This window comes from Pseudomonas sp. Irchel 3F6 (genome assembly GCF_900187595.1).
GTDB lineage: Bacteria > Pseudomonadota > Gammaproteobacteria > Pseudomonadales > Pseudomonadaceae > Aquipseudomonas > Aquipseudomonas siliginis.
Genome location: NZ_FYDP01000005.1, coordinates 163,450 through 390,881 on the forward strand (window position 1 = coordinate 163,450; position 227,432 = coordinate 390,881).

207 protein-coding genes, 8 tRNA genes, 10 pseudogenes and 1 riboswitch (2 of these 226 only partly in view) are annotated in these 227,432 nt (G+C 58.1%); of the genes and pseudogenes, 139 read left to right on the top strand and 86 right to left on the bottom strand.

Features of this window, described 5'->3' with window-relative positions; all coding sequences use genetic code 11:
* On the bottom strand, positions 1-495 hold the 5' portion of the coding sequence (locus CKW30_RS18065) for an alpha/beta hydrolase (RefSeq protein WP_095181493.1). The gene continues 450 nt to the left of window position 1, outside the view; 495 of the gene's 945 nt are visible here — the first part of the coding sequence; it begins with the start codon at positions 493-495; the stop codon falls past the left edge of the window.
* Positions 496-720: 225 nt separating this feature from the next.
* Between CKW30_RS18065 and fadD2 the strand changes: the two genes are divergently transcribed.
* Entirely contained in the window at positions 721-2,409 is a 1,689-nt protein-coding gene (gene fadD2 / locus CKW30_RS18070; protein ID WP_024014054.1) for a long-chain-fatty-acid--CoA ligase FadD2, read from the top strand.
* Between the two features lie 348 nt (positions 2,410-2,757).
* On the top strand, positions 2,758-4,455 hold the full coding sequence (gene fadD1, locus CKW30_RS18075) for a long-chain-fatty-acid--CoA ligase FadD1 (protein WP_095181494.1): 1,698 nt from the start codon (positions 2,758-2,760) through the stop codon (positions 4,453-4,455).
* A 252-nt stretch (positions 4,456-4,707) separates the two neighbouring features.
* Here the strand turns inward: fadD1 and CKW30_RS18080 are convergent, their stop codons facing one another.
* The gene (locus tag CKW30_RS18080) at positions 4,708-5,085 is read right to left on the bottom strand and encodes a hypothetical protein (protein WP_016775519.1); all 378 of its coding nucleotides are present in this window, start codon (positions 5,083-5,085) and stop codon (positions 4,708-4,710) included.
* A gap of 194 nt (positions 5,086-5,279) precedes the next feature.
* Here CKW30_RS18080 and CKW30_RS18085 point away from each other — a divergent pair, with 194 nt between their 5' ends.
* The 3 genes from CKW30_RS18085 (at position 5,280) to def (ending at position 7,127) form a co-directional block, all read left to right on the top strand.
* The gene (locus CKW30_RS18085) at positions 5,280-5,471 is read left to right on the top strand and encodes a CsbD family protein (RefSeq protein WP_041479186.1); all 192 of its coding nucleotides are present in this window, start codon (positions 5,280-5,282) and stop codon (positions 5,469-5,471) included.
* Positions 5,472-5,634: 163 nt separating this feature from the next.
* Complete coding sequence (locus tag CKW30_RS18090; protein ID WP_041479188.1) at positions 5,635-6,591, top strand: YihY/virulence factor BrkB family protein; 957 nt, start codon at positions 5,635-5,637, stop codon at positions 6,589-6,591.
* Positions 6,588-7,127: a peptide deformylase gene (def, locus tag CKW30_RS18095; protein WP_076563914.1), complete on the top strand. Its 540-nt coding sequence runs from the start codon at positions 6,588-6,590 to the stop codon at positions 7,125-7,127. Before CKW30_RS18090 ends, def begins: the two co-directional genes overlap by 4 nt.
* A gap of 115 nt (positions 7,128-7,242) precedes the next feature.
* Here def and CKW30_RS18100 read toward each other — a convergent pair whose 3' ends face one another.
* On the bottom strand, positions 7,243-7,665 hold the full coding sequence (locus CKW30_RS18100) for a GNAT family N-acetyltransferase (RefSeq protein ID WP_095181495.1): 423 nt from the start codon (positions 7,663-7,665) through the stop codon (positions 7,243-7,245).
* 825 nt (positions 7,666-8,490) lie between these two features.
* Here CKW30_RS18100 and CKW30_RS27920 point away from each other — a divergent pair.
* Positions 8,491-9,159, top strand: a pseudogene (locus CKW30_RS27920) (PAS domain-containing protein); the annotation flags it as partial.
* Between the two features lie 120 nt (positions 9,160-9,279).
* Positions 9,280-9,705, top strand: a pseudogene (locus CKW30_RS27925) (methyl-accepting chemotaxis protein); the annotation flags it as partial.
* A 132-nt stretch (positions 9,706-9,837) separates the two neighbouring features.
* Here the strand turns inward: CKW30_RS27925 and CKW30_RS18115 are convergent.
* Both CKW30_RS18115 and CKW30_RS18120 read right to left on the bottom strand, forming a co-directional pair.
* The gene (locus CKW30_RS18115) at positions 9,838-11,262 is read right to left on the bottom strand and encodes an MFS transporter (protein WP_095181496.1); all 1,425 of its coding nucleotides are present in this window, start codon (positions 11,260-11,262) and stop codon (positions 9,838-9,840) included.
* A 125-nt stretch (positions 11,263-11,387) separates the two neighbouring features.
* Positions 11,388-11,828 carry a PACE efflux transporter gene (locus tag CKW30_RS18120; RefSeq protein WP_076563910.1) on the bottom strand — a complete coding sequence of 147 codons (441 nt, stop codon included), beginning with the start codon at positions 11,826-11,828 and terminating at the stop codon, positions 11,388-11,390.
* A gap of 122 nt (positions 11,829-11,950) precedes the next feature.
* On the opposite strand from CKW30_RS18120, the gene CKW30_RS18125 reads away from it, so the two are divergent.
* Complete coding sequence (locus CKW30_RS18125) at positions 11,951-12,823, top strand: LysR family transcriptional regulator (RefSeq protein ID WP_095181497.1); 873 nt, start codon at positions 11,951-11,953, stop codon at positions 12,821-12,823.
* A gap of 139 nt (positions 12,824-12,962) precedes the next feature.
* On the opposite strand, the gene CKW30_RS18130 is transcribed toward CKW30_RS18125, so the two are convergent.
* On the bottom strand, positions 12,963-13,994 hold the full coding sequence (locus tag CKW30_RS18130) for a LacI family DNA-binding transcriptional regulator (protein ID WP_056787988.1): 1,032 nt from the start codon (positions 13,992-13,994) through the stop codon (positions 12,963-12,965).
* Between the two features lie 216 nt (positions 13,995-14,210).
* Here CKW30_RS18130 and CKW30_RS18135 point away from each other — a divergent pair, with 216 nt between their 5' ends.
* Positions 14,211-14,744: a gluconokinase gene (locus tag CKW30_RS18135; RefSeq protein WP_041479197.1), complete on the top strand. Its 534-nt coding sequence runs from the start codon at positions 14,211-14,213 to the stop codon at positions 14,742-14,744.
* Positions 14,745-14,826: 82 nt separating this feature from the next.
* Positions 14,827-16,179 carry a GntP family permease gene (locus CKW30_RS18140; protein ID WP_016773551.1) on the top strand — a complete coding sequence of 451 codons (1,353 nt, stop codon included), beginning with the start codon at positions 14,827-14,829 and terminating at the stop codon, positions 16,177-16,179.
* Positions 16,180-16,357: 178 nt separating this feature from the next.
* On the opposite strand, the gene alaC is transcribed toward CKW30_RS18140, so the two are convergent.
* Positions 16,358-17,575 (bottom strand): alanine transaminase, encoded by a 1,218-nt coding sequence (gene alaC / locus CKW30_RS18145; protein WP_056787993.1) that lies wholly within the window; start codon positions 17,573-17,575, stop codon positions 16,358-16,360.
* A gap of 138 nt (positions 17,576-17,713) precedes the next feature.
* Between alaC and CKW30_RS18150 the strand changes: the two genes are divergently transcribed.
* The 3 genes from CKW30_RS18150 to CKW30_RS18160 all read left to right on the top strand — a co-directional run bounded on the left by CKW30_RS18150 (position 17,714) and on the right by CKW30_RS18160 (position 19,508).
* Positions 17,714-18,376 (top strand): LysE family translocator, encoded by a 663-nt coding sequence (locus tag CKW30_RS18150; RefSeq protein ID WP_095181498.1) that lies wholly within the window; start codon positions 17,714-17,716, stop codon positions 18,374-18,376.
* 69 nt (positions 18,377-18,445) lie between these two features.
* Complete coding sequence (locus CKW30_RS18155; RefSeq protein WP_095181499.1) at positions 18,446-18,931, top strand: GyrI-like domain-containing protein; 486 nt, start codon at positions 18,446-18,448, stop codon at positions 18,929-18,931.
* Positions 18,932-19,019: 88 nt separating this feature from the next.
* Entirely contained in the window at positions 19,020-19,508 is a 489-nt protein-coding gene (locus tag CKW30_RS18160; RefSeq protein WP_041479202.1) for a GNAT family N-acetyltransferase, read from the top strand.
* A 142-nt stretch (positions 19,509-19,650) separates the two neighbouring features.
* Here CKW30_RS18160 and CKW30_RS18165 read toward each other — a convergent pair whose 3' ends face one another.
* Complete coding sequence (locus CKW30_RS18165; RefSeq protein ID WP_095181500.1) at positions 19,651-20,136, bottom strand: N-acetyltransferase; 486 nt, start codon at positions 20,134-20,136, stop codon at positions 19,651-19,653.
* Positions 20,137-20,278: 142 nt separating this feature from the next.
* Between CKW30_RS18165 and CKW30_RS18170 the strand changes: the two genes are divergently transcribed.
* The 3 genes from CKW30_RS18170 to CKW30_RS18180 are packed head-to-tail and all read left to right on the top strand — an operon-like array spanning position 20,279 to position 22,317.
* Positions 20,279-20,704 carry a nuclear transport factor 2 family protein gene (locus CKW30_RS18170; protein ID WP_095181501.1) on the top strand — a complete coding sequence of 142 codons (426 nt, stop codon included), beginning with the start codon at positions 20,279-20,281 and terminating at the stop codon, positions 20,702-20,704.
* A 40-nt stretch (positions 20,705-20,744) separates the two neighbouring features.
* Positions 20,745-21,089 (top strand): YciI family protein, encoded by a 345-nt coding sequence (locus CKW30_RS18175; RefSeq protein WP_095181502.1) that lies wholly within the window; start codon positions 20,745-20,747, stop codon positions 21,087-21,089.
* On the top strand, positions 21,082-22,317 hold the full coding sequence (locus CKW30_RS18180; protein ID WP_095181503.1) for an RNA polymerase sigma factor: 1,236 nt from the start codon (positions 21,082-21,084) through the stop codon (positions 22,315-22,317). Before CKW30_RS18175 ends, CKW30_RS18180 begins: the two co-directional genes overlap by 8 nt.
* A 41-nt stretch (positions 22,318-22,358) precedes the next feature.
* Here CKW30_RS18180 and CKW30_RS27020 read toward each other — a convergent pair whose 3' ends face one another.
* Positions 22,359-24,059 carry a hypothetical protein gene (locus CKW30_RS27020; RefSeq protein WP_143497985.1) on the bottom strand — a complete coding sequence of 567 codons (1,701 nt, stop codon included), beginning with the start codon at positions 24,057-24,059 and terminating at the stop codon, positions 22,359-22,361.
* 66 nt (positions 24,060-24,125) lie between these two features.
* Positions 24,126-24,980 carry a LysR family transcriptional regulator gene (locus tag CKW30_RS18185; protein WP_041479210.1) on the bottom strand — a complete coding sequence of 285 codons (855 nt, stop codon included), beginning with the start codon at positions 24,978-24,980 and terminating at the stop codon, positions 24,126-24,128.
* A gap of 89 nt (positions 24,981-25,069) precedes the next feature.
* Here CKW30_RS18185 and CKW30_RS18190 point away from each other — a divergent pair, with 89 nt between their 5' ends.
* The gene (locus CKW30_RS18190) at positions 25,070-25,507 is read left to right on the top strand and encodes a multidrug/biocide efflux PACE transporter (protein ID WP_095181504.1); all 438 of its coding nucleotides are present in this window, start codon (positions 25,070-25,072) and stop codon (positions 25,505-25,507) included.
* Between the two features lie 61 nt (positions 25,508-25,568).
* On the opposite strand, the gene CKW30_RS18195 is transcribed toward CKW30_RS18190, so the two are convergent.
* Entirely contained in the window at positions 25,569-26,327 is a 759-nt protein-coding gene (locus CKW30_RS18195) for an SDR family NAD(P)-dependent oxidoreductase (protein WP_095181505.1), read from the bottom strand.
* A gap of 121 nt (positions 26,328-26,448) precedes the next feature.
* Here CKW30_RS18195 and CKW30_RS18200 point away from each other — a divergent pair, with 121 nt between their 5' ends.
* Complete coding sequence (locus CKW30_RS18200) at positions 26,449-27,345, top strand: LysR family transcriptional regulator (RefSeq protein WP_095181506.1); 897 nt, start codon at positions 26,449-26,451, stop codon at positions 27,343-27,345.
* Positions 27,346-27,484: 139 nt separating this feature from the next.
* On the opposite strand, the gene CKW30_RS18205 is transcribed toward CKW30_RS18200, so the two are convergent.
* The gene (locus CKW30_RS18205; RefSeq protein ID WP_095181507.1) at positions 27,485-28,507 is read right to left on the bottom strand and encodes a transporter; all 1,023 of its coding nucleotides are present in this window, start codon (positions 28,505-28,507) and stop codon (positions 27,485-27,487) included.
* Positions 28,508-28,783: 276 nt separating this feature from the next.
* Between CKW30_RS18205 and CKW30_RS18210 the strand changes: the two genes are divergently transcribed.
* A complete protein-coding gene (locus CKW30_RS18210; RefSeq protein ID WP_095181508.1) occupies positions 28,784-30,406 on the top strand; it encodes a methyl-accepting chemotaxis protein in 1,623 nt (540 codons plus the stop codon).
* Between the two features lie 324 nt (positions 30,407-30,730).
* On the opposite strand, the gene CKW30_RS18215 is transcribed toward CKW30_RS18210, so the two are convergent.
* A complete protein-coding gene (locus tag CKW30_RS18215; protein ID WP_095181509.1) occupies positions 30,731-31,036 on the bottom strand; it encodes a PepSY domain-containing protein in 306 nt (101 codons plus the stop codon).
* A 156-nt stretch (positions 31,037-31,192) separates the two neighbouring features.
* The gene (locus CKW30_RS18220; RefSeq protein ID WP_041479218.1) at positions 31,193-32,320 is read right to left on the bottom strand and encodes a glycerophosphodiester phosphodiesterase; all 1,128 of its coding nucleotides are present in this window, start codon (positions 32,318-32,320) and stop codon (positions 31,193-31,195) included.
* A 220-nt stretch (positions 32,321-32,540) separates the two neighbouring features.
* Between CKW30_RS18220 and CKW30_RS18225 the strand changes: the two genes are divergently transcribed.
* Positions 32,541-32,867, top strand: a complete 327-nt coding sequence (locus CKW30_RS18225) for a DUF2025 family protein (protein ID WP_095181510.1) — start codon at positions 32,541-32,543, stop codon at positions 32,865-32,867.
* A 108-nt stretch (positions 32,868-32,975) separates the two neighbouring features.
* On the opposite strand, the gene CKW30_RS18230 is transcribed toward CKW30_RS18225, so the two are convergent.
* The 3 genes from CKW30_RS18230 to CKW30_RS18240 all read right to left on the bottom strand — a co-directional run bounded on the left by CKW30_RS18230 (position 32,976) and on the right by CKW30_RS18240 (position 35,772).
* Entirely contained in the window at positions 32,976-33,497 is a 522-nt protein-coding gene (locus tag CKW30_RS18230; protein WP_095181511.1) for a DUF1003 domain-containing protein, read from the bottom strand.
* Between the two features lie 114 nt (positions 33,498-33,611).
* Positions 33,612-34,931 carry a PAS domain-containing methyl-accepting chemotaxis protein gene (locus CKW30_RS18235; protein ID WP_056788027.1) on the bottom strand — a complete coding sequence of 440 codons (1,320 nt, stop codon included), beginning with the start codon at positions 34,929-34,931 and terminating at the stop codon, positions 33,612-33,614.
* A gap of 232 nt (positions 34,932-35,163) precedes the next feature.
* Complete coding sequence (locus CKW30_RS18240; protein ID WP_016773570.1) at positions 35,164-35,772, bottom strand: TetR/AcrR family transcriptional regulator; 609 nt, start codon at positions 35,770-35,772, stop codon at positions 35,164-35,166.
* Between the two features lie 210 nt (positions 35,773-35,982).
* Between CKW30_RS18240 and CKW30_RS18245 the strand changes: the two genes are divergently transcribed.
* Positions 35,983-37,038, top strand: a complete 1,056-nt coding sequence (locus CKW30_RS18245; protein ID WP_095181512.1) for an MBL fold metallo-hydrolase — start codon at positions 35,983-35,985, stop codon at positions 37,036-37,038.
* 38 nt (positions 37,039-37,076) lie between these two features.
* On the opposite strand, the gene CKW30_RS18250 is transcribed toward CKW30_RS18245, so the two are convergent.
* The 3 genes from CKW30_RS18250 to CKW30_RS18260 all read right to left on the bottom strand — a co-directional run bounded on the left by CKW30_RS18250 (position 37,077) and on the right by CKW30_RS18260 (position 38,525).
* The gene (locus tag CKW30_RS18250; RefSeq protein WP_095181513.1) at positions 37,077-37,334 is read right to left on the bottom strand and encodes a helix-turn-helix domain-containing protein; all 258 of its coding nucleotides are present in this window, start codon (positions 37,332-37,334) and stop codon (positions 37,077-37,079) included.
* 12 nt (positions 37,335-37,346) lie between these two features.
* A complete protein-coding gene (locus tag CKW30_RS18255; protein WP_095181514.1) occupies positions 37,347-37,664 on the bottom strand; it encodes a hypothetical protein in 318 nt (105 codons plus the stop codon).
* Between the two features lie 93 nt (positions 37,665-37,757).
* On the bottom strand, positions 37,758-38,525 hold the full coding sequence (locus CKW30_RS18260; protein ID WP_095181515.1) for a helix-turn-helix domain-containing protein: 768 nt from the start codon (positions 38,523-38,525) through the stop codon (positions 37,758-37,760).
* 112 nt (positions 38,526-38,637) lie between these two features.
* Here CKW30_RS18260 and CKW30_RS18265 point away from each other — a divergent pair, with 112 nt between their 5' ends.
* Together CKW30_RS18265 and CKW30_RS18270 are read left to right on the top strand one after the other, a co-directional pair.
* Complete coding sequence (locus tag CKW30_RS18265) at positions 38,638-39,453, top strand: sulfite exporter TauE/SafE family protein (protein ID WP_095181516.1); 816 nt, start codon at positions 38,638-38,640, stop codon at positions 39,451-39,453.
* Positions 39,454-39,530: 77 nt separating this feature from the next.
* On the top strand, positions 39,531-40,250 hold the full coding sequence (locus tag CKW30_RS18270) for a hypothetical protein (protein ID WP_095181634.1): 720 nt from the start codon (positions 39,531-39,533) through the stop codon (positions 40,248-40,250).
* A gap of 47 nt (positions 40,251-40,297) precedes the next feature.
* Here CKW30_RS18270 and CKW30_RS18275 read toward each other — a convergent pair whose 3' ends face one another.
* The 7 genes from CKW30_RS18275 to CKW30_RS18300 all read right to left on the bottom strand — a co-directional run bounded on the left by CKW30_RS18275 (position 40,298) and on the right by CKW30_RS18300 (position 47,308).
* The gene (locus CKW30_RS18275) at positions 40,298-41,284 is read right to left on the bottom strand and encodes a hypothetical protein (protein ID WP_095181517.1); all 987 of its coding nucleotides are present in this window, start codon (positions 41,282-41,284) and stop codon (positions 40,298-40,300) included.
* 162 nt (positions 41,285-41,446) lie between these two features.
* Positions 41,447-42,181: an HNH endonuclease gene (locus CKW30_RS18280; RefSeq protein WP_095181518.1), complete on the bottom strand. Its 735-nt coding sequence runs from the start codon at positions 42,179-42,181 to the stop codon at positions 41,447-41,449.
* A gap of 113 nt (positions 42,182-42,294) precedes the next feature.
* A complete protein-coding gene (locus CKW30_RS18285; RefSeq protein WP_095181519.1) occupies positions 42,295-42,828 on the bottom strand; it encodes a Bro-N domain-containing protein in 534 nt (177 codons plus the stop codon).
* 418 nt (positions 42,829-43,246) lie between these two features.
* A complete protein-coding gene (locus CKW30_RS18290) occupies positions 43,247-44,203 on the bottom strand; it encodes a sce7725 family protein (protein WP_095181520.1) in 957 nt (318 codons plus the stop codon).
* Positions 44,204-44,231: 28 nt separating this feature from the next.
* On the bottom strand, positions 44,232-45,089 hold the full coding sequence (locus tag CKW30_RS27030; protein ID WP_143497988.1) for a sce7726 family protein: 858 nt from the start codon (positions 45,087-45,089) through the stop codon (positions 44,232-44,234).
* 157 nt (positions 45,090-45,246) lie between these two features.
* On the bottom strand, positions 45,247-46,497 hold the full coding sequence (locus CKW30_RS18295) for a ribonucleotide-diphosphate reductase subunit beta (RefSeq protein ID WP_016773579.1): 1,251 nt from the start codon (positions 46,495-46,497) through the stop codon (positions 45,247-45,249).
* Between the two features lie 550 nt (positions 46,498-47,047).
* A complete protein-coding gene (locus tag CKW30_RS18300) occupies positions 47,048-47,308 on the bottom strand; it encodes a DUF2790 domain-containing protein (RefSeq protein ID WP_007912695.1) in 261 nt (86 codons plus the stop codon).
* Between the two features lie 423 nt (positions 47,309-47,731).
* Between CKW30_RS18300 and acs the strand changes: the two genes are divergently transcribed.
* The 7 genes from acs to argR all read left to right on the top strand — a co-directional run bounded on the left by acs (position 47,732) and on the right by argR (position 55,767).
* Positions 47,732-49,687 (top strand): acetate--CoA ligase, encoded by a 1,956-nt coding sequence (gene acs / locus CKW30_RS18305; RefSeq protein ID WP_016773581.1) that lies wholly within the window; start codon positions 47,732-47,734, stop codon positions 49,685-49,687.
* A gap of 694 nt (positions 49,688-50,381) precedes the next feature.
* The gene (locus CKW30_RS18310; protein WP_095181521.1) at positions 50,382-51,155 is read left to right on the top strand and encodes an ABC transporter substrate-binding protein; all 774 of its coding nucleotides are present in this window, start codon (positions 50,382-50,384) and stop codon (positions 51,153-51,155) included.
* Positions 51,156-51,246: 91 nt separating this feature from the next.
* Positions 51,247-51,936: an ABC transporter permease gene (locus CKW30_RS18315; RefSeq protein WP_016773583.1), complete on the top strand. Its 690-nt coding sequence runs from the start codon at positions 51,247-51,249 to the stop codon at positions 51,934-51,936.
* Entirely contained in the window at positions 51,933-52,631 is a 699-nt protein-coding gene (locus CKW30_RS18320) for an ABC transporter permease (RefSeq protein ID WP_024014019.1), read from the top strand. Before CKW30_RS18315 ends, CKW30_RS18320 begins: the two co-directional genes overlap by 4 nt.
* A 1-nt stretch (position 52,632) precedes the next feature.
* Positions 52,633-53,745 carry a succinylglutamate desuccinylase/aspartoacylase family protein gene (locus CKW30_RS18325; protein ID WP_056788052.1) on the top strand — a complete coding sequence of 371 codons (1,113 nt, stop codon included), beginning with the start codon at positions 52,633-52,635 and terminating at the stop codon, positions 53,743-53,745.
* A gap of 27 nt (positions 53,746-53,772) precedes the next feature.
* Positions 53,773-54,537 carry an ABC transporter ATP-binding protein gene (locus CKW30_RS18330; RefSeq protein ID WP_007912705.1) on the top strand — a complete coding sequence of 255 codons (765 nt, stop codon included), beginning with the start codon at positions 53,773-53,775 and terminating at the stop codon, positions 54,535-54,537.
* A 249-nt stretch (positions 54,538-54,786) separates the two neighbouring features.
* Complete coding sequence (argR, locus tag CKW30_RS18335; protein ID WP_024014018.1) at positions 54,787-55,767, top strand: transcriptional regulator ArgR; 981 nt, start codon at positions 54,787-54,789, stop codon at positions 55,765-55,767.
* A gap of 14 nt (positions 55,768-55,781) precedes the next feature.
* On the opposite strand, the gene CKW30_RS18340 is transcribed toward argR, so the two are convergent.
* Positions 55,782-63,545: a dermonecrotic toxin domain-containing protein gene (locus CKW30_RS18340; RefSeq protein WP_095181522.1), complete on the bottom strand. Its 7,764-nt coding sequence runs from the start codon at positions 63,543-63,545 to the stop codon at positions 55,782-55,784.
* Positions 63,546-63,849: 304 nt separating this feature from the next.
* Here CKW30_RS18340 and CKW30_RS18345 point away from each other — a divergent pair, with 304 nt between their 5' ends.
* The 7 genes from CKW30_RS18345 (at position 63,850) to astE (ending at position 71,757) form a co-directional block, all read left to right on the top strand.
* On the top strand, positions 63,850-65,070 hold the full coding sequence (locus CKW30_RS18345; RefSeq protein WP_016773586.1) for an aspartate aminotransferase family protein: 1,221 nt from the start codon (positions 63,850-63,852) through the stop codon (positions 65,068-65,070).
* Positions 65,071-65,316: 246 nt separating this feature from the next.
* A complete protein-coding gene (gene aruF, locus CKW30_RS18350) occupies positions 65,317-66,336 on the top strand; it encodes an arginine/ornithine succinyltransferase subunit alpha (protein WP_024014015.1) in 1,020 nt (339 codons plus the stop codon).
* Between the two features lie 51 nt (positions 66,337-66,387).
* Positions 66,388-67,413, top strand: coding sequence for an arginine N-succinyltransferase (gene astA / locus CKW30_RS18355; protein WP_095181523.1), 1,026 nt, complete (start codon positions 66,388-66,390; stop codon positions 67,411-67,413).
* Complete coding sequence (gene astD, locus CKW30_RS18360) at positions 67,410-68,879, top strand: succinylglutamate-semialdehyde dehydrogenase (protein ID WP_177434224.1); 1,470 nt, start codon at positions 67,410-67,412, stop codon at positions 68,877-68,879. The genes astA and astD overlap by 4 nt, the downstream gene beginning before the upstream one ends.
* 163 nt (positions 68,880-69,042) lie before the next feature.
* Positions 69,043-70,389, top strand: a complete 1,347-nt coding sequence (gene astB, locus CKW30_RS18365) for an N-succinylarginine dihydrolase (protein ID WP_095181525.1) — start codon at positions 69,043-69,045, stop codon at positions 70,387-70,389.
* A gap of 57 nt (positions 70,390-70,446) precedes the next feature.
* Complete coding sequence (locus CKW30_RS18370; RefSeq protein ID WP_016773591.1) at positions 70,447-70,737, top strand: hypothetical protein; 291 nt, start codon at positions 70,447-70,449, stop codon at positions 70,735-70,737.
* Positions 70,738-70,749: 12 nt separating this feature from the next.
* Complete coding sequence (astE, locus tag CKW30_RS18375; protein WP_095181526.1) at positions 70,750-71,757, top strand: succinylglutamate desuccinylase; 1,008 nt, start codon at positions 70,750-70,752, stop codon at positions 71,755-71,757.
* A gap of 156 nt (positions 71,758-71,913) precedes the next feature.
* Here astE and CKW30_RS18380 read toward each other — a convergent pair whose 3' ends face one another.
* A complete protein-coding gene (locus CKW30_RS18380) occupies positions 71,914-72,423 on the bottom strand; it encodes a 6,7-dimethyl-8-ribityllumazine synthase (RefSeq protein WP_016773593.1) in 510 nt (169 codons plus the stop codon).
* Positions 72,424-72,526: 103 nt separating this feature from the next.
* A riboswitch (FMN riboswitch) is annotated at positions 72,527-72,698 on the bottom strand.
* Positions 72,699-72,974: 276 nt separating this feature from the next.
* On the opposite strand from CKW30_RS18380, the gene ltaE reads away from it, so the two are divergent.
* From ltaE to CKW30_RS18415, 7 genes are all read left to right on the top strand, one after another.
* The gene (gene ltaE, locus CKW30_RS18385; RefSeq protein ID WP_095181527.1) at positions 72,975-73,979 is read left to right on the top strand and encodes a low-specificity L-threonine aldolase; all 1,005 of its coding nucleotides are present in this window, start codon (positions 72,975-72,977) and stop codon (positions 73,977-73,979) included.
* A 146-nt stretch (positions 73,980-74,125) separates the two neighbouring features.
* Complete coding sequence (gene alaS, locus CKW30_RS18390; RefSeq protein ID WP_095181528.1) at positions 74,126-76,741, top strand: alanine--tRNA ligase; 2,616 nt, start codon at positions 74,126-74,128, stop codon at positions 76,739-76,741.
* A gap of 90 nt (positions 76,742-76,831) precedes the next feature.
* A complete protein-coding gene (locus tag CKW30_RS18395) occupies positions 76,832-78,073 on the top strand; it encodes an aspartate kinase (protein WP_016773595.1) in 1,242 nt (413 codons plus the stop codon).
* Between the two features lie 187 nt (positions 78,074-78,260).
* On the top strand, positions 78,261-78,449 hold the full coding sequence (gene csrA / locus CKW30_RS18400) for a carbon storage regulator CsrA (protein WP_002554426.1): 189 nt from the start codon (positions 78,261-78,263) through the stop codon (positions 78,447-78,449).
* 62 nt (positions 78,450-78,511) lie between these two features.
* A tRNA-Ser gene (locus CKW30_RS18405) sits at positions 78,512-78,602 on the top strand.
* Positions 78,603-78,709: 107 nt separating this feature from the next.
* Positions 78,710-78,786, top strand: a tRNA-Arg gene (locus CKW30_RS18410).
* A gap of 72 nt (positions 78,787-78,858) precedes the next feature.
* A tRNA-Arg gene (locus CKW30_RS18415) sits at positions 78,859-78,935 on the top strand.
* A gap of 19 nt (positions 78,936-78,954) precedes the next feature.
* Here the strand turns inward: CKW30_RS18415 and CKW30_RS18420 are convergent.
* Positions 78,955-79,467 carry a cell envelope protein SmpA gene (locus CKW30_RS18420; RefSeq protein ID WP_095181529.1) on the bottom strand — a complete coding sequence of 171 codons (513 nt, stop codon included), beginning with the start codon at positions 79,465-79,467 and terminating at the stop codon, positions 78,955-78,957.
* Positions 79,468-79,788: 321 nt separating this feature from the next.
* On the opposite strand from CKW30_RS18420, the gene mgtE reads away from it, so the two are divergent.
* A complete protein-coding gene (gene mgtE, locus CKW30_RS18425; protein ID WP_016773597.1) occupies positions 79,789-81,231 on the top strand; it encodes a magnesium transporter in 1,443 nt (480 codons plus the stop codon).
* A 256-nt stretch (positions 81,232-81,487) separates the two neighbouring features.
* Here the strand turns inward: mgtE and CKW30_RS18430 are convergent, their stop codons facing one another.
* On the bottom strand, positions 81,488-81,814 hold the full coding sequence (locus tag CKW30_RS18430) for an Arc family DNA-binding protein (RefSeq protein ID WP_003178899.1): 327 nt from the start codon (positions 81,812-81,814) through the stop codon (positions 81,488-81,490).
* A 388-nt stretch (positions 81,815-82,202) separates the two neighbouring features.
* On the opposite strand from CKW30_RS18430, the gene phnN reads away from it, so the two are divergent.
* Positions 82,203-82,772, top strand: coding sequence for a phosphonate metabolism protein/1,5-bisphosphokinase (PRPP-forming) PhnN (gene phnN, locus CKW30_RS18435; protein ID WP_095181530.1), 570 nt, complete (start codon positions 82,203-82,205; stop codon positions 82,770-82,772).
* On the opposite strand, the gene CKW30_RS18440 is transcribed toward phnN, so the two are convergent.
* Both CKW30_RS18440 and CKW30_RS18445 read right to left on the bottom strand, forming a co-directional pair.
* On the bottom strand, positions 82,747-82,926 hold the full coding sequence (locus CKW30_RS18440; RefSeq protein ID WP_016773599.1) for a PA3371 family protein: 180 nt from the start codon (positions 82,924-82,926) through the stop codon (positions 82,747-82,749). The genes phnN and CKW30_RS18440 overlap by 26 nt on opposite strands.
* Before the next feature lie 20 nt (positions 82,927-82,946).
* Positions 82,947-83,180: a hypothetical protein gene (locus CKW30_RS18445; protein ID WP_056788077.1), complete on the bottom strand. Its 234-nt coding sequence runs from the start codon at positions 83,178-83,180 to the stop codon at positions 82,947-82,949.
* Between the two features lie 500 nt (positions 83,181-83,680).
* On the opposite strand from CKW30_RS18445, the gene CKW30_RS18455 reads away from it, so the two are divergent.
* Positions 83,681-83,752 (top strand) — tRNA-Arg (locus CKW30_RS18455).
* A 296-nt stretch (positions 83,753-84,048) separates the two neighbouring features.
* Here the strand turns inward: CKW30_RS18455 and CKW30_RS18460 are convergent.
* Positions 84,049-84,546: a helix-turn-helix domain-containing protein gene (locus tag CKW30_RS18460; RefSeq protein WP_371857554.1), complete on the bottom strand. Its 498-nt coding sequence runs from the start codon at positions 84,544-84,546 to the stop codon at positions 84,049-84,051.
* 144 nt (positions 84,547-84,690) lie between these two features.
* Between CKW30_RS18460 and CKW30_RS18465 the strand changes: the two genes are divergently transcribed.
* From CKW30_RS18465 to CKW30_RS18480, 3 genes are all read left to right on the top strand, one after another.
* The gene (locus CKW30_RS18465) at positions 84,691-85,035 is read left to right on the top strand and encodes a hypothetical protein (RefSeq protein ID WP_095181635.1); all 345 of its coding nucleotides are present in this window, start codon (positions 84,691-84,693) and stop codon (positions 85,033-85,035) included.
* A 580-nt stretch (positions 85,036-85,615) separates the two neighbouring features.
* Positions 85,616-85,999, top strand: coding sequence for a hypothetical protein (locus tag CKW30_RS18475; protein WP_095181533.1), 384 nt, complete (start codon positions 85,616-85,618; stop codon positions 85,997-85,999).
* 64 nt (positions 86,000-86,063) lie between these two features.
* Entirely contained in the window at positions 86,064-86,342 is a 279-nt protein-coding gene (locus CKW30_RS18480; protein WP_095181534.1) for a hypothetical protein, read from the top strand.
* A 621-nt stretch (positions 86,343-86,963) separates the two neighbouring features.
* On the opposite strand, the gene CKW30_RS18485 is transcribed toward CKW30_RS18480, so the two are convergent.
* From CKW30_RS18485 to arsN2, 5 genes are all read right to left on the bottom strand, one after another.
* Positions 86,964-87,344 carry a hypothetical protein gene (locus CKW30_RS18485; RefSeq protein ID WP_256584362.1) on the bottom strand — a complete coding sequence of 127 codons (381 nt, stop codon included), beginning with the start codon at positions 87,342-87,344 and terminating at the stop codon, positions 86,964-86,966.
* Positions 87,337-87,708 (bottom strand): hypothetical protein, encoded by a 372-nt coding sequence (locus tag CKW30_RS27625; protein WP_256584363.1) that lies wholly within the window; start codon positions 87,706-87,708, stop codon positions 87,337-87,339. The genes CKW30_RS18485 and CKW30_RS27625 overlap by 8 nt, the downstream gene beginning before the upstream one ends.
* A 183-nt stretch (positions 87,709-87,891) precedes the next feature.
* Positions 87,892-88,500, bottom strand: coding sequence for a DUF3800 domain-containing protein (locus tag CKW30_RS27630; protein WP_256584364.1), 609 nt, complete (start codon positions 88,498-88,500; stop codon positions 87,892-87,894).
* A 61-nt stretch (positions 88,501-88,561) separates the two neighbouring features.
* Positions 88,562-88,930: a hypothetical protein gene (locus CKW30_RS27930; RefSeq protein WP_095181535.1), complete on the bottom strand. Its 369-nt coding sequence runs from the start codon at positions 88,928-88,930 to the stop codon at positions 88,562-88,564.
* Positions 88,931-89,002: 72 nt separating this feature from the next.
* Entirely contained in the window at positions 89,003-89,398 is a 396-nt protein-coding gene (gene arsN2, locus CKW30_RS27640; protein ID WP_256584372.1) for an arsenic resistance N-acetyltransferase ArsN2, read from the bottom strand.
* Between the two features lie 198 nt (positions 89,399-89,596).
* On the opposite strand from arsN2, the pseudogene CKW30_RS18505 reads away from it, so the two are divergent.
* The 10 genes and pseudogenes from CKW30_RS18505 (at position 89,597) to CKW30_RS18545 (ending at position 95,928) form a co-directional block, all read left to right on the top strand.
* A pseudogene (locus CKW30_RS18505) lies at positions 89,597-90,018 on the top strand (arsenate reductase ArsC).
* A gap of 8 nt (positions 90,019-90,026) precedes the next feature.
* A complete protein-coding gene (locus tag CKW30_RS18510; RefSeq protein ID WP_007247283.1) occupies positions 90,027-90,371 on the top strand; it encodes a metalloregulator ArsR/SmtB family transcription factor in 345 nt (114 codons plus the stop codon).
* Positions 90,372-90,395: 24 nt separating this feature from the next.
* On the top strand, positions 90,396-91,679 hold the full coding sequence (locus CKW30_RS18515; protein ID WP_095181536.1) for an arsenic transporter: 1,284 nt from the start codon (positions 90,396-90,398) through the stop codon (positions 91,677-91,679).
* Between the two features lie 16 nt (positions 91,680-91,695).
* Entirely contained in the window at positions 91,696-92,166 is a 471-nt protein-coding gene (locus CKW30_RS18520) for an arsenate reductase ArsC (protein WP_033902850.1), read from the top strand.
* 47 nt (positions 92,167-92,213) lie between these two features.
* Positions 92,214-92,927, top strand: a complete 714-nt coding sequence (gene arsH / locus CKW30_RS18525) for an arsenical resistance protein ArsH (RefSeq protein ID WP_095181537.1) — start codon at positions 92,214-92,216, stop codon at positions 92,925-92,927.
* A 20-nt stretch (positions 92,928-92,947) separates the two neighbouring features.
* On the top strand, positions 92,948-93,370 hold the full coding sequence (gene arsC, locus CKW30_RS18530) for an arsenate reductase (glutaredoxin) (protein WP_095181538.1): 423 nt from the start codon (positions 92,948-92,950) through the stop codon (positions 93,368-93,370).
* A gap of 159 nt (positions 93,371-93,529) precedes the next feature.
* Positions 93,530-94,609 (top strand): ArsO family NAD(P)H-dependent flavin-containing monooxygenase, encoded by a 1,080-nt coding sequence (locus tag CKW30_RS18535; RefSeq protein WP_095181539.1) that lies wholly within the window; start codon positions 93,530-93,532, stop codon positions 94,607-94,609.
* A 222-nt stretch (positions 94,610-94,831) separates the two neighbouring features.
* Positions 94,832-95,209: pseudogene (locus CKW30_RS27645) on the top strand (permease); the annotation flags it as partial.
* A gap of 83 nt (positions 95,210-95,292) precedes the next feature.
* Positions 95,293-95,673 (top strand): permease, encoded by a 381-nt coding sequence (locus tag CKW30_RS27650; protein WP_256584366.1) that lies wholly within the window; start codon positions 95,293-95,295, stop codon positions 95,671-95,673.
* Between the two features lie 18 nt (positions 95,674-95,691).
* Positions 95,692-95,928, top strand: a complete 237-nt coding sequence (locus CKW30_RS18545) for a thioredoxin family protein (RefSeq protein ID WP_095181540.1) — start codon at positions 95,692-95,694, stop codon at positions 95,926-95,928.
* 373 nt (positions 95,929-96,301) lie between these two features.
* On the opposite strand, the pseudogene CKW30_RS27655 reads toward CKW30_RS18545, so the two are convergent.
* Positions 96,302-96,532, bottom strand: a pseudogene (locus tag CKW30_RS27655) (N-acetyltransferase family protein); the annotation flags it as partial.
* 382 nt (positions 96,533-96,914) lie between these two features.
* Between CKW30_RS27655 and CKW30_RS18560 the strand changes: the two are divergent.
* The 7 genes and pseudogenes from CKW30_RS18560 (at position 96,915) to CKW30_RS18595 (ending at position 105,519) form a co-directional block, all read left to right on the top strand.
* The gene (locus CKW30_RS18560; RefSeq protein ID WP_095181541.1) at positions 96,915-98,555 is read left to right on the top strand and encodes a methyl-accepting chemotaxis protein; all 1,641 of its coding nucleotides are present in this window, start codon (positions 96,915-96,917) and stop codon (positions 98,553-98,555) included.
* Between the two features lie 396 nt (positions 98,556-98,951).
* Positions 98,952-100,436 (top strand): annotated as a pseudogene (locus CKW30_RS18565) (SulP family inorganic anion transporter).
* 11 nt (positions 100,437-100,447) lie between these two features.
* Positions 100,448-101,299 (top strand): universal stress protein, encoded by an 852-nt coding sequence (locus CKW30_RS18570; RefSeq protein WP_095181542.1) that lies wholly within the window; start codon positions 100,448-100,450, stop codon positions 101,297-101,299.
* Positions 101,300-101,391: 92 nt separating this feature from the next.
* Entirely contained in the window at positions 101,392-101,925 is a 534-nt protein-coding gene (locus tag CKW30_RS18575; RefSeq protein ID WP_095181543.1) for an NUDIX hydrolase, read from the top strand.
* 195 nt (positions 101,926-102,120) lie between these two features.
* A complete protein-coding gene (locus CKW30_RS18580; protein ID WP_095181544.1) occupies positions 102,121-102,867 on the top strand; it encodes a helix-turn-helix domain-containing protein in 747 nt (248 codons plus the stop codon).
* A 355-nt stretch (positions 102,868-103,222) separates the two neighbouring features.
* The gene (locus CKW30_RS18585) at positions 103,223-103,468 is read left to right on the top strand and encodes a hypothetical protein (RefSeq protein WP_177434219.1); all 246 of its coding nucleotides are present in this window, start codon (positions 103,223-103,225) and stop codon (positions 103,466-103,468) included.
* Between the two features lie 881 nt (positions 103,469-104,349).
* Positions 104,350-105,519: a PAS domain-containing sensor histidine kinase gene (locus CKW30_RS18595; RefSeq protein WP_095181547.1), complete on the top strand. Its 1,170-nt coding sequence runs from the start codon at positions 104,350-104,352 to the stop codon at positions 105,517-105,519.
* Positions 105,520-105,592: 73 nt separating this feature from the next.
* Here the strand turns inward: CKW30_RS18595 and CKW30_RS18600 are convergent, their stop codons facing one another.
* The 3 genes from CKW30_RS18600 to CKW30_RS18610 form a co-directional block, all read right to left on the bottom strand.
* Positions 105,593-106,285, bottom strand: coding sequence for a DUF421 domain-containing protein (locus tag CKW30_RS18600; protein ID WP_095181548.1), 693 nt, complete (start codon positions 106,283-106,285; stop codon positions 105,593-105,595).
* A gap of 153 nt (positions 106,286-106,438) precedes the next feature.
* Positions 106,439-106,666: a DUF6555 family protein gene (locus CKW30_RS18605; RefSeq protein WP_095181549.1), complete on the bottom strand. Its 228-nt coding sequence runs from the start codon at positions 106,664-106,666 to the stop codon at positions 106,439-106,441.
* Between the two features lie 161 nt (positions 106,667-106,827).
* Positions 106,828-107,238 carry a response regulator gene (locus tag CKW30_RS18610; protein ID WP_095181636.1) on the bottom strand — a complete coding sequence of 137 codons (411 nt, stop codon included), beginning with the start codon at positions 107,236-107,238 and terminating at the stop codon, positions 106,828-106,830.
* Between the two features lie 542 nt (positions 107,239-107,780).
* Between CKW30_RS18610 and CKW30_RS18615 the strand changes: the two are divergent.
* The 5 genes and pseudogenes from CKW30_RS18615 to CKW30_RS27940 form a co-directional block, all read left to right on the top strand.
* Positions 107,781-108,250: pseudogene (locus tag CKW30_RS18615) on the top strand (DUF3429 domain-containing protein).
* 288 nt (positions 108,251-108,538) lie between these two features.
* Positions 108,539-108,940: a hypothetical protein gene (locus CKW30_RS18620; RefSeq protein ID WP_095181550.1), complete on the top strand. Its 402-nt coding sequence runs from the start codon at positions 108,539-108,541 to the stop codon at positions 108,938-108,940.
* A gap of 247 nt (positions 108,941-109,187) precedes the next feature.
* The gene (locus CKW30_RS18625; protein WP_095181551.1) at positions 109,188-109,574 is read left to right on the top strand and encodes a hypothetical protein; all 387 of its coding nucleotides are present in this window, start codon (positions 109,188-109,190) and stop codon (positions 109,572-109,574) included.
* 556 nt (positions 109,575-110,130) lie between these two features.
* A pseudogene (locus CKW30_RS27935) lies at positions 110,131-110,898 on the top strand (PAS domain-containing protein); the annotation flags it as partial.
* Between the two features lie 105 nt (positions 110,899-111,003).
* Positions 111,004-111,441: pseudogene (locus CKW30_RS27940) on the top strand (methyl-accepting chemotaxis protein); the annotation flags it as partial.
* A 343-nt stretch (positions 111,442-111,784) separates the two neighbouring features.
* Here CKW30_RS27940 and CKW30_RS18635 read toward each other — a convergent pair.
* Complete coding sequence (locus CKW30_RS18635) at positions 111,785-113,416, bottom strand: bifunctional diguanylate cyclase/phosphodiesterase (RefSeq protein WP_095181552.1); 1,632 nt, start codon at positions 113,414-113,416, stop codon at positions 111,785-111,787.
* Between the two features lie 953 nt (positions 113,417-114,369).
* Here CKW30_RS18635 and CKW30_RS18645 point away from each other — a divergent pair.
* The 6 genes from CKW30_RS18645 (at position 114,370) to CKW30_RS18670 (ending at position 117,389) form a co-directional block, all read left to right on the top strand.
* A complete protein-coding gene (locus CKW30_RS18645) occupies positions 114,370-114,873 on the top strand; it encodes a 3'-5' exoribonuclease (RefSeq protein ID WP_256584367.1) in 504 nt (167 codons plus the stop codon).
* A complete protein-coding gene (locus CKW30_RS18650) occupies positions 114,866-115,267 on the top strand; it encodes a hypothetical protein (RefSeq protein ID WP_095181555.1) in 402 nt (133 codons plus the stop codon). Before CKW30_RS18645 ends, CKW30_RS18650 begins: the two co-directional genes overlap by 8 nt.
* A gap of 77 nt (positions 115,268-115,344) precedes the next feature.
* Entirely contained in the window at positions 115,345-115,713 is a 369-nt protein-coding gene (locus CKW30_RS18655; RefSeq protein WP_095181556.1) for a histone-like nucleoid-structuring protein, MvaT/MvaU family, read from the top strand.
* A 137-nt stretch (positions 115,714-115,850) separates the two neighbouring features.
* Positions 115,851-116,213, top strand: a complete 363-nt coding sequence (locus CKW30_RS18660; protein WP_256584368.1) for a hypothetical protein — start codon at positions 115,851-115,853, stop codon at positions 116,211-116,213.
* 57 nt (positions 116,214-116,270) lie between these two features.
* Positions 116,271-117,002, top strand: a complete 732-nt coding sequence (locus CKW30_RS18665; RefSeq protein WP_095181557.1) for a hypothetical protein — start codon at positions 116,271-116,273, stop codon at positions 117,000-117,002.
* Between the two features lie 177 nt (positions 117,003-117,179).
* Complete coding sequence (locus CKW30_RS18670; protein WP_095181558.1) at positions 117,180-117,389, top strand: hypothetical protein; 210 nt, start codon at positions 117,180-117,182, stop codon at positions 117,387-117,389.
* Positions 117,390-117,889: 500 nt separating this feature from the next.
* Here CKW30_RS18670 and CKW30_RS18680 read toward each other — a convergent pair whose 3' ends face one another.
* The 3 genes from CKW30_RS18680 to CKW30_RS18695 form a co-directional block, all read right to left on the bottom strand.
* Entirely contained in the window at positions 117,890-118,492 is a 603-nt protein-coding gene (locus CKW30_RS18680; protein ID WP_095181560.1) for a hypothetical protein, read from the bottom strand.
* A 15-nt stretch (positions 118,493-118,507) separates the two neighbouring features.
* Positions 118,508-118,768, bottom strand: coding sequence for a hypothetical protein (locus CKW30_RS18685; RefSeq protein WP_256584369.1), 261 nt, complete (start codon positions 118,766-118,768; stop codon positions 118,508-118,510).
* 910 nt (positions 118,769-119,678) lie between these two features.
* Complete coding sequence (locus CKW30_RS18695; protein ID WP_095181563.1) at positions 119,679-120,377, bottom strand: hypothetical protein; 699 nt, start codon at positions 120,375-120,377, stop codon at positions 119,679-119,681.
* Positions 120,378-121,060: 683 nt separating this feature from the next.
* On the opposite strand from CKW30_RS18695, the gene CKW30_RS18700 reads away from it, so the two are divergent.
* Entirely contained in the window at positions 121,061-122,311 is a 1,251-nt protein-coding gene (locus CKW30_RS18700; RefSeq protein ID WP_095181564.1) for a DUF4427 domain-containing protein, read from the top strand.
* A 596-nt stretch (positions 122,312-122,907) separates the two neighbouring features.
* Here the strand turns inward: CKW30_RS18700 and CKW30_RS18705 are convergent.
* The 5 genes from CKW30_RS18705 to CKW30_RS18725 all read right to left on the bottom strand — a co-directional run bounded on the left by CKW30_RS18705 (position 122,908) and on the right by CKW30_RS18725 (position 130,512).
* Complete coding sequence (locus tag CKW30_RS18705) at positions 122,908-123,510, bottom strand: hypothetical protein (protein ID WP_095181565.1); 603 nt, start codon at positions 123,508-123,510, stop codon at positions 122,908-122,910.
* 23 nt (positions 123,511-123,533) lie between these two features.
* Positions 123,534-124,589, bottom strand: coding sequence for a hypothetical protein (locus CKW30_RS27035; RefSeq protein WP_143497992.1), 1,056 nt, complete (start codon positions 124,587-124,589; stop codon positions 123,534-123,536).
* A gap of 339 nt (positions 124,590-124,928) precedes the next feature.
* On the bottom strand, positions 124,929-126,833 hold the full coding sequence (locus CKW30_RS18715) for a hypothetical protein (RefSeq protein ID WP_095181567.1): 1,905 nt from the start codon (positions 126,831-126,833) through the stop codon (positions 124,929-124,931).
* Positions 126,830-128,263 carry a tyrosine-type recombinase/integrase gene (locus tag CKW30_RS18720; RefSeq protein ID WP_159894682.1) on the bottom strand — a complete coding sequence of 478 codons (1,434 nt, stop codon included), beginning with the start codon at positions 128,261-128,263 and terminating at the stop codon, positions 126,830-126,832. Before CKW30_RS18720 ends, CKW30_RS18715 begins: the two co-directional genes overlap by 4 nt.
* 896 nt (positions 128,264-129,159) lie before the next feature.
* Positions 129,160-130,512 (bottom strand): lysozyme inhibitor LprI family protein, encoded by a 1,353-nt coding sequence (locus CKW30_RS18725; protein ID WP_095181569.1) that lies wholly within the window; start codon positions 130,510-130,512, stop codon positions 129,160-129,162.
* A 217-nt stretch (positions 130,513-130,729) separates the two neighbouring features.
* Between CKW30_RS18725 and CKW30_RS18730 the strand changes: the two genes are divergently transcribed.
* The 4 genes from CKW30_RS18730 to CKW30_RS18745 all read left to right on the top strand — a co-directional run bounded on the left by CKW30_RS18730 (position 130,730) and on the right by CKW30_RS18745 (position 136,030).
* Positions 130,730-132,334, top strand: coding sequence for a tetratricopeptide repeat-containing response regulator (locus CKW30_RS18730; protein ID WP_042607193.1), 1,605 nt, complete (start codon positions 130,730-130,732; stop codon positions 132,332-132,334).
* Positions 132,331-133,023, top strand: a complete 693-nt coding sequence (locus CKW30_RS18735) for a sensor histidine kinase KdpD (RefSeq protein ID WP_016773604.1) — start codon at positions 132,331-132,333, stop codon at positions 133,021-133,023. The genes CKW30_RS18730 and CKW30_RS18735 overlap by 4 nt, the downstream gene beginning before the upstream one ends.
* Positions 133,024-133,330: 307 nt before the next feature.
* Positions 133,331-134,572, top strand: a complete 1,242-nt coding sequence (locus CKW30_RS18740; RefSeq protein WP_177434225.1) for a glutamine synthetase family protein — start codon at positions 133,331-133,333, stop codon at positions 134,570-134,572.
* A 69-nt stretch (positions 134,573-134,641) separates the two neighbouring features.
* On the top strand, positions 134,642-136,030 hold the full coding sequence (locus CKW30_RS18745) for an MFS transporter (RefSeq protein ID WP_095181571.1): 1,389 nt from the start codon (positions 134,642-134,644) through the stop codon (positions 136,028-136,030).
* A 73-nt stretch (positions 136,031-136,103) separates the two neighbouring features.
* Here the strand turns inward: CKW30_RS18745 and CKW30_RS18750 are convergent, their stop codons facing one another.
* The 4 genes from CKW30_RS18750 to flgA form a co-directional block, all read right to left on the bottom strand.
* Positions 136,104-136,850 (bottom strand): flagellar brake protein, encoded by a 747-nt coding sequence (locus CKW30_RS18750; protein ID WP_041479276.1) that lies wholly within the window; start codon positions 136,848-136,850, stop codon positions 136,104-136,106.
* A gap of 89 nt (positions 136,851-136,939) precedes the next feature.
* Positions 136,940-137,407: a flagella synthesis protein FlgN gene (locus tag CKW30_RS18755; RefSeq protein WP_095181572.1), complete on the bottom strand. Its 468-nt coding sequence runs from the start codon at positions 137,405-137,407 to the stop codon at positions 136,940-136,942.
* Positions 137,408-137,455: 48 nt separating this feature from the next.
* Entirely contained in the window at positions 137,456-137,782 is a 327-nt protein-coding gene (flgM, locus tag CKW30_RS18760) for a flagellar biosynthesis anti-sigma factor FlgM (protein WP_016773609.1), read from the bottom strand.
* A 162-nt stretch (positions 137,783-137,944) separates the two neighbouring features.
* Positions 137,945-138,706 (bottom strand): flagellar basal body P-ring formation chaperone FlgA, encoded by a 762-nt coding sequence (gene flgA, locus CKW30_RS18765; RefSeq protein ID WP_095181573.1) that lies wholly within the window; start codon positions 138,704-138,706, stop codon positions 137,945-137,947.
* A gap of 82 nt (positions 138,707-138,788) precedes the next feature.
* Here flgA and CKW30_RS18770 point away from each other — a divergent pair, with 82 nt between their 5' ends.
* The 6 genes from CKW30_RS18770 (at position 138,789) to flgE (ending at position 143,922) form a co-directional block, all read left to right on the top strand.
* On the top strand, positions 138,789-139,721 hold the full coding sequence (locus tag CKW30_RS18770; RefSeq protein ID WP_016773611.1) for a chemotaxis protein CheV: 933 nt from the start codon (positions 138,789-138,791) through the stop codon (positions 139,719-139,721).
* Between the two features lie 46 nt (positions 139,722-139,767).
* Positions 139,768-140,595 (top strand): protein-glutamate O-methyltransferase CheR, encoded by an 828-nt coding sequence (cheR, locus tag CKW30_RS18775; RefSeq protein ID WP_016773612.1) that lies wholly within the window; start codon positions 139,768-139,770, stop codon positions 140,593-140,595.
* A gap of 359 nt (positions 140,596-140,954) precedes the next feature.
* On the top strand, positions 140,955-141,365 hold the full coding sequence (gene flgB / locus CKW30_RS18780) for a flagellar basal body rod protein FlgB (RefSeq protein ID WP_016773613.1): 411 nt from the start codon (positions 140,955-140,957) through the stop codon (positions 141,363-141,365).
* Positions 141,366-141,368: 3 nt separating this feature from the next.
* Positions 141,369-141,812, top strand: a complete 444-nt coding sequence (gene flgC / locus CKW30_RS18785; protein WP_016773614.1) for a flagellar basal body rod protein FlgC — start codon at positions 141,369-141,371, stop codon at positions 141,810-141,812.
* Between the two features lie 15 nt (positions 141,813-141,827).
* A complete protein-coding gene (flgD, locus tag CKW30_RS18790; RefSeq protein WP_016773615.1) occupies positions 141,828-142,556 on the top strand; it encodes a flagellar hook assembly protein FlgD in 729 nt (242 codons plus the stop codon).
* Between the two features lie 31 nt (positions 142,557-142,587).
* Positions 142,588-143,922: a flagellar hook protein FlgE gene (gene flgE, locus CKW30_RS18795; RefSeq protein WP_041479563.1), complete on the top strand. Its 1,335-nt coding sequence runs from the start codon at positions 142,588-142,590 to the stop codon at positions 143,920-143,922.
* Between the two features lie 1,022 nt (positions 143,923-144,944).
* On the opposite strand, the gene CKW30_RS18800 is transcribed toward flgE, so the two are convergent.
* Positions 144,945-147,839: a ribonucleoside-diphosphate reductase subunit alpha gene (locus CKW30_RS18800; RefSeq protein WP_024013986.1), complete on the bottom strand. Its 2,895-nt coding sequence runs from the start codon at positions 147,837-147,839 to the stop codon at positions 144,945-144,947.
* An 859-nt stretch (positions 147,840-148,698) separates the two neighbouring features.
* Here CKW30_RS18800 and CKW30_RS18805 point away from each other — a divergent pair.
* Both CKW30_RS18805 and CKW30_RS18810 read left to right on the top strand, forming a co-directional pair.
* Positions 148,699-149,421, top strand: coding sequence for a response regulator (locus CKW30_RS18805; RefSeq protein WP_056788095.1), 723 nt, complete (start codon positions 148,699-148,701; stop codon positions 149,419-149,421).
* Positions 149,418-151,028: an ATP-binding protein gene (locus tag CKW30_RS18810; protein ID WP_041479566.1), complete on the top strand. Its 1,611-nt coding sequence runs from the start codon at positions 149,418-149,420 to the stop codon at positions 151,026-151,028. Before CKW30_RS18805 ends, CKW30_RS18810 begins: the two co-directional genes overlap by 4 nt.
* A gap of 107 nt (positions 151,029-151,135) precedes the next feature.
* Here the strand turns inward: CKW30_RS18810 and CKW30_RS18815 are convergent, their stop codons facing one another.
* Positions 151,136-151,861, bottom strand: a complete 726-nt coding sequence (locus CKW30_RS18815; RefSeq protein WP_095181574.1) for a 4'-phosphopantetheinyl transferase — start codon at positions 151,859-151,861, stop codon at positions 151,136-151,138.
* Positions 151,862-152,012: 151 nt separating this feature from the next.
* Positions 152,013-152,804, bottom strand: a complete 792-nt coding sequence (locus tag CKW30_RS18820) for a dienelactone hydrolase family protein (protein WP_095181575.1) — start codon at positions 152,802-152,804, stop codon at positions 152,013-152,015.
* A gap of 143 nt (positions 152,805-152,947) precedes the next feature.
* On the opposite strand from CKW30_RS18820, the gene CKW30_RS18825 reads away from it, so the two are divergent.
* The 3 genes from CKW30_RS18825 (at position 152,948) to CKW30_RS18835 (ending at position 155,720) form a co-directional block, all read left to right on the top strand.
* A complete protein-coding gene (locus tag CKW30_RS18825) occupies positions 152,948-153,553 on the top strand; it encodes a membrane protein (protein ID WP_041479569.1) in 606 nt (201 codons plus the stop codon).
* A 146-nt stretch (positions 153,554-153,699) separates the two neighbouring features.
* Positions 153,700-154,377, top strand: coding sequence for a response regulator transcription factor (locus CKW30_RS18830; protein WP_016773623.1), 678 nt, complete (start codon positions 153,700-153,702; stop codon positions 154,375-154,377).
* Positions 154,374-155,720 carry an ATP-binding protein gene (locus CKW30_RS18835; RefSeq protein WP_095181576.1) on the top strand — a complete coding sequence of 449 codons (1,347 nt, stop codon included), beginning with the start codon at positions 154,374-154,376 and terminating at the stop codon, positions 155,718-155,720. The genes CKW30_RS18830 and CKW30_RS18835 overlap by 4 nt, the downstream gene beginning before the upstream one ends.
* A 204-nt stretch (positions 155,721-155,924) precedes the next feature.
* Here the strand turns inward: CKW30_RS18835 and CKW30_RS18840 are convergent, their stop codons facing one another.
* Positions 155,925-156,923, bottom strand: a complete 999-nt coding sequence (locus CKW30_RS18840) for an AraC family transcriptional regulator (RefSeq protein ID WP_095181577.1) — start codon at positions 156,921-156,923, stop codon at positions 155,925-155,927.
* Positions 156,924-157,269: 346 nt separating this feature from the next.
* On the opposite strand from CKW30_RS18840, the gene CKW30_RS18845 reads away from it, so the two are divergent.
* The gene (locus CKW30_RS18845) at positions 157,270-158,604 is read left to right on the top strand and encodes a dicarboxylate/amino acid:cation symporter (RefSeq protein WP_024013978.1); all 1,335 of its coding nucleotides are present in this window, start codon (positions 157,270-157,272) and stop codon (positions 158,602-158,604) included.
* A 145-nt stretch (positions 158,605-158,749) separates the two neighbouring features.
* Positions 158,750-159,931 (top strand): CaiB/BaiF CoA-transferase family protein, encoded by a 1,182-nt coding sequence (locus tag CKW30_RS18850; protein WP_095181578.1) that lies wholly within the window; start codon positions 158,750-158,752, stop codon positions 159,929-159,931.
* A gap of 107 nt (positions 159,932-160,038) precedes the next feature.
* On the opposite strand, the gene CKW30_RS18855 is transcribed toward CKW30_RS18850, so the two are convergent.
* Both CKW30_RS18855 and CKW30_RS18860 read right to left on the bottom strand, forming a co-directional pair.
* Positions 160,039-160,533, bottom strand: a complete 495-nt coding sequence (locus CKW30_RS18855; protein ID WP_095181579.1) for a SprT family zinc-dependent metalloprotease — start codon at positions 160,531-160,533, stop codon at positions 160,039-160,041.
* A 148-nt stretch (positions 160,534-160,681) separates the two neighbouring features.
* Positions 160,682-161,284 carry a Yip1 family protein gene (locus CKW30_RS18860; protein ID WP_016773629.1) on the bottom strand — a complete coding sequence of 201 codons (603 nt, stop codon included), beginning with the start codon at positions 161,282-161,284 and terminating at the stop codon, positions 160,682-160,684.
* Between the two features lie 427 nt (positions 161,285-161,711).
* Here CKW30_RS18860 and ttcA point away from each other — a divergent pair, with 427 nt between their 5' ends.
* Entirely contained in the window at positions 161,712-162,536 is an 825-nt protein-coding gene (gene ttcA, locus CKW30_RS18865; RefSeq protein WP_024013975.1) for a tRNA 2-thiocytidine(32) synthetase TtcA, read from the top strand.
* Between the two features lie 134 nt (positions 162,537-162,670).
* On the top strand, positions 162,671-163,345 hold the full coding sequence (locus tag CKW30_RS18870; protein ID WP_016773632.1) for a DNA-3-methyladenine glycosylase I: 675 nt from the start codon (positions 162,671-162,673) through the stop codon (positions 163,343-163,345).
* Positions 163,346-163,433: 88 nt separating this feature from the next.
* Here CKW30_RS18870 and CKW30_RS18875 read toward each other — a convergent pair whose 3' ends face one another.
* Genes CKW30_RS18875 through arsC (CKW30_RS18885) form a run of 3 tightly spaced genes read right to left on the bottom strand, consistent with a single transcriptional unit; the run spans position 163,434 to position 164,805 of the window.
* Positions 163,434-163,859, bottom strand: coding sequence for a DUF2069 domain-containing protein (locus CKW30_RS18875; RefSeq protein ID WP_016773633.1), 426 nt, complete (start codon positions 163,857-163,859; stop codon positions 163,434-163,436).
* The gene (gene wrbA / locus CKW30_RS18880; RefSeq protein ID WP_095181580.1) at positions 163,859-164,455 is read right to left on the bottom strand and encodes an NAD(P)H:quinone oxidoreductase; all 597 of its coding nucleotides are present in this window, start codon (positions 164,453-164,455) and stop codon (positions 163,859-163,861) included. Before wrbA ends, CKW30_RS18875 begins: the two co-directional genes overlap by 1 nt.
* A complete protein-coding gene (gene arsC / locus CKW30_RS18885) occupies positions 164,452-164,805 on the bottom strand; it encodes an arsenate reductase (glutaredoxin) (protein ID WP_095181581.1) in 354 nt (117 codons plus the stop codon). The genes wrbA and arsC (CKW30_RS18885) overlap by 4 nt, the downstream gene beginning before the upstream one ends.
* Positions 164,806-164,918: 113 nt before the next feature.
* Here arsC (CKW30_RS18885) and CKW30_RS18890 point away from each other — a divergent pair, with 113 nt between their 5' ends.
* The gene (locus CKW30_RS18890; protein WP_095181582.1) at positions 164,919-165,386 is read left to right on the top strand and encodes a TlpA disulfide reductase family protein; all 468 of its coding nucleotides are present in this window, start codon (positions 164,919-164,921) and stop codon (positions 165,384-165,386) included.
* A 238-nt stretch (positions 165,387-165,624) separates the two neighbouring features.
* Here the strand turns inward: CKW30_RS18890 and CKW30_RS18895 are convergent, their stop codons facing one another.
* Together CKW30_RS18895 and CKW30_RS18900 are read right to left on the bottom strand one after the other, a co-directional pair.
* Positions 165,625-166,029 (bottom strand): META domain-containing protein, encoded by a 405-nt coding sequence (locus tag CKW30_RS18895; RefSeq protein ID WP_073472192.1) that lies wholly within the window; start codon positions 166,027-166,029, stop codon positions 165,625-165,627.
* Positions 166,029-166,463, bottom strand: a complete 435-nt coding sequence (locus tag CKW30_RS18900; RefSeq protein WP_095181583.1) for a hypothetical protein — start codon at positions 166,461-166,463, stop codon at positions 166,029-166,031. The genes CKW30_RS18895 and CKW30_RS18900 overlap by 1 nt, the downstream gene beginning before the upstream one ends.
* Before the next feature lie 134 nt (positions 166,464-166,597).
* Here CKW30_RS18900 and CKW30_RS18905 point away from each other — a divergent pair, with 134 nt between their 5' ends.
* Entirely contained in the window at positions 166,598-167,056 is a 459-nt protein-coding gene (locus CKW30_RS18905) for a hypothetical protein (RefSeq protein WP_095181584.1), read from the top strand.
* 6 nt (positions 167,057-167,062) lie between these two features.
* Here the strand turns inward: CKW30_RS18905 and CKW30_RS18910 are convergent, their stop codons facing one another.
* Together CKW30_RS18910 and CKW30_RS18915 are read right to left on the bottom strand one after the other, a co-directional pair.
* Positions 167,063-168,052 (bottom strand): 2-hydroxyacid dehydrogenase, encoded by a 990-nt coding sequence (locus CKW30_RS18910; RefSeq protein WP_095181585.1) that lies wholly within the window; start codon positions 168,050-168,052, stop codon positions 167,063-167,065.
* A gap of 81 nt (positions 168,053-168,133) precedes the next feature.
* Positions 168,134-170,887 (bottom strand): response regulator, encoded by a 2,754-nt coding sequence (locus tag CKW30_RS18915; protein WP_095181638.1) that lies wholly within the window; start codon positions 170,885-170,887, stop codon positions 168,134-168,136.
* A gap of 206 nt (positions 170,888-171,093) precedes the next feature.
* On the opposite strand from CKW30_RS18915, the gene CKW30_RS18920 reads away from it, so the two are divergent.
* The 7 genes from CKW30_RS18920 to CKW30_RS18950 all read left to right on the top strand — a co-directional run bounded on the left by CKW30_RS18920 (position 171,094) and on the right by CKW30_RS18950 (position 179,596).
* Positions 171,094-171,816, top strand: a complete 723-nt coding sequence (locus CKW30_RS18920; RefSeq protein WP_095181586.1) for a response regulator transcription factor — start codon at positions 171,094-171,096, stop codon at positions 171,814-171,816.
* On the top strand, positions 171,803-173,227 hold the full coding sequence (locus CKW30_RS18925) for a sensor histidine kinase (protein WP_095181587.1): 1,425 nt from the start codon (positions 171,803-171,805) through the stop codon (positions 173,225-173,227). The genes CKW30_RS18920 and CKW30_RS18925 overlap by 14 nt, the downstream gene beginning before the upstream one ends.
* A gap of 209 nt (positions 173,228-173,436) precedes the next feature.
* Positions 173,437-174,339 carry a cysteine synthase CysM gene (cysM, locus tag CKW30_RS18930; protein ID WP_041479583.1) on the top strand — a complete coding sequence of 301 codons (903 nt, stop codon included), beginning with the start codon at positions 173,437-173,439 and terminating at the stop codon, positions 174,337-174,339.
* A complete protein-coding gene (gene rlmD / locus CKW30_RS18935; protein ID WP_095181588.1) occupies positions 174,339-175,715 on the top strand; it encodes a 23S rRNA (uracil(1939)-C(5))-methyltransferase RlmD in 1,377 nt (458 codons plus the stop codon). Before cysM ends, rlmD begins: the two co-directional genes overlap by 1 nt.
* A gap of 101 nt (positions 175,716-175,816) precedes the next feature.
* Positions 175,817-178,060, top strand: coding sequence for a GTP diphosphokinase (gene relA, locus CKW30_RS18940; protein ID WP_095181589.1), 2,244 nt, complete (start codon positions 175,817-175,819; stop codon positions 178,058-178,060).
* 133 nt (positions 178,061-178,193) lie between these two features.
* Positions 178,194-179,027 (top strand): nucleoside triphosphate pyrophosphohydrolase, encoded by an 834-nt coding sequence (mazG, locus tag CKW30_RS18945; RefSeq protein WP_024013963.1) that lies wholly within the window; start codon positions 178,194-178,196, stop codon positions 179,025-179,027.
* A 26-nt stretch (positions 179,028-179,053) separates the two neighbouring features.
* Positions 179,054-179,596, top strand: a complete 543-nt coding sequence (locus CKW30_RS18950) for a DUF2058 domain-containing protein (RefSeq protein ID WP_016773645.1) — start codon at positions 179,054-179,056, stop codon at positions 179,594-179,596.
* 68 nt (positions 179,597-179,664) lie between these two features.
* Here CKW30_RS18950 and CKW30_RS18955 read toward each other — a convergent pair whose 3' ends face one another.
* The 6 genes from CKW30_RS18955 to CKW30_RS18980 form a co-directional block, all read right to left on the bottom strand.
* Positions 179,665-179,853: a hypothetical protein gene (locus CKW30_RS18955; protein WP_095181590.1), complete on the bottom strand. Its 189-nt coding sequence runs from the start codon at positions 179,851-179,853 to the stop codon at positions 179,665-179,667.
* A gap of 533 nt (positions 179,854-180,386) precedes the next feature.
* Positions 180,387-181,607 carry a beta-ketoacyl-ACP synthase I gene (gene fabB / locus CKW30_RS18960; RefSeq protein ID WP_016773647.1) on the bottom strand — a complete coding sequence of 407 codons (1,221 nt, stop codon included), beginning with the start codon at positions 181,605-181,607 and terminating at the stop codon, positions 180,387-180,389.
* 11 nt (positions 181,608-181,618) lie between these two features.
* Positions 181,619-182,134, bottom strand: coding sequence for a 3-hydroxyacyl-[acyl-carrier-protein] dehydratase FabA (gene fabA, locus CKW30_RS18965; RefSeq protein WP_024013962.1), 516 nt, complete (start codon positions 182,132-182,134; stop codon positions 181,619-181,621).
* A gap of 247 nt (positions 182,135-182,381) precedes the next feature.
* Positions 182,382-184,286, bottom strand: a complete 1,905-nt coding sequence (locus tag CKW30_RS18970) for an ATP-binding protein (protein ID WP_095181591.1) — start codon at positions 184,284-184,286, stop codon at positions 182,382-182,384.
* Positions 184,283-185,215 (bottom strand): ABC transporter substrate-binding protein, encoded by a 933-nt coding sequence (locus CKW30_RS18975; protein ID WP_095181592.1) that lies wholly within the window; start codon positions 185,213-185,215, stop codon positions 184,283-184,285. The genes CKW30_RS18970 and CKW30_RS18975 overlap by 4 nt, the downstream gene beginning before the upstream one ends.
* Position 185,216: 1 nt before the next feature.
* Positions 185,217-187,292: a TonB-dependent siderophore receptor gene (locus tag CKW30_RS18980; protein WP_095181593.1), complete on the bottom strand. Its 2,076-nt coding sequence runs from the start codon at positions 187,290-187,292 to the stop codon at positions 185,217-185,219.
* A 245-nt stretch (positions 187,293-187,537) separates the two neighbouring features.
* Here CKW30_RS18980 and CKW30_RS18985 point away from each other — a divergent pair, with 245 nt between their 5' ends.
* From CKW30_RS18985 to CKW30_RS19025, 9 genes are all read left to right on the top strand, one after another.
* Positions 187,538-188,563 carry an NAD(P)H-dependent glycerol-3-phosphate dehydrogenase gene (locus tag CKW30_RS18985; protein ID WP_024013958.1) on the top strand — a complete coding sequence of 342 codons (1,026 nt, stop codon included), beginning with the start codon at positions 187,538-187,540 and terminating at the stop codon, positions 188,561-188,563.
* Between the two features lie 30 nt (positions 188,564-188,593).
* Entirely contained in the window at positions 188,594-188,941 is a 348-nt protein-coding gene (locus CKW30_RS18990) for a DUF4389 domain-containing protein (RefSeq protein WP_016773653.1), read from the top strand.
* Complete coding sequence (sixA, locus tag CKW30_RS18995) at positions 188,938-189,387, top strand: phosphohistidine phosphatase SixA (RefSeq protein WP_095181594.1); 450 nt, start codon at positions 188,938-188,940, stop codon at positions 189,385-189,387. The genes CKW30_RS18990 and sixA overlap by 4 nt, the downstream gene beginning before the upstream one ends.
* A 204-nt stretch (positions 189,388-189,591) precedes the next feature.
* Positions 189,592-191,247 (top strand): AMP-binding protein, encoded by a 1,656-nt coding sequence (locus CKW30_RS19000; protein WP_095181595.1) that lies wholly within the window; start codon positions 189,592-189,594, stop codon positions 191,245-191,247.
* Between the two features lie 31 nt (positions 191,248-191,278).
* On the top strand, positions 191,279-191,722 hold the full coding sequence (locus tag CKW30_RS19005; RefSeq protein ID WP_095181596.1) for a hotdog fold thioesterase: 444 nt from the start codon (positions 191,279-191,281) through the stop codon (positions 191,720-191,722).
* Between the two features lie 312 nt (positions 191,723-192,034).
* Positions 192,035-192,841 carry an alpha/beta fold hydrolase gene (locus CKW30_RS19010; protein WP_095181597.1) on the top strand — a complete coding sequence of 269 codons (807 nt, stop codon included), beginning with the start codon at positions 192,035-192,037 and terminating at the stop codon, positions 192,839-192,841.
* Positions 192,838-193,692 carry an alpha/beta hydrolase gene (locus CKW30_RS19015; RefSeq protein WP_095181598.1) on the top strand — a complete coding sequence of 285 codons (855 nt, stop codon included), beginning with the start codon at positions 192,838-192,840 and terminating at the stop codon, positions 193,690-193,692. The genes CKW30_RS19010 and CKW30_RS19015 overlap by 4 nt, the downstream gene beginning before the upstream one ends.
* Before the next feature lie 115 nt (positions 193,693-193,807).
* Positions 193,808-194,614, top strand: coding sequence for a DUF4892 domain-containing protein (locus tag CKW30_RS19020; RefSeq protein ID WP_056788158.1), 807 nt, complete (start codon positions 193,808-193,810; stop codon positions 194,612-194,614).
* A gap of 69 nt (positions 194,615-194,683) precedes the next feature.
* Entirely contained in the window at positions 194,684-195,724 is a 1,041-nt protein-coding gene (locus tag CKW30_RS19025) for an AI-2E family transporter (protein WP_095181599.1), read from the top strand.
* A 987-nt stretch (positions 195,725-196,711) separates the two neighbouring features.
* On the opposite strand, the gene CKW30_RS19030 is transcribed toward CKW30_RS19025, so the two are convergent.
* On the bottom strand, positions 196,712-197,761 hold the full coding sequence (locus CKW30_RS19030) for an ATP-binding protein (protein WP_095181600.1): 1,050 nt from the start codon (positions 197,759-197,761) through the stop codon (positions 196,712-196,714).
* A complete protein-coding gene (locus tag CKW30_RS19035; RefSeq protein ID WP_095181601.1) occupies positions 197,761-198,510 on the bottom strand; it encodes a response regulator in 750 nt (249 codons plus the stop codon). Before CKW30_RS19035 ends, CKW30_RS19030 begins: the two co-directional genes overlap by 1 nt.
* A 262-nt stretch (positions 198,511-198,772) precedes the next feature.
* On the opposite strand from CKW30_RS19035, the gene pyrF reads away from it, so the two are divergent.
* Positions 198,773-199,471 (top strand): orotidine-5'-phosphate decarboxylase, encoded by a 699-nt coding sequence (gene pyrF / locus CKW30_RS19040; protein WP_071173241.1) that lies wholly within the window; start codon positions 198,773-198,775, stop codon positions 199,469-199,471.
* A 126-nt stretch (positions 199,472-199,597) separates the two neighbouring features.
* Here pyrF and CKW30_RS19045 read toward each other — a convergent pair whose 3' ends face one another.
* On the bottom strand, positions 199,598-200,602 hold the full coding sequence (locus tag CKW30_RS19045; RefSeq protein WP_016773662.1) for an NADP-dependent oxidoreductase: 1,005 nt from the start codon (positions 200,600-200,602) through the stop codon (positions 199,598-199,600).
* Between the two features lie 235 nt (positions 200,603-200,837).
* On the opposite strand from CKW30_RS19045, the gene CKW30_RS19050 reads away from it, so the two are divergent.
* The 4 genes and pseudogenes from CKW30_RS19050 (at position 200,838) to CKW30_RS27950 (ending at position 205,267) form a co-directional block, all read left to right on the top strand.
* Positions 200,838-201,599, top strand: a complete 762-nt coding sequence (locus tag CKW30_RS19050) for an SDR family oxidoreductase (RefSeq protein ID WP_095181602.1) — start codon at positions 200,838-200,840, stop codon at positions 201,597-201,599.
* A gap of 191 nt (positions 201,600-201,790) precedes the next feature.
* The gene (locus CKW30_RS19055) at positions 201,791-203,191 is read left to right on the top strand and encodes a PLP-dependent aminotransferase family protein (RefSeq protein ID WP_095181603.1); all 1,401 of its coding nucleotides are present in this window, start codon (positions 201,791-201,793) and stop codon (positions 203,189-203,191) included.
* A gap of 990 nt (positions 203,192-204,181) precedes the next feature.
* Positions 204,182-204,406: pseudogene (locus CKW30_RS27945) on the top strand (HAMP domain-containing protein); the annotation flags it as partial.
* A complete protein-coding gene (locus tag CKW30_RS27950) occupies positions 204,404-205,267 on the top strand; it encodes a methyl-accepting chemotaxis protein (RefSeq protein ID WP_371699606.1) in 864 nt (287 codons plus the stop codon). The pseudogene CKW30_RS27945 and the gene CKW30_RS27950, both read left to right, overlap by 3 nt.
* Before the next feature lie 254 nt (positions 205,268-205,521).
* On the opposite strand, the gene CKW30_RS19065 is transcribed toward CKW30_RS27950, so the two are convergent.
* On the bottom strand, positions 205,522-206,280 hold the full coding sequence (locus CKW30_RS19065; protein ID WP_039764159.1) for a hypothetical protein: 759 nt from the start codon (positions 206,278-206,280) through the stop codon (positions 205,522-205,524).
* A 384-nt stretch (positions 206,281-206,664) separates the two neighbouring features.
* On the opposite strand from CKW30_RS19065, the gene CKW30_RS19070 reads away from it, so the two are divergent.
* The 4 genes from CKW30_RS19070 to CKW30_RS19085 all read left to right on the top strand — a co-directional run bounded on the left by CKW30_RS19070 (position 206,665) and on the right by CKW30_RS19085 (position 207,077).
* Positions 206,665-206,740, top strand: a tRNA-Glu gene (locus CKW30_RS19070).
* A 2-nt stretch (positions 206,741-206,742) separates the two neighbouring features.
* A tRNA-Gly gene (locus CKW30_RS19075) sits at positions 206,743-206,818 on the top strand.
* Between the two features lie 104 nt (positions 206,819-206,922).
* Positions 206,923-206,998, top strand: a tRNA-Glu gene (locus tag CKW30_RS19080).
* Positions 206,999-207,001: 3 nt separating this feature from the next.
* Positions 207,002-207,077 (top strand) — tRNA-Gly (locus CKW30_RS19085).
* A gap of 136 nt (positions 207,078-207,213) precedes the next feature.
* Here the strand turns inward: CKW30_RS19085 and CKW30_RS19090 are convergent.
* The 4 genes from CKW30_RS19090 to CKW30_RS19105 form a co-directional block, all read right to left on the bottom strand.
* Positions 207,214-208,953: a dipeptidase gene (locus CKW30_RS19090; protein WP_095181605.1), complete on the bottom strand. Its 1,740-nt coding sequence runs from the start codon at positions 208,951-208,953 to the stop codon at positions 207,214-207,216.
* A gap of 186 nt (positions 208,954-209,139) precedes the next feature.
* Complete coding sequence (locus CKW30_RS19095) at positions 209,140-209,778, bottom strand: LysE family translocator (RefSeq protein WP_042610677.1); 639 nt, start codon at positions 209,776-209,778, stop codon at positions 209,140-209,142.
* A gap of 1 nt (position 209,779) precedes the next feature.
* Positions 209,780-210,550: a 2OG-Fe(II) oxygenase gene (locus tag CKW30_RS19100; RefSeq protein ID WP_095181606.1), complete on the bottom strand. Its 771-nt coding sequence runs from the start codon at positions 210,548-210,550 to the stop codon at positions 209,780-209,782.
* Between the two features lie 90 nt (positions 210,551-210,640).
* Positions 210,641-211,267, bottom strand: a complete 627-nt coding sequence (locus CKW30_RS19105) for a hypothetical protein (protein ID WP_056788187.1) — start codon at positions 211,265-211,267, stop codon at positions 210,641-210,643.
* A gap of 89 nt (positions 211,268-211,356) precedes the next feature.
* On the opposite strand from CKW30_RS19105, the gene CKW30_RS19110 reads away from it, so the two are divergent.
* A complete protein-coding gene (locus CKW30_RS19110; protein WP_095181607.1) occupies positions 211,357-212,355 on the top strand; it encodes a LysR family transcriptional regulator in 999 nt (332 codons plus the stop codon).
* Positions 212,356-212,997: 642 nt separating this feature from the next.
* On the opposite strand, the gene CKW30_RS19115 is transcribed toward CKW30_RS19110, so the two are convergent.
* Together CKW30_RS19115 and CKW30_RS19120 are read right to left on the bottom strand one after the other, a co-directional pair.
* The gene (locus CKW30_RS19115; RefSeq protein WP_007967565.1) at positions 212,998-213,405 is read right to left on the bottom strand and encodes a PA2817 family protein; all 408 of its coding nucleotides are present in this window, start codon (positions 213,403-213,405) and stop codon (positions 212,998-213,000) included.
* 73 nt (positions 213,406-213,478) lie between these two features.
* Positions 213,479-215,926 carry an acyl-CoA dehydrogenase gene (locus CKW30_RS19120; RefSeq protein WP_095181608.1) on the bottom strand — a complete coding sequence of 816 codons (2,448 nt, stop codon included), beginning with the start codon at positions 215,924-215,926 and terminating at the stop codon, positions 213,479-213,481.
* Positions 215,927-216,173: 247 nt separating this feature from the next.
* Between CKW30_RS19120 and CKW30_RS19125 the strand changes: the two genes are divergently transcribed.
* From CKW30_RS19125 to CKW30_RS19140, 4 genes are all read left to right on the top strand, one after another.
* Positions 216,174-216,833 (top strand): transglutaminase family protein, encoded by a 660-nt coding sequence (locus CKW30_RS19125; RefSeq protein WP_095181609.1) that lies wholly within the window; start codon positions 216,174-216,176, stop codon positions 216,831-216,833.
* Positions 216,834-216,876: 43 nt separating this feature from the next.
* The gene (locus CKW30_RS19130; protein ID WP_095181610.1) at positions 216,877-217,500 is read left to right on the top strand and encodes a glutathione S-transferase family protein; all 624 of its coding nucleotides are present in this window, start codon (positions 216,877-216,879) and stop codon (positions 217,498-217,500) included.
* A gap of 133 nt (positions 217,501-217,633) precedes the next feature.
* Positions 217,634-218,566 (top strand): ABC transporter ATP-binding protein, encoded by a 933-nt coding sequence (locus CKW30_RS19135; protein WP_095181611.1) that lies wholly within the window; start codon positions 217,634-217,636, stop codon positions 218,564-218,566.
* Positions 218,563-219,342, top strand: a complete 780-nt coding sequence (locus CKW30_RS19140) for an ABC transporter permease (RefSeq protein WP_039760202.1) — start codon at positions 218,563-218,565, stop codon at positions 219,340-219,342. Before CKW30_RS19135 ends, CKW30_RS19140 begins: the two co-directional genes overlap by 4 nt.
* Positions 219,343-219,481: 139 nt before the next feature.
* On the opposite strand, the gene CKW30_RS19145 is transcribed toward CKW30_RS19140, so the two are convergent.
* A complete protein-coding gene (locus CKW30_RS19145; RefSeq protein ID WP_039760200.1) occupies positions 219,482-220,000 on the bottom strand; it encodes a DUF2062 domain-containing protein in 519 nt (172 codons plus the stop codon).
* A 136-nt stretch (positions 220,001-220,136) separates the two neighbouring features.
* Between CKW30_RS19145 and CKW30_RS19150 the strand changes: the two genes are divergently transcribed.
* From CKW30_RS19150 to CKW30_RS19190, 9 genes are all read left to right on the top strand, one after another.
* Positions 220,137-222,371: a DNA internalization-related competence protein ComEC/Rec2 gene (locus tag CKW30_RS19150; RefSeq protein WP_095181612.1), complete on the top strand. Its 2,235-nt coding sequence runs from the start codon at positions 220,137-220,139 to the stop codon at positions 222,369-222,371.
* Between the two features lie 101 nt (positions 222,372-222,472).
* Complete coding sequence (locus tag CKW30_RS19155; RefSeq protein ID WP_016771007.1) at positions 222,473-223,108, top strand: MotA/TolQ/ExbB proton channel family protein; 636 nt, start codon at positions 222,473-222,475, stop codon at positions 223,106-223,108.
* Entirely contained in the window at positions 223,105-223,533 is a 429-nt protein-coding gene (locus CKW30_RS19160) for a biopolymer transporter ExbD (protein WP_041479458.1), read from the top strand. Before CKW30_RS19155 ends, CKW30_RS19160 begins: the two co-directional genes overlap by 4 nt.
* The gene (lpxK, locus tag CKW30_RS19165) at positions 223,533-224,543 is read left to right on the top strand and encodes a tetraacyldisaccharide 4'-kinase (RefSeq protein WP_095181613.1); all 1,011 of its coding nucleotides are present in this window, start codon (positions 223,533-223,535) and stop codon (positions 224,541-224,543) included. Before CKW30_RS19160 ends, lpxK begins: the two co-directional genes overlap by 1 nt.
* Before the next feature lie 23 nt (positions 224,544-224,566).
* Positions 224,567-224,752, top strand: a complete 186-nt coding sequence (locus CKW30_RS19170) for a Trm112 family protein (protein WP_003179363.1) — start codon at positions 224,567-224,569, stop codon at positions 224,750-224,752.
* The gene (gene kdsB, locus CKW30_RS19175) at positions 224,749-225,513 is read left to right on the top strand and encodes a 3-deoxy-manno-octulosonate cytidylyltransferase (RefSeq protein WP_095181614.1); all 765 of its coding nucleotides are present in this window, start codon (positions 224,749-224,751) and stop codon (positions 225,511-225,513) included. Before CKW30_RS19170 ends, kdsB begins: the two co-directional genes overlap by 4 nt.
* Positions 225,513-225,977 carry a low molecular weight protein-tyrosine-phosphatase gene (locus tag CKW30_RS19180; RefSeq protein WP_095181615.1) on the top strand — a complete coding sequence of 155 codons (465 nt, stop codon included), beginning with the start codon at positions 225,513-225,515 and terminating at the stop codon, positions 225,975-225,977. Before kdsB ends, CKW30_RS19180 begins: the two co-directional genes overlap by 1 nt.
* Positions 225,974-226,993 carry a UDP-N-acetylmuramate dehydrogenase gene (gene murB / locus CKW30_RS19185; RefSeq protein ID WP_095181616.1) on the top strand — a complete coding sequence of 340 codons (1,020 nt, stop codon included), beginning with the start codon at positions 225,974-225,976 and terminating at the stop codon, positions 226,991-226,993. The genes CKW30_RS19180 and murB overlap by 4 nt, the downstream gene beginning before the upstream one ends.
* Before the next feature lie 250 nt (positions 226,994-227,243).
* Positions 227,244-227,432, top strand: the 5' portion of a protein-coding gene (locus CKW30_RS19190) for a (2Fe-2S)-binding protein (protein ID WP_041479453.1). The gene runs 282 nt beyond the window's last position; 189 of the gene's 471 nt are visible here — the first part of the coding sequence; the start codon lies at positions 227,244-227,246; its stop codon lies off the right edge, out of view.

Genomic DNA, 227,432 nt, shown 5'->3' on the forward strand with positions numbered 1-227,432 from the left:
GCGGCCCTTGCCGCCCTGGCGCAGTTTTTCCAGCCGGGCTATTTGCCGCGCGATGCGATAGAGGGCCACCGGCTGGAAATTCGAGCCGCTGAGAATCGCCCCGTGCAGACTGGCGCTGTGGTGCAACAAATAGCCTTGGGCGATGTAGCTGCCCATGCTGTGGCCGAGCAGGATGATCGGCACGCCGGGATGTTGCTGGCCGATGTGCTGGTTGAGGCTGGCCAGATCGCCAACGACCTTGCACCAGCCGTCGTCATCGGCGAAATGGCCAAGGGTGCCGTTGTCGGCGGTGCGACCATGGCCGCGCAGATCCGGGGCGTACACGCCATAGTCTTTGTCGCAAAACGTGTCGGCGAGCCGCGCGTAGCGAGCGCTGTGTTCGGCCATGCCATGGGCCAGCAGAATCACCGCTTTCAATGGCGTGGCCGGGAGCCAGCGGTTGACGTACAGGCGGCTGCGGTCACTCGCGTCCAGCCAGAAGGTGTCGTGGGTCATGGCGATTCCTTTGCTCAGCATCGCCACAGTGTATAGCGCGTCTGATCAGCTCACGCCACGGCTGGAAGATTCACGGGATCAATGAGGGCCTGCGTCATATTTGCCTCAATGGCCATAGCTGCTAGTGTCCGTGAAGCTCCGCTTTGTGCTTTTCGCCTTCCATGGACGAAGCAGAAACGACAGAAAGCGGCTCCCGGATCGGCTCAGGTAAAGAGGACAAGAACAATGCAACCTGATTTCTGGAATGACAAACGCCCGGCCGGCGTACCGCTGGACATCGACATGGGCGAGTTCAAGTCGGTCATCGAAGTGTTTGAGCGTTCCTGCAAGAAATTCGCTGACCGCCCGGCGTTCAGCAGCATGGGCATCACCCTGACCTACGCCGAACTCGAACGCCAGAGTGCGGCGTTCGCCGGTTACCTGCAGGCCCATACCGATCTGGTGCCGGGGGATCGCATTGCGGTGCAGATGCCCAACGTCCTGCATTATCCGATTGCCGTGTTCGGCGCGCTGCGCGCCGGGCTGATCGTGGTCAACACCAACCCGCTCTATACGCCGCGCGAGATGCGCCACCAGTTCAAGGATTCCGGCGCACGCGCGCTGGTCTACCTGAATCTGTTCGGGCAGAAAGTCCAGGAAGTGCTGCCCGACACCGACATCCAATATTTGATCGAAGCGAAGATGGGCGACCTGATGCCCACCGCCAAAGGCTGGCTGGTCAACACCGTGGTCAGCAAAGTGAAGAAACTGGTTCCCGAGTATTCGCTGCCGCAAGCGACCTCGTTCAAAAGCGCGCTGCGCATGGGGCGTGGTCTGGGCATCAAGCCGCTGAACGTCGGCCTCGATGACATCGCCGTGCTGCAATACACCGGCGGTACTACCGGCCTGGCCAAGGGCGCGATGCTCACCCACGGCAATCTGGTGGCGAACATGCAGCAGGTGCGCGCCTGTCTGGCTCAGCTCGGCCCGGACGGTCAACCGCTGTTGCGCGAAGGCCAGGAGGTGATGATTGCGCCGCTGCCGCTGTACCACATCTATGCCTTCACTGCGAATTGCATGTGCATGATGGTCTCGGGCAACCACAACGTGTTGATCTCCAATCCGCGTGACATCGCCGGCTTCATCAAGGAACTGAAGAACTGGCGCTTCTCGGCGCTACTGGGTTTGAACACCTTGTTCGTCGCGCTGATGGATCACCCTGACTTCAAGACCCTGGATTTCTCCAGCCTGAAGCTGACCAACTCCGGCGGCACCGCGCTGGTCAAGGCCACCGCCGAGCGCTGGGAGCAGATGACCGGTTGCCGTATCACCGAAGGCTACGGCCTGACCGAGACCTCGCCAGTGGCGTGCACCAATCCTTACGGCGATCAGTCGCGCCTGGGCACTGTCGGCCTGCCGGTGCCGGGCACGCTGGTGAAAATCATCAACGATGACGGCGTCGAACAGCCGCTGGGCGAGCGCGGCGAACTGTGCATCAAAGGTCCGCAGATCATGAAGGGCTACTGGAACAAACCCGAAGCCACCGCCGAAGTGCTGGACGCCGAGGGCTGGTTCAAGTCCGGCGATATCGCCGTGATCGACCCGGACGGTTTCGTGCGCATCGTCGATCGCAAGAAGGACATGATCATCGTCTCCGGCTTCAACGTTTATCCCAACGAAATCGAAGACGTGGTCATGGCCCACCCGAAAGTCGCCAACTGCGCGGTCATCGGCGTGCCGGACGAGCGTTCGGGAGAGGCGGTGAAGCTGTTTGTGGTGGCGCGGGAGAGCGGGGTCAGCCTGGAAGAGCTGAAGGCTTACTGCAAAGAGAATTTCACGGCCTACAAGGTGCCGAAACACATCGTGTTGCGTGAGTCGTTGCCGATGACGCCTGTAGGGAAAATTCTGCGGCGCGAGTTGCGGGACATCGCATAAAGGTTACAAGCGAAAAGATCGCAGCCTTCGGCAGCTCCTACAGGAAACGCATTCCAAATGCAGGAGCTGCCGAAGGCTGCGTTCTTTTGCTTTTACACCCCATGACTACGGGGCTTTCACAGGGTAATAGGATTTTTGCTCTAAAATGACCGCTGGCAAGTCTTGAGTCATCAATATGACTGTAGGGGCCTCTTTTGGCTCTGGTCGACCCTTGGCAAAGCTGCTACTCTCGGCGCGCTTTGTGACTTCTCGGCCTGTAAAACGCCGGATTCACCAATACAAAACACACACCAATAATAATCGCATCAAATGCGGTGAAGAATTCGCGTTGCTGAGGAGTGGGCTTCCATGATCGAAGACTTTTGGAAGGATAAGTACCCGGCTGGAATCGCAGCCGAGATCAATCCAGACGAGTATCCGAACATTCAGGCAGTGTTGAAGCAATCCTGCCAACGCTTCGCCAACAAACCGGCTTTCAGCAACCTCGGCAAGACAATCACCTACGGTGAGCTGTACGAGCTGTCCGGTGCCTTTGCCGCGTATCTGCAACAGCATACCGACTTGCAGCCCGGTGATCGAATCGCCGTGCAACTGCCCAACGTCCTGCAGTACCCGGTCGCGGTCTTCGGTGCCATTCGCGCCGGGCTGATCGTGGTCAACACCAACCCGCTGTACACCGCGCGGGAAATGGAACACCAATTCAACGACTCAGGCGCCAAGGCCCTGGTGTGCCTGGCGAACATGGCGCACCTGGCCGAAGCCGTGGTGCCGAAGACCGGCGTCAAGCACGTCATCGTCACCGAAGTCGCCGACTTGCTGCCGCCGATCAAGCGCCTGCTGATCAACAGCGTCATCAAGTACGTGAAGAAAATGGTCCCGGCCTATCACTTGCCCAAAGCCATCAAGTTCAACGACGTCCTGAGCAAGGGCCACGGCCAGCCAGTGGCCGAAGCGAACCCGGACAGCGGCGATGTCGCGGTGCTGCAATACACCGGCGGCACCACCGGTGTGGCCAAGGGCGCGATGCTCACGCACCGCAACCTGGTCGCCAACATGCTGCAATGCAAGGCGCTGATGGGCTCCAACCTCAACGAAGGCTGCGAGATCCTGATCACGCCGCTGCCGCTGTATCACATCTATGCGTTCACCTTTCATTGCATGGCGATGATGCTGATCGGCAACCACAACATCCTGATCAGCAACCCGCGCGACCTGCAGGCGATGGTCAAGGAACTGTCGAAGTGGAAGTTCAGCGGTTTCGTCGGTCTGAACACGCTGTTCGTGGCGCTGTGCAACAACGAAGGTTTCCGCAAGCTGGATTTCTCCGCGCTGAAAGTTACCCTGTCCGGCGGCATGGCCCTGCAACTGGCGGCGGCCGAGCGCTGGAAAGCCGTGACCGGTTGCGCCATCTGCGAAGGCTACGGCATGACCGAAACCAGCCCGGTGGCCACGGTCAACCCGATTCAGCACATCCAGATCGGCACCATCGGCATTCCGGTGCCGTCGACCCTGTGCAAAGTCATCGACGATGCCGGTGTCGAGCAGCCGCTGGGCGAAATCGGCGAGCTGTGCGTCAAAGGCCCGCAAGTGATGAAGGGCTACTGGCAGCGTCAGGAAGCCACCGATGAAATGCTCGACAGCGACGGTTGGCTGAAAACCGGTGACATCGCGCTGATCCAGCCGGACGGCTACATGCGCATCGTCGATCGCAAGAAAGACATGATTCTGGTGTCTGGCTTCAACGTCTATCCGAACGAACTGGAAGACGTGCTGGCGACTTTGCCGGGCGTGTTGCAGTGCGCGGCGATCGGTGTGCCGGACGAGAAATCGGGTGAGGCGATCAAGATTTTCATCGTCGCCAAACCGGGCGTGACCCTGACCAAAGAGCAGGTCATGGACCACATGCGCGCCAACGTCACCGGCTACAAGGTGCCGCGCTCGGTGGAATTCCGCGACGCATTGCCGACCACCAACGTCGGCAAGATCCTGCGCCGCGAATTGCGGGATGAAGAACTGAAGAAGATCAAGGCCAAGTCTGCGGCGTAAATAAAAAGCCCCGCAGATGCGGGGCTTTTTGTTGGGAAAGATTGGTGATTTGCAGCGTCTGGTAAATCCTACCCCCTCACCCCAACCCTCTCCCCCAAGGGGGCGAGGGGGAAGGGAGCCGATCTTCAAGCTTTTCAGAACCTGAGTTCGGCTCGATATTTCAGGTCGGCGTATTCCGTAAGAACAACCCGGTCGGTCCCCTCTCCCTCTGGGAGAGGGCTAGGGTGAGGGGAAGGGCTGACGCCACAAATCCTACTGACGAAACGGCGCAAAATTCACGTTGGTCCCCGCCGGACGCATGTCCTGCAGATACGAATCCTTGTCCGCACTCAATTCCAGGCTCAGCGCCGCCTTGCGTTTGCCTTCGTTGCGAATCACCAGGCCTTCGAGCTTTTCGCGCAGGAACACCGTCGGCACTTTCAGGTGCAGCAACTCATCGGTGGCCGGGGTGTGCAGCAGCAAGTGAATCCACTCGTACTGACCGATGGCCAGACGCGACACCGGCAGGTCGAACCACCAGATATTGCGGTTGCGGTTCAGTTCGGCGAAGTGGCAGTTGTTGGTGCCGAGCACGGCGCCGCCCAGTTCCTGGTTGCGACGGGCGATGGCCTGGGTTTTATTGAGCTTCATGACATTCCTGCGAATCGGTGTGCCGGGCGCGACGCCCGTAGGCTGAGCATTCTCGGGGCAACGCCGGCAAACATAAAGCGCAACCTGCGCGCCACGACGAAATGCCGGCAAAATAAATGAAACTCGGCGCAAAGCGCACCGGTCAATCGTTACGTAATGACTTTTCTTCCCTATATGCATCACGGAGAAACACCATGAGTAGCACAGGCGATAAAGTAAAAGGCATGGCCAACGAAGCCGTCGGTAACGTCAAGCAAGGCGTCGGCAAGGTCACTGACAACGACAAGCTGCGCGCCGAAGGCAAGGTTCAAGAGAAAAAAGGCGAAGCCCAGCAAGCGGTTGGCAACGCCAAGGACGCTGTGAAAAAAGGCGTCGACAAGGCGTAAGCGAGCCTTGAACGAATCACACGAGCGGCCATCCAAGGATGGCCGTTTTTGTATCAGAACCCTGCGGTCATCCGCCAAAGGATCGCCAAGTAGGCTACCTTGAGGTAAAAAACGGCCCCTGAGTCGCCACGACTTCAACCTTTTGCGGCGCAAGGAGACGCGAATGATATTTCCGGACATGAAAGGTCTGCCCCTGCACCGGGTGATGGTGCGCACGGTCACTGAGTTCGTCGATGACGAAATGTCGACCTATGCCTCGGCATTGGCTTACCAGATGCTGTTCTCGCTGTTTCCGTTCATTCTTTTCCTGATTGCCCTTATCGGTTTCCTGCACCTGCCGGACTTCTTTTCCTGGCTGCGTCTGCAATCTGAACTGGTGCTGCCACCGCAGGCACTGGAGCAGGTCAACCCGGTGATCGACCAGTTGCAGCAATCCAAGGGTGGCCTGCTGTCCATCGGTATCGTTATTGCGCTGTACACCGCGTCCGCCGGCGTGCGCCTGATGATGAGCGCAATGAATGCCGCCTACGACGTGGTCGAAGGCCGGCCGATCTGGAAGCGCTTCCCGTTGTCGATCGTCTACACCGTCGGCATCGCCGGCATGCTGCTGATCGCCGCTGCGCTGATGGTGCTCGGGCCGCAGGTGATGGGCTGGATTGCCGCACAAGTGGGGCTGGAATACTTCATCGTCACGGTGTGGACGATCGCCCGCTGGCCGGTGATCGTGATTCTGATGATGGTCGCGGTGGCGCTGATCTATTACGTGATGCCCGACGTCAAACAGGAATTCCGTTTCATCACCCCGGGTTCGGTGCTGGCCGTGGTGGTGTGGATCCTCGCCTCGTTGGGGTTTGCCTTTTACGTGAAAACCTTCGCCAACTACAACGCGATGTATGGCAGCATCGGGGCGATCATCGTGCTCTTGCTGTATTTCTACATTTCCTCCGCAGTCCTGTTGCTCGGCGCGGAAATGAATGCAGTGATCGAGCACATGTCCGCCGAAGGCAAGGAAAAGGGCGAAAAAGCCCCTGGCGAGCCTGACGAATCCCCCAAACAACACGTCTCGGGCCTGGGCCGCGATCATTCGCTCAAGCCGGACACTGATGAAGCGCGACCATGATTCGTGAAATTCTCAAAATGGGTGACGAGCGCCTGCTGCGCATCGCCGCGCCGGTACCACCGGAAATGTTCAACAGCGCCGAGCTCTGGCAACTGATCGATGACATGTTCCAGACCATGGAAAGCGTCGGCGGCGTTGGCCTCGCGGCGCCGCAGATCGGAGTCGACCTGCAACTGGTGATCTTCGGCTTCGAACACAGCGAGCGTTACCCGGATGCTGAAGCAGTGCCGCAGACGATCCTGATCAACCCGCTGATCACGCCGTTGAATCCGTTGATGGAAGAGGGCTTCGAAGGTTGTCTGTCGGTGCCGGGCCTGCGCGGCGCGGTGGAGCGTTATCAGCAGATTCGCTACGAAGGCTTTGATCCGAAGGGCGAGCCGATTGTGCGAGTGGCCTCGGGGTTTCATGCACGGGTGGTGCAGCATGAATGCGATCACCTGATCGGCCGGCTGTATCCGTCGCGGATTACCGATTTCAGCAAGTTCGGCTTTACCGAAGTGCTGTTTCCGGATCTTGATCCCAACGCTGACGACTGATTGTCAGAACACCATCAACCCCTGTGGGAGCGAGCCTGCTCGCGAACGCGGAGTATCAGAACCAAATTCGGCGCTGACACACCGCATTCGCGAGCAGGCTCGCTCCCACAGGGTTTCAGCGTAAATCTGCGGGATTGAGTCCCATCGCAATCATCGGCTTGCTCCGCGCGTACCGGCTCAACCGCTCGGCCATCGCCTGCGGCAGCGGCGGATCGAAGCTGAACCCGCGTCGCTCATAAAACCCGCGCAAATCCGGATGGCAAAACAGCCACACCGGCTCGTCCACCTGGGCAACCGCCGCTGCGATCAACTGCGCAGCGACACCTTGTTCCCGATACTGCGGATCAACAAACAACCCCGTCAGCCAGTGTCCGCCCGAGACTGGCCGCAGGCACAGCGCCGCAACGATCTCGCCGCGCCTTGCCACCCACAGCTGCGCCTCGCGCACGGCTTTCATCGACGATTGGTGGCGGCGGTAGAACTTGTTCATCAGCGGCCACAACGATTCGTCGAGCTGGCTGTAGTGGATATCGGACATGGTTCGGGCTGTCGCTGCGAAAAGCGCCGATTATAAAAGAACGCGCGCTTCGGGATAGGTGTATACCTGAACTCACACCCCTGTGAGTGGAGTACCGATCATGTCCAAAGGTATGGATTCAAAGAAAGCCGCGAAGAAAAAGCCGGCCAAGACCGCGATTGAAAAACGCGCAGAGAAGAAAGCCAAGAAGGTCGATATTTTCGGCCACTGATCAAACCATGCGGAAGCCCGGTTCACGGGCTCCCGCATCGCTGGCGAAAACGTCCGTTTTCACCACACTGTTTCCCGCGCTGAACCGTTTCTTGTGCAAAAAATGCCAGATACTGGCCGACTAGTGGCCTTGCGCCCGGCGTTCGGCTGGCTATGCTTTGCAGGTAACTAACCATGTCGACCGTCATGCCACCAGGCCGACGGCACAGGTTGGTCCGTGATTCATGCTGCCAGAGTGCGCAATTCAAGGCACCAACACTGAACCAACAAGGAGCGTCACTTAAATGGAAGTTCTTCTACGCGTTAGGGCTGGCCCGCATGCGGGCTATCAAGAAAAGGATGTCTTGATCAGAGCGTCGCTGCACTGCGCATCCGATTGATCATCATTTATCACCTGACAACTTCCTCCCGTGGGGGAAGACGTGTGCCTGTTCTGTGGAACGTAGTGATGGATCTTGCAAGACCTGAACTTTCATCAAATCAAAAGAACGCGCGGAAGGTGATACAACCATGTTCAACCTACATCACAAGGCTGACCTGCGGGAAATCGAGCGCTTCAGCTGTGCGCTGACCGAGGCCAACGCGAAAATCGAAGCGATCAGCCGCTCGATGGCGATGATCGAGTTCACTCCGGACGGCATCGTTCTCGACGCCAACGAGAACTTCTGCAAGACCATGGGCTACAGCGCCGAAGAAGTGCGCGGCAAACACCATCGGATCTTCTGCGAAGAAAGCTTTTATCGCAGCGAGGACTACGCGAAGTTATGGCGCGACCTGGCCCGTGGTGAACCGCTCAGCGGCACTTTCCTGCGTCTGAACAAGAGTGGCCGGGAGATCTGGCTTGAAGCCAGTTACATGCCGGTATTCGGTCCCGACAAACAGGTCAGAAGTGTGATCAAGGTTGCGGCGGACATCACCGCACGCATCAACAAAGAACATGAAGAAGAAGCCATGCTCGCGGCGATCGGCCGTTCCATGGCGGTGATCGAGTTCACCCCCGAAGGCAATGTCATCCGCGCCAACGACAACTTTTTGCAGACCATGCAGTACGCGCACCCAGAAATTGTCGGCCAGCACCACAGCCTGTTCTGTCACCGCGCCGAAGCCGAATCCGCGCAGTACAAGGCGTTCTGGGCTTCGCTCAATCGCGGCGAATATCACTCGCACCGTTTCGAGCGCAAGAACAAGTCCGGGCAGATGGTTTATCTGGAGGCTTCGTATAACCCGCTGTTCGACGCCAAGGGCCGCTTGTACAAAGTGGTCAAGTTCGCCAGCGACATCACCCGGCAGATGACCACTCTGCAGAACGCTGCGGAATCGGCCCACAGTACCTCGGTGCAAAACGACGCCTGCGCGCAGAAAGGTTCACAGGTGGTGCAGCAGACCGTGCAGATCATTCAGGACATTTCCCGCGATCTGAACGAAGCGGCGGTGAGCATCGATGCGGTCAGCAAACAGTCGGACATCATCGGCACCATCGTCCAGACCATTCGCGGCATTGCCGATCAGACCAATTTGCTGGCGCTCAACGCCGCGATCGAAGCCGCGCGTGCCGGTGAGCATGGACGCGGTTTTGCCGTCGTCGCCGATGAGGTGCGCAGCCTCGCCGCGCGGACCAGTCAGGCCACTCTGGAAATTGTCGACGTGGTGCGCAAGAACCACGACCTGTCGCTGAGCGCAGTGTCGAGCATGCAGTCGAGTCTGAGCCGAACCGGGTTGGGCGTGGAACTGGCCAACGAAGCGGGCGAGGTGATCCTCGAGATTCAGCAAGGCTCGCGGCATGTGGTGGATGCGATCAGTCAGTTCAATGAAACCCTGCAATTGAACTGAGCGTCAACGACACCAATAGCCAATGTGGGAGCGAGCCTGCTCGCGAAAGCGTTATGTCAGCCAGCACATGCCTTTCTGACACGACGCCTTCGCGAGCAGGCTCGCTCCCACAGGTGAGTCCTGTGTTGGCCGTCAGCGATGCGCAATGTTCTCCAGCGCCAGATTACGCGTACGCGGGCCGAACCAGCCGATGGTCAGCATCACGATCAGCATGCTGCTGACGATGAACGCCAGTACCCCCGGCGTGCCGAAGTTATCCAGGAACATGCCGATCAGCAGACTGCTGAACACCGTCGACAAGCGACTGAACGAATAGCAGAACCCGACCGCGCGGGCGCGGATGTTGGTCGGGAACAGCTCGCTTTGATAGGAGTGATAACTGAAGCTCAGCCAGGCGTTGCAGAAGGTGATCATCACCCCGCAGAAAATCAGCCCGAAGGCGCTGGTCTGCAGGGCGAACAGGGTGCCGAAGGTCATCGCGCCGAGCGCCGAGCCGACGATTTGCCATTTGTTCTCGAAACGGTTGGCGAACTTCACAAACAGCAACGGCCCGAGCGGGTAGGCGAGGGTGATGATGAAGGCGTACATCAAACTGTGGGTGACGCTTACGCCCTGGCCCGAAAGCAGCGCCGGCAACCAGTTGCCGAAACCGAAGAAACCGATCGCCTGAAAGATATGAAAAACGATCAGCATCAACGCGCGGCGGCGGTAGGGCGGCTGCCAGATATCGGCGAAACGGCCCTTGCCTTCGACATCGACCGGCACCGGTTCCGGCGCATCCAGCGCTTTGCCGTAATCCTTGGCGCAGCGCGCTTCGAGATGGTCGAGGATCCGATTGGCCTCATCGAAGCGACCGTGTTGCGCCAGCCAGCGCGGCGATTCCGGCAGACGCTTGCGCAGCCACCAGATAAACAGCGCAAACACCACGCTGGCCAGCACCACCCAACGCCAGCCGGACACCCCGAACGGCGCTTGCGGCACCAGCCACCACGACATCAAGGCCACCGCCGGCACTGAGAGGAACTGCACGAAAAACGCAAAGGCGAACGCCGAGCTGCGCATGCGTTTAGGGACCAGTTCCGAGAGGTAGGCATCGATCGTCACCAATTCGATACCCAAGCCGATGCCGACCAGAAAACGCATGCCGATGATGCCCAGCGCCGAGGTCTGAATCCCCATCAGCACTGTCGCCACCGTGTACCAGATCAGCGCGAAGGTGAAGATTGCCCGGCGACCGAAACGATCCGCCAACGGACTGAGCAGACTGGCGCCGAGGAACAGGCCGAGGAACGTCGCCGAGGCGAACGCCGCCTGATCGGAGAAGCCGAACACCCCCTGACTGCCAGTGGCGAACAGGCCGTCGCGAATCAGCCCGGGGCTGATGTAGGCGGTCTGGAACAGATCGTAGAGTTCGAAAAATCCACCGATCGACAGCAGCGCCACCAGGCGCCAGATGGTGGCGACGGCGGGCAGACGGTCGATGCGGGCGGAAATCTCGGCGGCGCGTACCGGGTCGATGCCGTCACTGTGCGCGGCGGCGGGAGCGTGAGCAGTCATAAGCTGATCCATTTTTTATTGATGGAAAAGCTTAGCCTGCTATCGGAATTGATGGATTGTGAATATCAGCGGTTTACCCGGTCAAACCGCTGATTTCTCGCAATATCTGCTTACGAATTAGCGATTTATGCCGCAGCGGCAGAATCCGGCAGCGCCGAGTTCGGCAGGCCGAAGATCCGGTCGAACAGCCAGTTGAACACGAAGGTGTAGCACGGGATGAAAATGATCAGTGCCAGATCCAGCAGGAACGCCTGCACCAGACTGATGTTCATCCACCACGCGATCAACGGAATCAGAAACACGATCAGCGTCAGTTGAAAGCCGACCGCGTGGGCGATGCGCCGTTTGACCGTGCGGGTGCGCGAGACCTGGCGACTTTCCCAGCGCTCGAACAACGAGGTGTAAATGAAATTCCAGGTCACGGCGATGCTGGTGATGATCACCGCCAGCGGCCCGGTGCTGCCCGGCGACGTGCCCGACAGCAACGCCAGACCGAGGGCCGAGAAGGTCATGCCGATCACTTCGTAGAGCGACACGTAGACCAGTTTGCGTTTCACGCCTTGCATGCAGATTTGCCTCTTTCTTGCCGAATGTTGGCCAGCGGGGCTGGCGAAGGCGAGCAAAGATAGCTTCAATAGACCTGACAGAAAAAGTCGGTAGCTTTCAGTTTTATTGATAGGTGAGGCGTTTGAATTTCAACAGCGACAGCATCGAATTATTTCTCGCGGTGATCGAGCGCGGCTCGTTTTCCGCCGCCGCGCGGCAGTTGGGCAAGGTGCCCTCCGCGGTGAGCATGGGCATTGCCAATCTTGAAGCGGAACTCGGTTACCCGCTGTTCGACCGCAGTCATCGCGAGCCGCAACCCACGGCGATGGCGCAGTCGTTGGTGCCCCACGCGCGACTGATCGCCGAGCAGCTCAAGCAGCTGCAGGTGCACGCGGTGGAGCTGTCGCTGGGGCTGGAAAGCAGGTTGTCGATTGGCGTGGTTGCGGACATGGATCGGCGCCGCTTGCTGGCAGCGATCAAGGTGATTGCCGAGCGGCACCCGTTGCTCGATATCGAAGTGCTGACTGCGCCACAGGATGATGTGCTGGCGATGTTGCACACTGGCCGGGTCAGCGTGTGTCTGGCGTTTGCCGGATTAAGCGTGAATGCGCTGGAGCGGTTTCAGTTCGTCGGCAGCGAACGCATGATCGCCACGCTGGCGGCGGACAGCCCGTTGTTGCAGGGGCGGGATGTGTTTCTCGAAGATCTGGTGCAAGTGCGGCAGATCATCGTCGCCAGCCGCGACTTGCCGATCAGCGAAACGCGGCCATTGGTGGCTGAATCCTACTGGCGTACGGACAATCTCGAGACGGCGATGGAAATGGTTGAAGCGGGATTGGGTTGGGGGAATTTTCCGCTGTCGGTGGTGCAGCCGTGGCTGGACGCGGGACGCTTGAAGCGGCTGAATTTTCGCAACATCGAAAATGGCCTGGTGCTGCCGGTGCATGCGGTGTGGCTCAAGAGCCAGCCCTTGCAGAAGGGCGCGCAGGCGTTGGTCGATCTGCTCAGCCATTGAATTTGGTAGAGATCCCCTGTGGGAGCGAGCCTGCTCGCGAAGGCGTCGTGTCAGCTGTATCAATGCTGACTGACCCACCGCTTTCGCGAGCAGGCTCGCTCCCACAAGGGTTGTGTTTCAACTCAGCATTTGTGAAGGGTCAGGTACTCTCGCGCACCTTCAGCTCAAACCCCATATCCTCCATCGGGCGCGCCACTTTGTTGCCTGCCATTAACGTGAGCATCTGCTCCGCCGCGCGCCGGCCGATCGCCTCGCGCGGGGTGTTGATGCTGCTCAGGCGCGGGACCATGTGCTCGGACATCGGCAAGTCGTTGAAACCCAGAATCGCCACTTGCTCGGGAATCTTGATGCCGTTACGCAACGCTTCCAGGAGCGCACCCTGGGCCAAGTCGTCGTTGCCGAAGAAAATCGCATCAACATCGGGATGCGCCGCCAGCAATTGCAAAAACAACTCGCCACCCAGACCCACAGACGAAGCACGCGGTGTCAGCACTTCCAGATCCGGGTCGTAACGGCCTGCCTTCTGCAACGCCTTGCGGAAACCCTCACCGCGCAGCAGGGTGCGCTGGTCCAACTGCGCGCCGATGTACGCCAGACGCTTGCGTCCACGAGACAGGAGATGTTCGGCGGCAGTTTCGCCCGCGCTCAATTGTGAAAAACCCACGCAATTGACTCCGGCAGCACTGTCCAGCTCCATCATGTACACGCAAGGAATGTTGCTGGCCTCGATCATCCGCCGCGAACTTTCCGTGCGATCAAACCCGGTCAGCAAAAAGCCGCGCGGCTGATAGGCCATGTAATTGCGCAGCAGGTTTTCTTCTTCATCGCGCGAATAGTGGAAGTTGCCGATCAGCACTTCGAAGCCTTTGGGCGTCAGCACCCGATGAATGGCTTCCAGCGTGTCGATGAACAGCAGGTTGGACAGTGACGGCACCAGCACCACCACCGAATGGCTCTGCGCCGAGGCCAGTGCGCGGGCGGCGGGGTTGACTACATAGTTGAGTTCAAGCGCAGCTTTCTGCACTTTTTCCACCAGTTCGGTGGCCACCGTGCTTACCCCGCGCAAGGCGCGCGAGGCAGTGATCGGGCTGACGCCGGCCAGGCGGGCTACTTCGTTGAGGGTCGGACGGCCGGTGGTGCGGGTATTTTTATCGTTCTTGGGGGAGGTCATCGGGCGGCTTGCCAAACAAAAATCAAGGCACTAAGGTAGCGCTGTCCTGATGCAGCTGCAAATGCGTGAGCGCGGTCCTGCCTGATCTGTGCTCTTTGGCGTCGGGAACAAACCTGCTGCAACCCAAAAAAACGACAAGAAGGCGTCGGCAACTTCTGCCTGTGCACTAGAGTCATAGCTAGCAAAGGTAGCGCTGTCTGCGCGCTGAGGTGTTATATGAGTCATCCCATCACCGCCCTGGTCATCATGGGCGTTGCCGGTTGCGGCAAGACGTGCGTCAGCCAGGCCCTGTGCCATTTGAGCGGCGCCACTGCCATTGAAGGCGATACTTTCCATCCGGCCGCGAACATCGAAAAGATGAGCGCGGGGATCCCCCTGAACGACGAAGACCGCGCCGGCTGGCTCGACAGCCTGTGCGATGAACTGCGTCGCGTCGATGCCCAAGGCCAGCGCCCGGTATTGACCTGCTCCGCCCTTAAACACAGCTATCGCGAACGTCTGCGCAGTGCCTTGCCGGGTCTGGGCTTCGTGTTTCTTGAATTGACTCCGGAAGTCGCCGCCGAGCGTGTATCGCACCGCCCGGGCCACTTCATGCCGGCGACGTTGATCGAAAGCCAGTTTGCCACCCTCGAATCGCCCAAGGGCGAGCCGCTGACTCTGCCGCTCAATGCCTCGATTCACAGCGTCGAAGAGCTGGCCCTGCAGGCTCACGTCTGGTGGCAGGCCAACGGCCTGAAACAGGCGATATGAGCATGTTGAAAAAGACAGCGCTGTCCTCCCGACTTCTGTTCAACCCGCTTTAATAACAACAACAATCCAGGAGACACCCCCCATGTTTGGCATGTCCCACGAGACGTTCCTGCTGCTCGATGCGGTGGTCACGGTAATCGGCCTGATTATCCTGATCACCAAGTTCAAGATTCACCCGTTCATTGCCCTGACCATCGCCGCCGCCTTCCTCGGCCTGACTTCCGGCATGCCGATCAATACCATCATCAAGGCGTTCCAGGACGGCTTCGGTGGCGTGCTTGGTTTCGTCGGCATCATCCTCGCCCTGGGCACCATGCTCGGCAAAATGATGGCCGAATCCGGCGGCGCCGATCAGATCGCCCAGACCCTGATCCGCGCCTTCGGCAAGGACAAGGTGCAGTGGGCGATGATGTTCGCTGCGTTCCTGGTGGGTATCCCGCTGTTCTTCGAAATCGGCTTCGTGCTGCTGATTCCGCTGGTGTTCATCGTTGCGCGTCGCACTGGCGTATCGATCATCAAGATCGGTATCCCGCTGCTCGCCGGCCTCTCTGCGGTGCACGGTCTGGTACCGCCGCACCCAGGCCCGCTGCTGGCCATCGGTGTGTTCGGCGCTGACATCGGCAAGACCATTCTCTACGGTCTGATCGTCGCGCTGCCGACCGCCATCATTGCCGGTCCGATCTTCGGTACCTTCATCGCCAAGCACATTCCTGGCCACCCGAATCAGGAGCTGGTCGATCAACTGGCCCGCGAAAACGATTCGGCCAACCTGCCGAGCTTCAGCATCACCCTGGTCACCGTGCTGTTGCCGGTATTCCTGATGCTGCTGAAAACCTTCGCTGACGTAGCGCTGCCGGACGGCAACTTCTTCCGTATCTGGATGGACATGATCGGCCACCCGATCTCCGCACTGCTGCTGGCGTTGCTGCTGTCGCTGTACACCTTTGGCTACAAGCAGGGCATCGGTTCCAACCAGATGCTCAAGTGGCTCGACGCGAGCCTGGCGCCAACCGCCGCGATCATTCTGATCATTGGTGCGGGCGGTGGCTTCAAGCAGATGCTGGTGACCAGTGGCGTGGGTGATGTGATCGGCCACATGGCGGTCAGCGCACAGATCTCGCCGATCCTGCTGGCCTGGCTGGTGGCGGCGGTGATCCGTATCGCAACCGGTTCGGCGACCGTGGCGACCATCACTGGCGCCGGCATCGTGGTGCCGGTTGTCGGCATGATTCCGGGCGTCAACCGTGAGCTGCTGGTGCTGGCCACCGGCGCCGGTTCGCTGATTCTGTCCCACGTCAACGACGCAGGTTTCTGGCTGGTCAAGCAGTACTTCAACATGACTGTGGCCGAAACCTTCAAGACCTGGACCGCGATGGAAACCATTCTGTCGGTAGTGGGCCTGGGCTTTATCCTGCTGTTGTCGCTGTTCGTTTAAACGGCAGTTTGCAGGCACAAAAAAACCGCAGTGATGCGGTTTTTTTGTGGGTGGATTTCGTGGTTCACTGAAAGCCATTGTGGGAGCGAGCCTGCTCGCGAAGGCGTCGTGTCAGCTGCATCTATGCTGACTGACCCACCGCTTTCGCGAGCAGGCTCGCTCCCACAGGGGACAGGTGTCAGGCAGGGGACTTCGGATTGAAGCCATCCGCGCGGAACATCCCGCGAATCCCGCGCACGGCCTGACGAATGCGGTCCTGATTTTCGATCAGGGCGAAGCGCACGTGATCATCGCCGTACTCACCAAAACCCACGCCCGGCGAAACGCAGACCTTGGCCTCGGCCAGCAGTTTCTTGGCGAACTCCAGCGAACCCAGATGCGCATACGCCTCGGGAATCTTCGCCCAGACATACATCGACGCTTTCGGATTCTCGACCATCCAGCCCAGCTCATGCAGGCCTTTGACCAGCACGTTGCGCCGCTGACGATACTGCTCGGCGATGTCGCGCACGCACTGTTGATCGCCTTCCAGCGCGGCAATCGCCGCCACTTGCAGCGGGGTGAAGGTGCCGTAGTCGTGGTAGCTCTTGATCCGCGCCAGGGCACTGACCAGTTCCGGGTTGCCGACCATGAACCCGATGCGCCAGCCGGCCATGTTGTAGCTCTTGGACAGGGTGAAAAACTCCACCGCAATGTCCTTGGCCCCCGGCACTTGCATGATCGACGGGGCTTTCCAGCCGTCGTAGACAATGTCGGCGTAAGCCAGATCGTGGATGACCAAAACGTCGTACTGCTTGGCGAGGGCGATCACCCGTTCGAAGAAGTCCAGCTCCACGCACTGCGCGGTCGGATTGGACGGGAAACCGAGGATCATCATTTTCGGTTTGGGGATCGAGCCGCGAATGGCCCGCTCCAGCTCATCGAAGAAGTCCACGCCCGGCACCAGCGGCACCGAACGCACCTGAGCGCCGGCAATAACTGCGCCGTAAATGTGGATCGGATAGCTCGGGTTCGGCACCAGTACGGTGTCACCCTGGTCCAGGGTCGCCAGCATCAGATGCGCCAGGCCTTCCTTGGAACCGATGGTGACAATGGCTTCGCTTTCCGGGTCGATATCGACTTCGTAGCGCTGCTTGTACCAGTTGGAAATCGCCCGGCGCAGGCGCGGAATGCCCTTGGACGTCGAGTAACCGTGGGTGTCTTCACGTTGGGCGACCTGCACCAGTTTTTCGACAATGTGCGGCGGCGTGGCGCCGTCGGGATTGCCCATGCTCAGGTCGATGATGTCTTCACCACGGCGGCGAGCGGCCATCTTCAGCTCGGCGGTGATGTTGAACACGTAAGGGGGGAGTCGATCTATGCGCGCAAAGCGGCGCGGCGAACCTTGTTCGGCCATTGTTGCCTCGGATAACGTAAGCGCCCGGAACCGTCCGAGCGACGCTGGTCACTGCGGTGACCTGTGGCGGAAGATAAGTGCAGTGATGGCATACTGTCCAGCGCGGTTGTAAACATTTTTTTCAAGGAAAATCGGTCAATGGAATTCACCAGCGGCTTCTTGCTGAGCCTTTCGCTGTGCCTGGATATCGGCGTAGCCAACATCGCGATGATCACCCTGGCCATGCAGCGCGGCTACTTTCAGGGCTTCGCCCTGGGCCTGGGCACCTGCGTCGGCGACCTGATTTACGCGGTGCTGGCCTTGGCCGGCATGACTGTTTTGCTGCAATACGAAACCGTGCGCTGGGTGCTGTGGATTGGCGGTTCGGCGCTGCTGATCTACTTCGCGGCGAAGATGATTTATTCGGCGATCCACCACGAAGCGCTGCTGGCGGAAACCGCGGAAGTGGGGCAGAACTCCCATCGCAAGGAATTCTTTCGCGGCATCTTTCTCGCGATGTCGTCGCCGAGTGCGATTCTCTGGTTTGCTGCGGTCGGCGGCACGTTGATTGCGCGATCCGGTGGCGGTGGTCCGTTGAGTTCGGCGCTGTTTTTGGGCGGCTTTCTCTGCGCCGGGCTGCTGTGGTCGGCCGGTCTGTGCTTCGCGGCAAGCCACGGCGGCAAGCTGCTGGGCGACAAGCTGCTGCGTTACTCCTACTTGGCATCGGCGGCGATCTTCTGCTATTTCGCGGTCTACGTGATCGTTTCCGGGTACAACGAGCTTGTCGGCTCGGGCGCCGTCGAGCAGTTGCATGCGCTGTAAACGTGCGAAACGGATCGGGCTTTCTATACTCCCAGCCGAACCCACTTTTGCGTTCTGAGGAGTCGCGTCATGGATGAACAACCACGCGTCGAATTGGCTGGGCCGCGCTTCGAACACGGGCAATTTCTGTTGATTGCCGGTTTCGGCGGGCGATTCACTCAGGAGACCACCGAAAACATTCCCGCGTTGTGGGAAAAACTGATCCCGCACTTGGGAAAAATCCCCGCGCAAGTCAATGAAGTGACCTACGGCGTTTCCTGCAACGCGGACGGCGAGGGCGGTTTCGAATACATCGCCGGGGTGCAGATCGACAAGCTCGACGACCTGCCGGAAAAGTATCGCTGGGTTGAAATCCAACCGCAGAAATATGCGGTGTTCGAGCACAAGGGGTCACTGGCGCAACTCCCTGACACCTTTCAGTACATCTGGAACACCTGGCTGCCGCAGTCCGCTTACGAAGCGGCGGATGCCCCGGAATTCGAGCGCTATAGCGAGGATTTCAATCCGAAGCTCAATACCGGCACCCTGGAAATCTGGCTGCCGATCAAGGCTTGAGCGGTGTAACAATCGAGGCGGAGCATGTCCGCCCCGGTGGTTCTGCTTTATGCTGGCGGGCCTTGTTTCCACAGATTTTTGAGCTGCCATGAACACCGTGATCCGCAACGTCAGCGCCGCCGACCTCGACCGGTGCTACGCCATTGAAACCGACGCCTATGAAGGCGACGAAGCTGCTACCCGCGAAAAGATCGCCACGCGCATTGCCACTTGGCCGGACGGCTTCATCGTCGCCGAGGTGGACGGTGTGGTCGCCGGTTTCATCAATTCCGGCGCGGCGTTCGACGTGCAGATGTCCGACGAGGCCTTCAAGGAGCTGATCGGCCACGACCCGAAAGGGCCGAACGTGGTGATCATGTCGGTGGTGGTGCACCCGGATTACCAAGGGCAGGGCCTGGCCAAGCGCCTGCTTGGCGAATTCATCGAGCGCATGCGTGGGATGGACAAAGCGACAATTCATCTGATGTGCAAAGAGCAACACATTGCGTTGTACGCCGGGTTTGGCTTTGCTTACATCAAACCGTCGGAGTCCGACCACGGCGGCATGGCGTGGCACGAGATGATCCTGACCCTCTGAAGCCAACACCTATCGAAACTGCCTGATCGTTCCCACGCTCCGCGTGGTAATGCAGCCGGGGACGCTCCGCGTCCCAAAACCGTGACGCAGAACGTCACAAAGAGGCGTTCCCACGCGGAGCGTGGGAACGATCAGGGGATACTCAGAAGAACAGCCCCATCCGCCGCTCGTAACCGATCCGGCCCTTGTACGCTTCGCCGCTGTCGACATAGCCATGCTTGGCATACAGCGCAATCGCCGCCTCATTGTCGGCGTCCACCGACAATTCCAGTCCTTTGATTTCCGGCCACGCTTCACGGGCGACAGCGGGCAGCGCTTGCAGGCAGGCCTTGCCATAACCCATGCCCTGCGCACGGCGATCGACCTGCAAGGCATGCAATGTGGCGCTGTGTTCGTCGGCCCAGTCGGGCAACACCGGTGGGCGCTTGAGCAGCAGAAACGCTACCGGTACGTCGTCCGCCAGCAGGGCAAAACCCTTTACGCCGGGGCCGGGCTTCGACAGCAGGGTGTGCAAGGCACCGTGGATGTCGCCGGAGAATCTGATCTGCTCGGGGTGGATTTCAATGGCCTCGACTTGCTGACGCTGCAAAGGGCTGAGGCTGTCGTAAGGCACGAGTTGGGCTGACACGGGAATTTCCTTTTTCCTACAAAGAGTGAGCCTCGGATTCTAGCGAGATTGTCGTCGGCGAAATTTTTTTGTTTGCCCTGTCGATCCGCGCATTGGGCAAACGACTAAGGGTGTCTTCACAACAAAAAACACGGAGAACACCATGAGCGCACAAAGCGAGATCCAGACTCTGATCAACACCTATCGCGAAGCGGTAATGGCCAAGGACGTCGAGAAAGTCATGGCCCTGTACGCCGACGACATCGTCTCGTTCGATGCGATCAAGGCCCTGCAATTCAAAGGCAAAGCGGCGTACCGCGCGCACTGGGTCGAGTGCATGGAAATGTGCCCCGGCCCGCACATCTTCGAGTTCCACGAAATCGCCATCGAAAGTGCCGACAACATCGCTTTCGCCCATTGGGTGGCCAACTGCGGCGGCACCAATGACAAAGGCGAAACCCAGAGTTGCTGGATGCGTGTCACCGGCTGTTACCGGCAAATCGGCGGGGCGTGGAAGATTGCCCACGAGCACTGGTCGGCACCGTTTGATCCGATGAGCGGCGCGACGCTGTTCGATGTGACCCCCTGATCTTCAGCCATAGTTGATCCGTTCGAATCAGGAGATCGCCATGAAATATCTATGCCTGGTCTACAGCGATGAACGCCTGCTGCACACCTCGCCCGACAGCCCGGAGGACGCCGAATGCTGGGCCTACGCCGAGTCGATTCAGGGTAGCGGGCGGATGATCGCCGCCGAAGCGCTGGAGTCGGTGCAGACTGCGACTACCGTGAGAATGCGCAACGGCAAGTTGTCGATCACCGATGGGCCTTTCGCTGAAACCAAGGAGCAACTGGCCGGTTTCTACCTGATCGATGCCAAGGATCTCAACGAAGCCATCCAGGTCGCCGGCAATATTCCGGCAGCGCGGGTGGGCAGCGTTGAAGTGCGCCCGGTGCGGCAGTTGAATGTCTGACGTCAGGGCGCGGGTCGAGCAGGTCTACCGTGAGGATTCGCGGCGGATTCTGGCCACGCTGATCCGCCTGCTCGGTGATTTCGACCTCGCTGAAGAAGCCTTGCACGAGGCGTTCTTCGTCGCGGTCGAGCGCTGGCAGCGCGACGGCGTGCCGGACAACCCGCGCACCTGGCTGGTCTCGACCGGACGTTTCAAAGCCATCGATGTGCTGCGCCGGCGCGCGCGGTTCAAGGCGTCGCAACCGTTGCTGCTGGCACAACTCGATGAGCTGGAGCAGGCTGACTGGAGTGGCGAAGACGTGGAAGACGATCGCTTGCGGCTGATCTTCACCTGCTGCCACCCGGCACTGGCGGCGGATGCGCAGGTGCCGCTTACCTTGCGTGAAGTCTGCGACCTCACCACCGAGGAAATCGCCCGTGCTTTTCTCTCGGCGCCGGCGGCGATTGCCCAGCGTATCGTCCGCGCGAAAGCCAAGATCCGCGACGCGAAAATCCCTTATCAAGTACCCACGCTGAACGAATTGCCCGAGCGCCTGGACAGCGTGTTGCGGGTGATTTATCTGGTGTTCAACGAAGGCTATTCGGCCTCGGTCGGCGCCGAGCTGACCCGCGAGGACCTGACGCGCGAAGCGATTCGGCTGGGGCGCTTGTTGATGGAGTTGCTGCCTGAGCCGGAAGTCATGGGTCTGCTGGCGCTGATGCTGCTGCATGAATCACGCCGGCCGGCACGAACCTCGCCGAGCGGTGAACTGGTATTGCTCGACGATCAGGATCGCTCGTTGTGGGATGCCGGGTTGATGGCCGAAGGCTGCGCGCTGGTCGAGAGCGCGCTGAGCACGCGGCGTTTCGGGCCATATTGTCTGCAAGCGGCGATTGCAGCGGTGCATGCGGAAGCGCCGTCGGCGGCGCAAACGGACTGGCAGCAGATTGTCGGTCTGTACGACGTGTTGCTGCGCGCGGTGCCGTCGCCGGTGATCGAGCTGAACCGCGCGGTGGCGGTGGCCAAACGGGATGGAGCGTTGGCCGGGTTGTTGTTGGTTGAAGGGATTTTGGCGCGTGGGGAGTTGCAGGATTACCACTTGGCGCATTCGGCGCGGGCGGAGTTTTGCCGGCAATTGGGCCGAGTGGAGGAGGCGCGGGCAGCGTATCAGCGGGCGCTGGAGCTGACGCGGCAGGAGCCGGAGCGGCGGTTTATTCGAGGACGGATCATGGCGCTGGAAATGCTCTGACCTTGGCGCTCTGGCGATTGTGGGCAGTCTGTGAATTTCCCTCACCCTAACCCTCTCCCAAAGGGAGAGGGGACTGATCGGGGGATATTGGAGGAATTCACCGACTTGAACGAATTGTCTTGAATCCATAATCGATAAGGTTTTTCAGGTCGATGCATAACGCCAGACACTTCGGTCGGCCCCCTCTCCCAGAGGGAGAGGGGACTGATTGGGGGGATATTGGAGGGATTCACCGACTTGAACGAATTGTCTTGAATCCATAATCGATAAGGTTTTTCAGGTCGATGCATAACGCCAGACACTTCGGTCGGTCCCCTCTCCCAAAGGGAGAGGGGGCTGATTGGGGGGATATTGGAGGGATTCACCGACTTGAACGAATTGTCTTGAATCCATAATCGATAAGGTTTTTCAGGTCGATGCATAACGCCAGACACTTCGGTCGGCCCCCTCTCCCAGAGGGAGAGGGGACTGATTGGGGGGATATTGGAGGGATTCACCGACTTGAACGAATTGTCTTGAATCCATAATCGATAAGGTTTTTCAGGTCGATGCATAACGCCAGACACTTCGGTCGGCCCCCTCTCCCAGAGGGAGAGGGGACTGATTGGGGGGATATTGGAGGGATTCACCGACTTGAACGAATTGTCTTGAATCCATAATCGATAAGGTTTTTCAGGTCGATGCATAACGCCAGACACTTCGGTCGGCCCCCTCTCCCAGAGGGAGAGGGGACTGATTGGGGGGATATTGGAGGGATTCACCGACTTGAACGAATTGTCTTGAATCCATAATCGATAAGGTTTTTCAGGTCGATGCATAACGCCAGACACTTCGGTCGGTCCCCTCTCCCAGAGGGAGAGGGGACTGATTGGGGGGATATTGGAGGGATTCACCGACTTGAACGAATTGTCTTGAATCCATAATCGATAAGGTTTTTCAGGTCGATGCATAACGCCAGACACTTCGGTCGGCCCCCTCTCCCAAAGGGAGAGGGGGCTGATTGGGGGGATATTGGAGGGATTCACCGACTTGAACGAATTGTCTTGAATCCATAATCGATAAGGTTTTTCAGGTCGATGCATAACGCCAGACACTTCGGTCGGCCCCCTCTCCCAAAGGGAGAGGGGGCTGATTGGGGGGATATTGGAGGGAGTCACCAACTTGAACGAATTGTCTTGAATCCATAATCGATAAGGTTTTTCAGGTCGATGCATAACGCCAGACACTTCGGTCGGCCCCCTCTCCCAAAGGGAGAGGGGGCTGATTGGGGGGATATTGGAGGGATTCACCGACTTGAACGAATTGTCTTGAATCCATAATCGATAAGGTTTTTCAGGTCGATGCATAACGCCAGACACTTCGGTCGGTCCCCTCTCCCAGAGGGAGAGGGGACTGATTGGGGGGATATTGGAGGGATTCACCGACTTGAACGAATTGTCTTGAATCCATAATCGATAAGGTTTTTCAGGTCGATGCATAACGCCAGACACTTCGGTCGGCCCCCTCTCCCAAAGGGAGAGGGGGCTGATTGGGGGGATATTGGAGGGATTCACCGACTTGAACGAATTGTCTTGAATCCATAATCGATAAGGTTTTTCAGGTCGATGCATAACGCCAGACACTTCGGTCGGCCCCCTCTCCCAAAGGGAGAGGGGGCTGATTGGGGGGATATTGGAGGGAGTCACCAACTTGAACGAATTGTCTTGAATCCATAATCGATAAGGTTTTTCAGGTCGATGCATAACGCCAGACACTTCGGTCGGCCCCCTCTCCCTCCGGGAGAGGGCTGGGGTGAGGGGCTTTTGATCTTATTCGAGCATCTTGCTGAGCAACCAACTCCCCGCCGGCCCCGGGGGATACAAGCGCGACCACAAGGCGTCGACAAACACCGGTTTCGGCCAGCCGCGCACGTCCAGCTCTATCAGCAAGTCATTGGCATAGCGCTGTACCAGCCACCTCGGCAACGGTGCCCAGCCAAAGCCTTTTTCCGCCATTTCCAGCAGCATCAGATAACTCGGCGCCGACCACACCCGGCCTTTGCCACGGCTGTCATACGGATTGACGATGGTTGCCAGGCGCAGCTCGCGATGTTGCTCGAGAATCTGCTGATCGACATGCTCAAGCTTCGCCAACGCATGCTCGCGGCTGACGAACAATGCAATCTCCGTGCGCTCGGCCACGGTCGAGGTGACCAGATCCGGCGGGTAGTTGTCTTGCATTTCCGCGAAGGCCAAATGCGCCCGGCCGCGCTGGACCAGTTCGATCAGGTCTTCGCATTCGGCAATCAGGCATTCCAGCTCAAGCTCCGGATAACGCTGCTCGAAACCCACCAGTGCCGCCTCGAAACGATACGACTGATAAGTGTCGGAAATCGCCACGGTCAGCTTCGGCTCGACGCCCTGCGCCAATTGCCGTGCGCTCATCTCTAGGCGGCTGGTGGCGGCCAGAATCGCCTCGGCTTTTTGCAGCATCACGTGGCCGGCAGGGGTGAGCGTGGGCTTGCGGCTGCTGCGGTCGAACAGCTGCAGATCCAGATCGATCTCCAGGCTTGCCACTGCCGCGCTGATGGTCGACTGACTGCGCCCCAACTTGCGCGCCGCCGCTGAGAACGAGCCTTGCGTCGCTGCCTGGACAAATGCCAACAGCACTTCCTGCGAAGCCATGAACTATCGCCTTGATCGATGGTTATTGGTTTTGAAGTATCGGTATTCGGTTGGATCATGGCAATCATCGTCAAACAAGGAGTCAGGCCATGACTGCCCACAAGTCCATTACCGAACGTGTTTTTCAGGCTATCGGTTTCGAATTTCTCGCCATCCTCATCTGTACACCGCTGCTCGCCTGGATCATGCAAAAACCGCTGCTCGACATGGGCGCGGTCACCGTGCTGATTGCGATATTGGCACTGGCGTGGAACGTGGTGTTCAACCGTTTTTTCGACCGTGCTCTGGCGCGGATGAATCTGCCGCACAACGCCTGGGTCCGTGTAGTGCATGCGCTGTTGTTCGAAGGTGGGCTGATCGTGATGGGCGTGCCGCTGATTGCCTGGTGGCTGTCGGTCAGCCTGTGGCAGGCGTTGTTGCTCGACATTGGCGTGTTGCTGTTCTTCCTGCCGTACACCTATGTCTATCACTGGGGTTATGACGTACTGCGCGAGCGCTTCATGGCCCGCCGCGCATGTGAAAGCTGAGGTAAACCTGTGGTGAGGGGATAAATTCCCTCACCACAAAGGTGAGTCATCGGGCAGAAAGTCAGAGAAACATGCCGCCGGATGCCTCGACCCGCTGACCGTTGATCCACTGTCCACCCTCTGACAGCAGCAGCGCCAATGCGCCGCCAATATCATCCGGCAGCCCCACACGACCCAGCGCAGTGTTGCTGGCAACCATCGCGTTGACCGCGCTGTTGTCGCGCACCGTGCCACCGCCGAAGTCGGTTTCAATCGCCCCCGGCGCCAGAACGTTCACGCCAATCTGCCGCGCACCCAACTCTTTCGCCTGATAACGCGTCAGCACTTCCATCGCACCTTTCATTGCCGCATAAGCGCCGTAACCGGGCAGGCTGAAGCGGGTCAGGCCGCTGGAGATATTGACGATGCGCCCACCGTCATTGATCAGCGGCAACAGCTGCTGAGTCAGGAAGAACGGTCCTTTCAACTGCACGTTCATCAGCAGATCGAACTGCTCCGGGGTGGTTTCGCTGAACAGCGCATGCACGCCGACCCCGGCATTGTTGATCAGGAAGTCAAAGCGCTGGCGCTGAAAAGTCTGTTCCAGTGCTCGTTCAACCTGCTCGGCAAACGCAGCGAAGTTTTCGCTGTGGCCGACGTCCAGTTGCAGCATCGCCGCTTTCGCGCCGAGTGCCTGCAATTCAGTGACCAGCGCCTGGGCCTCGTCGGCGCGGCTGTTGTAGGTGCCGATGATGTCGATGCCTTGCGCGGCGAGGTGCAGGGCGGCGCTGCGGCCCAGGCCACGACTGGCGCCAGTGATCAGTGCGATTTTGCGATTCATGCGGACTTCCTCGATTGCGTTGAGTGGGGATGGAAGAAGTTTATTTATCCGCCCTGAGCTGATAAACACGGCAAAAGCGGAATCACTGATCGGCTCAGCCGAACAATCACCGGGGCTTGTCATGAACAAACTGGAACTGCTGCGCACCTTCGTCCGGGTCAGCGAACTGTCGAGTTTCACTCTCGCCGGTGAAAGCCTCGGCCTGCCGCGCTCCACGGTGTCCGAACAGGTGCAGGCGCTCGAAGCCTTGCTCGGCACGCGGCTGTTGCAGCGCACCACGCGCAAGGTGCAGGCCACTCAGGATGGACTGGTGCTGTATGAGCGCAGCAAGGATCTGCTCTCGCACATGGATGAAATCGAGGGGCTGTTTCGTCAGGACGAGGCGTCGCTGACCGGGCGTATTCGTGTCGACATGCCGAACATCCTTGCGCGACGGCTGATCCTGCCGCGCCTGCCGGAATTCATGGATCGCCACCCGAATCTGCAGATGGAAATCAGCAGCACCGATCGCCGTGTCGATCTGCTGAGCGAGGGTTTTGACTGCGTGTTACGCATCGGCGCGCAGCCGGATCAGTCAGTGGTCGCCCGGCATCTCGGCGACTTCCCGATGGTCAACTGCGCCAGTCCCGCTTATCTGCAACGCTACGGCGTGCCGCAGACCATCGAGGATCTGGCGCAGCATCGGCTGGTGCATTACGTCGGCGTACTGGGCTCGCGTTCGGAAGGGTTTGTCTATGAGGAGGGTGGCGAAGTGCGGCGCGTAGCGATGGCCGGCAGTGTCACGGTCAACAGCACCGACGCCTATGAAGCGGCGTGCCTTGGCGGCTTCGGGCTGACGCAGGTCCCGCGCACCGGCATGCAGCCGCATCTGGAAAATGGCGAACTGGTGACCGTACTGCCGCAACACACCGCACCGCCGATGGCGATTTCGTTGTTGTACGCGCGGCAAAGGCATTTGCCGCTGCGGGTGCGGGTGTTTATGGATTGGCTCGGCGATGTCGTTCGTTCAACGCTCTGACTTCTCACCTTGGCCCGAACTGTGGGAGCGAGCCTGCTCGCGAAAGCGCCATGTCATTCAACATTGATTTATCTGACACACCGACTTCGCGAGCAGGCTCGCTCCCACATTTGCCCTACGGTGGCATTGCGTTTTGCGCTCAATAATCCCCGCGCTTGCGAAACGCCCAACGCCCGGCAATCACCGTGAACGTCGCCACCAGCGCGACCAGCACCCAAAATCCGTGCGGGTCCTGGGACAGCGGCACACCGCCGACATTCATGCCGAAAAAACCGGCAATGATGTTGATCGGCAAGGCCAGCACCGTCACCACCGTCAGGGTGAACAGCGTGCGGTTGCTTTGTTCGTTGAGGTTGGCGGCGATCTCTTCCTGCAGCAATTTGATCCGCTCGCCGAGGGCGGTGAGGTCGTTGATGATCAGCGCAAACTCCTCGGTGGATTTGCGCAACTCCTTGACGTCCTCCTTCTGCAACCACGGCGGCGGACGATTGAGCAGGCGCAGCAGCGAACCCGGCTCCAACGCCAGCAGCCGTTGCAGTCGCACCAGCACGCGACGGTTGGCGCCAAGTTCGGCGCGGTTGGTCGACAGGCGCGAGGAGAGCAGTTCGTCTTCGACCTGATCAACACTCAGGCTGGTCTTGCGCACGATCTGCGTCAGCACTTCGCCCTGATCGCGCAGCAAATGCACGAGCAGTTCCGAGGGCGAGCGAAAGCACTCACCGGCCTTCACCGACGAGCGCAACTTGTCCACCGAGTGCAGCGGTTGCAGGCGCGCGCTGACGATCAGTTTGCTGCGCACGCAGACCCACAGCGTCGACACGTCGGAGGAGACCATGCTGCTGAGGTTGAACACCACATCGTTGACCACCGCCAGCAGCGCCGAATCGACATGCTCGATGCGTGTCGAACGCGAACCTTCGTGCAACGCCTCGAAAAATTCCTCGGGCAATTGCAGATGACTTTTCATCCAGCGCTCGCACGCGGCGTGGGCCAGGTTCAGGTGCAGCCAGAGAAATTCATCGCTCTCACCGTCATCCTGCAAACAGCGCAACGCCGTCGCCGAATCGATCTCGCGACCGCGCTCCCCGGGCAGAAAACGAAAGCCGTAGAGCAAGCCAAACAGGTCCGGGTCGCGATGGCTGATATCGAGGCTGTGGTTCATGGCGGCTCGCTGCGAGGAGGGTGTCTGGGGCAGGATTTTCAGGTTCACCGGAGCGGCATCATCGCAAGCTCACATGACCGTTTTGTGACAGCAAAATGACTGCAAATCAAAGCGTTACCGGCTGTCGGAAGTTTCTCAAGGAAGGCTCTGGCATGCCGATCTCAGGTGAGTTAGGTTGCGCGCCATTGGCCTATGGCCATGGTGCGTCGACAGGGAAGTCCGGCCATTTTTCACGTCCGTTCGGGCGTGCCTCATCCCTGCTTCGAGTACCTTGCAATGCTGCAAAAATCCCTGAGAGCGCAAATTCTCGCCCTGTTGAGCGGCAGTCTGCTGGCGATATTGTTGATCGCGCTGGCCTGCTTTCATTTCCTCTCCAACGGCGTGCAAAGCTATAGCCAGTTGATCGCCGGCCCGTTGCACACTTCGCAACTGATCGATGAAGCCAACCTGCAATTCAAGGTGCAGGTGCAGGAATGGAAAAACGTTCTGCTGCGCGGCAAGCAACCGGCGGATCTGGCGAAATACTGGAGCCAGTTCGAAGAGCGTCAGCGCGACGTGCAGAACATTCTCGGCGAACTGGCCGGCCAGAAAGGCATCGAGGCCAATCTCAAATCCCGCATCGAACGCTTGCGCGACGAGCATCGCCAGTTGGGTACTGCCTACCAGAAAGGCCGCGATGCCTACGTGGCTGCCGGCGGTGATCCGAGCGCCGGCGACGCAGCTGTCAAAGGCGTTGATCGCGCCACCAGCGAGCAGATGAGCGCACTGGTTGCCGAACTGCGCGAGCAGGGCACCGCGCAGTCGGCATTGATCAGCGCCAGCGCTGACCGCACCGTGTGGCTGGGCCTGTTGGTGATGCTCGCGTCAGGCTTGTTGATCGGTCTGCTGAGCCTGTGGCTGGTCAGCCGCAACCTGATCGAGCCGATCCGCAAACTCATCGATTACGTCACCCGCTTGAGCCGTGGCCAGTTGGCTGAACGTGTTGTCAGCGAGCGTCGCGATGAGCTGGGCAACCTCGCCGCCGCAGCGAACACTCTGCGCGATTTTCTGGCGGACACCTTCACTCGCTTGCAACGCAGCGCCGGTGATCTGGACAGCGCCAGCGGCGAGTTGAACGCCATTGCCACGACCATGGCCGGCGGCACCAGCGAGCAATTCAACCGCACTGATCAAGTGGCCACGGCGATGAATGAAATGTCCGCCACGGCCCAGGAAGTCGCCCGTCATGCCGCCGATGCCGCGCGTGCCGCTGACGATGCCGATCAGTCGGCGCAGCAGGGTGAAAAGGTCATGCAGACCACCATTTGCTCGATCACGCAGATGCGCGGCGAAATCGCCAACACCGCCACGGTGATTCGTCGCCTGGAAACCGACAGCGGTCGTATCGGCAAGGTGCTGGAAGTGATTCGTGGCATCGCCGAACAGACCAACTTGCTGGCGCTCAACGCGGCCATCGAAGCGGCGCGGGCGGGCGAGGCCGGGCGCGGTTTTGCCGTCGTCGCCGATGAGGTGCGCAACCTCGCTCAGCGCACGGCGGAGTCGATCATCGAGATCAACCAGATCATTCAGAACGTGCAGACCGGCGCTGTCGATGCCGCGCAGGCTATCGAGAGCGGCCAGGCGCGCAGTGATGAAAGTGTCGAGCAAGTCACCCAGGCCGGCGCGATGCTGGAGCGCATCACCTTGGCGGTGGAGGCGATTCGCGACATGAACCGGCAGATCGCCACAGCGGCAGAAGAGCAGACGTCGGTGGCCGAGGATATCTCGCGCAACCTCACTGAAATCACCGCGATTGCCAGCGCCAACCTGGACAACGTGCAGCGCACCGAAAGTGCCAGTCAGAATCTGCATGGGTTGTCGGGGCAGTTGAATGAGGTGACGGCGCGGTTGAGTGCTTGATTTTGGGTGGTGGTTTGTCAGCCCCTCACCCTAACCCTCTCCCGGAGGGAGAGGGGACTGACCGTGTTGATTGTTCGAGATTCGCCGACCTGAAATGCCGAGGCGTACTCAGGCTGGTAGTCGTTTGTGATGGCTTTTTAATTTTGAGGCGAACTCAGGCTCCGAAATTTCCCCGATCTGCTCCCTTTCCCCCTCGCCCCCTTGGGGGAGAGGGCTGGGGTGAGGGGGATCGATTTCACAGACCACACAAAGTTTGCGCCTCAATCCGCAACCACAAAAAAGCCGCACGATCGTTAAATCGTGCGGCTCTTTAACAGTGGTCTATCAAGTGTCTTGCTTGTCGCTCAGCACTTTACCGGTGGTGGCATCAAAGTCCACGTCGAACTCTTTGCCGTCAGCAGTTTTAAGTTCAACTTCATACTCATAACCATTGAAGTGGTTATCCAGGTCGGTGTCGGTAATCGTTGCGCCCGGGTGCAGTTTCAGTGCTTCGGCGTTCATCGATTCCAGCGACTTGATCTTGCCGTCCTTGACCAGTTGCGGGATCTGGTCGATGCGAACATCAGCCTGAGCCAGGCCAGCGGTGAGGGTCAGGGCAGAGGCGGTAAACAGGGCAGTCAAAGTTTTCATCGGTTCATTCCTTGGCAGTGCGTTGAAGTGGTTGATCTGTGTAAGTGGGTTCAGATTAACCAGCGCAACTTAATTCACCCTTAAATCTCTGCTCCGCGATAAAACTGCTCTTTGCGGGAGCGAGCCTGATCGTGAAGCAGGCGACTCGATAACAAGTCAGAAACCGTTCTTCTTCAAAACATCGTCAATGCTGCCAGCCGCCGGACGCTTATAAAACTTCAACAGTTCACTGGCGCGGTTGGTAAAGATGCCGTCAACACCCGCTGCCATGACTTTTTCGTAGTCCACCGGCTCGTCGACCGTATAAACGTGCACCAGCATGCCCTGATCGTGGGTGTACTGATTCATCCACGGTTGCACCAGGTCGGAATAGCTCTGATCACCACCATGAGTCAGCTTCGCCGAAGGGCCGGTGCCGATCGCGCCCTGGGCCTTGGCGTAATCGACCCATTGCTTGAATTCCGCTTCTGACTTCGGTTCCTGCTTGCCGTAGAAAACGTTTTTGTCTTTCTCGCCGGACGCGGCAAACGTCACCGCAGATTTAGGCTCGATGCTGCCTTCGCCGACCCACAACAGCAGGATCTTCGGCACTTGCGGCATCTCCTTTTCCAGCAATTGCAGGCTGTTCTTATCGAAGGTCTGCAGGATCACCTTGCCTTTGCCCTGACCGACGCCCAGCGCACTTTTCGCCAGTTTCGAGCCGGCCGGACTGAGCCAGCCGCGATCCTGCAGTTTTTCCTTCAGGTCATGTTCGATGCCGGGAAACAGCTGCGGCTCTTTGGTTTCGATGTACAGGCCCGGCTTGTGCTGCGGGTTGGCGCGGGCGATGTCGATGATTTCATCGAGGGTAAGAATTTTCAGTCCGGCGTAGGAAGGTCGCGCGCGATCCGGGTATTTAGTGTTGAACCAGCTGCCGGCATCGAGGGTTTTCAGTTCGGCCATGGTGAACGCGGTGGCCGGGCTGTCCTTGCGCTCGGGGAATTTGCTGGCAACGTCGGTGGTGCGTTGCAGGTTGTCGTCGTGCAGGGCGAAGAGCACGCCGTCCTTGCTGCGCTGCAAATCCATTTCCAGGTAATCGGCGCCGAGGTCACGGGCCAGTTTGTAGGCCGCAGCGGTGGATTCCGGGGCATCGAACGACGCGCCACGGTGGGCAATCACCGCCGGATGCGGAATGCCATGGGCGGCAGCGATTGCCTTGGGCTCGGGGTGGCTGGCGGCATGCGCCTGACCGAGGCCGAACAACAGACTCAGCACCAGAGCGCTTCGGGTAAAAGTGGCAGGCATGGTCGAGTTCCTTTCGCAGGTTTTTTTCGAGACGTACCTTTTAACAATTGACGCGCCGCAGGGCTATCGCCAGACCGACATAAAGCGAGCAAAACGGAAATTTCCTGCACTTTTGTGGCGCTGTTTGCAGTACGCTTGCCCACGGCATATGCCCCGGCAGAGGGCGCGCCGCTACATTGCCCTGCGTGTAAACCATCGATCATCTTTCGTGAGGTTTACCATGCGCATCACCTCCCAACTCATCTGCCAGGCCGCCGACGATCTCAAAGGCTTCGTCGGCCTCAATCGCAAGACCGGCCAATACATCGTGCGCTTCAGCGAAGATTCGTTCGGCATGGACGTGGCCGACGACGGCATCATCCCGGCCAGTGAATTCGTCTGGGCACCGCTGTCGGACACCACCATGACGCTCAAGCGCGAGTTGATTCAGTTGCTGCTCGATCAACACATCGACGACCGCATCAACATCACCGAGCCGTTGCGGGTTTACATGAGCAAGGTTGAAGTGCCGGAGATTGTTGCGGTGCGGAGTCTGGTGCGCGGTTGAAGTTTTGCTGTGTGGTTGCGGGCCTCTTCGCGAGCAGGCTCGCTCCCACAGGGATTTCGTGAACGCCACAGATCCAAGGTGGGAGCGAGCCTGCTCGCGAAGGCGACCTTAGTTCTGGCACACGTGAGCGTGCAATTCGCTGGTCAGTCCTTCGATGCGTTCGGTGAGGGTTTTCGTCATTTCGGTGAGGCGGGTGTTTTGTTCCAGCAATGCCAGCAATTGCGCGGAATTCTTCGCCGCCTCTGCCTGACGTTCGGTATTGGCCAATGCCAGAGCTTCGCGGTGCTGCGCATCGGCGTCGGCCTGCGCTTTGTCGCGCGCGGCCTGACGGGTTTGTGCAAGCAGGATCAATGGCGCGGCGTAGGCCGCCTGCAGGCTGAAGGCCAGGTTCAGCAGGATGAACGGGTAAACGTCGAATTGAGTCACGCCCCATACGTTGAGGCCGATCCATACCGCAACGATCAAGGTTTGCGCGCCAAGGAACAGCGGCGTGCCGAAGAACCGCGCAAAGGCTTCGGCGCGCAGGGCGAAGGCATCGTTGCCGAAGGTCGTATTCAGGTGGGCGTGGGGGCGGTGGAAGCGCAGGTGATCGATGGGAGCGTTGGATATTCCGGGTTTTTCGTTATTCATGGGGCACTCGGCGGGGCTTGGGACGTGTCGTCACTATAGCTCTGCGTGGTGGCGGCCGACCTTCGCGGGCTGCCCACGAAGGTTGCGACTCGTCCTATCGACCCTGCACAAACCTCAATTCGGCACCCGTTCATTGGCAAACATGCTCACCGCATCCACCGCCTCACTGGCGCCGTCGCGAATCTGCAGAATCACCGTGCCGGCCTGATTGGCCAATTCCACGCCTTCTGCGGCGCGGTCACGGGTGCCTTGCATGCTTTTGATCGCTTGCCGCGTTTCACTCTGGATCAGACTGATCATGTTCGAGATCTCGGCAGTAGAGCCGCTGGTGCGCGCTGCCAGTTGCCGCACTTCATCGGCGACCACGGCAAAGCCGCGACCCTGTTCACCGGCGCGTGCCGCCTCGATGGCCGCGTTGAGGGCGAGCAGATTAGTCTGATCGGCGATCGCGCGGATGGTGTTGACGATGGCGGTGATCTGCTCGGAGCGGTCGCCCAGTTGCGCGATCAGCGTTGAGGACTGGCTGATGTCCTCGGCGATTTCGCGCATTTCGCTGGCAGCCTGTTGAATCACTTGCGTACCTTGCTCGGCGACTTTTCGCGTTGCTACCGAGATGTGGTAAGCGGTGCTGGCACTGCGCGCGTCCTGCTCGTGCTGCTCGACACGAGCGGTGACGTCAGACGCGAACTTCACGACTTTGTACAAGCGCCCCGAAGCGTCATATACCGGGTTGTAGTTGGCCTCCAGCCAGACGATCTGACCGCGCTTATCCACGCGCTCGAACTGTCCGTGGAAGAACTCGCCCTGATTCAGGCGCCGCCAGAAATCCTGATAGGCGCCGCTGTTGACCAGCGCCGGAGTGCAGAACAGGCGGTGATGCTGGCCCTTGAGCTCTGCGAGGCTGTAACCCATGCGCGTGAGAAAATTCTGGTTGGCGGTAAGAATGTTGCCGTCGAGATCGAACTCGATCACCGCCATCGCGCGATCGATCGCCTGCAGCTTGGCGTTGGCCTCGTTCTCCTGCTGCACCTTGGCGGTGACATCCATCGCGTACTTGACCACTTTGATCACCCGTCCCGACGCATCCTTGATCGGGTTGTAACTGGCCTCCAGCCAGATCGGCTGGCCCTTGCTGTCGACCCGTTCAAAGGTGCCGGACTGGAACTGACCGTTTTTCAGGCGCGACCACAGCTCAGTGTATTGGGCACTGCGACCGAACTCAGGTGTGCAGAAATGCCGATGCGGCTGGCCGATCGCCTGGGCAGCCGTGTAACCCATGGTCTTGAGGAAATTGTCATTGGCACGCAACACCACGCCATCAAGATCGAACTCGATCACCGCCATCGAGCGGTTGATCGCTTCCAGCATCGCGGCCTGGTCAAAAACGGTGTGTTGCAGTTCAGCGAGGGCGGCTTTCTGGCGATTGAAAAACATGCTTGCGGTACTCGGGAAGTGGGGGAAATCTAAAGGATTCAGTCCCTATTCCTGCGCCGGCAAACCGAAATGCACAGGCGGCATTCGGTGGTGACTGCTCAATGCCAACGTTCCGTTACTGGCAGATGGCTACTTATACAAAACTTAATAAAGTTGTACAAGAAAGGAATTTTTCGCGAGGTTGTATAACTTTTTACGAAATTAGTTGTACACGGCTCGACGAGACGGTGATTCACCGCTGATACAGTGCCAGGAACATCTCCAGCGCCGACTCGGCAACTGCATTCTGCGCGTCTGGATCAAGGGCCGCGCGACCCAGCGAGATCTGCGGCCAGAACGCGAATGCCTTGAGCAAACCTTGCACTTGATGCGCGGCAAATTCTGGATCCACCGGCTTGAGCCGTCCGTCGGCTTGCGCCGCGCGTATCCAGACGGTCAGGCCTTCCTCGCGCTCGCCCATGCGCTCGATCATGTTCTGCGCACGTTCGGGGGAATGAATGGTCGCGGCAATCGCCACCCGGGCGAGGGTGAGAAAATTCTCGTCAGCCATCATCTGCACTTTTTCTCGCAGCATCAGGCGCAACTGCTCATGCAGCGGTTGCTCGCGGTCGTAGCTCACCGACGGCTCGGCAATGATCCGCGCCCACAACTGATTAAGGATCTCGGCGAACAGCTCTTCCTTGCTCGGGAAGTGGTTGTACACCGTCCGCTTCGACACGCCGGCCGTGGCGGCGATCTTGTCCATGCTGGTGATTTCGAACCCGTGGGCACGGAATTCGGCGATCGCCGCCTGGATGATGGCTTCGCGTTTGCGGTCAGTGAGGCGTTGTGGAGCGGTCATGAGCGGGCTTCGGCAGAGAGGAATGAAATTACACTCGGCAGTTTACTTGGCGTCGGCTTTGATGCAACCTAGAAACTACACCGCTCAGTGTAATGTTGCGTTAATCCTCGCACCTTACAAACCAGAGCGTTTGGCCCTTGCGTGCAGCTTGGCCATTTTCATTTCCCGTGGAATACCGTGCAGCACACGGTTTTTCGGAGTCGTTCAGTCATGGCCAATCCAGTCTCACTCCCGGATAACACTCCCACGCCTGAAGCCTCGCGCCAGGATCAAGGGCTGTTTCGCAATCATGCGCCGGTGCAGCGCGAAGGGCTACGCAAAATGCTGCGGATCATGTGGAGCATGATTTTCCACAAACCGCGCAATACCCGTCCGACCGCCGCCATCCCTGTGCAACCGTTGACCCGTGAAGATCTGCTCGCAGCGCCCAATCACAGCGTTTACCGCTTGGGGCACTGGACGCTGTTGTTGAAGATGCGCGACAAATTCTGGATCACCGACCCGGTGTTCGCCGAGCGCGCCTCGCCGGTGCAATGGGCGGGTCCGAAACGTTTTCATAAGCCACCGATCAGCATCGACGAACTGCCACCGATCGAAGCGGTGATCCTCTCGCACAACCATTACGACCATCTCGACTACCAAGCGGTACTCAAACTCGCCGCCAAAACCACTTACTTCCTGACTCCGCTGGGCGTGGGCGACACCCTGATCAAATGGGGCATCGACGCCAGCAAGGTGCGCCAGTACGACTGGTGGCAGGGCACCGAAATCGCCGGTATCCGCTTCATCGCAACCCCATCGCAGCACTTCTCCGGCCGTGGCCTGTTCGACGGTAACAGCACGCTGTGGGCGTCCTGGGTGATGATCGACGCCGACACACGAATCTTCTTCAGCGGCGACAGCGGTTACTTCGATGGCTTCAAACGCATCGGCGAACAGTACGGTCCGTTCGACCTGACCCTGATGGAAACCGGCGCCTACAACGTCGAATGGCCGCACGTGCACATGCAACCGGAAGAAACCCTGCAAGCCCACATCGACCTCAAGGGCCGCTGGCTCTTCCCGATCCACAACGGCACCTTCGACCTGGCCATGCACGCCTGGCACGAACCTTTTGACCGCATCCTTGCGCTTGCATGGGAACGCAGTATTGCGATTACCACACCGCGAATGGGGGAGGCGTTCAACATTGCGCATCCACAACGGGGGAGTGCGTGGTGGATGGCGGTTGAAGAGGAGGGGGAGGCGCTAGTGCAGAACGCCTGACGATTTCATCCGGTTCGCCTCGGTGCGAACCGGATGAATCAGATTCCTATTTCCTTCATTCGCCGGTGGTAATCCTCCATCGTAGCGACTGACAAATCCCTGAATTTTCCACGAAGTATCTGACTTAGTGTTTCCAAGGTGATGCCAGTAATTTGCGCCGCTTCAGATTCGTTCAGGTTGGCAGTCTTGATCAACGCGGCCATTTTTGTCGCATATCCCGATTTGATCAGCATTTCAGCTGCACCCTGCAGTCCCAAATCTGCGTAGACGTTGCCCGTGCTTCTTTCGATGTCCATCCTTAGCGCTCCTTATTCGGCCATCGCAAAATCCCCACGCCCCACCGATTCCCCTGCCATACCCTGCGCCCTGACACTGCGCCCCGGTGCGAACCCCGGAAAGAACACCAACCCCTGCGCTTCAAACCGATAAGCCAGTGCCAGTCTCGCGGCGTCCGCCACTTCCTGCTGCGCTTCGAACCGCTGGATATCTGCCACCGCCACCTCGGCCTCGCGCGACAGTTGTTCAACGCTCCAGCCCAGCATGGCGCGGGCCTGGACGCAGTGGGTCGGGGTGAACTGGAAAAGGGCAATGCGTTCGAGGACGTGGTTCATCGCAAGAGAGGCCATGGTGTGCTCCGGGCTCAAAAGTGCTGATTGAAAATGTACTGTGTTTTTGTACAGTTGTTTTAGGCTGGGATCAAACGCATTTTTCAAATTTGCCTAGTTCGTCGGCTCCAACCAGACGGACGGTGCCTGTCCCAGCACACGCCGAAACATCGTCGAAAACGCCGCCGGGCTCTCGTAGCCGAAGTCCAGGGCAATCCGCGTCACCGCTTCCCCCGCCGCCAACCGTGCCAACGCCTGCACGACGCACGCCTGCTGGCGCCACTGACGAAAGCTGAGCCCGGTCTGCTGCCGAAACAATCTGTTAAAGGTACGCAAGCTTATGTGTAACTGATCGGCCCAATCCTGCGGGGATTGATGGGTATTGGGCATGTTCAGAAAGGTCTGACACAGACTGAGGAGCTTTCCTTCGGCGGGCATGGGAATGTGTAGGGCAAGGGGCGCGCTGCGTGCCAGTTCATGCAACAGCAAGTTGATCAGCACACCGTCGCGTCCGGCCTGGTCGTACATCAGTGGCACGTCCACCGCTTCCATCAGTAGATGCCGCAGCAGCGGCGACACGTTGAGCACTTGGCAGTCCGGCCCAAATTCCACGTTTCCCGGCTCGATATACACGCTGCGCGTGCTCACCCCGAGCATCAATACCTCATGGGCCACGCCCGGCGGAATCCACACCGCGCGCTGCGGCGGCACCACCCAGTTACCGTTCCGGGTGCTGACCTGCATCACGCCCGTGGCGCCGTAGAGCAATTGCCCACGGCGATGCGTATGAAACGGGAGTAGGTGGCCGTGGGAATAATCGGTACCGATGGCCACGACCGGGCGAGGCGTATCATCGAGCTGATTGATCGAAATATTGCGCATCAGGCGTGTTCCAGCGATTGGCGTAAATGCGAACATTATTGGCCCAACTACTGAAGCCGGCCAGTGCATCACGCTCTAATGTCCTGGGCTCCCCCGATCCTGGACGCCCACCATGTTCTACCTCCTGCTTACGCTGTTCGGTTGCCTCACCGGCATCAGCGCCGTGCTCTTCGGTTTCGGCGGCGGCTTCGTCATCGTGCCGCTGCTCTATCGCATGCTCACCGCCAGCCACCCAGCCGACGACCCCATCGCGCAATCGGCCATGCACATCGCCGTGGCCACCTCGACCTGCGTGATGGTCGTCAACGCCCTGATCGCCACACGCAAACACCAGCGCGCTGGCAATCTGCTCCGGGAATACCTCTGGCCATTGGGCGGGTTTATCGGCGTGGGCGCGATCGTCGGCGCCATCGCTGCGATGTGGGTCAGCGGCGAAGTGATCCGCTACGCCTTCATCGCCTACCTGGGCCTGACCATCGTCGATTGCCTGCTGCGTCGCGGATTTCTCACCCAGTCCCAGACGACAATCCCACGGCGACTGACCACGACGGAAACATCCGCCGGCGGCGTAGGCATCGGCGCCATCGCGACGTTTCTCGGTGTAGGAGGAAGCGTCATGACCGTGCCTCTGCTACGCCGTTGCGGGCTGAGCATGTCGCAAGCGACCTCCATGGCCAACCCGCTCAGCTTGCCGGTAGCGCTGGCCGGCACACTGACGTACATGGCGCTGGCCGGGTTCACTGAGTCTGATCTGGGAGTTTGGTATATCGGGTATGTCGATGTGCTGGCGTTTGCGCTGCTGACGGTTGGTTCGTTGCTGGGGATCAGATTGGCTGCGCGGTGGATAGGGCGGATACCGGATCGGCTGCATGCCTGGATCTATATTGGTTTGCTGATCGTGGTGCTGCTGAGCATTTCGCTCAAATGAATCGTTGATTGGCGCAGGCGAAAGAAATCAGAATCAGCGGCAGAGCGTTGTCCTCCAGTCTTCAGCAGAGAACCACGATGTTGATCTTCAATTGCACCGAAGCCGCCAGTAAGTTTTTCAGCCGTGTCCATAAAGGCAAAACGATCACGCCGGTGGACACCAAACCGCCGTCATCAGTTATTGAGGATGATGAGCTGAACGGCGCGGACGAACAGTGGTTGGTTCATGCGATCACTGTGCAGCGCAAACATGCGTTGTTGGTCCTGCACATCAAAACCCGCTATTGCGTGATCCTGGCCGATGCCAAAAAGGCCGATGATCACGAGTTCGTTCTGCGCTTCACCGAGCGTTGGGTGAATGGCCTGATGATCAATGCCCAAAACCATGGCCTCGGACAATGGCTAGACCCCGAGGTGATGTTGGCGCGGATGCAACAGACTTGTGAGCACCAGCGATTCTATCGGCGCGGCCATCGCAGCGCGCAAAAACACATTGATGAAATTGCCTGGTGTTTTCGAGACAAGGTCGCTGGAACGGGTTGCTTACCACCCAATGAAGTCACGGCGATGGTTTTCGACGAACAAATGAACGACACGCCAAGAAACAGCAAGGGAGCCAAGTCCTACTACTTCCCGGACGAGGAAATGACGCTTCACTGGCTGCGCCATTATTGCTTTCTCGATGATGTCCAGCTGCATGCTGCGAAAGAGCGTCGGCATCAAGTCGCGCGGGAAATAGCGGAGATGGAGCGCAAGGCTTTTAGGGAAGAGTATGAGAGGCAAAATTCGAATGATTAAGCCGGGGCATGATGCACTCATAGGTTGAGTAACAACCCCATGTCCCCTCATTCCAACCCCGGCGCTTCACGAATAATGAAGTGATCCAGGTTCTCGATATTGGCATTGAAGACCTCGAAAGGTTTTTCGGGGTTCTTCTTGCCGGGCACCTGCTTCAGCTCCGGCGTTACGCCATAGAAGAAACAGAACAACGCCTTGTCGCTATCCACCGCGTGCTTGATCTCTTCCAGAAACGCCTTGCGCTTGCGGTAGTTGTCGATCAGCTTCTTGTTCAGATAAACGCTGACCGGATACGGCTTTTTCTTGCTGTCTTCGGGCTTCTTGAACCAGACCTTATCCTCGAAATCGATACGAAAACTGGCACTGTGGAAGTCCTCGATCTTCTTGATCCGCCCCCAGTAGATCAGCCCCTTGTTGTCCGTCAGATACTCGATCTTCTTGAAGAACGAACTATACGGCGCCGTATGCTCACCAATCTTCAACGGCATGCGCTTGAGCAAATCCTTGTCGGCGAAGTTGGAAACAAAACACTCCACCGGATGCGCAAACACACTGGTCTTGTCCGGCGCCGACTCACGACCCACCGACTCTTTACCACTGTCCGCCGCCACCCGAACCGGATCATCCCGCAACACATCCGCCGCCCCCGCTGGCGCGACAGGCTTGCGCACATACTCACGCCGGGTCAGTAACAACTCCGATGGGAAGTGTTCCTCACGCCCGTCATCCACCTCGCCATCCGCCGTCTCAACGCCAGAAGCCGACGCCTTCAAACTCACATACGGACAACCCGCCACATGCTGCGTCGTGGGCAGATTCTTGAAGTGCGGCGTGCGCACGTAATTCACGTTCTTGGCGTTGAACGTGCCCAGCTCGTTGGAAGCTTCGAACGCCGAACGACAGGCATCGTTGGGGCACTGGAAGTGTTCCTTCGCGGAATCAAACGCCACCGTCTCATCGAAATTGAGATCGCGAACATCATAGATCGACAACTTGTCGTCGAGGCTGAGGCAGTAGGCGAGATCGAATTTCATGGTGGGGCTCGGATCCTTGAGTGGGGGAGGGGTATTAATAGCGGGAGGCGGCGCGGGTTGCACTGATTGTTTTCAGGATGATGCGGAATCTGTGGGAGTCAGCCTGCTGGCGATTGATGGCATCAACCAGATTTCACGGCCGAGCGAGGGCAAGCCCTCTCGTCACATCGTTTTTCGGTTCGGGTACTCACGCTTCAACCGTTTAACCCTGTCATAGAGCGACTCGGTGAACTCCTTGCTGTCATTCGAGTGATGGCAGCGCCGATGGCAGTTCGGACAAAGAGCTACAGCGTTGCTGATTCGATCAGAACCCTTATTCGCCAAATGCCTCACGTGATGAACTTCAAGGTAAGGAGAGTCATTTTTAGTGAATGGAGCCGGTTCACCGCACCCTTCACATATCCCTTTGGCTTTCTTACGGACCCAGGCTCTAACCTTCGGGTCACGTATAAATGCAGTGCTTTGGGCGGGAGCGCGCTTCGGCTTCACAATCCCCGCAGGTTCGTCTTCAAGAGGCAGTTTCTCTAGCGCCAGAGCTCTCTGCTCTAGTGCTTCTTCATCCGCAGTCGCAACCGTTGGATCCCCAAGCGTCACCCCTTTGGCAATCAACACTGCTCGGATGGCTGGCTCAACGTTAGTCCCAACGTTTCTGGCTGGCTTGTACCCTTTGATGTGTTCCCTATGCATTCTCAGCAAAACGGCAGAGATGTTCTGCATGCGGAATTCAACTGAGCCTTCAGTGCGGTTGTGCAACGCAGATGCACGCAGCACGCGATTCTCATGCGCCTTGTTGAATTTTTGGCCGATTCGCTCAAGCTCAAACATCTTCAGGTAGGCATCAACCGCTGCCTCAATCTCAGCAACAGTCCAGTCAGTGTCTTTTTTCTTGTCGCTCATAAAATCGCCGAGGGTCGAAAACCCTCGGACGATACTGAGTGGCCATCACGGCTGTCTAGGAAAATTCTTACAGTTAATAGCGAAGAATCTCTCGAGATCCGACAACCACGTCGCTAACCCATCGAATGCTTCGAAGACTGAAACACCTGCGCAATCCTCCGCCACCAAGGAACCGATGCAGTAGCGCGCCGTTGGGACTGATCGTTCAACAGGTAGGGCATATCCCGAAGCCTAATCCAGCTCTCATCCTGCCAATGCAGCAGGCTAAGCGACATTTCGGGCCAGTTCAGCAAACTCAACATCGGCTGATCTGTATTTACCGAGCGTTCCGCGTCGCGCAACGTCGGCACAACCAGATGAGTAAGCCACTCACGTAACAACCGATTTTCCGGGACATAGTGATACACAAGTAGCGCATATACGCCGGACTCGCTGAGCATCAACAGCTTTTCAGGCTGCCGGTAATAATCAATCCACAAAAAACGATGTTGATCTTTGTCCAGCTTGGCGACCATGCGATCACTGAGATGGACGCCCATCAAGCGACCGATGTCGCGGACGCTGAACCATGGTTCGCTTTCGTGAAGGAGGCCGTGAAGATAAAGGCTATGGCGGATAAAAACTGTGGGGGTGTGTGACTCAGACATGAGCAGCCTCCCGAACAGGAAGCATAATTTCAGCAGTAAAGCTGTAGGCGTTTTCCTTCATATAGAAGGGAAAATACGTAGGCATATCCATTACCTCTACTTGATAGCTTTCTTAGGGCTAAGGCGCCGGGAGTTAAGAAACCCCAAGTAGAAGGCCGGACATATTCCCCTTACGGGTCTTGTATTAGCCCACTCCCGACATGGCAGAGGTGTTTTGTGTCCACGATAAATCCATAGGCACAAAAAAGACGCATCTTTCGGGAGCGGCCAGGCCGCTACTTGAGGCGTTTCTTAGGCACCGGAAACAAAAGCCTATGGGCATTTGTTCTCGTGGTCAAGAGCTAGATTTATGACTGAATACACAGGGATAAACATACGGTTTGTAGGCCGAACGATTTTCATCGCTCGGTCTTCTTGTTTATAGTCTTTTGTTTAAAACATCAAGCATGAGGTTGATATGGTGTTTTATTTGATATTCTTTGTTCTTTGGTAGTCCTGACCATGTGCTCTGGTTCACGTGATCATCGTAAGCTTTTAAACTACTGTTCCACCCAAACTCAGCTGGCAAGCTTCTCACTTGACGGACGAGTTTGCGCGCCATCTCTAAGAATTTTGTTTCTGCGTCGCTGATGTTTCTATCAGTTTCATCGGATACGAAGTGCTCAACCCAGATGTCTGAAGTGTTTGAGTTTTTATAGGTTATATGGCTTGCCACGGCACCAGGTTTACCGCCACCCATTTCAAGTTTTTTTCCCGTAATTGTGTAATCGCCAATTGCATAGAAGTCTTTCCCTACGGATTTGTGTTTGTCCGTAAAAAACTCTTTTCCACTATAGTCTGTGTTTCGATCAAGCTTGTTGAAAAAATCTTGAGTAATTATAGTTTTGTTTTTTGGTAATTTGGATAGCTGTGCGGTGGAGATTTTGTCGTTAAGAACAACATGGAATAAAATTTGATTGAAAGTGACGTTTGTCTGTATCTGTACTTCGCTGAGAGCTGGATTGTTGTAGAGGAGTACGACGTTCTTACCTGGATACTGGTTTAGAAACGCACCTACATCTTTTTGCGTGGTCGTGGAACCTATACAGTAACCTGGTAACAGCGTTGTATGACTGTTGAATAGGTTTTGACTAACTTTTACGAAATTTGCTTGCGTTGCAAGGTTGTTTAAATATTGGTGCTGGTTTGGGTTTGTGACGACTATCAGGGGTTTTTTATCGTTTCCAAAAGCGTCCATGCAGCGATGTATACCACTAGTATCAGAAATTACCGGCTCTATGACCGGTAACAGTCCTGTCAAGTCTGTCTTTTCACTGATTAGGGATCTTAGAGCTAGTAACTCTGATGCGCGTGCGTAAAGATACGGGCTATACATATTGCTTTCCTTGCTGATATAGGTGTGGCTAATTAAATTTTTCCTCAAGTGCTGTAAGTAATCGAGCTCTTTGAGGTCTTGATAGAGGGGTGGCGTATCCGAGAACTCTTAAATGGCTAGGGAGGCTCCTCATGAAATCAACTATTTCAGGTTTGGTTGTCCGTTGACGCATTGCATTAATATAGATTTTGTGTGCTGTTTGTTTTTCAATGTCTAAGAATATTTTTTCACAGTGGTTCCTGATGATGCCATTGGGCAGCTGAATTCTTTTGCCTGTTATTTTTTCAAGGGCTGGTAGGTATTCATCTCTTCGCAGCATTCTAAATATGATTCTTTGGTCGATGTTTAAAATGTTGCTAGTCGCTGGCTTTACTTCTGAAAGACTTCCTTTTGATGTCAGTGATAATATTCCAATATGTGTGTCGGCTTTTTCAGCATAACGCCTTGCTTGCTGTGGATGGGCGACAATGTAGATTTTATCAAAGGCTTTTGTGTAGTCTGGTGTTTGGGAAGTTAATCTTCTTGGGCTGTCGAACTCGGTTTTTATCTCATATGCTGTGGACGTTCCGTTAAATACGGCGGCGTCTACAATGGAGCTTCCTACTGGCAGCTCTATAGAAAGTGCTGAAGAGCTTGGGCTGTGCCGGCCAAAAATTATGCGGTCTGCAATGGCGGATTTGTATATGTATTCATTTCTGTAATTTTTTTGAATTGAATTGTAGGCAAAAGCGTATAATTCATTAGCTGTACTAATGTATGTGTGGTCGACTTTATCTAGATAAAGTTTGAAAATGTCGCGTGGATCCTCTCCACGGGCGAGCGACGTAAATGTTGTACGATTGAGAATCCTTGCTAGGAATCGTGCGTGATCTATATCAGGTTGCATGCCGAATTCCGAAAAAATGGTGGTGATGCGAGAGCAGTCTAGCAGGTGAGAATTGAAGAGATAAGGGCATAGTCGACGAGCTGGTTGTACTGAATAGAAAATCTAAAAAAAAGGGCTACCAGTGGTAGCCCTTGAGGTGTTTCAGCGTAGCAGCGGATCAATCCCAGCTCAACGCCCCACCAGTTTGGTATTCGATCACGCGCGTCTCAAAGAAATTCTTCTCTTTCTTCAAGTCCATGATCTCGCTCATCCAAGGGAACGGGTTGGTGGTCCCTGGGTACTCTTCTTTCAAACCAATCTGCGACAAACGACGGTTAGCGATGAACTTCAGATAATCCTCCATCATCGCCGCGTTCATACCCAACACCCCGCGAGGCATGGTGTCACGCGCGTATTCGATCTCCAGCTGCGTACCCTGCAGGATCATCTGGGTCGCTTCTTCCTTCATTTCGGCATCCCACAGGTGTGGGTTTTCGATTTTGATCTGGTTGATCACGTCGATGCCGAAGTTCAGGTGCATGGATTCGTCGCGCAGGATGTATTGGAACTGCTCGGCGACGCCGGTCATTTTGTTGCGGCGGCCCATGGAGAGGATTTGGGTGAAGCCGCAGTAGAAGAAGATGCCTTCCAGAACGCAGTAGTAGGCGATCAGGTTGCGCAGCAACTCTTTGTCGGTTTCCGGGGTGCCGGTTTCGAACTTTGGATCGGAGATCGAACGGGTGTACTTCAGGCCCCAGGCTGCTTTCTTCGCGACCGATGGAATCTCGTGGTACATGTTGAAGATTTCGCCTTCATCCATGGCCAGCGATTCGATGCAGTACTGGTAGGCGTGGGTGTGGATCGCTTCTTCGAAAGCCTGGCGCAGGATGTACTGGCGGCATTCCGGGTTGGTGATCAGGCGGTACACGGCCAGGACCAGGTTGTTGGCAACCAGGGAGTCGGCGGTGGAGAAGAAGCCGAGGTTGCGCATGACGATGCGGCGCTCGTCGTCGGTCAGGCCTTCCGGGTTTTTCCAGAGGGCGATGTCGGCGGTCATGTTGACTTCTTGCGGCATCCAGTGGTTTGCGCAACCGTCCAGATACTTCTGCCAGGCCCAGTCGTACTTGAATGGCACGAGTTGGTTGAGGTCGGCGCGGCAGTTGATCATGCGCTTTTCGTCAACGGCGACACGAGCGGAGGCGCCTTCGAGTTCGGCGAGGCCTTCGGCGACGTCGAGGGAGTTCAGTGCAGCCTTGGCGCGGGCCACGGCGGCCGAGTCGTCGGCGGTGACGGCGCGGGCTTCCAGCGCTGCGGCGCCGCCAGCGTTGTCGAGGCGGTCCATGTTGGCTTCGCTTGCGTGGCCGGCGTTGGCGCCTTTCACGGTTGCGACTTCACTGTCTTCTTTATCGAATTCGTCCCAGCTCAGCATGACGTGTCGTCTCCTGCGTGAGGGCTTGTGCCCGTGTGAAACCTGAAGGGTTGGTTTTTCACACGGCCAAACAAGCCGCGTTGGATGTCGTTTTTTGCAGCGCTGCACGCAGGCAAATAAACAGAAATTTTGACGGGTTCCGAGAGCCTCTGATGGGCGCAATCAGCGTCTGGCACTGTTGCGGGGCTTCAGAATGGCTTTTGCTCCCTGTAAGGGAATATTGCTGACCCGTATGGGGCGGCATTATAGGGAAATTTTTACCGGCGTGGTGCGGCGAATCGGCTCATGGCGAGGCCGAGGAGGGGGTGGATTTCGGTCCGACCGAGGGATTACAGGGCTTTGCGCGGAATCGGCCCCGGCAGATTTTTTTTCGTTAATTTTTTGCCAGGTGGTTTTTTGTTTAAAAAATAGCCAGAAAAGCGGGTTTTTCACTATATCTAGTGTTTTGCAAGCGTTTTTCACGGCTCCAGACACAACTGAGCCCGACCGTAGCCGGGCTGGAATCGACCCTCAATGTAGCGCTGAGCGATCCGATTCGGTGCAGTCTGGTTCAGTTCGTGCAGCCGTTGCCCATGATGCTGTAGCGCAGGATGTGGCGTTGGCCTTTGGAGTCGTCGTATTCCATTTTTGCCGGTACTACTTCGCAGACATTTGGCACTTCGCTCATCGATACAACTTTGGCGATGTCCAGATGTGTGGAGTAAGTGTATTCCTCGATTACCGGTTGTTGCTGTGCGACATCAGTCGGGACCTCGTCTGCCATGGCGGTTGCGCACAGACTGCTGAGGGCCAGAACCAATAAAGCTTTCATTTCTAATTCACCTTTTTGAGGTCGAGTGGGGTCACGCAACCTTTTTAGGGTTGCGTGTGGAGCTTGAGTAGTTGATGCGTTACTTGGAGCGCTGGATTAACGGCCTTCGTGGGGGCTGTAACGTTGTTAATCGCGGTTGCCTTGTTGGCGAGGTGAATTTTAGGGTGGTGGGGTGCAGGTAAACAGGGGCGGTTTTGATAAACACTTTTGATAGATTTGGTAACAATCGATTGAGGTCTTGGTGTCTGGCCGGATGGGGTTTGCCTGAAGGACTGCGTTGACTGCATCGCTGGCAAGCCAGCTCCCACATGGAATGCGGACATTTTGTAGGGGCTTGTTACTACCATCGTCGAATGGTTCTATGGGCCCCACCCGGCTACAACAGGGTCATACAAAAACAACTATTACACCGAGGTAGGAAAGATGAGTGCGGCTTCTCTGTATCCCGTTCGTCCCGAGGTTCTGGCTAACACGCTGACTGACGAGGCGACCTACAAAGCCATGTACCAGCAGTCGGTCGTCAACCCTGACGGCTTCTGGCGCGAGCAAGCCAAGCGTCTGGACTGGATCAAGCCCTTCACCACGGTGAAACAGACCTCGTTCGACGATCACCATGTCGACATCAAGTGGTTTGCCGACGGCACCCTGAACGTTTCCTACAACTGCCTCGACCGCCATTTGGCCGAGCGCGGCGATCAAGTCGCGATCATCTGGGAAGGCGACGATCCTTCCGAAAGCCGCAACATCACCTACCGCGAACTGCACGAACAAGTGTGCAAACTGGCCAACGCCCTGCGTGGTCAGGACGTGCACCGTGGCGACGTGGTGACCATTTACATGCCGATGATTCCCGAAGCCGTGGTCGCCATGCTGGCCTGCACCCGGATCGGCGCGATTCACTCGGTGGTGTTCGGCGGTTTCTCGCCGGAAGCCCTGGCCGGTCGCATCATCGACTGCCGTTCGAAAGTGGTGATCACCGCTGACGAGGGTATTCGTGCCGGCAAGAAGATTTCCCTCAAGGCCAACGTCGACGACGCGCTGACCAACCCGGAAACCAGCAGCATCCAGAAGGTCATCGTGTGCAAGCGCACCGGTGGCGACATCAAGTGGAACCAGCATCGCGACATCTGGTACGAAGACCTGATGAAGGTCGCGGGCACCGTTTGCGCGCCGAAAGAGATGGGCGCTGAAGAGGCACTGTTCATCCTTTATACCTCCGGCTCCACCGGCAAGCCGAAGGGCGTGCAGCACACCACCGGCGGTTATCTGCTGTATGCGGCAATGACCCACGAGCGCGTGTTCGACTACCGTCCGGGCGAAATCTACTGGTGCACCGCCGACGTCGGCTGGGTCACCGGCCACAGTTACATCGTCTACGGCCCGCTGGCCAATGGCGCGACCACCGTGCTGTTCGAAGGTGTGCCGAACTACCCGGACATCACCCGGGTGGCGAAGATCATCGACAAGCACAAGGTCAACATCCTCTACACCGCGCCGACCGCGATCCGCGCGATGATGGCTTCGGGTCAGGCGGCGGTTGAAGGCGCCGATGGCAGCAGCCTGCGTCTGCTCGGTTCGGTGGGCGAGCCGATCAACCCGGAAGCCTGGGACTGGTACTACAAGAATGTCGGCAAGTCGCGTTGCCCGATCGTCGATACCTGGTGGCAGACCGAAACCGGCGGCAACATGATGAGCCCGCTGCCGGGTGCTCACGCGCTGAAGCCGGGTTCGGCGGCGCGTCCGTTCTTCGGTGTGGTGCCGGCGCTGGTCGACAACCTCGGCAACATCATCGAGGGCGAGGCCGAAGGCAATCTGGTGATTCTCGATTCGTGGCCGGGCCAGGCGCGTACGTTGTACGGCGATCACGATCGTTTCGTCGATACCTACTTCAAGACCTTCCGTGGCATGTACTTCACCGGTGACGGCGCGCGTCGCGATGCCGATGGGTACTACTGGATCACCGGGCGCGTGGACGACGTGCTCAACGTGTCCGGGCACCGCATGGGCACCGCCGAGATCGAGAGCGCGATGGTCGCGCATCCGAAAGTTGCCGAAGCTGCGGTGGTGGGTGTGCCGCATGACATCAAGGGGCAGGGCATCTATGTCTATGTGACCTTGAAGAACGGCGAGGAGCCGACCGAGCAATTGCGCCTGGAGCTGAAGAACTGGGTGCGCAAGGAGATCGGCCCGATTGCTTCGCCGGACGTGATCCAGTGGGCGCCGGGGCTGCCGAAGACCCGTTCGGGCAAGATCATGCGCCGCATCCTGCGCAAGATCGCCACGGCGGAATACGACGGGCTGGGCGATATCTCGACCCTGGCGGATCCGGGTGTGGTGCAGCATTTGATTGATACGCACAAGACCATGAATGTTGCTTAAGCGTTAGAAGCATAGGAGCCCTGTCCGGTGATGCCGGGCGGGGCTTTTTTATGGCTGTGAGGTTTGTGGTAGCTGGGAGGGCCTCTTCGCGAGCAGGCTCGCTCCCACAAGGAAGCGGGCGCATTTCAAATGTGGGAGCGAGCCTGCTCGCGAAGGCGATCTGTCAGACACCGCAGTAGTCAGCTGTAGGAAACCGCAACACCCCAACCAATAATTATCGATCTCCCCCGTCAGACCTTTCCCGCTGTTACCCGCCACAACCCAATGTGTAACCGCCCGCGCCAAACCGGGGCGAAGGGAAACGCGGTGCGCTGTTTTAGAGCCTCCAAAGCCCTGCTGAAAAATAAGACATAACGCTGCGCTTGCCGGATTAGAAGGGTTTACGAATAATAGGCCCGCAACTTGCAATATGTATCGGTTCACTGTCTTTCGCTCTTGCATGAATTTGCAGGGCTGTCAATGAGCTCAAACCGCTTTCTCGGTGCATCTGTAATTAGTTGTCGCATTGAAGAAATATCGGCTTCGGGCCTGTCGTTAGAATGCCGATCACTCGCTCATCGTGGCTGACGTTGAAATCGCCTGCGGTTCCAATGGGAAATTTCCGCCGATGCGCAACCGATTTCCGATTCACCCATTCGCATATTGGGCTGTCGCTCACTCTGCCGTTTTTGCCCTTTACCGATGGAGTCCCAAGATGAAGAAACTTGTGCTGCTTGGCGCCCTGGCACTGTCCGTGCTGTCGATGAATGCCTTCGCTGACGAAAAACCGCTGAAGATCGGCATCGAAGCGGCTTACCCTCCATTCGCTTCGAAAGCACCGGACGGCAGCATCGTCGGTTTCGACTACGACATCGGCAACGCGCTGTGCGAAGAAATGAAGGTCAAGTGCGTGTGGGTCGAGCAAGAGTTCGACGGTCTGATCCCGGCTCTCAAAGTGCGCAAGATCGACGCCATCCTGTCGTCGATGTCGATCACCGAAGATCGCAAGAAGTCGGTCGATTTCACCAACAAGTACTACAACACCCCGGCGCGTCTGGTCATGAAGGCCGGCACTCAGGTCAGCGATGGTCTGGCTGAGCTGAAAGGCAAGAACATCGGCGTACAGCGTGGCTCGATCCACGAGCGTTTCGCCCGCGAAGTTCTCGCTCCACTGGGCGCCGAGATCAAGCCGTACGGCTCGCAGAACGAAATCTACCTCGACGTGGCTGCCGGTCGCCTCGACGGAACCGTGGCTGACGCTACCCTGCTCGACGACGGCTTCCTGAAAACCGACGCCGGCAAAGGCTTCGCGTTCGTCGGCCCGGCCTTCACCGACGTCAAATACTTCGGCGACGGCGTAGGTATCGCGGTGCGCAAGGGCGACGCCCTGAAAGACAAGATCAACACTGCCATCGCGGCCATCCGCGAGAACGGCAAATACAAGGCAATCCAGGACAAGTACTTCGCCTTCGATATCTACGGCAAGTAACACGTCTCTGCGACAAGTCCGAAATGGCGCAAGCAACAGAATCTCTGCGGTTTGCGCCATTTTTTCATCCCAACTTTCGAGGACCTGAATCATGTTGAAAGGCTACGGGGCTGTCATCCTCGATGGCGCATGGCTGACGCTTCAGCTCGCCTTGTCGTCCATGGCTCTGGCCATCGTTCTCGGGCTGATCGGTGTCGCGTTGCGCCTGTCGCCGGTGCGCTGGCTGGCGTGGCTGGGCGATCTGTATTCGACGGTGATCCGCGGCATTCCCGACCTGGTGCTGATCCTGCTGATCTTCTACGGCGGTCAGGACTTGCTCAATCGCGTCGCACCGATGCTCGGCTATGACGACTACATCGACCTGAACCCGCTGGCCGCCGGTATCGGTACCCTCGGTTTCATCTTCGGTGCGTACCTCTCGGAAACCTTCCGTGGTGCGTTCATGGCGATCCCCAAGGGCCAGGCCGAAGCGGGCATGGCCTACGGCATGAGCAGTTTTCAGGTGTTCTTCCGGGTGATGGTGCCGCAGATGATTCGTCTGGCGATTCCCGGCTTCACCAACAACTGGCTGGTACTGACCAAGGCCACCGCGCTGATCTCCGTGGTCGGTCTGCAAGACATGATGTTCAAGGCCAAGCAGGCGGCGGATGCCACGCGTGAGCCTTTCACCTTCTTCCTCGCAGTGGCGGCAATGTACCTGGTGATCACCAGTGTTTCGTTGCTGGCATTGCGTCACCTTGAGAAGCGCTACTCGGTAGGCGTAAGGGCGGCTGATCTATGATCTTCGACTACAACGTCATCTGGGAGGCACTGCCGCTGTACTTCAGCGGCCTGCTGACCACCCTCAAACTGCTCGCGCTGTCGCTGTTCTTCGGTTTGCTCGCGGCGTTGCCGCTGGGGCTGATGCGCGTCTCGAAAAACCCGTTCGTCAATGGCGCCGCGTGGCTGTACACCTACGTGATTCGCGGCACGCCGATGCTGGTTCAGCTGTTCCTGATCTACTACGGTCTGGCCCAGTTCGAAGCGGTACGCGAAAGCTTCCTGTGGCCGTGGCTGTCCAGCGCAACGTTCTGTGCCTGCCTGGCTTTTGCCGTGAACACCAGCGCCTATACCGCGGAAATTATCGCCGGCAGCCTCAAGGCCACGCCGAACGGTGAGATCGAAGCGGCCAAGGCCATGGGCATGTCGCGCTTCAAGCTGTACAAGCGCATCCTGCTGCCGTCGGCCCTGCGCCGGGCGCTGCCGCAGTACAGCAACGAAGTGATCATGATGCTGCAGACCACCAGTCTGGCGTCGATCGTGACCCTGATCGACATCACTGGCGCGGCACGTACCGTCAACGCGCAGTTCTACCTGCCGTTCGAGGCGTACATCACTGCCGGCGTGTTCTACCTGTGCCTGACCTTCATTCTGGTCAAGCTGTTCAAACTGGCCGAGCGTCGCTGGTTGAGCTACCTCGCGCCACGGAAGCACTGATATGCAACGCATCGACCACGTATTGCCGTGGAGCCACCTGGGCAGCGAGCGCAAGGTTTCGGTTTTCCGGTTCGGTGAGGGCGAGCGCAAGGCCTACATCCAGGCCAGCCTGCACGCCGATGAACTGCCGGGCATGCGCACCGCCTGGGAGCTGAAAAAGCGCCTCGGCGAACTCGAAGCCCAAGGCTTGCTCAACGGCGTGATCGAGCTGGTGCCGGTGGCCAATCCGATCGGCCTCGGGCAATTGCTGCAAGGCAATTTCCAGGGCCGCTTCGAGGCGGGCAGCGGCAAGAATTTCAATCGTGATTTCGTCGAGCTCAGCGCGCCGGTCGCGGCGGCGCTGGGCGAAAAACTCGGTGATGATCCCCATGCCAACGTGCGCCTGATCCGTCAGGCAATGGCCGACCACCTGGCCGGATTGCCTGAAGCAAGCAGCCAGTTGCAAGGCATGCAACGTGTGCTGCTCAGCCACGCCTGCACCGCCGATGTGGTGCTGGACCTGCACTGCGATGCCGAAGCCGCGCTGCACATGTATGCGCTGCCGCAGCACTGGCCGCAGTGGCGTTCGCTGTCGGCGCACCTGAACGTCAAGGTTGGTCTGCTCGCGGAAGATTCCGGCGGCAGCTCCTTCGATGAAGCCTGCTCGTTGCCTTGGCTGCGCCTGTCGCGGCAGTTCCCCGAGGCGCAGATTCCGCTGGCGTGTCTGGCGACGACGATCGAGCTGGGCGGGCAGGCCGACACCGGCCGCGTCGAAGCCGAGGCTTATGCTGAAGGCATTCTGGCGTTCCTTGCCGAGCAAGGTCTGATCACCGGCGAGTGGCCGGACCCGGCCTTCGAACCGTGCGAAGGCATGCCCTTCGAAGGCACCGAATTGTTGTTCGCACCGCACCCCGGTGTGGTGAGTTTTTCCCGCAGGCCTGGCGAATGGGTCGAGGCGGGCGATGAGATTTTTCAAGTGATCGACCCTGTGTCCGATCGGGTCAGCACGGTATGTGCTGGTACGTCCGGGGTGCTGTTTGCCATTGAACGGCTGCGCTATGCCCAACCCGGTTTCTGGCTGGCCAAGGTGGCGGGGCGCGAAGCGCTGCGTCACGGGCGCTTGCTCAACGACTGACTGACTGTTTTTGTGAGAACCGACCGCATGTACAAACTTGAAGTCCAAGACCTGCATAAACGCTATGGCAGTCACGAAGTGCTCAAGGGCGTGTCCCTGAAAGCCGCCGCCGGCGATGTGATCAGCATCATCGGCTCCAGTGGCTCCGGCAAAAGTACTTTCCTGCGTTGCATCAACCTGCTCGAGCAGCCGCACGCCGGCAAGATCCTGCTCAACAACGAAGAGCTGAAACTGGTGGCGAACAAGGATGGCGCGCTGAAAGCCGCTGATCCAAAACAGCTGCAACGCATGCGTTCGCGCCTGTCGATGGTGTTCCAGCATTTCAATCTGTGGTCGCACATGACCGCGATTGAAAACATCATGGAGGCACCGGTGCACGTGCTCGGCGTACCCAAGTACGAAGCGCGCGAAAAAGCCGAGTACTACCTGAACAAGGTTGGCGTGGCCCATCGCAAAGACGCGTTCCCGGGGCACATGTCCGGCGGCGAACAGCAGCGCGTGGCGATCGCCCGTGCGCTGGCGATGGAACCGGAAGTGATGCTGTTCGACGAACCGACTTCGGCCCTCGACCCAGAGCTGGTGGGCGACGTATTGAAAGTCATGCAGGCGCTGGCGCAGGAAGGCCGCACCATGGTCGTGGTAACCCACGAAATGGGCTTCGCCCGTGAAGTGTCGAACCAGCTGGTGTTCCTGCACAAAGGCGTCGTCGAAGAAAGCGGCAACCCGCGCGAAGTGCTGGTCAACCCGCAGTCGGAGCGCTTGCAGCAGTTTCTGTCGGGCAGCCTGAAATAAATCAGGGCTGCCGTTGCGCACCAGATTAGGTCATGCTTCGCGATCTTCTGGCTGGCTCAGATCCCTGTGGGAGCGAGCCTGCTCGCGAAAGCGGTACAACAGCCAGCAATTATGTTGACTGGTACACCGCCTTCGCGAGCAGGCTCGCTCCCACATTCTGATCTTCACCGGTTTCAGGATTTGTGTTCATTTCCGGGCTAGCATTGGCCCATGCCTTCATCACCGTTGTTCGTTTCGGATTGCCCGCCCATGACTGCCCATCGAATTGGTTTCCTGATTTGGCCCAGCACTAAAGCGTTGACGCTGGCGCTGGCGGAGGAGGCCTTGCGTGTTGCGCAGCGGGTGCACCCGGACGTGGTTTACGAACTGTCGTTCTTGCAGGCCGAGCCGCAGAGCGAAGGTGCCTGGCAATTGCCCGGCGAGCCGTGGGCCGGCAAGCTCGAGAATTTCCAGAAACTGTTCCTGCTCGCTGACGAGCCACCGACCACGCTCGCGCCGGCGCTGAGCAGTGCGCTCAAGCAACTGGTGCGTGCCGGTTGCGTGATCGGTGGTCTGTCGGCCGGTGTCTATCCGCTGGCCCAGCTCGGTTTGCTCGACGGTTATCGCGCCGCCGTGCACTGGCGCTGGCAGGACGATTTCGCTGAGCGCTTCCCGAAAGTCATCGCCACCAGTCATCTGTTCGACTGGGATCGCGATCGTCTGACCGCCTGCGGTGGCATGTCGGTGCTCGACCTGCTGCTGGCGGTGCTGGCCCGCGATCACGGCGCGGAACTGGCCGGTGCGGTGTCGGAAGAACTTGTCGTTGAGCGCATCCGCGAGGGCGGTGAGCGTCAGCGCATCCCGTTGCAGAATCGCCTCGGCTCCAGCCATCCGAAGCTCACACAAGCGGTGTTGCTGATGGAAGCCAACATCGAAGAGCCGCTGACCACCGACGAAATCGCCCAGCATGTGTGCGTGTCCCGTCGGCAGCTGGAACGGATCTTCAAGCAATACCTCAACCGCGTGCCGAGCCAGTACTACCTGGAATTGCGCCTGAACAAGGCCCGGCAGATGTTGATGCAGACCAGCAAATCGATCATCCAGATCGGCCTCTCGTGCGGCTTTTCCTCGGGGCCGCATTTCTCCAGCGCCTATCGCAACTTCTTCGGTGCCACGCCGCGCGAAGATCGCAACCAGCGGCGCAGCAGCAGCCCGTTCGAATTGTCGTCAGTGCCGCCGGAGCGTGGCTGAGCGCGGATCGACCCTCAATCGGTTTCCATGCCGCCGGAGAAGTCATGGAAATCCTCAATCGTCTGATACGCGGTGTCGTTGCTCGACTGCTGCTCCAGCAGGCGCAATTGATACGCCGCCTCATACCGCTGCAGGCGCTGCAAACTTTCGGCAGTCAGCGGGTTGTCGCTGAAGTCGTATTCGGTCAGCACGTCGCCGGGCTGTAAAGGAAACTCGCCCGGCAACTCGGTGATCGCGTTTCCGGACAAGTCCGCGTACATCAATCGAGGCAGTCCGAACAGGCCGTCAGGCACCTTGCTCAAGGCACAGTTGCCCAGACGCACATCGGTCATCTGCGGGAAATGACTCAGATCCGGAGCGATGTTGAGCGGATTGTCGCTCAGGTCCACGGAACTCAGGTTTCTCAGCGTTGCGAATGCTTCTGCGGTCTGCGCAGTCAGCGTGATTTCACAGCCCGGCAGATACAGGCTGCGCAGCCTTTCCATGGCGAAAATCGGGGCGGGAATCTCGCCCAGCGGATAATTGCGGATGTCGATGCCTTTGAGCTTCGGGAACAGCTCCAGCAGACGAACGATCCGAGGCGCAGCGGACGCTGTGGTGGTCAGCTTCAATTGTTCGATGTGGTCGAAACGCGCAGTCAGCGGCGGCAGCTCACCGGTAAACGACAACTCGCAGCTGACCCTTGGCCCTGTCAGGAACGAGGGCGCACGGCGCAGGTCGTCTTCGAGGTTTTGCCTGAAGTGCTGGCGGTTGAGTCTTTCCCTGGCTGCCGCGTCGGTCGCGAGCGGCATCTGCGTGTCAGTATCGTTGGGAGTCTCGTTGGCCCAGCTATCCAGGCGTTCGAGCAGGCTGGTGAGCTCGGTTTTGCGGCGCATCAGCTCAACACGTCCATCGGCCAGCGTGCCCGCAAGCTTGTAGACCAGATCGTTGGCATCGAAGCCGAACAGCGATGGATAAAGGCTTTGCGCCAGATCGATGTCTTGCTGTTGGACCCAGACACCGAAGTTGTCAGCCTTGGCCTGGAATGCGGCCTTGATCCGTTCTCTGGAAGCAACCGACAACGGGTTGCCGCCCAGTTCAATACCGCGATCGGAATACTGCGTCAGTTGCGCCGGCAATTCGCTGATGTTGTTGTCGCTCAGCAACGCGACTTCCAGGTGCGGCAGCTGTTCCAGCCCGGCGGGAACACTATCGATGCCGGTGTTGATCAGGTCGATGAACGTCAGGTTCTGCAGGGTCGATAGATCGGGCGTCACCTGCAGAGGGTTGCTATACAAGTCCAGAGATTTCAATCGGGTCATCGTGGACAGGATCGCCTGTCCGGCAGGATCCAGAGTGATCTGGCACTTGCTCAGCATCAACCTCTCAAGCAACGGCAGGCTTGGCAGCGATTGGGGTATCCGGCCCAAGGCGAAATCCTGCAGTTCCAGTCCGCGCAGGCCACTGAAGCTTCGGAAAAAACCATCGGGAATGTTCAGCCCCGGATTACCCTGAAGGTTGAGATGCGTGATGTGGCTGAAGTCAGCGGTCAGTTCCGGCAATTCGCCGGTGAATGTCGCATCGGCTTCGAAAGTATTGAACCGCAGGGCTGAGTTTTCGTTTTGCCGGCCGCGCCAGAGTTTCTCAAGGTCGCTGCTGAATCTTTGTCTGGCGGCGAGTTCTGCAAATCTTTCCGGCGCAGTCCAGGGCAGCTCTGTCGAAGGGTTGTTGACCGGCAAGCGCGCGCTCCATGTGTTGAGATCACTGGTCATGCGGGCGATTTCCGCCTCCCATCTGATCAGTTGCGCCGTGCCGGTCTGTAATGTCCCGGGCAGGCGATAAATCATGTTGATCGCAGCGTTTTCGCCCAGTCGCGGGAACAGTCTCTGCGCCATGGCAATGTCAGCCGATGCCGGCTTGATCCGGAAGTTGCGCCCTTGTGCGGCGTAGTAGCGCTTGACGCGCTCGCGGGCATTCATGGACAGAGGATTGTCGTTCAGATAGACGCTGTCGGCCCGCTCGGGATGCAAACTGAAAACAGCGTCGGGCAGCACGGTTATCTGGTTGTTATTGAGATGGAGCTCTCGCAGCAGCGGATGCTCGGCGATGCCCTTCGGCACGCTCGTCAGTTCGCTATGGCCGAGCGAGAAGTTCGTCACCTTGGGCAGGATTGTCAGGTCTGGCGCGTTTGTCAGTGGGTTATGGCTCAGATCGAGCAACCGCAACTCGGGCAGCGCGCCAAGTACCTGCCGCCCGGCAGGGGTAAGCGTCAGCGCGCAGTCATTGAGTTTGAGCTCTTTGAGATAGTGCAGACGGCTGACGAATGAAGGGATGTCATAGAGTGTGAAAGCTTTCAGTTCCAGCATCTGAAGATTCGGGAACAAGGCAGCGAACGGCTCCAGTCCCGCGATCGTCACGTTGCCCGCCAGCTTGAGGCTGGTAACGTGATCGAAGTTGACCGTCAGGCGCGGCATTTCGCCGAGGAACTTGAGGTCTGCCGCGAAAGAAGTCGTGCGCCTGCCGGTGCCCATCGATCTTTCGCCCCAGAAATCCTTTATCAATTGCTTGAAGTCCGAGCGTGCGGATCGTTGCGCCAAACGCTCGCTTGCGCTCAAGGCCTGACCGGTAACCGGGTGCGCAGACGGCGTTGCCAAGGCCCAGCGGGTCAGGTCATCGCGCATTTGTTGCTGTTCTGCTTGCCAGCGAAGGAGCTGTTGGCGACCGTCGGCCAGGTCGCCGGGCAAGTCGTAAATCATCTCGCTGGCCTCTTGCTTGTTCAAACCGGGAAACAACTGCCGGGCGAGGCTCACGTCCGGCTCGGCCGCCAATACGTCGAAGTCGTTGCGATGGAGGCGGTAGTAGTTTTTGATTTGGTCACGGGTGGCGGCCGATAGCGGGTTGTCGGCAAGGTCAATGCCGTCACTGCGCTCGGCGGGGAGGTCGAACAGCGCCTCGGGCAGTTGCGTGATGCGGTTGCCTGCGAGCACTGCGGTTCGCAACCCCGGATGGCTGGCCAGTCCTTCAGGCACGACGGTCAGCCCGCAGTTGGACAGATCGAGATAGATCAATTCGGGCAACAAATTCAGGTCGGGGAACGTTCCCAACGGATTGTCGCCCAGGTCCAGTGAGTCGAGGCTGCCAAGTGACAGCAGCGCAGCCTGATTTTCCGGGGTCATGACCACGCCACAATTTTTCAGCTCCAGATCGCTCAGTTGAGGCAGTTTTGCTTCGCCCAGCGCAAGCGGTCCCAGTTCGAAACCGTTCATTTTCAGCTTGGCAAGGTTGGGGAAGCACTCCACGAAGCGCAGGGCGTCGGTGATAGTGGCGTTGCCGGTGAGGTTCAGCCGCGTCACGCGCTCGAGACCGGCGCTGAGTATCGGCATATCCCCACTGAACGTCGCCGTTGCCCTGAGTTCTTCAAGGCGCGGGTACAGGGGCGGGCTGCGCCAGAATTGCTCGATCTGTTGCGCAAAGGATCGCCGGGCCTCCAGTTCGCGGGCCTGTGCCTCGAGAGGCAGACGCTCCCCCGACTCAGAGGCGGTCACGGTGGCCTGGTTGATCCATTGACTGAGTTCGAGATTCAGCACGCCGAGTTCATTTTCCCAGCGGGACAACTGTGCGCCGCACTCCGCCAATGGCCCGGGCAATCGGTACAACACCTGTGTTGCGCCTTCCGTGTCGAGGGATGGAAACAAGGCGATGGTGCGTTGCAGATCCTCCTGCACGGGCCGGACGCCGAAGTGCCTTCCGGTGTGCTCGTAGAACACTTTTACCCGCTCGCGAGAAGCCGCCGTCAACGGGTTATCGGCGAAGGTAAAACCATCGCTGAGGGAGCTGGCCAGGTTGAAAAAACTGTCCGGTATCCGCGTGATGCGGTTGCGATCGAATTGCGCCGAAATCAGGCGCGGATGATCCAGCAGATCGTCGGGCACCGTGTGAATGCCGGTATCCGACAGGTTCACGTAGCGCAATGAAGGCAGTGTGTGCAGGTCCGGAGGCAGGCCCAGCGCATTGCCTTGCAGATCGAGCAGGGTGAGCTGCGGCATGGCTGCGAGCACCGACTCTGTGACCGTCGTCAGACTGATCCGACAATTGCGTAAGCGCAATTCGCGCAGCGAGCGCATCGAAGTCAGTGCTTGCGGCAGGCTCGACAGATTGAGATTGCGCGCATCGATATTCTGCAACTGGCTGAAGGACTGCAGAAAGCTGTCGACGGAGGTGGTCATCGGGCTGCCATCAATGGCGAGCGAGGTGATATGACTGAAGTCTGCTGACAACACGGGCAAGTCGCCCATCACCGCAGGTGTAAGGCGCAAGGCGTATCCGGCGGCAAAGCCCCGGTGATTGATACCCGTGACGTGCTCCCGTCTCCAGGCTTTGAGCAATTGCTCCCGTAGCAGCCTGCGATTCTGGATTTCGGCGCGCTTCTCCAGCGAGGTGAGCGCCGTGCCGGTTTCCGGGTGCACGGCGGGGGGGTTGTTGGCCCAGACATGCAGTTCGTTCTGCAATTGCAGGTAGTCATTTTGCAAACGAAGCATTTCGGCGCGCGGGCCTGCGGGACTGCTTCGCATGCTTTCGGCGAGGAAGCGCACTTCATGGTTCGACATGCGTGGATAGAGCACCCGGATGTCTTCTTCGAGGGTGTGCGGCTGGTAAGCGGGGCGTGGCGGACGCGGAGCATGGGCGTAACCGTCGGTACCGAGCAGGCGCAGGGTGTCGACAGCCGGCGCTCGGGACGGCGTATCGGCAATCACCTGACGCCACTCGTTGCGCTCGAGCGTGCGTTCACGAATGGCCGCCTTCAGCGTCTGACCCTGGCCGATCCGCATGTCCAGGCTCTGGCGCTCGCTGTCGGGTAATGCGTACAACAGGCTGGAATAGAAATCAGCGAACGAATGCAGCTGCTGCCCACGATCGTCATAAGGTTGGTATTGGCCATCGTCGCGGCGAACCAGCACCTTGTATTCGGGCGCATCGTCACGGCCGATCGTGTCCAGTAACCGGCCCTCGTAGCGCCCGCCGCGGATTTCGATGCGTACATCGCCGCTCCAGCCCGGCAACAATTTGAGGCTGTGCAGCGCCAGAGAATCAGAGTCGTGATTGCTCATCGAATCCAGCTCAAGGCCCTCATATGCGCGGGCAACGCGCACCTCCTCACTGGCCATCTGCATGAGTGCCTGCTGGCGCGGGGGCAATTGTCCTTCGCTGATCTGCAACAGTTCGCTGCCGGTCGCGGTATCGAGCAGTTCGCGGGTAATGCTGGCCGGCAATTGCGGAGGGTGAATCTTGAGTCGAGCGGCCAGCGGGTCGTCGAGGTGCTGGAGGGCTTGATAGCGCGACTCGAACAGCGCGCTGGTGTTGCGTCTAGCGAGGTCGGCCACTTGTTTGCGCAGGTTGTGGCTGCGGACCTCGATGGACGGCGTCGGTCCCGCGAAGGGCTCGTCCAGCAAGGTTTTGATCTGCATCTCGTCGAGGGCTTGGAGCAGGGTTTTGAGCACGTCGCCACCGGCCAGCGTGTCGTGGCGTAGTTCGATTACCGGCAGGCTTGTGTCGGCAGACGATTGCCACAGTTGCTCGCCTTGGCGATCAAGCAGGCGCAGACATTTGTCGCCTGGCCAGCGGCCGTATTCGCTGAGCACCTGCAGCTGCATTACCGGGTCGGCGCGCAAGAAAACTTCAGCGTCAGCGCTGTCGAGCTGGTCGATGAAGCGTTGCAACTGCTGATCAATCTTGAAGCGCTGGATGCTGTCGGCCAGCAGAGGCGGAACGCTTTCCTGCTCGACATGCATTTTGCGCAACGCGTCTTCGCTGGTTCCGCTGATCTGCAGCACGGTTTCGCGCTCGCTCGCGGACAAGCTCTCGACCGCAGGGCCGATACGGCGCAGCGCGGTTGCGCCATCCCATTCCAGCGGTTGCTCGAGTTCAGTGTGCCAGGCACCTTCGCCATTGTGGCGCAGCACCGGTTGGTATGCGTCGGGGCGACTCGGATGTTCGATGCGGTACTGCCCCGGCACCTGACTTTCCGTGACCGCAAAGTGCGCGTCCTCCAAGGGCAGCAGGCGCTTGTCCTCATGCGCATGCAAACCCAGGGCATCGGGTTGCGAATCGGCACTCGGGCGCTGCGGATGTTTGTAGCGTTCGAGATCCGGTTGCCAGTAGCGGGTGTCACCATTGGCCAGTTGTACCGGTTTGAAGCGGTCGATGAACGCCACGATTTCCTTGGGCAATATCTTGCGGAACTCGGCCGCGCCAATCGCACCGCCGACGGCGAACATGCCCAACTGGATCATCGATTCCACGGTTCCCATCAGGTGTTCGACCGCCTCGGTCGTGCGCCCCTGCGCCCACTCGACAATGCCTTCGAATACTTCATCGAGCATCTGATAGGCCATGTACGCCATCATCGCTTCACCGAGCACCGGCACGAAGGGGGCGACGATCATCGCGGCGGTCTGGGCGATGGAAGAGAGGATGTTGAGCAGCGAATCCCAGAACGCCCAGCGCGCCCTTTGATCGACTAACGCAGTCGGTACGGCAATGGTTCGGGCGTCATTGAAAATCTTGTTCAGTTTTGCCTGGTACAGGTGTTGCCACACATCGTCGTAAAACGGCGTCAGCGCAGTCTGCAGATCGGGCCGCTCCACTGCGGCTTCGCGCCACGCCGGCCGAGGGTCGCCGGGTTCGTGCGGGTGCCAGCGGATTTCACTCAGCCGGCTGTTGAGGGTGCTGAAGAAGAAGCCGCGCTGGTCGTGATTGACGAAGCGGCTGAAGAACTGCTGATAGTCCCTGGAGCGCAACTGGCGCGTCAGTTCCACGACCATTTCCAATGGCGAGGCGTACTCCTTGAACGGATGTTCGGGGTCATCCGGGACGTAGGCGACGACGCGCGCTGCATTGCGTGTCATGTACAGGTCCGGGGCGAATACCACGATGCCGGTGAGCGGTGCGCAAAGCATCGTCATGTCATGACACAGCAGCGGGGCGCCGTGCACATGCAGGCCTTTCACACCGTCGAGCATGGCTTCGATCAGGCGTACCGCGTTTTCCGACACGTCGCGGTTCATCCGCGCCCATTGCAGGGCCGATTTCATCGCGGCCTTCTGGCTGGCGTCGATCTTGCCGCGCAAGACCGACGCGACCATCGGATCGGAGTAGCCCAGATTGTCTTCCAGACTGGCTTTGTATTTCGCGCCGATATCCAGTCGACGGCACAGTTTTGTGAAAGCGGAAATGCTCAGTTTCGCCTTGATCTCGGGCAGGGTTTCAAACTGCCCTGTGGCCGAGGGGGCGCTAGTGAATGTCGACTCGGCTTCGAAGGCGTCGTCTTCGGTTTCCCTTTCTTCGAAGTTATGCAGTGCCGCCTCAAGCAGTGACACGGACCAGGCGCGGGCGCCGGTGCGGATCGGAAACCACGGGGTGGTGGCGGGAATGTACAGGCGCACGTAGGTGTTTCTGACATCCAGTTCCAGATCGAAGCAGCTTTTCAGCTCGGCCTTGAGCAGGGGCTCGGCGAAGGCCGCAGCGTCCTGCAAGTGCTCAAGGCTCTTGTCGACCCGGCTCTGCGCGGTGATATGCGCCGCCCCAAGGCTTTTCATCAACGCGTGCTGTTCGGCTGGCGCGACCTTGAGCGCGGCCGGCTGTTGCGGGACGCTGTTCTTCAGCGCTTCGCGCCGCGTGGCTGAGGTGTCGCCCAGCCAGGCCGGAATCGCGTTTTTCAGTGGTTGGTAATGCTCGTCCGCATGTTGCGCGTCATGTACGGCGTCCGGGGTTGCCGATGGGGGTGCTTCAGACAAATGCATGGCCATTCCTTGGCGTTGGGAAGAACCCTCAGCAAATCAGCGGCAAGCGACCACCGTGCGGTAGATATTTATATCTCTGCCGTGGGGGCTGACTTGGTATCCTGCGCGGCCTGCCGCAAATCGGCCGCGCCCGGTAAACTGCGCCTTTGCGACGCTATATGTCGCATTGCCGTAAACCCGGGAAAATCCGGGGTTTGCGCTATAAGAAGTTGTCGCTTGGCGACAAGGCCGGGCACCAAACTGTCCTTACAATCCCCTCATCGCTCGCCAGTTCCAGGCGGGTGTTCCTCTTCAGGAGACTCCGATGTCCGTTGAGCACGCTGCGGTACAACGCGCCGATTTCGACCAGGTTATGGTTCCCAACTACGCGCCTGCCGCTTTCATTCCGGTGCGTGGCGCCGGTTCCCGGGTCTGGGATCAGGCCGGCCGCGAGCTGATCGACTTCGCCGGCGGGATTGCCGTCAACGTTTTGGGCCATGCGCATCCGGCGCTGGTCGGCGCGTTGACCGAACAGGCGAACAAGCTGTGGCACGTGTCCAACGTGTTCACCAACGAACCGGCCCTGCGTCTGGCGCACAAGCTGATCGACGCCACGTTTGCCGAGCGCGTGTTTTTCTGCAACTCCGGCGCCGAAGCCAACGAGGCCGCGTTCAAGCTGGCCCGTCGCGTCGCATTCGACCGTTTCGGCACCGAGAAATACGAAATCATCGCCGCGCTGAACAGCTTCCACGGCCGTACCCTGTTCACCGTCAACGTCGGTGGCCAGTCGAAGTACTCCGACGGTTTCGGCCCGAAAATCACTGGCATCACCCACGTTCCCTACAACGATCTGGCCGCGCTGAAAGCCGCGGTGTCCGAGAAGACCTGCGCGGTCGTGCTCGAGCCGATCCAGGGCGAGGGCGGCGTACTGCCGGCCGAACTGGCTTACCTGCAAGGCGCCCGCGAACTGTGCGACGCGAACAACGCGCTGCTGGTGTTCGACGAAGTGCAGACCGGCATGGGCCGCAGCGGCAAGCTGTTTGCCTACCAGCATTACGGCGTGACCCCGGACATCCTCACCAGCGCCAAGAGCCTGGGCGGTGGTTTCCCGATCGCGGCAATGATGACCACCGAAGCGCTGGCCAAACATCTGGTCGTCGGCACCCACGGCACCACTTACGGCGGCAACCCGCTGGCCTGCGCCGTCGCCGAAGCGGTGATCGACGTGGTCAACACCCCTGAAGTGTTGAACGGCGTGAACGCCAAGCACGACAAGTTCAAGACCCGCCTGCAACAGATCGGCGAGAAATACGGCCTGTTCACTCAGGTGCGTGGTCTCGGTCTGCTGATCGGTTGCGTGCTGAGCGAAGCGTGGAAAGGCAAGGCCAAGGACATCTTCAACGCCGCCGAGCAGGAAGGCCTGATGATTCTCCAGGCTGGCCCGGACGTGATCCGCTTCGCCCCGAGCCTGGTGGTGGAAGATGCCGATATCGACGCCGGTCTCGACCGCTTCGAACGTGCTGCGGCGAAGTTGACGCAAGCCTGATGGACCTTTCGGCGCCTGGAGTTTTTCCGGCGCCGAACCAATTTTTGATACCGGGCACATTCACCTGTTGGATTGAACCTGTGGTGAGGGGATTTGTCCCCGATGGGCTGCGCAGCGGCCCCAGATTTTTGGGGGTGCTTCGCCCCCCAGCGGGGATAAATCCCCTCGCCACAAGTCCCATTCCTGCATCGATCTTTATGTGGGCCCGGTTTTTTCTGTGAATATTGAAGAGAAAGGAGTGACACCATGCTGGTGATGCGCCCCGCGCAAATGGCTGATCTGGGCGAGGTACAGCGTCTGGCTGCGGACAGCCCGATTGGTGTCACTTCCTTGCCGGATGACGTGGAACGTCTGAGCGACAAGATCGCCGCGAGCGAAGCTTCGTTCGCCGCCGAAGTGAGCTTCAACGGTGAAGAGAGTTACTTCTTTGTCCTCGAAGACTCGAGCACCGGCAAACTGGTCGGCTGCTCGGCCATTGTCGCTTCCGCCGGTTATTCGGAGCCGTTCTACAGCTTCCGCAACGAGACTTTCGTCCACGCCTCCCGCGAGCTGAAGATCCACAACAAGATCCACGTGCTCTCGCAGTGCCACGACCTGACCGGCAACAGCCTGCTGACCAGTTTCTATGTGCAGCGCGAGCTGGTCGGATCGCCGTGGGCCGAGCTCAATTCCCGTGGCCGTCTGCTGTTCGTTGCCAGCCACCCGGAGCGTTTTGCCGACTCGGTGGTGACCGAGATCGTCGGTTACAGCGACGAGAATGGCGACTCGCCGTTCTGGGATGCGATCGGGCGTAACTTCTTCGACCTCAACTACGCCGAGGCCGAGCGCCTGTGCGGGCTAAAAAGCCGCACCTTCCTCGCCGAGCTGATGCCGCATTACCCGATCTACGTGCCGCTGCTGCCGGATTCCGCCCAAGAGGCGATGGGCCAGGTGCACCCGCGTGCGCAGATCACTTTCGACATCCTGATGCGCGAAGGCTTCGAAACCGATCACTACATCGACATCTTCGACGGCGGCCCGACCCTGCATGCACGGGTTTCCGGGATCCGTTCGATCGCTCAGAGCCGCGTGGTGCCGGTGAAGATCGGCGAGCCAGTGAAAGGTGCCGGGCGTCAGTACCTGGTGGCCAATGCGCAGTTGCAGGATTACCGCGCGGTGTTGCTCGAGCTGGATTACGCGCCGGGCAAACCGGTGACGCTGGATATGGAAGCGGCCGAAGCCCTGGGCGTCGGTGAAGGTGCCAGCGTGCGCCTGGTGGCGGTTTAACGCCTTAGCGAGTTTCACGGGTGGCGCGAGCGGCCCGTTTGAGGAGATAGCATGATTGTTCGTCCCGTACGCAGCAGCGATTTATCCGCGCTGATCGACCTGGCCCGCAGCACCGGCACCGGCCTGACCACATTGCCGGCCAACGAAGAGCGCTTGACCCACCGGGTCGGCTGGGCCGAGAAGACCTTTCGCGGCGAAGCCGGGCGTGGCGATGCGGACTATCTGTTCGTGCTCGAAGACGATGACGGCCGCGTGGTGGGGATTTCCGCCATCGCCGGCGCGGTCGGCCTGCGTGAGCCCTGGTACAACTTCCGCGTCGGTCTGACGGTCAGCGCTTCGCAAGAGCTGACCATCTACCGCGAAATCCCGACGCTGTTTCTGGCCAACGACCTGACCGGCAATTCCGAGCTGTGCTCGCTGTTCCTGCACGCTGATTACCGCAACGGCCTCAACGGCCGGATGCTGTCCAAGGCGCGCATGCTGTTCATCGCTGAGTTCCCGGAGCTGTTCGGTAACAAGATCATCGCCGAAATGCGTGGCGTGTCCGATGACGCCGGGCGCTCGCCGTTCTGGGAAAGCCTCGGCCGCCATTTCTTCAAGATGGAATTCAGCCAGGCCGATTACCTGACCGGCGTCGGCAACAAGGCGTTCATCGCCGAACTGATGCCGAAATTCCCGCTGTACACCTGCTTCCTTTCGCCGGACGCGCGCAACGTCATCGGCCAGGTGCACCCGGACACCGAGCCGGCGCTGGCCATGCTCAAGAGCGAAGGCTTCAGCTACCAGGGTTACGTCGACATCTTCGACGCCGGCCCGGCCATCGAATGCGAAACCAGCAAGATCCGCGCGGTGCGTGACAGCGAAGCGCTGGTGCTGGCCGTCGGCACGCCGGGCGATGACGCCACGCCGTTCATCATCCACAACCGCAAGCGCGAGGATTGCCGCATCACGGCTGCACCAGCGCGCCTGGCTGCGGGCACCCTGGTGGTCGATCCGCAAACCGCGAAACGTCTTCAACTCAGCGCCGGCGATCAGGTTCGCGCCGTGGCGTTGTCCGCTGCACGGGAGTCGAAATAATGAATTCGCTATACATCGCAGGTGAGTGGCTGGCCGGTCAGGGCGAGGCCTTTCAATCGCTGAACCCGGTGACCCAGCAAGTGCTGTGGGCGGGCGAGGGCGCCACTGTCGCGCAGGTCGAATCGGCGGTGCAGGCCGCTCGTCAGGCCTTTCCCGGCTGGGCGCGCCGTACGCTCGAAGAGCGCATCAGCGTCCTCGAAGCTTTCGCCGCGTCGTTGAAAAACCACGCTGACGAACTGGCTCGCACCATCGGCGAAGAAACCGGCAAACCACTGTGGGAAGCTGCGACCGAAGTGACCAGTATGGTCAACAAGATCGCGATTTCGGTGCAGAGCTACCGCGAGCGCACCGGGGAAAAGAGCGGCCCATTGGGCGACGCCACCGCCGTGTTGCGCCACAAGCCGCACGGCGTGGTCGCGGTCTTCGGCCCTTACAACTTCCCCGGTCACCTGCCTAACGGTCATATCGTCCCGGCACTGCTGGCCGGTAACAGCGTGCTGTTCAAGCCCAGCGAACTGACGCCGAAAGTCGCCGAGTTGACGGTCAAGTGCTGGATCGAAGCCGGCCTGCCGGCAGGCGTGTTGAACCTGCTGCAGGGCGCGCGGGAAACCGGCATCGCTCTGGCGGCGAATCCGGGTATCGACGGTCTGTTCTTCACTGGTTCGAGCCGCACCGGCAATCATCTGCACCAGCAATTCGCCGGGCGTCCGGACAAGATCCTTGCGCTGGAGATGGGCGGCAACAACCCGCTGGTGGTCGATCAGGTCGCTGATCTGGACGCGGCGGTGTACACGATCATTCAGTCGGCATTCATTTCCGCCGGCCAGCGCTGCACTTGCGCCCGCCGTCTGCTGGTGCCGCAAGGCGCGTGGGGCGACAGCCTGCTCAAGCGTCTGGTTGAAGTCAGTTCGACCATTGAAGTCGGTGCCTTCGATCAGCAACCGGCACCGTTCATGGGCTCGGTGATTTCCCTCGGCGCGGCGAAAGCGCTGATGGATGCGCAGGAACAACTGCTGGCCAACGGCGCGGTGGCGCTGCTGGAAATGACCCAGCCGCAAGCACAATCGGCCTTGCTGACTCCGGGCATTGTCGATGTGACGGCCGTGGCTGAGCGTCCGGACGAAGAACTGTTCGGGCCGCTGCTGCAAGTGATCCGCTATACCGATTTCGGCGCGGCGATCACTGAAGCCAACAACACTGCTTATGGACTGGCCGCCGGTTTGCTCTCCGATTCCGAAGCGCGTTACCAGCAGTTCTGGCTGGAAAGCCGCGCCGGCATCGTCAACTGGAACAAACAGCTGACCGGTGCCGCGAGCAGCGCGCCATTCGGCGGCGTCGGCGCCTCGGGCAACCACCGCGCCAGCGCCTATTACGCAGCGGACTACTGCGCATACCCGGTGGCGTCGCTGGAAACCCCGAGCCTGGTGTTGCCATCGGCTCTGACGCCTGGCGTGAAAATGGCGTAGCGCCCATTCGCGAGCAGGCTCGCTCCCACAGGTTCAGTGGTGTTCACACATTTTGTGTCCAACCTAAATCCTGTGGGAGCGAGCCTGCTCGCGAAGGCCGCACTGCGGTCGCAAAGAATAGTTACTGAAGCCTATAACAACAGATTCTCGTGGAGCCTCGCTGATGAAATCCTATGAAGTCAATTTTGACGGTCTAGTGGGGCCGACCCATAACTACGGTGGTCTGTCCTACGGCAACGTCGCCTCGCAGAGCAACAGTCAGCAATCCTCGAACCCGAAGGAAGCGGCGCTGCAAGGTCTGGCAAAAATGAAAGCGCTGATGGACATGGGCTTTCAGCAAGGCGTGCTGGCTCCGCAGGAACGTCCCGACGTGGCGGCGCTGCGCCGTCTGGGCTTCAGCGGCACTGACGCGCAGGTGATCGAGCGCGCCGCCAAGGAAGCGATGCCGCTGCTGGTCGCCAGTTGCTCGGCGTCGAGCATGTGGGTGGCCAACGCCGCCACGGTCAGCCCGAGTGCCGACACCGCTGACGGCCGCGTGCACTTCACCGCCGCCAACCTCAATTGCAAATATCACCGCAGCATCGAACACCCGACCACCAGCCGCGTGCTCGGCGCGATGTTCGCCAATCAACAGCACTTCGCCCATCACGCCGCTTTGCCGGCAGTGGCGCAGTTTGGCGACGAAGGCGCGGCCAACCACACGCGTTTCTGCCGTGAGTACGGCGAGGCGGGCGTCGAGTTTTTCGTGTTCGGCCGCAGTGCGTTCGACAACCGTTTCCCGGCGCCGCAGAAATACCCTGCACGCCAGACCCTCGAAGCCTCGCAAGCCGTCGCGCGTCTGCACGGTCTGCGTGACGAAGGCGTGGTCTACGCGCAACAGAATCCCAACGTCATCGATCAGGGCGTGTTCCACAACGACGTGATCGCTGTGGGCAACGGTGAAGTGCTGTTCTATCACGAGGACGCGTTCCTCGAGACCGACAAGATGCTCGCCGAACTGCAAGGCAAACTGGCCAAGGTCGGTGGTAACTTCCAGTCCGTTTGCGTGCCGCGTTCGGCAGTCACCGTGGATGACGCGGTGCGTTCCTACCTGTTCAACAGCCAGTTGCTCTCGCGTCCTGACGGTTCGATGCTGCTGATCGTGCCGCAGGAATGCCAGGCCAACGAACGCGTCTGGGCTTATCTGCAAAGCCTGACCAGCTCCGGCGGAATGATCCGCGAAGTTAAAGTCTTCGATCTCAAGCAAAGCATGCAGAACGGCGGTGGCCCGGCGTGCCTGCGTCTGCGCGTGGCGCTGAATGAAACCGAACTGGCGGCGGTCAACCCAGGCGTTATCATGACGGCCCCGTTGTACGGTTCGTTGACCGCATGGGTTGAAAAGCACTACCGCGACCGCCTGAGCGAAACCGATCTGGCGGACCCGCAATTGTTGCTTGAATGCCGGACGGCACTGGATGAACTGACGCAAATCCTTAAACTGGGCGCGGTTTATCCCTTCCAGATCAATTGATCGCCAGCGCGCTGCCTGAACGTGGCGCGCGGCGTGTCACCCCAAGAGAGTAAAAACATGAGCGATTCCCTGCAGCTGATCCTTGAAGACACCGACGGCACGCAATTGCAAACCTCGTGCACCCGCGTTGCGGTCATGTGGCAAGGCAAAGAGCTGTGGATCCAGCAGGACGGCCGTGGCCAGCTGCTGATCGGCGTGGACGTCGAGGAAGGTGACGAAGAGTACGCCAACCTGCTGCTGCGCCCATTGGCGACTAATCTGGTAAGTCTGCAACTGGAAATGGAACCGGCTGACCTCGGCGCTGACGAGGATCACGTACACGGCCCGGATTGCAACCACGACCACTAAGGAAACCGCTCTATGCTCGCCCTCGGCAAACTGCTTGAACTGACCCTCGCCGGCCGCGAACCGGCGGAGAAGACTCAACTGACTGTCGAAGGCGTGCGCATGCGCTGGTTGAGCGAAGGGGCGCTGGAAGTGCGGCCCCCGGAAGCGCGCGACAATGGCCTGGACCTGCTGCTGTCGGCAGGCATCCATGGCAATGAAACGGCACCGATCGAGTTGCTCGATCGGCTGCTGCACGACATCGCGCGCGGCGATCTCAAGCCGCGCGCACGCATTCTGTTCCTGTTCGGCAACCCGGAAGCGATTCGCAAGGGCGAGCGTTTCGTCGAGCAGGACGTCAATCGACTGTTCAACGGTCGCCACGAACAAAGCAGCGGCTCGGAAGCGTTGCGCGCCTGTGAGCTGGAACGGCTGGCGGCGAGTTTCTTCAGCAAGCCCGAGCGCCAGCGTCTGCACTACGACCTGCACACCGCGATTCGTGGGTCGAAGATCGAACAGTTCGCCTTGTACCCGTGGAAGGAAGGGCGCCAGCATTCCCGTCGCGAACTGGCGCGCCTGCGCGCCGCCGGCATGGAAGCAGTGCTGTTGCAGAACAAACCATCCATCGTGTTCAGTTCGTACACCTACGACAAACTCGACGCCGAGGCTTTCACCCTGGAACTGGGCAAGGCGCGGCCGTTCGGGCAGAACGACGGCGTTAACGTTTCACTGCTGGAAACCCGCCTGAAGCAGATCATCGAAGGCGCTGAGCCGGAGACAGAAGAAGGGCTGGATGGCTTGCAGCTGTTCAGCGTGGCGCGGGAAATCATCAAGCACAGCGATGCGTTCCGCCTGAATCTGCCGGCGGATATCGAGAACTTTTCCGAGCTGGAGCCGGGTTATGTGTTGGCCGAGGATCTGGCCAATACCCGCTGGGTGATCGAAGAGCAGGGCGCGCGGATCATCTTCCCCAACCCCAAGGTCAAGAACGGCCTGCGCGCCGGCATTCTGATCGTCCCGACCACCGACGAAAACCTCGCCTGACGTTCCGATTAACGCGAAGCACTGTGGGAGCGAGCCTGCTCGCGAATGCTGACTGTCTGCCAACTTCTTTGGTGGCTGACACGGCGCCTTCGCGAGCAGGCTCGCTCCCACATTTGAATTCGGGTGGGGCTTAAGTCCCCACCCGGCCTGGTGCAGTCAGACCGCTACAGCGCGCGGCTCGGTGCGGCGCAACGCGCGAATCTTCTGCAACGTATCCGCGCAAGTCCGCGCCGCTTCCTGACCCTTGTGCACAAAGTGCTCGAAGAAGAACTTCTGATGCTCTTCGCCCGAATGGAAGTGGTGCGGGGTGAGCGACACCGAGAACACCGGCACTTCGGTTTCCAACTGCACCTGCATCAGGCCGCTGACCACCGATTGCGCGACGAATTCGTGGCGATAAATGCCGCCGTCCACCACCAAAGCGGCGGCGACAATACCAGCGTAACGGCCTGACTTGGCCAGCAGCTTTGCGTGCAGCGGCATTTCAAAGGCGCCGCCGACTTCAAAAAAGTCGATGTCCGATTCCTGATAACCCTGCACCAGCATTTCAGCGACGAAGCCTTTACGGCTCTGGTCGACGATTTCCTTGTGCCAGCAGGCCTGGATGAACGCGACGCGCTCGCCCTGGGGGTGTTTGCTTTTGCTGTCGATTGCGGTGGGTTGCATGTTCTGACTCCTGTTTGTGTGAAAAACAGGGCGTTATGAATCGAAAGGGATGCAAGGGTGCGAACGCAGGCACGGATGCACGCGGACGGCCCTTTGGCGTCGATCCCGTTCTCTCTTCATCCGGACTATGACCGTCGGCCCCGGAATCACACCGGGTCTGCTGACCTTGCCGATGCACCCGATCCAAGCCGTGTGCAGCGCCAAGCGCTCGCGGGCTATGCGCATTGCGCGCAATTACCGCCGGTGGGGAATTGCACCCCGCCCTGAGAACGTTTTCGCCGCCCATAGGCGGGCGGCGGCAAGTTTGTAACACATATTTCCCGGCCATGCACATGACACTGCGAGAGCGAGCCCACTCGCGAAAGCGGCTTCACATTCAACGAATATGCTGACTGTTACTCCGCTTTCGCGTTCAGGCTCGCTCCCACATGGGCTTTGTCTTCTCGAGGAAGAATGGGATTTTTCCTCGTTCTAGGGTTGATTAATCTGTGCGATGACCGCAGTAATCCCACTTCACAAAGGGATTTCCCATCTGACCAGAGGCCAGGTTCATGAGCGTTATCGATCTTCGCAGCGACACCGTCACCCAACCGACTCCCGCCATGCTCGACGCGATGACCGCAGCGGACACCGGCGACGATGTGTACGGCGAAGATCCGACGGTCAATCGCCTCGAGGCCGAACTGGCCAAGCGTCTGGGCTTTGCCGCCGCGCTGTTCGTGCCGACCGGGACCATGAGCAACCTGCTCGGCCTGATGGCGCACTGCGAGCGTGGCGACGAATACATCGTCGGTCAGCAGGCGCACACCTACAAGTACGAAGGTGGCGGGGCGGCGGTGCTCGGCTCGATTCAGCCGCAGCCGCTGGAGGTGCAGGGCGACGGTTCGCTGGATCTGGATCAGGTCGCCGCCGCGATCAAACCGGACGATTTCCATTTCGCCCGCAGCCGTTTGCTGGCGCTGGAAAACACCATGCAGGGCAAGGTGCTGCCGCTGGAGTATCTGGCGCGCGCGCGACGCTTTACTCAGGAACACGGCCTGCAATTGCACCTGGACGGCGCGCGGCTGTACAACGCGGCGGTCAAGCTTGGCGTCGATGCCCGGGAGATCACCCAGCATTTCGATTCGGTGTCGGTGTGCCTGTCCAAAGGCCTCGGCGCACCGGTCGGTTCGGTGCTGTGCGGTTCCGAGCAACTGATCGGCAAGGCGCGGCGTTTGCGCAAAATGGTCGGTGGCGGCATGCGTCAGGCCGGGTTGCTCGCGGCGGCTGGCTTGTACGCGCTGGATCATCACGTCGAACGGCTCGCGGATGACCATGCCAACGCGCAGTTGCTCGCCGAGGGGCTGCGTGAGGCCGGTTTCGTCGTCGAGCCCGTGCAAACCAACATGGTTTATGTGCAAATGGGCGACAAGGCCGCAGCACTCAAGGATTTTGCCGGCGAACGCGGGATCAGGCTCAGCGCCGCTGCGCGCTTGCGCATGGTCACGCACATGGACGTCAGCCGCGCGCAAATCGAGCAAGTGATCGCGACATTCGTCGAGTTTTCACGCAAGTGACAGCGTCAGCCGTCCAATTGACCGTTTCTATCGTATAAACACGCTGTACCCCGCGCGCAGGGCCGATATAATGCGGCCCTTTGCCGTCGCTTCGTCTCATGACGTTTCGAACAGGCCTTTGGCCGCAGCCTCCGTGGAAGAACCTAATGAAAAGCGCAGAAATCCGTGAAGCCTTCCTTCGCTTCTTCGAAGAGCAAGGCCACACCCGTGTAGCCTCCAGCTCTTTGATTCCGGGCAACGACCCAACCCTGCTGTTCACCAACGCGGGGATGAACCAGTTCAAGGACTGCTTCCTGGGCCAGGAAAAACGTGCGTACACCCGTGCCACCAGCAGCCAGAAATGCGTGCGCGCCGGCGGCAAGAACAGTGACCTGGAAAACGTCGGTTATACCGCGCGTCACCACACGTTCTTCGAAATGCTCGGCAACTTCAGCTTCGGCGACTACTTCAAGCACGACGCGATCACCTTCGCCTGGACCTTCCTCACTGGCGTGCTCAAGCTGCCGAAGGAAAAGCTCTGGGTCACCGTCTACGCCACCGACGACGAAGCGTATGACATCTGGACACAGAAAATCGGTGTGCCAGCCGAGCGCATGATCCGCATCGGCGACAACAAGGGCGCGCCGTACGCTTCCGACAACTTCTGGACCATGGGCGATACCGGCCCGTGCGGCCCGTGCACCGAGATTTTCTACGATCACGGCGAGCACATCTGGGGCGGCCCGCCGGGCTCGCCGGAAGAAGATGGCGATCGCTACATCGAAATCTGGAACAACGTGTTCATGCAGTTCAACCGCACCGCCGACGGTGTGTTGCATCCGTTGCCAGCGCCGTCGGTGGACACCGGCATGGGCCTGGAGCGGATCAGTGCGGTGATGCAGCACGTCAACTCCAACTACGACATCGACCTGTTCAAGAACCTGCTCAAGGCTTCGGCTGAAGCGATCGGCTGCGAAAACGGCGATCAGTCGTCGCTCAAAGTCGTCTCCGACCACATCCGTTCCTGCGGCTTCCTGATTGCCGACGGCGTGCTGCCGTCCAACGAAGGTCGCGGTTACGTGCTGCGCCGGATCATCCGTCGCGCCTGCCGTCACGGCAACAAGCTCGGCGCCACCGGCAGCTTCTTCTACAAGATCGTCGCGGCGCTGGTTGCCGAGATGGGCGAAGCCTTCCCGGAACTGCAGAAGCAGCAAAGCAACATCGAGCGCGTGCTCAAGGCCGAAGAAGAGCAGTTCTCCAAGACCCTGGAGCACGGTCTGAAAATCCTCGAGCAGGATCTGGCCGAGCTCAAAGGCACCGTGGTGCCAGGCGACGTGGTGTTCAAACTCTACGACACCTACGGCTTCCCGATGGACCTGACTGCTGACATCGCCCGCGAACGCGGCCTGACCGTCGACGAAGCCGGTTTCGAGCGTGAGATGGAAGCGCAGCGTGTTCGCGCGCGTTCGGCCAGCTCGTTCGGTCTGGACTACAACACACTGGTCAAGGTCGACGTGGCCACTGAGTTCACCGGCTATGCCGCCACCCGCGGCTCGGCGAAAATCGTTGCCATCTATAAGGATGGCCAGTCGGTCGACGTGCTGAGCGAAGGTCAGGAAGGCGTGATCGTGCTCAACCAGACGCCGTTCTACGCCGAATCCGGTGGCCAGATCGGCGACTGCGGTTTCATTCAGGCCGGCAGCAGCCGCTTCGACGTGCGCGATACCACCAAGACCGGCGGCGCATTCCTGCACCACGGTGTGCTGGCCTCAGGCAGTCTGACCATCGGCGCACCGGTGGAAACTCACGTCGACGCCGAAGTACGTCACGCCACCGCGCTGAACCACTCGGCTACGCACTTGCTCCACGCCGCGCTGCGTCAGGTGCTGGGCGAGCATGTGCAGCAGAAAGGTTCGTTGGTCGACAGTCAGCGTCTGCGTTTCGACTTCAGCCACTTCGAAGCGATCAAGCCAGAGCAGATCAAGCAGTTGGAAGACATCGTCAACGCCGAGATTCGCAAGAACTCCGCCGTTGAAACCGAAGAAACCGACATCGAAACCGCGAAGAACAAAGGCGCCATGGCGCTGTTCGGCGAGAAGTACGGCGACAGCGTGCGCGTGCTGAGCATGGGCGACTTCTCGGTCGAACTGTGCGGCGGTATCCACGCCAACCGTACCGGCGACATCGGCCTGCTGAAAATCATCAGCGAAGGCGGTGTGGCATCGGGCGTGCGTCGTATCGAGGCAGTCACCGGTGCTGCGGCGCTGGCCTACTTGAACGCGGCGGAAGAACAACTCAAGGAAGCGGCCAGCCTGGTCAAGGGCAGCCGCGACAACCTGATCGACAAGCTCTCGGCGGTACTGGAGCGCAACCGTCTGCTGGAGAAACAACTCGAGCAGTTGCAGGCCAAGGCAGCCAGCGCAGCGGGCGACGATCTGTCGGCCTCGGCGGTGGACGTCAAGGATGTGAAGGTTTTGGCCGCCCGTCTGGACGGTCAGGATGGCAAGGCGCTGCTGGCGCTGGTCGATCAGCTGAAAAACAAACTCGGCCGCGCAGTGATCCTGCTCGGCGGTGTCCATGAGGAAAAGGTCGTACTGGTTGCAGGCGTAACCAAGGACCTGACTGGCCAACTCAAAGCCGGTGATTTGATGAAACAGGCTGCTGCGGCAGTGGGCGGGAAGGGCGGTGGTCGTCCGGACATGGCGCAGGGCGGCGGTGTCGATGCCGCTGCGCTGGATGGCGCACTGGCGCTGACCGTTCCATTCGTCGAGCAGGCTTTATAAGACGGCTCGCCAGGCCCGCAGTCTAGTGGCGGGCCTGGCGACTGTTCGAAAGATTATTGGGCGCCCTTCATGGGCAGAGGCGGCTTTGAAATGGCTTTGATCGTACAGAAATTTGGAGGCACCTCGGTCGGCACTGTCGAGAGAATCGAGCAGGTCGCCGACAAGGTTAAGAAATTCCGCGATGCCGGCGATGACCTGGTGGTTGTGCTGTCTGCAATGAGCGGCGAAACCAACCGTCTGATCGATCTGGCCAAGCAAATCAGTGGCGAGGCGCAACCGGTTCCGCGCGAGCTGGACGTGATCGTCTCCACCGGTGAGCAGGTGACGATTGCCCTGTTGGCCATGGCGCTGATCAAGCGCGGTGTGCCGGCGGTGTCGTACACCGGCAATCAGGTACGGATCCTGACCGACAGTGCGCACAATAAAGCGCGTATCTTGCAGATTGATGACCAGAAGATTCGCGGTGATCTGAAGGCTGGCCGTGTGGTGGTTGTCGCCGGTTTCCAGGGCGTCGACGAGCACGGCAACATCACCACCCTCGGTCGCGGCGGTTCCGATACCACGGGCGTGGCACTGGCTGCGGCCTTGAAAGCGGATGAATGCCAGATCTACACCGATGTCGACGGTGTCTACACCACCGACCCGCGTGTGGTGCCGGTCGCTCAGCGTCTGGACAAGATCACCTTCGAAGAGATGCTGGAAATGGCCAGCCTCGGTTCCAAGGTCCTGCAGATCCGTGCGGTGGAATTCGCCGGCAAGTACAACGTTCCGCTGCGCGTACTGCACAGCTTCAAGGAGGGTCCGGGCACCCTCATTACTATTGATGAAGAGGAAACCATGGAACAGCCGATCATTTCCGGCATCGCTTTCAACCGCGATGAAGCCAAGCTGACCATCCGTGGCGTGCCAGACACCCCGGGCGTGGCGTTCAAGATTCTCGGCCCGATCAGTGCCGCGAACATCGAAGTCGACATGATCGTGCAGAACGTCGCGCACGATAACACCACCGACTTCACCTTCACCGTGCACCGCAACGACTACCAAGCTGCACAGACCGTGCTGGAAAACACCGCTCGCGAAATCGGTGCCCGTGAAGTAGTTGGCGACACCAAGATCGCCAAGGTCTCGATCGTCGGCGTCGGCATGCGTTCTCACGCAGGCGTGGCCAGCCGCATGTTCGAATCCCTGGCAAAAGAAAGCATCAACATCCAGATGATCTCGACTTCGGAAATCAAGGTTTCCGTAGTGATCGAAGAGAAGTACCTGGAACTGGCCGTGCGCGCGCTGCACACGGCTTTCGAACTGGATGCTCCGGCCCGTCAGGGCGAGTAATCCGATTCTGTGAAGGGCGCGGTCTGACCGCGCCCTTTATTTTTGAATGGCGCGAGCCCCGGAACTGTTCTTTTGCTCGCGCTGGTCAATACTCAGGCATGTAGGGCTACGATCGCTGCGGTTGTAGGTCGGGTGCCTTTTTTTTGCAGACTGTTGTCCCTGAAATGAATGGCGTAAGGAGAAAGGTATGCTGATTCTGACTCGTCGGTGCGCGGAAAGCCTGATTATCGGTGACGGCGAAATCACCGTGACCGTGCTCGGCGTCAAAGGAAACCAGGTGCGTATCGGCGTCAACGCTCCGAAAGAGGTTGCGGTGCACCGTGAGGAAATTTACCTGCGTATAAAGAAAGAGAAGGACGAAGAACCAAGCCATTAATTTTTATCGATTTTTATGTTTGCAAACGGGGAAGAAGCTGGTTAATATACGCCCCGTGTTGCGGAGAGCTGGCCGAGTGGCCGAAGGCGCTCCCCTGCTAAGGGAGTACACCTCAAAAGGGTGTCGGGGGTTCGAATCCCCCGTTCTCCGCCATTATTTGCTTAGTACGTCGTAATCTGGCTTCTTCTGTAAGTTGTTGAAATTACTAGAAAAAGTGTTTGACATAGAGATTAGACGGCCTATAATGCGCGGCAACAAATGCACTCGTAGCTCAGCTGGATAGAGTACTCGGCTACGAACCGAGCGGTCACAGGTTCGAATCCTGTCGAGTGCACCATTTAAGAGTTATCTGCTGTAAGGTGAGTAACTCGGCTTCAGCCAGTTGTGGTCTGGTCTAAAAACACAAAATGCACTCGTAGCTCAGCTGGATAGAGTACTCGGCTACGAACCGAGCGGTCACAGGTTCGAATCCTGTCGAGTGCACCATATACCAAGAAGCCCGCGTTTAACGCGGGCTTTTTGCTGTCCGGGATTTGGCTTTTCCCTTCACGCAGCCTCTTTCATCAAAATCAATTTGAGCACTGCGGCCTCGCTTGAGGTCGTAACGATAGCTCGTGGTCGATGTGCGGGTGTTGATCTTGTCCGGTTTGCCCAGCGCGCTTTCGACGTCCCGCTGACTCATGCCGGCAATCACTCGACGGTTGATGATCGCTTCGCGCCGCTGTCTGTTGTCGATCAGGTTTCCACATTTATGTTCAGTGCCGCCGACGATGCCCGGTTCGCGTCCGCTGTCTTTCATGCCGGTCACAGCTTCGTGATTGAACTCCGGCATGATTGCGACCCAGCCGGGTGAATACGGGTGGACCTCCTGAGTTGAGAGTTGCTCGCCAGTTGCGCAGCTCATCGACGTAAACGTGACGCTGCCGTCAGCAGCCTGGCAGCGATGAAGTGTGGTGGCGTTGGCAGGCGTGATGTGGAGCAGGGCGGTCAGTAGAAAAAGCGCTGGTTTTGCTGGCATTCGATGTCCTCCGTGACGATCTAAGCTCAAGGGTAGTCGCTGCTTTTTGCATTGCCGGTGTGTTTTCTTTTCGAGATGAGTCGTCGCATTTGCACGGGTCAGGCAGGCGCTCAGGTTTGTTTCGCAAGCGCTTGTTTCAGCCGTGATTTTTTCAACGTTTTAAACCGTCAGGCGTGTATCATTGCGCCCGTCAGCCCCGCCGGGGCTTATGGAAAACCTCCATGGACTTACCCAGTAGTTGTTCAGTAAACCGTTTCACCAATCATGAATTGACTGATTGATCCTTCCGGCGTGCCCCGCTGCTGGGAGTGGAGTTCGCCTATGTCCGAAATCGAAGTAAAAAAAACACAGGAAAGCCTGCAGGACCGCCTGGCTCAGGTCGTCGAGTTGCTGCAGCGCCAGCGTGTCGTTGAAGACCTGACTCATCGCCAGGAAGGTCCGCACCACGACCGCGTGGAAAACCTGGTTCACCGGCAAAACCTCGTCGAGCTGCAACGCAAGCTCGATGATCTGCACTCCGCCGACGTCGCCTACATTCTCGAAGCCTTGCCGCTGGACGATCGCCTGACGCTCTGGCAACTGGTCAAGGCCGACCGCGACGGCGACATTCTTCTCGAAGTATCCGATTCCGTCCGTGAAACGCTGATCGCCGACATGGACGATCACGAGCTCCTGGCTGCCGCCAAGGACATGGACGCCGACGAACTCGCTGACCTGGCCTCCGAGCTGCCGCGAGACGTTGTCCATGAGCTGATGGAGAGTCTGGATAACCAGCAGCGCGAACGCGTGCGCTCGGCGCTGTCCTATGACGAGGATCAGGTCGGTGCGCTGATGGACTTCGAGATGGTGACGATCCGTGAGGACGTCAGCCTTGAAGTGGTTCTGCGCTATCTGCGTCGCCTCAAAGAGCTTCCCGGTCATACCGATAAACTGTTCGTGGTTGATTACGACGGCGTGCTCAAGGGCGTGCTGCCGATCAAGCGTCTGCTGGTCAACGATCCGGAGAAGCAGGTCGCGGAAGTGATGGCCAGCGATCCGGTGAGCTTCCATCCGGACGAAGATGCCTACGACGCTGCTCAGGCGTTCGAGCGTTACGACTTGATCTCCGCGCCGGTGGTCGACAAGAACGGCAAGCTGATCGGGCGTCTGACCATCGATGAAATGGTCGACCTGATCCGTGAGGAAAGCGAAAGCGAAGTCCTCAACATGGCCGGTCTGCGCGAAGAGGAAGATATCTTCGCCTCCGTGTGGAAATCCCTGCGTAACCGTTGGGCGTGGCTGGCGGTGAACCTGATCACTGCATTTGTGGCATCGCGGGTGATCGGTCTGTTCGAAGGTTCGATCGAGAAATTGGTGGCACTGGCGGCGCTCATGCCGATCGTGGCGGGTATCGGTGGCAACTCCGGTAACCAGACCATCACCATGATCGTGCGCGCCATGGCGCTGGATCAGGTCAGCACCGGCAACACTTCGCGCTTGATGCGCAAAGAGCTGGCGGTCGGTTTGATCAATGGTCTGGTCTGGGGCGGGGTGATCGGTGTGGTCGCGTACATGCTCTACGGCAGTTGGTCACTCGGCGTGGTAATGACGGCGGCGATGACACTCAACCTGTTGCTGGCGGCGTTGATGGGGGTGTTGATTCCGATGACGCTGGCGAAGATGGGCCGCGATCCGGCGATGGGTGCCAGTGTGATGATCACCGCAATGACCGACAGCGGTGGCTTCTTCATCTTCCTCGGGTTGGCGACAATCTTCCTGCTCTGACCTTGTGCAATGAAAAGCCCGTCAAATCGACGGGCTTTTTTGTGCCTGCCAAACAAATACGGGCGCAAGTACAAGTAACGGTGGCGAGGGGATTTATCCCCGCTGGACTGCGCAGCAGTCCCATTGTTTTTGGGGCTGCCATGCAGCCCAGCGGGGATAAATCCCCTCGCCACACTCCATTGCCAAGCGGCCATCTGTCATATCGCGGGCAAAAAAAAGCCAGCAATCATGCTGGCTTCAATATGTTCGGTATAACTCAGGACGCGTCTGCGGCCATTTCAGCGTCGTGGGCGATCAGCGACACCAGGGCGTTCTGCTGACGGTGCGACAGCTGACGGAAGCGCTGCAACAGCTCGCGCTCGTGCAGCGACAGCTCCGGGCTGTCCAGGCGCATGCTCAGCTCTTCGCCCAGTGCGCCTTCCTGAATAAGACTCTGCTCAAGGCGCGCAATGATTTCGGAGTTCATGCTGCGATGATGATTGCGAGCCACCTCGGCAATGCGTTCACGCATTCCGTCTGGCAGACGTACGACAAACTTGTCAGCCGTACGGCTGGAATAAATTGCCTGTTTCAATGGGCGCATATATTTAACCGGTTAGTTCAGGGGAGCGGTTCTCGGGATTGGCCGCAGGATGTGTGGTAGGACAAGCATCCGGACCAATTGGTTCAACCTGAATTGTTAAGAGGCCGGCATCATGCCTCAAAATTGCCAGATCATTGGCGTCAATTCTGTGACAAATATTGAGCCGGGTAAAGGCGTAATGCCAGCACCAGTTGTCAGAAATGCGGACTGGTTGGAAAACTTTCCATCCTTCCGTATCGCTGCCCGCTTTCGCATGCACATCTGTTGATGTCCGAAGACCTTAGAACGTGCATGCTATGCGGCTCGCTATTCTTGATCCCTATGTGTACAGGATAGTGGCAATTTGCCGATTTACTAGAGGCAGGACCCGTCGGAGGGCGTTTTCGGGATGGATGGCAAGCTTTTTTACCTGATGGGGCCGTCCGGTTCGGGCAAGGACAGCCTGATCGAAGCAGCGCGTGAGCCACTGCGTGAGTTGAACTGTGAAGTGATGCGCCGGGTGATTACCCGATCGGCGGAGTCAGTCGGCGAAGATGCAATCGGCGTGACACCTGAAGAATTCGAGCGGCGACAGCACACTGGCGCTTTTTCCCTGGCCTGGCAAGCCAACGGACTCTCATACGGCATTCCCGCGGAAATGGATGAATGGTTGCAAGCGGGCCGGCACGTACTGGTTAACGGGTCGAGAGCGAACCTGCGTCAAGCAATGGAGAAGTATCCAACGCTGGTGCCGATTCTGCTGACAGTCAGCGATGAGGTCTTGCGCAAGCGCTTGCTCAGCCGTGGTCGGGAGACCCCTGAGCAAATCGATGCGAGGCTGGCTCGCAATGCGTTGTTCAAAGACCGAAGATCCAGCGACAGCCCCGTTCATCAGATCGACAATTCTGTTGACCTTGCTGAAGCTGTCTCTGCATTACTTGAGCTGATCCGGCTCAACGCAGAACCGGATCGAACTTGATCTTGCGCCCTGCAATCAGCGCCAGCACAAACAGCACCGCAAACACGCCACAGCCAACCAGAGGCAAGGTGACTTCCGTCTCCTCGAACAGCGCCAGATGGGTAACGCCACTCAGTAAAGCGAGGATCAGAAATCCCGTCGCTGATTTGGACATGTTGTACTCCTGAAGATATTTCAAAAAACCAGACGTTCGGTGGTCGGCGCCGAGGCTAGCTCAGGCTCGCTGACCATTTGCGTAGAGGCATCGCTGCGATCACTCAGCACCGCCCACTGCGGCGCTTTCTGCACCTGCAAGTAATGCGGCATGCGCTGCGCCACTGGCTGCTCGATGTCCGCCTTGGGAAAAAAATGCGATCCGAGCAAGAAGGCCAATGCCGCTGCGTTTGCAAGCAAGAGGGTGCTGTTCATGGCACGACGCTCCAAATTGTTCTTTTTGATAGAACAGCCATAGCAGTCGCCGTGCCAACAGTGTAACGGCTGATAAGTCCTTTAAAAACAAGGGTTTGGTAAGGTTTTTCGGGCGGCACTGATTGCAAACTGCAATGACCGCTTTTTCGCGTAGTGCAAATTGCCCGGTAAAAGTTCCCGCAATCTTGCACGGCGCCTGCCTACACTTAAAAAGCCCTACGGACGACATGACAAAACAGGGGCCGGCCGTTAACATGCACGCCGTCTGTCGCCCCGCGTACAGCGCGCTTCAATCAGTGTCTCAGTAGCTCAATTGGATAGAGCATCCCCCTCCTAAGGGGAAGGTTGCAGGTTCTTATCTGGGGTGGGATCTAGTCTCCTGTTGAGATAAGTCGTCATCCGCCCCTAAGCGAGAAGCTGAAGATCTTGTGATGATAGGGTATGGTTAGGGGCATGAGCTTTCCTAAGTGCATGGTTTTACGTAAGATATCGCGCTCAATGTCCTCTTAGTTCAACGGATAGAACGAGCCCCTCCTAAGGGCTAGATGCTGGTTCGATTCCAGCAGGGGACACATCATCCGTATTTGCTTTCCTTCCCTTCCCAAGCCGTTTGCTACTCATCTGGCAACAAGCTACGCGCACTGCGCACACCATGCGTCCTTCTTCAGTCGCTACCGTTCCCATCAGAAAGCTCCATCAGCTAGAAGACGGTCTTGAGGGTGTTTGAGCCGAGGCACCACAAGGTTGCCGTCGGAGGAAGTTTCTCTTCCGTCGTTCAGGAATAGGCTGCTTAGCGATCACGTCTTATTTAAAGATGGGGCAGTAGCTTCGATGATGCTGGCGATTGATAGAACGCAGTCTTCTTCCGTCAGTCGGTAATGTTTTGATGCCACAGCCGCCTTAAGGTGCTCTCTGGCAGTCCGAGCTCTTTCGCCGCTTGGGACTGGCTGAGCCCACGCTTCTTCAGCTCCTGCACCGCCAACCATTTCTTTCTAGCCTCCACGACGCTAGGCACGGCCAAGGCTTGTGGCTCTGATGGTAGCAGGGCATCAGCTAGCCCTAAGCCTTCTGCTTCGGCCAGCGCAGCCAGGAGAGCTTCCCGCACTGTGCACTTCTCATGCGCGGCAGCAGCAAGTGCCAGCAAAGTTATTGGCTCTACTTTCAGCGCAGAGGCAAGACGGGCACTCATTTCGATGGTCGCTGAGCTTCTACCGAGCTCTAGCTCGCTCACGTGGGCCTGTGTGATCGAGCCCGCGAGTTTTGCTTGAGACAAGCCTTTCCGAGTGCGAAGCAGTTGAACTACTGCTGCATAAGATTTCCGCAGCGACATTTCACTATCCCAATAAAAAGAGACGGTATGTCGCATTTGCCTGCCGCCGCACAAACAGATATATTTGTAGGTGTGGCGGTATTATGCCTCAGCTGCTAATTATCGAATATTGACAGAGAGGGTTGGGCCGTGGATGGGGTCATCGAAGGTGGTCTGTTGGGCGATCCCGGTGTCAGCCTGATGGGTTCTGAGTTGGGTCTCGAAGCCGTGATGGCTGCAGCCAGAAAGCGCTACAAATGGATGCCCCTCTGCGCCGTAGAAGAATGGACAATCCTAGACGCCGTCGTCACCGATGACGAGCGAGCGAAAGTATCCGCTGCAGGCTGCCAGCCAATGTTCATGTTTGCCCACAAGGTCGTGGACGACGAGCAGAGGCGTTTTGAGCCTGGCCACTGGGTCAGATCGAGTATGGGCACTGCGTTCAACGACGGCTTTCTGTTCGAAACTCGGAATACCGTCTACGTCCTTCTCGGGCCGGGTCATCGCAAGTCAGCAACCATCAAAGAGATTTTCTCTCTATTTTGAATTATCAACCGGGCTGCTTTGCGTCCGAAGAAAATTGAGGCACCTGATGTTCAGAACACAAGACTCAGATCTTATCGGCGTCCCGGGGATCTTTGGTGAAGGCCTTGCGCATTGGCATAGCGTGTCACGGATTCTCAGGACTCACTGGTATCACCTTACTATTCGCTTGACTGACCAAGGTCGTAGCACTGAATGCGTTGAGATGATTGAGGGGGAGCACAAGTTGCAAAGTATGCTCGTCACCCAGAACTCTGAACAAGAGATAACTGATGTTCAGGTCATGACTCCCCCATGGATGAACAAGGGCGCCAGATGGGACATGGAACGCGTAGCTAAAGTAACTCTAGGTTACGACGGTGATTTTGAGGTCTGCCTAATAGAGGTTGAGGGAGGTGCTGTCTACCACAGCTCTCACCGACCAGACTTTCAAATCGATTTGCTAACAGACCTTCGCCCGATCTTTCTCTCGAGCATGATTCGATCAATCTGAAAATTACCAACAATGTTGCACGATACCAGTGCGTCTGGTCGCGTGTGCAATTCTTGATAACTCCATACAGACCGCAACTGGAGCGCAATGATGCTCGACACCATTGATGTCAATTTTCACGGAAAGCGCCATACAGAGTTCGATCTCAAACGAATCATTAAAGCCCAGGAGCAAGGCTTTGATGTGCCAGTGACCGCGTACCTCTGCGGTGTTTCCATAAGGTCACGGGCAGGTATCGGCGTTGTTTTTGGCCACAAGCGGAAAGACCAGTATGGGCGTTTTGAAGATGGTCACCTGATCAGGACTTCTGACGTGTTGAAGGTCGAACGCGAGGGGAGGTTCTGGGTAATGACTACCGAGAATAGCCGTTATGTCTTAGCGACGTTTCAGCGCCAAAATGGCCGCGCCAGCTTGCGTGATTTTTTGCTTACTACTAAGGGGCATTACCATCCGACCCCTCGGATCTTGCAGTGATATTTCAACGGCAGGGAGGGGATCTCACGGCCTGCTGTTGTGAGTTTGAGATCAAGGTGGCTTCATGCTCCTGAAGAAAGGCGAGGTCGTCACAGTGGCGTCCGGTATCTTTGAGTCGTACAGCCGGGAAGGGCCGTTTGTAGCGACTCAAGATTTCGACCTTGGTGCATGCGTTGGCAAGGCCGTATCTGCTGCTGCAGAAACTTGGGAAGTAACCGGAGTGCTTTGGGAGGTTCCTCGGATGCTTGTTGAGCAAGGTCTCCTTGTAGAGCTGCCGTGTCGACGAATTCACTTGGGGTCTTTGGGTGACGTTGAACTGACGGAAGAGAAGAAGGATTTGTGATTCCGCGTTTCTGATTAGCCGTCGAGGACTACCAGTGAATGCGGCTTTGGAGGTTAGGGCGGCCACCGAGAGTTCATTGCGTGCCCCTCCGGGGGACGGCTGTCGTGCACCAAACCCCTACGTGTCTTGGCCCTGACGGGCTTCCATCCTCACGTCTCCCGCCGAGCGGCCTGCGTGCTCCGCTTGCTTTGACTCGTAAAAGTCCTATGCCGAACCCTCTAGTGGCTGGTTCGGAAGCGAGTTTTACATTCACTAACGGGTTGCTTGATGGCGCACTATGCTTTATGTGAGATGCCACCTGAGCAGTCATGGCGCAGGTCGCAGCTGGTGAGGGCGTGAAGCCTTCCTCTCAACGTAGGCTGCATTCCGCCGCTTAGCTTAATGTGCCCAAACAGGGTCATTTAGCCTAAAAATGGTGGTTAATGTGCCGTATTGGGGACATTGGCCTGGCTCGTCACACGGGCCATATCCGCAGCACTCGGCGTCCAGACGGCGGTTAATACTCTTAGTCGTTAGGCTCATGACGAGCCCAGCGCAATCTAGCTATCGACATGAATTGTCTAATAGCCAGCGCTCCCCTTTCATTTCTGGCTTTCGACCCAGGCAAGGTCAATGCTACCTCTACCCTGGCACGACTCGCTTCGTACATAGCAAATGCGTTGAAAGCAGCACCAAGAGCACTTTATCGAAGGGTTGTCGTAGATCAATTGCACCCATACGGCCCGTAATCTTTTGCGAGTTCAGGATACATCGCCCCTTGATCTGGATTCTCGCGACGCCAACTTCCAGCGTCTCTGTAGCGTCGTAACCTGCCTGCCTTGCAGGATGTAGTACCAGGCCGAGCCGAGTAGCAGCTTCGTACTCTGCCACCTCGCCGGTTACGCCCAGCGGCTTGCCGGTCAGGCGATAGAATCTACGCGCGAGCACCTTGGCTTCTTTCAGAATCTCTAGGATTTCATCCTGGATCAATGCAGCCTGCTGAGGTTCGTTGCGTTCAGTCATCTGCAAACGCCTCGAGCGCAGTGAGCCGCTTGGCAAGCTCAGCCAGGTTGGCTGCCGTCACGATGTCATATTCTCCTCGACTACTCAGCCGATACACCTCTCGAGCCTTTTTTACCCGTTCCAGTAGAGGAACAACAATGCCTGACGCTCTTTCAAGAAATTCGTTAATGTCTGCCCGTGTTTGAGGGATCTTGTAGCCTTTGGCCGCGCTTGTGATGATCACGTTCGAATCTCGAAGCTTGGCGATGCCGCTGGAGCGGATTCTCTGGTCGTTGATATCTCCGAAACCGCTATCTTTTAGGTGGGCGACTATTTCTGCGGTTGGCACGTAGTCTTTGGTGACGAATTCACTTTGGAATCTCAAGAACCGCAAGATGCTTAGCTGCAGGCGCTCATCCTCATTAGGGTGCTCACCAGCCCGCTCGCTAAAATGGTCAGCTTGGCGGAGAGCTTCTTGGTGTACCTAGTAGTCTGCATACCCAGATTCATCCCGCCGACGGTGGCAGAAGAGACTGGTACTTGGATGGCCACTCAAGCATTCCAAGCGTCAGGCTGCGTAGGATCTTTTTGTAGGCAAGAACTGCTTCTTCCGATGCTTTCTCTTCGTAGATATGAGCGACTGAGCCAACGAAGAAATCTGCAACCTGAACCAAAACGTTGTCCTTACTGGCCACCGTCTGGAAGGCATCTTTATCGCCAAATAGGTCATCGACGAACCGTTGCTTTTGAGGCTCTCCTGAAATTCCTGGCCACCATGCTCGTCTACGATCATCTGGAGGTCGGGGTATGCACTGAACAAACGTTCATAGAGCAACCCATTCACATATTTTATGAATGAGGTCTTGAAACGAAGGCCACCGTCTTTGCGAATTTGGGACTTATCAACGACGGTAAAATAGAGCCTGAATGGCAAATCGGCTAGCTCGTTTAGGATACGGGCACGGCGATCTGAATCCTTGGGCTTAAGATTGCTAGATTTGATCTCGCCTGTTTGAAAATGCCGCTTGCGGAGTGCTTCAGCTTGGGCATAAGCATCCTCCAGGTCTTTCTCTGCCACTAGAATGGAGCAGACGATTAAGAAGCCTGTGCTTCCTCCGTTTAACGTATTAAGGTCGGAATTCCCGGACTCGTCCACGAAAGCATATGTTCTGTCCATGAGCTTGCTCCATCAACAACGTACTGAGCCCGGTGGGTCGCCCAATGGCAAGGTGGCGAACTTAGTTCGTCGCAGTGGTAGTGCCTGGAGCGGGGCCTTCGCTGAACGTGTAGTTGATGACCACGTCATTTCGGATCAAGACGTCGAGAGTTTTCTGAGTGCCCGTAGTCGTCACCTTCATGGTGACCACGTAGCTCTGGGCATGGGCTGAGCCGTTGGTGTAGGTGTAGATCCACTTCTCGTCAGTCTCGCTGACTGCGCTCTTGGCGTAGGGCTCACCGAACAGCGCCCTCAACTCAGTAGTCGTCGTTTTGCCTTTGGTGATACTCGCTACACTGGCCGACGGAAAGTCTCGTCCTGCGGTGTAGTGGGACGTAGCGCAACCGCCAAGTGCGACACAGATGCCAATTACTGTGATGAGCTTTTTCATATCCATCCTTGACCGTAGAAAGCCCCAAATCTAGCTGGCATCGAGGCTAAAAGCCATCACCAAGGTGATCAGCTACTTTCGCGCACTTGCAGATAACGCCTTGCACATGTAGCACGCCGAGCCAGGGCAAAGCCCCATGAACTGCTCCGTCTGAGAAATCAGAGGCGGCGCAGAGACTCGTTGATTGACTGCATAGCCCTGCTGCTCAAAAAAGCCTGACGCAGTTGTTGTCAGTAAATGAAATCGAGCGATTCCCTGCTCGGCGGCTATCGCTTCAATGACCCGAGGCACCGCGATACCGACCCCCTTCGATCTGTATGTCGATACTACGACCAGAGAACGCAACAACCCGTCCGTACCATGCGTTTCGAATCCTCCCCATGCGACCGTCTCACTGTCCAGTGTGAACTCAAAAAAGGTTCGGCCTGGAAGATCAATATCGTCTGCTGGAAGATCAGCAGATTTCAGCGCATCGCGAAAGCGCTGCTACTGTCCTCCGGCTATGTCCTTTGCCTGGATCATCATATCCCCCTCCATCCTCTCATCTCCGTTATGCCGACACGCATGGAACGTTAGGGCACATGCCGAAACAGCAGACATCATATTCGCTTTACCGAATATTCGCCAAAGCGTATATTCGATTTTTCATATGCATCGAGTTCCACCATGAGCCCTGCTATCAAAGTGCTTTTCGTGTGCGTTGCCAACTCAGCCCGCTCCCTGCTTGCAGAGGCTTTGCTGCGACACCGACCCGAGCTTCGAGGCCTCCAGCGCAGGATCTGAACCGTCTGAGGTTGATCCGCGCACCACTCAGGCATTGGAGGCAGTTGGAGTCGATGCAACGGGCCTGCGCAGCAAGTCCCTCAGCGAGTTTCAAGCTGATCGATTCGATTACGTAATCACTCTTTGTGATAAATCCGCAAGCGAGTGCCTACCAATGCCCAGTGCAAATGAAGTCATTTGCCTGGGATTTTCCTGACCCAGTAACTAGCGATGATCCTGGCGCATTTCGCCACACGCTCCACGACATCCACGAGCGCATCAAGCTCTTCGTTTTGGTCAAGACCAAACACCTGGAGGATCTGTGACAGAACCCATGAACCCCACCACCTTATTCAAGTGCCTGGCGGATGACACCCGAGCAAAAATTTCGCTGCTTGTCGTGAGTGAAGGTGAGCTGTGTGTATGCGAGCTAACGGCAGCACTCGACTTGAGTCAGCCGAAGATTTCTCGTCATTTGGCGCTGCTGCGCTCTGCCGGTTTATTGTTGGATCGTCGCCAAGGCCAATGGGTGTACTACCGGCTGAATCCTGATTTGCCCACGTGGGTGACTGCAGTTTTGAAGGAAGTGGTAGACGCCAATCAGCAATGGCTGGAAACCGAGGCTAAGCGCCTCTGCGGCATGAACGACCGTCCGATCAACCAAGCCGTGTGTAGCTGATTCACGCCCAACCGGATTAATGAAATGCTGATTGCCGTATTGATCTTTATCGCCACCATCGTCCTTGTCATCTGGCAGCCCAAGGGGCTTGGGGTGGGCTGGAGTGCGATGTTCGGTGCCATCGTGGCGTTGTTGGCAGGTGTCGTTACCCTTGCCGACATACCAGAGGTTTGGCGCATCGTCTGGAATGCCACTGGGACTTTCATCGCGGTCATCATCATTAGTCTGCTTCTTGATGAGGCAGGTTTTTTCAAGTGGGCTGCGCTGCATGTGGCCCGATGGGGAGGCGGGAGCACCCGCAAACTGTTCGCATTTATCGTCCTGCTGGGCGCAGCGGTGTCGGCTCTGTTCGCCAATGACGGAGCAGCATTGATCCTCACACCCATTGTGATCGCGATGTTGCTGGCGCTGCGTTTTTCTCCTGCTGCTACGTTGGCATTCGTTATGGCAGCCGGTTTTATCGCCGATACGGCGAGCTTACCGCTGGTGGTTTCCAACCTGGTCAACATCGTTTCTGCCGACTACTTCGATATCGGCTTCAACGAATATGCTTCGATCATGGTGCCGGTAAACATCGTCAGCGTGGCGGCGACATTAGCCATGCTACTGTGGTTTTTCCGCAAAGATTTACCAAAGACCTATGACCTCAACCAACTGAACAATCCGGACGAGGCAATCCACGACCGGGCCACGTTTGTAGCCGGCTGGTGGGTGCTGGCACTACTCCTGATCGGCTTCTTTGTCATTGAGCCATTGGGGGTGCCAATCAGCGCCATTGCAGCGGTCTGTGCGTTCATTCTCTATGTCATCGCGGCTCGTGGTCACGCCATCAACACAAGCAAGGTGCTCAAAGAGGCCCCATGGCAAGTGGTGATTTTTTCTTTGGGTATGTACCTGGTTGTTTATGGCCTGAAGAACGCCGGCCTGACCGACCACATCGCGCAGATCCTGAACGTGTTCGCCGGTTATGGCGTTTGGGGCGCGTCCCTGGGTACAGGGCTGCTAATAGCATTGCTGTCTTCGATCATGAACAACATGCCTACGGTTCTGGTTGGTGCCTTATCCATTCATGCCGCCGAAGTTGATGGCGTCGTACAGCAAGCGATGGTGTACGCCAACATCATTGGCTGCGATCTAGGCCCGAAGATCACTCCAATTGGCAGTCTGGCCACGCTGCTGTGGCTGCATGTGCTGGCCAAGAAGGACATCAAGATCAGCTGGGGTTACTACTTCAAGACTGGGATCGTGCTGACCTTGCCTATCCTCGTCGCCACCTTGTCTGCCCTGGCATTGCGCCTCAGTCTCTGAGTCAAGGAATCTTCTGATGAAAGTCTTGTTCATGTGCACCCACAACAGCTGCCGAAGCATTCTGTCCGAGGCGCTGTTCAATCACCTGGCGCCTGAAGGCGTAGAAGCGGTCAGCTCGGGGAGCTTTCCCAGTGGCCGGGTGAATCAAAGGGCACTGCAGACGCTTGAGGCGGCGGGTATCTCTACGGCGGGCTTAAGCAGCAAGGCTTCGGATGCTTTTGAAGGCTCACCTCCCGACATCGTGATTACTGTCTGTGATCGGGCTGCAGGAGAAGCATGCCCCATCTTTTTCGGCCCAGCTTTGAAGGCGCATTGGGGGCTGGCCGACCCGTCTGAGGCTAGCGGGTCGGAAGCCGAGATCACAGCAGCGTTTGAAACCACACTGGCCAAAATTCACGAACGCGTGAGCGCATTTCTTGCGCTGCCACTGAAGACCATCAGCACTGACCAGTTGAAAGCTGAACTGAACCGCATCGGTTCGCTTTAAAGATCAACCGAGGCGGCGTCCTAGCCGACGCCGTGGTAGGAGTTTATATGCAAGATACATTGCCGAACGTACACACCGACCTGATCGACATTCCGTCGTTGGAGCAACTGGAGCCGCGTACGCCTTCGCTCCATAAACCGCGCATTCTTCTACTGTATGGATCAACGCGAGAGCGCTCATTCAGCCGGTTGGTGACTCAGGAAGCAGCCCGCTTGTTGGAGGAGTTTGGCGCCGAAACCAAAATCTTCGATCCCTCGGGTTTGCCGCTGCCGGACGATGCTCCGGATACACATCCCAAAGTGGCGGAATTGCGCGAACTCATGCAATGGTCTGAAGGACAGGTGTGGTGTTCGCCTGAACGGCACGGCTCCATGAGCGCAGTATTCAAGGCCCAGATCGACTGGGTTCCGCTTGCGATTGGTGCAGTTCGACCTACGCAAGGAAAGACCCTTGCAGTAATGCAGGTCTGCGGTGGCTCGCAATCTTTCAACGTGGTCAATCAGCTGCGCGTACTGGGCCGATGGATGCGGATGTTCACCATCCCAAACCAATCTTCGGTGGCCAAGGCGTTTACCGAGTTCGACGAGGCAGGTCGTATGAAGCCGTCCTCGTACTACGACCGACTCGTGGACGTGATGGAAGAGCTGATGAAGTTCACGCTGCTGTTGCGGGGTCGCCAGGACTACTTGGTTGATCGGTACTCCGAGCGTAAAGAGTCAGCTGAAGAGCTGTCCAAGCGCGTCAACCAGCGCTCCATTTGATACCACCGCGAGGAAACGGTATGAGTCAGATAACGATTTATCACAACCCGCAATGTGGAACCTCTCGCAATACCTTGGAGCTGATCCGCAACAGCGGAGAAGAGCCGACGGTTATCGAGTACCTACAGACCCCACCTGACCGCACCACGCTTGTCAGGCTGATCAAAGATATGGGTACCGAGGTGCGGGCGCTGCTTCGTATCAAAGGTACTCCCTACGAGGAGCTAGGACTCGGCGATACTTCACTTACTGATGACCAGCTCATCGATGCCATGATGGCTCATCCCATCCTGATCAATCGCCCCATCGTCGTGACGCCTTTGGGCACACGCTTGTGTCGTCCGTCAGAGGCCGTCCTCGACCTTCTGCCGCAAGAGCAGCGCGGCAGCTTCGTCAAAGAAGACGGACAAGTCGTCATTGATGAGAATGGCCGTAGGGTTTAAACCGATGTAAAGCAGATGGGCCTGGAGGCATGAGGCCTAATTGCCGGCTGACCAACGGCAGCTTTAGCATGTTCAACAGATGATCGAGATCAGACTGGATTCGTTCTTGGGTCTCTATACTGGCGACAGTTCAGCATCGACTTAAGGTTTCCCCCCCCCATGACTCATTCGGCCCGCGACAAACTAGACGTAGTCATCATTGGCGGGGGGCAGTCAGCTTTGGCAGTGGCGTATTTTCTGCGCCGAACTCAACTGTCGTTTGTCATCCTCGACGCCGAGGAAGGGCCCGGTGGTGCCTGGCGGCATGGCTGGAACTCGCTGCGTTTATTCTCACCCTCCACCTGGAGTTCGATACCTGGCTGGATGATGCCTCCAGCGCAGGAAGGCTACCCAACACGAAATCATGTGATCGACTATCTCAGTCAATATGAGCAGCGCTACCAATTCCCGGTTGAACGCCCGGTTCGGGCTATTTCTGTAGAGCGTATAGAGTCTGGCTTACGAGTACGCTCTGACGCCAAGTATTGGGATGCCAAGATTGTAATCAGCGCTACCGGTACTTGGAGCAATCCGTATATCCCTCACTATCCTAATGCCGAGCTATTCGCCGGTCGTCAGCTTCACTCCGCGCACTATGTTGAAGCGCATGCATTTGCTGGCAAGAAGGTTCTGGTGGTGGGGGGTGGTAATTCAGGAGCGCAGATTTTGGCGGAAGTCTCCAAAGTCGCTGAGACTACTTGGGTAACGCCTGCTGAACCTGTGTTTTTGCCTGATGAAGTGGATGGACGGGTGCTGTTCGAACGGGCTACTCAGCGCTTGAAAGCTCAACAGGAGGGGCGCGTCATTGACCAGCCCATCGGCGGGTTGGGCGACATTGTCATGGTACCGCCCGTTATAGAAGCCCGTGAACGCGAAGCTTTAAAATCTGTACGCCCATTTGAACGTTTCACTCGCGAAGGCGTTATTTGGGCCGATGGATCTGAAGCTGCAGTGGATGTTGTCATCTGGTGTACCGGATTCAGGCCCGCACTTCAGCACTTGGAGCCGCTGGGAGTGATCAACACCGAAGGCCGTGTCGAGGTCGAAGGCACTCATTCGATCCACGAGCCAAGACTATGGCTGGTGGGCTATGGCGAATGGACAGGCTCGGCTTCCGCGACGCTGATTGGTGTCACACGCACCGCACGCAGCACCGTCAACGAGATCGCGACCTGTCTTGGCGATCCATCCATGGCCTAGCGCGCCTGAGCCTAGGGAGTAGAGGGCATGAACGACATGATCGTGCGCTGGGCTGCGCGAAATCCCCGCCTGTTTTTAGCGGCAGCAGCGCTTGCCTGGTTCGGATTGTACGAAGCCCTTATTCCTGTTTCAGAGGCTTTGGTCGCAGCGCTTCCAGTTGATCGGAATAGCCCCCTTGGAGGCGCCTTACAGTTTTTTTTCTACGACACGCCCAAAGTGTTGATGCTGTTGACGGGCATCGTGTTCTTGATGGGCATGCTCAACTCCCACTTCACGCCTGAACGCACCCGCGCAATATTGGCAGGGCGAAGCGAGGGCACGGCCAATGTCATGGCGGCCTCGCTCGGTGTGTTTACCCCATTTTGCTCATGCTCAGCCGTTCCTCTTTTTATAGGTTTTGTTCAAGCTGGCGTGCCCCTGGGGGTGACGTTCTCCTTCCTCATTTCTGCGCCCATGGTGAATGAGGTCGCGCTGACACTGCTGCTTGGCTTATTCGGCTGGAAAGTTGCGTTGCTGTATCTCAGCCTAGGGTTGTTTATTGCGATTGTGGCTGGCTGGGTCATTGGCCGCCTGAAAATGGAGGCCTATCTGGAAGATTGGATTCGTGAAATGCCCAGGATTCAGGCAACTGCCGGGGACACACGCATGCCCTTATATGAGCGGATAAGTGCCGGTTTGGCTGCGTGCGTGAAATCGTCGGAAAAGTCTGGCCTTACATCCTCGGCGGTATTGCCATTGGCGCGGGCATTCACGGGTATGTGCCAGAGGATTTCATGGCCAGTTTCATGGGCAAGGAAGCCTGGTGGTCGGTTCCGCTCGCGGTTCTTATCGGCATCCCCATGTATACCAATGCGGCAGGCATGATCCCCATTGTGCAGGCACTACTCGCAAAGGGCGCGGCACTGGGCACTCTGCTGGCCTTCATGATGAGTGTCATCGCTCTATCTCTTCCGGAGATGGTAATTTTGCGCAAGGTGCTTAAAGTTCGCCTGATAGCTACCTTCATTGGGGTCGTCGCCGTCGGCATTCTCATCGTTGGTTACGTCTTCAACTTCGCTTTGTAATCCACCTACCGAGGTTTTATGAAAGACATTAAGGTTCTGGGCACCGGTTGCGCAAAATGCAAATCGACAGTCGCCATCATCGAACAAGTGGCGAGTGCGAAAGGCATCCCCGTAAAGCTGGAAAAAATCGAAGACATGCAACAGATCGTCGGCTACGGGGTCATGTCCACCCCGAGTGTTGTGATTGATGGAAAGGTTGTTCACTCAGGGGGCATCCCGACCCCTGACAAGGTTGAAGAGTGGCTCAGCGCTTAGAGGGGCTAGAGGCTCCTCAGGCCACAGTGGGGAGCTGCCCGGCATTGGATCGTGCACCGTAAAGGAAGCTCGCGAACGCGGTATGCTGAACGCGATACGGCCATTCACGCATTTCATGTCAATGGGTGTTATATGGCCTTCGGTAACCTAGACGAAGACCGATGTCGTCATCTGGTGTACTGGATTTTCTCAGGCGGTCGACCACCCGAGCAACCTGAGCATCATCGGCGATGGCAGCAAAGTCGCTGTGAATGAAAACCGGAGTGTTGATTCACCCCATCTGTGGATGGAGGGCTATGGCGGTTGGACGGGGCTTGCGTCCGCTACGTTGATCGGAGTAACCCGCACCGCTTGGGGTGTAGTCAACAAAGTCTGCCGGACGTGCGCGGTGCTGGCTGGCATCGGCGTGGCCCTTGATCTCCCCACCTTCTTCGGCCACCAGGTAGGGATATGTCTAAACTGTCGTCGCTATTCGCTGAGCGATTTCCTCAGCGCTTGGCGGAATCTCTTCAAACGAGATCGCTGTTGTTGAAACGATGGGGGCGTAAATGCGCTGGATAGCTAAAGCGTCTGCTACCGACGCCGCACGTATTTTCAACGCCATGTAAGTCGTCTCTGATTCAAGAATTCCAGACCTATTTTGGATTAAATATGAGCATGAAAATGCGTGAGTACGTGGACACCGATCCTCGGCTCAACAGTGATTCCTTCCTGCCTATAGTCTATCGCCCTTAACTCATTTGCTCGGCAGTGAAGCTATGGCTCTTACCACTGGCATACCCACAGAGGATCGCGAGCATCAAAGACTTAAGCGATAATCATTATTAAAAAACTGTCGCCACTTAAGTTATCTTCCCTGAAGTCGTGTGTGTTGAAGCAGTCTGTAACAAATAAAGCTCAATGATAGAGCCTATCTGCCGATAGCCATCCTGATCAATGGCACGCCTCAAGGTAAACCAGATCACCCCTACTAAAGAGGACTTTTTATGACTTGGTTTCTTAATCTACGCCTTGCGGCAAAGCTGTCGATGTCATTTTTGATATGTGCATTGATAACCGTTGCGATTGGGTTTGTCGGAATGAACGGAAATTCACGACTAGGTGAAATGATCTCATCCGTCTTTGACAACAACATAACTTCCATGAACAAAGTAAATGAGGCTCTTCAGCAATTAATTTATCACAATAGAGATCTTTACCTGCTCCTTTCGCAAAAAGCAGGTCACGCTCCTGATGCCGAGTTGGCAGCAACTCAAAAGTCTATATCTGATCGCCAGGTTGCTGTTGAAAAAGCGTTTGCGACATATCGTAGTACACCACAGCGTGACGATGAAAAAGCGTTGAGTCAGAAATTTGATGTTGATTGGCCCGCTTACATAAATTCGGGTGAGCAATTTATCAAACTTGTACGAGCAGAAGACCTGCCACAGGCGAGGGCAGCCCTAGCCAATGATGTCAGCAATAAATATAACTCTGCTGAAAAAGAGATGTTAGGGATTATTGCCTCTAACAATGATCAAGCAGATGACGAGCAAGTAGCTAGCGAAGGTTTAATTCGTAACTCACAACTTACCATGATTTCGGGCATGGTGATCGCGTTTATCCTGGCTATGGGCTTGGGCCTTCTTATTACTCGCCTGATTACAAAACCACTGTCTTATGCTGTGTTGGCTGCTGAACGCGTTGCAGGTGGAGATTTAACGCAGCGTATTGAGCCCGGTAGCCAGGACGAGACGGGGCAATTGCTGTCTTCGTTGGGTGAGATGCAGGCGAGTCTTCGGAATACTATTCAAAATATATCGAGCGCCTCAGATCAGCTTGCTTCCGCTGCAGAAGAGTTGAGTGTAGTCACAGACGAAAGCACACGTGGCCTCACTCAACAAAACAGCGAAATTGAACAGGCTGCTACCGCTGTAAACGAAATGACAGCAGCCGTTGACGAGGTTGCTCGTAACGCTGTTTCTACCGCAGAAATATCGCAACGTACCAATCAGGACGCGATCTCGGGCAAGAGCAAGGTTGGAGAAGCGGTTCTGGCGATTGAGGACATGGTTGGCGAAATCAATTCATCGAGCTCGCAAGTTCAGGCGCTCGCTCATCAGACGAAAGAAATCAGCAAGGTGCTTGAAGTTATTAGGTCGATTGCTGATCAAACCAACCTCCTGGCTTTGAATGCGGCCATTGAAGCTGCTCGAGCAGGCGAACAAGGTCGTGGCTTTGCAGTGGTGGCTGACGAGGTCAGAGCTTTGGCTCATCGCACCCAGTCCTCTACTATCGAAATTGAGGGGATGATTAACACCGCGCAAACAAGCGCGACTTCGGTAGTGGAAACCATGAGCAAGAGTGAGATCCAGGCAGATAACACACGTCAGCTTGCGCAGGCCGCAGGCGTAGCACTGGAATCGATCACTGAAGGTGTAGCTGCAATCACAGAGCGCAATCTGGTAATCGCAAGCGCGTCAGAAGAACAGGCACAGGTTGCTCGTGAGGTAGATCGTAACCTCGTCAACATTCAAAGCTTGTCAGCTCAAACAGCTACAGGCGCGCATCAGACAAATGCCTCGAGCCACGAGCTCTCAAGGCTTGCAGTATCCTTCAACCAGTTGGTAGCCAAATTTAAGCTTTAGATCCCATAGAAAAGTGCGCTTTTGCTGGCGCACTTTTCACCCTACGTTACACAAGCATGGGATTGCCAATAGTTATAACTCAACTCGAGCCGACCAAATCCGAATCGGCGAGTGGCAATCGACAGTAACCCAACCGTATACTTATTGATGAGCCTTACCCTTGAGCTACAGAACCATCAGGATGACTGTACTCCAAACGATCTACTGGCAGCCTAGGCCGCCTTAGCACTACCCCTCGCAACACCCTGCTTTCGCTAGCCTCGCTCGCGGGTGGCCACTGCTGTACGCCTGGTTTTACACCTTAAGCACACAGTAAAAAAACCTCAAAATTTGAACTTGTATCGATTCGCTCGCCTTTCCCTTGGCGTGCGCGATGCTTTGCCTTGGATATTTTCTATGCTGCAAAAACTTAGACACACGTGGTTTTCCAACGTCCGTGGCGACGTGCTCGGGGGGTTAGTGGTCGCACTCGCGCTGATCCCGGAAGCCATCGCCTTTTCCATCATCGCCAGCGTTGACCCAAAGGTCGGACTTTACGCCTCCTTCTGTATCTGTGCTGTCATCGCCTTTGTCGGCGAGAGTCCCGGAATGATCTCGGCGGCGACAGGCGCCATGGCACTGCTGATGGTTACCCTAGTAAAGAGCATGGACTTCAGTACCCGCTGGCCGCGACTCTACTATGTGGCGTACTTCAAATCGTTGCCGGCTACCTGAAGCTTGGTTCGTTAATGCGCTTTGTTTCACGTTCTGTAGTCACCGGTTTCGTAAACGCATTGGCGATCCTGATTTTCATGGCGCAGTTGCCGGAACTTACGAATGTCACCTGGCATGTCTATGCCATGACCGCATCTGGCCTCGGCATCATATACCTGTTCCCGTATGTGCCGAAAATTGGCAAGCTGATTCCCTTGCCGCTGGTGTGCGTGCTGACCCTGACTGCTATCGCGATTTACCTGGGACTGGATATCCGCGCCGTGGGGGACATGGGGCAGCTACCGGACACACTGCCGATTTTCTTGTCGCCTGAAGTACCGCTGTATTTTGAAACCTTGCGCTTCATTTTTCCGTACTTAGCAGCACTCGCAGTCGTCGGTCTACGGGGTCTGTGATGACAGCGACCATCGTCGATGATCTGACAGATACCACCAGTAACAAAAAACCGTGAGTGCAAGGGGCAAGGTGTTGCTAACATCGCAGCTGTGATGCTCGGTGGGATAGCCGGCTGCGCCATGATTGGTCAATCGATCATCAGCGTGAAGTCTGGCGGTCGTACTCGTCTTTCAACTTTATGTGCGGGGATCTTTCTGCTGCTGATGGTGGTGTTCCTCGGCGAATGGCTTTTCAAAATACCAATGGCGGCACTTGTTGCGGTGATGATCATGGTCTCCATCGGAGCTTTCAGCTGGGATTCTCTGCGCAACCTGGAAAAAAACCGCTATCGACCAACCTTGTCATGGTCGCGACTGTTGTGGTGGCCGTGGCAACGCATAACTTGGCTTACGGCGTACTCGTGGGCGTTCTTTTGGCTTCGCTGTTCTTGCGAACAAGGTTGGACATTACCTCGACCTCAAAAGCACCTTTTCAAGAGTCGAAGTCGCATCGGACTTACCACGTCGTGGCCAGGTGTACTTTAGCGCTGCGTACAAGTTCACTGAATTTTTTGACTTCAAGGAAGCTCTCAACAAAGTCACCATCGATCTCACACACGCGCATTTTTGGGATATCACCGCCGTCGCAGCGTTGGATAAGGTCGTGATCAGGTTCCGCCGCGAGGGCGCCGAGGTTGAAGTGCTCTGTCTCAATGAGGCCAGCGCCCCAATCGTTGACCGCTTCGGCGTGCATTACATACCTGGCGCCATCGATAAGCTCATGAGCCACTGAGGAGACCGACAATGACCCACGTAATGGCATGCATTGATAATTCACAATCCTCGCTGGCGGTCTGCGATTACTCAACATGGGCGTCGCAACAACTCAGCGCACCCCTTACCTTGTTGCATGTATTGGATGAGGAGAAGTACCCAGCATCGGCAGACCTGAGCGGCAACATCGGTCTTGGCAGTCGAGAGCATCTGCTGAAGGAGTTGGCCACCTTGGATGCAGAGCGCGCCAGACTCGCTCTGAAGCAAGGTCAACACATGCTTGAAAAGGCTAGGGAGCGAACGGTCACTTCCGGAGCTGCATTTCCTGAGTTGAAGCAGCGCCACGGACACTTGATAGAAAGTCTGATCAATCTTCAGGACGATATTCGATTACTGGTCATCGGACGAGTGGGTGATGACAGCACACGTGGAGTTCACGGACTTGGCAGCCAAATTGAAGCTGTCGTGCGTACTATTCACCGTCCAATTTTGATCGCAGCCAGCAACTATAAAAAACCGGAAAAAGTAATGCTCGCGTTTGACGGTAGCCCAACAGCCAATAAGGCCGTTGAGCTGCTTGCCGCCAGCACGCTTTGCGCAAACCTATCGATTCATCTGGTGATGGTTGGTGCTGACTCGGAAGGCAACCGAGACGTGTTGGAGAAAGCTAGGAACCTCCTACTTACAAACGGTTTTGTCGTCATAGCCCAGATCCTGCAAGGAGAAGTGGAAGCGGCTCTGCACGTTTATCAGGCCGAGCACGAAATTGATCTTCTCGTCATGGGAGCCTACGGCCACTCGCGCATCAGACGGTTTCTGGTAGGAAGCACGACTACTACGATGCTTCGGGCAGCCTCCATGCCTGTATTGCTGCTTCGTTGAAGTATCGCATCAGACTGCAGTGTTTCCAGGACTCTGGAAATACTGTGAACATCTTAAATGATGATTACCTGAACAAGTCCGGTTGAGACCTCATGCAACTCATAACCGAAATTATTCACCCAGAACTTAAATCCATACAAGGCAGAGTATTCCGCCGTCATGCCGCACGCGGCATCGTGTTACGGGACGAACAGATCCTGTTGCTGTTCACTGAGCGCTATAACGACTTTAGCTTTCCGGGCGGCGGACTTGATGCCGACGAGGACATTGTCACAGGCCTGAAGCGTGAGCTTGAGGAAGAGACTGGTGCCCGTGAGATTCAGGTACTCCAGCACTACGGCTATATCGAAGAATACCGGCCTTACTGGAAGCCACAATATGACCTGATGCACATGACGTCGCATTTTTATCTATGCGAAGTAGCGCCCCAACTAGAGCCTGTCAGAATGGAAAGCCACGAAATCGCTAATGGAATGCGGCCTGTCTGGGTCAACCTGCATGAGGCCATATCGCACAACGAAGCCGTGATGCAGCGTCAGGAGTCATCGATGGGGCAGTCAATTCAGCGCGAAACTCTCATGTTGAAAAAAGTGGCGTCCGAGTTGATGCCGCCAATCAGCCTTTGAGGGATATCTCAGCAACTTGTGGCGTAAAGCACGATGACCTCGCTTCGCGAGACGATGTTCCGGCCACAGGATTTCTGTCAGGGAGAAACTCCGTGGCCGGCTCGCTTACGCTTATTTAGAAACCGTGGCGGCGACAATGGCGGGCGCAGCGCTGCGTCGCAAAATCAGGACTCCACCGATTGCAGCCAGTGTCCGATGAATGAAGTGACATTTATTCAAAGTCAGTACCCAGAAGCCTTGTGGCTGAGTCGCAGTGTTTCAAAATTGTGTCTGTCCATTGGTCTGTCCAGTAGGGATGCTGAGCGTCTAAACAATTTAATGGCCGAGCGCATCAAGGTCAGAAGGGGCTCTGCTTTGTATCGTATTGGCGATCCGTTGTGCTCGATATACGCAGTTCGTGTCGGCGCATTCAAGACGGGCATTATGTCGGTTAATGGGCATAATCAAATCCTTGGCTTTCAAATGTCGGGTGACATGCTTGGTCTAGAAGTTATCAGCACGGGTTATTACGGCTGTGATGCAGTGGCCCTAGAGGATAGTGAAGTCAGTTCCATTAATTATTTTCAACTGGAGACACTCGCGCAGGATTTGCCAGCTGTACAGCATAATTTGAGTAAACTCCTGAGTTGTGAGATCGTACGCGACCGGCATATGATGTTTCTAATGGGGAATCTCAATTCTAAGGAAAGGTTGGCAGGCTTTCTTCTTAATCTGTCGCAACAGCTTAGCGTTCTAGGGAATTCGTCCACGAACTTTGTATTGAAGATGAGTCGTGAGGATATTGGTTCGTATATAGGGTTACGCCTGGAAACCATTTGTCGATGCATTGCGCATTTTCGAAACCATGGGTTAGCCGAAATAACTGGTCGGGACGTCAAGATTCTGAATGCTGAGGGTCTCAGGTATCTAATCTCGGGGCTTCATCGAAATGTACGCGACTAGGCAGATGGGTTTGCCGAGCTGTTACACAGAAGTTCTTGATGAAGGGACACCAAAAATGCCGCCCAGATTCGTCCTTATTCCTGCTCTTCAAATCGGAGAGCGACCCTCTAGTCCAAGTCTAAAATGCCCCGGCGTTGGGAGCAAAAAAGCCATCAATCATGTGCAGTTGGCTCTTGATTGTACTAGCAGCTCGAAGCGTTATCTCTGCGGATCGATTTTCATAGCATCGTTTCGAAGCCAGACGATCTAGCCACCGGTCGTCTACGCGTCTCACTAACGACGCTGGATAATGCCATAATGATGTCATATGGGAGTGTCGACGCTCTTACCCACACCCTCAAATATGCGTGACATCATGCCTTCGACCGACGACTTTCGATTCAACGCCCACCACCTTCTGCTTGACCTTGATGCAAGCACGAATCATCTCATGATGCTGGTCGTCTCCGGCGAAATGACAGGCAGCCGTTGGGATGATGCGGTATCTCGTCACAAGCAAGCCTATGAGTCTTGGGCTTCAATTCTCACGGGAATCAAAACCGATCCATTGCCTGCCATTGATGGTCGACCGGTAGAAAGGGAAAACTTTACCGCTGAGTAGCATCCAGCTGTCAAAAAACTTCAGTGGCCCCTATGCGTGCTTCCATGCCAAGTCGAAACGGCTTCCGCTGGCGAGAAAATCCATGTGGCTTCGCATGAAACATTGAGAGTCATTAGGGTTCGGCTACAGTTCAACGACTGACAAGGAGTGACGTATGAGCTGTTCAATATGTGGGGCGTCGGCTCGGGTGATTGAAACGAACTTTCATGGTGCGATTGTTGATTGCGTTGAGTGCGGTAGCTACGTTATTAGGGCCGATGTCCTCAAAAAGAAAGTGCTCCAGGGGAAAGTCGTAGCCGTACAAGCGACAAGGCTTTGGCTCGTCAGTCAGAGGCTTGGGCACAATCGCAGGCCAGTAATTAGCTCCGATACTGTCCGTTGGGAAAAATAACCCCGCCGATACTCGCGTGTACGCCCTGAGGAGTCTCTTTTCCATCACCCTGAAGGAGAAATCCGTGAATGGGTCGATGCCGACGCTTCATCTGAATTTGCCCCCGACCTTAGATGTCGACAACTGATTGAGCATTGCAATGACCACGACTCCACTGTTCAATAATTAAACCTAATCTATTTTGATCGATCATTTGCGGGCTTGGATTGAACTGATTGGGGTACAGGTGGTGCTTGGATTTGAACTTTCGTGTAATCGATTTTGTCACGGTGACGGCGTACGCCTTGCCGACTAGAATACATGCTGCGTCTGAAAATCTATCGGTCTTTCGGAGTGTCGTGCATTGGCGATGAATAGGTAAATGTGATTTTTTTCAAGGGTGTGGGCACTCATATTGGTCGCTTACGTCGGCGACTGTCCGCACATGAGCCTCTAGCGGATACTCGGGAAGCCATGGACAGTTTTCTTTTACCCTGAACGGAAGGCGGTGATGGCTGATGAATCATACCTAATACCTGATCCGCAGTCGCTTTTTGAAAACGCGCCCTGTGGTTTGGTTGTTACTCGGGAAGACGGCAGCATCCTGCGCGCCAACAAAATTTTTTGTACCTGGATTGGTTGGGGAAAAACCGATCTGGAGGGCCGGCGCTTTCAAGACCTCCTTACGATGGACGGACGTGTTTTTCATCAGATTCACTGGTCGCCGTTAATACAAATGCAAGGTTCGTTGGCCGAGGTGAAGCTGGAGCTGCAACATCGAGACAGGACAACAATTTCGATGCTGCTTAACGGCGTTCGTCATCAGCATGAGTCCGGCGTTGTTTATCATTTGGCGTTGTTCTGTACCGCCGACCGGGATAAGTACGAACGTGAACTGCTGGAAGCCCGGCACCTTGCTGAGAAGCTCCTCGCGACTAAGGTTGCTGCTGATGCAGCGTTGTCGCGAGCGCAGGCGCAGCTAAATAAAGCTTATGAAAAAGCTCAACGGCGCGCGTTATTTGCTGAGCAAATGGTTGCTATCGTTAGCCATGACCTCAAGAACCCGCTGACGGCTATCAAAATGGCTGCAGAGATACTCGCGCGGAAAATGCCTTCAGGGAAAGAAAAGCAGATGCTGAGCCACATCAGCAGCTCTACTGATCGTGCACATCGAATGATCACTGATCTTTTGGATTTTGCGCTGGCTAGGGTCGGGCTAGGTATATCCGTTTCGCGTTCAGCAGTTGACTTCCATTCAGTGGTGGCTCAGAGCATCCCAGAGCTGAAAATGACCTTTCCAGATGTAAGTCTTAAGCACCAATCTGTTGGGCAGGGGAATGTCGAGCTCGACGCTGATCGCATTCAACAAATCATTGGTAACCTAGTCGCTAACAGTGCCGCCTACGGAGACCATAAAAAACCGATTACTGTAGTATCGAGTCTTGATGTTGACCGCGTGAGCATTTCGGTTCACAACTTCGGCCCGGCAATTCCTGAGTCCGCTCTGCCCAAGCTTTTCGAGCCCATGACCCGTGGTTCAAACCATGACGGGCATCACCGCAGCGTGGGGCTTGGTCTCTTCATAGTTCGGGAAATCGCCAAGGCCCACGGGGGGGATATCTCAATGCACTCTACTGCTGACGAAGGCACGACCTTCACGGTGAGTTTTCCCTTGGTTTAGCTCTTTTATAAATTACAGATAACCCGGCACGCATAACGCGGAAGGCGTGAGCCTAGCCTTACTGTGAGCGTCGTCATCGGCAGCGGGGTGTCGTGAGCGCAATTGACCAAACTTCATGATCGCATCGAGAGCAATTTGCCCGCTGGGCCTCCGGAATATGCTGAGCGAAACCGCAATTTACGCAGCAGTACAGAGCCGTTGTGGGCGCAGTTTGAAACTCGGTACGGTGCTCTAATGGTAGAACGGACAGCCCAGGGCGCAGGTCTTTCTGCTCGAAAAAATAAAGGCTGACGTCGCCGTCGGTCTCAACGAGACCGAGCCTTACTTGTCCGAGATGTTCAACCCCTTGCTGTCGTAACTCCATCAGCAATTCGTTAGATGAGATGTTCAGCGTTTCTAAAGATTTGAGCTCATAGAGACCGTCACGGATGACGGTTACCGGAACCCCATCCATCCAGGCTTCGAATCTTTTGCTCTTCGTCATTATCAGCACGGTAAGTCTGTAAAGAAGTAGGAGCGTGAGAAATACTACGGCGACCGGCAGCAGCGGAACGTCATGGTAGAAGGACACGTCTCCTGCTGCTGAGCCCAATGTCAAAATTACGACCAACTCAAAAAGTGAAAGCTGTCTGATCCCTCGTCGACCGCTGGATTTCAAAAAAAGAAACACTGCAAGGAATGCGAAAGTGGCCCTGAAACCCACCTCCAGCAAAAACGTGAAGGGAAATTCGTCTATCAGCATCCGCTGGATATCAAAAGGCGACATCGTGACCTCGATTTTATTGTGAGAGTAGACGACTGATAGATTCAGGCTTTGATTCCAATACTGGTGCCAGTGCATTCAGCCGGCAATCGGACTCTGCGGTAGGGCTGCGACGCGAAGCGGCCTTATCAAAGGCCCGCGCCATATAACGCACTGCTACGTTGAGCTGGTTCGCCAAGTGACATCGGTAATGCCGTATTTTTCGGCTTGAGGTTTGGACACCATTTTCAGTGGCGGGCGACCGGGCCTGGGGATGGGAGCTACGCCCGAGTCGCAACTAGCCCAGTGCCAGGCATCAGCGTTTTGCATCGCTTTGCTACGGATGATGAACGACTTCGGCACACCATGAAGCTTGTAGTTGATGACGAATAGACTGTTTTCCATGACTTACTCCGTCTGCTCTTCGCTAACGGAGTCATTGAGCGGGAAAAAATTCAAAAAATTCAGGGAGTTCACCCCAGTATTGAATCAGGACAGCGGAGATACAGCTTCATCCGCTCCACACCAACCAAGTCCTGCGTGGTCTCACGGTTTTGAAGACAGGCTCAGCGTTTACTTATGGGGTTTCCGGGCTGCAGAAGCTCCGCCACTGCCACAACCATCTCATCCAGCGACCAAGGCTTGTGCAGGTAAATGGTTTGAGCTGGCACTTCGGTGCTCTCGATCAGATAACCCGAGGTAAGTATCGCAGCGATGTGAGGCCACCTGCCTTTAACCATCTCTATGAACTCGACGCCTTGGACTTGTCCGGGGACGCCATGATCGGCGATCACTAAGGCGCATTCGCCATATGCTTCGAGCAGGTAGGTCAGCGCATCATCCGCCGTAGCGAACGGGACAGTCCTAGCACCCATCTCATCAATGATATCTGTCATGAGCGACTGCAGAGTTGGGTCGTCCTCGATGACGATGACCTCACCGCGAATCGGCAGCAATCCTTCCCAATTTACGTTCAAGCAATACCCCTTAACCAGAGAAACCGACCGGAGCAAACGGAACGGTTGCATGAGTGTAAGCGAAATATCGCGTGCACCTTGGAAGTGCTTCTAGAACGCGGAGCATCCGAGTAGGTCGTGTCCCGTACAGATGTCGTAGCCGCGCATTGAGGAGCGTTTGGCCCGCACACTAGGCTCTGAAAGTTCGAGAGGGTGTTCCTGAAGACGGAGCTAATGGCAATGGCGTTGGGATGATTCGTAGTTGGAGCGTCTGCTGAGCGGTAATTGCTGACCGTGACTGAATTTTTTGCGCATTTCGTTGTTCACATTCAAACATTGCTTTAGTGGCCCGCCTGAACAACCTTGCTGGTGGGCTACTGAGAGCTTAACCAGACTTTAACTTTTGCAGGCCACCTAGCTCGGATGGCCCCTGTTTTCATAAATTCAAAAACGCCGATAGCTTCAAAGTTTCAGTCATTTAGTCCACCTCGTCATCAATATCTCGCCCAAGCTGGGGCTTTTGAGCCTACAGTCTTGAATGTCGCTCACCGCGAGGAATACTAATGAACGCGTTGCATTCAACCTCCCTGCCAAAGCACGTCAGATTGTTGGGTTATGGCGGTCTATTGCCGTTTATTTTTCTGGCGCTGCTGATCCCTTTCACTCTCGACTATCGGACGTTGTTTGAAATCGCGCTTGTTAACTATGGCGCAGTCATCCTGAGCTTCGTGGGAGCCTTGCACTGGGGCTTCGCCATGACCGTGCAAGACATAAGCGTCGAGCAGCGTCGTGACCGGTTTATCTGGAGTGTCATTCCTGCGCTTGTCGCTTGGGTCGCCACGTTACTGCCAATCCCACTGGGTTGCTTGCTGTTGTGTTGGTCGTCTGCTTGGTTGCCCATCTTCAGCAAGACAGGCATCTGTTGCGGGTTATGAGTTTGCCCGCCTGGTATCTGCCAATGCGATTACGGCTTACTCTCGTCGCTAGTGTCTGTTTGATTCTTGCCGCGATGGTAGAGGTACTTCATTCATGAAACCTGCTGTGTCCTGCTCGTTGCACATGACTTTGTGACGTGTGACCTGGACAGACGCGTGTGTGATACCGGGTGCGAACTAGGTGATCACCACAACCTCAGGCACCCGCCAGAGGCGCACTAAGATTTTCGGACGAACTCAAATAATCAAAGCAAGCGGGGCGTGCAGGCGTGCTGGATGAAAGCCCGTAGGGCCGAGACGTGGCTTGCCACAGCTCGATTCACGCAAGCCACCCGCCGAAGACGGCACGCCATAACTACCGCCCAGCTTGTGAGAAGGAGGCTTAAATGACCTGCAATGCACTCCGCGAGCGTGAGAAAACTAGGCGAAGGGTTCTGTGGGCGCTTGCCTGTCTCCACCCCGCTGATTCAAACGCATCCGACCTCCTTGCCATCCTCGATGATCTCGATGACCAAGAGCGAAACGTCACCTCTTATGGCGATAAGCCACTCAAACTTATTGAGGTTGGTAACTCTGTCTCGGTAATCCGCCATAACTCCGGAATCGACATCATTTTGGAGCAGACTATTCCGCAACCTTGGAGAGAGCGTTTCCACCAGGCAAGCATCGGGTCGACCAGAGTTGCTGGTGGGCCCTACGCCACAGACTGGAATAAATTTTCGACTGAATGGGAAGCTGAGATGTGGCACTTGGAAACTCACAGAGCTGCAAGGCACAAGCTAGAGTAGGCTAACTCAACCGTGGAGAAGTCATAGAACAAGATAGCTCAATTGGGTAATTCATGTTATCACTACCCTGAATGGCACCTGAGCGCAGTGCGGTCGCAATGGTGCTACATGCCTTTCCCTCCCGAAGCTACTGAGCCTCATTGACGAGCTCTCGCGCCGCGAGGCCCGGTGCACGCTAAACAGTTCCAAGTACATGGTTAAACCACCACAATGGTCTGGACATCAAATCATGCAAAGGACTGTTTTCATGAGCCAGTTAAGTGGATTCCACCTGAGGATGACCTGTGCTGCCACAGACTTGCCCATTGCAGACGCAGTGTTTCAGGCAGAGTTGAGGGCTTTACTGCACCCCTTTAGTCTCAACGATGCGGGCGCAAGCGACTGGAAAAAAAATTGGCAGTATGATTTAGGCCGGTATTACATAGAATTTTTTATCCCTCTCTATCAAGCTGGAATCCCTGCTGTATGGCATGGAGTTGTGGGTTGGCTGAAAGGGCAGCCCGGACGAATGCTCAGGATACGATTTAACGACACTGGCGGGATCGCTCAGTCACCAGAGGAAATTCTTCCGCTTTTAGAAGAAGTGCTGAGGGAGCTTAAAGCTCTTGTTCAAAAGACTACTACGAGTAAGTGAGGTTTTTAAACAATTCATAATGGACTTGCCACAACCAACCCGGACATCACGCCGTGTTAAGCTAATGCTGCCGCTAAGCACCTGAGCTCCTGAAGTGATCGACACTCAACACGCTGTGTGGATAGTGCTCTTGGAATAATTGAAGACTATTACCAAGTGCGAACCGAGTTTCTCGCGCAGGCTGAGGTATGTGCTCCACCTAGTCAAGCTTGATCATGCTCCCGAAGCTCTCAGCCACTACCCAAGCGCTGTGTCTTGACTCAAGACTCATGAACCATCGCCGGTTTGCCTTTGGCCCCAGCGGTGCCACCCTCCTGGCCCATAAGCTTCCCACGCATATCGTTGCCTCTATCATCATTACAACCGTTTACCTATCTCTTTCTAAGGAAAATAGGTGTCCTTCTTAATGCTGTCATTTCAGGCGCTTCGCACTGCAACCTAAGGGACAAAGTCAGCTGGTCATCTTAGATTTTTGCCCGTTTATCGAATGTCGGTCAAGCTTGTGCTTTAGTTGCCGATAGCTTGGCAACGCTCGGTGAATCCTTCGGTGGCAGGCATGTTCAACAAAAATATCAAGCAAGAGTTGCAAAAAGCAAAAAACGAGCTAGCGCTGAGCCAGCAATTGCTGAAGGGTCTCACTGAAGAGACATTAGCGCTAACCGTCGATGAAGACTTTAACATAGTAGATGCCAATTCGAAATTTCTTAGCTGTCTTGGGTATAGCACTAGCCTTATAGGGCGGCCTCTTAGTGAGATCGTTCCGAACTACGTGGTCAACCTTCCATGTTACCGAAACTTACGTGATGCTGTGAAAATAGGCAGCTCAGTAAGCGATAACTACCGCTATCTGAGTGCTGGTGGTAGTTTGGCCTGGTTATGGGGGATATGGCAGCCTATGAAGGATGAAACTGGAAAACTGCTGCACATTAGATTTTTTGGCAGAGACGTCACAGAGTCAATGAATCTCGCTCGAGAGAATGAAGCTTTTATAAAGGCGCTTTCGCGATCCACAGCAGTAATTGAGTTTGATTTGAACGGCACTGTACTCAATGCGAATGCCCCATTCCTAACAGCGATGGGTTATAATCTCGACCAAATCAAAGGCAAACACCATCGCATGTTCTGCGAACATGATGAGGCCTCATCACCAGCCTATTCCGCTTTTTGGAAAGCCCTTAACGACGGCGAGTTCGTAGCAGGGCGTTTTAAGCGCGTTGATAGTTACGGGCGCACAATTTGGCTAGAAGCCACCTACAATCCTGTCTACGACGCGCAGAATAAACTCTACAAATTTATTAAGTTTGCTACTGTTGTAACTGATCAAGTTGATCGGGAGTCTGAGGTTAACGAAGCGGCAAGCATAGCCTACGAGATTTCCCAAAAGACCGACTCTACCGCTCAGGAGGGTGCGCAGGTTGTTCAGGAAACTGTCGACACAATGCAGCGCATATCCCTTGTCATGCAGTCTGCATCTTTGAGTATCGAGGACTTGGGCAAGCAATCTCACCTTATTAGCTCGATGGTGCAGACCATCAGTAGTATCGCTCAACAGACAAATCTGTTGGCACTCAATGCCGCCATTGAAGCTGCTCGGGCTGGAGAGCAAGGGCGGGGATTTGCGGTGGTAGCGGATGAAGTGCGCCAGTTGGCAGGACGTACCAGTGCTGCTACGGAGGAAATTGTCAGTGTGGTGGGCAAGAATCAAGACTTGGTAAATAAAGCCGTGCAGGACATGGCAAGCAGTAAGCACCAAGCCGAGCAAGGCTTAGTTCTGGCCAACCAAGCTGGCTCGGTCATCGTGAAAATTCAAGAGGGTGCAAAGCAAGTCGTAAGCGCAGTAGGGCGATTTGCAAATCGGTTAAAATGAAGGAGGTTCACCCCCCTTCATCATTTGGTTGCGCTCGGCGGCTTTGGTTGCCGAGCACATCGATGGAATTGATTCAGAGTAGTTCGGAATTGAATGCCGAGGTGTAGGTTATCAAGTCCGTCTTGGGCATCTTGCAGATTCTGATTTACGAAGGTAGATGGCGGAAAATCGTGGAGGGTCATGTTCCAAGCGGCAAAAACAAATATCCGGGTCTCCGAATACGGAGCTGGTTTACAGCTCCGGGGACAGTCCAAAGGAGGTTGCAAAGTATCTGAACTGTCCGCGCTTAACTCTGTAGCATTCAGATGCGCTTCAAGAATTTCTGTCAGCGCTCATTCCACCGTCAGCCCCGGTCGTACCCCGAGACGCTGCTAGCAGAATGCCAAGCAGATGCTCTAAGGGGCCCGGAAGTTTCATTATTCTCTATTAGCTCTTTTATCTGTTTGGCAGGTAGGGGCTTCCCAAATAAGTAACCTTGCGCGAAATCGCATTCATGCTGGGCCAGCCAATCCGCCAAATGCTCATGCTCTACTCCTTCCGCAGTAATTTGCATGCTCAGGCTTTTGCCTAAAGCTAAAATGGCCTTGGCCATTTCGCTCTCGTTACAAAGGGATTCGGTAAAAAATGATCGATCAATCTTGATCTTATCGACAGCTAACTGCGTCAGGTGATACAGCCCCGAATAACCCGTACCAAAGTCGTCCAGAGCTACGGTGACTCCGATTCCACGCAGCCGATCTAGGTTGAGGCGCGCATTGCTCGTATTGGCTACGAGGGCGTTTTCAGTCACCTCTACCTCTAAATGACTCAGCGGGAAGTTGCCCCTACGCGCCAAACGCTCCAGCCATTCCGGAAAGTCGCTGCTCTCGAGCATCAATGAAGTAACGTTTACCGCTAGGGTCAGGGTGCGGGGCCACTTTTGCGCTTCGACGAAAGCTTGTAGCAACAGGCCTTCAGTGAGTTGCTTGATCAGACCTAACTGTTCAGTCAGCGGTATAAAATCCTGGGGCATGATCATGCCGCGCTCGGGGTGTATCCATCGAGCTAGTAACTCGAACCCTACCAGTCTCTGATCAGGTAGGCTAACGATGGGTTGATAGTAAGGAAGGATTTGCAGCTCTTCAATTGCCTGCCGTAGCTCCTGCTCGAAATGCGCTTGTTCACGCTGCTCTTGTTCAAAGCTGGCTTCATAAAAATAAAATACTGCGCGACCGTTGTTTTTACCTCGGTACATTGCGCTGTCAGCGCGTTGAAGCAAGGTTTCGGCACTATCACCATCTGTGGGTGAGACGGCGATACCCACGGTTGCGGTGAAAGCTAGCGTTGGCAAACCTGAAAGCGAAGTGGCAATTTGAGTTAAAACATTCTCCGCCAATGTTGCTAGCTCAAGACGGCTGAAATCGCCTGTGACCGCGATAGCGAACTCATCCCCTCCGAGTCTCGCAACTGCCGCATGCCAGCCGCTAGTCACTCCCCGTAGCGTATCGGCGACGGCGCAGATGGCAGCATCGCCAGCGGCGTGGCCGCGTGTGTCGTTGATAGTTTTAAAGTTGTCGAGGTCAATCAAGAATACGGCGGTGTTTGAATTCGGCTGCACTAGACGCGAAGCTAACTGCTCATGAAAAAACCGGCGGTTAAGCAGACCAGACAGCGGATCGTGGCGAGCCAGCGAGTCGCTATGCGCTTGAGCCTCAACTAGGTTGTTGTAGCTATGATGGAGACGGTTTATCAAGCGCTTCAACAAGATGAGAGGAACAATCATCGCCAGTATGCCAAAACCGGTCGAGGTCAGGACGAAACGCCAACGTTCAGATGTTTCAAAGTGGCCGTCGTAGGGCAAGCCCAAAAGCTGCATGGCCAGGGGCTCAAGCTCGAACTCCCAAGCAATGGCAAGCAAGAAAATGGAAAACAGGTAAAAACCAAGCAAGGCGTAAAGATCGCTTCGCACTGGCTTCGGGTTACTAATGAATGACATGTAGATGCGCTCGTAGGGCCGCTGGCAATGCGGCCATGCTTACGTTATCGGTCGTCATGCGCAGTGCTAAAGCCCAGTTGTCGCGAAAGCTTAGATTGCCGCAACACTCTTTTCGCCCTGCGTCAGCAGCGATAAAGGATCGATGTAGAAACGTAAAGAGGAAAAAAGGTGCGGTTAAGCACGAAGGATTGTCGGTCTGCGAGGCTGTGGAGAGCTTGATCGCACATAGACGGGGCATCCACGATGGCTGGCAGGATGGAAAGTTGGATAAGTAACCTCGAGCGCCGAAACTGCACTCGTAATGCTGCAATGCCCTGGAGATCATCTAAGGCTAAGGCCTATTTGTTTCGTTAAGCTTCGAGGGCAGGGCTATACGAGGTACAGGCATGGCTAAGGCACGGGTCAGAGGCGCCAAGCCTTGGAGCAAGCGGAGCGCGCAGGCGTGAAGGATGGACGCCCGGCAGGGCCGAGACACGACGTGGCTCGGTGCACGACAGCCGCCCCGGTGGGCACGCCCAATAACATGCTGCCCGACTTAGAGGGCCTTCACCGTTCGGTAAAGATTTTGATGCTCCCATGTCGATAACATGGCAATGGGATCCGTTCCGAATCTATCACCTGAATCGAACGACCATCTCCTCCCATCTGGGCTCACGCATCCTCCGCGATAATCGAGCTCCTCACAGTCGTTGAAGATCGTCATGCTCCATCCCTCGACGTCGATCATGAACATCCCGGCATAGAGCTCGTCCCAAGTCTGAGCACATGCTCTGATCATCGTACGTCGCCCAAAGATCGCATCGCGCAGTACCTGGCAAACCTCTCTTGCTGTGAGCGCAGGCGTAGGTTCGTCAGGGCAATAGATTAAAGTCATAAAAGAAACCAGTCGGCTTTGGTCGTTTTGCCAAAGGTACACCGGCATGCATGAACCAGGTACTCACAGGGAGGAGCAGATGAAGCTATTTTTGGACTGTGAGTTCACACAGCTGAACCGAGATACGAAGCTGATTTCCTTGGCGCTCGTGTCCGAAGCCGGGCACGAGTTTTACGTCGAGCTCACAGATACATATCTAGTTGGGGACTGCAGTGACTTCGTGATCCAGAACGTCCTGCCTCAGCTTAATCTTCCTGAACATGGACAACCCTTGGTCGAAGCTCAAACCTCACTGCTCGCTTTCTTGAGCAACCTTGAAGGCCCGCTCGAGATTTGCTCGGACGCGCCGGATTGGGACTGGGATCTCTTCTGCCAATTGGCCTACGTAAATCACCGTTGGCCAGCTAACGTTGCCAATCGTCCAATCAACCTGATCCTGCTATTCAGGCATCTCGAAGCGGAGGATATCGGCGACGTGACGCTCCCGGAACTTCCACATCACGCGCTGCTGGATGCTCGTCTCTTAGCCGAACTTTATCGTCGACTGACTGCCGGTTCCAATCGAGGCACTGAACATGGCTGATGATCTTCGTACGCGTGAGTCTGTTAGGCGCAAAGCCCTCTGGACACTTTCGCACCTGGTGCCGGGCGACCCACAAGCTGCCACTATTTTGAATGTGCTTGACGACATTGAAGACCAAGAGCGCGTCGACTTAAACCAGAGTCATCCACATCTCGATATTGATGCTGTCCGCAAAGCAGTCCTGATTGAGCGCCACAGTTCCGGTATCAACATCGTTGACGAGGCCAGTATTCCGCAGCCGTGGCGTGAGCGTTTTCTACAAGCGAGCATCGGCTCGACGCGCCTGATCGATGGCCCATACGCCCATGATTGGGAAAAATTTCTGGCTCAATGGCAGGCTGAGATGAAGCACTTGGATGCTCACATGTCTGCAAGGCGAGCGCGTCAGCGTTAGGCGTCGGAGGGCACCTTCGATTGTCTACTTTGGAAAGTGCTGACTATACTGGCAACACTAAATATCTGAGGTGTTAGATGTCCCGTCTCGCTGAATTCCGCGCGCTTGAACAACAGCTTGCTGCCCAATTGGCAGAGCTTGAAACACTGAAAAACGATGATGGTCTGAAGCGTGAGATCGAGTTCGAGAAGAAGCTCCGCGATCTTCTGGGCGAGTATGGCTACAGCCTCCGCAACATCGTCTCGATTCTCGATCCGCAATCTTCTAGGCGCCGCGCTCCTGTAGTCGCTCAGACCAAGGGCGTCCGCAAGGCTCGCGCCATCAAGGTTTACAAGAACCCTCACTCAGGTGAAGTGGTTGAGACCAAGGGTGGCAATCACAAAGTGCTGAAGGAATGGAAAGCCGAACATGGCTCCGATACGGTCGAGAGCTGGCTGGCCCAGTAAAATCTGTTGAGTACAAATGGAAGGCCCTGCGGGGCCCTTCTTTATGGGGGATAGGAGATGCTTGGTCAGCAGTGTTTCAGTTGGCAGGTGCCTTCGGGTCGGCAGTCGAGACGATGGTACAGACTGGCAATGTCCCTATGCATATCCAAGGTTTTCCACGCGGATGCTGCGGGATCATTTCTGAGGTCATGGGCGACTATTTGAACACCGTAGGGATCGGCGAATTCTTCTACGTTTGCGGGATGAAGGACGGCGCTTCACATGCCTGGCTTGAAGTCGACGGCCTGATTGTCGACATCACCGGCGACCAATTCGCCGACCGACCTGGTATCTATGTCGACAAACCAGACGCTTGGTATGGCGAGTGGGAGGAGGACATCAAGCACTTGGCGGTTCATAAACCTTCTGCATTTTTCTATGGGGAAGAGCGCCGATTCCTAGAACGCGTGCTAGAACACATCAACAGAAATGAGGCAGCTGGCGCTGGCTTACCAAAGTAAGCTAACCGCTCGCCTGTCTGCCTGGGCTATACGTGGCCAGTTATCGCGGAGATATGGATGTTTAGTTTCTTGAAGGATCGCAGGGAATTCTGGCTGTTTTGCGGTGCTTGGATTGCGTTCGGCCTACTGCTAATCGTGAAGATTAAACTCGATGTGCCGGCTGCCATGAATGAATGGCCCCGACTGATTACGACGCTTCAGTCTGATGCCTTCGAAGATATCGCGGGCGATTTGCTCACGGGGGTGATATCAGCGTATTTCTTTTATCTGATTATTGAGTTAATACCGAGACGAAGAGCCGAGAAAAAAACTCAGGCAATACTCAGCACGTTGGTGTCATCTTTAGTTGAAACCTTCCTTCACGACCGAGTGACGGCTCACGCAGAGCCACTCGGTAAATTTCATGCGTTAGATGTCGAAGAAGTCGCCCAGTCCAAGACTCTGCTAAATGGCAAGCCCGATTTGAGACAGTTTCTATCTTTAGCCTTCATCGCCAAGTGGGGATATCCAAAATTTTCAAACTCATTGCAGTTGGCCGTTTCACTCGGTGTTGATCATGCTCGAGTTTGGATGGATTTAACGGATTGTGTAGCTAGGATTAAAGACCACGGTGAGCGCGCTGATCGAACGCAGCTACTCGGAAAAATGGTAGATCTGATCAATCTGGTGGGTAAGCCGGAGATTGATGAGAATGTTGAGGATGAAGCGCTTATTTGGCAGTACATGATGCGAGATGATATGAAAAAGTTTCTTGTCCTCGCGGAAGATTGGCAGGGTATATGTCACTGAGCTTGCCGAGTCACGGCTCAGGTTAAGGGCGTCGCGTCATCGTCCGGTAGCTGGCATTCGGCATCAACGGGCGTGCTTCACCGGAGCCAGGGATTACGAGAGCCTTTTCCCTTTAGGGCACGCACAGCTATCGCAGTAGCGGAGCGCAGAGCCGACTAGATTGAGTGGAGAAGTCAGATGGGCATGACGGACGATAAAGACACTGTCTATTGCGATATTCAAATGCCCCTGGCGCAGGGCAGAGAGCTTCTGCAGTTGGTGAGCACACTCAGGGAGTCGAATGCCTACCCGACCCTAGATGGAGTCTTTGAGCGCATGCAGGATGAGCTCAGCACCTCAATCGATATCATTCAGAACCCACCGAACTGGGGGCCATGGCGTCAGTGAATAGACCTCCATCGAGCACCATTTTTACATCTCTGAACGCGTGCGAATGGGCTGTGGCTGCAAGCAGGTTGCCTACTCACTACCGTTATTTTTGAACCAGCTGTTTGTATAACTCTCGGGCCTCAAGAATCTGATCCCTGATCTCCTCCGGGTCAATGCGCATGCCACCGCGAGGCGTGACCTGAAGCGTCTTTAAGCGGTTCGCAGCCTTGATGAATTCCCGTTCCTCTGCCTGAACCCACGCGGGCCGCTTGTCTTTCCAAAATAGCCAACCCATTTGCCCGGCCTCATCTTTGATCGGATGCTAAGCAGTATGTGGGAGCGGTAGCCAATGTCCAAGCACGAAGGTGAGTCGGATCGCTGTGCAAGCGGAGCGCGCAGATCACGATGGTCGAAGAGCGTAAGGATGGAAGCCCGGAGGGCCGAGACCCGTCATCACGGGGCTCGGTTTACGACAGCCGCCCCCGGAGGGGTACGCCCGCCTACTGGAAATGCACAGATTACCGAACAGCTCGTTGATCAAATGACCGAGGCACTACGCCCAGCGCGCAAAGATCGTATGTTCTGCGCAATGCCACCTCGTCACCAGACGACACCCTCACGTGGGTAAAGATCGTCGACAGAAAGCGTTTCCTTTCGCCATTGCCGAGCTCAGACCAAATTCTTGGTTGTCCTTGTGCATCAGGAATCGCCAAACGGTCGAGGAGATACTCTTCCAGGCTGTGAAGGCGTTGCTGGCCATCAATCAAAATTTCACTGTTTTCCGCCAATGCCCTGCTACCGCTTTCTGGCCCGTACCAGTCATTCGTGAGGTAGCTCCCCAGGTCTGTCCCTGACCAAACAGCGGTAATGAAACGAGCCTTCTGACTGAGGTTCCATTCCAGTCCGCGCGCCCAAGTGGGTACGGGCATACCCATGACAAATCGTCCAGCCCATGGAAACCTATCGTGAGCGGAGGAGGAGTCAACAAGATACATTTCCCAGTGGCCTACGAGAACATCAATTGGGTTATGACTGACGGTTGTAGCCAGAACCCGCTGCGGCATCTGGATGCGTAACTCAGACGGTTCGTCGTCGGCATAGCGTTGAAAAATAGAAGTCATGGTTCTCACTGGTGGCTACAAATAGGTGGGGGTGCTGGAGCCAACACGGGCGCATCGCCAGGCGTCGACAGTCTCGATGATCAACACATCTCGTTCGATGGAGATGTCGATCTGGTCGCTGTCGATCAGCGCATGTGCGTAGCCCTCTATATAGGCTGCTGCTTTATCAAATGCAGATAGGGTTTCCGAGGACTTGATGACGCTGATCAGACGTTGCCAGGCACCGTGCTGGCGGTTGCCCAGGATCGTCTTGGGAAACGGAATGGCAGCACTCAAACGCTGTGCGTAATCATCGGTTGGTGGGATCAAAGCGGTTTGCTCAAAGGGAGTACATACCTATGACAAACGGTTGGTTTTGGAAAACCTTGAGCCTGATGCGAAGATTCTTTGAGAAGTAAATAGCGTTGGTCTAAATCAGCATCGTTGTTGGTTGCGCGCGGGGCGGCGCGGAGATGTGAGCTGGATGACTACAGGTAATCGGAAGTAAGGAGGCAGGGATGGGGGGGCATTCTCGACCCACCTGTACCACCTTCAGGCCTATTATCGATGTCAGCTACTCGACAGACCTTCAGGACAGGTGGGCGAAATAGGGTCTTCTGGCCTGGTGCGCATTGGCTATGCAAGCTGACCGCAGGAGTCCAGGTGACTCCAAAGAAACAATAGTCCAAGACCGCCCCATCGTAAAATTCCTACGCTCATAATCCTAAGTCTTGCTCGAGTTTCTTACCCTTCAGACGATTGGAGACAACCTTCTTTTTAATCAGAACCATCAGTAACGAATCACTGAACTCGTGCCATTGACAGTCAGCGACCGGTGAGTCCATTAACGGCCAGTTCTCCTTGATTAGGCGTCGCGCTTTTTCGCTGAGGATATGGATCGGATTGCACGCGTGGACAGGAGGCAGATTGATGCCGAGCACATCACATCCAGTAACCTTGTAATTGCGTCTACGGAAAAGCGCTGCAGAGCCTGACCTGGAAAGAACTTCCTCGAATAAGGCCCCGGTTACCTCTTCAGTGAGGTGGATAGAGGCCAATGTCCATATCTCTATAACCTGGAATGCTGACCAGTCACTTTCTTCACCAGACCGAAGCACAGCCTCACTGATTGCTTTGCAAATAATGAATGGTTTGCGCTTTGATCCCATGCCAATCGCTCTCAAGTGTGGCGATGCTTCGTCCTGTCCTATGGCCGTTCGACGAAACTTCTAGGCATCTTCCAGTTTGGAGGCGGGCAGACGTAACACTCCAACATCGAAGAACTGGAGTGACCAACTATGGAATCTACATTCTCCAGTACGTGCGGGCAGAATCCGTTGGGCATTGCTGCTTCAGAGGAGGTAGATTGACGATATGATACTGATGAAGTGACGGCATCGCCGCTAGATATTTCCTCTGCGCAGTCATGGAGAACGGGTGTCTCATACCGCTCAATCCCCAGGCTATTCGACTCAAGCACTTCCTTGGCTGCAGACCAGAACAAGTATTCGGAACGGCCAGAATAGACTTCATGTTCACACGAAAAAACAACCTCCAGCCTTCGATTGAGATCCAGTTCTTTGATCGGATCCCACAAGGCCTCGATGGCAGGGAAGGTGGCGCCCGCCACTTCGTCACTCAAGAAGATACGAAGTACGTCTTTGTGGACGGAAACCAGCTTCACCCCGGACATTGCGCCTTGGATGTGTGCCTGCTCTAGAGTCTCAATGGCGAACCTGTCCCCTAAGGGTTGGTTATAGAGGACAGCGAAGCGCTGCTTGCTAGCGGTTGCCATCAGATCAAGATTGGGTGTTTTCCACTGAAGAGTGCTGAGCACAACGTAGTGGAAAGTATCATCGAGAGCTACGGGAGCGCATTCCAGGTGGAACAAGGACGAAAATCTCATAGCGACTTATCTCCTAGGTGGTAGCGGAACTGAAGACCAAGGGGGTGAAGTGGTCAAGAAATAACTGATGTGTCTAAAAATTTTGCGACGGATGAACAGTATCCTGAAAGTATACCCAAGCCCTTCATTGCACTATTTGATAGCGATATAAGCTTATGAAGAGCGTTTGATATATATACCTTTCGTTTGTCATTGTAAGTCGTGCGCTTTAGCTTGTCGGTCGGGAAAAATTGGAGACTTAATGTAAGTGTGTAAGGGCGGCATGAGGATGTCTTGGTTGAGTAAGCGCCGACCAACGAGGTGGGGGGCTACCAAACCATTGATATAGATAGAAAATCTAGACGATCTATTGGCACGGAAATATGGGGTCGTAATTATGAGAGCGTATTGTTATTTAGGGGTGTTGTTGGTTTGGTGGAAGGATCGTTGACAAAGATTTATACGTATTGTTGATTTATCTGTGCTTGTAATGTATTTGATTTTATTTTGGTGTTATGTGTTTGAGTCAATAAGTGCTTAATTATTTTTTGGTGTGAAAAGTTTATATTTTTTTTTGTGCGTGGTTACTTGCCTGAAGTGCTTGGGTGGTCTATTTTTTATGCACTACAAGGGTACAAAAACACTCTCATCAAAAACCTCTAATTAAGAGGCGAAGGCCGCTTGTCCTAAAAAAAGGAGCTCATATGGCGCAGCGAACTGATGTCGAACAGCCCAATCGCGTCGTACATTATTTTCGAGACGTCGATCTCACTAGCGGCTCACGGCCCGATTTCATACCGGAAAGTTTCGCTCTTAACTGTTGGGCTGAAGATTGCTGGCCTAGACGGTTCCTATTGAGGGTTGCTATTCGCTTCCATCACATCTGGGCCACCTTCGGCGTCAGGAATGGGCATGCGACGATTCAGGGACGCCATCCTGCTGTTTGTTTTTCAGGTTTTAGCGTCTCTGATTTAGTCGCTGTTCGAGATGGCTTGGCAGCGGCTAGTGGTGCAGTCACTCAATACGCGATCACGTTCCCTACGCATTCAGCAGAGCAAGCTGGCGCAACGAAGGTAGTTCGGGGTGAAAACCTGCGAGCGATGCTTCAAGCAAGCCACCCGTCGGAGCCTGTGACCCAGGAAGAGATTTGGCGCAATCAGTACCGCTATCTGGATGGTCAGCTTGATATCTTCGGTAATCAGACGGCGGAGTTGGAATGGCGCTGGCCTTATACCCTGAATTATCGCCGCGCCATCGAAAAAATTGAGCGAGAAGGGCACCTGGGAGATAAGCTGCCGGGGATAGATCTGGCCCAAAAGAAGTGGTCACAAATCGGTGTGGTAGTAGCCACCGAGGCTGATGCCTTGAGGCTCCAGTACGACATCTTGTGCCTGATTGACCAGCAGGTTGTTTCAGTGGATCACTTTGACCATCTCTTGGTCTGTGAGCGATTGCCGAAGGAACTGGATGGGCTCACTGCAACAGAGCAGGAAGCTTCGATGACAGCGGCATGCCTTGACTTCAAATCAGGCGTTACGGTTTCCGATGAAGATGCCGCCGTCGCTGCGGCAGATTTTAAGGCGCGGATCTCTGCTCTTGAAACGTCATCCTTGAAAGGGGAGATCCAGGAACGTGGCGGTTGTTGGGTTTACTTCGAAGATAATTCCCACCCCTACGTCCGAGCTCTTCTGAAGGCTGGACTCGTAGTTGTGAATAAGTCTGGCCGGTATCTCGGTACGTTGACCGAACTTGGCCGTGGGCGTGATCTGGAAGAGAGGCAACTGATCGTCAAAACGCTATGCAAGCAACTGGAGCAAGAGCACGGCGTGCCTTGTTCATATTTCAGCGTGCGCGATTCCTGGCTCTCCGGTGATCTTCCAAGCTATTGCGGGCATCCAGGGAGAGGGTTTTACCGGATTACAGATGAGCCGGACGAGGAGGACACTGACGTCTGATAGGGGTGGAAAAATGCGGCACCCGGTTTGTCGAGGTTTGGCGTCGGCAGGCTGGTTTATTGGCGACTGCGTCTCAAGATTTACCCTCATACAGTCCAGCAAAACGTAATGCCCACTCTCCATTAATTGTCTTCCGGAACTGTATGGCTCCCATGCTTTGCAAGCGGATCGCGTAGGCGCGAGGGTGGAAGCCCAGCGAGCCGATACGCGGCAGCGGCTTGGTTCACGACAGCCGGCCCGAAAGGCGCGCACAACCTACCCAAGACGCCTTTGCGGCACTGGCCTACCTAAAAGAGTTCCATGTTTGAACCACCTGATGCTGGAGGGTGTTCCTTTGATTGGCTTTAAGGGGGAAAGTTGTGAGCTCGATTCGCCCTGGTAATATCTGTGGATATGACCAGCTTTTCTCATGAGGGCTGGACGACTGAATGAACTCAGAAGACTTGAGCTCGAGTCATACTGGGAGCGCAGGGAGGAGGTGCTCAAAGACGTGTCTGGCCCATTAATGGATAGAACAGTGAGAACGATAGATGAGTTCGGCCTGGATGAGGCAGGCAGTGACCGGTATGAAGGTGATTATCCATTCTAAATATCAATTAATACATGCTGTTCCTCCACTTCAAGTATGCGGCGAATAAGTGGCTAGCAACGATTGTTGGGCGGGCTGGTGATGGCTCTACCAGTGCTCCCTCATGTATTTCACAAAACTCGTAAAAGTGCTCGATAACCATCTGGGCAATCGTCATCCCATCATTGCGGTCTGTAGTTATTTGATAAGTATCAACCTTGCGGCCATGCAGCTCCTGAAGTATCCGAAGGTCGTCCTTCACAATCGCGTGTTCGTTGCTGAGCTTTAACAATTTGAACCGCAACTCGGTTAGCTCAGCGCTCTCCTTGATGTTTTCACCAGCATTCTTCAAGAACCACATGTCAAGGCGTGGACGATAGGTTTTGCTCTTAAGAAGGCTGCTAGCCCTACACGTCTTCACCGTAGAAACCTTTACGCCAAGATTCTTGACATCCGATAGCGCTTTACGTTCGGCGGACGAAATCGCTTCCGCTAGATGCTTGGCTAGATATGTGATAAGTTCGAAACTCGTCCTGCGCTCATCGAGCTCACTTAATACGCTTTCGATAATTTCCAAGCGGTTTTTAATGCGATCCTGCTGCCATCTATAGAAGTTACTTGAGACCATCATTTCACCCCTCAAGTGCTACGCTATCACGGCTGGTTATCTGATTCTTTAGAGGGACGGTATGACAGCAAAGCCTGCGTCCATTGCTTGTCCTCTAGGTTGATCAAACGAACAAGTTGATCAAGGTCGATATCTTTGAATTCAAGAGTGGAGCGAAGCATGCCTGCCAGTTTTACAGCGCTGGGGAAGCTGGAAGGCATCGTTGCAGCCTCCAGGGTTTTGCCATCGTTAATCATCAGTAAGCGAGTTGCACGGTCTATCTTGTATTCGAAGCTCCGGGAGAGGGACTCTGGGTGCGTGCAGGCGCTATTAAGTCTTGAGAGGAAGCCTTCAACCGAGTCTAGCTTGTACTCTGAACGTGATAATTCCTTGAGGACGGCTTCACCGTCAGTAACCACTAAGTCTCTATCTTGTGAGTCTTCATCCACGTGCTGCTGCATTTCAATTTTAGCCCACAAGAATTCTTCTACCCACATCCAGCTCATCACATCTTTAGCTGCGCTCTTGACCTCTTCCTGAAGACGGCTGACTTCTGCAGTAGAGACCTCTTTACTAGCGCTGTGTTGTAGAACGATCTCAACGGTGCTGAGGTAGTCTTCGGCCAATTTTTGGCGGTGAGCTTCGATTGCCGGCAGGTTATGAGTTGAGAAAACTGCAAAGGGACATTGAGAGCACCTCTTCAGTCCGCCAAATTTTATTAAGATAGACTCCGGGCAAATGAAGTTGTATGGGCAGATGTGTGTATAACAAGCTCCCAAGCGTAGAGACCTATCAGTCGCTATGAGTTTTAAGCCGGTCATTTCACGAGGACTTGAAGAGGTTGGAAAAGAGTTTAAGCCAAGCTTATCTACAATCTTGGGAAGGCGACCTTGCCGTACTGCGTCTTCGATATGGTCTCTTACATCCATCATCGAAAATGATGGGTTGAAAGGGTTTGTCAGATACCATGAAGCATCTTTGTTATTGAATGCGCCTTGTAGTTTGTTCAGAAGTAGGTGGTGGCCTTTATTGTACCTGATAATGGTGCTCAGACTTTGTCCGGTCAGTAATGCAACTGCCTCTGGTGGCAGGTTCGTAGACATGTCAGTAATGAAGGAAGCTCTCGCAGCATGAGGGGTCGCGAATGCACGTAGAGCAATTGGGCAATAGTCCCCTTGGTATATGCGATTAGAATCTGATCCCTCTATAACTAACACGTCGGCAGGATTAATTTTGTTTGTCCACTCTTCCCAGGTGAAATAAGAGTTCTGAGGGCTCTTTCTAAGGGGGAGGTAGCCGATGATGGGCTTTGTTTCTTGTGTATTATCCTTGAGCCAAATTTGAAAATTCAGGCAGTGAGAGTTCCAGAGCGTGGTGTACTGTCCATCAGTGAAGGGGTCACCGGTAACGGGGTTAGCCACAAAAAGTGGAAGAATTTTACCCTAGTGAGATTTTGGCTCGTGGTCGTAGTAAACTTTCTTGGTGAAGCCGCTTACGTTGATCTCGTCAATCATGTATTGGCGCCAACGGCGCTGATCGTCAAGAAGCATAAGGTTGCCCATTGTCGTCAAAATAATCAGCGGCATCTTTTGGATTTTGTCGGTGTTTAGCCATAGGCTAGTGAGTTGCAAAGAGTCTTTTGACAGGCGGTGTGATACTCGGTCGTATGTATTAGCATCCAGCCATTGCAATGTTTGCCCTCTTACGCCGCACTCTAGCATGAATAAGCTGAAACGGATTGAACCCGGATGGTAGTGGAAGTGGTAATCGTGTTCTACGAAAAAGAACGTATCCGGATGCAGTCGTCGTATGGGGCTGAATTTTCCATCATGATACATGACTGGAACAAATCCTAGGTCATTAGTATCTACAAAGTTGTTATTAATTCTGGCCTCGTCGACCACTGATTTCATTTGATCGGGTTGTTCGGAAAAGTAGCCAGAGGCTTCGTTGATTGAATTGTGGTATGCAATGAACTGACGAAGTTGTTCGCCAGTGAAAACGTTCTTAGTAACGTTAATGTACTTCTTACTTTTGGGGAGTTTTCGGACAGCTTGTTTGACTCCGAAGCAACCTTCAAGATCACTTCCAAACTCGATCAAGTAGCTGAAAAAGCTTCGAAAATCTTTTTGACTCCCATAGCTTTCCTTATACCCCATTGCACGAAATAACTCACAGAGGGATAAGGGTCTGTCTTCAGTGATGTCGGCTTGGCAGTCGTAATGAACGCTGGCAGTAAACTTTGCTGGTGTATCAGGGTATTTAAATTTTGAAAGTGGATTTTGTAATATCCAGAGTGGAAGATAGATAAACAGATATAGGTTGATCTTTCCGAATGCAGATCGGATTTTTTTCGGCTTTTCAAATTTTTTATGGTCTAAAAAGGCTTGTTGTGCAGCGAGCCAGACTCTCATGGCTGTTGAAAAAATCTCCCATCCCTGGTGTATATGTGAGTCAAGCCGATATTTGTGCAAGTTGTCCGTGGAGAAACTGCTGACTCCGTATTTCCCTGTTTGGGTAACGTCACGTACGATTTCAATAGGTGAGTTATGTCGATTAAGTATATCTACCAAGAATTCTTCGCAGGTGCCAAGCTGGACGCGAATAGAGTTTCCTGCGGTTAAAGAGTGCTCTACCCAGTCCTTCACTTCTTGCGGTATCCGGGATGGGAATCGCATGCACAGTGTTTCAAATATCTGGGTTGTAGGAATTGGGAGGATGTTCTGTCGGCTGTCTTTGAGCTGTGCGAAGCGTAAAACTTGGACGTCAGCGTCGTTTATATCCTCAGGTGAGAAGAAGGATGACATCAAAATTGATTTGATTCCCGTCTGCCAAAGTCTTTGTGTATCCGTGTAAATCCGTTTCCCGTCACCTGGGTTGTGGTTAGAATTGTTTTCTAGGTCTAGAAATGGATGAATGGTTTCGGCATAAAACATTTTTTGGGATTCGGGGAGCCGTGTGATTGAACCTTGAGGGCGAGTGAAGTTGTGGGGCAAAACTATTGATTGCTGCTTGTGAAGAAATACGAGTACGAGGCGTATTATTGTTTTTGCTGGCCCTTTGTCTGTTTTTGTTAGTGATGAAAAATATGTTTTTTCGATTCTATAGTATGTGTGGTGATTTGTGGCCTTGTTATAGGCTACGTACTCAAGGCAATCGCTCAAGAATTTGGTGGTGTCATTTTCGTCTCTTTTAAGAAATATGCTGACAAACTTGTGCATGGCGGTTTTAAAGTTCTTGTTGTTGTCGGCAAATATCTTCAGTATCAACTCTAATGCTGCGACCACATGGTTATAAAGTTTTTTGTCATTCATTAGAAAAATTAATTTCTTGCTGAGATTTATCATTCGTATGTATCCTTTTTGTTTTGTTTTTCTAGTTCTTTTTTGAAAATTTCCAATCGTTCTTCTAAGTATTTAATTTGAAACTCTATGCTTGATTTAATGCTGCCGTGTTTCCGCATGTGATTTGCGAAGCTGATTTTTTCGAGCAACATTTCTCGGTCTACTTTGGCGTACTTTTGAAGGCTGCGAATGTCGCTATGGCCTGTAAGTAACAGCAACTCGCTATCGCTCAAACCTTGTCCTTTGCTGTGCTCAAGGTAATTTTTGAAGAAGTAGATATTGCTGTGTCGAAGGCTATGTAGTCCAAGTTTTCCCGCGATGTGCGGTTGATCTAGAAGTGTTTTGGTGGCAGCCTGTTTGAACTGATGAAGGATGACGGTGGAGTAGTCGCAGAGAAAGAGCGGCTTGCCATACTTGTCATGAAATACAAAGTTGTGGCCGCAACTCGGGTTGTACTCATGGCGGAGATAATCTTCCAGATATTTGAAGAACAGCGAGCCATATGGCTCAAGTAATACTGTGAGCTCCGTGCCTCGGCCTTTCCACTCAAGTCGGTTTCTCTCGATCTCGCTTATCCCGCGATAGGCCTCGTTTCGGTTACTTCTGGTGTTTGGGTTTCTCAGGAATACTTCTCTTGTTGAAAAATTGATATCTTGCCAGAGGATCTGGTCTGCCTCTGAATCTCGAGCGTTAGTAGCCGCTATTAACGCGTATAGACAGGCATTCCGGTAACTGCTCGCATTACCAAGCAGATCTGTTATCCGGTCTAAGGGGAAGAACTTATCTTCTTCGATAGGCTTTCCGAAGGTTTCTTTAAAAGGAATATGGCTTGTATAGCTGGTTCTTCGTTTGCCTTCGCATGTTCCAGCGGTCATAGGCGTGATGTGTCGGGTCATTGAAGATTTTTCATAATTGCTGATTTTGATACTTGTTGGTTCAATCTTCATCAAGTTACTAATGAGTAGTGAAGTTTCAGGCTGTTCGACAGAGAGTCCGTTATCGATAAGCTCTTCATACGTAGCCTGGATGTTTTTGAGGTTTGTCAAAAATGGGGTGATCTGCGCGTGGTAGTTGCTTGATGTTGAGATTTCAACTTGTGGTGAAGGTTTTGTCTCGCAGATCTTTCGAACTGTTTCGGAACTGCTCTCTTTTCCGGCAGTCAGGTAAGAGTGGTACTCGCGATAGGCAGTATTAATAGCGGATTTTGTTGGGTCGATGTATTTGGATGCGATATGAAAATAGTCGACAAAATTGCTTATGCAATGTCCGGACTTATTTATGGAAAGCTGTGGGCTGCCTGAGTCAATCAAGTCTCGGAGGTGAATGGTAAGAGGAGTAAACTCTTTTCCGAATTTATCTTGATCAGCACTGCGGAGAATATGGTGCTGTTTTCCAAGATAGATTGATTTCGTGTAAAAGAAGTTGATCAGCATTTCCATCTCCCACGAGCATACGGTCGCCAATCTTTTTTTGGGGGGGCGATGTCTCATAAACTATGTTTAGTTTCTCTTATTACCTTAGATAAGAGGGTTTGATGCTGTCAAGTGGGTTTTTTTATCTATATAATTAAATTTGATTTCATTCTCTTTGATTGTCTTGCTTTTATATATTGTCAATTTCTCAGTATTGGTTTTTCTTAAGCGGCTGATTTAATTAGATTTTTTATTTTTATATTTATCATATATTTTTTGCGTGTCGTAATGTGATGTTTCCTAAGCGTTTTTTGCTTCCTTGGATTGGCCTAATTTGACTATATATATGTCGCAGTAAGGCTGGGTGGTATTTGCGGCAAATAAGGGATTGCTATTGGCTAACAAAAATTCGCGACGAACGGTCATGTTCGTTGGGCCGGCGTGCCTGATGCCCACGCAGATTGACAACGATATCCCCGGCTCCACGACGCTCAGATGATTCGTATGCTTTGAAGCCGCCATGTGAGGCGGTGGAAAACGAAGTGATCGTAGAGCCCGATTTAAGCCCTAACCGATGGGTGGGCTTTGTAGTCGCGAAAGCTACCGGGCGCGGCCAAGCAGGCCAGTCAATAGGAGTCTGAACTCCTATTGACTGCGGGCTATGTTTTATGGTGAATTCATCAATAAATCAGTAAGTTAAAGCTTTAGGGAGTGCTGCGGGGGGCGTAGGTACCCCAGATAATGGTTCGAACCCCGCCTGGGACACCACTTCTTGAAAACGAAAAGCCCCGTCGCATTTATCCATTGCGACGGGGCTTTTTGGTTTGGTCGACGAACAGGCGTTTTGCACTGTTACAAACTCCGGGGTCCCACCTCTGCCGTTGCATCGGGGCATTTGCGCCGGTGCTGACTGACGATCAGTCGCCGTTCAGTTCGACTTTGCCGAGAGTGCTGCTGACGTCGGTGACATGCCGACGGCCGTGGACTTCGTAAGTAGTCCCGCTCGCCTCGACGCCCGGCTTGCGCACGGCCAGTTGAGCGAATAACCCCGTCTTTTCGCTGTAACTGCCGAACCAGTCAATCAGCGCTCCGATGTAGCATTCGCCGCCGATCATTACCGGCAAATCAGCGATCTTTTCGATGGTGTAGTGCCCTGGACCGTAGCTGTAGTAATCGTCGTCTCCGGCACCCGTGGGAGGAATAGGGCAAAGGGGCGCGTTAGCGGTTGATTCCGATGCGACTTTCATTGCCTGGGTGATGGCGTGTTCGAGTGCCCCGTGCAGTTCCGCGTCAAGCTCGTAGGTGCTGGTGCCATCCTCTTTATGTTGAGTCGTGGGCACCTGCAGGGCGTAACTGTAACGCACGGACACCGTCGGCACCTGACGGTTGACCTTCAGCGGATTGAGCAGATACAGGTTGTCGACACCGTAGGCGCCGTTTCGGTAGGCGGCATAGATTCTGTCGTGAAGCTTGATCCAGCTGATTGCCTGATTGGCGCCACGGTCGTTGGTGTAGAACAGCGAGCTTTCCGGCTCGACCGATCTCTTGACGAACCGCTCGCCCTTGCGGCGCCAGGTTTCCACGTAGGTGAACAAGCCGGTGCCGCCTGCGTATGTGTCGACGATAAGGTCGCGCTGGCCATCATGGTCCAGATCCAGCAGTGCGTAGGAAGACCGTCCGGTCTCGGCGGCGCCGTCGATGCTTGAGGCGTTCAATGCTTTCCATTCGTCCTCGCTCACGCCTTTGGGACGCGACTTGGGGAAGTTGGTTTGCTCGCCGTAGCTGTCGACTGGATCGCCCGCGAAAGATGTCTGCGAAGACTCGAAAGCCCGTGCGGCCAAGGCATGTTCCAGGGCAAATTCCGGGTGGTTTTTGCTCTCGGCACGAATGCTTTCCTGCAGATCGTTCATCGCCTGAACATCCACGGCGTCCGGCTGCCACATTGCGGCTTGCGTCCACTGTGCCTGCAATGCCTGCAGGCGCTGGCGGTAGCTGCCATCCAGGCAAGCGACATCGACTGCGCAGGCATTGCGGGTTTTTAGCCAGGCGCGCTGGGTGCGCTTGAGCTCAGGTTGCGTCGCTGTGGCAGTTGTCATCAGTTGGCGATACAGCGTGCCCATCTGCGCGTCTAGCTCATACAGCGATTTATTCGCGCAAATCATGTTTTCCACGTCGTTCGCCGCTTTTTTGCAATCCATCGCCGCCGCTGTCGCTTGCTGGATAAAGACAAGCAAACACGCTGACAGGATGTAGTGTCCCTTGATGTACACGATTCAGTCCTTATGCAAATCCTTGAGCAGGCGCGCAGAGTAATACTCCAGGCAACATTCTTGAAGCTCCACCCTCAGGCCCCGGCACTTTTGGCCGATAACCCGAACGGTGAGTTCAGGCTCGCGCGAAATCGCTTGATGGCGCATGGCCTCCAGCTATCATCTGCGCGCCTGAAATCGCCTCGGTTCGTTTTCTTCAATTGCCTGGAAATCTTCGATGTCGTCGTATCACCAAAAAAGCTTTCTGATCGTCGATGATTTTTCCGATTTCCGCAGTTCCGTGCGTTCGATGTTGCGTGAGCTCGGCGTCAAGGATGTCGATACTGCCGACACTGGCGAGCAGGCGCTGAAGATGTGTTCGCAGAAGTCCTACGATTTCATTCTTCAGGACTTCCACCTCGGCGATGGCAAGAAGAACGGCCAGCAGGTGCTCGAAGACCTGATGTCGGAAAAGCTCATCAGCCACGAAGCCGTTTTCGTCATGGTCACCGCTGAGACCAGTCAGGCGATGGTGCTCAGTGCGCTGGAGCACGAGCCGGATGCGTACCTGACCAAGCCGTTCAACCGTTCCGGGCTGGCCCAGCGCCTTGAGCGTCTGGAACAACGCAAGACTTTGCTCAAACCGATTCTGCAGGCCCTTGATCGCGGTAAGCCGGTCGAGGTGCTCAATGCCTGTATCGCCCTGTGCAAGCAGGACATCCGCTATTCGCCGCTGTGCCTGCGTTACCGCGCCGATGCGCTGCGCGACATGAATCAGAACGAAGCGCTGGAGCGACTCTACGACGGCATCATTGCCGACCGTCCGTTGCCGTGGGCCTTCGCCGGATTGGGCAAGTTGCTGTTCAAACGCGGGCAGGTAACGCAGGCCAAAGAGGTCTATGAAAAGGCCTTGAAAGTCTTTCCGATGATGCCGGCGCTGTATGACGGCATGGCTGATGTGCTGGTGGCCGAAGGCGACAGCAAAGGCGCGCAGCGAGTGCTGGAAGAAGCGATCCGTCTGTCGCCGCTGGCGGTGCGCCGTCAGGCTCTGCTGGGCAAACTGGCGATGGCCAACGAAGATTTCGAAACCGCCTCGCGGGCTTATCGTCAGGCCGTGGCGCAGGGCGCGCAGTCGCGTTTCAAGGACCCGGAAAGCAATCTCGGCCTGGCGCACGCGCTGATCAGCAAGGGTAGCGATCGCGGGCTCGACACGCGTACGCGACTGGAGATCAACACCACCCTCAGCGCTGTGGCCAAAGAAAACCCGAGCGACCCCGGTCTGCAGATTCGCGCGCGTTTGATGAAAGCCACCAGCCTGTTGCTCAACGACGCCGAAACCGCCGACAAGCTCACCGAACAGGCGCTGATGCGCCTCGATGGCATGGAGCAATTCATGAGTCCCGAGGCGGCGTTGCTGGTGGCCAAGCAGTTGCAGATGCTCGGTCAGGCCGAGGCGGGCACTTCGATGCTCAAGAGCTGCGCGGAGATCTACGGTGATGACCCGGCGGTGATGAAAGACATTGCCAAGCTCACCGACGATCCGACGATTCTCAGTTCGAGCAACGCTGCGGCCGATCTCAACCGTCAGGGCGTGCGCGTGTACAAGACCGGCAATCTGGTCGAGGCCCGCGAAGTGTTCCGCAAGGCGCTCAAGCTGCAACCGAAAAACATCAGTATCGCGCTGAACCTGGCCCAGTCGCTGCTGCACGGCACCGACACCAGTGTGCCGTCGGCGGAGCTGGAAGAATGTCGGGCCTGCCTGAAACTGGTGGGCCTGATGCCCGACACCGACGCGCGGTTTGCGCGTTATCAGAAGCTGAAAAGCAAGGCGTTTGGCGAATGAACCCAATAGATCCGGCGCTGGATTTTTCCACGGTGATTGCCTCCACCGTTCACGACATGAAGAACTCTCTGGCCATGCTGATGCAGGCGCACAGCCAATGGCTGGCGCGTCTGCCGAAAGAGCTGCGCGACGGCTCGGAGCAGGGCGTGATCGACTTCGAGTTCGCCCACCTCAACGGCATGCTCGTGCAGTTGCTGGGGCTGTACAAACTTGGCGTGAATCAGTTGCCGCTGCAGCCGGCGTATCACGAACTCGACGATTTCATCGAGGCGCAACTGGCCGCGCATCAGGAAGTGTTTGCCAGTCGCGGCATCATCGCCACTTATGAAGTCGACCCGTTGAGCCCGCTGGGTTTCTTCGATCGCGAGCTGATCGCCTCGGTGCTCGGCAACTGCATCAACAATGCGATTCGCTACGCCCGCGAGTCGTTGCTGATTACTGTCAGCGACGAAGCCGGGCAACTGGTGTTGAGCATCAACGACGATGGCGACGGCTATCCGGCAGAGATGCTCGAGCGTCAGGCCGATTATGTGCAGGGCATCAATCACAGCAGCGGCAGCACCGGCCTCGGTCTGTATTTCGCCAATCGCATCGCGGCGCTGCATCAGCGCAACGGCGTGGAAGGGCGCACCGAAATCAGCAATGGCGGGCCGTTGGGCGGTGGGGTGTTCAGCCTCTACTTGCCCTGAGGTCTGGTGTAGGAGCTGCCGAAGGCTGCGATCTTTTGATTTTAAAAAGCAAGATCAAAAGATCGCAGCCTCGTTGCACTCCTCAGCTCCTACGGCTCCTGCGCAAGATCGGGATTTTTGTGGGCGCTGCTTGATATTCCGAACAGCCGCAGCCTATTTTGTCCGGGTCGCCGTTCGCGGCTCGCACAACAACAAGGATTGCGTCATGACAACCGATGGCCAGGGTTCACTCGCGCAGCGATTGACCGGCATTGATGAGATTGAATGTGTCACCCCGGATCTGAACGGTGTGCCACGGGGCAAGGTGATGACCGCCGAGGGTTTCCTCGAAGGGCGGCGTTTGCAGTTGGCGCGGGGTGTGCTGCTGCAATGCATCATGGGCGGCTATCCGCCGGCGCGGTTCTATGGCAGCGATGACGGCGATCTGGCGCTGGTCGCCGATCCTGCGCAGATTCACCGTTTGCCCTGGAGCGACGAGCCGCGTGCCATGGCGATTTGCGACGCCGACGAACTGAGCGGGGGGAGCTCAAGTCTCTCGACCCGTGGCCAGCTCAAAGCGGTCATCGCCCGTTACGCCGCGCACGGTCTGGCGCCGGTGGTGGCGACCGAACTGGAATTTTTTGTCTTCGCACCGAACACCGATCCGACTCAGCCGTTCCGTCCGCCGGTCGGCCTCGACGGCCGCCGCGAGGATGGCCAGTCGGCGTTCAGCGTCAGTTCCAACAACGGTCTGCGGCCGTTCTTCAGCGAAGTGTATAAATGCATGGCGGCCCTCGGCCTGCCGCGCGACACCTTCATGCATGAAATGGGCGTCAGCCAGTTCGAGATTAATCTGCTGCACGGCGACCCGCTGCTGCTGGCCGATCAGACGTTCCTGTTCAAGCACCTGCTCAAGGAGGTTGCGCTCAAGCATGGCCTGAGCGTGGTGTGCATGGCCAAACCGCTGGCGCATACGCCGGGCAGCTCGATGCATATTCACCAGAGCGTCGTTGAGATCGGCAGCGGCAAGAATGTCTTCACTGACTCGAACGGCGAGCCGACGTCGATGTTCCGCCACTTCATCGGCGGGCAACAGGCAGGCCTCGCCGATTTCACCGCACTGTTTGCGCCCAACGTGAATTCCTATCAGCGCCTGTGTCATCCGTACGCGTCGCCGAACAATGCCTGTTGGTCCCATGACAATCGCGCCGCCGGCTTGCGTATTCCCGCCAGCTCGCCGGCCGCACGTCGGGTCGAAAACCGCTTGCCGGGCGCCGACGCCAATCCGTATCTGGCGATCGCCGCCAGTCTGGCCGCGGGTTTGCACGGCATCGAACAGGAGCTGGAGCCGAGCGCGGCAATCCAGGGGGAGTTCGCCGTGCCGGATAATCTGGCCTTGCCGTGTACCTTGCACGCCGCGCTTGAGCGTCTGAAACGTAGCCAGTTGGCGAGGGAACTGTTCGGGTCGGAGTTCATCGAAGGCTACATCGCTTCGAAGACCATGGAGTTGACCAGCTTCTTTGATGAAATCACTCCCTGGGAGCGCCGTGTGCTGGCCGCCCAGGCCTGACGTATCGCTGCTGCCGGGCTGTCGTTCTGACCGCCCGGTATTTACTGCAAGGAGCCGCTCGGAACGCCGATGCGCCAAATCTGGAAATCCTTTCGAGCGCTGTATTTCGCCTCGCTGATGATGTTGATCGGCTCAGGCCTTCTTTCTACTTATCTGGCTTTGCGTCTGGCCGCCGACAATGTCGACGGGCTGTGGGTCGGTGCGCTGATGGCGGCCAACTATTTCGGTCTGGTGCTGGGCGGCAAGATCGGCCATCGCCTGATCGCCCGGGTCGGGCATATCCGTGCCTACTCGGCGTGTGCGGGGATCGTCGGCGCGGCGGTGCTCGGTCATGGTCTGGTGGACTGGCTGCCGGCGTGGCTGGTGCTGCGGACGATCGTCGGTCTGGGCATGATGTGTCAGTACATGGTCATCGAGAGCTGGCTCAACGAGCAGGCCGATGCCAATCAGCGTGGCCTGGTGTTCAGCGGTTACATGATCGCCTCTTATCTGGGCCTGGTGCTGGGCCAGCTGATTCTGGTCATGCATCCCGGCCTCGGGCTGGAACTGCTGATGCTGGTGGCGCTGTGCTTTGCCCTGTGCCTGGTGCCCGTGACGCTGACTCGACGGATTCACCCGGCGCCCCTGCATCCGGCGCCGATGGAGCCGCGCTTTTTCATCAAACGGGTGCCGCAATCGCTGAGCACGGTGCTCGGCGCCGGTCTGATCATTGGTTCGTTCTACGGTCTGGCGCCGCTGTATGCCTCGCAACAGGGGCTGACGACCGAGCAGGTCGGTCTGTTCATGGGTAGCTGTATTTTTGCCGGCTTGCTGGTGCAGTGGCCGTTGGGCTGGTTGTCCGACCGTTATGACCGCGCGCTGCTGATCCGCTGCTTTGCCGGGTTTCTGGCGGTGGCGGCGTTGCCGTTGGCGATCATGCCGCAGGTGCCGCTGGAGGTGTTGTTCGTCGTCGGCTTCTTCTGTTCGCTGGTGCAATTCTGCCTGTATCCGCTGGCGGTGGCGTTTTCCAACGACCACGTCGAAGGCGATCGCCGCGTGTCGCTGACCGCCATGCTGCTGGTGACTTATGGTGTTGGTGCGAGCATCGGGCCGCTGCTGGCGGGTGTGCTGATGAAGTTTCTCGGCAGTCAGAGCCTGTATGCGTTCTTCAGTTTCTTCGCGTTGGTGCTGGTCTGGCGGATTCGTCCGAAAGCAGTGACCAACCTGCACCAGGTCGACGACGCACCGCTGCATCACGTGGCAATGCCGGACAGCATGTCGAGCTCGCCGCTGGTGGCGGCGCTTGACCCGCGTGTCGATGAGCAGGTGGTGCAGGAGCAGATGGTCCAGGACCCGGCGCCGGTCACTCCTGAGCCTGAGCCTGAGCCCGAAGCGCAGCCGGAAGCAGTCGTTGAAACCGAACTGGACAGCGGCAATGACGACAAGCCTGCGCCGGATATCAGTGGTGGCAGGCCCTGAGCCGAAGATAAACACCGGCGCATAAAAAAGGGCAGTCCCGCACAGGACTGCCCTTTTTATTGGTCGCTGCGACTCAGAGATCGTCTTTGTCGAAACGCCGTGCTTCACGCTGCAACTGGTAAACGAAACGCTCGACGTTGCGCGCAGCCTGGCCACTGATGTTGTGGAAGCGCAGACCGGCGAAGGTGATGTTGAGTTTTTCTTCGAAGTGCAGGTAGCGCAGCTCGACCGATGTTGGCTGATTGCCGAACAGCGGCGGGGCGATCAGGCGGTCGTAGACCTGGCCCAGTTGCAGGCGGTCAGTGATGTCGCCTTCGAAGCGGAATTTGCAGCCGGTGGCGGAGATGTCCAGCAGCTTGCCGTGCAGAGGAACCTTGAGCTTTTCGCCGCCCAGTTCAACGCTGACCAGGTCGGTGAGTTTCAACGCAGCGCGGAAGGCGTTGCGGCGCTGGTGGTAGACCACTTCGCTCGGCAGGTCGCCGGTGTAGAAACGGTCGCCGTCGGATTCTTCGATGTTCAGTGTGCCGTTGCATTCCCAGGCGATGCGCACGCCGTCATGAAAGCCTTCGACCTTGAACGGCTCGCCCGCTTGCAGGAAGCGCTCGCCATCGCGCGGGATCATTTCGTCCAGGGCGATCGTCGCGGTTTCGCGGTCGACCTTGATCAGGTAACTCTGAAAGCGCTGGCTGCGTTCATGGAAGGTGATGATCAGCGGATCGTGGCTGTCTTGCAGCTGGCGCAGGTTGCTGGAGATTTCCAGTGGCGTGGTGAGCACCTTCGGAGGCTGCGGAGCATCATCCGCGCTTAGGGTGTTGGACACGGTTCTTCAATCTCCAGACAAAATAAGACGACTGGCCAGTATTTTGCCAGCATGTTGCGCAGGTGGATAGTGCAGGGTCAGCGAATGGCTCATGCCTGGCTGAGCGTTCGCGGCTTGACCGGTTTGGCAAAGGTGCCGCTGGCGTCGTACAACGCTGGCGGCTCACCGCCGGTGAGGATCTTCAGCTGATTGGCCGTGGTCGCCTGCTGGATCTGGATCGACTGGCCATTCTTGACGTTGGCAGCCTGGCACTGGGCGATCAGCGCGGTCAGGGCGTCGCCCTGGGTCAGCAACTGTTCGCCAATGCTCGAGTGACTGGCCAGTTGCTCAAGACCTGTGCGATCGGTCGGCAGGTTGAGGCTGGCGAGGATTTCGCTGCGCTTGCGGCCATGCTGCTCGAGCAGAATGATCAACGCTTGCTTGGTCGCCAGAATTTCTTCCAGCAACGGCATGTCGCGACCATGCAAAGCGAGGGATTCGGTTTGCAATAACTCCAGCAATTGTTGCGCTGGAGCAAAGTCGTCGTTGATCAGTTGCAATAAGTTAGTGTCGTGCATGGCTGGCCTTGGGGTTTAAGCGTCCAAAAGCCTGGCGCCGGCAAAAGCCTAGCGCTGGGCTTCGAAGTTGAGCAGTTTGCTGGCTACACGGTTGCTGTCGACTTTATAGCTGCCATCGGCAATCGCGGCTTTCAACTCGGCCACACGGGCTTTGTCGACAGCAGGCTGATCGCGCAGCTTGTCAGTGACCTTCTGCAACTGTTGAGCCTCATTGCTGAGGTGTACCGACTCCCCGCTTTTGGCGACATTGGCCTGTTCGGCCTGGGTATTCAGCGGCGCGGAGGGGCTGTTTTCAGCGCTTTCCTTGGCGTTGCTGGTACGTGTGCTGCCGGTTAGTGACGAGGAACTGTTCAATCGGTTGAAATCGATAACCATGATAAAAAACCTCTGGGAATTTGGACGCTTGCCATGTTTTCGGCTATCCCCTGAAAAACTTTAGGCCCAATCAACCATAAGCTTGCATGCGCCGTTGCGAGACCTGCTGCGGCACAGTTTAGGGAAGCGACGGGATCGGCGCCAGTTTTCTCCACGAGGCTTTTACATGGCCACTTCGACCTGTCCCGGCGCAATCACCTGCGCCTTGATAACTCTTTGAGAATTAAGGTTTTTTACTCGAATCTGTTCTTTCATGCCGCCATTGGAGAGCGCTTCCCCCGGCATGCGTACGGCAAGGGTGCCGCTGCGCGCAGTGATCACCACCTGGTCACCCTTACGGACCACTTCGGCCTGTTCCAGATGCACCAGAGTTATGACCTGATCGGCGACCGTTGGTCGGGTAAGTTTCTGCCCGATCGCTTCGTCGACGGAGGTCAGGAAACCCTGGTTGATCGTGCTGACGTCGCGCTCGCGAAAGGTCACGTCCTGCGGCTCGATAATGCCGGCGCGTTTCAGCGGACGAGTGGTCGTCACGATCTCGCGAAACAGGCGGACTTGAGCGGGTACGAACACCGTCCAGGGCGAGCTGCCTTCGCAGCGAACCTTCACCGTGACGCGGCCCAGCGGGCGTGCCGGGCTCTCCAGCGTGGCTGTCAATTCCTTGTCGCACATGGGCATGCGCATGCGCGGGTCGAGCTGGTTGACTTCGATTTCGTAGCGGCCTTCGGTTTGACTGGAAGCCAAATAGTCTTCTACGGTGAATTCAAGAAAGCCCTGAGTCACGCCGATAAGCATATCAGGCAAGGTAACCGCATCTGCATGGGCAGGACTGCCAGCAAGCAAGCAGCAAACGGCGGACACCGCGCAAAGCCCTTTGCGAAGGGAAGATGTCAGGCGTCGGGAAAATGTCGTTTGAGCGTTCATACGAGTTAAAAAGCAAGCGCCGTGCCGTTTAGCAATGAATGTGCGTCGCAACAACACTTGGCGTTGGTGTAGGAGTCTGGGCATGGCTGGTGTAATGGATTCGGTGAACCAGCGCACGCAACTGGTAGGGCAGAATCGCCTCGAGCTGCTGTTGTTCCGTCTCGACGGGCCGCAGCTCTATGGGATCAACGTGTTCAAGGTACGGGAAGTGTTGCAATGCCCGTCCCTGACGTTGATGCCCAAATCCAGTCCTGTCGTGTGCGGGGTAGCGAATATACGGGGAGCGACCATTCCGATCCTGGATCTGGCAATGGCAACGGGCTCCGGTGCGTTGAAAGACAAGAACAGTCCGTTCGTGATCATCACGGAGTACAACACCAAGACCCAGGGTTTCCTGGTCCGCTCGGTGGAGCGCATCGTCAACATGAACTGGGAAGAGATCCATCCGCCACCCAAGGGTACCGGTCGCGATCACTACCTGACCGCTGTGACGCGGGTCGACAACCAGTTGGTCGAAATCATCGATGTCGAGAAGGTGCTGGCCGAAGTGGCGCCGACGCCGGAAGCGATTTCGGTGGGCGTGGTCGATGTCGAGACGCAGACCAAGGCGTTGTCGCTGCGGGTGCTGACGGTCGATGACTCGTCGGTGGCGCGCAAGCAGGTCACGCGTTGTCTGCAGACCATCGGTGTCGAAGTGGTGGCGCTGAACGACGGCAAGCAGGCGCTGGATTACCTGCGCAAGCTGGTCGACGAGGGCAAGAAGCCGGAAGAAGAGTTCCTGATGATGATTTCCGACATCGAGATGCCGGAGATGGACGGGTACACCCTGACGGCGGAAATCCGCGGCGACGCACGCATGCAAAAGCTCCATATCATCCTGCATACTTCGTTGTCGGGGGTATTCAATCAGGCGATGGTGAAGAAAGTCGGTGCTGATGACTTTCTGGCCAAATTCCGTCCTGATGACCTCGCATCCCGGGTAGTCGACCGGATCAAAGCAGCAGATATCAGCTAGGGGCCTTCTGCCCCTGGCGGTCAACACGATTTAAGAGGCGGCATCATTGTCTACGGGTAATTTGGATTTCGAACAGTTCCGGGTCTTCCTGGAAAAAGCCTGTGGCATTCTGCTCGGTGAAAACAAGCAGTATCTGGTCTCGAGCCGTCTCAACAAACTGATGGAGCAGCAAGGCATCAAGTCCCTGGGTGAGCTGGTACAGCGCATCCAGACCCAGCCGCGCAGCGGTTTGCGCGAGCAGGTGGTCGATGCCATGACGACCAACGAAACCCTGTGGTTTCGCGACACCTATCCGTTTGAAGTCTTGAAGAACAAGGTACTGCCGGAAGCGATCAAGGCCAGCCCCAACCAGCGTCTGCGGATCTGGTCGGCGGCCTGCTCGTCGGGACAGGAACCGTACTCGCTGTCGATGTCGATCGACGAGTTCGAGCGCAGCAACCTGGGTCAGTTGAAGATGGGTGTGCAGATCGTTGCCACCGATCTGTCGGGCCTGATGCTCAACAACTGCAAGACCGGCGAGTACGACAGCCTGGCGATCGGTCGCGGTCTGTCGCCGGAACGCCTGCAACGCTACTTCGACCCGAAAGGGCCGGGGCGCTGGGTGGTCAAGGCGCCGATCAAGAGCCGGGTGGAATTCCGCTCGTTCAACCTGCTCGACAGCTACGCGGCGCTGGGCAAGTTCGACATCGTGTTCTGCCGCAACGTGCTGATCTACTTCTCTGCCGAAGTGAAGAAGGACATCCTGTTGCGCATTCACAGCACGTTGAAGCCGGGCGGGTATCTGTTCCTTGGCGCTTCGGAAGCGCTGAACGGATTGCCGGATCATTACCAGATGGTTCAGTGCAGCCCGGGGATTATCTACAAGGCGAAATAAGCGGTTTGCGCTGATACAAAAACGGGAGGCCCGCAAAGGCCTCCTTTTTTTATGCCCGAATTATTTTCCACGAAACCCCTGTGGGAGCGAGCCTGCTCGCGAAAGCGGTCTGTCCATAAGACAGTTGGCGCCTGACACGCCGCCTTCGCGAGCAGGCTCGCTCCCACAGGGATCTGCGCTGACCTGGCAACGACGGCAAGCGGCAGAAAAGCGGCATCCGGCGGTAACCGGTTGCCGCTTTTCTGGCATTGCCGCTTTGCCTGTCAGGCGCAAAGCCCCGGAATACGGGGCTTTGATCATTTGGCACGGCGCTTGCTAAAGCTCAGATACGAAAAACCGGTCACCTGAAGGTTCCCGACATGAGCATCAGCTTCGACAAAGCGCTGGGCATTCACGAAAAGGCATTGGGCTTCCGCGCCCAGCGTGCCGAAGTGCTGGCCAACAACATCGCCAACGCCGACACCCCGAACTACAAAGCGCGGGATCTGGATTTCTCCAAAGTGCTCGAAGCACAGACCGAGAAGACCAAGACCGGCGGCCACTTTGCCCTGAACATGACCAACAGCCGGCACATCGAGGCTGAAGGGCTGGGCAACGGCGACGAGTCGCTGATGTATCGCACGCCGATGCAGCCTTCGATCGACCAGAACACCGTCGACGCTCAACTGGAACAGTCGAACTACGCGGAAAACGCTGTCGGCTTCCAGGCCAGCTTCACCTTGCTCAACAGCAAATTCAAAGGGCTGGTGTCAGCCCTGCGCGGAGAATAATCCATGTCCCTGTCCAGCGTTTTCAACATTGCCGGCAGCGGCATGAGCGCGCAGACCACGCGTCTGAACACCGTGGCTTCGAACATCGCCAACGCCGAAACCGTTTCGTCGAGCATCGACCAGACCTACCGCGCCCGTCATCCGGTGTTCGCCACCATGTTCCAGGGCGGCCAGGCCGGCGGCAGCAATTCGCTGTTCCAGAACCAGGACGCGGCCGGGCAGGGCGTGCAGGTGCTCGGCGTCGTCGAAGACCAGAGCAACCTCGAAGCGCGCTACGAGCCGAACCATCCGGCCGCCGACGCCAAGGGCTACGTCTACTACCCGAACGTCAACGTGGTGGAAGAAATGGCTGACATGATTTCCGCGAGCCGCTCGTTCCAGACCAACGCGGAAATGATGAACACCGCCAAAACCATGATGCAGAAGGTACTGACCCTCGGTCAGTAATAAGGGGCGACTGCCATGAGCGTTACGGATACCACCAGCAGCCTGAGCATGAACGACATCCTGGCCAACTCGTCGAAGAAGGCCAGCAGCACGACGTCGGGCGGCATCGCTTCGGCGACCAACAGTGCCACCGGCGGCCAGGCGCTGGGCAAGGATGCTTTCCTGCAATTGCTGGTCACCCAGCTGAAAAACCAGAACCCGCTCGATCCGCAGGACAACAGCGCCTTCGTCGCGCAGTTGGCGCAGTTCAGCAGCCTTGAAGGCATCACCACGCTGAACTCCACTGTCAGTGGCCTTGCCGGCAACTACAACTCGTCGCAGGCGTTGCAAGCGTCGTCGCTGGTCGGTCGCAACGTGATCGTGCAGACCAACACCGCCCAGCTCGATGACCCGAGCAAAGGCCTGACCGGTTCGGTCACCGTGCCTTCGTCGATTGCCGGCGGCACCGTGACGATCACCGACAAGGACGGCAAAACCGTGCGCACCATCGACCTGGGCAGCCGCGCTGCCGGCGATGCCAGCTTCACTTGGGACGGCAAGGACACCGCCGGCACCGTGGTTCCGGTCGGCACTTACACGTTCAAGGCCAACGCACCGATCAACGGCACCGCGACCGACCTGGCGACTTACCTGCCAGCGACCGTCAACAGCGTGACGATCAGCCAGACCGGTGGCGAGCTGATGCTCAACCTGGCCGGCAAGGGCACCGTTGCCCTGTCCAAAGTACAAACCATTGGTATATAGAGCCGACTAACCCGGCACGAAGGAGTGGAACATGTCTTTTAACATCGGCCTTAGCGGTCTCTATGCCGCCAACAAACAACTCGACGTCACCGGCAACAACATCGCCAACGTCGCCACCGCCGGTTTCAAATCCTCGCGCGCAGAATTCGAAGACGTCTATTCGTCGACTCGTCTGGGCAGCGGCAGCAAAGTGATCGGCAACGGCGTGCGCCTGGCCAACGTTTCCCAGCAGTTCACCCAGGGTGACATCAACAACACTGGCAACGTGCTGGACATGGGCATCAACGGTTCCGGTTTCTTCACCATGAGCAACAACGGCTCGATCTCGTACACCCGTGCCGGTACGTTCAAGGTCGACAACGCCGGTTACATCACCAACACCGACTACACCTCGCGTCTGCAGGGTTACGGTGTGGATGCCAACGGCAAGATCATCAACGGCGTGTTGACCGATCTGAAGATCGACACTTCGAACCTGGCGCCGAAGTCGTCTTCTGCGGTGACCTCGAGCATCAACCTCAATTCGTCTTCGCCAGTGATCGTTGATACCGGCGCCAGCGCCGTCAAGTTTGATCCGTCGAAGCCTGAGACTTACACCAAGTCCTTCAGCACACCGATCTATGACACCCAGGGCAACGCCCACGTCATGGACCAGTACATGGTCAAGACTGGCGGGAACACCTGGAAGGTTTACACCCTGGTCGATGGCCGTAACCCGGACGCTACCGGCAGCAACCCTGTGACCACTGCGCCGGTTGCTTCGACATTGTCGTTCGACAGCTCCGGCAAGCTGGTTCAGGTGAGCACGCCTAACCCGGCGGATCCGGCCAACCCGATCATCAGCAGCGATCTGAAGATGACCGGCTGGGTGCCGGGCACTGTGACCAATGGCGTGTTTACGCCTAACGGCGCGGCAGCGAACCCGAATGGCGTGACCATCTCGATGGCCAACACCACTCAGTACAACGCTGATACCTCGCGTACGATCCCGACTCAGGATGGTTACGCCACTGGCCAGATCACCAACCTGACCATCGACGGCACCGGTACGCTGTTTGCCAACTTCAGCAACAACCAGAGCAAGGCGATTGGTCAGGTTGCACTGGCCAGCTTCACCAACGAACAGGGCTTGCAGGCTGTCGGTGGCACCAGCTGGAAAGAGACTTTCGCTTCGGGTATTCCGGGCTATGACGCGCCGAAGACCGGTACGTTGGGTGAGGTGGTGTCCAACTCGCTGGAAGAGTCGAACGTTAACCTGACCAATGAGCTGGTTGATCTGATCAAGGGTCAGAGCAACTATCAGGCGAACGCCAAGACTATTTCGACTCAGAGCACGATTATGCAGACCATTATTCAGATGACCTGATTCGGGTTTCTGACTGGTTTTTTGGGCCCCTCGGTTTTGAGGGGCTTTTTTTTTGGTCGTGGCGGCCTTTGGGCCGACCAGGCTGTTGGGTTTTGGGTGAATATCCGTTGCTTCGGTAGCGGCTGCTGGCGGTTTCGCCTGACGGCGACTTACTTTTTTACAAGCGCCTAAAAAAGTAAGCAAAAAACGCTAGCTCCTGCGTTCGGCCCTCGCAGGCTCGGGTTCCTTCGCTGCGGGATCGATCCGGTCGCAGCGGCTCCGGTTTGCTTCGCTGCACCTCCTTCCGCTGTGTCTGGCTGCGCCAGACGGTCGCTGCGCTCCCACGCCCGGATCAATCCCTCCGCTCAGCCTTCCGACGTCGCCGGTGGATCAAGATCAAGAGCACTCGAGCTTGCGCTCATTGTTGAGTGGGGCGGCTTCGCCGCGGGCAGCTGCGCTGCTTTTGCCTTTTTGTGGGAGCGAGCTTGCTCGCGAAGGCGGCATGTCAGCCGACCTGTTCTTGAAGTGGTACCCAATCCAACTGTAGGAGCTGCCGAAGGCTGCGATCTTTTGATCTGGCTTTTGCTTTTGCTTTTGCTTTTGCTCTGGCTTTTGATCCGGCTTTTGATCTTTTGCCCCTTCGGCAGGCTTCGTTACGGGATCGATCCGGGGGTGGGAGCGCAGCGACCGTACGACGCAGTCGTACACAGCGAGTGTAGGTGCAGCGAAGCCAACCGGAGCCGCTGCGCCCGGAACGGTCCCGTAACGAAGGTACCCCGAGCTCCAGCGAGCGGGCCGTACGCCGGGGCAAAGCCTTTTGGGTTACCTTTTTGGCGTCTGAAAAAGGTGACTCGCTGTAAGAGCGAAACCGCCAGCCGCAGCACCGAGAAAACGGATATTCACCCAAAACCCCAAGAGCCTGGTCGGCCCAGAGGCCGCCAAGGCCGCCAAAAAACAAAACCCCCAACAAACCTGAAGTCTGTCGGGGGTTTTCTTTTGTCTCGAGATCCCAGGCGTCTCGCAACGCCTGATCTCAGCTCAGCTTATTGGCAAGCTTCGCAATCCGGCTCGTCGATCGCGCAGGCCTTTGGCACTGGCGCCGGACCTGCCGGAGCGGCCAGGACCGAATCGTCGCCGTGGTTGCCGCCGCTGGAAACAGCGTTCAGCTTACCGGTGTTGATGGTCGACTTCTCGGTGCTGGTCGCGGCCAGGGCACGGAGGTAGTAAGTGGTTTTCAGACCGCGGTACCAAGCCATGCGGTAGGTCACGTCGAGCTTCTTGCCCGATGCGCCGGCGATGTACAGGTTCAGCGACTGGGCCTGGTCGATCCACTTCTGACGACGGCTGGCGGCGTCAACGATCCACTTGGTGTCCACTTCGAACGCGGTCGCATAGAGCTCTTTGAGTTCTTGCGGAATGCGCTCGATCTGCTGCACCGAACCGTCGTAGTACTTCAGGTCGTTGATCATCACCGAGTCCCACAGACCGCGAGCCTTCAGGTCGCGAACCAGGTACGGGTTGATCACGGTGAATTCGCCCGACAGGTTCGATTTCACGTACAGGTTCTGGTAGGTCGGTTCGATCGACTGCGAAACGCCAGTGATGTTGGCGATGGTCGCGGTCGGTGCGATGGCCATGATGTTCGAGTTACGGATGCCTTTCTGTACACGGGCGCGAACCGGTGCCCAGTCAAGGGTTTCCTTCAGGTCGACATCGATGTACTTCTCGCCGCGCTGTTCGATCAGGATCTGTTGCGAATCCAGCGGCAGGATGCCCTTGGACCACAGCGAACCGTTGAACGTCTCGTAGGCGCCGCGCTCGTCGGCCAGGTCGCAGGAAGCCTGGATCGCGTAGTAGCTGACCGCTTCCATCGACTTGTCGGCGAACTCGACGGCAGCGTCGGAGCCGTAGGCGATGTGCTGCAGGTACAGAGCGTCCTGGAAGCCCATGATGCCCAGACCGACCGGACGGTGGCGGAAGTTGGAGTTCTTCGCTTGCGGCACCGAGTAGTAGTTGATGTCGATCACGTTATCGAGCATGCGCACGGCGGTGTTCACGGTGCGTTGCAGCTTGGCGGTATCGAGCTTGCCGTCGACGATGTGGTTCGGCAGGTTGATCGAGCCCAGGTTGCAAACGGCGATTTCGTCCTTGTTGGTGTTCAAGGTGATCTCGGTGCACAGGTTCGAGCTGTGGACCACGCCGACGTGCTGCTGCGGGCTGCGCAGGTTGCACGGGTCCTTGAAAGTCAGCCATGGGTGGCCTGTTTCGAAGAGCATGGAGAGCATCTTGCGCCACAGGTCTTTGGCCTGGATGGTCTTGAACAGCTTGACCTTGCCCGGGTACTCGGTCAGCGCTTCGTAGTACTCGTAGCGCTCTTCGAAGGCTTTACCGGTCAGGTCGTGCAGGTCCGGTACTTCGGATGGCGAGAACAGGGTCCACTTGCCGTCATCGAAGACACGCTTCATGAACAGGTCAGGGATCCAGTTGGCGGTGTTCATGTCGTGGGTACGACGACGATCGTCACCGGTGTTCTTGCGCAGCTCGATGAACTCTTCGATGTCCATGTGCCAGGTTTCCAGGTAGGCACACACAGCGCCTTTGCGCTTGCCACCCTGGTTCACGGCCACAGCGGTGTCGTTCACCACTTTGAGGAACGGCACAACGCCTTGCGACTTGCCGTTGGTGCCCTTGATGTACGAACCCAGCGCACGCACCGGCGTCCAGTCGTTGCCCAGGCCGCCAGCAAATTTCGACAGCATGGCGTTGTCGTGGATCGCGTGATAGATGCCCGACAGGTCATCCGGCACGGTGGTCAGGTAGCAGCTCGACAGCTGTGGACGCAGGGTACCGGCGTTGAACAGGGTCGGGGTCGAAGCCATGTAGTCGAACGAGGACAGCAGGTTGTAGAACTCGATCGCACGGTCTTCTTTCTGCTTCTCTTCGATCGCAAGGCCCATGGCCACGCGCATGAAGAAGATCTGCGGCAGTTCGAAACGCACGCCATCCTTGTGGATGAAGTAGCGGTCGTACAGGGTCTGCAGGCCCAGGTAGGTGAATTGCTGATCGCGCTCGTGGTTGATCGCCTTGCCCAGTTTTTCCAGGTCGAAGGTGGCCAGCACAGGGTTCAGCAGTTCGAACTCGATACCTTTGGCGATGTACGCCGGCAGGGCCTTGGCGTACAGGTCGGCCATTTCGTGATGGGTGGCGCTTTCGGCGACTTCGAGGAAGTTCAGGCCTTCGGCACGCAGGGTGTCCATCAGCAGGCGGGCGGTGACGAACGAGTAGTTCGGCTCGCGCTCGACCAGGGTACGGGCGGTCATCACCAGTGCGGTGTTGACGTCGGTCAGGGCCACGCCGTCGTACAGGTTCTTCAGGGTTTCGCGCTGGATCAGGTCGCCGTCGACTTCTTCCAGACCTTCGCAGGCTTCGGTAACGATGGTGTTCAGGCGGCCCATGTCCAGCGGCGCGAGGCTGCCGTCGGCGCGGGTGATGCGGATCGACGGGTGCGCGTTGACTGCTGCTTCGGCAGGAGCGTGAGCTGCGCGCTCTTTCGAACGGCCGTCACGGTAGATCACGTAGTCACGGGCGACTTTCTGCTCGCCGGCGCGCATCAGGGCCAGTTCGACCTGGTCCTGGATTTCTTCGATGTGGATGGTGCCGCCCGATGGCATGCGACGCTTGAAGGTCGCGGTGACCTGCTCGGTCAGGCGCGCAACGGTGTCGTGGATTCGCGACGAGGCGGCAGCGGTGCCGCCCTCAACTGCGAGGAACGCTTTGGTGATAGCGACGGTGATCTTGTCATCGGTGTAAGGAACGACAGTGCCATTACGCTTGATCACGCGCAGCTGGCCAGGCGCGGTGGCTGCCAGATCCGAAGTCGAATCGGCGGCCTGCGGCAAGGTGCCCTGCGGGTTCTCGCGAGTTGTGTCGGTTTGCATGGGGGGTGGTCTCCACATTCTCTATGTTTGTTTGGCACCGTCATGGTGCTCACCGTTCTGTACCGAAGCACTGCAACCGACGGGCGTCGGCATTACAAACTTCGGAACAGTAGGAAAAAGGCTGCAACGCCGCATCCTTGCCGAAGTTTTGGTTACGAGCCGAAGCTCGCCACCGGATTCCTTCGCGGGTGGCAGTCATGACTGCAACACCCATACCGTTTTGTCCGTTTCGGACCAAATAAAACGGTGCCATCCGCCAGTGCGGTTTGGGCTTGAAAAAACTCGCTTGTTCTACCGGAAACCGGCCATAAAGCGCTTGAGTTTCAGGTCTGAAATGTGGTTGGGCGTTTTAGGTGAAAACCCTATATGTAGGGTCTCCGTTTTCGCCGTGCTACAAGATAATGCGTTTCAGGGGGGGATTGCAACGTACTACCTGTGGATAAGCCTGTGCGTAATTTGTGTAAGAAACAGCGAAAACGCGTGTAGGCCGCGAACCTGCTGAGCCAGACCGTTTGTCACTGTTTTTTTGCCTGGAAAAACGCTTCAGCGGTTTTTTAAGGGCGCGAACCCTATCACAGAATTCCGCCTTGTCCGAACGCATTTACCGACTTGTTTTCCGGGTGATCGGCGTTTATACAATCGCTGGGCGCATGAGCATTTTTATCCTCCTGAAACATGACAGATGATCGGGAGATACACGCAGGATTGTGGGAGCGAGCCTGCTCGCGAATCGGTTGACCACTGAGCATTCAGGTTGAAGCAACAGACGCTTTCGCGAGCAGGCTCGCTCCCACAGGTTTTGTCCGTGTCAGGCGATTGTCTTTCTTCTTTTAATAAAAACAGCAAGCAGAGGTCACCGGTGGAGCAACAAACCTGGCAGGTATTGATCGTCGAGGATGACCAGCGACTGGCCGAGCTCACCCGCGATTACCTGCAAGCCAATGGCCTGCGCGTGGAGATCGAAGGCAACGGTGCGCTGGCGGCGGCGCGGATCATCAAGGAGCAGCCGGATCTGGTGATCCTCGATCTGATGCTGCCCGGCGAAGATGGCCTGAGCATCTGCCGCAAGGTGCGCAGCCAGTACGACGGGCCGATCCTGATGCTCACCGCGCGCACCGACGACGCTGATCAGATCCACGGCCTCGACCTCGGTGCCGACGACTACGTGTGCAAACCGGTACGCCCGCGCCTGTTGCTGGCGCGCATCCAGGCGTTGCTGCGACGCAGTGACACACCGGAGCCGGTCGCGGAAAAATCCCGGCGGTTGCAATTCGGTCCACTGGTGGTCGACAACGCTTTACGCGAAGCCTGGCTGAGCGACAACGGCATCGAGCTGACCAGCGCCGAGTTCGACCTGCTGTGGCTGCTGGTGTCCAACGCCGGGCGGATACTTTCCCGGGAAGAAATCTTCACTGCATTGCGCGGCATCGGCTACGACGGCCAGGACCGCTCGATCGACGTGCGCATCTCGCGCATCCGCCCGAAAATCGGCGACGACCCCGATCATCCGCGCCTGATCAAGACCATTCGCAGCAAAGGCTATCTGTTCGTCCCTGAGGCCTGCGCAGACCTGGCGCTGTGAATTCGATCTTCCTGCGCATCTACGGCGGCATGTGCGCCGCGCTGATTCTGGTGGCGGTGCTCGGCGTGCTGGCGCTGAACCTGCTCAATCAGGTGCGCAGCGAGCAATATCGCGAACGCCTGGCCCACGGCACCTTCTCGCTGATGGCCGACAACCTGCAACCGATGAACCAGACCGAACGCCATCGCGCGCTGCTGGTGTGGGAGCGGCTGCTCGGTATACCGCTGACGCTGAAGAAATTCTCTGAAACCGACCTTGATCTGGCCCAGCGCACCCGTGTCCTGCGCGGTCAGGCGCTGGTCGAGCAAACCGGGCCACATGCCGCCAAGGTCTATCGGCTGATCAGCGAAAAAGAGCAGCTTGTATTGGTAGGAGAGGTGCAGCAGATCAGCGAGCAACTGGCCCGGGCGACCATCTATTTGCTGGCCGATGAGCTGGTGCGGGTACCGGTCGGCGAACAGCCCAAGCGTCTGGCGCAGATAAAGCAGGAAAAGGGCTTCGGCTTCGATCTGCGTCTGGTCACGGTAAATGACGCCGACATGGACGAAGACCAGAGCCGCCGCGTGGCCGAGGGCGATACGGTGATGGCGCTGGGCAAGGGCGGCGATTCGATTCGCGTGTTTGCCGGCATGGTCGGCACGCCGTGGGTGCTGGAAATCGGCCCGCTGTATCAGATGAATCCGTACCCGCCGGAATGGCTGGTATTGATTGCCGCGCTCGGTCTGACGCTGATCGGTCTCATCGTCTATCTGCTGGTGCGTCAGCTTGAGCGACGTTTGCGCGGTCTCGAAGCAGCGGCCACGCGCATCGCCAAGGGCAGCCTGGAAACCCGTGTGCCGGCGCGCGGCGCTGACTCGGTCGGGCGGCTTGCGTCGGCGTTCAATGGCATGGCTGAGCACTTGCAACAGTTGCTGGCGATCCAGCGTGAACTGGTGCGCGCGGTGTCTCATGAACTGCGTACCCCAGTGGCACGGCTGCGTTTCGGGCTGGAAATGATCGGCACGGCGACCACTCCGCAAGCGCTGGAAAAATACCGCGAAGGCATGGATCACGACATTGAAGACCTCGATAAGCTGGTCGACGAAATGCTCACCTATGCACGACTGGAGCAAGGCTCGCCGGCGCTGACCTTCCAGCGCATCGATCTGGATGCGCTGGTCAATCAGGTGATCGCAGAATTGGCGCCGCTGCGCGCCGAGGTCACGGTGCAGCGCGGTTTGTGTCTTTCATCTGCCGACAATGACGGCGCCTGGGTCGAGGCTGAACCGCGTTATCTGCATCGGGCGCTGCAGAATCTGGTGGGCAACGCGATGCGCCATGCGCATTCGCAGGTGACGGTGAGTTATCAGGTCGGCCAGTTGCGCTGCCGGATCGACGTCGAGGACGACGGGCCGGGCGTGCCGGAAGTGGCTTGGGAGCGGATCTTCACGCCGTTTCTGCGCCTCGACGATAGCCGCACGCGCGCCTCGGGCGGGCATGGTCTGGGGTTGTCGATTGTGCGGCGGATCATTCACTGGCACGACGGCCGCGCGATCATTGGCAAGAGCAAGAGCCTGGGTGGGGCGTGTTTCAGTCTGAGTTGGCCGAGGAATCAGGAGCGCCGCTGAGATTCGGTATACCGCCTTCGCGAGCAGGCTCGCTCCCACATTTGAAATGCAATCCCCTGTGGGAGCGAGCCTGCTCGCGAAGGCGCCATAACAGACAATGCAAATCCTCAGGCTTGAATACTGACCAGGCTCAACAACTGCCCATCCTGCACTCCGAACTGCGCCTCCAGCTCCGATCCGTTGCGCCATTCGCTGGACAGATCCGTCAACAACCGCAGCCTGACCTGTCCCGCCTCAGTCCATTCCAGCACTTCGGCATGCTCGAAATAAAAGCGCTGCTGCACGATCGGGTAGAGCGCCTTGAACAAACTCTCTTTGACCGAAAACGTCAGGGTCACCCGCAGCGCCAGTTGCTCCTGAGAACCCGCCGCCATGCGCTGCAATTCCGCCGGGGTGAGAATTTCCCCGGCCAAGCGTTCGGCGCGCTCATGGCTCAACAGGTTTTCCAGATCCATGCCCAAGCCGCGCCAGTGCTGCTTGTTGGCAACAATCGCCGCCGCACGGCCGGTGCTGTGAGTGATCGAACCGCAGATATGCGCCGGCCACACCGGGGCGCGGTCTTCGCCGATCGGCGGGACGATATACAGGCCTTCGAGTTGTTGCAGCGCGGCCCGGGCGCAGATGCGTCCAGCGAGAAACTCGGCCTGGCGCTTGGCCACCGAGCGCTGAATGCTCGGCGGCGCCAGCACAGCGCTGCGCTGGAAGTCATCGCCAAGCAGGCGTGCGGGGTCGAAGTGGGTACTGAGCAGCACGGTATCGGCCAGGACCGTCGGCAACGGCCAGTGGCTGTCGAGCGCAGTGCAGCAGGCGGGCAGGGCGGGGGTGAAGTTCATGGCGGGCATTTTGCCGGTTAGTCGGGGCGAGGTCGAGATCGGCGGTGAAGCCTTCGCGAGCAGGCTCGCTCCCACAAGGGATCTTCTGCGCGACAGATATCCGGTGTGGGAGCGAGCCTGCTCGCGCAAGCCGCGCCTCGGCGTTACTGACTCAACCGAAAATCTTCTTGAAGAACGCCTGCATATCCGCCCACGACTTTTCATCCGCCGCCTTGTTGTAACCAATGTCCGGCCCGCCATGCTCGCCATGGCTCAAACGATCGGCATCCGGATTGCTGAAACCATGCTTGGCGCCATCCAGACTGACGAACTTGTAGTCCGCCCCGGCCTTGTCCATTTCTGCCTTGAACGCGGTGACATTGTCCTGAGTCACCATGCTGTCCAGCGCCCCATGCTCGACGAGGATTTTCGCCTTCACACTGCCCGGAGTCGCCGGAGTTTTGGTCGCCAGCGCTCCGTGGAAACTCACCACACCAGCCAGCGGCACACCCTGACGCGCGGCATTGAGCACCACGGCGCCACCGAAGCAATAGCCGATGGCGGCGATTTTGTTCGGGTCGGTCTGCTTTTGCTTCTTCAACAGATCGAGCCCGGCGGCGAAGCGTTTACTGGCGGCATCGGCATCCTTGGTCGCTGCCTGCATGAAGGCCATGGCGTCTTTCGGGTGCTCGGTGTTCTTGCCTTCGCCATACATGTCGATGGCCAGCGCGCTGTAGCCGAGTTCGGCGAGATCCCGCGCGCGGCGCTTGGCGTAATCGTTCAGCCCCCACCATTCGTGGACCACGACAACGCCGGGGCGTGGGCCTTTGATCGCGTCGTCATAGGCGTAGTAGCCGATCAGTTTGCTGCCGTCGGCGCTTTGGTAGGGGATTTCTTCAGTCTTGATCGCAGCCTGGGTGAGGCTGCTGACTGCCAGCAAAGTGAGGGCGAGGAACAGGCGCATGGTCGGGTGTCCTTATTGAAAGTGGTCAGAACAGCCTAGTCGATCCGGTTCAGGTCAGGTTCAGAGACGGTTCAGGGGCCGTACAGGGGCGGCTCAGTAACCTTGCGCCATACCCAAACAGCACTGTGAAAGAGGAAATACCCATGACTCGTTTAAACAAATTGCTGCTGGCTTTCACCCTGTTAGGCTCCAGCATCGCGGCGAACGCCGACGACACCAGCAACTTCGCCGGCCTGACATTCGGCCAGACCAGCGACAAGATCGACAAGTCCCACGCGCTCAACAACAACCTTGGCAACCCCAACGTCACTGGGGCCATCGACGGCAACAACACCTACGGCATGCGCCTCGGTCAGCAAAACAGCCAGGGCCGCTACTACGCCACCTACGACAACGTTTCCGGCTCGCACAATGGCGTTAAACTGCGCCAGGAAAATCTGCTCGGCAGCTATGACCTGTTCTATCCAGTGGGCGGCAGCACCAAATTGTTCGGCGGCGCCACGGCCGGTCTGACCAAGCTGACGCAGGATTCGCCAGGTTTCAGCCGTGACAGCGACATCGGTTACGCCATTGGTGGCCAGGTCGGTGTGTTGCAGCAAGTTTCGCAGAACACCTCGGTAGAACTCGGTTACCGTTACCTGCGCAGCAACGCCAGCACCGAAATGAAAGAAAGCGGCGGCAGCAAACAGGGCTCGCTGGACTTGACCAGCAGCGCGCAGACCTACCTGTCGGCCAACTACTATTTCTAAGCGGTTGTCGCAGTTTGAAGTGTGGGAGCGAGCCTGCTCGCGAAAGGTGTATCAGCCGACACTTGCTTGGCTGATCCACCGTATTCGCGAGCAGGCTCGCTCCCACAGGTAGTTGCCTGGAGAGTTCAAGTGATAGGGAGAAAGGCATGAAACTGTTGGTCGTCGAAGACGAGGCGCTGTTGCGTCATCACCTGCAAACCCGTCTGACGGAGAGCGGTCATGTGGTCGAGTCCGTGGCCAATGCCGAGGAGGCGCTGTACCAGACCGGCCAGTACAACTTCGATCTGGCGGTGATTGATCTCGGCCTGCCGGGCATGGGCGGCCTCGACCTGATCCGCCAGTTGCGCTCGGGCGGCAAGACCTTCCCGATCCTGATCCTCACCGCTCGCGGCAACTGGCAGGACAAGGTCGAAGGGCTTGCCGCCGGTGCCGACGATTACGTGGTCAAGCCGTTCCAGTTCGAAGAACTCGATGCGCGCCTGAACGCATTGCTGCGCCGCTCCAGCGGCTTCACCCAGTCGACCATCGTTGCTGGACCGTTGCTGCTCGACCTCAATCGCAAACAGGCCAGCCTCGATGAGCAACCGCTGGCGCTGACTGCTTACGAATACCGCATCCTCGAATACCTCATGCGCCACCATCAGCAAGTGGTGCCCAAGGATCGCTTGATGGAGCAGCTCTATCCGGACGATGACGAGCGCGATCCGAATGTCATCGAAGTGCTGGTCGGCCGTCTGCGCCGCAAGCTCGAAGGCCCGGCCGGGTTCAAGCCGATCGACACCGTGCGCGGCCTCGGCTACCTGTTCAATGAGCGCTGCACTTGATCCGTTCCCTTCGCGTTCGCTTGATGCTCGCCGCCACCACGTTGGCGGTGTTGTTCATGCTTGCCTTGCTGCCGGCGATGCAGGGTGCCTTCAGCCTTGCCTTGCAGGACTCGATCGAGCAACGTCTGGCCTCCGACGTCACCACATTGATTTCCGCCGCACGGGTGGAAAACGGTCGGCTGGTGATGCCGTCGCAATTGCCCGACGAACGCTTCAACCTCACCGATTTCCGTTTGCTCGGCTATATCTACGACCGCGACGGCAAGTTGGTGTGGCGTTCGAAAGCCACCCAGGAAGAACAGATCAACTACAAACCGCGCTACGACGGCCTCGGCAATGAGTTCGCGCGGATCCGTGAAGCCAGCGGTCAGGAATTTTTTGTCTACGACGTCGAAGTCAAATTGCTCGGCGGCAAAAGCGCAGCGTTCAGCATCGTCGCTCTGCAACCGGTACGTGAATACGAAACCACCCTCGAAGGCCTGCGGGAAAATCTCTATCTGGGCTTCGGTGCGGCGTTGCTGGTATTGCTGGCGCTGCTATGGATCGGCCTGACCTGGGGCCTCAAGGCCTTGCGCCGCTTGAGCCAGGAACTCGACGAAATCGAAGGCGGTACTCGCGAAAGCCTGACGGAAAAACACCCGCGTGAACTGCTGCGCCTGACCGGCTCGCTCAACCGCTTGCTGCTCAGCGAACGCCAGCAACGCAGCCGCTACCGCGACTCCCTCGACGACCTCGCCCACAGCCTGAAAACCCCGTTGGCGGTGCTGCAAGGCGTCAGCGAAGACATGGCCCAGCGTCCCGCAGACCGCGACCAGGCCTGGGTTCTGCAAAGCCAGATCGAACGCATGAGCCAGCAGATCAGCTACCAACTGCAACGGGCCAGCCTGCGCAAAAGCGGCCTGGTGCGCCATCAGGTGCGCCTGCAACCGGTGCTCAAAAGCCTGTGCGATACGCTGGACAAGGTCTACCGCGACAAACACGTGCGCGTGACCTTTGATCTGCCCGAGCACTGCTACGTGCCGATCGAGCAGGGCGCCTTGCTGGAAATGCTCGGCAACCTGCTGGAAAACGCCTATCGCCTGTGCCTCGGCGAAGTGCGGGTCAGCGTGCGCGAATCACTGGCCGGGATCGAGTTGTGTGTCGAGGATGATGGCCCGGGTGTGCCACTCGATCAGCGTGCGCGGATTCTCGAACGCGGCGAACGCCTGGATGCCCAACATCCGGGGCAGGGCATCGGGCTGGCGGTGGTCAAGGACATCATCGAAAGCTACAACGCCCGTTTGGCCTTGGGTGATTCACCGATGGGCGGGGCGGCGTTCAGGATTGATTTTCCTGCGGTGTGATTGCGAGCTGCCCTCACCCTAACCCTCTCCCAGAGGTAGAGGGGACTGACCGAAGTGTCTTTGGAAAATTATCGACCTGAGCGGTTTGCAGCGAATATGGATTCAATAGAGAGCTTGCAGGTCGGCGTATTTCTCAAGCATCCCCCAATCAGTCCCCTCTCCCTCCGGGAGAGGGTTAGGGTGAGGGGCTTTTGATTTAGCGCCTCATTGCTCCTGCGCCCGATAAGCCCCCGGTGTCAGCCCCGTCCATTTCTTGAACGCCCGATGAAACGCCGAAGGCTCAGAGAACCCGAGCTGCTCGGCAATCTGTTGCAACGACAGCTCCGCCCGACCCAGATGGTAGATGGCGATATCCCGCCGCAGCTGATCCTTGAGTTCCTGAAAACTGCTGCCTTCCTCGCGCAAATGCCGGCGCAAGGTTTGCGGGCTGATATGCAGATGCGCGGCGACGGCTTCCAGATCCGGCCAACTCGCAGCGTCGCGACTGAGCAAGCGGCGCAGACGGCTGCTCAGGCTGTCGCCGTCGTCCGGGCGTGAGAGCAGGTCGGCGGGGGAGCGTTCGAGAAAATGCTTGAGCGTGCGTTCGTCCTGCAACAGCGGCATGGCCAGATAGCGACTGTGAAACAGCAGGTTGCTTTGCTCGGCATCAAAGGTCAGCGGGCAGGGGAACAGCAGGTCATATTCGCTGCCGTGCTCGGGGCGCGGATAGCTGAAGGTTGCCTGCTCCAGGCGTATCCGCTGGCCGATCAGCCAACTGCCGAGGCGGTGCCAGATCACCAACAAACTCTCGCTGAGAAAATGATCCGGGTCCCACCACTGCGCGTCGTCCAGACTCAAACGCACCCATTCGTCTTCGCGACGCAGGGTCAGGCGTGGAGCGTCGGGGAACAGGCTGTAAAACAACAAGCCACGTTGCAGAGCTTTCTCCAGGTTACGGCAGTGAATCGAGGCGTGGCACATCATGGCGAAGCTGCCGGGCTTGCTCGGGGCGTTACCGAAACCCAGGTATTCGTCGTCCAGCGCCAGCCACAGCCCTTGAATCAGCCGGGTGAACTGCTCAGGGGCAATCCGCGCGCGGGGCTCGTCGAGCAACTCCGGGCTGATCCCCAGTTGCTGTAACAGGCCTGAATAATCCAGGCCGCGCCGGCGCGCACCGCCAAGGGCGGCACGGGCGAAATGGCTGGCGATGGTGCTTTCGCGCATAAGCGGCAATCCTTGTTCAGGCACCGATCGTAATGGCGGGCCGGCAACGCCACAAGGCGGATTTCCGCCAAATTGCAGGACGCTGAACGCTCAGTTGGCGGAAATCCGCCATGCCTCAAGTCGCTGATTGGTGACAGGGAACTCCCGCAGGCCCTGATATCAAAAGGCTTGCTGCCATTTGCACCAATCTGGCACGACGTTTGCGATACAAGCCACAGAAGCGTGCATTCTCCGACCGGGAAAAATGCCGTTCCAACAACAAATCCCTCCAGTGCAGGAGGGTTCGCAATTAAGGTTCGGCGCTCGACAGATGGATGTTGCCGCTGGACGCTTGAGGAAACCTGCAATGACGACTCGTCAGCCACTGTACAAATCCCTGTATTTCCAGGTGATCGTTGCCATCGCCATCGGCATCCTGCTCGGTCACTTCTATCCGCAGACCGGTGTGGCCCTCAAGCCACTGGGTGACGGCTTCATCAAGCTGATCAAAATGGTCATCGCCCCGATCATCTTCTGTACTGTTGTCAGCGGCATCGCCGGCATGCAGAACATGAAGTCGGTAGGCAAGACCGGCGGCTACGCGCTGCTGTACTTCGAAATCGTTTCGACCATTGCCCTGCTGATCGGTCTGGTCGTGGTCAACGTTGTGCAACCGGGCGCCGGCATGCACATCGACGTCACCACCCTGGACGCCTCGAAAATCGCCACCTACGTGACGGCCAGTAAAGACCAGAGCATTGTCGGTTTCCTCCTCAATGTGATCCCGAACACCATCGTCGGCGCGTTCGCCACCGGTGACATCCTGCAAGTGCTGATGTTCTCGGTGATCTTCGGCTACGCCCTGCATCGCCTCGGCTCGTACGGCCGTCCGCTGCTGGACATGATCGATCGCTTCGCCCACGTGATGTTCAACATCATCAACATGATCATGAAACTGGCGCCACTGGGTGCGTTCGGTGCCATGGCGTTCACCATCGGTGCCTACGGTGTCGGCTCGCTGGTGCAACTGGGCCAGTTGATGATCTGCTTCTACATCACCTGCGTCCTGTTCGTCGTGCTGGTGCTGGGTGCGATCTGCCGGGCTCACGGTTTCAGCGTGTTCAAACTGGTGCGCTACATCCGTGAAGAGCTGTTGATCGTACTGGGTACGTCCTCGTCGGAATCGGCACTGCCACGCATGCTGATCAAGATGGAGCGTCTGGGCGCGAAGAAATCCGTCGTGGGTCTGGTGATCCCGACCGGTTACTCGTTCAACCTCGACGGTACTTCGATCTACCTGACCATGGCCGCCGTGTTCATCGCTCAGGCGACTGATACGCACATGGACATCACCCACCAGATCACTCTGCTGCTGGTGCTGCTGCTGTCCTCCAAAGGCGCGGCAGGTGTGACCGGTTCGGGCTTCATCGTTCTGGCCGCGACGCTGTCGGCCGTAGGTCACCTGCCGGTTGCCGGTCTGGCGCTGATCCTCGGTATCGACCGTTTCATGTCTGAAGCCCGCGCGCTGACCAATCTGGTCGGTAACGCTGTAGCGACCATCGTCGTGGCCAAGTGGGTCAAGGAGCTGGACACCGATCAACTGCAGACCGAGCTGGCTTCCGGCGGTCGCGGTATCTCCGATGAGCGTGAAGAAGACGACCTGGGTGTGGCTGAAGGCCCAACCCCGAGCAATGTGAAGTAAGCATCGCTTGCACAGAAAAACCCGCTCCGGCGGGTTTTTTCTTGCCCGGAATTTGAGCGCAACGGTCACACCTGCTGACATTTGCGGTGATTGCCGCATCGGCAATGGCTGCCTAGGCTGAGTACATCGCCCAAGGAGTTCACCCATGTCTGCACCGCTGGCCTCACTGAAGATTCTCGATTTCTCGACCTTGCTGCCGGGGCCGTTCGCCTCGTTGCTGCTGGCGGACATGGGCGCCGAGGTGCTGCGCATCGAATCGCCGACGCGTATGGATCTGCTGCGGGTGCTGCCGCCGCATGATGGCGGGGTCTCGGCCAGCCACGCTTATCTGAACCGCAACAAGCGCAGTCTGGCGCTGGACCTGAAACAGCCCGAAGCGCTGCAGATCATCAAGCAACTGCTGGGCGAGTACGACATCGTCCTCGAGCAGTTTCGCCCCGGGGTGATGGAGCGTCTGGGCCTGGGTTATGAAGCGTTGAAAGCGATCAATCCAAAGCTGATTTATGTGTCGATCAGCGGTTACGGCCAGAGCGGGCCGTACAAGGAGCGCGCCGGGCATGACATCAATTATCTGGCGCTGGCGGGACTCGCCAGTTACACCGGACGCGCCGACAGCGGGCCGTTGCCGCTGGGCATGCAGGTGGCGGACGTGGCGGGCGGCTCGCTACACGGCGTGATCGGCTTGCTGGCAGCGGTGATTGCCCGTCAGCAAACCGGGCAGGGCACCCATCTGGATGTGAGCATGACCGACTGCGCGTTCAGCCTGAACGCCATGGCCGGCGCTGGCTATCTGGCCTGCGGCGCGGAACCGGGCCGCGAAGATCAGATGCTCAACGGCGGCAGTTTCTATGACTATTACCGCACCCGGGATGGGCGCTGGATGTCGGTGGGCAGTCTGGAGCCGGCCTTCATGCAGCAATTGTGCACGGCGCTGGGCCGGCCGGAGCTGGCGGCGCAAGGGTTGTCGCCCAGGCCCGAGCAACAACAAGCCTTGAAAGAGGCGTTGCGCATCGAATTCGAGCGGCACGATTTTGCAGAACTGTGTGAATTGTTCGCCGGGGTCGATGCCTGTGTCGAGCCGGTACTGAGTCTGGGCGAGGCGTTGCGCCATCCGCAGTTACAGGCGCGGGAGCTGGTGACCCAGGTGCCGCGCGGCGATGGTACGACGCAGGCGCAGATGGCCTGTCCGTTGAAATTCTCTCAAGCATTGCCGGCGCCAAGGCATGTTGGCGCGGGGTTGGGGCTGCATACGGATGAGGTGTTGGGGGAGTTAGGGTTGAGTGCTGAGCGGATCGCCGAGTTGCGTTCGGCCAGGGTGATTCTGTAGCGCTCATGCCGCCGCCTTCGCGAGCAGGCTCGCTCCCACATTGAAATGCATTCCCCTGTGGGAGCGAGCCTGCTCGCGAAGGGGCCCGCCGATACTCTACAAAACTGTCATTCCACCCGCATTTCACCACTGAACACCAGCGTACTGCGGCAACGCCGGCACAGATACCGCCGCCCTTGCCGCACCAGGCCATGGCGCTGGGCGGTAAACGGGAAATCACTGTCGGGGCACGGGCATTTGTAGATATAGCGGGTCACGCTGCGCCGCTTGATTTCATAGGTGTGGCAGCGATCCGGCGGCAGTTCGTAGACGCCGCGCATGATCAGTTGCCACTCCTCGCCATGGGGCTGGATGCGGTCGCCGAACAGTTGATGAGCGATCAGGTGGGCGACTTCGTGGGCCACGGTCTGCTTGAGGAAGTGTTCGGTGTTTTCCCGGTACAGCTGCGGGTTGAAGCGCAGCAGGTTCTCGTGCAGATGCGCGACACCGGCTTTCTGCCCGCGCAGCTTGAGACTGACCACGGGGCGTTTGAAGGAACGTTTGAAAAAGGATTCAGCGAGTTGGTAACAATCTTCGACGCGGGTATTGAGTTGCTCGGACATGCTTGATGGATCTCCAGAGACGCCGAGTATGCCGCAACCCCGGCGACTTGCGAATCGCCGACCTGCCGAATGGTCGTCGCTCCAACAAGAAGGCCGCCTTGCGGCGGCCTGTATTGGCAGATGTTGTTTTTCTCAGGGAGGAAACAGGTCAGTTGGTATAGACCGGGCCGACACCCAGGCCCCAGACAATCACGGTGAACGCCATGATCGCCACCAGCACCACCAGCCCAACCGCGAGCACCGAGCTGGAAAACAGAAAGCCTTCATCCGAAGGGATGTTCATGAACGTCGGCAAGCCGACATACAACAGATAGACCGTGTAGCAGATGGCCGCCGTACCGACAATCATCCCCAGCCACATGTGCGGATACAGCGCCGCCAGACCGCCGACGAACAACGGTGTCGCCGTGTAAGTGGCGAATGCCACGCAACGGGCCAAGCTTGGATTGGCGTCATAGGTGCGCGCCATCCAGTGCACGAAGGCGCCCATCACCGCGACCCCGCCGAGCATCGCCAGGTACGACATGATGGTCATCCACAGAGCGCTTTCAAACGTGAGCATTACCGGCGCGCGGTTGCCGATCACCCAGCCGACCTGGGTCGTGCCGATGAACGCCGAGACAGCGGGGATCGCCGCTAGAATGAGCGTATGCGTCAGGTACATGTGGCTGATGCTTTCCTCTTGGTCGCCACGGATCTCCTTCCATTCCTGATCGGGGTGGGTAAAAAGTCCCACTACGTGATGGATCATGCCATTCACTCCTCTTGTCATTGCCATCGCCCCCCAACGGAGCGCCTACGGGCCAAGATGGCCGAGCAAATACAGGTCTTCAGATGTGTGCGACCTTATGTCGCAGTATAGAAAGGAGTCCAGCGCACCGGTATGCCGGGCTTAGAGCAAATCGCGCTGTAAACGGGATGGATAATCGCCTCGGGGTCTTGCGCGGGAAGGCATTTTTGGGGTTGAAACACTTTTTGTGGCGAGGGGATTTATCCCCGTTCGGCTGCGCAGCAGTCGCCAGCCCATTCAGCGCGCAGTGTCAGGCATTACGAGTTCCCAGGTTTTGGGGCTGCTTCGCAACCCAGCGGGGATAATTCCCCTCGCCACAGATGCTTCGCGCTACCGGGGTTTTTGCGTAAAATGCCGGCCTTTCGTCACACCTCACGGATTTCGCGTCATGGGCACTCTTACGGTCAACCAGAACAAACTGCAAAAGCGCCTGCGCCGCCTGGCCGGCGAAGCGGTCGCCGATTTCAACATGATCGAGGACGGCGACAAGGTCATGGTCTGCCTGTCCGGGGGCAAGGACAGCTACACCATGCTCGACGTGCTGATGCACCTGCAGAAGGTTGCACCGATCAAGTTCGACATCGTCGCGGTGAACATGGACCAGAAACAGCCGGGCTTTCCTGAGCACGTGCTGCCGGCCTATCTGAAAGAACTGGGCATCGAGTACCACATCGTCGAGAAAGACACCTACTCGGTGGTCAAGGAACTGGTGCCGGAAGGCAAGACCACCTGCTCGCTGTGCTCGCGCCTGCGTCGCGGCACCCTGTACACCTTCGCTGACGAAATCGGCGCGACGAAAATGGCCCTCGGTCATCACCGCGACGACATCGTCGAAACGTTCTTCCTCAACATGTTCTTCAACGGCACCCTCAAAGCGATGCCGCCGAAGCTGCGCGCCGACGATGGCCGCAACGTGGTGATTCGTCCGCTGGCTTACTGCAACGAAAAGGACATTCAGGCCTACTCGGACTTGAAGCAATTCCCGATCATCCCGTGCAACCTCTGCGGCTCGCAGGAAAACCTGCAGCGCCAGGTGGTCAAGGAAATGCTCCAGGACTGGGATCGCAAGACCCCGGGCCGTACCGAATCGATTTTCCGCAGCCTGCAGAACGTGGTGCCATCGCAACTGGCCGACCGCAACCTGTTCGACTTCACCAGCCTGAAGATCGACGAGACTGCAGCTTCACGCTTCGTTAACGTCGTCAATCTGTAAACACCTTCAAATGTGGGAGCGAGCCTGCTCGCGAAAGCGGTGTGTCATTCAACTGATTGGTTGACTGAGACTCCCTCTTCGCGAGCAGGCTCGCTCCCACATTGGTTTCTTCGCTTCATTCAATAGGAGAGGGCATGCGCGATTACAAGTGGCTGCACGAATACTGTCTGAACCGTTTCGGTTCGGCGGCTGAACTGGAAGCCCATCTGCCCGTTCCCAAGACCCCCGCACAACTGCGTAAGATCCGCGACGACCGCTACCTCTCGACCATGGCCCTGCGGGTTTTTCGCGCCGGGCTCAAGCACAGCCTGGTCGACGCCAAGTGGCCGGCGTTCGAAGAGGTGTTCTTCAAGTTCGATCCGGAAAAAGTCGTGCTGATGAGCGCCGAGCACCTTGAGCGGCTGATGCAGGACGCGCGGATCATCCGCCATCTGGGCAAGCTGAAAAGTGTGCCGCGCAATGCGCAGTTCATTCTCGATGTGGAAAAGGACAAGGGCAGCTTCGGCGCATTGATCGCCGACTGGCCGGTGACCGATATCGTCGGCCTGTGGACGTACCTGAAAAAGCACGGCCACCAACTCGGCGGGCTGTCGGCGCCACGCTTTTTGCGCATGGTCGGCAAGGACACGTTCGTGCCGAGCTACGACGTGGTCGCGGCGCTTAATGCGCAGAAGATCGTCGACAAAGTGCCGACCAGCCAGCGCGATCTGGCGACGGTGCAGAACGCGTTCAACCAGTGGCATGAGCAGAGTGGCGGACGGCCGATGAGCCAGATTTCGATGATGCTCGCCTATACCGTCAACCATTAAAACCGCGTCGCTGCATTCGCGAGCAGGCTCGCTCCCACCTCTGGAATGCATTCCCTGTGGGAGCGAGCCTGCTCGCGAAAGCGGTTGGTCAGGCGACGCTGATCTCGCCTTCGCCAGCCAATTTGCGATTCAACTGATAGCGCCAGCGCACATACAGCAGCGCCGAGCAGAACACCGCCAGGCTTGCGGCCATTTCCAGCAGGCCGAACAACTGCCGGTTGGGGTCGTACGCCGCCAGGGCGCCTTTGATGAAGTACAGGTTCACCACAAAACACATCCACGAATGGCCACGGGCGCTGCCCATGATCATCGCCGGGGCGAGGACCAGCCACGGGATCAGCTCGACCAGCAGAATCACCCACGGCCGCGCGCCATGCAGGTCGGCGAACAGCAGGTAATAAACAGCGAGCAAGCCGGCGAGGGCGAAAAAGCTCAGCAGGCTGAGCACTCGCATCGCCTTGACCCGTGGCTCTAGCCACTCTATCGAGGGCAGGACTTTCGGCTTCTTCGCCATCAGCCCACCAGCTTCAGTGCGGTTTTCGCCAAGCGCAGACCGAGTGCGCGACACAGCGCCACTTCATGCTGATCAAGACCGTTCTTGCCGTCGGCACCGGCGTGATGGCTGGCCCCGTAAGGCGTGCCGCCACCTTCGGTTTCGAGCAGGGCCGATTCGCTGTAGGGCAGGCCAGTGATGAGCATGCCGTGGTGCAGCAACGGCAACATCATCGACAGCAGCGTGGTTTCCTGACCGCCGTGCAGGCTGGCGGTAGAGGTGAACACACCGGCCGGTTTGCCGACCAGCGCGCCGGTCAGCCAGAGGTTGCTGGTGCCGTCGAGGAAGTACTTGAGCGGCGCGGCCATGTTGCCGAAACGCGTCGGACTGCCCAAGGCGAGGCCAGCGCAGTTCTTCAGATCGTCGAGGCTGGCGTAGAGCGCGCCTTCGGCGGGAATCTCCGCCGCTACCGCTTCGCATTCGGTGGAAATCGCCGGCACTGTGCGCAGACGCGCTTCCATTCCGGCCTGCTCGACGCCACGGGCGATTTGCCGGGCCATCTCGTTGGTCGAACCGTTGCGGCTGTAATAGAGAACCAGAATGTACGGCGTGCTCATGGCAACAACTCCAGCACGTTTTCCGGTGGGCGACCGATGACGGCCTTGTCGCCGACTTCCAGAATCGGCCGCTCCATGAGTTTCGGGTGCGCGGCAATGGCGTCGATCAGCTGCTGCTCGCTGAGGCTGGCGTCGGCCAGGTTCAGGGTTTTGTATTCCACTTCACCGCTGCGCAGCAGCTGTCGCGCGCTGATCCCGAGCTTGCCGAGCAGGGCCTTGATCTGCGCGGCGCTGAGCGGCGTTTCCAGGTAGCGCACGACATTCGGATGCAAGCCGCGGGCTTCGAGCAGTTCCAGCGCGCCGCGGGATTTCGAGCAGCGCGGATTGTGATAAAGCGTCAGATCGGTCATGGCGGGTCGCTTCTGGCGTAAAGTGGCGGCTATTCTAACTGTGCGGCGCGCAATCCAGAACCGTCAGAGGCGATGGGTCGCAGGCGCTTTCGAATTTTCACAAGGAACACGACATGACACGGCGATTGGCAGCGGCATTGACGATTCTCGGGGCGTTGATGCTGGGGGGCTGCGGTAATGATTACGGCATCGACCAGAACGGCCAGAAGGTAGCGTCCGAACGTCTGGACAAGCAGTGGGTGGTGCTCAATTACTGGGCCGAATGGTGTGGCCCATGCCGCACGGAAATTCCCGAGCTGAATCATTTGGCTGATGAGCTCAAGAGCAAGAACGTCGGGGTGTTCGGGGTCAATTTCGACAACGTGCAGGGCGCGGAGCTGAAAGAGGCAAGCGAAAAACTCGGCATCAAGTTCACCGTGCTGGCGCAGGATCCGGCCGAGCTGTTCGACCTGCCGCGCAGTGAGGCGCTGCCGGTGACGTTCATCATTGATGACAAGGGCAAGGTGCGTGAGCAGTTGCTGGGTGAGCAGACGGCGGCGGGGGTGATGGCGAAGCTGGAGGCGTTGCAGGCTACGAAGTAAACCGCCAGAAGCCCCTCACCCCAGCCCTCTCCCGGGGGGAGAGGGGGCCGACCGAGGTGTCTTTCGTCGTACATCGACCTGAGACACCGAGTTGATTATGGTCCCGTCAGACAGAATCCAGTCGATTATGGATTCGGCGAAGAATTACCACGTCGACATAACTCTTCAATATCCCCCAATCAGTCCCCTCTCCCTCTGGGAGAGGGCTAGGGTGAGGGCCTTGGCGATCCAGGGCGGATCAACCCTCTTCCAGCCACCAGCGCAACGGTTTGCCTTGAGCCGGCCAGAAGCGTATCTGCTCGATGGGCGAAATGTCCCAGCGCTCGACTTTTTCCAGCGCCTGCAGGAACCGTTGTTCCTGCTCCATCAGCGCCGGGGCGCAGAGCTTGCGGGTCTTGCCGATCTTGCCGAAGCTCAGCTTGTCGCCGTCCTGCGTGTACGGCGCGAACCAATGATTACAGCCGCCGTTGCCGTAGGCGCGGCCGTCATCGCCGAGGGTCACGGTCAAATGGCTGTAATCCATCAGTGGCCGCTCGCCGATCCATTCCAGAATGTAGCTGCGGTTGTGCTGCAGTTGTACCGGCTCTGCGGCGCAACCAGCCAGGCCGACACCGATCAGTGCGGTCAGGGCGAGGCGTTTCATCATGCAGGCTCCTGGCATTTCGGGCACAGGTGCTTGTCGCCAGCGGTTTTCCAGCCGAGCTCGGCGATGCGCGCAGTGGCGGCGGGTTTCTCGGCGGTTTTGCCGAGTTTGGCATCCACGGCGAATTCGAAACTCAGCTCTTTCGCGCAGCTGTCGCAGTTGACCTGCCAGGTGTGAATGGCCAGTTCGCCAAACACCGGGCCTGTGGTCATTGCGGTCCATTGGCCTGGCGGATTGATCAAGTGGCGGACCGTGTCGACGGTCAGGCGCATGGACAAATCCTTGCTGCCTTTGAGGGTGACCAACAGGGCATCGCCGATGCGGATCGAGCCACCGTTACCGGTCACCTGATAGCGGCCCGGAACGAGGGCGCGGCATTCGGTGAGGGTGTGTTGCGGGTTCATCAGGGTGTAGCGGAAATCGTGTTCGACCATGGGTCCTCCAAATATGCGCGACATGCTAGCACGGGCTCGATTGCAGAATGATGCACGCGTGCGACCTTCGATCCGGTTCAAATGCGCCGACAGTCATGGCACACTGCCGGCCCCCGAATCTGAAGGAACGGAACATGGCGCTGATCGAATGTTATGAATGCAAGCGGAGCATCAGTTCCGAAGCGCTGGTGTGCATTCACTGCGGCGCGCCGATGGCCGAACATGCCGCCATGCAGGCGCAATCGACGGCGGCACCGGTGCAAGCCGCGACGATTTCCTTCGGCAGCCTGCCACGCAACAAGGCAGTGCCCGAGGCGGTTGCGCCGCCAGTGTCCGAGCCTTTACCCAAAGTGATGCCGGCAGCAGCAGGGCGTCGCCGTCGTCAGCAGGCCGCAGAACAGGCCCGCGAGGAGCAGCAACCGCTCAACGCCGATGGCAGCCGCCCGGTGGAGGGCTGGCTGAAAATCATGGTGTTTCTGCTACCGGCGTTTTTCGTCTGGTTCCTGCTGCGCAACGGCCATTCGAGCAAGCAGCGCCTGCTCGGGTTCGGCTGGCTGGGCTTGCTGATCCTGGCGTCTTCGCTGTCCAAGTAAAACCGTTCAACCCTCGACCTGGTTCTGCGGCGCACCTGCCGCCCAGATCGCGATGTTGTGCAGGGTGGTCGCGGCAATCGCGCCCAATGCTTCGCGGGTCAGAAACGCCTGATGCGCGGTGATGATCACGTTGGGAAACGTCAGCAGACGCGCCAGCACATCGTCCTGCAACGGCAGGTCGGAGCGATCCTCGAAAAACAGCTGCGCCTCTTCCTCGTAAACATCCAGCCCCAGATACCCGAGTTGACCGTCCTTCAGCGCGTCGATCAGCGCCGGCGTGTCCACCAGCCCGCCACGCCCGGTGTTGATCAGCATCGCCCCCGCCTGCATGTGCGCCAGTGAGTCGCGATTGATCAGGTGCTTGCTCTGCTCGTTGAGCGGGCAATGCAGGCTGATGATCCGCGACTGCGCGAGCAACTCCGGCAGGCTCAGATAACGTGCGCCCAAGGCCAGCACCTCGGGATTGGGATACGGATCGTAGGCCAGCAATTCACAGCCGAAGCCGTGCATGATTTTCGCGAACGTTGCACCGATCTGTCCGGTGCCGACGATGCCGACGGTCTTGCCGACCAGATCGAAACCAGTCAGGCCATGCAGGCTGAAATCGCCTTCGCGGGTGCGGTTGTAGGCGCGATGCAAGCGACGATTGAGGGCGAGGATCAGCGCCACGGCATGTTCGGCTACGGCATGCGGCGAGTAGGCCGGCACACGCACGACGGCCAGGCCGAGGCGTTTCACCGCCGGCAGGTCGACATGGTTATAACCGGCCGAACGCAGGGCAATCAGCCGCGTACCGCCAGCAGCGAGGCGTTCGAGCACCGGTGCGCTGAGGTCGTCATTGATGAACGCGCAGACCACTTCGTGCTGCTCGGCCAACGCCGCCGTATCGAGGCTCAGTCGCGCCGCTTGAAAATGCAATTCGAGCCCGGCCGGGCAGTCGGCGCCGAGAAAGCTGTCGCGATCGTAGGTCTGACTGCTGAAAAAGATTGTGCGCATGAATCCTCCTGGAACATCGACGCGGGCCGCAATGGCCCGCGACAACTGTAGCGCTTTGCGCGTGCAGCGCCTTGCCGTGGATCAGGCGCTGATGCGCGCCTGCGCTGCGAGTCGATTGATCGAGCGCTCCAGTTCATCCAGCGCGGCGGCGGCTTTCGGATCGTCCTGCTTGAGCAGGGTTTCGCTGCGCTGGCAGGCGGCGCGCAGTTGTGGCACGCCGCAATAACGGGTGGCGCCATGCAAACGGTGCACGCGTTCGAGCAGGGCATTCTGGTCGTGGCTGTCACGGGCGGCGCGAATCGCTTCGCGGTCGGCTTCCAGCGAGGCCAGCAGCATGGCGAGCATGTCTGCCGCCAGATCCGCTTTGCCCGCCGCCAGGCGCAAGCCTTCTTCGTGATCGAGCACCGGCAGTTCCTGCTGACTCGCCGCGCTGTCGCCGTTGCGCTCCGGCGCCTGATTGCGCAGGGCCAGTCCGGTCCACTTCAACACCACCTGCGCCAGTTGCCGCTCGCTGATCGGTTTGGTCAGGTAGTCGTCCATGCCGCTTTGCAGCAGCGCGCGTTTTTCGTTGGCCATGGCGTGGGCAGTGAGGGCGACGATCGGCAGCGGCGTGCAATGCCGCTCGCTTTCCCACTGGCGAATGGTTTCGGTGGTCTGGCGACCGTCCATGCCCGGCATCTGCACGTCCATCAGCACCAGATCGAAAGATTCGCTCTGCACGGCTTTGACGGCCGCGTAACCGCTTTCCACCGCGAGCACTCGAGCGCCCATGTCTTCGAGCAGGGTCTGCACCAGCAACAGATTGGCCGGGTTGTCGTCGACACACAGCACGCGCGGCGCACGGCTGGACAGCGGCTCGCCCGGTTCGCTGCGGGTCTGGCGCGGATTGACCAGATCGGACAACGCCCGGCGCAGCTTGCGCGTACACGCCGGTTTGGCTTGCAGCTGGCTGTGCGGGTTGGGCACCGACAGATGAAACAGCGTCTGTTCGGTGGTCGGGCACAGCACCAGCACTTTGCAGCCCAGATGTTCAAGGTCCCAGATGTGCTGATTCAAACGCTCCGGGAGCATGTCGTTGCTGGTGATGCCGATCACCGCCAGATCGATCGCCTGATCGGTCTGATGCGCGCCGGTAACGCCATTGCTCAGGCTTTCCAGGGTATTGAACGGCGTAACTTGCAGTCCGCAGTCTTCCAACTGATGTTGCAAGGCCTGACGCGCCAGTTCGTGATTTTCCAGCACCGCCACGCGGCGTCCGAGCAATGGCGCGGCGGGCAGGTCTTCGGCGTCGTCGCGAGTCTTGGGCAGGCTCAGGCTGATCCAGAATTCCGAACCTTCGCCCGGGGTGCTGTCGACGCCGATCTCGCCGCCCATCTGCTCGATCAGGCGCTTGGAAATCACCAGCCCCAGGCCGGTGCCGCCGGGTTGGCGCGACAGCGAATTGTCGGCCTGACTGAAAGCCTGAAACAGCGCGCGCACATCCTGATTCGACAGGCCGATGCCGGTGTCCTGAATGCTGATGCGCAGTTGCACGCTGTCTTCGTGTTCGTCTTCGAGCATCGCCCGGGCGACGATGGTGCCTTCGCGGGTGAACTTGATTGCGTTGCTGACCAGATTGGTGAGGATCTGCTTCAGACGCAACGGATCGCCGACCAGCGACAGCGGCGTGTCGCGATAGACCAGACTGACCAGCTCAAGCTGCTTGGCGTGCGCGGCCGGGGCGAGAATGGTCAGGGTGTCTTGCAGCAGGTCGCGCAGGTTGAACGGAATGTGATCGAGCACCAGTTTGCCGGCCTCGATCTTCGAGAAGTCGAGAATCTCGTTGATGATTCCCAACAGGCTGTCGGCAGACTTTTCGATGGTGCCCAGATAGTCGAGCTGGCGCGGGGTCAGTTCGCTTTTCTGCAACAGGTGAGTGAAACCGAGAATGCCGTTCAGCGGCGTGCGGATCTCGTGGCTCATGTTGGCGAGGAATTCGGATTTGATCCGACTGGCTTCCAGCGCTTCTTTGCGCGCCAGGTCCAGTTCGATGTTCTGGATCTCGATGGTTTCCAGATTCTGCCGCACGTCTTCGGTGGCCTGATCGACGCTGTGCTGCAATTCTTCGCGAGCATTCTGCAGGGTGCCGGCCATGCGGTTGATGCCCGAGGCCAGTTCGTCCAGCTCCTGGCTGCCGAGGGGCGGCAAGCGGGTTTCCAGATGACCGTCCTTGAGTTGCGCGACTGCCTGTTTGATCTGGCTCAGCGGACGGTTGATGGTGCGGCCCATGCGCAACGCGAGGAGGGCGGCGCCGGCAAGTCCGGCGGCGATCAGCAGCAGGCTGGCGAACAGGCTGCGATAGCCGCGCAGCAACATGCCGTTGTGCGACAGCTCCAGCTCGACCCAGCCGAGCAGGCGTTCGGATTCTTCGGGAATGATTTCACCGGCGAGATTGCGGTGCTTGCCGAACACCGGCATCAGGTAGCGCGTCGCGTCATTGCCGCTGCGTCTTTGCAACAGCGCGCTGTCGCCGCTCGGGGCCTGATTGAGCATGGTCGGGCCGGCGTGGGCCAGTGGCGAGCGGTCCGCAGCGAGGAAGGTCACCGCACGCACGTCGGGTTGTTCAAGGGACTGGGTGGCGATGCGTTCGAGCAGATCGGAGTCGCCGTGGCCCATCGCCGGCGCCACCAGCGGCGCCAGTTGCTCGGCGATCATTTCGCCGCGCTGCATCAATTGGCTGTGCAGGTCGGTCTGCTGCGTCCAGGTGAAATAGCCACCCAGCACCAGCGCCATCAGGCTGGTCGGCAACAAGGTCAGCAACAGCACGCGACCTTTGATTCCCAGTTTCTTGAGCACGCCTATCTCCCGCATCCCGCTGATCTGTTGACACATGCGTGCATCCGGCACGCGACATGGGCGCAGTGTAGCGATTTGCAGGCGGGCAATCTTGCGGAAAATGCAGCGCCGCCGACGCACTCGTTCGTCCGACAGGCCAAGCTTGTGTTGCCCGCTGTCGGACAATCTTGAATAATCCGCCAACTGAGAATTACTTGCAGATACTCATGACTCCTGTTTCCGTTGGCCAGCCACGCATCCTTTCCATTGAAGACGACCCGGTCCTCGGCGCGTATGTGCACGAGCATCTGGGCCGCAGCGGTTTTCAGGTGACCTGGTGCCAGAACGGCCAGGAAGGTCTGAACATCGCCCAGCGTCAGCCTTTCGACGTGGTGCTGATGGATATTCTGCTGCCGGGGCTCGATGGTCTGCAGTTGTTGACGCAATTGCGGCAGAGCCATTCGACGCCGGTGCTGCTGATGTCGGCGCTGGGTGCCGAGGCCGATCGCATCAGCGGTTTCCGCCTCGGTGCCGATGACTATCTGCCCAAGCCGTTCAGCATGGCCGAGTTGCATGTGCGCATCGAAGCGATCCTGCGCCGGGTGGCGTTGGATCGGCGCCCGCCTGCGGTTACCGCTGCGGTGGTCAGCGGCACCCTGCGTTTCGATGACGAACACTGCGACGTGTTCTTCGGCGAGCAAGCGGCCGGGTTGACCCGCAGCGAATTCCGTCTGCTGGAAACCCTGCACCGCAACACCGAGGAAGTGTTGAGCAAGGCCTTCCTTTATCAGCACGTCCTGCAACGCGGCTTTGCGGCGCACGACCGCAGCCTCGACATGCACATCAGCCAGATCCGCCGCAAACTCAAAGCCATCGGTTATACCGAGCGCGAAGTGCGCACGGTGTGGGGCAAGGGCTACGTCTTGAGCGGCGCCGATGAAACTGTCTGAGCTGCCGGGGCGGCATTCGCTGTTCTGGAAACTGGCGTGCCTGCTGGTGGCATTCTGTCTGCTGATGATCTGGCTGAGCTGGTCGTGGGGCCGCTACATGGAGGAGCGCAATCAGTTCCTCTCCAGTGACGCCCGCAGCACCCTCAGCCGTTATGCCGCGCAAGCCGAACAGGCGTGGCAGCGCGGCGGGCGCAATGGCGTCGATGACTGGTTGCAGAGCATGGAATTGCGCGAGGCCAGTTGGGTCGGGGTGATCGGCGCTGATTTGCAGTCGCTGAGCAGCCAGCCGTTGAACGCCGCGGAGGTGCAGCACCTTACCTTTTTGCGCGGCCTCGACTGGCCGATCCACAAGAAGGGCCGACCTTGGCTGCGGGTACCGTTCCCGCAGGATCCGGCCGCCGGCATTCTGGTCATCGAGTTGCCCGAGCGCTTTGTTCCGGGCAAGTACCGGGTGTTCTGGCGGGTGATCACCAACGGCGTGATTCCCGGGCTGTTCACCCTGTTGCTCTGTGTCGGCCTGTATCGCCTGCTGGTGGTGCCGCTGAACAACCTGCGCGAACAGGCCAACGCCTGGCGCGCCGATCAGTTGAACGTGCGCCTGTCGAGCGGCATCACCCAGCGCCCGGATGAACTCGGTGAGCTGGCGCGGGCCTTCGATTCCATGTCCGAGCGCCTGCAAAGCACAGTCGCCTTGCAGCAGCAGTTATTGCGCGACTTGTCCCACGAACTGCGCACGCCGCTGAGCCGTCTGCGTGTGGCCAGCGAAAGCGAACAAGGTCTGCCGCAGCTACGCGAGCGCATCGGCCGCGAGGTCGACGGCATGCAGCGGCTGGTCGAAGACACCCTGCAACTGGCCTGGCTCGACACCGACCGCTCGCCGTTACCAAATGAAGCGATCCAGATTCAGGCACTGTGGGAAATGCTCACCGACAACGCCTGTTATGAAAGCGGCTGGCCGAGCCTGCAATTGCAATGCTCGGTCGAAGCTTCGTGTTGGGTGCGCGGCAACCTCAATACCCTCGCGCAAGCGCTGGAAAACATCCTGCGCAACGCCATTCGTCACTCGCCGGAGGGCGGGATTGTGCGGCTCGATGGACGGCGCGATGGCGAGTATTGGCATTTGTGGCTGGAGGATCAGGGCGGCGGCGTGGCTGACGAAGATCTGCAGCGGATCTTTTCGCCGTTCATTCGATTGGACGGATCGAGACCCGGGGATGGTGGCTTTGGCCTGGGCTTGAGCATTGCGCGTAATGCGGTGCAGCGCCAGGGCGGGTTGCTCTGGGCGCAAAACACCGGGGCGGGGCTGCGGTTGAATTTGCGCTTGTTGGCGGATGATGGCGTCGCCCATGCGGACGCCTTCGCGAGCAGGCTCGCTCCCACAATGGCTGTGCATTCACCGCAGATCGCATAAGCAAAATTCATCCCCTGTGGGAGCGAGCCTGCTCGCGAATTCAAGCATCACCCCAAGAACTGAGTGTTACTCAAATAAAAGTCGCACCACTGGCGCGACTTTTATTTGCTTATTCCCATAAACCATAAGCACCGCACTTTGCGTGATATGGCCTGCGCGGGTTTGCCGGTATGATAGGCGCCCCCGCACGTCTGGATTGCGAATACGCCATGACCTTGCAGTACCCAACCATCGCCGATTGCGTCGGCAACACGCCGCTGGTGCGTTTGCAGCGCCTGCCCGGCGCCACCAGCAACACCCTTTTGCTCAAGCTCGAAGGGAACAACCCGGCGGGTTCGGTCAAGGACCGCCCGGCGTTGTCGATGATCACTCGCGCCGAGTTGCGCGGGCAGATCAATCCCGGCGATACGCTGATCGAGGCGACCTCCGGCAACACCGGCATCGCGCTGGCGATGGCCGCTGCGATCAAGGGTTACAAGATGATCCTGATCATGCCGGACAACTCCAGCGCCGAGCGCAAAGCGGCGATGACCGCTTACGGTGCCGAGCTGATCCTGGTGACTCAGGAAGAGGGCATGGAAGGCGCCCGCGATCTCGCCCAGCGTATGGAAGCCGAAGGCCGTGGCAAGGTGCTCGACCAGTTCGCCAACGGCGACAACCCGGAAGCGCACTACACCACCACCGGTCCGGAAATCTGGCGTCAGACCCAGGGCAGCATCACCCATTTCGTCAGTTCGATGGGCACCACCGGCACCATCATGGGCGTGTCGCGCTACCTCAAAGAACAGAGCGACAGCGTACAGATCGTCGGCCTGCAACCGATGGAAGGCTCGGCCATTCCCGGCATCCGCCGCTGGCCGCAGGAATACCTGCCGAAGATTTACCAGGCCGACCGCGTCGATCGCATCGTCGATATGGCGCAAAGCGAAGCCGAAGACGTGACCCGGCGCCTGGCCCGCGAAGAAGGCATCTTCTGCGGCGTGTCCTCGGGCGGTGCGGTGGCAGCGATGCTGCGCCTGTCCAGAGAAGTTGAAAACGCGGTGATCGTTGCGATCATCTGCGACCGTGGCGACCGTTATCTGTCGACCGGCATTTTCGACGCGCCGAACTGATGGCCAAGCACGAACGAGGCCTGCGCTTCCAGCCCACCGGCGGCAGCAAGGCGCCACAGATCCCGACCGGCAAAAAGCAGCGCTTGAGTATCGAGCGCCTGGCCAATGACGGTCGCGGTATCGCGTTTTTCGAAGGCAAAACCTGGTTCGTCCTCGGCGCCCTTGCCGGTGAAGAGGTCGAAGCACGGGTGCTCGGCGCCCACGGCAAAGTGGTCGAGGCGCGTACCGAGCGCGTGTTCACGGCCAGCGAATTGCGGCGCCCGGCAGCATGCCCACACTTCGGCCGCTGTGGCGGTTGTAGCGTTCAGCACTTGCCCCACGCTGAACAACTCGCCCTGAAACAGCGCATGCTCGCCGAGCAATTGTCGCGGGTGGCCGGTGTCGAACCTGAAGAGTGGGCGGCGCCGCTGAGCGGCCCGGAATTCGGCTACCGTCGGCGCGCGCGCATCGCCGTGCGCTGGGACATGAAGGCAAAAAAACTCGAAGTGGGTTTCCGCGCTGCCGGCAGTCAGGACATCGTCGCGATCAGCGAATGCCCGGTGCTGGTACAGCCCTTGCAACCGATCATGACCCGCTTGCCAGAGATGCTGCGGCGCTTGAGCAAACCGCAGGCGCTGGGCCATGTCGAGTTGTTCAGCGGCTCATCTCTGGCGCTATTGCTGCGGCACATGGCGCCGTTGTCCGAAGCGGATCTGACCATTCTCAAGGATTTCTGCCAGTTCCATGAAGCGCAGTTGTGGCTGCATGGCGAAGGTGAACCGCAACCGGTCGAAGCCGGTCAGAGCCTCGGCTATCGCCTGGAACAGTGGGATCTCGAGCTGGCGTACCGGCCGGGTGACTTCGTTCAGGTCAACGCCGGGGTCAACGAAGCGATGATCGCTCAGGCTCTGGACTGGCTTAAACCGACGGCTGAAGAACGCGTGCTCGACCTGTTTTGCGGTCTGGGAAATTTTGCGCTACCGCTGGCCAAAAGCGTCCGTGAAGTGGTGGCGGTGGAGGGTGTGCAGACCATGGTCGAGCGTGCCGCTGCAAATGCCATCAGTAACAATTTGCATAACACAAAGTTTTTTCAAGCCGATTTATCCCAGCCTTTGAGCGATGCCCAGTGGATCGGAAACGGCTTTTCTGCGGTACTCTTGGACCCACCGCGTGACGGTGCTTTCGAGGTGGTGCGCAAGCTCGCGACCCTGGGTGCCAAACGGTTGGTATATGTGTCGTGCAATCCGGCCACGCTGGCGCGCGACACGCAGGAATTGATCAAGCAGGGCTACCGGTTAAAACGTGCCGGGATTCTCGATATGTTTCCTCAGACGGCACATGTCGAGGCCATGGCGTTATTTGAAGCGAGCCAGGACGGCTCGTCTGAATCCGTCTGATCTGTCCGCGCAGCGCTCGCCTGAGCCCCGCGAGCGCGAACGGACACTGAGGATCAGCGATTTGACGCATTGAATCTGCGTCGTAGGGAAGGTAAAGCAGCATGGTACAGGTGAGAGCACACCAGCCGATCAACACCGACGGCAGTATCAATCTCGAGGCCTGGCTCGATCACGCGGTCAGTGTCGATCTGGCACTGGATCGCGAGGCCTTGAAAGAAGCCTGCGAGTTCGCTCGCGAGGCCGAACAGCAGTCCAATGCGAAGAAGAATCTGTGGGCCGAAGGCTCCTGCAGTTTCAGCACTGGCCTTGAGATCGCCGAGATCCTCGCCGACCTCAAGCTCGACCAGGATTCGCTGGTCGCAGCCGTTTTGTATCGCGGCGTGCGCGAAGGCCAGATCGAGCTGGCGGCCATCGGCCAGCGCTTCGGTCCGGTGGTGGCCAAGCTGATCGACGGCGTGCAGCGCATGGCGGCCATCAGCGCCAGCCTCAGCCCACGGCAATCGATGGTCATGGGCACCCAAGGGCAGGTCGAGAACCTGCGCAAGATGCTCGTGGCGATGGTCGATGACGTGCGCGTTGCGCTGATCAAACTGGCCGAACGCACCTGCGCCATCCGTGCGGTGAAAACCGCTGACGATGAAAAGCGCAACCGCGTCGCTCGCGAAGTCTTCGACATCTATGCGCCACTGGCGCATCGCCTCGGCATCGGTCACATCAAATGGGAACTGGAGGACTTGTCCTTCCGTTATCTGGAACCCGATCAATACAAACAGATCGCCAAGTTGCTCCACGAGCGGCGGCTGGATCGCGAGCGCTTCATCAGCGACGTGATGACCCAGCTCAAGGACGAACTGCAGGCCACTGGTGTCGATGCCGACATCAGCGGCCGGGCCAAACACATCTACTCGATCTGGCGCAAAATGCAGCGCAAGGGTCTGGAATTCAGCCAGATCTACGACGTTCGCGCCGTGCGCGTGCTGGTGCCGGAAATGCGCGACTGCTACACCGCGCTCGGTATCGTCCACACCCTGTGGCGGCACATCCCGAAAGAATTCGACGACTACATCGCCAACCCGAAAGAGAACGGCTACCGCTCGCTGCACACGGCGGTGATCGGCCCGGAGGGCAAGGTCCTCGAGGTGCAGATCCGCACCCACTCCATGCACGAAGAAGCCGAACTCGGCGTCTGCGCGCACTGGCGCTACAAGGGCACCGACGTCAAATCCGGCTCGAACCATTACGAAGAGAAAATTTCCTGGCTGCGTCAGGTGCTCGAATGGCATGAAGAGCTGGGTGATATCGGCGGTCTGGCCGAACAGTTGCGCGTCGACATCGAGCCTGATCGGGTTTACATCTTCACTCCCGACGGACACGCCATCGACTTGCCGAAAGGCGCGACGCCGCTGGATTTCGCCTATCGGGTGCACACCGAAATCGGCCACAACTGCCGGGGCGCGAAGATCAACGGGCGTATCGTGCCGTTGAACTACAGCCTGCAGACCGGCGAGCAGGTCGAGATCATCACCAGCAAGCACGGCACGCCGAGCCGCGACTGGCTGAACCCGAACCTCGGTTACGTCACCACCTCGCGCGCGCGGGCGAAGATCGTTCACTGGTTCAAGCTGCAGGCTCGCGATCAGAACGTTGCGGCCGGTAAAACCCTGATCGAGCGCGAACTCAATCGCCTCGGCCTGCCGGCGGTGGATTTCGACAAGCTGGCCGAAAAGGCCAACATGAAAACCGCCGAAGACATGTTCGCCGCCCTCGGTGCCGGTGACCTGCGTCAGGCGCATCTGGTCAACCTCGCGCAGCAACTGGTCGAACCGGAGCGCGGCAACGAACAGTTGGAACTGATCCCGCGCAAGGCGACCGGTTACAAGCCGGGCAAGCGCGGCGATATCCAGATCCAGGGCGTCGGCAACCTGATGACGCAAATGGCCGGTTGCTGCCAGCCACTGCCGGGCGATGCGATTGTCGGTTACATCACCCAGGGCCGTGGTGTGAGCATTCACCGCCAGGACTGCGCCTCGGTGCTGCAACTGGGCGGGCGCGAGCCGGAGCGGATCATCCAGGTCAGCTGGGGCCCGGTGCCGGTGCTCACCTATCCGGTGGACATCATCATTCGCGCCTACGACCGTTCCGGGCTGCTGCGTGACGTCTCGCAGGTGCTGCTCAACGAGCGCATCAACGTGCTGGCGGTCAACACCCGCTCGAACAAGGAAGACAACACCGCGCTGATGTCGCTGACCATCGAGATCCCCGGTCTGGATGCGCTGGGGCGGCTGCTGGGGCGGATTTCGCAATTGCCGAACATCATCGAAACGCGGCGTAACCGTACCCCGTGATGCAATTGATTGTTCCCTGTGGGAGCGAGCCTGCTCGCGAAGAGGGCGTGTCAGTCGACATCTTTGTTGCAGACACAGCGCTTTCGCGAGCAGGCTCGCTCCCACAATGGTTTTGTGGTGAGACAGAAAAATGATGTACAGCCTCGAAGACCTGCTCCATCTGATGTCCCGTCTGCGCGATCCGCAGTTCGGTTGTCCGTGGGACATCAAGCAAACCTACGCGACCATCGTCCCGCACACCCTCGAAGAAGCCTATGAAGTGGCCGATGCCATCGAGCGTGGCGATCTCGACCATTTGCAAGGCGAGTTGGGCGATCTGTTGTTTCAGGTGGTGTATTACAGCCAGTTGGCCAAGGAAGAAGGGCGGTTCGAATTCGCCGGGGTGATCGATAGCATCACGCGTAAACTGATCCGTCGTCATCCGCATGTGTTCCCGACGGGCGACCTGTACGCGCCGCTCGACGTGCCGCGCTTGAGCGAAGAGCAGGTCAAGCAGCGCTGGGAAGAGATCAAGGCCGAAGAGCGTGCCGAGAAAGCCTCGGCGCCCGAGCAGTTGTCCTTGCTCGACGACGTGCCGGCCACCTTGCCGGCACTGTCGCGCTCAGCCAAGTTGCAGAAGCGCGCCGGGCAGGTCGGTTTTGACTGGCCGGACGCTTTGCCGGTGCTCGACAAGGTTCGCGAAGAGCTCGATGAAGTGCTCGAAGCCATGTCCGAAAACGATCCGGTGGCGGTGGCCGACGAGATCGGCGATCTGCTGTTTTCCGTGGTCAATCTGGCCCGGCATCTGAAGGTCGATCCGGAAACCGCCTTGCGCGGCGCCAACGGCAAGTTTGAAAGACGTTTCCGTTTTATCGAACAGGCATTGCGCGACACCCACCGTCCCATGGAAGATTGCACCCTCGAAGAGTTGGACGCCCTGTGGGGCGAAGCCAAACGCCAGGAAAAGAATGAGCCCAGCTGCGGCTGAGCCGTTGCCCAAGTGAGTAAGCATTGATGAGCCTTTCCCTTCGCGACCAGTTGCTCAAAGCAGGCCTGGTCAACCAAAAGCAGGCCAAGCAGGTCAGCAAAGACAAGCAGAAGCAACAGCGCCTGGCCCACAAAGGCCAGGCCGAGCTGGACGATTCGCAGCAGCGCGCCGCCCAGGAAGCCATGGCCGAGAAGGTCAAGCGCGACCAGGAACTGAACCGTCAGCAGCAGGAGAAGGCCGAGGCCAAGGCCCGCGCTGCGCAGGTCAAGCAGTTGATCGAAGTCTCGCGTCTGCCCAAGCTGACCACCGAGGACTACTACAACTTCGTCGACGACAAGAAGGTCAAGCGCATCTCGGTCAACACGCTGATGCGCAACAAGCTCAGCAGCGGTTCGTTGGCGATCGTGCACCACAACGGCGGCTATGAAGTGATCCCCCGTGAAGCGGCGCTGAAGATCCAGGAGCGCGACCCGCAGCGCATCGTCCAGCTCAACGTGCAGACCGAAGAGGTCAACGCTGAGGACGATCCGTACGCGGCGTACCAGATCCCTGATGATCTGATGTGGTAAATCCACGGCTGTAAAAACGACGAACCCCGCTCATGGCGGGGTTTGTCGTTTTCAAATGCTGTGTTGTTTCAGGCGGACTTCAGTTCTCTTTGCTGTTCCTGCACTTCCAGTTCAGCCTTGTAGTTGTGGGCATCGATCTCGTTGTGGAACATGCCGACCAGCAAGCCTTGTTGATGCACATCCCAGATACGGATGCCGGCGGCCAGGCCTTCATGGGACATGTGTGAATCGTCGCGTTCAGTTACTTTTACAGTCATCTGCTAGCTCCAGATCTCAAGTTACTGCACCAAGGCGTGTGCAGGATTCTGTTATAGGATTTGTTAGTCAGCTAAGTAAACTGCCGATTGGCGCAAGGTGTTGTTGCGGATTTCGCAACAAAGCTGGAGGCCGCGTAAACCGCGACATTCGGTCGCAGGGTAGTAAGTTTCATGACAGAAGTTTCATCTCCAGAACACTCTGGATCCCTGTCTTTGATCGTTCCCACGCGAAGCGTGGGAATGCCTCTGGGGACGCTCCGCGTCCAGTGACGCGGAGCGTCACGGGCTGCATTCCCACGCAGAGCGTGGGAACGATCAAAGTTTCATCTCCAGAACACACTGAAACCCACTGTGGGAGCGAGCCTGCTCGCGAATTCGGTGGGTCAGACGACGATAGGGTGACTGGAATATCGCCTTCGCGAGCAGGCTCGCTCCCACAGGTTTTATCTTGAAATGCGGGGAGTTTTTGACCTGCCAAAAAAAACGCCCCGAACCAGTCGGGGCGTTTTCATGTGCGGCTCAGCAGCGGGGAATTACTTGCCTTCCCAGCGCTTCAGCACCAGCGTGGCGTTGGTGCCGCCAAAGCCGAAGCTGTTGCTCATCACGGTGTTGATGGTGGCGTTCTCGCGGGTCTTGGTCAGCACCGGCAGATCGGCCACTTCCGGATCGAGCTCGTCGATGTTGGCGGAGCCGGCGATGAAGTTGCCTTCCATCATCAGCATGCAGTAGATCGCTTCGTGCACGCCGGCGGCGCCCAGGGAGTGACCGGACAGGCTCTTGGTCGAGCTGATCGCTGGAGCCTTGTCGCCGAACACTTCACGCACACCTTTCATTTCCGCAACGTCGCCGACCGGAGTCGAAGTGCCGTGGGTGTTCAGGTAGTCGATCGGGGTGTCGACGGTGGACAGCGCCTGCTGCATGCAGCGGATCGCGCCTTCGCCGCTCGGGGCAACCATGTCGTAGCCGTCGGACGTTGCGCCGTAGCCAACGATCTCGGCGTAGATCTTCGCGCCACGGGCCAGAGCGTGTTCCAGCTCTTCGACGACAACCATGCCGCCGCCGCCAGCGATGACGAAACCGTCGCGGTCCTTGTCGTAGGCGCGGGAAGCTTGTTCCGGGGTGTCGTTGCGCTTGCTGGACAGGGCGCCCATCGCGTCGAACAGGAACGACTGGCTCCAGTGCTCTTCTTCACCGCCACCGGCGAAGACGATGTCCTGCTTGCCCATCTGGATCTGTTCCATGGCGGTACCGATGCAGTGAGCACTGGTGGCGCAGGCAGAAGCGATGGAGTAGTTCAGGCCCTTGATCTTGAATGGCGTGGCCAGGCAAGCGGAAACGGTGCTGCTCATGGTCCGCGTTACACGGTACGGGCCAACGCGTTTCACGCCTTTCTCGCGCAGGATGTCCAGCGCTTCCATCTGGTTCAGCGTGGAAGCACCACCGGAACCAGCGATCAGGCCGGTACGCGGGTTGGACACTTGCTCTTCGGTCAGGCCGGAGTCAGTGATGGCGTCTTTCATGGCCAGGTAGGCGTAAGCCGCTGCATGACCGACGAAGCGATAGATCTTGCGATCGATCAGCTCTTCAAGGTTGAGGTCGATGGAGCCGGAAACCTGGCTACGCAGACCCATTTCAGCATATTCCGGGTTGAACCGGATGCCAGGGCGGCTTGCACGCAGGTTAGCGGAGACGGTCTCTTTGTCATTGCCCAGGCACGAAACGATGCCCAGACCAGTGATAACGACGCGGCGCATGCGAATAACCCTTAGAAGTTGTCAGTGGAGGTGAACACGCCGACGCGCAGGCCTTCGGCGGTGTAGATTTCGCGTCCGTCGACACTGACCGAACCATCGGCGATGGCCATGTTCAGCTTGCCCTTGAGGACGCGTTTGATATGAATGTTGTAAGTGACTTTCTTGGCGGTCGGCAGCACCTGACCGAAGAATTTCACCTCGCCCGAACCCAGCGCACGGCCGCGGCCCGGCAGGCCTTGCCAGCCCAGGAAGAAGCCGACCAGTTGCCACATGGCATCCAGACCCAGGCAGCCCGGCATTACCGGATCGCCTTCGAAATGGCAGGCGAAGAACCACAGGTCAGGGTTGATATCCAGCTCGGCGACCAATTCACCTTTGCCGTACTTGCCGCCTTCTTCGCTGATATGGGTGATGCGATCCACCATCAGCATGTTCGGGGCGGGCAGTTGCGCGTTACCTGGGCCGAACAGCTCACCGCGACTGCAGCGCAGCAGGTCTTCCCGAGTAAAGGCGTTTTGTTTGGTCATGCGAGCTCCTCAATAATCCCATGCGGCAGGTGGGGCAGATCTTCCCGACCGTTCAAGGCATTCATGCCTCGAACCGGCAGCCTACTCATAGACTATTGCGTTGTGGTGAAAGTCACAGCACCAAGGACATGAATGTACACTTGTGCACTGAAATTTTTAATCAAGCCCCTTTTGGGGCTCGTTCGGGTGCCTAAGACTGCCGCACTTTCGCTTTTCACGCCAGTCGCAGATGGTCGAAAGGCCCACACTACGACACCCAGCGCTGCAAAATCTGCTGCAGGTCATTGCGTTTGAACGGCTTGGCCAGGTAATCGTTCATCCCCGCTGCCAGACAGGTTTCGCGATCGCCCTGCAAGGCGTTGGCGGTCAGCGCGATGATCGGCACATCGCGGCGTCCGGGCAGGTCGCGGATCTGCCGTGTGGCCTCGTAGCCGTCGATGATCGGCAGCCGGCAATCCATCAGAATCACTTCGAATTCGCTGCCCTCGGCACTGCGCACCGCCTGCGCGCCATCGGTCGCCACACTGACGGCAAAACCCAGACTGCGCAGCATCGCTTCGATCACGGTCTGGTTGACCGGGTTGTCTTCGACCAGCAACACATGGCGTCCTTCACCCTGACCACTGCCGTTCGGCGCTCGCGGCGCGGCCAGCGCTGGCATTGCCTGCTTATATAGCGCCAATGGAATTTCCAGAGTGAATACCGAACCGCGTCCTTCCTCACTCTGCGCGCGCAACGTACCGCCCATGCGTTCGGCCAGAGTCCGTGCGATCGGCAGACCAAGACCGGTGCCACCGTAACGACGGGAGATCGAACTGTCGGCCTGCTGGAAGGCATTGAACATCAGCTCCAGACTTTCCGAAGAAATGCCGATGCCGCTGTCACGCACCGAGCAGGTGAACCACAGCAGTTCATGGTCCAGCGACTGCCATTGCGCCTCGATGCTGACCCGGCCCTGCTCGGTGAACTTCAAGGCATTGCCAACCAGGTTGACCAGAATCTGCCGGATCCGCGTCGGATCGCCCTGCACCTGCAAGCCGCGCATGTCGTCGGGAATGCGCAGATTCAGTGCCAGGCCTCGCTGCACCGCGCTGTGCTGGAACGATTGCGCGCAGGCGCCGATCAGCTCGGCGAGATTGAACGGGATGTGCTCCAGCTCCAGCTCCGAACGCTCGATTCGCGAGAAGTCGAGAATGTCATTGATGACCTTGAGCAAGTGCTCGGTCGACTCCGAAGCAAGCGCGGCGTATTCGACCTGCTCCTCGGTCATCTCGGTGGTTTCAAGCAACTGCAACATGCCCAGCACGCCGTTCATGGGCGTGCGCAGTTCATGGCTCATCATCGCCAGAAAGTCGGATTTGGCGTTGTTGGCCTTCTCCGCTTCTTCGCGGGTCTGGATCAGTTGCGCCATCGCTTGCTGCTGTTCGCGACTGGCCTGCTCCAGCGCTTGGGCGAGGTTGTTGATGTGTTGTGACAGTGCGCCCAGTTCGGTGTCGTCGACAATCGGCAGCGGGGTTTTGTAATCGCCTTCCTGAATCGCCTTGACCGCATCGCCTATGTCGCGGATCGGCTGCGACAGACTGCCGGCCAAACGACGGGCGACGACAAAAGTGAAGAGCAGGGCGAACAGCGCGAGAATCCCGGCCTTGAACAGGATCTCCTGCTGGCGCTGACTGAAAGCGTCATTGGACAGCCCGACGATCACTCGCCCGAGATAATCCTCGCCGGCGGCGCTGTTGCTGACCTTGCCGTCCTGGAAAAAATCGTTGTGCAAGGCGATCCGTTGCAGACGCACCGGGGCCTGGAACACTTCGACCTGATGCGGGCGACTGTGGCTGTCGGCCGGTTGTTCGACATACACCAGAATCCGGTTGGCGCTGTCCTGCACTTCGAGAAAGCGCACGTTGGGTGTGGCGAGTGTCGCCTTGAGCAGGCTTTCCAGCACTTCGTTGTTGCCGGAGATCACCCCGTATTCCGTGGCCGGGGCGAGTTGGTTGGCGATCAACTGGCCGGTGTGGTTCAGCTCCTGGCGCAAATCCTGGATGCGCACGAAGGTAAAGAAGCTGATCAACAGCAACGTCAGCAGCAGCGCCGGCCCGAGGCTGATCAGCTGCGTGCGGGTGTTGATGTCCCAACGGCGACGAAAACTCATGGGCGGCGCTCTCCTTCGGCCAAGGCACTGGCGACAGATGCTTCATTCAGCGGTTCGATGCCTAAGGAACGAGCCACCTGCGCATTACTTGAGACTTTGAAACGAGCGGGGTAAAGCGTTCGCGGCCATGCGCTGGTCGGCTGATCGAGCAGATGGTCGAGAATCGCCAGCCAGTCGCTCTGGTCGCTGTAGGTGCTGGCGAGGCTGCCCGCGCGAACGAATGCAATGTTGGGGCCGATCAGCGCGACCTGCCGTGAGTAGCTGCTGAGCAAGAGGTTTTTTGCCGTCTGCGAGTTGTACAGGTCGGGATCGTCGAGGCCGAGCAAGACATCGCTGCTTTTCAGCACCGCTTGCAGCGGACGGCTGTCGTGAATGTTGTCCCAGCGCTGGCTGACAATCTCCAGGTTCAATGGCCGCGCAGCGACGCGCAATTCGTCGAGCAGGAACTCGCCGTGTTCATCGAACAGCACACCGACCCGCCGCGCCTGCGGCAAGATCCGGCGGATCAGTTGCAGTTGCCGGCTCAGCGGCGGGTCGCTCCAGAGCAGGCTCAGGCGCGCCGGTTGGGCATCGGCAAAACGCTGGCGCGCCTGCAAGCGGCTGATGCGCAACACCAGCGTCGACGGGCCTTGTGAGTCTTGCAGACGCCAGTCGAGGCTGGGCAGGTCTAGGAGGATCAAGCGCAGACTGGCCGGCAGTTTGCCCGGAGCCGGCAGGCTGGCCAGCGGCTGGAACCGCACATTGTCGGTCGGGCGCAGTTCACTCAGCGCTTGTACGAAGGCCTGCACGCCGGGGCTTTCCTCGGCGCCGGTCAACAGAATATCCGCCGCTTGCACCGCGACGCCGTGCAGCCACGCGGTCATGAACAGGCAGAGCCCGGCCAGCCAGTGGCCCAGGGTGGGCGTCTTCCGTGACGGGCCGGTGCACATCCTAGAACTCCAGCTCGGCACTGAAATACATCACCCGGCGTTCATCGTAATTATTGTCGACGAAAGTGTTCGGCTGATGGTCGAGGCGCTGTTGCAGCACGCCGGCCAATTGCAGCTGAGCTTTGCCAATGGCGATGCGTTTGGCGATGCGCGTGTCGACGCGCTCGAAGCGATAGCCGTTGAGCGCGTTGTCGCCGTAATAGAAGAGGGCGCTGTTCCAGCCATGGCCCCAATTGCGCAGCCAACCGGCGGAACCGCTGTTACGCGAGGTGAACTGTTGGTCCAGCGGATTGCTCGCCTCGGCGTCGACGAAGGCGTAGGTCAAACGCAAGCGGTCGGCGCTGCTGAGGCGCCAGTCGAGTTGCGTTTCGCTGCCACGAAAGCGCGAGCTGTTGGCGTTGCTGGCGATGTACTGATTGTTGCGCAGCGGCTCGCTGATCATGCCGGTGATTTCGTCGTAGAACAGCTTCACGTCCACGGCCAGCCCCAGTTCGGCGAAGTAGCCGTTGTAGCCCAACTCGCGAGAACGCATGTGTTCCTGATCGAGATCACCGGGGCCACGGGTCTTGACGAAATAGCGCGCCGACGACTGGCCGTAAGCCGAGGGTCGCAGGTTGCTGACCTGATAGCTCCAATTGACGTTGTTCTCGAACATGTCCGGCGAACGGATTGCCTCCGAGTACACCGCGCGCAGGCCGTGACGCGGGTTGATCAGGTAGTTGACCGCGAAGCGCGGGGTCAGCGAGCTGCCGATCAGTTGCGTGTCTTCGAACATCGCCCCGCCCTGTACCAGCCAGTGCTCGGTAGCCCGCCATTCCAGTTGGCCGAAGGCGCGCCAGGTGGTGTCGTCGAGGGTGCCGTTGAAATAGGTCTCGGAATCGGCGCGGTCGTAGCGGTAATTCAGGCCGCTGACCAGACGCAGGCTGTCTGCCAGGCTGAGGGTGTCCTGCAGTTCGAGGTCGTAACGCGACTCGCGGGCGCTCTGGTCGATATCGCCGCACAAGGTCTGGCTGGCGCCGTTGCGCCATTGCTCGAGCACTTGATTGGCCAGCGCCATTTCCTGCGGCGTGCCGGGCGCCGCGCCGGGGCCGGTGAACCGGGTGATGTTGCGCGCCAGCCGTTCGGTGTAATTCGGGTTGAGCTGCCACAGCTGCGTCAGTTCAGGACTGAACGACACTTCGGCATCGCAGGCGCGCCAGACCTGCTGGCGATCCCAGTGCTGCGCCGAACCTTGCACATAGAGGCTGTGTTCGGGATTGATGTCGAGGTTCCAGAGCACCGAACCGGCGTAATCCTTGGCCACCACGTCGGAATTGTTCCCGGCGTCGGTAATCCCAGAGAACACCGGGCGGTAGGTATAAGGCCGCTGATTGCTGCCGTCTTTGGCGTTGAGCTGCCAGTCGAGGCTTTGATCTTCATTGAGATCATGGCTGACCGCCAAGCTCAGACGGTTCAAGCGCCGACTGTCGCGATAATCGGCGCCGTTGCGGTCGCTGTCGAAACCGTCGTCTTCCTGGCCGGACAGCGACAAGCGCAGATCGCCGCCATCCCAACCGGTGCCCTGGCTGGCATAAAAGTCGTTGATGCCACGCTGGCCACGGGTGATCTTCAGGCGCGTGCCGTGGCTGTCGGCCGGGTGGCGAGTGATGATGTTGATCACCGCCATCAATGCGTTGGCGCCGTAGCTGACAGTGTTCGGACCGCGAAACACCTCGATCCGCTCGATATCTTCCATCGCGACCGGAATATCGCTCCAGTCCACCGTCGCCAGCCCGGCGCGATACACCGAACGGCCATCGATCAACACCTGCATGCGCCGTGCTTCGCTGGCGTTGGTGCCGTGGTAGTTCACCGCTGGCTGATTGCCGTTGATGCTGCCAACCATCATTCCCGGTACCAGTCGCAGCAATTCGCTGATGTCGCGGGCGCCGCTGGCGCTGATCAATTCGCTGTCGAGAACGGTCATGCTCCCCGGTACTTCGGCCGGGGTCTGCTTAAGGCGCGTGGCCGTAAGCACCGGCGGCAGCGTCTGGCTGTCGACGAACAGATCGTCCGCCAGCACCAGCGGGCTGAACATCAGCGCGAGTAACAGGGGCGAGCGCGGGGAAGGAGGGCCAGAAAACACGACACAGCCTGCAGAGAGAAGAATTGGCGCGCATGTTAACCGAGGGCTGCGACTTTTCCAGTGACGTTGCAGGCATTTTCCTAGGTTTTATTGGTCTTCTTCCTACAAATGTCGGTAATTGTTGCTGGGGCTGGCCGCCACCGGGTCGCCCCGTATAATGCCCGGCATCGCCACTGGTATGGATTAACGGATTGCATATGACTGAACAGCGCCCGATTGCGGTCCTGGGAGGCGGAAGTTTTGGTACCGCCGTGGCCAATCTGCTGGCCGAGAACGGCCATCAAGTCCTTCAGTGGATGCGTGACCCCGAGCAGGCCGAGGCCATCCGGGTCAACCGCGAAAACCCGCGTTACCTCAAAGGCATCAAGATTCTCCCGGGGGTGACCGCTGTCACCGACCTGCAGGCCACTCTCGATGCCTGCGATCTGTGCTTTGTCGCGCTGCCATCCAGCGCCTTGCGCACGGTACTCGCCGCCCACGCCGAGCGCTTGAGCGGCAAGATGCTGGTCAGCCTGACCAAAGGCATCGAAGCGCAGACCTTCAAGCTGATGAGCCAGATTCTCGAAGAGATCGCCCCGCAGGCGCGGATCGGCGTGTTGTCCGGGCCGAACCTGGCGCGGGAAATCGCCGAGCACGCGCTGACCGCCACGGTGGTCGCCAGCGAAGACGAAGAACTGTGCAAAGCGGTGCAAGCCGCCCTGCACGGGCGCACCTTCCGCGTTTACGCCAGCGCCGACCGTTTCGGTGTCGAGCTGGGCGGTGCGTTGAAAAACGTTTACGCGATCATCGCCGGCATGGCGGTGGCGCTGGAGATGGGCGAGAACACCAAGAGCATGCTGATCACTCGCGCCTTGGCCGAGATGACCCGCTTCGCCGTGAATCAGGGAGCGAACCCGATGACCTTCCTTGGTCTGGCGGGGGTTGGCGATCTGATCGTCACCTGTTCATCGCCCAAGAGCCGCAACTATCAGGTCGGCTTCGCCCTCGGTCAGGGTTTGAGCCTCGACGAAGCGGTGTCGCGTCTTGGCGAGGTTGCCGAAGGGGTCAACACCCTCAAAGTGCTCAAGGCCAAGTCCCAGGAAGTTGGCGTGTACATGCCGCTGGTCGCCGGGCTGCACGCGATCCTGTTCGAAGGACGCACGCTGGAGCAGGTGATCGGTCTACTGATGCGTGCCGAGCCGAAAACCGACGTCGACTTTATTTCCACCAGCGGTTTCAACTGATTCAGCTGTTACACGGACAGGAAGCAAGCCATGAACGATCCGAAAAGCGAAACCCAGTACGAATCCATCCTCCTGCGGGTGTTGTGGATGATCGTTTATCTGCTGGTCTGGCAAGTCGCGCAATTCATCCTCGGCGCGGTGGTATTGGTGCAACTGATCTACCGCCTGATCTACGGCGCACCGAGCGCCAGCCTGATGAATTTCGGCGACAGCCTCAGCCAGTTCCTCGCGCAGATCGGCCGCTTCGGCACGTTTCACAGTGACCAGAAGCCCTGGCCGTTCGCCGACTGGCCGGCGCCGCGCACCCCGGAAGGTGAGGCGCCGCACACCGTCGCCCCGGCCGCGCATCCGGTGCGCGATGAGGAGCCCAAACTATGAAACTGTGGGTATTGCGTCATGGTGAGGCGGTGCCTCACTCGAAAATCGATTCCGAGCGCGAGTTGACCGAGCATGGTCGTAAAGAAGTCCTGCGCAGCGCCGCGCATCTCATGGGCCAGCCGCTGACGGCGATTTACGCCAGCCCTTATCTGCGCGCGCAGCAAACCGCGCAGATCGTGCGCGACGCATTGGGTTTCGAGCCGGAGATTCGCACGGTCGAGTGGCTGACGCCGGATAGCGATCCGGACAAGGTCGCCGAGCAATTGGTGTCCGTCAGTAATGTTTTGCTGGTCAGCCACAACCCGTTGGTGGGCAATCTGCTCAGCTATCTGCAGCATGGCGCCGGGCATCCGCCGGAGCGGGTCAGTACGGCGGGGCTGGCGGAGCTTGAGCACAGCGAGCTGCTGATCGGCTCGATGAAGCTCAACAGCCTCATGCACCCTTAACGCCATATCCCTGTGGGAGCGAGCCTGCTCGCGAAGGCGGCGTGTCATTCACCCTTTTTTGGGGCTGACATACTGCATTCGCGAGCAGGCTCGCTCCCACATTGATTTCTGCCAACCCATGAAATTATTTGTTTGAAAATTCCAACCAAGCACTTGCTTGGTTGACTACGCTTGCTCCAGACCAAAAAAACAGGAGCGAGTCGCATGTCTGCCGCCTTCCGTTTGCCGCTGGACGTGTTCTACGAACGGGAAGCCCGGCACCCGCGCCAGCGCTTTCTTGTGCAGCCCATCGGCGGCGGTCAGGTCGAGACGCTGACGTGGGCCGATGTCGGCCATCAGGCCCGCTGCGCCGCGCACTGGTTACGGGCGCGAGAGTTGCCGCCCGGCAGCCATATCGCCCTGATCTCGAAAAATTGCGCGCACTGGATCATCGCCGACCTGGCGATCTGGATGGCCGGGCATGTGTCGGTGCCGCTGTACCCCAATCTCACCGCTGAATCCGTTGCGCAGGTGCTGACTCACTCGGAAAGTGCGCTGGCGTTCATCGGTAAGCTCGATGACTGGGCACGCATGGCGCAAGGCGTGCCGGCGGGCCTGCCGACCATCAGCCTGCCGCTGCATCCGCCCGGCGAGTTCGATTACAGCTGGGCGGACCTGCAGAGCTGTTCGCCAATCCAGGACGATCCACGTCCCGACGCCGAGCAATTGGCGACGATCATTTACACCTCCGGCACCACCGGCCTGCCCAAAGGCGTGATGCACAGTTTCGCCAATCTCGGTTTCGCCACCAGTCGCGGCACGCAGCTGTTCGGGCTCAACGAGAACGATCGGCTGCTGTCGTATCTGCCGCTGTGCCACGTCGCCGAGCGCATGTTTGTCGAATTGGCCTCGATCTATACCGGCCAGACCGTTTTCTTCGCCGAAAGCCTCGAGACTTTCATCACCGATCTGCAGCGCGCGCGGCCGACGGCAATGTTTGGCGTGCCGCGTATCTGGACCAAGTTCCAGATGGGCGTATACAGCAAGATTCCGGCGCAGCGTCTGGACTTCCTCCTCGGGTTGCCCTTCATCGGCAAGCGGGTCGGCCACAAAGTGCTGGCCGGGCTCGGCCTGGATGCCTTGCGCGTGGCGTTGTCCGGTGCCGCGCCGGTACCGCAGACCTTGCTCGCCTGGTATCAGAAACTCGGCCTCGATGTGCTGGAGGTGTACGGCATGACCGAGGGCTGCGGCTATTCGCATATCTGTCTGCCGGGGCGATACAAACAGGGCTGGATCGGCCAGCCGTGCCCGGAAGTCGAGGTGCGCATCGATGAGTCCGGCGAGGTGCAGGTGCGCAGCCAGGCCAACATGCTCGGCTATTTCAAGGAACCGCAGAAAACCGCCGAGACGCTGACCGCAGACGGCTTTCTGCGTACCGGCGACAAGGGCGAGCAGGACAGCGAAGGGCGCCTGCGCCTGACCGGGCGACTCAAGGAAATCTTCAAGACCAGCAAGGGCAAATACGTCGCGCCGGCGCCGATCGAAAACCGTCTGGCCGTGCATTCACGCATCGAGCAAGTATGCGTGGTGGGCGATGGCCTGAGTGCACCGCTGGGGTTGTGCGTGCTGTCGGCGGTCAATCAGCAGGAGCCTCGTGCCAGCCTGCACGCCAGCCTGGAAAAATTGCTGGAGGAGGTCAACGCCGCCCTCGACAAGCACGAACGCCTGCACCGACTGGTAGTGGTCAAGGACAGTTGGGCGGTGGACAACGGCTTCCTCACGCCGACCCTGAAAATCAAACGCAACGTCATCGAGGACCGCTACGGCGCACGCTTCGAAGAATGGAGCGCGCGCAGCGAGGCGGTGCTGTGGCAGGATTGAGCATCGATTACAACAACAAAGGAAGTCTGCGATGAGCTTGTGGCGTACTACTCCCGACATCGAACAGTTGAACGCAATCCAGAAGAACACCATCGGCGAAGTGCTGGATATTCGTTTCGAAGCCTTCGACGAACAGTCGCTGACCGCGAGCATGGTCATCGACCATCGCACCCACCAGCCTTACGGTCTGCTGCATGGCGGCGCATCGGTGGTGCTGGCGGAAACCGTCGGCTCGATGGCCAGTTATCTGTGCATCGATGCCAGCAAATTCTATTGCGTCGGCCTGGAGATCAACGCCAACCACTTGCGCGGCTTGCGCAGTGGGCGGGTGACGGCGGTGGCCACGCCGATCCATATCGGCCGCACCACGCATGTCTGGGACATCCGTCTGACCAGCGACGAAGGCAAGGCCAGTTGCGTGTCGCGCCTGACCATGGCGGTGGTGCCGATGGGGGAACAGCCGCCGCTGCGTTGACATCTATCGGGTTCCGTCAGGTCGAGCCCTCACCCCAGCCCTCTCCCAGAGGGAGAGGGAGCCTACCGTGTGGTTTTCGCGATCCTCGTCGACCTGATAATTCGAGTCGAGCTCAGGTCCCGGACACTCCCCCGATCTGCTCCCTTTCCCCCTCGCCCCCTTGGGGAGAGGGCTGGGGTGAGGGGGCAGCGGTCTCGCTGATGCACATCACCCTGACCGGACTGTCATCATTCCTGGCACTTACAGTCATTGCTGCGACGCCGGGTCTTGCGGACAATCAACGCCACGTTTCCCGCCCATGGATTTCCCCGCATGTCGCAACCGATTTTTTTCGCCCACGCCAACGGTTTCCCCTCGGGGACCTATGGCAAGTTGTTCGCGGCGCTGGCGCCGGAGTATCGGGTCGCGCATCTGGAGCAGCATGCCCATGACCCGCGTTTTCCGGCGGACGACAACTGGTACAACCTCGTCGACGAACTGATCCATCACCTGGAGCAGCAAGAGCAGCCGGTGTGGGGCGTCGGCCATTCCTTTGGCGGTCTGCTGCACCTGCATGCGGCGTTGCGTTGTCCCGAGCTGTATCGCGGCGTGGTGATGCTCGACTCGCCGGTGCTGACCCGCACCGATCAGTGGGTGATTCGCGCGGCCAAGCGCTTTGGTTTCATCGACCGGCTGACTCCCGCCGGGCGCACCCTCGGGCGCCGTGAAGAATTCGCCGATCTCGACAGCGCGCGCAGTTACTTTTCCGGCAAAACCCTGTTTCGCGGCTTCGATCCGGAATGCTTCGATGCCTACCTGCAACATGGTTTGCATCAGGTGGACGACAAGCTGCGCCTGCGTTTTGACCCGGCTACCGAAATCAGCATTTATCGCGGCGTGCCGCACACCAGTCCCGGGCGCACCCGGCAGTTGCAGGTGCCACTGGCCATCGTGCGGGGGCACAAGAGCCGGGTGGTCATGCGCCATCACACACGTTTCGTCTCGCGCCTGCCCCAGGGCGAGGCGCTGAGCATGCCTGGCGGGCACATGTTCCCGCTGGAGCGCCCGCAGGACACGGCGCGGCTGCTCAAGAATCTGTTCATGCGCTGGCAGCAGCGGCAGAACAAGGATTGCGCATGAGCCCGACCTGCGAAGAAGTGCGCCTGAACCTGCCGCACATCGAATTGGCCGCGCATATGTTCGGCCCCGAGGACGGCCTGCCGGTGATCGCGTTGCACGGCTGGCTCGACAACGCCAATAGCTTCGCGCGACTGGCGCCCAAGCTTGATGGCTTGCGCATCGTCGCGCTGGACATGGCCGGCCACGGTCATTCCGCTCATCGACCAAGCGGCGCCGGTTATGCGCTGTGGGACTACGCCCATGATGTGTTGCAAGTCGCTGAACAACTGGGCTGGAAGCGTTTCGGCCTGCTCGGGCATTCGATGGGCGCGATTGTCTCGATGGTGCTGGCCGGTTCGCTGCCCGAGCGCATCAGCCATCTCGCGCTGATCGACGGCGTGATTCCTCCGACAGACAAGGGCGAAAACGCTGCCGAACGCATGGGCATGGCCCTGCAGGCGCAACTTGATCTGCGGGAAAAGCGCAAACCGGTCTACACCACCCTCGAGCGTGCCATCGAGGCGCGGATGAAAGGCCTGGTGGCGGTCAGTCGCGAAGCCGCTGAACTGTTGGCCCAGCGCGGGTTGATGCCGGTGCCCGGCGGTTACACCTGGCGCACCGACAATCGCCTGACTCTGCCATCGCCGCTGCGCCTTACTGAAGAACAGGCGATGGCGTTTGCCTCGCGCGTCAGTTGCCCGGCGCGTCTGGTGGTCGCGGCGGATGGCATGCTGGCCAGGCATCCTGAGTTGCTGGAGCGTCTACCCTTCAGCCACGAACAGTTGCCGGGCGGGCATCATTTGCACCTGAATGACGAGGCTGGCGCAGGTCTTGTAGCAGACTGTTTCAATCGCTTCTTCGCCATGCCTTGACTTGCAGCGGGCAACTGTCGAGGCTGGGCGGGTTGAAATGGGAGACAAACTCGATGGATTTCTATACCGCTGCGACCCCGACCCGCCCAGCCATGACCGTCCGGTGAGGCTGACTATGCGGTCACTCAGTCTCTTCGCGCTGTGCTGCTTCAGCTCCTTGTCCTTCGCTGCCGATGTGCCGGGCAGCCAGGATCTGCAAATCGTGCCGCGTCTGGCCGACGCGCAGATCGTCGACTATCGCCCGGCGGCCGAGCTGGAGCGCATCTACCCGCTGGGCTCGATCCGCAAGATCAGCGGCCAGTTGCGGTTCGACGGTCAGGTCACCGCCCGCGGCCAGACTACCTCGGTGACCTACGAGTTGCCGCCGGAACATTCCGCCACCGAAGCCTTTACTGCCGCCCGCGAAGCCCTGCAACAGCAGGATGCCGAATTGCTGTTCTGGTGCCAGGCCCGCGATTGCGGCGAAAGCAGCCTGTGGGCCAACGAAGTGTTCGGCAACGCCAAGCTGTATGGCTCTGACGAGCAACAGGCTTATCTGTTGTTGAGGCTGGCGGCGCCAAAGGACAACACGCTGGTGGCGCTTTACAGCATCACTCGCGGCAATCGCAAAGCCTATCTGCATGTCGAGCAATTCGAGGCGGCTGCGCCGTTGGGCGAATTGCTGCCGACCTCGGCGACCCTGCTGCGTCAGTTGAAAAGCACCGGCGAGCTGGATTTTCCGAAACTGGTCGATGAACCGGATGCCACCTGGCTGCGCCTGATTTCCCGTGGTCTGAATCTCGACACGACCTTGCGGGTTACGGTTTCCGGGCCCAAGGCCGAAGCCTGGCGCCAGGCGCTGATCAATCAGGGCGTACGGGCGGCACGTCTGGAAGCCGGCAATCTCGAAGGCTCTGGCCTGCGCATCGACTTGTTGCGATAAGCTGTGCCGGGCGAGCACGCACACAGTGTTCGCCTACTCTTTCGCTGACTGACTTTGCCGGGACTTCCCATGCTCAATAACGATCGCCTGCTGGTGCAGATTCTGCTGCTGGTGTTGTTTGGTGCCAGCCTTTGGGTGATGGCGCCGTTCTGGTCGGCGCTGTTCTGGGGCGCGGTGCTGGCGTTTGCCAGTTGGCCGCTGATGCGTTTGCTCACGCGCTGGCTCAATGGCCGCGAATCGCTGGCCGCGTTGATCCTGACACTGGGCTGGATGTTGCTGGTGGCGGCGCCACTAGTGTGGCTGGGTTTCAACCTCGCCGATCATGTGCGCGATGCCACGGCATTCATCAAGGATGTGCAGGTCGACGGTTTGCCGGAAGCACCGACCTGGCTTGGCAGCGTGCCTTTGATTGGTGAGCGGCTGGTGTCGATGTGGGACAGCATCGATCAACAGGGCGCGGCGTTGATGGTCTCGATCAAGCCGTATCTGGGGCAGGTCGGCAACTGGTTGCTGGCACGCAGCGCGCAGATCGGCGGGGGGATTCTCGAGCTGACGCTGAGTCTGGTGTTCGTGTTCTTTTTCTACCGTGACGGGCCGCGACTGGCGGCGTTTGTGCACAGTCTGCTGCAGCGCTTGATTGGTGATCGTGCTGGCTATTACATCGAACTTGTCGCCGGTACGGTGCAGCGGGTGGTCAACGGTGTGATTGGTACAGCGGCGGCGCAGGCAGTGCTGGCGTTGATCGGCTTTTTCATTGCCGGGGTTCCCGGGGCGCTGGTGCTGGGGATCGTCACGTTTCTGCTGAGTCTGATTCCGATGGGGCCACCGCTGGTGTGGGTGCCGGCCACGGCGTGGTTGGCGTGGAAGGGCGAGTACGGGATGGCGGTGTTTCTCGGGATCTGGGGGACGTTCATCATCAGTGGCGTGGACAACGTGCTCAAGCCGTATCTGATCAGCCGTGGCGGTAATCTGCCGTTGGTGATTGTGTTGCTCGGGGTGTTTGGCGGGTTGATTACGTTTGGCTTTATCGGGTTGTTTATTGGGCCTACGTTGTTGGCGGTGGCTTATAGTCTTTTGACGGATTGGAGTAAGAGTCAGGCTCGGGTCTAGGGGGGGCTTGGCGGCCTTTGGGCCGACCAGGCTCTTGGGGTTTTGGGTGAATATCCATTTCTGCGGTAACGGCGACTTAGGGTTCCGCCCTTACGGCGGGTCACCTTTTTCAAACGCCAAAAAGGTAACCCAAAAGGCTTGCTCCTGCGTTCGGCCCTCGCAGGCTCGGGTTCCTTCGCTGCGGGATCGATCCGGGCGCAGCGGCTCCGGTTTGCTTCGCTGCACCTCCTTCCGCTGTGTCTGGCTGCGCCAGACGGTCGCTGCGCTCCCACGCCCGGATCAATCCCTCCGCTCAGCCTTCCGACGTCGCCGGTGGATCAAGATCAAAAGCAGTACTCGAGCTTGCGCTCATTGTTGAGTGGGGCGGCTTCGCCGCGGGCAGCTGCGCTGCTTTGCTTTTGATTTTGATTTTGTGGGAGCGAGCCTGCTCGCGAAGGCGGCCTGACAGCCGACCCATCTCTCTCTGAAATTACTCGATCCCTGTGGGAGCTGGCTTGCCAGCGATAGCGCCCTCACATCCAGCCAATATCTACCGAATACAATCAGTTTCATTGTGGGAGCGAGCCTGCTCGCGAAGGCGGCCTGGCAGCCACCCATATCTCTCTGAAACCACTCGATCCCTGTGGGAGCTGGCTTGCCAGCGATAGCGCCCTCACATCCAACCAATATCTGCCGAATACACTCAGTTTCATTGTGGGAGCGAGCCTGCTCGCGAAGGCGGCCTGACAGCCGACCCATCTCTCTCTGAAATCACTCGATCCCTGTGGGAGCTGGCTTGCCAGCGATAGCGCCCTCACATCCAGCCAATATCTACCGAGCTGGCTTGCCAGCGATAGCGCCTCCACATCCAACCAATATCTGCCGAATACACTCAGTTTCATTGTGGGAGCGAGCCTGCTCGCGAAGAGGCCGATACATTCAACCAAGGCATTGAATCATCAGACGCTTTCGCGAGCAGGCTCGCTCACACTTCAAGCCGGCTGAGCCTCAGCCCCGTGGCAAGCGGACAATGGCAGTCAGCCCGCCACCCGGCGTTTCTTCCAGATCCAACTGCCCACCCAGCCGCTGCGCGGCTTCGCGGGCGATGGTCATGCCCAGCCCTACGCCGCCGGAGTTGCGATTACGCGATCCCTCCAGTCGATAGAACGGCTCAAAAACCGCTTCCCGCTGTTCTTCAGCAATCCCCGGTCCGTGATCAATCACCCGAATCAGCAGTTCTTCGCGCTGTTCCAGCAGTTCAATCCGTGCCTGTCCGGCGTAACGCAGCGCGTTGTCCAGCAGGTTGTTGATGCACGAACGCAGCGCCATCGGTTGCACTGGCAAAGGCGCGCAGTGGCCGCTGACCTGTACATCGGCGCCCTGGTCCTGGGCGTTTTCGCACAGCGATTCGACCAGCGCCTGCACGTCCAGCAACTGCAAGGCTTCGCTGGTGCGTTGTTCGTGCAGATAGGTGAGGGTGGCGTCGAGCATGCCGATCATGTCGTCCAGGTCCTGGCGCATCTGGCTTTGCAGTTTGTCGTCGCTGATGTTTTCCAGACGCAGTTTCAGGCGTGACAGTGGCGTGCGCAGGTCGTGGGAGACGGCGCCGAGCATGCGCGCGCGTTGCTGGACCTGTTCGCGGATGCGCCGTTGCATGAGGTTGAAGGTGTGCGCCGCTTGCCGGGCTTCGCGCGGGCCGGATTCGTCGAGGGGGGCGCTGTCGAGGTCTTCGCTCAGGCGCTCGGCGGCGTCGCTCAGGCGCTGGATCGGCCGGGTGAGCAGTTTGGCACCGTACCAGGCGGCGATCATCAGCGTGATGAATTGAAAGGTCAGCGGCACCACCGGGCCACCGAACCAGGGGCGCGCTTGCCTCGGTGGATAAGCGGCGTCGTGCATGGGCGGTTGGCCGTCGATGTTCGCTGAGAACTCGGGCGGTGGTGGGGGCGGAGGAGGGCCGTAGAGCCTGAACCAGGCGAAGGCCAGCAGGTGCGCCAGGACAATCGCCGCGAACAGCACCCCGAACAGGCGACCGAACAGGGTGTCGAAGCGCGCCTTCATCAGCCGATGTCCCGCGCGTCGAACAGGTAACCCTCGCCGCGCACGGTCTTGATCAGTTGCGGGGCTTTCGGGTCGTCGCCGAGTTTTTGCCGCAGGCGCGAGACCAGCAGGTCGATGCTGCGGTCAAAGGCTTCGATCGAGCGACCGCGAGCGGCGTCAAGCAGTTGTTCGCGGCTGAGCACGCGGCGCGGGCGTTCGATGAAGACCCAGAGCAGGCGGAATTCGGCGTTGGACAAGGGCACTACCAGGCCGTTGTCGGCGACCACTTGGCGCAGGACGCTGTTGAGGCGCCAGTTGTCGAAGCGAATGTTGGCGCGCTGGTCAGTGCGGTCGTCGCGCACGCGGCGCAGGATGGTCTGGATGCGGGCGACCAGTTCGCGTGGTTCGAACGGTTTGGCCATGTAATCGTCGGCGCCCAGTTCCAGGCCGATGATGCGGTCGGTGGGTTCGCAGCGGGCGGTGAGCATCAGGATCGGGATGTCCGATTCGGCGCGCAGCCAGCGACACAGCGACAGACCGTCTTCGCCGGGCAGCATCAGGTCGAGGACGATGACGTCGAAATGTTCGCCCTGCAGCGCCTGGCGCATCGCCGCGCCGTCGGTGACGCCGCTGGCGTGAATGTTGAAACGGGCGAGGTAATCGATCATCAGCTCGCGGATCGGCACGTCATCGTCGACGATCAGCGCGCGGATGCTCCAGCGCTTGTCGTCTTTGCTTTCATCCGTCACGGTTGTCGGGGCGTTGGGCATGGGGCTGTTCACTACCAGGGGTGGTTTCAGCATAGGCGTCCGGCCGGGGGGCGGGAAGTGCTGTTGTAAGGACGTGTTGCGCCGGGCGAGGCTAACCCGGGTGCGTGTTGCGGGCGTGTCGGTTGTGTATCGGAGTCGACACAATAGCCGCGCCGGCTAAGCTGATAACCGCCAGCGCGACGATTTACCGATCATCGGGTGCCGCGCAGCCGCCGGTTCCGCTACAATGCGCGCCGTTTTCGACCAGCCTGAGAGCCCATCCATGTCCGCCTGCCAGACTCCTATCATCGTCGCCCTGGATTTCCCCACCCGTGACGCCGCACTGAAGCTGGCCGACCAGTTGGACCCGAAACTGTGCCGGGTCAAAGTGGGCAAGGAACTGTTCACCAGTTGCGCGGCGGAAATCGTCGGCACCCTGCGTGACAAGGGTTTTGAAGTGTTTCTGGATCTCAAATTCCACGACATCCCCAACACCACTGCGATGGCTGTGAAAGCCGCTGCCGAGATGGGTGTGTGGATGGTCAACGTGCACTGCTCGGGCGGTCTGCGCATGATGGCCGCCTGCCGTGAAGAGCTGGACAAGCGCAGTGGTCCGCAACCGTTGTTGATTGGTGTGACCGTGCTGACCAGCATGGAGCGCGAGGATCTGGCCGGTATCGGTCTGGATATCGAGCCGCAGGAACAAGTGCTGCGTCTGGCGGCACTGGCCGAGAAGGCCGGGATGGACGGTCTGGTCTGTTCGGCGCTGGAAGCGTCGGCGCTGAAAACCGCGCACCCGTCGCTGCAACTGGTGACGCCGGGGATTCGCCCGGCGGGCAGCGCGCAGGATGATCAACGGCGCATTCTGACCCCGCGTCAGGCGCTGGATGCCGGTTCCGATTACCTGGTAATCGGCCGTCCGATCAGCCAGGCGGCAGACCCGGCGCAGGCGCTGGCGGCGGTTGTAGCGGAAATCGCCTGAACCTTATTGAAGATCCAACTGTGGGAGCGAGCCTGCTCGCGAAGAGGGAGTGTCAGTCGGCATCATTACCGACTGATCCACCGCTTTCGCGAGCAGGCTCGCTCCCACATTGGTTTCAGGCTGGCCTTAAACCTTCAACACCAACTTGCCAAAGTTTTCGCCGTTGAACAGTTTCATCAGCGTCTCCGGGAACGTCTCGAGCCCTTCAACCACATCTTCCTTGCTCTTGAGCTGCCCGTTGGCCATCCAGCCGGCCATCTCCTGCGCGGCGCTGGCGAACTGCGCGGCGTAGTCCATCACCACAAAACCTTCCATCCGCGCGCGATTGACCAGCAGTGACAGGTAATTGGCCGGACCTTTGACCGCTTCTTTATTGTTGTACTGGCTGATGGCGCCGCAGATCACCACTCGCGCCTTCATGTTCAAGCGGCTCAGCACCGCGTCGAGAATGTCGCCACCGACGTTATCGAAGTACACGTCCACGCCTTTCGGGCATTCGCGCTTCAGACCGGCCACGACGTCTTCGGCCTTGTAATCGATGGCGCCGTCAAAACCCAATTCGTCGATGAGGAATTTGCACTTGTCGGCCCCGCCGGCGATGCCGACGACGCGGCAGCCTTTGATTTTGGCGATCTGCCCGGCCACGCTGCCCACCGCACCGGCCGCGCCGGACAGCACCACGGTGTCACCGGCTTTCGGGGCGCCGACATCGAGCAGGGCGAAGTAGGCGGTCATGCCGGTCATGCCCAGCGCCGACAGATAGCGTGGCAATGGCGCGAGTTTCGGGTCGACCTTGTAGAAACCGCGCGGCTCGCCGAGGAAATAATCCTGCACACCCAGAGCGCCGTTGACGTAATCGCCGACGGCAAAGCCGGGATTGTTCGAGGCGATGACTTTTCCCACGCCCAGTGCGCGCATGACCTCACCGAGACCGACCGGCGGGATGTAGGACTTGCCTTCGTTCATCCAGCCACGCATGGCCGGGTCGAGGGACAGGTATTCGTTTTTCACCAGGATCTGTCCCGCCTGTGGCTCGCCGACCGGAACTTCCTGATAAGTGAAAGTCTCGCGGGTCGCGGCGCCCACCGGGCGTTTGGCGAGCAGGAACTGGCGATTGGTCTGGTTGGTCATGACAGGCACTCGAATGGAATGAAGCCTTGTTGATAGCTCTTCAACGCCGATGTCGCAAGGTTGGCTGATACGGCGAATGCGAGTCGATCCAGTGCGGTGATGGTTACGGGGCGGGTTTTATCACTGCGGCGCATGGGCCTTTAAACAGCGATTGCATAGTGCTGACGCGCTTTCGCTGCCCTTGGCTATGCTGCGACGCCAACATCTTCCAGTTTTTGCGTTCGAGGACATACCCATGAGCATGACGTTTTCCGGTCAGGTGGTTGTAATCACGGGGGCCGCCCACGGCATCGGCCGCGCGACAGCCCTGGCGTTTGCCGCCGAGGGCCTGAAAGTGGTGGTGGCTGACCTGGACGCGGCCGGCGGCGAAGGCACGGTGGCGCTGATTCGTACAGCCGGTGGCGAAGCGTCCTTCGTGCGCTGCGACGTGACGGTGGAAAGCGATGTGAAAAATCTGATGGATGAGGTGATCAATACCTACGGTCGTCTCGACTATGCCTTCAACAACGCCGGCATCGAAATCGAGAAAGGCAAACTCGCCGACGGTTCGCTGGACGAATTCGACGCGATCATGGGTGTCAACGTCAAAGGCGTCTGGCTGTGCATGAAGTATCAGTTGCCGCTGCTGTTGGCGCAGGGCGGTGGCGCGATCGTCAACACGGCGTCGGTGGCCGGGCTGGGTGCGGCACCGAAGATGAGCATCTACGCGGCGTCGAAACATGCGGTGATCGGCCTGACCAAGTCGGCGGCGATCGAATACGCGAAGAAGAAAATCCGCGTCAACGCAGTGTGCCCGGCAGTGATCGATACGGACATGTTCCGCCGTGCCTATGAAGCCGACCCGAAGAAGGCCGAGTTCGCCAACGCCATGCACCCGGTCGGGCGCATTGGCAAGGTCGAGGAAATCGCCAGCGCGGTGCTGTATCTGTGCAGCGATGGCGCAACGTTCACCACTGGGCACTCATTGGCGGTGGACGGCGGCGTGACAGCGTTCTGAAAGTTGCCGAAATACAAAGAACCCGCCTGCGTGCGGGTTTTTTTGTACCTCGCGGTCGGTCCCTGTGAATACCGTTAAACAATGTGTATCAAACCGTTAGAACTGGCGCATTTGGCGGTGTTGTCGCACAGCCTCGGCGGTGCGGCTGTGATTTACTGCTGCCAGCAAAACTGACAGGAGTTTGCGAGCTCATGGAACTGAGAATTGACCGACAGGCAATGGTGCCGGTCGTGCAGCAGATCGTCGACGGAATGACTGACTGGATTGTGCAAAGCGGCATCCCGCCGGCCACCCGGTTACCCTCCGTACGGCAAATCGCCCGGGGGAATCTGCTCAGCCAGTCGTGCGTTGTCGAAGCCTGCGAGCGCCTGGTCTCGCAAGGCGTATTGACCACGCGCCAGGGCGCGGGATTCATCGTCGCGGCCTCGCCGGCATTGCGCGAAGCGGACTCGGAATGGGCAGCGTGCGAGGGCCGCCCCGCATGGCGTGATGAGGTGGACGCCGCAACGAGTCGCTTGATTTTGGGGCAAGGAGGCTTGCCGCCGAGTTGGCGTGAGCCCGACGACCTCAGCTACGCGCTGCGCGAGGTGGCACGCACCGACATGGCCAGCCTGTTCAACTACAGCTCGCCACTGGGCCTGCCAGCGTTGCGCGAGCAAATTGCCAAGCGTCTGAAACTGCTGAATATCGACGCCTGCAATACCCGGCTGATGAGCACCAGCGGTGCCAGTCATGCGCTCGATCTGATCGTGCGCACCCTGTTCAAGGCTGGCGATTGCGTGGTGGTGGAAACGCCCGGTTATGCACCGTTGTTTGACCTGTTGCGTCTGCACGGCGTACAGATGCTCGAAGTTCGTCGTACGCCGAGCGGGCCGGACATCGACATGCTCGAGTCGGTGCTGCGTCAGTTTCGTCCCGGCGCCCTGTTCATCGGCAGTCATCACCACAATCCCACCGGCAGTTGCCTGACGCCTGCGGTGGCCCAGCGTATCGTGCAGTTGAGCAAGACCTACGACCTGCGCGTGATCGAAGATGACGTCTACGCTGATCTGCACACCGGCAACGGTACGCGGTTGGCGGCGCTGGACCATGGCGGCCGGGTCATTTATGTCGGCAGCTTCTCCAAGACACTGAGCAGCTCGTTGCGGGTCGGTTTTGTCCTGGCGGACAGCGAACTGCTGAAGCGCCTGGCGGAGGTCAAGATGATCAGCGGCCTGGGCTGTTCGAGGCTGGCCGAGGCGGTATTGGCCAGACTGATGGCGACCGGCGCCTATCGCAAACTGGTGCAGCGCCAGCGTCAGCGCTTGAATGCCGATCGCGCGGCGGCCTTGCAGGCACTGGAAGACGCCGAGTGGGAAGTGTTCGGCAAGCCGGTTGGCGGGCTGTTTATCTGGGCGCGGGCACGCTTGCGCGACCAGACGTCGGTGCGCAGGCAGGCCCAGCAATGCGGGCTGGAGTTGTCAGCAGCGGACGCTTTCAGTCCCAGCGGTGAGTGCGGTGACTGGCAGCGCATCAATGTGGCCTGTGCCTGCGACCCACGGGCGCGGCAGTTTTTTCGCAATACCTGCGCGGATCGACCTCCAGCATTCTGAAAACGACGCGGGCGTAGCTTTTTGCCATTATTCCGACGCCAGAGTCTTGTGCTGGTTCGAGCCCGTTGCGAATCTTCGGCAACAGACTTTGGCAGGGGACTACGCGCAATGATTTCGGCCGTGCAAGGACGTTTCGCCAACCTCGGTATGGCGAAAAAACTGGGTATCGGATTTGTGCTCGTCTTGTTGCTGACTGCGTTGGTGGCGGCGATCGGCGTCTGGTCGCTGCAAACCATCAGTCTGCGTTTCGACGGCTTGAAGCAGATGTCCGCGCTCAACAGCGGCCTGCTCAAGGTGCGCCTGCTCGAGCAGGAATACGCCCTGCGCGGCAATCCGAAAACCGCCGATGCCTTGCGCGAAGGCGTCGATGGGCTGGTTGTTCTAGCCGGCGAGCTCAAGGCACATTCCCCGGCCAATGTGCCGGTGATGAGCGATGTCGAGCAAGCGCTGGGCGCGTATCGCAAGGCCTTCGATGAATTCGTCTCGCTGAGCCAGGCCAAGGACCTCGCGCTGGAGATGGCCAGTTGGTCGGTGTCCAGCGTGGCCAATAACCTTGACGTGTTGCAGAGCGGCCTGGCCGATGATGGCGCCTATACGTTGAAAGACACCGAGGGCAAAGACGGCGCGCAGTTCATCGAACAGGCGAATCAGGTCAGTCAGGTCTCGCGACTGATGCTGCAGGCGATGAACGAAGCGCGGGTGCGGCTGGATCAAAGCCGCAAGGGCGATGCCGACAATGCCGGCCAGGGCAATATCGAGCAGGCCGCGCAAGCGCAGGAGCAGGCCGAGGCGCTGAAAACCACGGTCAAGGACGAGGGCTATCTGACTGTGCTCAACGAAGTGTCGGGGCATATCGCCGGATTCAACGAGAAACTGGCTGAATACACCGGTTTGCTGGCGCAAGAAAAAACTGTGTACGAGCAACTGCATCAGCGCGCTGCGCAGGTGGTGGACCGGGTCAATCAGGCCTATGTCGCCGAAGATGCTTCGATGCAGGCGGAGCTGAAAAAGAACACGGTGTTGATCATTGGCTCTTCGGCGCTGGCCTTGTTGGTCGGATTGCTCGCCGCGTGGGTGATCACGCGCCTGATCGTGGCGCCGCTGCGCAGTGTGATTCGTGTGGCGCAGCAGATTGCTGCGGGTGATCTGACGGCGAAGGTCGAGGTGACGCGCCGCGATGAAATGGGTCAGCTGATGTTGGCGATGCAGCAGATGGCTGCCGGCCTCGGCACGATTGTCAGCGGCTTGCAGGCCGGCATCGAGCGCTTGGCCGGTTCCGCGCAATCGCTGTCGGCGGTGACGGAACAGACCAATCTGGAGGTCAACAGCCAGAAGGAAGAAACCGAGCAGGTCGCCACCGCCATGAACCAGATGACCGCCACCGTGCATGACGTCGCGCGCAATGCCGAAGAGGCGGCGCTGGCGGCGCAGACGGCGGATGACAAGGTCGAGAGCGGCCAGCAGGTGGTGCGCCAAAGCATGGCGCGGATCGAGCAATTGGCGGATTCGGCGACCTCGGCCAGCTCCAGCATCGAGAGCCTCAGCGCCGAAATTCAGAACATAGGCACGGTGCTGGAGGTGATCAAGAGCGTGGCCGAGCAGACCAATCTGTTGGCGCTGAACGCGGCGATCGAAGCGGCGCGGGCCGGCGAGCAGGGCAGGGGGTTTGCGGTGGTGGCCGATGAGGTTCGTGCGCTGGCACGGCGCACGCAGCAGTCGACCGAGGAGATCGAGCGCTTGGTCAGTGCCCTGCGCGCGGCGGCGCAGTCTTCGGTGCAGCAGATTCGCAGCAGTGGCGAGTTGGTGAAGCTGGCGGTCAGTGATGCGTTGCAGACCGAGAGTGCGCTGGGGAGTATTGCCGCGGCGGTGTCGTTGATTCAGCAGATGAATCAGCAGATCGCGGCGGCGGCGGAGGAGCAGAGTTCGGTGGCGGAGGAGATCAATCGCAGTGTTACGCAGATTCGTGCGAGTGCGGATCACTCTTCCGTGGCGATGCGCGGGAATGCGGCTTCGAGTGTTGAGCTGGCGCAGTTGGGCGGCGAGTTGCGCTCGATGGTTGGGCATTTTCGGCTTTGAGCCTTGGCGGCCCTCGGGCCGGCCAGGCTCTCGGCTTCGCCGCGTGGGGATGGCCCGGGTTTGCTTTTGCTGTTCTGTGGGAGCTGGCTTGCCAGCGAAGGCGGCCTGACAGCCGACCGATTTTTACCTGAGAACACTACTTCCCAATGTGGGAGCGAGCCTGCTCGCGAAAGCGGTCTTCAATTCACATCCTCTTTCAAGTCGCCCACAAAAAAGCCACCAATAAAGGTGGCTTCTCTTCCAGCATTCCCGCCTCAGTCGTAAATCACTTTTTTCTTCCAGTCCGCATCGGCTTCGACATCCTTCAAACCGGCGGTCAGTTGGTTTTCTTCACCTTCCACCGGGGCAATCTTGTCCATGACCTGGGCGTTCGCTCGGGCGAGGAGTTTTTCCAGGTATTGCAGTTGCTCGGCATACATCTGCGGGTCCTGCTGTTTGCGCAGATATTGCACGCCGCGTTCGAAGGCGAGGCGGGCCTGGCCGGGTTGGTTTTGTTGCAGGGACTGTTGGCCGAGGTTGTTGAAGAATTCGATGTGCAGCAGCACGAGAATGTGGCGCACCTCGCGGATCCATTGTTTGGCTTCGTTCGGTGGCAGGAAGCCGTCGTGGGCGGCGCGGGTGATCTGGCCGTGCAGGGCTTCGAGGAGGAAGCGCACGTCTTTGGCTTTGGCTTCGGTCAGGATCGGCGCCGGCGGGTTGTTGACCGGGATCGATTCGCCCTGGGCCACCAGCGCGCTCAGTTCGGTGATGCGGGCCTTGGTGGTTGCGCTGGTCTTTTCCAGATTGAGCAGGCGCTGGCAGACGTTGAGTTCCAGGCGGGTCAGCAGCAACTTGAGCGCCGGGGTCATGAACTGGCCGGGGAAGGTTTCGGTCAGTTCGCCGCAGCGGCGCAGGCGGTCGTTGAGTTCGACTTTGGTGCGGGCCTTCTCCAGTTTGTTGTTTTCCACCACATGGTTCATGTAGCCAATGGCGATCAGAATTGCGATCCCGGCTACGACTAGCAGGGTGATCATGAGTGGTGTCACCGGTAAGACCTCTTTATAGGGTTCGCATGCGAGTGTAGTGGCTGGGCATTTAGGCGCCTAGCGCCGCTCGACGGGTTTGATCGGCTGCTGCAATCTGTATCGGCCGCCAGCGGTATAGATGAATGCTGGCGCTTGATGTGCAGATTGCCATCACTGTGCGGTGGACTATAACGTCTTGGCGAGTGGCGGAATATAGGCGTCAGGTTTCGGACGACGGAAAAGCCCTGCGCAGCCCTTAATCCAGGTCGAAGTCATTGATTTAAATAAATTTATATCAGGGGGTTGACGACCCCTCAATCCATCCATAGAATGCGCGCCACTTGCAGCGTAAAGCACACAGCGAAACGCGGCAGGGAGTGAATGTTGTAGTGTGTCCCCTTCGTCTAGTGGCCTAGGACACCGCCCTTTCACGGCGGTAACAGGGGTTCGAGTCCCCTAGGGGACGCCAATGCGGGAATAGCTCAGTTGGTAGAGCACGACCTTGCCAAGGTCGGGGTCGCGAGTTCGAGTCTCGTTTCCCGCTCCAATTTTAAACAGCATTGCTTTCGGGCGGTGCTGAGTGAAACCAGAACCAAATCTTCGGATGCGGATCTGGACACCGAAACACACACCATGTGTTCCGGGTAGCGTGTCCCCTTCGTCTAGTGGCCTAGGACACCGCCCTTTCACGGCGGTAACAGGGGTTCGAGTCCCCTAGGGGACGCCATTTGCGGGAATAGCTCAGTTGGTAGAGCACGACCTTGCCAAGGTCGGGGTCGCGAGTTCGAGTCTCGTTTCCCGCTCCAATTTCACAAAAACGCCGATCAGTGATGATCGGCGTTTTTGTTTGTGCGCGTTTTGTGGTGGCAATAAAAAAGGACCTTTTCACAGGTCCTTTTTTATTTTGAGCCCGGTCATCGGTGACTGGGCTCAGGCAGGGCTTTACAGCTTCGGCAACTGCCCGACACGCCCCATCATTTCCGTGACGATCTGCAGATCCAGCAGGAACTGGTCGACGGTCTTGAATTCGCCATCGGTGTGGCCGGTGTATTTGGCTTCCGGTCGCGCCAGGCCGAATTGCACACCGTTCGGCAATTCGTGAACCGAAGTCGCGCCAGCGGAAGTACCGAATTCCGACTTCATGCCGAGGTTTTCGCTGGCTACGGCAAGCAGCGCCTTGACCCACTCACCCTCGGGGTTGCGATACATCGGTTCGGCCACTGAGTAGTCGAACGCCACGGCAACGTGAGTCTTCTTGCTCCAGGCGTCCAGTTTCTCAGCGATCTCAGCCTTGAGCTTTTCCGGGGATTTACCCTTCGGCACCCGCAGGTTCACCGCCAGTTTGAAGGCTTTTTCGTCCTCGCCGACGTAGGTCAGCGAGGTGGTCAGTGGTCCCATGAACGAATCGGAGAAGCCCACGCCAAGTTTTTTGCCCAGATAATCCAGGCCCCAGTTGTCATCGGCATAACGTGCGGCATCGGTGAACTGGTTGTGCTTGAGCGCGACTTTGCCGTCCAGGCTGTTGATGAAACTCAGCATTCGCGCGACCGGGTTGACGCCGGACTCTGGTTCGGAGGAGTGCGCAGAAACCCCCGTCACGGTCAGTTTGACGTCTTTGCCATCAATCTTTGCCGCGACTTCGAAGTCGCCGCCGTTGGCTTTGGCGTAGGCGTCGCCGGCTTTTTGCAGACTGGCGGCGAGCTCGGCAGGCTTGTCGGTTACCAGCGTGACCACCGAAGCCGATGGGATCTGGTTGGTCGCCTTGCCGCCGGTCATCGAAATGATTTCCGCGCCGTTGCCCTCGCCTTTGCGTTTGGCAAAGTTGGCCATGACGGTGCCGTAACCTTTTTCGGCGATCACTACCGGATAACCGCCGTCCAGCGCCATGTTGTAGTTCGGCGTCGGGTTGCGTTCGAAGTAATAGGGAATGGCATCGCCGCTGGTTTCTTCGGTGGTGTCGACCAGCAGCTTGAAGTTACGCGCCAGTGGCAGTTTCTCGTCCTTGATCACTTTCATGGCGTACAGCGCCACGACGATCGCATTCTTGTCATCCTCTGTGCCACGACCGTACATGCGATCGCCAATCAGCGTGACTTTGAACGGGTCGAGTTTGGTGCCATCTTTCAGCACCCAGTTTTCCGGCGTCACCGGCACCACATCGGCGTGGGCATGAATGCCAACGACTTCGTCGCCTTTGCCATCCAGAGAGATTTCGTAGACACGGTTATCGATGTTGCGGAATTTCAAACCGAAGGATTCGGCGAGTTTCTGGATCTCGCCGGCAATCTTGATGAATTCCGGGTTGTCGTGTTGCTCCACGCCGTCCTTGCGGAAGGTCGGGATCTCGACGAGTTGGCGCAGGGTTTCCAGCGCGGCCTTGCCATATTTCACGCGGGTATAAATGCCTAGCAGACGGTGAATTTCATTCCGCTGTTCGGCGTTCAGGGTCTTGTTGTCGAGGAAGGCGCTGATGGACGGGGTGAGATTATCCGTCTTGGCCAGGTCGCTTTTCGCCAGGCTGCCAAGAAAGCTACGGAAGTCCGTCAGGTTCTTGCCGTCAAAGGATTTCAGAATCGCTGCACTTTGCTCGGCAGTGATGTTGGCTTGTGCTGCGCTGGTAAATGCGGTGAGGCTGGCCATGACGAGCGTGGCAGCGGCCAGTTTTTTCAGGGAAAAGACCATGTAACAGGCATTCCTTTGCTAGAGATTGGGAAAATATGTCTGACGCTTGCGGCAGAAACATTTTGCAACCTACCACCATGAGCAGGTGAAGAGGGAGTCACAAACTTGATCTGTCGCACAGAAATGCAAAAGAGGCGCACAAATGAAAAAGTCCCGGCAGCTGATGCCGGGACTTTTTTGTGTGGGTTACATCGACAGCATCAGGCGTCCGGCAAATAGAATCAGGATGACGCCCATGCTGCGCTCGAACCAGTGTCCAAGGCGCATGAACAGCAGGCGCACTTTATTGCTGGAGAAAAACAGCGCGACGATCACAAACCACAGCGCGTTGACGAAGCACATCCACAATCCGTAGAACGCCTGGATCTGCAGCGGTGTGCTGGCGCTGATGATCGTGGTGAAGATGGCCAGGAAAAACAGCGTGGCCTTGGGGTTGGTCGCATTGGTCAGAAAACCGGTGCTGAATGCCTTGAACAGTGACTGTTCAACCAGCGGCTCATCGGCGTTTTTTTCACCTTCGACGCTGCTCTTCGGTTTGCTGCGGATCAGGCTGACGCCCAGATAGAGGATGTAAGCCCCACCGACCACTTTGGCCACAGTCAGCAGCCACGGCGTGGTGTGCATCAGGGCGCCGACGCCGAGCAGGGTATACAGCACGTGCACGGAAATCCCCGCGCCGATGCCCAGCGCAGTGCAGATACCGACGAGCCGGCCGAAGCGCACGCTTTGACGGATGGTCACGGCGAAGTCCGGGCCGGGTGCTACCACGGCGAGAAAGTGGATGGTGGCCAATGCGAGAAACTCGCCCAGGTAATTGGAAAGCATGTCAGCTCCAGAAAGTCAGAGGGGAGGCATTGCCGCGATAGCCAACAAAGAACGACAGGCTCAAACGCGGATCCGCGACGCCCGGAGTGACCGAGTGCATGCGCCGCGAATTGAACATGATGAAATCGCCGGGCTGCGGTCGTACTTCGAGGGCGGGCGGCCCCAGCAGCGACGGCTCGATGCCGTAACTGTCGCCGCGCATTTCGTCGAATTGATCCGGGGTGATGTGGTCATTCCACATCTGCAAGGCGCCACCCTCGGCGGGCATGTTCAGGTAGACGTTGCAGGCAAATTGCGCCTCGAGACTGCGCGCCTGAAAACTGTCCGGGGCGTCCTTGGCGAAGATGTCGTGATGAGCAAGAAAGCACACGCCCGGTTTGACCACCCGCGACAAACCGACATACATCTTGCGCCCGTAGAGATTTTCCAGATGCGCGCCGGCGGGCCAGGATTCGTCGAGCATGCAGCGCAACGTGTCGATCGGCGAAGAGTAGGGCGCGCAGCGCTGGCGCAGTTCGTCGATGTTGCGGGTGGCGCGTTCGAAGTAATCCTCGATCAGCAGCGGCTGGTTTTCCGCCTCGTAAAAGGCCATGCCGATGCGGCCGATGCTCGGTGCGTTGATGTAGCCTTCAAAGCCCGGGGCGAGGATCTTGTCGCCAATTTCGATCGCCAGCGGCTCGGGCAGAAAGCGTTTGACGCGGATGGCGAGGACTTCTTCGTTGGCCAGTTTTTTTATGCACGTCTCATCGAGACGCTCGACGTCTAGCATCATTTGTTTTAGGTCCATCTATCGATAGTCAACGGAACCGGCGAATGCGGTTCCCCGGCGTCGGACGCTGCGCGATGGCAATGTCCGAAATGCTCAATCCACGCTGTAGTGGACGGAAAGCGTGCCCTTCTTCTGCGAAAGGGACGCGATCGTGACTGTGCCTAGATCCTTCAGGCTACGTACGTGGGTGCCACCGCAGCCATAGGCTGGCAGCTCACCGAAACTGATTTCCCGCGCGCCTTCGCGCAGCGAGGTCAGGCGCGGCAGATCATGTTCGATCCACTGCTCGATACCGGTTTGCACGGTTGGCGCATCGATTTCTTCAGCGCTATCGCCCGGCTTGAATTGCACCCGGCCTTCGTCCGGCCAGTGGTGCGCCTTGATCGGCATCCAGCCCATGGCCTGAATGAAATGACCGATCAGGTGCCCGGCCGAGTGCATGCGCGTATTGAAGCGGCGGCGCTCTTCATCGATACGGATGACGGTCATGCCCAGCGGCAGCGGGCGGTCGACGAAATGCACAATGCGCTCCGGTTCCTGCACCACGCGCGACACCCGGCTTTCACCGATCCAGCCGGTGTCGCAAGGCTGACCGCCGCCCTGCGGGTGAAACAGGGTAGCGCGCAGCACTACGGCGAATTCGTTCTCGTGGGGTGTGCAGTCGAGGACTTCGACATTCGCCTTCAGGTCGTCACTGTGAAAAAACAGGCGAAGCGTCATATTCCATGCCCTGATCGAAGTTCTGTTTTTATTATATGAATCGTGCAATAACGTGATAATCCGTTCGAACATCAAAGGACTTGTGCGTCGTGAGCATCAATCTTCCGCTGCCGCTGCTGGGTGAAATGGCGATTTTCGTCAAGGTTGTCGAGACCGGCAGCTTCTCTGAAGCGGCGCGGCAGATGGGGTCCTCACCCTCGGCGGTCAGTCGCAGTATTTCCCGATTGGAAAAGGCGTTGGCTACGCGCTTGCTGCAACGCACCACGCGCAAACTGCGCTTGAGCGATGGCGGTGAGGAGGTGTTCAAGCGTTGCCAGGAAATGGTCAGCGCGGCCAGGTCGGTGATGGAAATCAGCGGCCAGTTCACCCACGAAGCCGAAGGCCTGGTGCGGGTCAGCGTGCCGAAAGCGGTGGGGCGCTTTGTGATTCACCCGCACATGCCGGAGTTTCTGCGCCGCTATCCCAAGGTTGATGTGGAGTTGTTGCTGGAAGATCGTCAGGTCGATCTGATCGATGATCATGTCGATCTGGCAATTCGCATCACTGATCGTCCACCGGCCGGTCTGGTCGGGCGGCAGTTGCTGACCATCGATCATTTGCTTTGCGCCACGCCGCAATACCTGGCCGAACACGGCACGCCGACGCATCCTCACGATTTGCTCAATCACAGTTGTATTTATCTGGGCGAAACGCCGAGCGATGCGCGCTGGAAATTCAAGAAGGGCAGCAAGGCGGTGACGGTCGGCGTGCGTGGGCGCTATGCCGCCAATCACACGGGTGTGCGCTTGGGGGCGGTGTTGCAGCACATCGGCATTGGCAGTCTGCCGTATTTCACGGCGCGTTACGCCTTGGAGCAGAAGTTGATTGTGCAGGTGTTGCCGGACTGGACGTTTCTTGCCTCTTATCACGGTGGGTTGTGGCTGCTGCATTCGCCGACGCGGTATCTGCCGCCGAAATTGCGGGTGTTCATTGATTATCTGGTGGAGTGTTTGCAGAAGGAGCCGACGTTGGGTAGGCCCGGGAAGTCGGTGGGCGGGGGCAATTTGGCTGTGGCGTATGAGCTGCCGGAGGGTGAGGGGTTGCTTTGAGGTTTTTTTGGGGGGGGGGCTTGGCGGCCTTTGGGCCGACCATGCTCTGGTGGTTTGAGTGAATATCCGTTTCTGCGGTAACGGCTGCTCAGGGTTTCGCCCTTACGGCGACTTACTTTTTTACAAGCGCCTAAAAAAGTAAGCAAAAAACGCTAGCTCCTACGTTCGGCCCGCTCGCTGGGGCTCGGGGTACCTTCGCTCCGGGACTGATCCGGGCGCAGCGGCTACGGTTTGCTTCGCTGCACCTCCTTCCGCTGTGTACGACTGCGTCGTACGGTCGCTGCGCTCCCACGCCCGGATCAATCCCTCCGCTCAGCCTTCCGACGTCGCCTGTGAATCAAGATCAAAAGCGGTACTCGAGCTTGCGCTCATTGTTTTGAGTGGTGAGGGGCGGGTGGTGTCTGGCTGTTTTTGTGGTGAATTCTCCCCTCACCCCAGCCCTCTCCCCAGGGAGAGGGAGCCGATTTTTTGGCTTTTCGAAATCTCATTCGACTCGGTAATTCAGACTGGGGTACCTCGTCCAAACAAAGCGGTCAGTCCCCTCTCCCTCCGGGAGAGGGCTAGGGTGAGGGGGCTTTTGATCTTGAAAAAAAGGCCCGCATGGAATCACCAGTGCGGGCCTTTTCATTACCGTTTGAAAAATCAGTGCTTGCTGTCCTGCGCCGACATGGCCAGCAGTTGTTTTTCCTGGTTCCAGTCGAACGGTTCGTCGTTCTGTTCGGCTTCGTAGCGGCGTTCTTCGAGGGCCTGGTAGAGGTCGATTTCTTCGTCGGAGAGGTAGTGCAGGCAGTCGCCGGCGAAGAACCACAGCAGGTCGCGTGGGATCAGGTGGGCGATTTGCGGGTAGCGGGTGATGACTTGGGTGAGGATGTCCTGGCCCAGGTATTGGCTTTCGATAGGGTCGATAGGCAGGGAGGCCAGCAGTTCGTCGAAGCGCTCGAGGAACAGGGCATGGCTTTCTTCGGGCACTTGTTCGGCCTCACCTACGGCGACCAGGATACTGCGCAGGTGGTCGAGCAACACGAGATGATCGGCAACGACGTTGGACACGAGATAAGTCCTCAAGAGCAAAACGGGCGCGGGAGTATAAAGCCCTCGCGCCGTTTTTTCACATAAACCGGGTTCAGCGGACTTTGCCCTCTGCCTGGGTCAGTTCTTCTTTGGCGAAATCGTCGACGTCGATCACCTTGCGGCGGGCCGCTTCGGCGTCGCGCAGGCTTTGCGCTTCGACGGCTTGCAGCACGCCGGCTTCCAGCGCGGCATCGATGGCGTGTTCGCCGGCTGCCGGTTTGACCTGGCCGCTCTTCAGTGCGGTGTGCAGTTTCTTGTGGAGCGGTTGCGCGGCATTGAGCAGGTCGCTGGCGTGTTGCAGCGCGCCCACGGCATCGTCCGCCGATTGCGGGCGGTAGCAGCCGGCGAGCAATTCTTCGAGGGCCGGATCGCCTTTGGCGCGACCGATGACCGCAGCGACTTCGGCGCCGAGTTTGTCCGATGGGCCTTTGTGACGGCGCCCGAACGGGAAGACGATGACCCGCAGCAGGCAGCCGAAGACTTTGTTCGGGAAGTTGCTCAGCAGTTCATCCAGCGCACGCTCCGACTGGCCGAGGCTTTCTTCCATGGCCCAGCGGAACAGCGGCTCCATGTACGCCGGCGAATCCAGGTCGTGATAACGCTTGAGCGCCGCAGAGGCCAGATACAGGTTGCTCAGCACGTCGCCGAGGCGCGCCGACAGGCGTTCGCGGCGTTTCAGTTCGCCGCCCAGGAGCATCATGCTGAAGTCGGCGAGCATGGCGAATGCGGCGGCCTGACGGTTGAGCGCGCGGAAGTAGCCTTGGCTGATCCTGTCACCCGGCGCATGTTCGAAATGGCCAAGGCCGAGGTTTAGCACCAGTGTGCTGGCCGCATTGCTGACGGCGAAACCGATGTGCTTGAGCAGCAGGCCATCGAATTCCTTGAGTGCCTGGTCTTTATCCTGGCGACCGGCCAAGGCCATTTCCTTGAGTACGAACGGATGGCAACGGATCGCGCCCTGACCGAAGATCATCAGGTTGCGCGACAGGATGTTCGCGCCTTCGACGGTGATGAAGATCGGCGCGCCGTTCCAGCTGCGGCCGAGGTAGTTGTTCGGTCCCATGATGATGGCTTTGCCGCCGTGCACATCCATGGCGTGGCTGATGCATTCGCGGCCGCGTTCGGTGAGGTGGTATTTGAGGATCGCCGACAGCACCGATGGTTTTTCACCCAGGTCCACCGCGTTGGCGGTGAGCATGCGGGCGGCGTCCATCATCCACGCGTTACCGCCGATGCGCGCCATGGCTTCCTGAATGCCCTCGAAAGCGGACAGCGGTACATTGAATTGCTCGCGAATCTGCGCGTATTGGCCAGTGACCAGACTGGTGAACTTGGCCGCGCCGGTGCCCACGGCTGGCAGCGAGATCGAACGCCCGACGGACAGGCAGTTCATCAGCATCATCCAGCCTTTGCCGAGCATTTCCTCACCACCGATGAGGTAGTCCAGCGGAATGAACACGTCCTTGCCGGAGTTCGGGCCGTTCATGAACGCGGCGCCCAGCGGCAGGTGACGACGACCGATTTCCACACCTGCGGTATCGGTCGGGATCAGCGCCAGGCTGATGCCGAGGTCTTCTTCTTCACCGAGCAGGTGATCCGGGTCATAAGCCTTGAATGCCAGGCCAAGCAGAGTTGCTACCGGGCCGAGGGTGATGTAGCGCTTTTCCCAGTTCAGGCGCAGGCCGATGACTTCCTGTCCTTCCCACTGGCCTTTGCAGATGATCCCGGTGTCGGGCATCGCGCCGGCGTCGGAACCGGCCAGCGGGCCGGTGAGGGCGAAGCACGGAATATCGTCGCCACGGGCCAGGCGCGGCAGGTAGTGATTACGTTGTTCGTCGGTGCCGTAATGCAGCAATAGTTCGGCAGGGCCGAGGGAGTTGGGCACCATCACGGTGGAGGCGAGGTCGCCGCTGCGTGTCGCCAGTTTCATTGCCACTTGTGAGTGAGCGTAGGCCGAGAAGCCTTTGCCGCCGTATTCCTTGGGAATGATCAGGGCGAAAAAGCCATGTTCCTTGATGTGCGTCCAGGCCTCGGGCGGCAGGTCCATGGACTGGCCGATCTGCCAGTCGCTGACCATTGCGCAGAGTTCTTCGGTCGGGCCGTCGATGAAGGCTTGTTCTTCTTCGCTAAGTTGCACTTTTGGATAGGACAGCAGTTTGTCCCAGTCCGGACGGCCGCTGAACAGCTCGCCGTCCCACCATACGGTGCCAGCATCGATCGCGTCGCGTTCGGTCTGTGACATGGGCGGCAGGGTTTTCTGGAACCAGTTGAACAGCGGCGCGGTGAGGTGCTTGCGGCGCAGGTCAGGCAGCAACAATGGCGCGGCGACCACCGCCAACAGGACCCAGAAGACAAACAGCAGCCAGCCCGGCGCGTGACTGAAAATCCCCATGGCGACGAGATAGGCCGCAACGATGCCCAACGCGGGCAGCGGGGCGATGCGTCGATGGGCGAGGTACGCCACGCCGACGATCAAAACCAGTATCCACAACAACAGCATATTCAGTCCTCCGTGAACCAAGGCAAATCGACCCTCCAGAGCTTAGACGGCATCTGCAAACAAGGGTGGTCAGAGCATGGTGATTGAAATCGTGGGAAACCCCGGATGGTTTTCGTAGGTTCGGTGGGCAACACGTGTGGGAAATCGTTCGTTGCTGCGCAGCTTTGCTTTCAGGTTTGGCCGAAACGTCGTTATCTCTGTGCTCAGGCTGTCGCTAGACTCGTGGCTTACCCAGGAGATTGCCGTCATGCACGAGTATCTGAGCCCCGGCCGCTTCATCGATAGTGACCACCCGGCGGTGGTGGAGTTCGCCGAGCAGCATCGCGGCGCCAGTAACGATCCGCGTGAGCAGGCGATCAGTCTGTATTACGCCGTGCGCGAGGCGGTGCGCTACAACCCCTACACCTTCAGTCGTGATCCGCAAACTTTGTGTGGCAGTTACGCACTCGCAGCAGGAGAAAGTTACTGCGTGCCGAAAGCTACGCTGCTCGCCGGTTGTGCCCGGCATTGCGGGATCCCGGCGCGCATCGGTCTGGCCGATGTGCGCAATCATTTGTCGACGCCGCGTTTGCTCGAGCTGCTGAAAAGCGACGTGTTCGCTATGCATGGCTACACCGAGCTGTTTCTCGACGGCCGCTGGGTCAAGGCGACGCCGGCGTTCAACCAGCAACTGTGCGAGCTGTTCAACGTCGCAGCGCTGGAATTCGACGGGGTCAACGACAGCGTTTTCCACCCGTTCAACCGTGATGGCGCGCAGTTGATGGAATATCTGCTCGATCACGGCCAGTTCACCGATGTGCCGGAAACGTTCTTCTTCGAGCACCTGCAAAAGTGCTATCCGCATCTGTTCAGTGAGCAACTGCCGGTGCTGCTGGGCGATATGCAGGCGGATTTGAGTCGCACCTGATCCGGCGTATGCTGGCCGTCCACTCACTTGCAAAGAGGCGGTCATGCTGAAGATCTGGGGACGAAAAAATTCATCGAACGTCAGAAAGCCCTTGTGGGCTGCCGAAGAGTTGGGCCTGGCTTACGAGGCCATCGATGCCGGCGGCGCGTTCGGTGTGGTCGATACGCCCGAGTACCGCGCGATGAACCCCAATGGCCGGGTGCCGGTGATCGAGGATGACGGTTTCGTGCTTTGGGAATCCAACGCCATCGTTCGCTACCTGCTGGCCAAGCACGCCCCAGACAGCGCTTGGTACCCGGCGGATGCGCAAGCCCGCGCCACGGCGGACAAATGGATGGACTGGACCACTTCCAGTTTCGCCGGGCCGTTTCGCACGGTGTTCTGGGGTGTGCTGCGCACGCCCTCCGAGAAGCAGGACTGGAAGGCGATCAACGCCGCGATCAAGGAATGCGATGAATTGCTGAACATGGCCGACCATGCCCTGATCAGCCAGCCTTATCTCTCCGGCAATGACATCGGCATGGGCGACATCCCGCTGGGCAGCTTCATTTATGCCTGGTTCGAAATGCCCATCGAGCGCGCCCCGCAACCACATCTCCAAGCCTGGTATGAACGTTTGAAGCAGCGTGTGGCCTATCAGAAAGCGGTCATGACCGCGTTGACTTGATAATTACTATCGACACACTTGACTGTACTTGTGCGGCGGCGGCAAGCACCATTGCGAACTTGCGCCGCGGTTGTTTCCCTCGCCGCCCGCCCTTATTTACTTCTTTCCTTCCTTCTTGGTGCGTAAATCCGATATGAGTTCCGCTCTGTCCATCCGGCAGCTAACCAAAACCTACGGCAACGGGTTCCAGGCCTTGAGTGGTATCGATCTGGACGTCGCCGAAGGTGATTTTTTCGCCTTGCTCGGCCCCAACGGCGCCGGCAAATCCACAACCATCGGCATCCTCTCGACCCTGGTCAACAAGACCAGCGGCACCGTGAATATTTTCGGCAATGACCTGGACAAGAACCCGGCGGCGCTCAAGCGCTCGATCGGCGTGGTGCCGCAGGAATTCAACTTCAACCAGTTCGAAAAGACCTTCGACATCGTCGTAACCCAGGCCGGCTACTATGGCATTCCGGCGAAAGTCGCCAAGGAACGCGCCGAGCAGTACCTGACCCAGCTGGGGTTGTGGGACAAGCGTGATGTGCCGTCGCGTTCGCTGTCCGGCGGCATGAAACGGCGTTTGATGATCGCTCGTGCACTGGTGCACGAACCGCGTCTGCTTATTCTTGATGAACCGACTGCGGGCGTCGACATCGAGCTTCGCCGTTCGATGTGGACCTTCCTCACCGAGCTGAACCAGAAAGGCATCACCATCATTCTGACCACGCATTATCTGGAAGAGGCCGAGCAGCTGTGCCGCAACATCGGCATCATTGACCACGGCACCATTGTCGAAAACACCAGCATGAAACAGTTGCTGGGCCAGTTGCACGTGGAAACCTTTTTGCTCGACCTGAAACACGACTTGCACGTTGCGCCGCAATTGCTCGGCTACCCGGCCCGATTGCTCGACGGCCACACCCTGGAAGTGCAGGTCGACAAATCCATGGGCATCACGGCGTTGTTCACCCAGTTGGCGCAGCAGAACATCGAAGTGCTGAGCCTGCGTAACAAAACCAATCGCCTCGAGGAGTTGTTCGTGTCCCTGGTGGAGAAAAATCTGTCGAAGGTGGCGGTATGAGTTCCGAGTTCGGTCCCAACCTCGTCGCCCTGCAAACCATCGTCTACCGCGAGGTCAAACGCTTCATGCGGATCTGGCCGCAGACGTTGCTGCCGCCGGCGATCACCATGGTTCTGTACTTTGTGATCTTCGGCAACCTGATCGGTCGGCAGATCGGCGACATGGGTGGTTTCACTTACATGGAGTACATCGTGCCGGGTCTGATCATGATGTCAGTGATCACCAACTCGTACGGCAACGTGGTGTCGAGCTTCTTTGGCAGCAAGTTCCAGCGCTCGATCGAAGAGCTGATGGTCTCACCGGTGTCACCGCACACGATCCTGATCGGCTTCACCATTGGTGGGGTATTGCGCGGTCTGGCGGTGGGTCTGATCGTGACGATTCTGTCGCTGTTCTTCACAGATTTGCAGGTGCATCATCTCGGCGTGACCATCCTGGTGGTGGTGCTGACCGCGACAATCTTCTCGCTGCTGGGCTTTATCAACGCGGTGTTTGCGCGCAACTTCGATGATATTTCGATCATCCCGACCTTTGTGCTGACCCCGCTGACTTACCTTGGCGGCGTGTTCTACTCGATCACTTTGCTGCCACCGTTCTGGCAGACCGTGTCGCTGGCCAACCCGGTGCTGCACATGGTCAACGCCTTCCGCTACGGCATCCTTGGTGTCTCGGATATCCGTATCGGCATCGCCATCACCTTCATGCTGGTGGCGACCGTGGTGCTGTATCTCGGCTGTGCGCGGTTGTTGGTGAGCGGGCGCGGGATGCGTACCTGATCCCGACCGCGTCGCTTTCTTCGCGAGCAGGCTCGCTCCCACATTGGAATGATGTTCTCTGTGGGAGCGAGCCTGCTCGCGAAGGGGCCAGCCCAGACACAACAAAAAACGGCCTCCCATCGCGGAGGCCGTTTTGCTTTCATTTCTGCCGACTTTGCTTGCGCCGCCGCCATTGCCGCGCCACCCACCAGCGCCAGTAAAGCATCACCAGAAAATAGGCGAGGACGCCCAGCACCAGGCCGACAACCACCGAGCCCAATAAAAACGGCTGCCACAATGTCGACAGCTCACCGCTGATCCATTCCCAGGTCAACTCGTCCGGCAGATGCCGCGCCGGCACATCCATCAGGAACGCCCCGGCCTGGTAGGTGCAGAAAAACACCGCCGGCATGGTGATCGGATTGGTCAGCCAGACCAGGCTCACCGCGATTGGCATATTGCCGCGCACCATCACCGCCAATGCCGCCGCTACCAGCATCTGTGCCGGGATCGGCAGGAATGCCGCAAACAGGCCGACCGCCATCGCCCGGGCGACCGAGTGGCGGTTGAGATGCCAGAGGTTCGGGTCATGCAGCAACGTGCCGAGAAAGCGTAAGGATTTGTGTTCCCTGATGCTCGTCGGGTCGGGCATGTAACGTTTGAATAAGCGCCGGGGCATAGGGCTTCTCGGTCGGTTAAGGCGGCAAGTATGTCTGGATTCTACGAACCGCCCATTCAGACTTTGTGACAATTGTTGACGACGGTGGTGCCGCAGACCGGCTATGCCTAGTGGGGGGACTCTCAAGGACGGGCATATGCGCACAGGGATGATGGCGCTGGCAGTCGGTCTGCTGGCCCCGGTTTTTTTGCCGGCCTTGCCGCCGGTCGGTTGGTTGCTGGTGCTGCCAATGGTGGCGCTGATGTTGCTGCCGTTTCGCAGCTATCCATTGGCATGTTTGCTGTTTGGTTTCACGTGGGCTTGTTTCAGTGCGCAGTGGGCGCTGAATGACCGCTTGCCACCGAGCCTGGACGGCGAAACCCGTTGGCTTGAAGGGCGTGTGGTCGGCTTACCGCAGCACAGCGATGGCGTGGTGCGTTTCGAGCTGGCTGATGCGCGCTCACGCCACGAAAAACTGCCATCGCTGCTGCGCCTGGCCTGGTACGCCGGGCCGCCGGTCAACAGCGGCGAACGCTGGCGACTGGCGGTGAAGTTGAAGCGCCCGGGTGGCCTGCTCAACCCGCACGCCTTCGACTACGAGGCCTGGCTGCTGGCGCAACGGATTGGGGCGACCGGCACGATCAAGGATGGCCAGCGCCTGGCTGAGGCCCGGTATGCATGGCGCGACGGCGTTCGCCAGCGCCTGCTGTCGGCCGATGCGCAAGGACGCGAGGGCGCGCTGGCAGCGCTGGTGCTCGGTGATGGCTCTGGGCTCAGTCGCGAGGATTGGCAGGTACTGCAAGACACCGGCACCGTGCATCTGCTGGTGATCTCCGGCCAGCACATCGGTTTGCTCGCCGCAGTGATGTATCTGCTGGTTGCCGGGCTGGCGCGTTTCGGAATCTGGCCGGTGCGCTGGCCATGGTTGCCGTGGGCGTGTGGCCTGGCATTCGCGGCGGCGTTGGGTTACGGCTTGCTCGCCGGGTTCGATGTGCCGGTGCAGCGCGCCTGCGTGATGGTGACGCTGGTGCTGCTGTGGCGGCTGCGTTTTCGCCATCTCGGCGCGTGGTGGCCGTTATTGCTGGCGTTCAATGGCGTGCTGTTGTTCGATCCGCTGGCCAGTTTGCGTCCAGGTTTCTGGCTGTCCTTCGCAGCCGTTGCAGTACTGATTTTCACCTTCGGCGGGCGGCTTGGGGCCTGGCGGTGGTGGCAGACCTGGACGCGCGCGCAGTGGCTGATCGCGATCGGCTTGTGTCCGGTGTTGCTGGCGCTGAGCTTGCCCATCAGCGTCAGCGGGCCTGTAGCCAATCTGCTGGCCGTTCCGTGGGTCAGCCTCGTGGTGCTGCCGCCGGCATTGCTCGGCACGCTATTGCTGCCCGTGCCTTATGTTGGCGAAGGACTGTTGTGGCTGGCCGGTGGTTTGATCGACTGGCTGTTTATCGGGCTGGCGCTGATTGCCGGGCAATGGCCGGCGTGGATACCAGCCGCCATTCCACTCTGGGCGTTGATCCTGGGCAGCCTTGGCGCGATTTTATTGCTGTTTCCCCGTGGCGTGCCGATGCGTCCATTGGGCTGGCCGCTGATGTTGCTTTTGATATGGCCGCCTCAAGAGCGAATAGAAGAAAGGCGAGCCGATGTCTGGCAAATCGACGTCGGCCAAGGCTTGGCCATCCTTGTTCGCACCCGCCATCACGCGCTTCTCTATGACGCCGGCCCGCGCTTCGGCGATTTCGATATCGGCGAGCGAGTGGTGTTGCCAGCGTTACGCAAACTCAACGTGCAACAGCTCGACCTGATGCTGCTCAGCCACGCTGACGCCGATCACGCTGGCGGCGCCCGGGCGGTCATGCGTGGATTGAACGTGCACCGCGTGGTCAGCGGCGATCCGCCAAACCTGCCGCCGGAGCTGAACGCCGAAGCCTGCGCAAGTGGCGAACAATGGCAGTGGGACGGCGTGCGGTTCCAGCTCTGGCAATGGTCGGCGGCAGATGACAGCAACCAGCGTTCCTGTGTGTTGCAGATCGAAGCCAACGGCGAACGCCTGCTGCTCACTGGCGATATCGACACTCATGCCGAGCGCGTCCTGCTCGACAGCGCTTTGGCCGTGCCGACGCAGTGGCTGCAATCGCCACATCACGGCAGTCGCAGTTCATCATCGATGGCCCTGCTCAAAGCCTTGCAACCCGAAGCGGTACTGATCTCCCGTGGCCACGGCAACTCCTTCGGTCATCCGCATCCAACCGTGCTGGCGCGCTATCGCAAACAGGGCCTGCGCATCTACGACAGCGCCGAACAAGGTGCCATTCATTTGCAACTGGGCAGCTTCAAGCCGCCGTGGACGATGCGGCAACAGCGGCGTTTCTGGCGCGATCCGCCGGTCCCGGACCGTTGATCGGTGCCAGCATGGGTGCCACCTCACGGTCGTCGGGGCGGCGGCTCTTAATCGCGGATCGGTATGGTAAAGTGGCGCACTTTTTCGAGGGGACTGTCACTGTGTGGGAATTGGTCAAATCCGGCGGCTGGATGATGTTGCCGATCATTCTGAGTTCCATCGCGGCCATGGCGATCGTCGCCGAGCGCCTGTGGACACTGCGCGCCAGTCGCGTCACCCCCGAGCATCTGCTGGGTCAGGTCTGGGTCTGGATCAAGGACAAGCAGCTCAACAAGGAAAAACTCAAGGAATTGCGCGCCAACTCGCCGCTGGGGGAAATCCTCGCCGCAGGCCTGGCCAATTCCAAGCATGGTCGCGAGATCATGAAAGAGTGCATCGAAGAGGCCGCCGCGCGGGTCATTCATGAACTCGAACGCTACATCAACGCCCTCGGCACCATCGCCGCCATGGCGCCGCTGCTCGGCCTGCTCGGCACCGTGTTGGGCATGATCGATATTTTCAGTGCCTTCACCGGCTCTGGCATGACCACCAATGCCTCGGTACTGGCCGGCGGTATTTCCAAAGCGCTGATCACGACCGCTGCGGGCCTGATGGTCGGTATTCCGGCGGTGTTCTTCCACCGCTTCCTGCAACGTCGTATCGACGAGCTGGTGGTCGGCATGGAGCAGGAAGCGATCAAACTGGTGGAAGTGGTGCAGGGCGACCGTGATGTCGACCTGGCCGAGGGCAAAGCGTGAAATTCCGTCGCAAGCCCCGGGAAACCGTGGACATCAACCTCGCGTCGCTGATCGACGTGGTGTTTATCCTGCTGCTGTTTTTCGTGGTGACTACCACTTTCACTCGGGAAACCCAGTTGCGCGTGGATCTGCCGGAAGCGGTCAGCGGTTCGCCCGCCGAAGATCAGCAGGTCAAACAGCTGGATGTCGCGATCAGTGCCGAAGGCGTGTTCTCGGTGAACAACAAGATTCTGCCGAAGAATGATCTGCCGACGCTGATGGAAGCCATGCAGAAAGAATCCAACGGCGACACCAACATGCCGCTGTCGATCAGTGCCGATGGCAAGGCCCAGCATCAATCGGTGATCACTGCCATGGACGCGGCCGGCAAGCTCGGTTTCAGCCATCTGCGCATGACCACGGTCGAGGCGGCGCCGAAATCCTGATGAGCCTGTCCGATCGCCTGCTCGCCGCGTGGTATCAGGGGCACCCGGCCCTGACGCTGCTGCGGCCGCTGGAAATGCTGTATCGCCGCGTGGTGATCAACAAGCGTCAGCGCTTTCTCGACGGTGACGGAGAGATCTACCAATCGCCCGTACCGCTGATCGTGGTCGGCAATATCACCGTCGGTGGCACCGGCAAGACGCCGATGATTCTCTGGCTGATCGAACATTGCCGACGCCGTGGACTGCGCGTCGGCGTGGTCAGCCGCGGTTACGGCGCCAAACCGCCGCACCTGCCGTGGCGGGTCGAGGCCGAGCACAGCGCCGAGATTGCCGGTGACGAGCCGCTGCTGATCGTCCAGCGCACCGGCGTGCCGCTGATGATCGATCCTGATCGCAGCGCCGCCGTCAAAGCCTTGATTGCCAGTGAGCCGCTGGACCTGATTCTGTCCGACGATGGCATGCAGCATTATCGCCTCGCGCGGGATCTGGAGCTGGTGCTGATCGATGCCGCGCGCGGGCTGGGCAATCAGCGCTGTCTGCCGGCCGGGCCGTTGCGTGAGCCGGTCGAGCGCCTGCAAAGTGTCGATGGCGTGCTGTTCAACGGTGCCCTTGATGATCGCGACGATGGTTTCGCCTTCCGCCTGCAACCCACGGCCCTGGTCAATCTGCGCAGCGGCGAACGTCAGTCACTGGAGCATTTCCCGCCCGGGCAAGCGCTGCACGCGGTGGCCGGTATCGGCAATCCACAACGTTTCTTCAATACCCTTGAAGCGCTAGACTGGCGCCCAGTCCCGCACGCGTTCGCCGATCACGCCGAGTACAGCGTGCAGGCGTTGAATTTCACCCCGTCATTGCCCTTGGTGATGACCGAAAAGGACGCGGTGAAGTGCCGTGCCTTTGCTGCTGCCGACTGGTGGTATCTGGCGGTCGATGCCGTGCCGTCGCCAGCCTTCGTGGCCTGGTTCGACACTCAGCTGATGCGCCTGCTGCCGGATCGTCTGCTGCCTTAACTCTTTTATTTCTGGGAATGTTCATGGACACCAAATTGCTCGACATCCTCGCTTGCCCCGTGTGCAAAGGTCCGCTCAAGCTCAGTGCCGACAAGACCGAGCTGATCAGCAAGGGCGCTGGTCTGGCGTACCCGATCCGCGACGGCATCCCGGTGATGCTGGAAAGCGAAGCGCGCACCCTGACCACCGACGAGCGCCTGGATAAATGACCACAGCCTTCACCGTTGTCATCCCATCGCGGTTCGCCTCGACCCGTCTGCCGGGCAAGCCGTTGCTGGATATTGCCGGCAAGCCGATGATCCAGCATGTCTGGGAACAGGCGAGCAAAAGCAGCGCGACCCGCGTCGTGGTTGCCACCGATGACGCGCGCATCGTCGAGGCGTGCAAAAGCTTTGGCGCCGAAGTGGTGCTGACCCGTGAAGATCACAATTCCGGCACCGATCGTCTGGCCGAGGTCGCAGCGAAACTCGGTCTTGCGCCTGATGCGATCGTGGTCAACGTCCAGGGCGATGAGCCGCTGATTCCGCCAAGCGTGATTGATCAGGTCGCCGCTAACCTGGCCGCTCACACCGAAGCGCGCATGGCCACGCTGGCTGAGCCGATCGAAGACGTGGAAACCCTGTTCAACCCCAACGTGGTCAAGGTCGCCAGCGACATCAACGGCCTCGCGCTGACTTTCAGTCGCGCCACCTTGCCGTGGGCTCGCGATGCATTTGCCAAGAGCCGCGAGCAACTGCCGCAAGGCGTGCCCTATCGCCGCCACATCGGTATATATGCCTATCGCGCCGGGTTCCTTCAGGATTTCGTCAACTGGGGCCCATGCTGGCTGGAAAACACTGAATCCCTTGAGCAACTGCGTGCCCTGTGGCACGGCGTGCGCATCCATGTTGCCGACGCGCTGATCGCGCCGCCGACCGGTGTCGACACCGTTGAAGACCTTGAGCGGGTTCGTCGCCTGCTGGGGGCCTGATGCGCGTTTTGTTTGTGTGCCTGGGCAACATCTGCCGTTCGCCCACCGCCGAAGGCGTGTTGCGCCACAAGTTGCGTGAAGCCGGGCTGGCAAATGTGGTCGAAGTAGCCTCCGCCGGCACCGGTGACTGGCACGTCGGTAACCCGCCGGACAAGCGCAGCCAGGCGGCAGCGAAACTGCGCGGTTATGACCTGTCGACGCAACGCGCGCAGCAGGTCAGCCGGGCCGATTTCGCCAGCTACGACCTGATTCTCGCCATGGACAACAGCAATCTGCGCAACCTCAAGGCTTTGCAGCCATCCACCGGCAGGGCCGAGCTGGATCTGTTCCTGCGTCGTTATGCCGGGCTGGTCGATGAAGTGCCGGACCCGTATTACGACGGCGATCAGGGTTTCGAGCAGGTGCTGGATCTGATAGAAGCGGCCTGCGACCAGTTGCTGATCGAAGTGAAGGGCCGTTTATGAGTTTGCAGGTGCAACCGCAAGTATCGTTGCAGGCCTTCAATACGTTCGGCGTCGATGTGCGCGCGCAGCTGTTTGCCGAAGCCCACAGCGATGACGATGTCCGCGAAGCGCTGGCCTATGCCGCTTCCCATGACGTGCCGTTACTGGTGATCGGCGGCGGTAGCAACTTGCTGCTGACGGCGGATATTCCGGCGTTGGTGCTGCGCATGGTCACGCGCGGCATCCGCGTGCTCAGCGATGATGGCAGTCGCGTGGTGGTCGAGGCGGAAGCGGGCGAACCGTGGCATCCGTTCGTGCAGCACACGCTGGCCCAGGGTTTTGCCGGGCTGGAAAACCTCAGCCTGATTCCCGGCACCGTCGGCGCCGCGCCGATGCAGAACATCGGCGCCTATGGCGTCGAGATCAAGGACGTGTTTGCTGGCCTGACCGCGCTGGACCGCGAGAGCGGCGAGCTGCGTGATTTCAGTCTGGAAGACTGCAATTTCGGCTACCGCGACAGCCTGTTCAAGCAGCAGCCGGGACGTTGGCTGATTCTGCGGGTGCGCTTCAAGCTTGATCGCGCAGCGCACCTGCATCTGGAATACGGTCCGGTGCGCCAGCGCCTGAGCGAGCAGGGCATCGAGCAGCCGACGCCCACCGATGTCAGCCGCGCCATCTGCAGCATCCGCAGCGAAAAACTGCCGGACCCGGCGGTGCTCGGCAATGCCGGCAGCTTCTTCAAGAATCCGCTGGTGCCTGCCGCTGTGGTCACGCAGATCAAAGCGCAGCACCCGGATCTGGTGGCTTACCCGCAAGCGGACGGGCAGATGAAACTGGCCGCTGGCTGGCTGATCGAACGCGCCGGCTGGAAGGGTTTTCGCGATGGCGATGCCGGCGTGCACAAGTTGCAGGCGCTGGTGCTGGTCAACTACGGCACGGCCACCGGCCCGCAACTGCTCGACCTGGCGCAACGTATCCAGAAAGACATCGCCGAGCGCTTCCATGTCGAACTGGAAATGGAGCCCAATCGGTATTGAGGCTACGCTTGCCTGACGCCATCCAAAGCCCTGCACTGATGAAAAAAGTGCAGGGCTTTTTTGTTAATGCTGGGTTAACTTAGCGACCTAACGATACCTACCATTTGCTCCACCCAAAGGCCCGGTGCAGACGTTCCCGTCGGCGCAAGAGAGCCTGATTAGCCTGAGTCGATCTGCGCGAACCCACCGCTGATTTTCCGGCGGCAGATTGCTCGACCCCATAACCACTAAAAAATATGCGGGCGTGCCCATGATTACCCTGAAACTCAACGGTCAAGACCACTCCCTCGATGTCACCGAAGACATGCCGCTGTTGTGGGCGATTCGTGACGTCGCCGGTTACAACGGCACCAAATTCGGTTGCGGCATGGGCCTGTGCGGCGCTTGCACCATCCATATCGACGGCTTGCCGGCACGCAGTTGCATCACGCCGATCGGC

Coding starts and splice junctions, on each gene's coding strand:
- fadD2 (WP_024014054.1), top strand. CDS start 721: ATGCAACCTGATTTCTGGAATGACAAACGCCCGGCCGGCGTACCGCTG.
- fadD1 (WP_095181494.1), top strand. CDS start 2,758: ATGATCGAAGACTTTTGGAAGGATAAGTACCCGGCTGGAATCGCAGCC.
- CKW30_RS18080 (WP_016775519.1), bottom strand. CDS start 5,085: ATGAAGCTCAATAAAACCCAGGCCATCGCCCGTCGCAACCAGGAACTG.
- CKW30_RS18085 (WP_041479186.1), top strand. CDS start 5,280: ATGAGTAGCACAGGCGATAAAGTAAAAGGCATGGCCAACGAAGCCGTC.
- CKW30_RS18090 (WP_041479188.1), top strand. CDS start 5,635: ATGATATTTCCGGACATGAAAGGTCTGCCCCTGCACCGGGTGATGGTG.
- def (WP_076563914.1), top strand. CDS start 6,588: ATGATTCGTGAAATTCTCAAAATGGGTGACGAGCGCCTGCTGCGCATC.
- CKW30_RS18100 (WP_095181495.1), bottom strand. CDS start 7,665: ATGTCCGATATCCACTACAGCCAGCTCGACGAATCGTTGTGGCCGCTG.
- CKW30_RS18115 (WP_095181496.1), bottom strand. CDS start 11,262: ATGACTGCTCACGCTCCCGCCGCCGCGCACAGTGACGGCATCGACCCG.
- CKW30_RS18120 (WP_076563910.1), bottom strand. CDS start 11,828: ATGCAAGGCGTGAAACGCAAACTGGTCTACGTGTCGCTCTACGAAGTG.
- CKW30_RS18130 (WP_056787988.1), bottom strand. CDS start 13,994: ATGACCTCCCCCAAGAACGATAAAAATACCCGCACCACCGGCCGTCCG.
- CKW30_RS18135 (WP_041479197.1), top strand. CDS start 14,211: ATGAGTCATCCCATCACCGCCCTGGTCATCATGGGCGTTGCCGGTTGC.
- CKW30_RS18140 (WP_016773551.1), top strand. CDS start 14,827: ATGTTTGGCATGTCCCACGAGACGTTCCTGCTGCTCGATGCGGTGGTC.
- alaC (WP_056787993.1), bottom strand. CDS start 17,575: ATGGCCGAACAAGGTTCGCCGCGCCGCTTTGCGCGCATAGATCGACTC.
- CKW30_RS18150 (WP_095181498.1), top strand. CDS start 17,714: ATGGAATTCACCAGCGGCTTCTTGCTGAGCCTTTCGCTGTGCCTGGAT.
- CKW30_RS18155 (WP_095181499.1), top strand. CDS start 18,446: ATGGATGAACAACCACGCGTCGAATTGGCTGGGCCGCGCTTCGAACAC.
- CKW30_RS18160 (WP_041479202.1), top strand. CDS start 19,020: ATGAACACCGTGATCCGCAACGTCAGCGCCGCCGACCTCGACCGGTGC.
- CKW30_RS18170 (WP_095181501.1), top strand. CDS start 20,279: ATGAGCGCACAAAGCGAGATCCAGACTCTGATCAACACCTATCGCGAA.
- CKW30_RS18175 (WP_095181502.1), top strand. CDS start 20,745: ATGAAATATCTATGCCTGGTCTACAGCGATGAACGCCTGCTGCACACC.
- CKW30_RS18180 (WP_095181503.1), top strand. CDS start 21,082: ATGTCTGACGTCAGGGCGCGGGTCGAGCAGGTCTACCGTGAGGATTCG.
- CKW30_RS27020 (WP_143497985.1), bottom strand. CDS start 24,059: ATGCATCGACCTGAAAAACCTTATCGATTATGGATTCAAGACAATTCG.
- CKW30_RS18185 (WP_041479210.1), bottom strand. CDS start 24,980: ATGGCTTCGCAGGAAGTGCTGTTGGCATTTGTCCAGGCAGCGACGCAA.
- CKW30_RS18190 (WP_095181504.1), top strand. CDS start 25,070: ATGACTGCCCACAAGTCCATTACCGAACGTGTTTTTCAGGCTATCGGT.
- CKW30_RS18195 (WP_095181505.1), bottom strand. CDS start 26,327: ATGAATCGCAAAATCGCACTGATCACTGGCGCCAGTCGTGGCCTGGGC.
- CKW30_RS18200 (WP_095181506.1), top strand. CDS start 26,449: ATGAACAAACTGGAACTGCTGCGCACCTTCGTCCGGGTCAGCGAACTG.
- CKW30_RS18205 (WP_095181507.1), bottom strand. CDS start 28,507: ATGAACCACAGCCTCGATATCAGCCATCGCGACCCGGACCTGTTTGGC.
- CKW30_RS18210 (WP_095181508.1), top strand. CDS start 28,784: ATGCTGCAAAAATCCCTGAGAGCGCAAATTCTCGCCCTGTTGAGCGGC.
- CKW30_RS18215 (WP_095181509.1), bottom strand. CDS start 31,036: ATGAAAACTTTGACTGCCCTGTTTACCGCCTCTGCCCTGACCCTCACC.
- CKW30_RS18220 (WP_041479218.1), bottom strand. CDS start 32,320: ATGCCTGCCACTTTTACCCGAAGCGCTCTGGTGCTGAGTCTGTTGTTC.
- CKW30_RS18225 (WP_095181510.1), top strand. CDS start 32,541: ATGCGCATCACCTCCCAACTCATCTGCCAGGCCGCCGACGATCTCAAA.
- CKW30_RS18230 (WP_095181511.1), bottom strand. CDS start 33,497: ATGAATAACGAAAAACCCGGAATATCCAACGCTCCCATCGATCACCTG.
- CKW30_RS18235 (WP_056788027.1), bottom strand. CDS start 34,931: ATGTTTTTCAATCGCCAGAAAGCCGCCCTCGCTGAACTGCAACACACC.
- CKW30_RS18240 (WP_016773570.1), bottom strand. CDS start 35,772: ATGACCGCTCCACAACGCCTCACTGACCGCAAACGCGAAGCCATCATC.
- CKW30_RS18245 (WP_095181512.1), top strand. CDS start 35,983: ATGGCCAATCCAGTCTCACTCCCGGATAACACTCCCACGCCTGAAGCC.
- CKW30_RS18250 (WP_095181513.1), bottom strand. CDS start 37,334: ATGGACATCGAAAGAAGCACGGGCAACGTCTACGCAGATTTGGGACTG.
- CKW30_RS18255 (WP_095181514.1), bottom strand. CDS start 37,664: ATGGCCTCTCTTGCGATGAACCACGTCCTCGAACGCATTGCCCTTTTC.
- CKW30_RS18260 (WP_095181515.1), bottom strand. CDS start 38,525: ATGCGCAATATTTCGATCAATCAGCTCGATGATACGCCTCGCCCGGTC.
- CKW30_RS18265 (WP_095181516.1), top strand. CDS start 38,638: ATGTTCTACCTCCTGCTTACGCTGTTCGGTTGCCTCACCGGCATCAGC.
- CKW30_RS18270 (WP_095181634.1), top strand. CDS start 39,531: ATGTTGATCTTCAATTGCACCGAAGCCGCCAGTAAGTTTTTCAGCCGT.
- CKW30_RS18275 (WP_095181517.1), bottom strand. CDS start 41,284: ATGAAATTCGATCTCGCCTACTGCCTCAGCCTCGACGACAAGTTGTCG.
- CKW30_RS18280 (WP_095181518.1), bottom strand. CDS start 42,181: ATGAGCGACAAGAAAAAAGACACTGACTGGACTGTTGCTGAGATTGAG.
- CKW30_RS18285 (WP_095181519.1), bottom strand. CDS start 42,828: ATGTCTGAGTCACACACCCCCACAGTTTTTATCCGCCATAGCCTTTAT.
- CKW30_RS18290 (WP_095181520.1), bottom strand. CDS start 44,203: ATGTATAGCCCGTATCTTTACGCACGCGCATCAGAGTTACTAGCTCTA.
- CKW30_RS27030 (WP_143497988.1), bottom strand. CDS start 45,089: ATGCAACCTGATATAGATCACGCACGATTCCTAGCAAGGATTCTCAAT.
- CKW30_RS18295 (WP_016773579.1), bottom strand. CDS start 46,497: ATGCTGAGCTGGGACGAATTCGATAAAGAAGACAGTGAAGTCGCAACC.
- CKW30_RS18300 (WP_007912695.1), bottom strand. CDS start 47,308: ATGAAAGCTTTATTGGTTCTGGCCCTCAGCAGTCTGTGCGCAACCGCC.
- acs (WP_016773581.1), top strand. CDS start 47,732: ATGAGTGCGGCTTCTCTGTATCCCGTTCGTCCCGAGGTTCTGGCTAAC.
- CKW30_RS18310 (WP_095181521.1), top strand. CDS start 50,382: ATGAAGAAACTTGTGCTGCTTGGCGCCCTGGCACTGTCCGTGCTGTCG.
- CKW30_RS18315 (WP_016773583.1), top strand. CDS start 51,247: ATGTTGAAAGGCTACGGGGCTGTCATCCTCGATGGCGCATGGCTGACG.
- CKW30_RS18320 (WP_024014019.1), top strand. CDS start 51,933: ATGATCTTCGACTACAACGTCATCTGGGAGGCACTGCCGCTGTACTTC.
- CKW30_RS18325 (WP_056788052.1), top strand. CDS start 52,633: ATGCAACGCATCGACCACGTATTGCCGTGGAGCCACCTGGGCAGCGAG.
- CKW30_RS18330 (WP_007912705.1), top strand. CDS start 53,773: ATGTACAAACTTGAAGTCCAAGACCTGCATAAACGCTATGGCAGTCAC.
- argR (WP_024014018.1), top strand. CDS start 54,787: ATGACTGCCCATCGAATTGGTTTCCTGATTTGGCCCAGCACTAAAGCG.
- CKW30_RS18340 (WP_095181522.1), bottom strand. CDS start 63,545: ATGCATTTGTCTGAAGCACCCCCATCGGCAACCCCGGACGCCGTACAT.
- CKW30_RS18345 (WP_016773586.1), top strand. CDS start 63,850: ATGTCCGTTGAGCACGCTGCGGTACAACGCGCCGATTTCGACCAGGTT.
- aruF (WP_024014015.1), top strand. CDS start 65,317: ATGCTGGTGATGCGCCCCGCGCAAATGGCTGATCTGGGCGAGGTACAG.
- astA (WP_095181523.1), top strand. CDS start 66,388: ATGATTGTTCGTCCCGTACGCAGCAGCGATTTATCCGCGCTGATCGAC.
- astB (WP_095181525.1), top strand. CDS start 69,043: ATGAAATCCTATGAAGTCAATTTTGACGGTCTAGTGGGGCCGACCCAT.
- CKW30_RS18370 (WP_016773591.1), top strand. CDS start 70,447: ATGAGCGATTCCCTGCAGCTGATCCTTGAAGACACCGACGGCACGCAA.
- astE (WP_095181526.1), top strand. CDS start 70,750: ATGCTCGCCCTCGGCAAACTGCTTGAACTGACCCTCGCCGGCCGCGAA.
- CKW30_RS18380 (WP_016773593.1), bottom strand. CDS start 72,423: ATGCAACCCACCGCAATCGACAGCAAAAGCAAACACCCCCAGGGCGAG.
- ltaE (WP_095181527.1), top strand. CDS start 72,975: ATGAGCGTTATCGATCTTCGCAGCGACACCGTCACCCAACCGACTCCC.
- alaS (WP_095181528.1), top strand. CDS start 74,126: ATGAAAAGCGCAGAAATCCGTGAAGCCTTCCTTCGCTTCTTCGAAGAG.
- CKW30_RS18395 (WP_016773595.1), top strand. CDS start 76,832: ATGGCTTTGATCGTACAGAAATTTGGAGGCACCTCGGTCGGCACTGTC.
- csrA (WP_002554426.1), top strand. CDS start 78,261: ATGCTGATTCTGACTCGTCGGTGCGCGGAAAGCCTGATTATCGGTGAC.
- CKW30_RS18420 (WP_095181529.1), bottom strand. CDS start 79,467: ATGCCAGCAAAACCAGCGCTTTTTCTACTGACCGCCCTGCTCCACATC.
- mgtE (WP_016773597.1), top strand. CDS start 79,789: ATGTCCGAAATCGAAGTAAAAAAAACACAGGAAAGCCTGCAGGACCGC.
- CKW30_RS18430 (WP_003178899.1), bottom strand. CDS start 81,814: ATGCGCCCATTGAAACAGGCAATTTATTCCAGCCGTACGGCTGACAAG.
- phnN (WP_095181530.1), top strand. CDS start 82,203: ATGGATGGCAAGCTTTTTTACCTGATGGGGCCGTCCGGTTCGGGCAAG.
- CKW30_RS18440 (WP_016773599.1), bottom strand. CDS start 82,926: ATGTCCAAATCAGCGACGGGATTTCTGATCCTCGCTTTACTGAGTGGC.
- CKW30_RS18445 (WP_056788077.1), bottom strand. CDS start 83,180: ATGAACAGCACCCTCTTGCTTGCAAACGCAGCGGCATTGGCCTTCTTG.
- CKW30_RS18460 (WP_371857554.1), bottom strand. CDS start 84,546: ATGCGACATACCGTCTCTTTTTATTGGGATAGTGAAATGTCGCTGCGG.
- CKW30_RS18465 (WP_095181635.1), top strand. CDS start 84,691: ATGGGTTCTGAGTTGGGTCTCGAAGCCGTGATGGCTGCAGCCAGAAAG.
- CKW30_RS18475 (WP_095181533.1), top strand. CDS start 85,616: ATGCTCGACACCATTGATGTCAATTTTCACGGAAAGCGCCATACAGAG.
- CKW30_RS18480 (WP_095181534.1), top strand. CDS start 86,064: ATGCTCCTGAAGAAAGGCGAGGTCGTCACAGTGGCGTCCGGTATCTTT.
- CKW30_RS18485 (WP_256584362.1), bottom strand. CDS start 87,344: ATGACTGAACGCAACGAACCTCAGCAGGCTGCATTGATCCAGGATGAA.
- CKW30_RS27630 (WP_256584364.1), bottom strand. CDS start 88,500: ATGGACAGAACATATGCTTTCGTGGACGAGTCCGGGAATTCCGACCTT.
- CKW30_RS27930 (WP_095181535.1), bottom strand. CDS start 88,930: ATGAAAAAGCTCATCACAGTAATTGGCATCTGTGTCGCACTTGGCGGT.
- CKW30_RS18510 (WP_007247283.1), top strand. CDS start 90,027: ATGAACCCCACCACCTTATTCAAGTGCCTGGCGGATGACACCCGAGCA.
- CKW30_RS18515 (WP_095181536.1), top strand. CDS start 90,396: ATGCTGATTGCCGTATTGATCTTTATCGCCACCATCGTCCTTGTCATC.
- CKW30_RS18520 (WP_033902850.1), top strand. CDS start 91,696: ATGAAAGTCTTGTTCATGTGCACCCACAACAGCTGCCGAAGCATTCTG.
- arsH (WP_095181537.1), top strand. CDS start 92,214: ATGCAAGATACATTGCCGAACGTACACACCGACCTGATCGACATTCCG.
- arsC (WP_095181538.1), top strand. CDS start 92,948: ATGAGTCAGATAACGATTTATCACAACCCGCAATGTGGAACCTCTCGC.
- CKW30_RS18535 (WP_095181539.1), top strand. CDS start 93,530: ATGACTCATTCGGCCCGCGACAAACTAGACGTAGTCATCATTGGCGGG.
- CKW30_RS18545 (WP_095181540.1), top strand. CDS start 95,692: ATGAAAGACATTAAGGTTCTGGGCACCGGTTGCGCAAAATGCAAATCG.
- CKW30_RS18560 (WP_095181541.1), top strand. CDS start 96,915: ATGACTTGGTTTCTTAATCTACGCCTTGCGGCAAAGCTGTCGATGTCA.
- CKW30_RS18570 (WP_095181542.1), top strand. CDS start 100,448: ATGACCCACGTAATGGCATGCATTGATAATTCACAATCCTCGCTGGCG.
- CKW30_RS18575 (WP_095181543.1), top strand. CDS start 101,392: ATGCAACTCATAACCGAAATTATTCACCCAGAACTTAAATCCATACAA.
- CKW30_RS18580 (WP_095181544.1), top strand. CDS start 102,121: ATGAATGAAGTGACATTTATTCAAAGTCAGTACCCAGAAGCCTTGTGG.
- CKW30_RS18585 (WP_177434219.1), top strand. CDS start 103,223: ATGCCTTCGACCGACGACTTTCGATTCAACGCCCACCACCTTCTGCTT.
- CKW30_RS18595 (WP_095181547.1), top strand. CDS start 104,350: ATGGCTGATGAATCATACCTAATACCTGATCCGCAGTCGCTTTTTGAA.
- CKW30_RS18600 (WP_095181548.1), bottom strand. CDS start 106,285: ATGTCGCCTTTTGATATCCAGCGGATGCTGATAGACGAATTTCCCTTC.
- CKW30_RS18605 (WP_095181549.1), bottom strand. CDS start 106,666: ATGGAAAACAGTCTATTCGTCATCAACTACAAGCTTCATGGTGTGCCG.
- CKW30_RS18620 (WP_095181550.1), top strand. CDS start 108,539: ATGACCTGCAATGCACTCCGCGAGCGTGAGAAAACTAGGCGAAGGGTT.
- CKW30_RS18625 (WP_095181551.1), top strand. CDS start 109,188: ATGAGCCAGTTAAGTGGATTCCACCTGAGGATGACCTGTGCTGCCACA.
- CKW30_RS18635 (WP_095181552.1), bottom strand. CDS start 113,416: ATGTCATTCATTAGTAACCCGAAGCCAGTGCGAAGCGATCTTTACGCC.
- CKW30_RS18645 (WP_256584367.1), top strand. CDS start 114,370: ATGAAGCTATTTTTGGACTGTGAGTTCACACAGCTGAACCGAGATACG.
- CKW30_RS18650 (WP_095181555.1), top strand. CDS start 114,866: ATGGCTGATGATCTTCGTACGCGTGAGTCTGTTAGGCGCAAAGCCCTC.
- CKW30_RS18655 (WP_095181556.1), top strand. CDS start 115,345: ATGTCCCGTCTCGCTGAATTCCGCGCGCTTGAACAACAGCTTGCTGCC.
- CKW30_RS18660 (WP_256584368.1), top strand. CDS start 115,851: ATGCATATCCAAGGTTTTCCACGCGGATGCTGCGGGATCATTTCTGAG.
- CKW30_RS18665 (WP_095181557.1), top strand. CDS start 116,271: ATGTTTAGTTTCTTGAAGGATCGCAGGGAATTCTGGCTGTTTTGCGGT.
- CKW30_RS18670 (WP_095181558.1), top strand. CDS start 117,180: ATGGGCATGACGGACGATAAAGACACTGTCTATTGCGATATTCAAATG.
- CKW30_RS18680 (WP_095181560.1), bottom strand. CDS start 118,492: ATGACTTCTATTTTTCAACGCTATGCCGACGACGAACCGTCTGAGTTA.
- CKW30_RS18695 (WP_095181563.1), bottom strand. CDS start 120,377: ATGAGATTTTCGTCCTTGTTCCACCTGGAATGCGCTCCCGTAGCTCTC.
- CKW30_RS18700 (WP_095181564.1), top strand. CDS start 121,061: ATGGCGCAGCGAACTGATGTCGAACAGCCCAATCGCGTCGTACATTAT.
- CKW30_RS18705 (WP_095181565.1), bottom strand. CDS start 123,510: ATGATGGTCTCAAGTAACTTCTATAGATGGCAGCAGGATCGCATTAAA.
- CKW30_RS27035 (WP_143497992.1), bottom strand. CDS start 124,589: ATGTCTACGAACCTGCCACCAGAGGCAGTTGCATTACTGACCGGACAA.
- CKW30_RS18715 (WP_095181567.1), bottom strand. CDS start 126,833: ATGATAAATCTCAGCAAGAAATTAATTTTTCTAATGAATGACAAAAAA.
- CKW30_RS18720 (WP_159894682.1), bottom strand. CDS start 128,263: ATGCTGATCAACTTCTTTTACACGAAATCAATCTATCTTGGAAAACAG.
- CKW30_RS18730 (WP_042607193.1), top strand. CDS start 130,730: ATGTCGTCGTATCACCAAAAAAGCTTTCTGATCGTCGATGATTTTTCC.
- CKW30_RS18735 (WP_016773604.1), top strand. CDS start 132,331: ATGAACCCAATAGATCCGGCGCTGGATTTTTCCACGGTGATTGCCTCC.
- CKW30_RS18740 (WP_177434225.1), top strand. CDS start 133,331: ATGACCGCCGAGGGTTTCCTCGAAGGGCGGCGTTTGCAGTTGGCGCGG.
- CKW30_RS18745 (WP_095181571.1), top strand. CDS start 134,642: ATGCGCCAAATCTGGAAATCCTTTCGAGCGCTGTATTTCGCCTCGCTG.
- CKW30_RS18755 (WP_095181572.1), bottom strand. CDS start 137,407: ATGCACGACACTAACTTATTGCAACTGATCAACGACGACTTTGCTCCA.
- flgM (WP_016773609.1), bottom strand. CDS start 137,782: ATGGTTATCGATTTCAACCGATTGAACAGTTCCTCGTCACTAACCGGC.
- flgA (WP_095181573.1), bottom strand. CDS start 138,706: ATGAACGCTCAAACGACATTTTCCCGACGCCTGACATCTTCCCTTCGC.
- CKW30_RS18770 (WP_016773611.1), top strand. CDS start 138,789: ATGGCTGGTGTAATGGATTCGGTGAACCAGCGCACGCAACTGGTAGGG.
- flgB (WP_016773613.1), top strand. CDS start 140,955: ATGAGCATCAGCTTCGACAAAGCGCTGGGCATTCACGAAAAGGCATTG.
- flgC (WP_016773614.1), top strand. CDS start 141,369: ATGTCCCTGTCCAGCGTTTTCAACATTGCCGGCAGCGGCATGAGCGCG.
- flgD (WP_016773615.1), top strand. CDS start 141,828: ATGAGCGTTACGGATACCACCAGCAGCCTGAGCATGAACGACATCCTG.
- flgE (WP_041479563.1), top strand. CDS start 142,588: ATGTCTTTTAACATCGGCCTTAGCGGTCTCTATGCCGCCAACAAACAA.
- CKW30_RS18800 (WP_024013986.1), bottom strand. CDS start 147,839: ATGCAAACCGACACAACTCGCGAGAACCCGCAGGGCACCTTGCCGCAG.
- CKW30_RS18815 (WP_095181574.1), bottom strand. CDS start 151,861: ATGAACTTCACCCCCGCCCTGCCCGCCTGCTGCACTGCGCTCGACAGC.
- CKW30_RS18820 (WP_095181575.1), bottom strand. CDS start 152,804: ATGCGCCTGTTCCTCGCCCTCACTTTGCTGGCAGTCAGCAGCCTCACC.
- CKW30_RS18825 (WP_041479569.1), top strand. CDS start 152,948: ATGACTCGTTTAAACAAATTGCTGCTGGCTTTCACCCTGTTAGGCTCC.
- CKW30_RS18830 (WP_016773623.1), top strand. CDS start 153,700: ATGAAACTGTTGGTCGTCGAAGACGAGGCGCTGTTGCGTCATCACCTG.
- CKW30_RS18840 (WP_095181577.1), bottom strand. CDS start 156,923: ATGCGCGAAAGCACCATCGCCAGCCATTTCGCCCGTGCCGCCCTTGGC.
- CKW30_RS18845 (WP_024013978.1), top strand. CDS start 157,270: ATGACGACTCGTCAGCCACTGTACAAATCCCTGTATTTCCAGGTGATC.
- CKW30_RS18850 (WP_095181578.1), top strand. CDS start 158,750: ATGTCTGCACCGCTGGCCTCACTGAAGATTCTCGATTTCTCGACCTTG.
- CKW30_RS18855 (WP_095181579.1), bottom strand. CDS start 160,533: ATGTCCGAGCAACTCAATACCCGCGTCGAAGATTGTTACCAACTCGCT.
- CKW30_RS18860 (WP_016773629.1), bottom strand. CDS start 161,284: ATGATCCATCACGTAGTGGGACTTTTTACCCACCCCGATCAGGAATGG.
- ttcA (WP_024013975.1), top strand. CDS start 161,712: ATGGGCACTCTTACGGTCAACCAGAACAAACTGCAAAAGCGCCTGCGC.
- CKW30_RS18870 (WP_016773632.1), top strand. CDS start 162,671: ATGCGCGATTACAAGTGGCTGCACGAATACTGTCTGAACCGTTTCGGT.
- CKW30_RS18875 (WP_016773633.1), bottom strand. CDS start 163,859: ATGGCGAAGAAGCCGAAAGTCCTGCCCTCGATAGAGTGGCTAGAGCCA.
- wrbA (WP_095181580.1), bottom strand. CDS start 164,455: ATGAGCACGCCGTACATTCTGGTTCTCTATTACAGCCGCAACGGTTCG.
- arsC (WP_095181581.1), bottom strand. CDS start 164,805: ATGACCGATCTGACGCTTTATCACAATCCGCGCTGCTCGAAATCCCGC.
- CKW30_RS18890 (WP_095181582.1), top strand. CDS start 164,919: ATGACACGGCGATTGGCAGCGGCATTGACGATTCTCGGGGCGTTGATG.
- CKW30_RS18895 (WP_073472192.1), bottom strand. CDS start 166,029: ATGAAACGCCTCGCCCTGACCGCACTGATCGGTGTCGGCCTGGCTGGT.
- CKW30_RS18900 (WP_095181583.1), bottom strand. CDS start 166,463: ATGGTCGAACACGATTTCCGCTACACCCTGATGAACCCGCAACACACC.
- CKW30_RS18905 (WP_095181584.1), top strand. CDS start 166,598: ATGGCGCTGATCGAATGTTATGAATGCAAGCGGAGCATCAGTTCCGAA.
- CKW30_RS18910 (WP_095181585.1), bottom strand. CDS start 168,052: ATGCGCACAATCTTTTTCAGCAGTCAGACCTACGATCGCGACAGCTTT.
- CKW30_RS18920 (WP_095181586.1), top strand. CDS start 171,094: ATGACTCCTGTTTCCGTTGGCCAGCCACGCATCCTTTCCATTGAAGAC.
- CKW30_RS18925 (WP_095181587.1), top strand. CDS start 171,803: ATGAAACTGTCTGAGCTGCCGGGGCGGCATTCGCTGTTCTGGAAACTG.
- cysM (WP_041479583.1), top strand. CDS start 173,437: ATGACCTTGCAGTACCCAACCATCGCCGATTGCGTCGGCAACACGCCG.
- rlmD (WP_095181588.1), top strand. CDS start 174,339: ATGGCCAAGCACGAACGAGGCCTGCGCTTCCAGCCCACCGGCGGCAGC.
- relA (WP_095181589.1), top strand. CDS start 175,817: ATGGTACAGGTGAGAGCACACCAGCCGATCAACACCGACGGCAGTATC.
- mazG (WP_024013963.1), top strand. CDS start 178,194: ATGTACAGCCTCGAAGACCTGCTCCATCTGATGTCCCGTCTGCGCGAT.
- CKW30_RS18950 (WP_016773645.1), top strand. CDS start 179,054: ATGAGCCTTTCCCTTCGCGACCAGTTGCTCAAAGCAGGCCTGGTCAAC.
- CKW30_RS18955 (WP_095181590.1), bottom strand. CDS start 179,853: ATGACTGTAAAAGTAACTGAACGCGACGATTCACACATGTCCCATGAA.
- fabB (WP_016773647.1), bottom strand. CDS start 181,607: ATGCGCCGCGTCGTTATCACTGGTCTGGGCATCGTTTCGTGCCTGGGC.
- fabA (WP_024013962.1), bottom strand. CDS start 182,134: ATGACCAAACAAAACGCCTTTACTCGGGAAGACCTGCTGCGCTGCAGT.
- CKW30_RS18970 (WP_095181591.1), bottom strand. CDS start 184,286: ATGAGTTTTCGTCGCCGTTGGGACATCAACACCCGCACGCAGCTGATC.
- CKW30_RS18975 (WP_095181592.1), bottom strand. CDS start 185,215: ATGTGCACCGGCCCGTCACGGAAGACGCCCACCCTGGGCCACTGGCTG.
- CKW30_RS18980 (WP_095181593.1), bottom strand. CDS start 187,292: ATGTTCAGCCCGCTGGTGCTGGCGGACGATCTGTTCGTCGACAGCCAG.
- CKW30_RS18985 (WP_024013958.1), top strand. CDS start 187,538: ATGACTGAACAGCGCCCGATTGCGGTCCTGGGAGGCGGAAGTTTTGGT.
- CKW30_RS18990 (WP_016773653.1), top strand. CDS start 188,594: ATGAACGATCCGAAAAGCGAAACCCAGTACGAATCCATCCTCCTGCGG.
- sixA (WP_095181594.1), top strand. CDS start 188,938: ATGAAACTGTGGGTATTGCGTCATGGTGAGGCGGTGCCTCACTCGAAA.
- CKW30_RS19000 (WP_095181595.1), top strand. CDS start 189,592: ATGTCTGCCGCCTTCCGTTTGCCGCTGGACGTGTTCTACGAACGGGAA.
- CKW30_RS19005 (WP_095181596.1), top strand. CDS start 191,279: ATGAGCTTGTGGCGTACTACTCCCGACATCGAACAGTTGAACGCAATC.
- CKW30_RS19010 (WP_095181597.1), top strand. CDS start 192,035: ATGTCGCAACCGATTTTTTTCGCCCACGCCAACGGTTTCCCCTCGGGG.
- CKW30_RS19015 (WP_095181598.1), top strand. CDS start 192,838: ATGAGCCCGACCTGCGAAGAAGTGCGCCTGAACCTGCCGCACATCGAA.
- CKW30_RS19020 (WP_056788158.1), top strand. CDS start 193,808: ATGCGGTCACTCAGTCTCTTCGCGCTGTGCTGCTTCAGCTCCTTGTCC.
- CKW30_RS19025 (WP_095181599.1), top strand. CDS start 194,684: ATGCTCAATAACGATCGCCTGCTGGTGCAGATTCTGCTGCTGGTGTTG.
- CKW30_RS19030 (WP_095181600.1), bottom strand. CDS start 197,761: ATGAAGGCGCGCTTCGACACCCTGTTCGGTCGCCTGTTCGGGGTGCTG.
- CKW30_RS19035 (WP_095181601.1), bottom strand. CDS start 198,510: ATGCCCAACGCCCCGACAACCGTGACGGATGAAAGCAAAGACGACAAG.
- pyrF (WP_071173241.1), top strand. CDS start 198,773: ATGTCCGCCTGCCAGACTCCTATCATCGTCGCCCTGGATTTCCCCACC.
- CKW30_RS19045 (WP_016773662.1), bottom strand. CDS start 200,602: ATGACCAACCAGACCAATCGCCAGTTCCTGCTCGCCAAACGCCCGGTG.
- CKW30_RS19050 (WP_095181602.1), top strand. CDS start 200,838: ATGAGCATGACGTTTTCCGGTCAGGTGGTTGTAATCACGGGGGCCGCC.
- CKW30_RS19055 (WP_095181603.1), top strand. CDS start 201,791: ATGGAACTGAGAATTGACCGACAGGCAATGGTGCCGGTCGTGCAGCAG.
- CKW30_RS27950 (WP_371699606.1), top strand. CDS start 204,404: ATGGCTGCCGGCCTCGGCACGATTGTCAGCGGCTTGCAGGCCGGCATC.
- CKW30_RS19065 (WP_039764159.1), bottom strand. CDS start 206,280: ATGATCACCCTGCTAGTCGTAGCCGGGATCGCAATTCTGATCGCCATT.
- CKW30_RS19090 (WP_095181605.1), bottom strand. CDS start 208,953: ATGGTCTTTTCCCTGAAAAAACTGGCCGCTGCCACGCTCGTCATGGCC.
- CKW30_RS19095 (WP_042610677.1), bottom strand. CDS start 209,778: ATGCTTTCCAATTACCTGGGCGAGTTTCTCGCATTGGCCACCATCCAC.
- CKW30_RS19100 (WP_095181606.1), bottom strand. CDS start 210,550: ATGATGCTAGACGTCGAGCGTCTCGATGAGACGTGCATAAAAAAACTG.
- CKW30_RS19105 (WP_056788187.1), bottom strand. CDS start 211,267: ATGACGCTTCGCCTGTTTTTTCACAGTGACGACCTGAAGGCGAATGTC.
- CKW30_RS19120 (WP_095181608.1), bottom strand. CDS start 215,926: ATGCTGTTGTTGTGGATACTGGTTTTGATCGTCGGCGTGGCGTACCTC.
- CKW30_RS19125 (WP_095181609.1), top strand. CDS start 216,174: ATGCACGAGTATCTGAGCCCCGGCCGCTTCATCGATAGTGACCACCCG.
- CKW30_RS19130 (WP_095181610.1), top strand. CDS start 216,877: ATGCTGAAGATCTGGGGACGAAAAAATTCATCGAACGTCAGAAAGCCC.
- CKW30_RS19135 (WP_095181611.1), top strand. CDS start 217,634: ATGAGTTCCGCTCTGTCCATCCGGCAGCTAACCAAAACCTACGGCAAC.
- CKW30_RS19140 (WP_039760202.1), top strand. CDS start 218,563: ATGAGTTCCGAGTTCGGTCCCAACCTCGTCGCCCTGCAAACCATCGTC.
- CKW30_RS19145 (WP_039760200.1), bottom strand. CDS start 220,000: ATGCCCCGGCGCTTATTCAAACGTTACATGCCCGACCCGACGAGCATC.
- CKW30_RS19150 (WP_095181612.1), top strand. CDS start 220,137: ATGCGCACAGGGATGATGGCGCTGGCAGTCGGTCTGCTGGCCCCGGTT.
- lpxK (WP_095181613.1), top strand. CDS start 223,533: ATGAGCCTGTCCGATCGCCTGCTCGCCGCGTGGTATCAGGGGCACCCG.
- CKW30_RS19170 (WP_003179363.1), top strand. CDS start 224,567: ATGGACACCAAATTGCTCGACATCCTCGCTTGCCCCGTGTGCAAAGGT.
- kdsB (WP_095181614.1), top strand. CDS start 224,749: ATGACCACAGCCTTCACCGTTGTCATCCCATCGCGGTTCGCCTCGACC.
- CKW30_RS19180 (WP_095181615.1), top strand. CDS start 225,513: ATGCGCGTTTTGTTTGTGTGCCTGGGCAACATCTGCCGTTCGCCCACC.
- murB (WP_095181616.1), top strand. CDS start 225,974: ATGAGTTTGCAGGTGCAACCGCAAGTATCGTTGCAGGCCTTCAATACG.